The organism is Halpernia frigidisoli, from assembly GCF_900113805.1.
In the GTDB taxonomy this organism is placed as follows: Bacteria; Bacteroidota; Bacteroidia; order Flavobacteriales; family Weeksellaceae; genus Halpernia; species Halpernia frigidisoli.
This window is the reverse complement of sequence record NZ_FOQT01000001.1, coordinates 692,058-922,743: the sequence shown is the minus strand read 5'-3', so window position 1 is coordinate 922,743 and position 230,686 is coordinate 692,058. Positions and strand designations below refer to the sequence as shown.

Annotated in this window: 215 protein-coding genes, 2 tRNA genes and 2 pseudogenes (1 of these 219 running past the window's edge); 133 read left to right on the top strand and 86 right to left on the bottom strand. The window is 32.8% G+C overall.

Annotated elements, in window-relative coordinates:
- Window positions 1-115: 115 nt before the first annotated feature.
- The 5 genes from BM238_RS04325 to BM238_RS04310 form a co-directional block, all read right to left on the bottom strand.
- Window positions 116-673 (bottom strand): hypothetical protein, encoded by a 558-nt coding sequence (locus BM238_RS04325; protein ID WP_090078932.1) that lies wholly within the window; start codon window positions 671-673, stop codon window positions 116-118.
- Between the two features lie 107 nt (window positions 674-780).
- Window positions 781-951: a hypothetical protein gene (locus BM238_RS14375; RefSeq protein ID WP_177205422.1), complete on the bottom strand. Its 171-nt coding sequence runs from the start codon at window positions 949-951 to the stop codon at window positions 781-783.
- Between the two features lie 3 nt (window positions 952-954).
- Window positions 955-1,569 (bottom strand): DUF4230 domain-containing protein, encoded by a 615-nt coding sequence (locus BM238_RS04320; RefSeq protein ID WP_233741906.1) that lies wholly within the window; start codon window positions 1,567-1,569, stop codon window positions 955-957.
- Window positions 1,569-2,129 (bottom strand): TlpA family protein disulfide reductase, encoded by a 561-nt coding sequence (locus BM238_RS04315; RefSeq protein ID WP_233741905.1) that lies wholly within the window; start codon window positions 2,127-2,129, stop codon window positions 1,569-1,571. The genes BM238_RS04320 and BM238_RS04315 overlap by 1 nt, the downstream gene beginning before the upstream one ends.
- A gap of 30 nt (window positions 2,130-2,159) precedes the next feature.
- On the bottom strand, window positions 2,160-2,627 hold the full coding sequence (locus BM238_RS04310) for a pyrophosphohydrolase domain-containing protein (RefSeq protein ID WP_090079117.1): 468 nt from the start codon (window positions 2,625-2,627) through the stop codon (window positions 2,160-2,162).
- Window positions 2,628-2,872: 245 nt separating this feature from the next.
- Between BM238_RS04310 and BM238_RS04305 the strand changes: the two genes are divergently transcribed.
- From BM238_RS04305 to BM238_RS04220, 18 genes are all read left to right on the top strand, one after another.
- Window positions 2,873-3,682, top strand: coding sequence for an energy transducer TonB (locus BM238_RS04305; protein ID WP_090078930.1), 810 nt, complete (start codon window positions 2,873-2,875; stop codon window positions 3,680-3,682).
- A 159-nt stretch (window positions 3,683-3,841) separates the two neighbouring features.
- Window positions 3,842-4,615, top strand: coding sequence for a ParA family protein (locus BM238_RS04300; protein WP_090078929.1), 774 nt, complete (start codon window positions 3,842-3,844; stop codon window positions 4,613-4,615).
- Between the two features lie 30 nt (window positions 4,616-4,645).
- Window positions 4,646-5,530 (top strand): ParB/RepB/Spo0J family partition protein, encoded by an 885-nt coding sequence (locus tag BM238_RS04295; RefSeq protein ID WP_090078928.1) that lies wholly within the window; start codon window positions 4,646-4,648, stop codon window positions 5,528-5,530.
- The gene (locus tag BM238_RS04290) at window positions 5,531-6,166 is read left to right on the top strand and encodes a DUF5683 domain-containing protein (RefSeq protein ID WP_090078927.1); all 636 of its coding nucleotides are present in this window, start codon (window positions 5,531-5,533) and stop codon (window positions 6,164-6,166) included.
- A 26-nt stretch (window positions 6,167-6,192) separates the two neighbouring features.
- The gene (gene dapB / locus BM238_RS04285) at window positions 6,193-6,894 is read left to right on the top strand and encodes a 4-hydroxy-tetrahydrodipicolinate reductase (protein WP_090078926.1); all 702 of its coding nucleotides are present in this window, start codon (window positions 6,193-6,195) and stop codon (window positions 6,892-6,894) included.
- A 71-nt stretch (window positions 6,895-6,965) separates the two neighbouring features.
- Window positions 6,966-8,642 carry a signal peptidase I gene (lepB, locus tag BM238_RS04280; RefSeq protein ID WP_090078925.1) on the top strand — a complete coding sequence of 559 codons (1,677 nt, stop codon included), beginning with the start codon at window positions 6,966-6,968 and terminating at the stop codon, window positions 8,640-8,642.
- 210 nt (window positions 8,643-8,852) lie between these two features.
- Window positions 8,853-9,470 (top strand): WbqC family protein, encoded by a 618-nt coding sequence (locus BM238_RS04275; protein ID WP_090078924.1) that lies wholly within the window; start codon window positions 8,853-8,855, stop codon window positions 9,468-9,470.
- A 1-nt stretch (window position 9,471) separates the two neighbouring features.
- Window positions 9,472-11,172, top strand: a complete 1,701-nt coding sequence (locus tag BM238_RS04270; protein ID WP_090078923.1) for a S8 family serine peptidase — start codon at window positions 9,472-9,474, stop codon at window positions 11,170-11,172.
- A gap of 101 nt (window positions 11,173-11,273) precedes the next feature.
- Complete coding sequence (locus BM238_RS04265; RefSeq protein ID WP_090078922.1) at window positions 11,274-11,753, top strand: lipocalin family protein; 480 nt, start codon at window positions 11,274-11,276, stop codon at window positions 11,751-11,753.
- Between the two features lie 37 nt (window positions 11,754-11,790).
- Window positions 11,791-12,483, top strand: a complete 693-nt coding sequence (locus tag BM238_RS04260) for a YiaD family glycine zipper/OmpA-like lipoprotein (protein ID WP_090078921.1) — start codon at window positions 11,791-11,793, stop codon at window positions 12,481-12,483.
- Between the two features lie 85 nt (window positions 12,484-12,568).
- A complete protein-coding gene (locus BM238_RS04255; protein WP_090078920.1) occupies window positions 12,569-13,453 on the top strand; it encodes a decaprenyl-phosphate phosphoribosyltransferase in 885 nt (294 codons plus the stop codon).
- On the top strand, window positions 13,453-14,769 hold the full coding sequence (locus BM238_RS04250; RefSeq protein WP_090079116.1) for an FAD-binding oxidoreductase: 1,317 nt from the start codon (window positions 13,453-13,455) through the stop codon (window positions 14,767-14,769). The genes BM238_RS04255 and BM238_RS04250 overlap by 1 nt, the downstream gene beginning before the upstream one ends.
- Window positions 14,770-14,778: 9 nt before the next feature.
- Window positions 14,779-15,504 (top strand): SDR family NAD(P)-dependent oxidoreductase, encoded by a 726-nt coding sequence (locus tag BM238_RS04245; protein WP_090078919.1) that lies wholly within the window; start codon window positions 14,779-14,781, stop codon window positions 15,502-15,504.
- Window positions 15,505-15,512: 8 nt separating this feature from the next.
- Entirely contained in the window at window positions 15,513-16,100 is a 588-nt protein-coding gene (locus tag BM238_RS04240; RefSeq protein WP_090079115.1) for an HAD family hydrolase, read from the top strand.
- A gap of 103 nt (window positions 16,101-16,203) precedes the next feature.
- Window positions 16,204-17,379, top strand: coding sequence for a cysteine desulfurase family protein (locus BM238_RS04235; RefSeq protein ID WP_090078918.1), 1,176 nt, complete (start codon window positions 16,204-16,206; stop codon window positions 17,377-17,379).
- 63 nt (window positions 17,380-17,442) lie between these two features.
- Window positions 17,443-17,760, top strand: coding sequence for a thioredoxin (trxA, locus tag BM238_RS04230; protein ID WP_090078917.1), 318 nt, complete (start codon window positions 17,443-17,445; stop codon window positions 17,758-17,760).
- Between the two features lie 126 nt (window positions 17,761-17,886).
- Window positions 17,887-17,960, top strand: a tRNA-Asp gene (locus BM238_RS04225).
- 30 nt (window positions 17,961-17,990) lie between these two features.
- A tRNA-Asp gene (locus tag BM238_RS04220) sits at window positions 17,991-18,064 on the top strand.
- 137 nt (window positions 18,065-18,201) lie between these two features.
- On the opposite strand, the gene BM238_RS04215 is transcribed toward BM238_RS04220, so the two are convergent.
- The 3 genes from BM238_RS04215 to BM238_RS04205 form a co-directional block, all read right to left on the bottom strand.
- Window positions 18,202-20,049, bottom strand: coding sequence for a hypothetical protein (locus BM238_RS04215; protein ID WP_090078916.1), 1,848 nt, complete (start codon window positions 20,047-20,049; stop codon window positions 18,202-18,204).
- 99 nt (window positions 20,050-20,148) lie between these two features.
- Window positions 20,149-20,760, bottom strand: a complete 612-nt coding sequence (locus tag BM238_RS04210; protein WP_090078915.1) for a response regulator transcription factor — start codon at window positions 20,758-20,760, stop codon at window positions 20,149-20,151.
- Between the two features lie 44 nt (window positions 20,761-20,804).
- Window positions 20,805-23,696, bottom strand: coding sequence for a sensor histidine kinase (locus BM238_RS04205; protein ID WP_090078914.1), 2,892 nt, complete (start codon window positions 23,694-23,696; stop codon window positions 20,805-20,807).
- Window positions 23,697-23,962: 266 nt separating this feature from the next.
- Between BM238_RS04205 and BM238_RS04200 the strand changes: the two genes are divergently transcribed.
- The 8 genes from BM238_RS04200 (at window position 23,963) to BM238_RS04165 (ending at window position 30,958) form a co-directional block, all read left to right on the top strand.
- Window positions 23,963-24,691 (top strand): DUF2490 domain-containing protein, encoded by a 729-nt coding sequence (locus tag BM238_RS04200; RefSeq protein ID WP_177205421.1) that lies wholly within the window; start codon window positions 23,963-23,965, stop codon window positions 24,689-24,691.
- Window positions 24,692-24,698: 7 nt separating this feature from the next.
- The gene (gene modA / locus BM238_RS04195; RefSeq protein WP_090078912.1) at window positions 24,699-25,448 is read left to right on the top strand and encodes a molybdate ABC transporter substrate-binding protein; all 750 of its coding nucleotides are present in this window, start codon (window positions 24,699-24,701) and stop codon (window positions 25,446-25,448) included.
- Window positions 25,449-25,456: 8 nt separating this feature from the next.
- Window positions 25,457-25,855, top strand: coding sequence for a TOBE domain-containing protein (locus tag BM238_RS04190; RefSeq protein WP_090078911.1), 399 nt, complete (start codon window positions 25,457-25,459; stop codon window positions 25,853-25,855).
- Window positions 25,855-26,526 (top strand): molybdate ABC transporter permease subunit, encoded by a 672-nt coding sequence (gene modB, locus BM238_RS04185; RefSeq protein ID WP_221404922.1) that lies wholly within the window; start codon window positions 25,855-25,857, stop codon window positions 26,524-26,526. The genes BM238_RS04190 and modB overlap by 1 nt, the downstream gene beginning before the upstream one ends.
- Window positions 26,523-27,398, top strand: a complete 876-nt coding sequence (locus BM238_RS04180; RefSeq protein ID WP_090078909.1) for a sulfate/molybdate ABC transporter ATP-binding protein — start codon at window positions 26,523-26,525, stop codon at window positions 27,396-27,398. Before modB ends, BM238_RS04180 begins: the two co-directional genes overlap by 4 nt.
- 167 nt (window positions 27,399-27,565) lie before the next feature.
- Window positions 27,566-28,204, top strand: coding sequence for a hypothetical protein (locus BM238_RS04175; RefSeq protein ID WP_177205420.1), 639 nt, complete (start codon window positions 27,566-27,568; stop codon window positions 28,202-28,204).
- Between the two features lie 28 nt (window positions 28,205-28,232).
- Window positions 28,233-28,691: a (2Fe-2S)-binding protein gene (locus BM238_RS04170; RefSeq protein WP_090078908.1), complete on the top strand. Its 459-nt coding sequence runs from the start codon at window positions 28,233-28,235 to the stop codon at window positions 28,689-28,691.
- Window positions 28,692-28,693: 2 nt separating this feature from the next.
- Window positions 28,694-30,958 (top strand): xanthine dehydrogenase family protein molybdopterin-binding subunit, encoded by a 2,265-nt coding sequence (locus tag BM238_RS04165; RefSeq protein WP_090078907.1) that lies wholly within the window; start codon window positions 28,694-28,696, stop codon window positions 30,956-30,958.
- 128 nt (window positions 30,959-31,086) lie between these two features.
- On the opposite strand, the gene BM238_RS04160 is transcribed toward BM238_RS04165, so the two are convergent.
- Together BM238_RS04160 and BM238_RS04155 are read right to left on the bottom strand one after the other, a co-directional pair.
- Window positions 31,087-32,931 carry a chloride channel protein gene (locus BM238_RS04160; protein WP_090078906.1) on the bottom strand — a complete coding sequence of 615 codons (1,845 nt, stop codon included), beginning with the start codon at window positions 32,929-32,931 and terminating at the stop codon, window positions 31,087-31,089.
- Between the two features lie 156 nt (window positions 32,932-33,087).
- Window positions 33,088-34,374 (bottom strand): DUF389 domain-containing protein, encoded by a 1,287-nt coding sequence (locus BM238_RS04155; RefSeq protein WP_090078905.1) that lies wholly within the window; start codon window positions 34,372-34,374, stop codon window positions 33,088-33,090.
- A 148-nt stretch (window positions 34,375-34,522) separates the two neighbouring features.
- Here BM238_RS04155 and recR point away from each other — a divergent pair, with 148 nt between their 5' ends.
- From recR to BM238_RS04140, 3 genes are read left to right on the top strand one after another with little or no spacing between them, the layout of a single operon-like run.
- A complete protein-coding gene (gene recR, locus BM238_RS04150) occupies window positions 34,523-35,134 on the top strand; it encodes a recombination mediator RecR (protein WP_090078904.1) in 612 nt (203 codons plus the stop codon).
- A gap of 36 nt (window positions 35,135-35,170) precedes the next feature.
- Window positions 35,171-35,977, top strand: coding sequence for a glycosyltransferase family 2 protein (locus tag BM238_RS04145; RefSeq protein WP_177205419.1), 807 nt, complete (start codon window positions 35,171-35,173; stop codon window positions 35,975-35,977).
- 42 nt (window positions 35,978-36,019) lie between these two features.
- Window positions 36,020-36,871: a glycosyltransferase family 2 protein gene (locus BM238_RS04140; RefSeq protein WP_090078902.1), complete on the top strand. Its 852-nt coding sequence runs from the start codon at window positions 36,020-36,022 to the stop codon at window positions 36,869-36,871.
- Window positions 36,872-36,902: 31 nt separating this feature from the next.
- Here the strand turns inward: BM238_RS04140 and secG are convergent, their stop codons facing one another.
- Window positions 36,903-37,253 (bottom strand): preprotein translocase subunit SecG, encoded by a 351-nt coding sequence (gene secG / locus BM238_RS04135; protein ID WP_090078901.1) that lies wholly within the window; start codon window positions 37,251-37,253, stop codon window positions 36,903-36,905.
- A gap of 156 nt (window positions 37,254-37,409) precedes the next feature.
- Here secG and BM238_RS04130 point away from each other — a divergent pair, with 156 nt between their 5' ends.
- Window positions 37,410-39,314: an endonuclease gene (locus tag BM238_RS04130; protein ID WP_090078900.1), complete on the top strand. Its 1,905-nt coding sequence runs from the start codon at window positions 37,410-37,412 to the stop codon at window positions 39,312-39,314.
- A 35-nt stretch (window positions 39,315-39,349) separates the two neighbouring features.
- Here BM238_RS04130 and BM238_RS04125 read toward each other — a convergent pair whose 3' ends face one another.
- Window positions 39,350-40,510 carry a helix-hairpin-helix domain-containing protein gene (locus BM238_RS04125; protein ID WP_090078899.1) on the bottom strand — a complete coding sequence of 387 codons (1,161 nt, stop codon included), beginning with the start codon at window positions 40,508-40,510 and terminating at the stop codon, window positions 39,350-39,352.
- Between the two features lie 80 nt (window positions 40,511-40,590).
- Entirely contained in the window at window positions 40,591-40,920 is a 330-nt protein-coding gene (locus BM238_RS04120) for a MerR family transcriptional regulator (RefSeq protein ID WP_090078898.1), read from the bottom strand.
- 108 nt (window positions 40,921-41,028) lie between these two features.
- Between BM238_RS04120 and BM238_RS04115 the strand changes: the two are divergent.
- Window positions 41,029-41,909, top strand: a pseudogene (locus BM238_RS04115) (SMP-30/gluconolactonase/LRE family protein).
- Between the two features lie 26 nt (window positions 41,910-41,935).
- Here BM238_RS04115 and BM238_RS14580 read toward each other — a convergent pair.
- The 4 genes from BM238_RS14580 to BM238_RS04095 all read right to left on the bottom strand — a co-directional run bounded on the left by BM238_RS14580 (window position 41,936) and on the right by BM238_RS04095 (window position 45,168).
- Window positions 41,936-42,070 (bottom strand): hypothetical protein, encoded by a 135-nt coding sequence (locus BM238_RS14580; RefSeq protein WP_262490302.1) that lies wholly within the window; start codon window positions 42,068-42,070, stop codon window positions 41,936-41,938.
- A 238-nt stretch (window positions 42,071-42,308) separates the two neighbouring features.
- On the bottom strand, window positions 42,309-42,800 hold the full coding sequence (locus BM238_RS04105) for a hypothetical protein (RefSeq protein WP_090078896.1): 492 nt from the start codon (window positions 42,798-42,800) through the stop codon (window positions 42,309-42,311).
- Window positions 42,801-42,878: 78 nt separating this feature from the next.
- Window positions 42,879-43,466, bottom strand: coding sequence for a transposase (locus BM238_RS04100; RefSeq protein ID WP_143093351.1), 588 nt, complete (start codon window positions 43,464-43,466; stop codon window positions 42,879-42,881).
- A gap of 394 nt (window positions 43,467-43,860) precedes the next feature.
- Window positions 43,861-45,168, bottom strand: coding sequence for a DEAD/DEAH box helicase (locus BM238_RS04095; RefSeq protein WP_090078894.1), 1,308 nt, complete (start codon window positions 45,166-45,168; stop codon window positions 43,861-43,863).
- A gap of 236 nt (window positions 45,169-45,404) precedes the next feature.
- Between BM238_RS04095 and BM238_RS04090 the strand changes: the two genes are divergently transcribed.
- The 3 genes from BM238_RS04090 to BM238_RS04080 all read left to right on the top strand — a co-directional run bounded on the left by BM238_RS04090 (window position 45,405) and on the right by BM238_RS04080 (window position 51,239).
- Window positions 45,405-46,370 (top strand): T9SS type A sorting domain-containing protein, encoded by a 966-nt coding sequence (locus BM238_RS04090; protein ID WP_177205418.1) that lies wholly within the window; start codon window positions 45,405-45,407, stop codon window positions 46,368-46,370.
- Window positions 46,371-46,594: 224 nt separating this feature from the next.
- Window positions 46,595-48,439: a 30S ribosomal protein S1 gene (gene rpsA, locus BM238_RS04085; RefSeq protein WP_090078892.1), complete on the top strand. Its 1,845-nt coding sequence runs from the start codon at window positions 46,595-46,597 to the stop codon at window positions 48,437-48,439.
- Window positions 48,440-48,635: 196 nt separating this feature from the next.
- On the top strand, window positions 48,636-51,239 hold the full coding sequence (locus BM238_RS04080) for a T9SS-dependent M36 family metallopeptidase (protein ID WP_090078891.1): 2,604 nt from the start codon (window positions 48,636-48,638) through the stop codon (window positions 51,237-51,239).
- 132 nt (window positions 51,240-51,371) lie between these two features.
- On the opposite strand, the gene rplS is transcribed toward BM238_RS04080, so the two are convergent.
- The gene (gene rplS, locus BM238_RS04075; RefSeq protein WP_090078890.1) at window positions 51,372-51,722 is read right to left on the bottom strand and encodes a 50S ribosomal protein L19; all 351 of its coding nucleotides are present in this window, start codon (window positions 51,720-51,722) and stop codon (window positions 51,372-51,374) included.
- Between the two features lie 459 nt (window positions 51,723-52,181).
- Between rplS and BM238_RS04070 the strand changes: the two genes are divergently transcribed.
- Window positions 52,182-52,880 carry a CoA transferase subunit A gene (locus BM238_RS04070; protein WP_090079114.1) on the top strand — a complete coding sequence of 233 codons (699 nt, stop codon included), beginning with the start codon at window positions 52,182-52,184 and terminating at the stop codon, window positions 52,878-52,880.
- Window positions 52,881-52,888: 8 nt separating this feature from the next.
- On the top strand, window positions 52,889-53,299 hold the full coding sequence (locus BM238_RS14280; protein WP_143093350.1) for a hypothetical protein: 411 nt from the start codon (window positions 52,889-52,891) through the stop codon (window positions 53,297-53,299).
- An 18-nt stretch (window positions 53,300-53,317) separates the two neighbouring features.
- On the opposite strand, the gene BM238_RS04060 is transcribed toward BM238_RS14280, so the two are convergent.
- On the bottom strand, window positions 53,318-55,105 hold the full coding sequence (locus BM238_RS04060) for an ABC transporter ATP-binding protein (RefSeq protein ID WP_090078888.1): 1,788 nt from the start codon (window positions 55,103-55,105) through the stop codon (window positions 53,318-53,320).
- Between the two features lie 324 nt (window positions 55,106-55,429).
- Here BM238_RS04060 and BM238_RS04055 point away from each other — a divergent pair, with 324 nt between their 5' ends.
- The gene (locus BM238_RS04055; protein WP_090078887.1) at window positions 55,430-56,086 is read left to right on the top strand and encodes a 3-oxoacid CoA-transferase subunit B; all 657 of its coding nucleotides are present in this window, start codon (window positions 55,430-55,432) and stop codon (window positions 56,084-56,086) included.
- A 53-nt stretch (window positions 56,087-56,139) separates the two neighbouring features.
- Here BM238_RS04055 and BM238_RS04050 read toward each other — a convergent pair whose 3' ends face one another.
- From BM238_RS04050 to BM238_RS04040, 3 genes are all read right to left on the bottom strand, one after another.
- Window positions 56,140-56,637, bottom strand: coding sequence for a c-type cytochrome (locus tag BM238_RS04050; protein ID WP_090078886.1), 498 nt, complete (start codon window positions 56,635-56,637; stop codon window positions 56,140-56,142).
- Window positions 56,638-56,769: 132 nt separating this feature from the next.
- Window positions 56,770-57,996 (bottom strand): DUF2254 domain-containing protein, encoded by a 1,227-nt coding sequence (locus BM238_RS04045; RefSeq protein ID WP_090078885.1) that lies wholly within the window; start codon window positions 57,994-57,996, stop codon window positions 56,770-56,772.
- 26 nt (window positions 57,997-58,022) lie between these two features.
- Window positions 58,023-58,925: a mechanosensitive ion channel family protein gene (locus BM238_RS04040; RefSeq protein ID WP_090078884.1), complete on the bottom strand. Its 903-nt coding sequence runs from the start codon at window positions 58,923-58,925 to the stop codon at window positions 58,023-58,025.
- Between the two features lie 156 nt (window positions 58,926-59,081).
- Here BM238_RS04040 and BM238_RS04035 point away from each other — a divergent pair, with 156 nt between their 5' ends.
- From BM238_RS04035 to BM238_RS04010, 6 genes are all read left to right on the top strand, one after another.
- Entirely contained in the window at window positions 59,082-60,431 is a 1,350-nt protein-coding gene (locus BM238_RS04035; protein ID WP_090078883.1) for a hypothetical protein, read from the top strand.
- 17 nt (window positions 60,432-60,448) lie between these two features.
- Window positions 60,449-60,985 (top strand): DUF1697 domain-containing protein, encoded by a 537-nt coding sequence (locus BM238_RS04030; protein WP_090079113.1) that lies wholly within the window; start codon window positions 60,449-60,451, stop codon window positions 60,983-60,985.
- 26 nt (window positions 60,986-61,011) lie between these two features.
- Window positions 61,012-61,821, top strand: a complete 810-nt coding sequence (kdsA, locus tag BM238_RS04025) for a 3-deoxy-8-phosphooctulonate synthase (protein ID WP_090078882.1) — start codon at window positions 61,012-61,014, stop codon at window positions 61,819-61,821.
- Window positions 61,822-62,196: 375 nt separating this feature from the next.
- Window positions 62,197-64,350 carry a TonB-dependent receptor plug domain-containing protein gene (locus BM238_RS04020; protein WP_090079112.1) on the top strand — a complete coding sequence of 718 codons (2,154 nt, stop codon included), beginning with the start codon at window positions 62,197-62,199 and terminating at the stop codon, window positions 64,348-64,350.
- A 115-nt stretch (window positions 64,351-64,465) separates the two neighbouring features.
- On the top strand, window positions 64,466-64,804 hold the full coding sequence (locus BM238_RS04015; RefSeq protein ID WP_090078881.1) for a type II toxin-antitoxin system RelE/ParE family toxin: 339 nt from the start codon (window positions 64,466-64,468) through the stop codon (window positions 64,802-64,804).
- Window positions 64,801-65,100 (top strand): helix-turn-helix domain-containing protein, encoded by a 300-nt coding sequence (locus BM238_RS04010; RefSeq protein ID WP_090078880.1) that lies wholly within the window; start codon window positions 64,801-64,803, stop codon window positions 65,098-65,100. The genes BM238_RS04015 and BM238_RS04010 overlap by 4 nt, the downstream gene beginning before the upstream one ends.
- A gap of 49 nt (window positions 65,101-65,149) precedes the next feature.
- On the opposite strand, the gene BM238_RS04005 is transcribed toward BM238_RS04010, so the two are convergent.
- From BM238_RS04005 to BM238_RS03970, 8 genes are all read right to left on the bottom strand, one after another.
- Window positions 65,150-66,667, bottom strand: a complete 1,518-nt coding sequence (locus tag BM238_RS04005; protein WP_090078879.1) for a carbon-nitrogen hydrolase family protein — start codon at window positions 66,665-66,667, stop codon at window positions 65,150-65,152.
- Window positions 66,668-66,673: 6 nt separating this feature from the next.
- Entirely contained in the window at window positions 66,674-68,038 is a 1,365-nt protein-coding gene (locus tag BM238_RS04000; RefSeq protein ID WP_090078878.1) for an MATE family efflux transporter, read from the bottom strand.
- Window positions 68,039-68,110: 72 nt separating this feature from the next.
- Window positions 68,111-69,298: a sigma-54-dependent transcriptional regulator gene (locus BM238_RS03995; RefSeq protein WP_090078877.1), complete on the bottom strand. Its 1,188-nt coding sequence runs from the start codon at window positions 69,296-69,298 to the stop codon at window positions 68,111-68,113.
- Between the two features lie 71 nt (window positions 69,299-69,369).
- Window positions 69,370-70,029, bottom strand: a complete 660-nt coding sequence (locus tag BM238_RS03990) for a YggS family pyridoxal phosphate-dependent enzyme (RefSeq protein WP_090078876.1) — start codon at window positions 70,027-70,029, stop codon at window positions 69,370-69,372.
- Between the two features lie 70 nt (window positions 70,030-70,099).
- Window positions 70,100-70,783: an SIR2 family NAD-dependent protein deacylase gene (locus BM238_RS03985; protein ID WP_090078875.1), complete on the bottom strand. Its 684-nt coding sequence runs from the start codon at window positions 70,781-70,783 to the stop codon at window positions 70,100-70,102.
- Window positions 70,784-71,137: a bleomycin resistance protein gene (locus tag BM238_RS03980; RefSeq protein WP_090078874.1), complete on the bottom strand. Its 354-nt coding sequence runs from the start codon at window positions 71,135-71,137 to the stop codon at window positions 70,784-70,786. It abuts the gene before it with no gap.
- Window positions 71,138-71,145: 8 nt separating this feature from the next.
- On the bottom strand, window positions 71,146-73,770 hold the full coding sequence (locus BM238_RS03975; RefSeq protein ID WP_090078873.1) for a copper-transporting P-type ATPase: 2,625 nt from the start codon (window positions 73,768-73,770) through the stop codon (window positions 71,146-71,148).
- The gene (locus BM238_RS03970; protein WP_090078872.1) at window positions 73,760-74,155 is read right to left on the bottom strand and encodes an acyl-CoA thioesterase; all 396 of its coding nucleotides are present in this window, start codon (window positions 74,153-74,155) and stop codon (window positions 73,760-73,762) included. Before BM238_RS03970 ends, BM238_RS03975 begins: the two co-directional genes overlap by 11 nt.
- 110 nt (window positions 74,156-74,265) lie before the next feature.
- Here BM238_RS03970 and BM238_RS03965 point away from each other — a divergent pair, with 110 nt between their 5' ends.
- Both BM238_RS03965 and BM238_RS03960 read left to right on the top strand, forming a co-directional pair.
- Entirely contained in the window at window positions 74,266-75,126 is an 861-nt protein-coding gene (locus tag BM238_RS03965; RefSeq protein WP_090078871.1) for an aldo/keto reductase, read from the top strand.
- Between the two features lie 381 nt (window positions 75,127-75,507).
- Window positions 75,508-75,867 (top strand): RNA recognition motif domain-containing protein, encoded by a 360-nt coding sequence (locus BM238_RS03960; RefSeq protein ID WP_090078870.1) that lies wholly within the window; start codon window positions 75,508-75,510, stop codon window positions 75,865-75,867.
- Between the two features lie 108 nt (window positions 75,868-75,975).
- On the opposite strand, the gene BM238_RS03955 is transcribed toward BM238_RS03960, so the two are convergent.
- The 3 genes from BM238_RS03955 to BM238_RS03945 all read right to left on the bottom strand — a co-directional run bounded on the left by BM238_RS03955 (window position 75,976) and on the right by BM238_RS03945 (window position 77,917).
- Window positions 75,976-76,338 carry a cupin domain-containing protein gene (locus BM238_RS03955; protein ID WP_090078869.1) on the bottom strand — a complete coding sequence of 121 codons (363 nt, stop codon included), beginning with the start codon at window positions 76,336-76,338 and terminating at the stop codon, window positions 75,976-75,978.
- Window positions 76,339-76,561: 223 nt separating this feature from the next.
- Window positions 76,562-77,353 (bottom strand): hypothetical protein, encoded by a 792-nt coding sequence (locus BM238_RS03950; RefSeq protein ID WP_090078868.1) that lies wholly within the window; start codon window positions 77,351-77,353, stop codon window positions 76,562-76,564.
- 45 nt (window positions 77,354-77,398) lie between these two features.
- The gene (locus BM238_RS03945) at window positions 77,399-77,917 is read right to left on the bottom strand and encodes a DUF1440 domain-containing protein (RefSeq protein WP_143093349.1); all 519 of its coding nucleotides are present in this window, start codon (window positions 77,915-77,917) and stop codon (window positions 77,399-77,401) included.
- A gap of 131 nt (window positions 77,918-78,048) precedes the next feature.
- On the opposite strand from BM238_RS03945, the gene BM238_RS03940 reads away from it, so the two are divergent.
- Complete coding sequence (locus tag BM238_RS03940; protein ID WP_090078866.1) at window positions 78,049-78,882, top strand: sulfite exporter TauE/SafE family protein; 834 nt, start codon at window positions 78,049-78,051, stop codon at window positions 78,880-78,882.
- Between the two features lie 8 nt (window positions 78,883-78,890).
- Here the strand turns inward: BM238_RS03940 and BM238_RS03935 are convergent, their stop codons facing one another.
- Window positions 78,891-80,495 carry a S8/S53 family peptidase gene (locus tag BM238_RS03935; protein WP_090078865.1) on the bottom strand — a complete coding sequence of 535 codons (1,605 nt, stop codon included), beginning with the start codon at window positions 80,493-80,495 and terminating at the stop codon, window positions 78,891-78,893.
- 252 nt (window positions 80,496-80,747) lie between these two features.
- Between BM238_RS03935 and BM238_RS03930 the strand changes: the two genes are divergently transcribed.
- Window positions 80,748-81,872, top strand: coding sequence for a DegT/DnrJ/EryC1/StrS family aminotransferase (locus BM238_RS03930; RefSeq protein ID WP_090078864.1), 1,125 nt, complete (start codon window positions 80,748-80,750; stop codon window positions 81,870-81,872).
- Between the two features lie 375 nt (window positions 81,873-82,247).
- Window positions 82,248-83,267 carry a UDP-glucose 4-epimerase GalE gene (galE, locus tag BM238_RS03920; RefSeq protein WP_090078862.1) on the top strand — a complete coding sequence of 340 codons (1,020 nt, stop codon included), beginning with the start codon at window positions 82,248-82,250 and terminating at the stop codon, window positions 83,265-83,267.
- A gap of 88 nt (window positions 83,268-83,355) precedes the next feature.
- Here galE and BM238_RS03915 read toward each other — a convergent pair whose 3' ends face one another.
- The 6 genes from BM238_RS03915 to pnuC all read right to left on the bottom strand — a co-directional run bounded on the left by BM238_RS03915 (window position 83,356) and on the right by pnuC (window position 90,410).
- Complete coding sequence (locus BM238_RS03915; protein ID WP_090078861.1) at window positions 83,356-85,908, bottom strand: TonB-dependent receptor; 2,553 nt, start codon at window positions 85,906-85,908, stop codon at window positions 83,356-83,358.
- A gap of 75 nt (window positions 85,909-85,983) precedes the next feature.
- Window positions 85,984-87,009 (bottom strand): endolytic transglycosylase MltG, encoded by a 1,026-nt coding sequence (gene mltG / locus BM238_RS03910; RefSeq protein WP_090078860.1) that lies wholly within the window; start codon window positions 87,007-87,009, stop codon window positions 85,984-85,986.
- A 6-nt stretch (window positions 87,010-87,015) separates the two neighbouring features.
- On the bottom strand, window positions 87,016-87,774 hold the full coding sequence (gene dapF, locus BM238_RS03905; RefSeq protein WP_090078859.1) for a diaminopimelate epimerase: 759 nt from the start codon (window positions 87,772-87,774) through the stop codon (window positions 87,016-87,018).
- 112 nt (window positions 87,775-87,886) lie between these two features.
- On the bottom strand, window positions 87,887-88,537 hold the full coding sequence (locus tag BM238_RS03900; RefSeq protein WP_090078858.1) for a hypothetical protein: 651 nt from the start codon (window positions 88,535-88,537) through the stop codon (window positions 87,887-87,889).
- Between the two features lie 69 nt (window positions 88,538-88,606).
- Complete coding sequence (locus BM238_RS03895; protein WP_090078857.1) at window positions 88,607-89,614, bottom strand: IS30 family transposase; 1,008 nt, start codon at window positions 89,612-89,614, stop codon at window positions 88,607-88,609.
- Window positions 89,615-89,738: 124 nt separating this feature from the next.
- A complete protein-coding gene (gene pnuC, locus BM238_RS03890) occupies window positions 89,739-90,410 on the bottom strand; it encodes a nicotinamide riboside transporter PnuC (protein ID WP_090078856.1) in 672 nt (223 codons plus the stop codon).
- Window positions 90,411-90,550: 140 nt separating this feature from the next.
- Between pnuC and BM238_RS03885 the strand changes: the two genes are divergently transcribed.
- The 4 genes from BM238_RS03885 (at window position 90,551) to BM238_RS03870 (ending at window position 95,227) form a co-directional block, all read left to right on the top strand.
- Entirely contained in the window at window positions 90,551-92,245 is a 1,695-nt protein-coding gene (locus BM238_RS03885) for an amino acid permease (protein ID WP_090078855.1), read from the top strand.
- 66 nt (window positions 92,246-92,311) lie between these two features.
- The gene (locus tag BM238_RS03880; protein ID WP_233741903.1) at window positions 92,312-93,229 is read left to right on the top strand and encodes a beta propeller repeat protein; all 918 of its coding nucleotides are present in this window, start codon (window positions 92,312-92,314) and stop codon (window positions 93,227-93,229) included.
- A gap of 192 nt (window positions 93,230-93,421) precedes the next feature.
- The gene (gene hemN / locus BM238_RS03875) at window positions 93,422-94,786 is read left to right on the top strand and encodes an oxygen-independent coproporphyrinogen III oxidase (RefSeq protein WP_090078854.1); all 1,365 of its coding nucleotides are present in this window, start codon (window positions 93,422-93,424) and stop codon (window positions 94,784-94,786) included.
- 36 nt (window positions 94,787-94,822) lie between these two features.
- The gene (locus BM238_RS03870; RefSeq protein ID WP_090078853.1) at window positions 94,823-95,227 is read left to right on the top strand and encodes a hypothetical protein; all 405 of its coding nucleotides are present in this window, start codon (window positions 94,823-94,825) and stop codon (window positions 95,225-95,227) included.
- 52 nt (window positions 95,228-95,279) lie between these two features.
- Here BM238_RS03870 and BM238_RS03865 read toward each other — a convergent pair whose 3' ends face one another.
- A complete protein-coding gene (locus BM238_RS03865) occupies window positions 95,280-96,641 on the bottom strand; it encodes a PQQ-dependent sugar dehydrogenase (protein WP_090078852.1) in 1,362 nt (453 codons plus the stop codon).
- A gap of 213 nt (window positions 96,642-96,854) precedes the next feature.
- Between BM238_RS03865 and secD the strand changes: the two genes are divergently transcribed.
- Complete coding sequence (secD, locus tag BM238_RS03860; RefSeq protein WP_090078851.1) at window positions 96,855-99,770, top strand: protein translocase subunit SecD; 2,916 nt, start codon at window positions 96,855-96,857, stop codon at window positions 99,768-99,770.
- 68 nt (window positions 99,771-99,838) lie between these two features.
- Here secD and rsmA read toward each other — a convergent pair whose 3' ends face one another.
- Complete coding sequence (gene rsmA / locus BM238_RS03855) at window positions 99,839-100,600, bottom strand: 16S rRNA (adenine(1518)-N(6)/adenine(1519)-N(6))-dimethyltransferase RsmA (protein WP_090078850.1); 762 nt, start codon at window positions 100,598-100,600, stop codon at window positions 99,839-99,841.
- A gap of 126 nt (window positions 100,601-100,726) precedes the next feature.
- Here rsmA and BM238_RS03850 point away from each other — a divergent pair, with 126 nt between their 5' ends.
- The 6 genes from BM238_RS03850 to rluF all read left to right on the top strand — a co-directional run bounded on the left by BM238_RS03850 (window position 100,727) and on the right by rluF (window position 105,536).
- Window positions 100,727-101,623, top strand: coding sequence for a cell division protein FtsX (locus BM238_RS03850; protein WP_090078849.1), 897 nt, complete (start codon window positions 100,727-100,729; stop codon window positions 101,621-101,623).
- On the top strand, window positions 101,623-101,928 hold the full coding sequence (locus tag BM238_RS03845) for a DUF3098 domain-containing protein (protein WP_090078848.1): 306 nt from the start codon (window positions 101,623-101,625) through the stop codon (window positions 101,926-101,928). The genes BM238_RS03850 and BM238_RS03845 overlap by 1 nt, the downstream gene beginning before the upstream one ends.
- Window positions 101,929-102,000: 72 nt before the next feature.
- Complete coding sequence (locus BM238_RS03840) at window positions 102,001-102,819, top strand: undecaprenyl-diphosphate phosphatase (protein ID WP_090078847.1); 819 nt, start codon at window positions 102,001-102,003, stop codon at window positions 102,817-102,819.
- A 128-nt stretch (window positions 102,820-102,947) separates the two neighbouring features.
- A complete protein-coding gene (gene truB / locus BM238_RS03835; RefSeq protein WP_090078846.1) occupies window positions 102,948-103,637 on the top strand; it encodes a tRNA pseudouridine(55) synthase TruB in 690 nt (229 codons plus the stop codon).
- 138 nt (window positions 103,638-103,775) lie between these two features.
- The gene (locus BM238_RS03830; protein ID WP_090078845.1) at window positions 103,776-104,690 is read left to right on the top strand and encodes a T9SS type A sorting domain-containing protein; all 915 of its coding nucleotides are present in this window, start codon (window positions 103,776-103,778) and stop codon (window positions 104,688-104,690) included.
- A gap of 78 nt (window positions 104,691-104,768) precedes the next feature.
- Complete coding sequence (gene rluF / locus BM238_RS03825; RefSeq protein ID WP_233741902.1) at window positions 104,769-105,536, top strand: 23S rRNA pseudouridine(2604) synthase RluF; 768 nt, start codon at window positions 104,769-104,771, stop codon at window positions 105,534-105,536.
- A 2-nt stretch (window positions 105,537-105,538) separates the two neighbouring features.
- On the opposite strand, the gene BM238_RS03820 is transcribed toward rluF, so the two are convergent.
- The 4 genes from BM238_RS03820 to BM238_RS03805 all read right to left on the bottom strand — a co-directional run bounded on the left by BM238_RS03820 (window position 105,539) and on the right by BM238_RS03805 (window position 112,301).
- Window positions 105,539-105,979: an HD domain-containing protein gene (locus BM238_RS03820; protein ID WP_177205417.1), complete on the bottom strand. Its 441-nt coding sequence runs from the start codon at window positions 105,977-105,979 to the stop codon at window positions 105,539-105,541.
- Between the two features lie 303 nt (window positions 105,980-106,282).
- A complete protein-coding gene (locus tag BM238_RS03815) occupies window positions 106,283-109,726 on the bottom strand; it encodes a trifunctional glycoside hydrolase family 18/polysaccharide deacetylase/glycosyltransferase family 2 protein (protein WP_090078844.1) in 3,444 nt (1,147 codons plus the stop codon).
- A gap of 153 nt (window positions 109,727-109,879) precedes the next feature.
- Window positions 109,880-111,136 (bottom strand): FAD-dependent oxidoreductase, encoded by a 1,257-nt coding sequence (locus BM238_RS03810; RefSeq protein ID WP_090078843.1) that lies wholly within the window; start codon window positions 111,134-111,136, stop codon window positions 109,880-109,882.
- Window positions 111,137-111,224: 88 nt separating this feature from the next.
- Complete coding sequence (locus BM238_RS03805; protein WP_090078842.1) at window positions 111,225-112,301, bottom strand: calcium:cation antiporter; 1,077 nt, start codon at window positions 112,299-112,301, stop codon at window positions 111,225-111,227.
- Window positions 112,302-112,487: 186 nt separating this feature from the next.
- Between BM238_RS03805 and BM238_RS03800 the strand changes: the two genes are divergently transcribed.
- A complete protein-coding gene (locus BM238_RS03800; protein ID WP_090078841.1) occupies window positions 112,488-113,033 on the top strand; it encodes a hypothetical protein in 546 nt (181 codons plus the stop codon).
- Between the two features lie 177 nt (window positions 113,034-113,210).
- Here the strand turns inward: BM238_RS03800 and BM238_RS03795 are convergent, their stop codons facing one another.
- The 9 genes from BM238_RS03795 to BM238_RS03755 all read right to left on the bottom strand — a co-directional run bounded on the left by BM238_RS03795 (window position 113,211) and on the right by BM238_RS03755 (window position 122,688).
- The gene (locus tag BM238_RS03795; protein WP_090078840.1) at window positions 113,211-114,980 is read right to left on the bottom strand and encodes an acyl-CoA dehydrogenase family protein; all 1,770 of its coding nucleotides are present in this window, start codon (window positions 114,978-114,980) and stop codon (window positions 113,211-113,213) included.
- A 50-nt stretch (window positions 114,981-115,030) separates the two neighbouring features.
- On the bottom strand, window positions 115,031-115,387 hold the full coding sequence (locus BM238_RS03790) for a four helix bundle protein (protein ID WP_090078839.1): 357 nt from the start codon (window positions 115,385-115,387) through the stop codon (window positions 115,031-115,033).
- A 35-nt stretch (window positions 115,388-115,422) separates the two neighbouring features.
- Complete coding sequence (locus BM238_RS03785; protein WP_090078838.1) at window positions 115,423-116,604, bottom strand: thiolase family protein; 1,182 nt, start codon at window positions 116,602-116,604, stop codon at window positions 115,423-115,425.
- 44 nt (window positions 116,605-116,648) lie between these two features.
- Window positions 116,649-117,011, bottom strand: a complete 363-nt coding sequence (locus BM238_RS03780; RefSeq protein ID WP_090078837.1) for a four helix bundle protein — start codon at window positions 117,009-117,011, stop codon at window positions 116,649-116,651.
- A 28-nt stretch (window positions 117,012-117,039) separates the two neighbouring features.
- Window positions 117,040-119,445 carry a 3-hydroxyacyl-CoA dehydrogenase NAD-binding domain-containing protein gene (locus tag BM238_RS03775; RefSeq protein ID WP_090078836.1) on the bottom strand — a complete coding sequence of 802 codons (2,406 nt, stop codon included), beginning with the start codon at window positions 119,443-119,445 and terminating at the stop codon, window positions 117,040-117,042.
- 5 nt (window positions 119,446-119,450) lie between these two features.
- Window positions 119,451-119,903, bottom strand: a complete 453-nt coding sequence (locus BM238_RS03770) for a MarR family winged helix-turn-helix transcriptional regulator (protein WP_090078835.1) — start codon at window positions 119,901-119,903, stop codon at window positions 119,451-119,453.
- A gap of 165 nt (window positions 119,904-120,068) precedes the next feature.
- A complete protein-coding gene (locus BM238_RS03765) occupies window positions 120,069-120,986 on the bottom strand; it encodes an ABC transporter ATP-binding protein (protein WP_090078834.1) in 918 nt (305 codons plus the stop codon).
- Window positions 120,987-120,992: 6 nt separating this feature from the next.
- The gene (locus BM238_RS03760) at window positions 120,993-121,976 is read right to left on the bottom strand and encodes a FecCD family ABC transporter permease (protein ID WP_090078833.1); all 984 of its coding nucleotides are present in this window, start codon (window positions 121,974-121,976) and stop codon (window positions 120,993-120,995) included.
- 133 nt (window positions 121,977-122,109) lie between these two features.
- Window positions 122,110-122,688, bottom strand: coding sequence for a TlpA family protein disulfide reductase (locus BM238_RS03755; RefSeq protein WP_090078832.1), 579 nt, complete (start codon window positions 122,686-122,688; stop codon window positions 122,110-122,112).
- Window positions 122,689-122,721: 33 nt separating this feature from the next.
- Here BM238_RS03755 and BM238_RS03750 point away from each other — a divergent pair, with 33 nt between their 5' ends.
- The 13 genes and pseudogenes from BM238_RS03750 (at window position 122,722) to BM238_RS03690 (ending at window position 133,931) form a co-directional block, all read left to right on the top strand.
- Window positions 122,722-123,843, top strand: a complete 1,122-nt coding sequence (locus tag BM238_RS03750) for a flavin reductase family protein (protein WP_090078831.1) — start codon at window positions 122,722-122,724, stop codon at window positions 123,841-123,843.
- A 59-nt stretch (window positions 123,844-123,902) separates the two neighbouring features.
- Window positions 123,903-124,460 (top strand): SanA/YdcF family protein, encoded by a 558-nt coding sequence (locus BM238_RS03745; protein WP_090078830.1) that lies wholly within the window; start codon window positions 123,903-123,905, stop codon window positions 124,458-124,460.
- Window positions 124,461-124,558: 98 nt separating this feature from the next.
- Window positions 124,559-125,176 carry a uridine kinase gene (gene udk / locus BM238_RS03740; protein WP_090078829.1) on the top strand — a complete coding sequence of 206 codons (618 nt, stop codon included), beginning with the start codon at window positions 124,559-124,561 and terminating at the stop codon, window positions 125,174-125,176.
- On the top strand, window positions 125,176-125,535 hold the full coding sequence (locus tag BM238_RS03735; RefSeq protein ID WP_090078828.1) for an FtsB family cell division protein: 360 nt from the start codon (window positions 125,176-125,178) through the stop codon (window positions 125,533-125,535). Before udk ends, BM238_RS03735 begins: the two co-directional genes overlap by 1 nt.
- A 31-nt stretch (window positions 125,536-125,566) precedes the next feature.
- Window positions 125,567-126,730, top strand: a complete 1,164-nt coding sequence (locus BM238_RS03730) for a methylmalonyl-CoA mutase family protein (protein ID WP_090078827.1) — start codon at window positions 125,567-125,569, stop codon at window positions 126,728-126,730.
- A 6-nt stretch (window positions 126,731-126,736) separates the two neighbouring features.
- The gene (locus BM238_RS03725; protein WP_090078826.1) at window positions 126,737-127,189 is read left to right on the top strand and encodes a hypothetical protein; all 453 of its coding nucleotides are present in this window, start codon (window positions 126,737-126,739) and stop codon (window positions 127,187-127,189) included.
- A gap of 13 nt (window positions 127,190-127,202) precedes the next feature.
- On the top strand, window positions 127,203-128,363 hold the full coding sequence (locus BM238_RS03720) for a class I SAM-dependent methyltransferase (protein ID WP_449404427.1): 1,161 nt from the start codon (window positions 127,203-127,205) through the stop codon (window positions 128,361-128,363).
- A gap of 57 nt (window positions 128,364-128,420) precedes the next feature.
- Window positions 128,421-128,672 carry a hypothetical protein gene (locus BM238_RS03715; protein WP_090078825.1) on the top strand — a complete coding sequence of 84 codons (252 nt, stop codon included), beginning with the start codon at window positions 128,421-128,423 and terminating at the stop codon, window positions 128,670-128,672.
- An 87-nt stretch (window positions 128,673-128,759) separates the two neighbouring features.
- Window positions 128,760-130,142 (top strand): dipeptidase, encoded by a 1,383-nt coding sequence (locus BM238_RS03710; protein ID WP_090078824.1) that lies wholly within the window; start codon window positions 128,760-128,762, stop codon window positions 130,140-130,142.
- 176 nt (window positions 130,143-130,318) lie between these two features.
- Window positions 130,319-131,326 (top strand): T9SS type A sorting domain-containing protein, encoded by a 1,008-nt coding sequence (locus BM238_RS03705; protein ID WP_090078823.1) that lies wholly within the window; start codon window positions 130,319-130,321, stop codon window positions 131,324-131,326.
- 81 nt (window positions 131,327-131,407) lie between these two features.
- Window positions 131,408-132,115 (top strand): annotated as a pseudogene (locus BM238_RS03700) (SDR family oxidoreductase).
- Between the two features lie 89 nt (window positions 132,116-132,204).
- Entirely contained in the window at window positions 132,205-132,951 is a 747-nt protein-coding gene (locus BM238_RS03695; protein WP_090078822.1) for an electron transfer flavoprotein subunit beta/FixA family protein, read from the top strand.
- A gap of 29 nt (window positions 132,952-132,980) precedes the next feature.
- Window positions 132,981-133,931, top strand: a complete 951-nt coding sequence (locus tag BM238_RS03690) for an electron transfer flavoprotein subunit alpha/FixB family protein (RefSeq protein ID WP_090078821.1) — start codon at window positions 132,981-132,983, stop codon at window positions 133,929-133,931.
- Between the two features lie 319 nt (window positions 133,932-134,250).
- Here BM238_RS03690 and BM238_RS14575 read toward each other — a convergent pair whose 3' ends face one another.
- Window positions 134,251-134,382 carry a hypothetical protein gene (locus tag BM238_RS14575; RefSeq protein WP_262490300.1) on the bottom strand — a complete coding sequence of 44 codons (132 nt, stop codon included), beginning with the start codon at window positions 134,380-134,382 and terminating at the stop codon, window positions 134,251-134,253.
- Window positions 134,383-134,741: 359 nt separating this feature from the next.
- On the opposite strand from BM238_RS14575, the gene BM238_RS03680 reads away from it, so the two are divergent.
- From BM238_RS03680 to BM238_RS03630, 11 genes are all read left to right on the top strand, one after another.
- The gene (locus BM238_RS03680) at window positions 134,742-135,089 is read left to right on the top strand and encodes a phage holin family protein (RefSeq protein WP_090078819.1); all 348 of its coding nucleotides are present in this window, start codon (window positions 134,742-134,744) and stop codon (window positions 135,087-135,089) included.
- A gap of 163 nt (window positions 135,090-135,252) precedes the next feature.
- Entirely contained in the window at window positions 135,253-137,115 is a 1,863-nt protein-coding gene (locus tag BM238_RS03675) for a M1 family metallopeptidase (RefSeq protein ID WP_090079108.1), read from the top strand.
- A gap of 19 nt (window positions 137,116-137,134) precedes the next feature.
- A complete protein-coding gene (locus tag BM238_RS03670) occupies window positions 137,135-139,132 on the top strand; it encodes a S9 family peptidase (protein WP_090078818.1) in 1,998 nt (665 codons plus the stop codon).
- A gap of 276 nt (window positions 139,133-139,408) precedes the next feature.
- Window positions 139,409-139,786: a VOC family protein gene (locus tag BM238_RS03665; RefSeq protein WP_090078817.1), complete on the top strand. Its 378-nt coding sequence runs from the start codon at window positions 139,409-139,411 to the stop codon at window positions 139,784-139,786.
- Window positions 139,787-139,808: 22 nt separating this feature from the next.
- Window positions 139,809-140,453, top strand: a complete 645-nt coding sequence (locus BM238_RS03660; RefSeq protein WP_143093348.1) for a hypothetical protein — start codon at window positions 139,809-139,811, stop codon at window positions 140,451-140,453.
- A gap of 124 nt (window positions 140,454-140,577) precedes the next feature.
- Window positions 140,578-141,636, top strand: coding sequence for a tRNA preQ1(34) S-adenosylmethionine ribosyltransferase-isomerase QueA (gene queA, locus BM238_RS03655; RefSeq protein ID WP_090078815.1), 1,059 nt, complete (start codon window positions 140,578-140,580; stop codon window positions 141,634-141,636).
- A gap of 110 nt (window positions 141,637-141,746) precedes the next feature.
- On the top strand, window positions 141,747-142,781 hold the full coding sequence (gene rlmN / locus BM238_RS03650; protein ID WP_090078814.1) for a dual-specificity RNA methyltransferase RlmN: 1,035 nt from the start codon (window positions 141,747-141,749) through the stop codon (window positions 142,779-142,781).
- Window positions 142,781-143,497 (top strand): YoaK family protein, encoded by a 717-nt coding sequence (locus BM238_RS03645; RefSeq protein WP_090078813.1) that lies wholly within the window; start codon window positions 142,781-142,783, stop codon window positions 143,495-143,497. Before rlmN ends, BM238_RS03645 begins: the two co-directional genes overlap by 1 nt.
- A 30-nt stretch (window positions 143,498-143,527) precedes the next feature.
- On the top strand, window positions 143,528-144,454 hold the full coding sequence (locus BM238_RS03640) for a sterol desaturase family protein (protein ID WP_090078812.1): 927 nt from the start codon (window positions 143,528-143,530) through the stop codon (window positions 144,452-144,454).
- A gap of 151 nt (window positions 144,455-144,605) precedes the next feature.
- On the top strand, window positions 144,606-145,478 hold the full coding sequence (locus BM238_RS03635) for a hypothetical protein (protein ID WP_090078811.1): 873 nt from the start codon (window positions 144,606-144,608) through the stop codon (window positions 145,476-145,478).
- Between the two features lie 125 nt (window positions 145,479-145,603).
- Window positions 145,604-146,536, top strand: coding sequence for a polyprenyl synthetase family protein (locus tag BM238_RS03630; RefSeq protein WP_394333973.1), 933 nt, complete (start codon window positions 145,604-145,606; stop codon window positions 146,534-146,536).
- Here BM238_RS03630 and BM238_RS03625 read toward each other — a convergent pair.
- Window positions 146,517-148,091, bottom strand: coding sequence for a helix-turn-helix domain-containing protein (locus BM238_RS03625; RefSeq protein ID WP_177205416.1), 1,575 nt, complete (start codon window positions 148,089-148,091; stop codon window positions 146,517-146,519). The genes BM238_RS03630 and BM238_RS03625 overlap by 20 nt on opposite strands.
- 362 nt (window positions 148,092-148,453) lie before the next feature.
- On the opposite strand from BM238_RS03625, the gene BM238_RS03620 reads away from it, so the two are divergent.
- The 4 genes from BM238_RS03620 to BM238_RS03600 all read left to right on the top strand — a co-directional run bounded on the left by BM238_RS03620 (window position 148,454) and on the right by BM238_RS03600 (window position 152,648).
- Window positions 148,454-148,768, top strand: a complete 315-nt coding sequence (locus tag BM238_RS03620; RefSeq protein ID WP_143093347.1) for a hypothetical protein — start codon at window positions 148,454-148,456, stop codon at window positions 148,766-148,768.
- A 555-nt stretch (window positions 148,769-149,323) separates the two neighbouring features.
- Window positions 149,324-149,518, top strand: coding sequence for a hypothetical protein (locus BM238_RS03610; RefSeq protein WP_090078806.1), 195 nt, complete (start codon window positions 149,324-149,326; stop codon window positions 149,516-149,518).
- Window positions 149,519-149,940: 422 nt separating this feature from the next.
- Window positions 149,941-150,132, top strand: a complete 192-nt coding sequence (locus tag BM238_RS14370) for a hypothetical protein (RefSeq protein ID WP_177205415.1) — start codon at window positions 149,941-149,943, stop codon at window positions 150,130-150,132.
- A gap of 83 nt (window positions 150,133-150,215) precedes the next feature.
- On the top strand, window positions 150,216-152,648 hold the full coding sequence (locus BM238_RS03600; RefSeq protein ID WP_090078804.1) for an alpha-ketoacid dehydrogenase subunit alpha/beta: 2,433 nt from the start codon (window positions 150,216-150,218) through the stop codon (window positions 152,646-152,648).
- Window positions 152,649-152,702: 54 nt separating this feature from the next.
- On the opposite strand, the gene BM238_RS03595 is transcribed toward BM238_RS03600, so the two are convergent.
- Window positions 152,703-152,963: a hypothetical protein gene (locus BM238_RS03595; RefSeq protein WP_090078803.1), complete on the bottom strand. Its 261-nt coding sequence runs from the start codon at window positions 152,961-152,963 to the stop codon at window positions 152,703-152,705.
- A gap of 331 nt (window positions 152,964-153,294) precedes the next feature.
- On the opposite strand from BM238_RS03595, the gene BM238_RS03590 reads away from it, so the two are divergent.
- From BM238_RS03590 to BM238_RS03520, 13 genes are all read left to right on the top strand, one after another.
- On the top strand, window positions 153,295-154,884 hold the full coding sequence (locus BM238_RS03590) for a tetratricopeptide repeat-containing sensor histidine kinase (RefSeq protein WP_143093345.1): 1,590 nt from the start codon (window positions 153,295-153,297) through the stop codon (window positions 154,882-154,884).
- Entirely contained in the window at window positions 154,885-155,556 is a 672-nt protein-coding gene (locus BM238_RS03585) for a response regulator (RefSeq protein WP_090078801.1), read from the top strand.
- 532 nt (window positions 155,557-156,088) lie between these two features.
- Window positions 156,089-156,610 carry an RNA polymerase sigma factor gene (locus tag BM238_RS03580; protein WP_090078800.1) on the top strand — a complete coding sequence of 174 codons (522 nt, stop codon included), beginning with the start codon at window positions 156,089-156,091 and terminating at the stop codon, window positions 156,608-156,610.
- Between the two features lie 11 nt (window positions 156,611-156,621).
- Entirely contained in the window at window positions 156,622-159,117 is a 2,496-nt protein-coding gene (locus BM238_RS03575) for a vWA domain-containing protein (protein ID WP_090078799.1), read from the top strand.
- Between the two features lie 322 nt (window positions 159,118-159,439).
- Window positions 159,440-159,946 (top strand): GbsR/MarR family transcriptional regulator, encoded by a 507-nt coding sequence (locus BM238_RS03570; RefSeq protein ID WP_090078798.1) that lies wholly within the window; start codon window positions 159,440-159,442, stop codon window positions 159,944-159,946.
- A 73-nt stretch (window positions 159,947-160,019) separates the two neighbouring features.
- Window positions 160,020-160,430: a hypothetical protein gene (locus BM238_RS03565; protein ID WP_090078797.1), complete on the top strand. Its 411-nt coding sequence runs from the start codon at window positions 160,020-160,022 to the stop codon at window positions 160,428-160,430.
- Window positions 160,431-160,901: 471 nt separating this feature from the next.
- Entirely contained in the window at window positions 160,902-161,795 is an 894-nt protein-coding gene (locus BM238_RS03555; protein WP_090078795.1) for a TIGR01777 family oxidoreductase, read from the top strand.
- 44 nt (window positions 161,796-161,839) lie between these two features.
- Window positions 161,840-163,228 (top strand): dihydrolipoyl dehydrogenase, encoded by a 1,389-nt coding sequence (lpdA, locus tag BM238_RS03550; RefSeq protein WP_090078794.1) that lies wholly within the window; start codon window positions 161,840-161,842, stop codon window positions 163,226-163,228.
- A gap of 65 nt (window positions 163,229-163,293) precedes the next feature.
- Window positions 163,294-163,905, top strand: a complete 612-nt coding sequence (locus BM238_RS03545) for a hypothetical protein (protein WP_090078793.1) — start codon at window positions 163,294-163,296, stop codon at window positions 163,903-163,905.
- Between the two features lie 658 nt (window positions 163,906-164,563).
- A complete protein-coding gene (locus BM238_RS03535; protein WP_090078791.1) occupies window positions 164,564-165,442 on the top strand; it encodes a polysaccharide deacetylase family protein in 879 nt (292 codons plus the stop codon).
- A 59-nt stretch (window positions 165,443-165,501) separates the two neighbouring features.
- Window positions 165,502-166,203, top strand: a complete 702-nt coding sequence (locus tag BM238_RS03530) for a VIT1/CCC1 transporter family protein (RefSeq protein WP_090078790.1) — start codon at window positions 165,502-165,504, stop codon at window positions 166,201-166,203.
- Window positions 166,193-166,981: a patatin-like phospholipase family protein gene (locus tag BM238_RS03525; RefSeq protein WP_090078789.1), complete on the top strand. Its 789-nt coding sequence runs from the start codon at window positions 166,193-166,195 to the stop codon at window positions 166,979-166,981. Before BM238_RS03530 ends, BM238_RS03525 begins: the two co-directional genes overlap by 11 nt.
- Window positions 166,982-167,361: 380 nt before the next feature.
- Window positions 167,362-169,305, top strand: a complete 1,944-nt coding sequence (locus BM238_RS03520; protein ID WP_090078788.1) for an SPFH domain-containing protein — start codon at window positions 167,362-167,364, stop codon at window positions 169,303-169,305.
- A 75-nt stretch (window positions 169,306-169,380) separates the two neighbouring features.
- Here the strand turns inward: BM238_RS03520 and BM238_RS03515 are convergent, their stop codons facing one another.
- The 6 genes from BM238_RS03515 to BM238_RS03490 form a co-directional block, all read right to left on the bottom strand.
- Window positions 169,381-169,734, bottom strand: a complete 354-nt coding sequence (locus BM238_RS03515; protein WP_090078787.1) for a diacylglycerol kinase family protein — start codon at window positions 169,732-169,734, stop codon at window positions 169,381-169,383.
- Window positions 169,734-171,092 carry a M20/M25/M40 family metallo-hydrolase gene (locus tag BM238_RS03510; protein WP_177205414.1) on the bottom strand — a complete coding sequence of 453 codons (1,359 nt, stop codon included), beginning with the start codon at window positions 171,090-171,092 and terminating at the stop codon, window positions 169,734-169,736. Before BM238_RS03510 ends, BM238_RS03515 begins: the two co-directional genes overlap by 1 nt.
- A 265-nt stretch (window positions 171,093-171,357) precedes the next feature.
- Window positions 171,358-172,596: a DUF1015 domain-containing protein gene (locus tag BM238_RS03505; RefSeq protein WP_090078786.1), complete on the bottom strand. Its 1,239-nt coding sequence runs from the start codon at window positions 172,594-172,596 to the stop codon at window positions 171,358-171,360.
- A gap of 3 nt (window positions 172,597-172,599) precedes the next feature.
- Window positions 172,600-173,559 (bottom strand): D-2-hydroxyacid dehydrogenase, encoded by a 960-nt coding sequence (locus BM238_RS03500; protein ID WP_090078785.1) that lies wholly within the window; start codon window positions 173,557-173,559, stop codon window positions 172,600-172,602.
- 5 nt (window positions 173,560-173,564) lie between these two features.
- A complete protein-coding gene (gene serC, locus BM238_RS03495) occupies window positions 173,565-174,629 on the bottom strand; it encodes a 3-phosphoserine/phosphohydroxythreonine transaminase (RefSeq protein WP_090078784.1) in 1,065 nt (354 codons plus the stop codon).
- A gap of 48 nt (window positions 174,630-174,677) precedes the next feature.
- Window positions 174,678-175,028, bottom strand: coding sequence for a 4Fe-4S dicluster domain-containing protein (locus BM238_RS03490; protein ID WP_090078783.1), 351 nt, complete (start codon window positions 175,026-175,028; stop codon window positions 174,678-174,680).
- A 63-nt stretch (window positions 175,029-175,091) separates the two neighbouring features.
- On the opposite strand from BM238_RS03490, the gene BM238_RS03485 reads away from it, so the two are divergent.
- The 3 genes from BM238_RS03485 (at window position 175,092) to BM238_RS03475 (ending at window position 177,739) form a co-directional block, all read left to right on the top strand.
- Entirely contained in the window at window positions 175,092-176,117 is a 1,026-nt protein-coding gene (locus BM238_RS03485; protein WP_090078782.1) for an acyl-CoA reductase, read from the top strand.
- A gap of 22 nt (window positions 176,118-176,139) precedes the next feature.
- Window positions 176,140-176,988 carry an aldose 1-epimerase family protein gene (locus BM238_RS03480; RefSeq protein ID WP_090078781.1) on the top strand — a complete coding sequence of 283 codons (849 nt, stop codon included), beginning with the start codon at window positions 176,140-176,142 and terminating at the stop codon, window positions 176,986-176,988.
- A gap of 67 nt (window positions 176,989-177,055) precedes the next feature.
- Window positions 177,056-177,739 carry a Bax inhibitor-1/YccA family protein gene (locus tag BM238_RS03475; RefSeq protein WP_090078780.1) on the top strand — a complete coding sequence of 228 codons (684 nt, stop codon included), beginning with the start codon at window positions 177,056-177,058 and terminating at the stop codon, window positions 177,737-177,739.
- Window positions 177,740-177,775: 36 nt separating this feature from the next.
- Here BM238_RS03475 and BM238_RS03470 read toward each other — a convergent pair whose 3' ends face one another.
- Window positions 177,776-178,090: a DUF4286 family protein gene (locus BM238_RS03470; RefSeq protein ID WP_090078779.1), complete on the bottom strand. Its 315-nt coding sequence runs from the start codon at window positions 178,088-178,090 to the stop codon at window positions 177,776-177,778.
- 147 nt (window positions 178,091-178,237) lie between these two features.
- Between BM238_RS03470 and gyrA the strand changes: the two genes are divergently transcribed.
- Together gyrA and BM238_RS03460 are read left to right on the top strand one after the other, a co-directional pair.
- Window positions 178,238-180,883 carry a DNA gyrase subunit A gene (gene gyrA, locus BM238_RS03465; protein ID WP_090078778.1) on the top strand — a complete coding sequence of 882 codons (2,646 nt, stop codon included), beginning with the start codon at window positions 178,238-178,240 and terminating at the stop codon, window positions 180,881-180,883.
- A 113-nt stretch (window positions 180,884-180,996) separates the two neighbouring features.
- On the top strand, window positions 180,997-182,379 hold the full coding sequence (locus BM238_RS03460) for a tetratricopeptide repeat protein (protein WP_090078777.1): 1,383 nt from the start codon (window positions 180,997-180,999) through the stop codon (window positions 182,377-182,379).
- A gap of 47 nt (window positions 182,380-182,426) precedes the next feature.
- Here BM238_RS03460 and BM238_RS03455 read toward each other — a convergent pair whose 3' ends face one another.
- A complete protein-coding gene (locus BM238_RS03455) occupies window positions 182,427-183,077 on the bottom strand; it encodes a metal-dependent transcriptional regulator (protein WP_090078776.1) in 651 nt (216 codons plus the stop codon).
- Between the two features lie 180 nt (window positions 183,078-183,257).
- On the opposite strand from BM238_RS03455, the gene BM238_RS03450 reads away from it, so the two are divergent.
- On the top strand, window positions 183,258-184,292 hold the full coding sequence (locus tag BM238_RS03450) for a threonine aldolase family protein (RefSeq protein ID WP_090078775.1): 1,035 nt from the start codon (window positions 183,258-183,260) through the stop codon (window positions 184,290-184,292).
- An 85-nt stretch (window positions 184,293-184,377) separates the two neighbouring features.
- Window positions 184,378-185,718 carry a M20/M25/M40 family metallo-hydrolase gene (locus BM238_RS03445; RefSeq protein WP_090078774.1) on the top strand — a complete coding sequence of 447 codons (1,341 nt, stop codon included), beginning with the start codon at window positions 184,378-184,380 and terminating at the stop codon, window positions 185,716-185,718.
- On the opposite strand, the gene BM238_RS03440 is transcribed toward BM238_RS03445, so the two are convergent.
- The 3 genes from BM238_RS03440 to BM238_RS03430 form a co-directional block, all read right to left on the bottom strand.
- Window positions 185,719-186,150: a DUF2141 domain-containing protein gene (locus BM238_RS03440; RefSeq protein WP_090078773.1), complete on the bottom strand. Its 432-nt coding sequence runs from the start codon at window positions 186,148-186,150 to the stop codon at window positions 185,719-185,721.
- A gap of 156 nt (window positions 186,151-186,306) precedes the next feature.
- Window positions 186,307-187,110, bottom strand: coding sequence for an enoyl-ACP reductase FabI (locus tag BM238_RS03435; protein ID WP_090078772.1), 804 nt, complete (start codon window positions 187,108-187,110; stop codon window positions 186,307-186,309).
- Between the two features lie 96 nt (window positions 187,111-187,206).
- Entirely contained in the window at window positions 187,207-187,506 is a 300-nt protein-coding gene (locus BM238_RS03430) for a hypothetical protein (protein ID WP_090078771.1), read from the bottom strand.
- 127 nt (window positions 187,507-187,633) lie between these two features.
- Here BM238_RS03430 and BM238_RS03425 point away from each other — a divergent pair, with 127 nt between their 5' ends.
- The gene (locus BM238_RS03425) at window positions 187,634-188,188 is read left to right on the top strand and encodes a DNA-3-methyladenine glycosylase I (protein ID WP_090078770.1); all 555 of its coding nucleotides are present in this window, start codon (window positions 187,634-187,636) and stop codon (window positions 188,186-188,188) included.
- A 4-nt stretch (window positions 188,189-188,192) separates the two neighbouring features.
- Here BM238_RS03425 and BM238_RS03420 read toward each other — a convergent pair whose 3' ends face one another.
- From BM238_RS03420 to BM238_RS03410, 3 genes are all read right to left on the bottom strand, one after another.
- Window positions 188,193-188,723: a hypothetical protein gene (locus BM238_RS03420; RefSeq protein ID WP_090078769.1), complete on the bottom strand. Its 531-nt coding sequence runs from the start codon at window positions 188,721-188,723 to the stop codon at window positions 188,193-188,195.
- Between the two features lie 2 nt (window positions 188,724-188,725).
- A complete protein-coding gene (locus BM238_RS03415) occupies window positions 188,726-189,580 on the bottom strand; it encodes a nucleoside phosphorylase (protein ID WP_090078768.1) in 855 nt (284 codons plus the stop codon).
- A gap of 78 nt (window positions 189,581-189,658) precedes the next feature.
- On the bottom strand, window positions 189,659-189,982 hold the full coding sequence (locus BM238_RS03410) for a translation initiation factor (protein WP_090078767.1): 324 nt from the start codon (window positions 189,980-189,982) through the stop codon (window positions 189,659-189,661).
- A gap of 45 nt (window positions 189,983-190,027) precedes the next feature.
- Here BM238_RS03410 and BM238_RS03405 point away from each other — a divergent pair, with 45 nt between their 5' ends.
- Window positions 190,028-191,146, top strand: a complete 1,119-nt coding sequence (locus tag BM238_RS03405; protein WP_394333971.1) for a pseudouridine synthase — start codon at window positions 190,028-190,030, stop codon at window positions 191,144-191,146.
- A gap of 40 nt (window positions 191,147-191,186) precedes the next feature.
- Here the strand turns inward: BM238_RS03405 and pncA are convergent, their stop codons facing one another.
- Complete coding sequence (pncA, locus tag BM238_RS03400) at window positions 191,187-191,792, bottom strand: bifunctional nicotinamidase/pyrazinamidase (protein WP_090078766.1); 606 nt, start codon at window positions 191,790-191,792, stop codon at window positions 191,187-191,189.
- Between the two features lie 111 nt (window positions 191,793-191,903).
- Between pncA and BM238_RS03395 the strand changes: the two genes are divergently transcribed.
- The 7 genes from BM238_RS03395 (at window position 191,904) to BM238_RS03365 (ending at window position 197,659) form a co-directional block, all read left to right on the top strand.
- Complete coding sequence (locus BM238_RS03395) at window positions 191,904-192,443, top strand: YfiT family bacillithiol transferase (protein WP_090078765.1); 540 nt, start codon at window positions 191,904-191,906, stop codon at window positions 192,441-192,443.
- Window positions 192,444-192,576: 133 nt separating this feature from the next.
- Entirely contained in the window at window positions 192,577-192,972 is a 396-nt protein-coding gene (gene ytxJ / locus BM238_RS03390; protein WP_090078764.1) for a bacillithiol system redox-active protein YtxJ, read from the top strand.
- A gap of 1 nt (window position 192,973) precedes the next feature.
- Window positions 192,974-193,549, top strand: coding sequence for a Crp/Fnr family transcriptional regulator (locus BM238_RS03385; protein ID WP_090078763.1), 576 nt, complete (start codon window positions 192,974-192,976; stop codon window positions 193,547-193,549).
- A gap of 56 nt (window positions 193,550-193,605) precedes the next feature.
- Window positions 193,606-193,983: an HYC_CC_PP family protein gene (locus BM238_RS03380; RefSeq protein WP_143093344.1), complete on the top strand. Its 378-nt coding sequence runs from the start codon at window positions 193,606-193,608 to the stop codon at window positions 193,981-193,983.
- A gap of 100 nt (window positions 193,984-194,083) precedes the next feature.
- Window positions 194,084-194,554 carry a DUF3347 domain-containing protein gene (locus BM238_RS03375; protein WP_090078761.1) on the top strand — a complete coding sequence of 157 codons (471 nt, stop codon included), beginning with the start codon at window positions 194,084-194,086 and terminating at the stop codon, window positions 194,552-194,554.
- A 101-nt stretch (window positions 194,555-194,655) separates the two neighbouring features.
- Window positions 194,656-195,144, top strand: a complete 489-nt coding sequence (locus BM238_RS03370) for a DUF305 domain-containing protein (protein WP_090078760.1) — start codon at window positions 194,656-194,658, stop codon at window positions 195,142-195,144.
- Window positions 195,134-197,659 (top strand): multicopper oxidase domain-containing protein, encoded by a 2,526-nt coding sequence (locus BM238_RS03365; protein WP_233741901.1) that lies wholly within the window; start codon window positions 195,134-195,136, stop codon window positions 197,657-197,659. Before BM238_RS03370 ends, BM238_RS03365 begins: the two co-directional genes overlap by 11 nt.
- Before the next feature lie 138 nt (window positions 197,660-197,797).
- Here the strand turns inward: BM238_RS03365 and katG are convergent, their stop codons facing one another.
- The 3 genes from katG to BM238_RS03350 form a co-directional block, all read right to left on the bottom strand.
- A complete protein-coding gene (gene katG / locus BM238_RS03360; protein WP_090078759.1) occupies window positions 197,798-200,095 on the bottom strand; it encodes a catalase/peroxidase HPI in 2,298 nt (765 codons plus the stop codon).
- A gap of 430 nt (window positions 200,096-200,525) precedes the next feature.
- A complete protein-coding gene (locus tag BM238_RS03355) occupies window positions 200,526-201,005 on the bottom strand; it encodes a hypothetical protein (RefSeq protein WP_090078758.1) in 480 nt (159 codons plus the stop codon).
- 55 nt (window positions 201,006-201,060) lie between these two features.
- Complete coding sequence (locus BM238_RS03350) at window positions 201,061-201,927, bottom strand: sigma-70 family RNA polymerase sigma factor (RefSeq protein WP_090078757.1); 867 nt, start codon at window positions 201,925-201,927, stop codon at window positions 201,061-201,063.
- A gap of 125 nt (window positions 201,928-202,052) precedes the next feature.
- Between BM238_RS03350 and BM238_RS03345 the strand changes: the two genes are divergently transcribed.
- From BM238_RS03345 to map, 11 genes are all read left to right on the top strand, one after another.
- Window positions 202,053-202,652, top strand: coding sequence for a bifunctional nuclease family protein (locus BM238_RS03345; RefSeq protein WP_090078756.1), 600 nt, complete (start codon window positions 202,053-202,055; stop codon window positions 202,650-202,652).
- A 7-nt stretch (window positions 202,653-202,659) separates the two neighbouring features.
- A complete protein-coding gene (locus BM238_RS03340; protein ID WP_090078755.1) occupies window positions 202,660-203,919 on the top strand; it encodes a nucleoside permease in 1,260 nt (419 codons plus the stop codon).
- A gap of 51 nt (window positions 203,920-203,970) precedes the next feature.
- Window positions 203,971-204,372, top strand: a complete 402-nt coding sequence (locus BM238_RS03335; RefSeq protein WP_233741900.1) for a hypothetical protein — start codon at window positions 203,971-203,973, stop codon at window positions 204,370-204,372.
- 146 nt (window positions 204,373-204,518) lie between these two features.
- Window positions 204,519-205,697 (top strand): acetyl-CoA C-acyltransferase, encoded by a 1,179-nt coding sequence (locus BM238_RS03330; protein ID WP_090078753.1) that lies wholly within the window; start codon window positions 204,519-204,521, stop codon window positions 205,695-205,697.
- A 209-nt stretch (window positions 205,698-205,906) separates the two neighbouring features.
- Window positions 205,907-207,343 (top strand): MFS transporter, encoded by a 1,437-nt coding sequence (locus tag BM238_RS03325; RefSeq protein WP_090079104.1) that lies wholly within the window; start codon window positions 205,907-205,909, stop codon window positions 207,341-207,343.
- A gap of 46 nt (window positions 207,344-207,389) precedes the next feature.
- On the top strand, window positions 207,390-208,316 hold the full coding sequence (locus BM238_RS03320) for a mevalonate kinase family protein (RefSeq protein WP_090078752.1): 927 nt from the start codon (window positions 207,390-207,392) through the stop codon (window positions 208,314-208,316).
- Window positions 208,317-208,333: 17 nt separating this feature from the next.
- On the top strand, window positions 208,334-209,218 hold the full coding sequence (locus tag BM238_RS03315; RefSeq protein ID WP_090078751.1) for a UbiA family prenyltransferase: 885 nt from the start codon (window positions 208,334-208,336) through the stop codon (window positions 209,216-209,218).
- A gap of 68 nt (window positions 209,219-209,286) precedes the next feature.
- Window positions 209,287-210,816 (top strand): 2,3-bisphosphoglycerate-independent phosphoglycerate mutase, encoded by a 1,530-nt coding sequence (gene gpmI / locus BM238_RS03310; RefSeq protein ID WP_090078750.1) that lies wholly within the window; start codon window positions 209,287-209,289, stop codon window positions 210,814-210,816.
- Between the two features lie 93 nt (window positions 210,817-210,909).
- On the top strand, window positions 210,910-211,890 hold the full coding sequence (locus BM238_RS03305) for an acyl-ACP desaturase (protein WP_090078749.1): 981 nt from the start codon (window positions 210,910-210,912) through the stop codon (window positions 211,888-211,890).
- Window positions 211,891-211,968: 78 nt separating this feature from the next.
- Window positions 211,969-212,400, top strand: a complete 432-nt coding sequence (locus tag BM238_RS03300; RefSeq protein ID WP_090078748.1) for a BT0820 family HAD-type phosphatase — start codon at window positions 211,969-211,971, stop codon at window positions 212,398-212,400.
- A 9-nt stretch (window positions 212,401-212,409) separates the two neighbouring features.
- Window positions 212,410-213,219, top strand: a complete 810-nt coding sequence (map, locus tag BM238_RS03295) for a type I methionyl aminopeptidase (RefSeq protein ID WP_090078747.1) — start codon at window positions 212,410-212,412, stop codon at window positions 213,217-213,219.
- Between the two features lie 57 nt (window positions 213,220-213,276).
- Here the strand turns inward: map and BM238_RS03290 are convergent, their stop codons facing one another.
- Window positions 213,277-214,476, bottom strand: coding sequence for a pyridoxal phosphate-dependent aminotransferase (locus tag BM238_RS03290; protein ID WP_090078746.1), 1,200 nt, complete (start codon window positions 214,474-214,476; stop codon window positions 213,277-213,279).
- Window positions 214,477-214,570: 94 nt separating this feature from the next.
- Here BM238_RS03290 and rsmG point away from each other — a divergent pair, with 94 nt between their 5' ends.
- Together rsmG and BM238_RS03280 are read left to right on the top strand one after the other, a co-directional pair.
- Entirely contained in the window at window positions 214,571-215,206 is a 636-nt protein-coding gene (gene rsmG / locus BM238_RS03285) for a 16S rRNA (guanine(527)-N(7))-methyltransferase RsmG (RefSeq protein ID WP_090078745.1), read from the top strand.
- Window positions 215,207-215,279: 73 nt separating this feature from the next.
- Entirely contained in the window at window positions 215,280-217,997 is a 2,718-nt protein-coding gene (locus tag BM238_RS03280; RefSeq protein ID WP_090078744.1) for a PD-(D/E)XK nuclease family protein, read from the top strand.
- On the opposite strand, the gene BM238_RS03275 is transcribed toward BM238_RS03280, so the two are convergent.
- The 3 genes from BM238_RS03275 to BM238_RS03265 are packed head-to-tail and all read right to left on the bottom strand — an operon-like array spanning window position 217,990 to window position 220,461.
- The gene (locus tag BM238_RS03275) at window positions 217,990-219,171 is read right to left on the bottom strand and encodes an acyl-CoA dehydrogenase family protein (protein WP_090078743.1); all 1,182 of its coding nucleotides are present in this window, start codon (window positions 219,169-219,171) and stop codon (window positions 217,990-217,992) included. The genes BM238_RS03280 and BM238_RS03275 overlap by 8 nt on opposite strands.
- Before the next feature lie 57 nt (window positions 219,172-219,228).
- Entirely contained in the window at window positions 219,229-219,978 is a 750-nt protein-coding gene (locus BM238_RS03270) for an NUDIX hydrolase (RefSeq protein ID WP_090078742.1), read from the bottom strand.
- A gap of 6 nt (window positions 219,979-219,984) precedes the next feature.
- Window positions 219,985-220,461, bottom strand: a complete 477-nt coding sequence (locus BM238_RS03265; RefSeq protein ID WP_143093343.1) for a hypothetical protein — start codon at window positions 220,459-220,461, stop codon at window positions 219,985-219,987.
- 410 nt (window positions 220,462-220,871) lie between these two features.
- Between BM238_RS03265 and BM238_RS03260 the strand changes: the two genes are divergently transcribed.
- Complete coding sequence (locus BM238_RS03260; protein WP_090078740.1) at window positions 220,872-222,233, top strand: hypothetical protein; 1,362 nt, start codon at window positions 220,872-220,874, stop codon at window positions 222,231-222,233.
- Window positions 222,234-222,340: 107 nt separating this feature from the next.
- Here BM238_RS03260 and BM238_RS03255 read toward each other — a convergent pair whose 3' ends face one another.
- Window positions 222,341-222,760, bottom strand: coding sequence for a DoxX family protein (locus tag BM238_RS03255; protein ID WP_090078739.1), 420 nt, complete (start codon window positions 222,758-222,760; stop codon window positions 222,341-222,343).
- An 88-nt stretch (window positions 222,761-222,848) separates the two neighbouring features.
- Entirely contained in the window at window positions 222,849-223,724 is an 876-nt protein-coding gene (era, locus tag BM238_RS03250; RefSeq protein ID WP_090078738.1) for a GTPase Era, read from the bottom strand.
- A gap of 500 nt (window positions 223,725-224,224) precedes the next feature.
- On the opposite strand from era, the gene ku reads away from it, so the two are divergent.
- Window positions 224,225-225,010, top strand: coding sequence for a non-homologous end joining protein Ku (ku, locus tag BM238_RS03245; RefSeq protein WP_090078737.1), 786 nt, complete (start codon window positions 224,225-224,227; stop codon window positions 225,008-225,010).
- 1 nt (window position 225,011) lies between these two features.
- Window positions 225,012-227,528 carry a DNA ligase D gene (gene ligD, locus BM238_RS03240; RefSeq protein ID WP_090078736.1) on the top strand — a complete coding sequence of 839 codons (2,517 nt, stop codon included), beginning with the start codon at window positions 225,012-225,014 and terminating at the stop codon, window positions 227,526-227,528.
- Here the strand turns inward: ligD and BM238_RS03235 are convergent.
- The 4 genes from BM238_RS03235 to uvrA form a co-directional block, all read right to left on the bottom strand.
- Window positions 227,525-228,292, bottom strand: a complete 768-nt coding sequence (locus BM238_RS03235; protein WP_090078735.1) for a class I SAM-dependent methyltransferase — start codon at window positions 228,290-228,292, stop codon at window positions 227,525-227,527. The genes ligD and BM238_RS03235 overlap by 4 nt on opposite strands.
- A 202-nt stretch (window positions 228,293-228,494) precedes the next feature.
- Complete coding sequence (locus BM238_RS03230) at window positions 228,495-228,992, bottom strand: GNAT family N-acetyltransferase (RefSeq protein WP_394333970.1); 498 nt, start codon at window positions 228,990-228,992, stop codon at window positions 228,495-228,497.
- A gap of 24 nt (window positions 228,993-229,016) precedes the next feature.
- Window positions 229,017-229,514, bottom strand: a complete 498-nt coding sequence (locus tag BM238_RS03225; protein ID WP_090078733.1) for a DUF1345 domain-containing protein — start codon at window positions 229,512-229,514, stop codon at window positions 229,017-229,019.
- Between the two features lie 287 nt (window positions 229,515-229,801).
- Window positions 229,802-230,686, bottom strand: partial view of an excinuclease ABC subunit UvrA gene (uvrA, locus tag BM238_RS03215; protein ID WP_090078731.1) — the 3' end only. Its footprint extends 1,950 nt past the window's final position; only the last 885 of its 2,835 coding nucleotides appear in the window; the start codon falls outside the window, past its right edge; its stop codon occupies window positions 229,802-229,804.

The following is a 230,686-nucleotide window of genomic DNA, read 5'->3' as shown; positions in this document are numbered from 1 at the left end:
GATTTTTATAAGGTGCAAATTTAGGTTTTTTAAAATTATTTTTTACGTTTAAATATTTTTAAAAATAAGACAAAAAAAAATCCCGACTATTGCCGGGATTTTTTATATTTTAATTCTATAAAGGATCATTGCTATGTCCCTGTGAATCCATATCGTCGCGCATTCCGATATCATGGTTTTGTATCACATATCTTCTTTCATCTGTGAAATAAAGATTATTTTTTGCTTTACTGATTATTTTTGCCTGTTCATCTTCATCAATTTTATAATTTGAAGCAGAAGATTCTTTTTGATTAGCGACGTAATTCTTACTTTCATTATGAATATTTATCGCGCCTTCATCATTTAAAATAGTTTTTGCTTTTTCGGCGTTTTCTAAAGTATCAGCGAAAACTGTTACCACATTATTCTTTGTTGCAGCGTAACTGTATTTCTTTTTAGTGTTTTCTTCGTCCCCAAAAAGCCAGTTCCAAAAACCAGATGTTTTTTCTTCTTCTTCAAAATGAAAATGAGGATGATCATCCGCAGAATAATCGTTTTCTTCAAGTGTGCCGTTTCTGTTGAACTTTGAAACGTGATAATCTTCCGTAGTAAAACCTAGGTTTGTTAATTTTTCTGTTGCGCTCTCAGCCTGCTCGTTTTTTGGAAACATTCCAACAATAGTGTAAGACATAGTTTTTAATTTAAATTAATAATTTTGATTTGGTGTTTGAAAATCAACAAGAATCGTGACAAAGATTTAAAAATAATAAGATTTAGTAAAATTTTAACTTTAAAAAACTAATTATTTTTCTCAGTATTATCAGTTTTGCCTTCATCATTTAGCTCGCTAGCTTTTCTCACGTCCTCTTTTTTTAAGTCTTGATCACCTTTTTCTGATGTCTTTTGTGGAATATTCTGAAAATCCTGATTTTCTTTTTTATCTTCCATTGCGTTTTTTTTATCTTCCATTTTTTAAAGTTTTGTGGTATCTAAAGTTCCGGTTTTATCTTCAATTTTATAATTTAAAGCTTTGGCCAAAACAAATATCTGATTTAAATTTTTGATTAACTGCACGCGTCCTTCGCTTCGAAGTCTGTTTTGATTTACCGTTTTTACTGCATTTTGCTTTGCCGAATTTGTAATTTTTTTAATGTCATTTTCATCAAACCTGTTAAAGAATGAATCATCAAAAGACTGGATTTCTACACTTGGAATAATTTTAATATCTGCATTCGGAAGTTCCTGAATGATCAATTTTTTACCAATGCTGTCAACTTCAAGTTTCATTTTGTTTAAATCATAAGAAACCTGTGCGTTCGTTTTGGTAAAAGTGATAATCTCTTTTTCACTTGCAGGTAAAAATCCGCCCGCTAACTGAGAAGAAATTTTTGTTTTTTGCATACTTGAAAAGTCCTGCTCCATTACCACCATTTTGTTCATCTTCCGGATCTGGTTTGTAATAATGTAATAATCATTTTGCACCTTATCTTCAGCTTTCGATGTCAGTTTTTGCCAAACCAAAAAGAAGAGCAACATTGCCATCGATCCAATAATGAAAGCGAATAAATAATTTCTTTTTTTAACCATTATTTAAAAAGACCTTTTATAGAAGTGTCATCTTTTTTTAGAATTTCCAAAAGATCTCTTTCCAGCCAGCCGGATTTTGGAGATTCTACAATTCGGCCAATTTCTTTGCCGTATTTTGAAATAATAAAAGTAGGTACCTTTTGAATATTAAATTTTCCTTCTTCACCATTTGGTGCTTCTTTTTTTCTATTTACGGCGATTATCGTCAGCTTTTGCGTCGGATAATTTAGATTTTCCAGAATCTTAATAAATCTTGGAAATTCCCTGTGACTGTCTGGACACCAGGTTCCTAAAAACACGGTGATATTATAAGAACTTATTTTGGCTTTTTTTAATTCGGCTATTGCGTCATTATCAAAGGCATAACCGTCGTGCTCTTCTTTATACCAAGTGTCGTAAGGCTCTTTTTGGAATTGATTTAATGTCTGTGTTCCCAACAGCATTTTGCCGTCATTTTTAGAATCAACTTCACGGTTGACTATCACTTTTTTAGATTCGCATGAGTGCAGGATTAAAAAAAGGAGACTTCCTAATATTAATGCTTTGTTTATATTTTTCATATTTATCTTATTTACTGTTACCGATTTTATTTAATTTTCTAATATAGATTTTAAATCAGCAGCAGAATAGTATTTATTTTTTAAAACTTTATGATCTGATTTTCTATGAACATTTATTTTATCGCCAGACTTTTCTGAATAGGCTTCTTCGCCTTTTTGTCTGTAATGTTCTATTGTGTCATTTGCGTCCTTTTCATTATCGCAAGCTTTTGACATATTTGATCTTTGAACTTCATTAAATAATTCAACAAATTTTTCTCCCATCCCGAATTCCAAAACTGCGCCAGAAAGTACATATTGAAGATCACATAAAGCATCGGCGATTTCCACTAAATCATTTTGCGCAATAGCTTCTTGAAGTTCATTTAATTCTTCCTGAAGTAACGAAATCCGCAACTCACATCGTTCTTTTGAGGGAATCTGTGGTTTATCCAAAACCGGTGCATTAAATGTTTTGTGAAATTCTGCAACCTGATTTAGAGCATCTATTTTGTCCATTAATATTATTTTTTTCAAATTTAAATAAATAAAACCGAACATATAATTGATTTTTCTTCCTAACTATAATTGTAAAGTTGTTAATAAATATATACAATTTGTTATGCAACTCATAAATATTATTAAAAATTTATTATTTTCTTATAAAAGTGGCTTAAAACTTGTAATTAATTTTAAGTATTTACATATTTAATTAAAAACTGATAATCTCTATAATTTTTTATAACCCTTTAATTTTTATACAGATGAAAAACTTTCTTCAAAACCCGGAATTTCAATTGGATGAAGTTCTTTTTGAGCACCGAAATCAAAATTACGGCGCTTATGTCTTACGCCACGAAGCTGACAGAACGTTGACCAAAGCCATGTTTGCCGGCATAATCTTCTTTGCAGCAATTGCAGTAACGCCTTTTATTTTAAACGGTTTTAAAACAGCTGATATTAAAACAAAGATTCCAGAAGGAATTCATCAGATTATTGAGATTGATGAACCTATTTATCATCCGCCTGTTGCTCAGGTTCAGCCGATTGCGCCTGCAGTTGCCACAACAAAATATGATATTCCAACCCCAACAAGAAATCCTGTAAAACAAACTCCAGCAACTTCTGTGAAGGATTTTCAAGATACAGCAATTGGTACAGTAAATACAGTTGGAACACCGCCTACAATGAGTGTTTCTCCACCGGAAAATGTAATCGCGCCGACTGTTACCGGACCGGTTTTACCAAAAACAATTGACAATTCACCGAAAAAACATGTTGATGTTGAAGCGCAGTTTTCAAAAGGTTTAGATGGTTTCAGAAATGGAATGATCAATAATTTTGACGGAACAGGCTTTGACGGTGTTGATGATGTGATGCGGACAACCCTTACTTTCATTGTAGAAAAAGACGGAAGTATTTCAGATATAAAAGCGAATGGCGGAAACAAAGATTTTAATCAGGAAGCCATCAAAACTTTAAAAACAATCAAAGGAAAATGGACACCAGCAAAATTAGGCGGTGAATCTGTAAGAAGTTATTTCAGTTTCCCGGTTTCTATGAAATTTGACTAAAACTTATTTTTAAATTAAAATTTTATCCACAAAGAATATTTTTTGTGGATAATTTTTTTTTAGTTAATAAATTAATATTTAGCACTTTAACTATTTTTAGGATTTTACGCGCAATTTCAAATTTAAAAAAATCGTATTTTTGAGAATTAATTATACAGAATGGCGAAAATTATCGGGATTGCAAACCAAAAAGGAGGCGTGGGAAAAACAACAACAGCAGTTAATTTAGCAGCTGCGCTTGGTGTTTTAGAAAAGAGAATTTTGCTTATCGATGCAGATCCGCAGGCAAACGCCACCTCTGGTTTAGGTATTGAAGAAGTAAATTTCAGTACTTATAATTTGCTTGAAAATTCGGAAGATATCGCGAACTGTATCCAAAAGACAAGTTCGCCAAATCTTGATATTATTCCGTCGCATATTGATCTGGTTGCAGCAGAAATTGAACTGGTTGACCGTGATAAAAGAGAATACAGATTGAAGGAATCTTTGCAGCCAATTTTAAATAATTACGATTACATAATAATTGACTGTGCGCCAAGTTTGGGTTTAATCACGATCAACGCTTTAACCGCCGCAGATTCTGTAATTATTCCTATTCAATGTGAATATTTTGCTTTGGAGGGTTTGGGTAAATTATTAAATACAGTAAAAAACGTTCAAAAAATCCACAACAAAGATCTTGATATTGAAGGTTTACTTTTAACAATGTATGACAGCCGTTTAAGACTGTCAAATCAAGTTGTAGAGGAAGTAAAAACACATTTTCCTGAAATGGTTTTTGATACAATTATCAGCCGAAATGTTCGTTTAAGTGAAGCGCCAAGTTTTGGTGAAAGTATTTTGATGTATGATGCAGAAAGCAAAGGAGCTATTCAATACTTACAGTTAGCCGAAGAAGTTTTAATTAAAAATGAAAATTTAGTTAATCATTAATTGAGGCAAAAATTTCTTTTAAGATAATATATGAAAGATAAGAAAAGAGCAATGGGACGCGGTTTGGGTGCAATTTTGAGTGCCGAATCGAAAAGTTCCATAAATAATGCAACAGACGAAGGCGCAGATAAATTAGTAGGAAACATCATGGAAATTTCGCTGGAAGATATTTATCCAAATGCGACACAGCCAAGAACTTATTTTGATGAGAAAGCCTTAAATGATCTGGCGCAATCCATTAAATCATTAGGTGTAATTCAGCCGATCACTTTAAGAAAAGATGGTGGGAAATTTGAAATTATTTCCGGTGAAAGACGTTTTCGTGCTTCAAAAATAGCCGGTTTAAAAAGTGTTCCTGCTTATATAAGATTGGTCAATGATCAGGAATTGCTGGAAATGGCTTTGGTTGAAAATATTCAGCGTGAAGATCTTGATGCCATTGAAGTCGCTTTAACCTACCAGAGATTACTGGAAGAAATTGGTTTAACACAGGAAAATTTAAGCCAAAGAGTAGGAAAGGAAAGGAGTACGATCACGAATTCTATCAGACTTTTACGTTTAAATCCTGTCGTTCAGGACGCGATCCGAAGTGGGGAAATTTCTGCCGGTCACGGTCGTGCAATTATTAGTTTAGAAGATGAAAGTTTGCAGAGTGTTTTATTTAAAAAAATAACGGCTCAAAAATTAAACGTACGTCAAGCTGAATTGGAGGTTCAAAAACTTAAGAAGCCACAAAAAAAGGAAAAGAAAATTGTAAATCTGCCGAATTATCTTAAAAAAGCTGAGAAAAATATTTCTGATATTCTGGAAGTTAAAGTGGAAATTAAATCTTCCGCAACGGGCAAAAAAGGCAAGATCGTTTTAGATTTTAATAACGAACAGGAATTGGAACAAATTCTGGCACATATTCACTAAATGCAAAAAATTTTTTTAATAATTCTGCTGTTTTTTTTCACCTTTGGTTTTTCACAAGTAAATCCAAATGATACGATCCGGACAGATTATAAGCCAAACGATTCGATTCCGGCGGCATCAACTTCCACAAAATCAGATGTTCAGGTACTTGCAGATATTAAATCTTCAAATAAACCGGGTTTAAGTCCAAAATTTAATCCCACAAAAGCGGGTTTATATTCTGCTGTTTTTCCGGGTTTAGGGCAATTTTATAACAAAAAATACTGGAAAATTCCTGTAGTGTTTGGTGCGATAGGAACAGGATTAGGTGTCACTTTTTACAACGACAATCAATACAAAAGATACAGAACTGCTTTTATAGCTGAGCTCAACGGTCAACAGCACGAGTTTTCAAACCTGCCGGGAATTGACAAAAACGTGTTGGGAAATGCGCAGGATCAGGCAAAAAGGCAGCGTGATTATGCGATTGCGATCACAGCTTTGATATATATCTTAAATATTGTCGATGCCGTCGTTGACGCGCATTTATATGAAGGAAGGCACGATCCGGATCTCGCGATCTCACCAACAATAATCAATGATGGTTTTGGTTTTAATCAATCAAAAGCAGGACTCGCGCTGAATTTTAAATTTTAATTTCATTTAAAAAAATAAGATCAAAAATGAAAATTGCACTCGTCGGATACGGCAAAATGGGAAAAATAATAGAGCATCTTGCTTTGGCTAAAAATCATGAAATTGTAGCAAAATTAAGTGAAACGCCAACATTGGAAAATTTGAATTCGCCTGATGTTGTGATTGAATTTTCTAATCCGGAAGTAGCTTTTAACAATATTAAATTCTGTTTAGAACAAAATATTCCTGTTATTTGCGGAACAACGGGGTGGCTTGATCAAAAACCAGAGATCGAAAAGATCGCTGAGGAAAATAAAACCGCATTTTTATATGGAAGCAATTTCAGTTTGGGTGTGAATTTATTTTTTGCTTTAAATGAAAAATTAGCTCAAATGATGTCGCCGTTTAAAGACTATTCCTGTCAGCTGGAAGAAATTCACCACACGCAAAAGAAAGATGCGCCAAGTGGTACAGCCATTTCTTTGGCGGAAGGAATTATTAGAAATTCTGATTTTAATGCCTGGAAACTAGACGAAACTCAGGATGAAAATCTGGGGATTTTTGCAATCCGTGAGAATGAAGTTCCCGGCACTCACAGTGTTTTTTACAAATCTGAAGTTGACGAAATTGAGATAAAACACACGGCCTTTAACAGAAACGGTTTTGCTTTAGGCGCAATTACCGCCGCAGAATGGATTCAGGGCAAAACGGGAAATTTCACAATGAAAGATGTTTTAGAATTAAATTAAATGTAAAAATGTAACTTTTTTACTTTACAGTAAACTAATTAACCACAGAAAAAAATACAAACAAAATTCTTATGAATTATTTTTTAACATATTGTTTCTATATCGCGATTCTCAGCGTTTTAATGGGAATTTCTACATGGAAATTATTTAAGAAAATGGGTTTAAATCCAATTTTTGCTTTTATTCCATTTTATAACTACTACCTGATTTTAAAAGAAACAAATCATACAAAATGGTGGTTTCTGTTGGCTTATTTACCTATCGTTGGACCGATTATGATGACGGTTTTTCATATTTTTTTAATGAAACATTTCGGAAAATCTTCTACTGTTCAACAGATATTAACAGTTTTACTGCCTTTTATTTACATGGCGGTTGTTAATTATTCTGCAGACTCAGAAGTTTATAAAGAAGATGATCTTTATTTAACAGACGCTGAAAAAAATGTGCAGAAGAAAGAAACATTTATTGGTTCTATAACCTTTGCAATAGTGTTTGCAACGATTATTCACACTTTTGTAACGCAACCTTTTGGGATTCCAACAGGCTCAATGGAAAGAACTCTACTTGTAGGTGATTTTCTTTTTGTTAATAAATTAAATTACGGTTTCAGAATGCCGATGCGTCCTTTGGCACTGCCATTTTTACAAGGAACGATTACAGATACAGGCGTAAAAGGAAATCCAAAAGATGATCCAAAATCTTATGTTGATGCCGTTAAATTGCCTTATTTAAGATTACCAGGCTGGGAAAAAGTGGAAAGAAATGATATCGTTGTTTTCAATTATCCTCAGGATTCTGTTCACACGGCAATTGACAGGAAAGATCCTTATGTGAAACGCTGTGTTGCTGTTGCTGGCGATGTTTTAGAAATAAAAGCCGGAAAATTATTTGTAAATAATAAGCCGGAAGATATTTTGGGTGATCAGCAAGAGCAACACGCTTACATTGTGCAATCAACCAGTGAGATTGATTTTCCATCGCTATATAAAACAATGGAATTTATTCCTGTTAGCCAGATCAGCAGTAATTCCCAGTATTTTGCTATTTACGGTCAAAAATATAATTTAGACGCCAAAGATTACATATACCGCGTACAATTGACAGACTCTCGCGCTGCTGATTTTAAAAAATTCGAAGGCGTTGTCTCTGTACAAGAAGAAATAACGGATAAAGAAACTTCCGGAATTGCTTATAAAGATGATTTTCAGAAAAAAATCGATACTGTAAATTCAATATTTCCAATAAATAAAGGCTGGAATACTGATTTTTATGGACCTGTCAGAATTCCGAAGAAAGGCGATGTTGTAACATTAAATCAGGAAAGTTTACCGGAATACCGCTGGATAATTTCCGAATATGAGCACAATAAACTTGAAAATAAAAACGGCAAAATTTTCATTAACGGAAAAGAATCAAATACTTATACCATCAAACAAAATTATTATATGATGATTGGTGATAACCGTGATGCCTCTTTAGATGCGCGTTTTTTCGGATTCGTACCGGAGGAAAATATCGTGGGAAAACCAATGTTTACCTGGCTAAGTTTGCAGGGCGTTTTTGGTGATTCGCAATCCGCTTATCAGGCGCCGTTCAAGATCCGTTGGGACAGAATGTTCAAAGCAACGAACACTGGAGATGCCAATAAAACATCTTATTGGTGGATTGCCGCTTTTATTTTGATCCTCTTTTTCGGTTGGGAATATTTTGTAAAATTATTCAGCAAAAAGAAAGAAGAAGATTAATTTTTTTAGAAGCTGATCCCGCTGTCCGCTATATCTTTTTTGGTGCTCGCTTCGCTCGCGCCAAAAAAGGATGCCGCTTCCATCGGGGCTAGACACATTTATTACTTCTTAGAAAATTTACTTTTAGGTAAAAAAAATTAACATCCGCTTTGTCAAAGTTTTAAATTAAAAATAATAGAACTTTGACAAAGTTTTAAATAAAATATCACTTTGGAAAATCAACTTTTCCCTCTTTTTTATCTTCCGCCAATTTCCTGGTTTTCGAAATTTTTAGAAAAAGACTCAAAACCGGTTATAGAAAAATTTGAAAATTTTCCGAAACAGACTTACCGCAACAGAACCAATATTTATGGGGCAAACGGCAAGCTTACTTTGGTAATTCCTATTAATCATACTGGAAGCCGACTTTATAAAGACACGAAAATTTCGTACGATGAAAACTGGCAAAAACAACATTGGAAATCCATAAAAAACGCCTATCAAAGTTCGCCGTATTTCGAATTTTACGAAGACCGCTGCGCAAAGATCTACGAAAAAAAAGAAAAATTTCTCTTTGACTTTAATTTGAACGCACTTGAAATTTTGATCAGTATATCAAAAACTGCGCAAAATCTACAATTTTCAGACAAATACGAGAGCGAACCTTCGGCATTAGATTTGCGCTCAGCATTTTCGGCTAAAAATAATCCTGATCAAAAATTCTCACAATATTATCAGATTTTTGAAGAAAAATATGGTTTTATAGAAAATCTTTCGGTCTGCGATCTTTTTTTCAACCTTGGCCCGGAAAGTTTAATTTATTTAAAAAATCACTCATTGAGTAATTAATATGAAAAAGTTATTTATATCCGCTCTGTTTCTTAGCGGCTTTTTAAGTTTTGCACAAACTGCAGTTTCAACTTTAGATCCTATGCAGGACAAAGATCTCATGACTTGGTATCATAAAGATTTTGCAACTTCCAAAGTGTATGGTGTCAATACTGCAAACGCTTATAAATTTTTAGAATCAAAAGGTTTAAAACCGAAAAAAGTGGTTGTTGCAGTTTTAGACAGCGGCGTTCAGGTAGACCATCCCGCTTTAAAAAATAATCTTTGGACCAATTCAAATGAAATTCCTGGTAATGGGAAAGATGATGATAAAAACGGTTACATTGATGATGTTAACGGTTGGGATTTCATAGGCGGGAAAGATGGAGAAGTTGGCGTAGATAATCTGGAAATTACAAGAGTTATTCGTCAGTATAAAAATATCTTTGAAGGTTCTGAGACAGCAAAAAATAAAGCCAATCAGGCTAAAATGCCCGAAGAGTTTGCAATGTATTTAAGATCAAAAGATCTTTTCACAAAAAAAAGTGTTGACGCAAAACAACAATATGAATTTTATAGTAATTTTTCGAAAGCTATTCCATCAGTTGTAGCACTTTTAAATGGAAAAAATTTAACTGCTGAATCTATTGCTGCCATAAAACCTGTAACTCCGGATGATGTACGGTATTCTCAGATCTTATCTCAGATTTTAAATGATCCTTCTGTGGCAGGAAAATCTTCGCAGGAAGTACAGACTTATTTGCAGGCTCAGATGAAAGAAGCGCTTGATTATTACGAGCCACAAGCGACAAAACAATATAATCTAGGTTTTGATCCACGTTCTATTGTTGGTGATGATTATGCAAATATTAATGAAAAATATTACGGTAATAATCATTATGAAGGTCCTGACGCTTTGCACGGAACGCACGTTGCAGGTATTATAGCAGGTCAACCAAATGATAGCGAGATTCAATATGGTGTAGGGAGTAAGGTTGCGAAAATTATGACAATCAGAGCAGTTCCAGATGGTGATGAAAGAGACAAGGATATTGCCAATGGTATTTTTTATGCTGTTAATAACGGTGCGAAAATCGTAAACATGAGTTTTGGAAAATCTGTTTCGCCGGGTAAAGAAAAAGTTTGGGAAGCTTTTAAATATGCACAGGATAAAGGTGTTTTGCTTGTACATGCGGCCGGTAATGACAACGATGATCTTGAAAAAGAAGATAATTATCCAACAAATTTTAAAAAACAGACCGATGAAAAAGCATTTCTAAATAACGTCATCACTGTTGGTGCGAGCACAAATGACAATGCTCATTTGCGTGCAGATTTTTCCAATTACAACGGAAAGATGGTTGATGTTTTTGCACCGGGAAAAGAAATTTATTCTTCAGTTGCAGGTAGTAAATACCAGTATTTGGCCGGGACATCAATGGCATCACCCGTTGTAGCTGGTTCTGCTGCTATTCTATTAGCTTATATGCCAAATTTAACGCCCGCACAACTAATTGAATCTTTTGAAAAAACTGTAAATAAATCCACAGTTAATGCAGAAATTAAAGATGCGCCGGAAGAAACGTTTGATAAAGTATCTGTTTCCGGTGGTGTGATTGACACCTATAAAGCTGCAGTTTATGCGTATGATAACTTTTACAAAAAATCTTCGGTCAAAACCAGCGTAAAAAAAGTAAAAGCAAAAAAGAAAGTTAAAAAGTAAACATTTGATTTTAATTTAAAGTCCGGCATTTGCCGGATTTTTTTTTGTTAAAATTTGTGGCACGGTTTTTTAATAAATGGTAAATAACAAAAAATAAAACAATGAAAAATTTATTACTCACAGGGATTGTTTCTGTATTTGCGTTAACATCTTGTTCTACGGCAAAAATGGCACAAACCAACCGCGCAGAATTTCTGAAAATGAAAGGGGATTGGCAAATTACCAGTATAGATTATGATAAATCTTTTAAAATAAAACCTTTTGACGAGAATGCTGATGCATCGTGCTTCGTAGGAAGTAACTGGAGATTTATTCCAAATAACTATTCCGGAGCTTACACAATCAATGGTGGAGGTTCTTGCCCGACAGTTTCACAACCAATAAAAATTGATGTGATATCAGGTAACCAATTTATGTTTAAAAAATTAGTTGACGGTACGAAAGCTAAAAATGTAACTTCAGGATATGCTTTAGATTTATTAAACCAATCTACTGATCAGTTTAGTTTACAGCAAAATATTCCTTTTGAAGGACAAAATGTGAAAGTAACTTACAATTTCCAGAGAACGTCAATGAAGTAAGTTCATTTTCAATACTATAACAATTAAAATTAAAATTATGAAAATATTTAACAAAACAAACGTTGCAGCGATTTTTTTATCAGCAACTTTAGCTTTATCAAGTTGTGAAGCTGTAAAAAATTCTAACAACCAACAGAGAGGAACCGCAATCGGTGCAGCTGGTGGAGCTGTTCTTGGTGGAATCTTAGGAAATAACATCGGAAAAGGTGGAAATAGTGCCCTTGGTGCAGTTTTAGGCGGCGTAATTGGTGGTGTTGCAGGAAATGTGATCGGGAATAAAATGGATAAGCAGGCAAAAGAAATCAAGGATACTTTACCTGGTGCAGAAGTGGAAAGAGTGGGAGATGGTATTAAAATTACTTTAGGCGAAAATACTGTTAATTTTAATTTCAATTCTTCAAATTTAACGTCACTTGCTCAAGCCAACTTAGATAAATTAGCTACTGTACTTGCAAATAATCCTGATACTAATATCAATATTTTTGGATATACAGACAGCACGGGTACAGATTCTTATAATTTGACTCTTTCTGCTCAAAGAGCTGCAGCAGTAAAAAACTATTTGTCTGCGAAAGGTCTTGCAAGTTCAAGAATGGTAACTGTTGGTAGAGGTGAACTGGATCCAATTGCAACAAATGATTCTGATGCAGGAAGAGCACAAAACAGACGTGTTGAATTTGCAATTACGGCAAATCAAACAATGATCAATGATGCAAATAATGGCAACTAAACAATAGTGTCACATATTTATAAAGAAACTGCTTCGGCAGTTTTTTTTATTTTTAAATCAGTAATTTTGCAGCTGATTTTAGACAATGGTTAAATATTTAAAGTTGCTGAGAATAGAGCAGTGGGTGAAAAATCTTTTTGTTTTCGCGCCACTATTTTTTTCCGGCAATGTAATGAACAGCGATCTCTTGGTAAAAAGCATTTTTGCTTTCATCATATTTTCTATTGCTGCAAGTTCAATATATATTATAAATGATTACAGCGATATTGAGCAGGATAAAAAACACCCGGAAAAAAGAAACCGGCCTTTGGCTAGCGGCGTTATTTCGAAAAGAAACGCAATTTATCTTTTAACTTCCCTGATTCTTCTTGATTTCACTTTAAAATATTTTGGATTTTTATATTTTCATCAAAATATCTGGAAGTTTTGCGTAATAATCTTATTCTATTTTTTGATGAATATCGCTTATACGTTCAAATTAAAGCACGTAGCAATAGTAGATGTTTGTATTATTTCCGTAGGTTTTGTTCTTCGCGTGTTAGCCGGAGGTTACATTACAGGAATTTACATTTCTCAGTGGGCTATTTTACTAACCTTCGTTTTGGCATTAGTTTTAGCGCTCGGAAAAAGACGTGGTGAACTTGTAAATGCGCAAATCTCCGGGAAATCAAGGAAAGCTTTAGATGGTTACAACGTACAGTTCGCCGACATTGCGTTGTCAATTTCCGTTACTTTGGCAATTGTCTGCTATTTAATGTTTACCCTTTCGCCGGAAGTTCAGCAACGTTTTCATCCGCGCGTTTTTTATACAGTTATTTTTGTAGTTTTTGCTTTTCTGAGATATTTACAACAGACTTTAGTTTATAATAAAACGGAATCGCCAACAAAAATTGTATATAAAGACCGTTATATCCAAATCACTCTTGTGCTTTGGTTAATTTCATTTTTACTTCAAATTTATTACAAATAATGCAGCAGAATTTTATTCAAAAAGTGAGTAATTGGGGTAATTTTCCTGTATTTGAGAAAGAAGTGAGATCTGCCGAATCTTATTCCGATATACAAGATTATCTCACTGGAAAAAATGATATCATTGCACGTGGAAACGGTCGGTGCTATGGAGATTCTTCTTTGGCTGAACATATTTTCTCCACTAAAAGATTAAATAAATTTATATCTTTTGACAGAATTAACGGTATTTTAGAATGTGAATCAGGTGTTTTACTGTCGGAAATTTTAGAGATTTCTGTGCCGCAATCATATTTTTTATATGTAACGCCTGGAACTAAATTAATCACAATTGGTGGCGCTATAGCCGCAAATATCCATGGAAAAAACCACCATTTCGAAGGTTCGTTTTGCGAATTTGTGATAGAATTTATTTTAATGAATGAAAGAAGTGAAATATTAAAATGTTCACGGTCCGAAAATGCGGAATTATTTTGGGCAACTGTCGGTGGAATGGGACTTACAGGAATAATTTTAAGTGCTAAATTTCAATTAAAAAAAATTGAAACTTCCTACATTCGTCAGGAAAGCATAAAAGCTGAAAATCTTGATGAAATTTTTACATTATTTGAAGAAAGTAAAAATTGGACATACACTGTTGCCTGGATAGATTGTCTTCAAAAAGGAAAAAACAGCGGCAGATCGATCATGATGCGTGGCGAACATGCTCTATTAAGCGAGCTTCCACAAAAAGCCAGAGAAAAACCTTTTGAGGTTAAAAAGAAATTTTCGCCCGTCGTCCCGTTTTTCTTTCCGGATTTTGTTTTAAATAATTTAAGCGTTAAGATTTTTAATTATTTTTTCTATGCTAAACAACGTTCAAAATTTTTAAAAAATATCATCGATTATGAAACTTTTTTTTATCCTTTAGATGCTATTAAAGACTGGAATAAAATCTATGGAAAATCTGGTTTTATCCAGTATCAAATGGTAATTCCAAAAGAAAATGGAAAAGAAGGAATGAAAAAAATTCTGGAAACTATTTCAAAAAGTGGAAATGGTTCGTTTCTGGCGGTTTTAAAACTATTTGGAAAAAGTAATTCAGAAGCCTACAATTCGTTCCCGATGGAAGGTTACACTTTGGCGCTTGATTTTAAAGTCAATAAAAATTTATCAAAATTAGTATCAAAACTGGACGATATTGTGGAGACTTACGGCGGCAGAATTTATTTAGCCAAAGACAGCATGAGTCGGTCTTCATTAACTGATTATTTAAAAAATGTAAATAATCCTAAGTTTAATTCATTGCAGCAAAAAAGAATTCTTAAACACAATTAATTTTAAACTATGATCGTTTTAGGCTCAAATTCTGAAATTGCGCAGGCTTTTGTAGAAAAAGTAATTGGTGAAGGCGAAAGATTTCCGGTGATTTATTTGCTCACTTCTAATCCGGAAATTACTCAAAAGTTTGTAAAACATTTAGATGTAAAATACCTTCAGCACGCCGAAATCGTCAATTTAAATATTGAAAAGGATATTGATTACGGAAAACTGGATTATATTTCGTCGAATTTATTGTTTTGCGCAACAGGTTTTCTGGGTGAAGATTCTGAAACTGGTCTTTACAATAATAAAAATACAGAAAAAATCATCAATATTAATTACGCGAAATTAGTTCCTGTACTGAATTATTTTTCCCAAAAAATGGAAGCAAAAAGAACCGGAACTTTAATTGTCTTATCATCAGTAGCGGGCGAAAGAGGACGGCAAAGTAATTTTATTTATGGTAGCGCAAAAGCAGCAATAACAGCATATTTAAGTGGTTTAAGAAATTATTTATTTACAAAAAAAGTGCATGTTTTAACGGTGAAACCTGGTTTTATGTCAACAAAAATGACCGAAGGTTTACCATTAAATCCGAAATTGACAGCATCGCCCAAGCAAGCCGCAGATTGTATTTACAAAGCTTACAAAAGTAAAAAAGATGTGGCTTACGTTTTACCGATCTGGTTCATTATTATGACAATTATCAGAAATATTCCTGAATTTATTTTTAAAAAATTAAAATTATAAAAATGCAGATGCGAAAGGTATATTTTTTTGATTTTGATGGCACTTTAACGACTAAAGACACTATGTTTATGTTTTTGCGGCACTGCGATCAAAATAGATTTGCTGCTAAATTTTTACTTCACATTCCTGTTTTTATGCTATTGAAGTTTAAACTGGCGAAGGCTGAAAAGGTAAAAAGACATTTTATTGCTTCTGTTCTAAAAGGCAAAAGCGAAGTATTTTTAAAAGAAAAAGCACAAAGTTTTTTTAAGGAAAATTACCCGGATCTCATCCGTGAGAATGCTTTGGAATTTATTCATAATATGGATCGGCAGCAAACCGAAAGTTATCTGGTAACGGCATCTTTGGATCTTTGGGTAAAGCCTTTTGCGGATAAATTTAATATGATCTTAATTTCTACCGAAGCAAAATTTAAAGATGGAATTTTTACCGGTAAATTTAAAGGTGCGAATTGTAACGGTGAAGAAAAAGTTAGACGAATAAAAGAGGTTTTGGGTGATAAAAAATTTGACAAAAGCATTGCATTCGGTGACACTTCCGGTGATGATGCACTTTTAAAATACGCCAACGAAGGACATTACAAATTTTTTCATTAATCATCACAGGTCCTGCAGTAATCTTCTTAACTTAGTGCTTTTATTTTTTGAACGATTTTTCTCATTTTTAAAACTTAAATAATTTTTAAATAATTCCCAGTAAATGGATAAAATATATTTAGACAATGCCGCTACCACAGCGCTTTCACCGGAAGTCATTGATGCAATGGTTGATGTGATGAAAATAAGCTACGGCAATCCATCTTCTACGCACAGCATTGGGCAGGAAGCCAAAACTTTGATTGAAAAAGTTCGGCGCGAAGCTGCAACATATTTAAAAGTTTCTCCTTCAGAAATCATTTTTACCTCTTGCGGGACAGAATCAAATAATATGATCCTGAAATCGGCCGTTCATCATTTGGGTGTTCAGAGAATTATCACTTCACCCTTAGAACACAAATGCGTCGCAGAAAGTGTTCAGGAACTAAAAAAACTTTTCGGCGTGGAAGTGGTTTATTTAAGACCAAATAAAAAAGGAGATATTGATTTAAATGATTTGGAAGAGGCTTTAAAAAAATTAGAAAAGAAAACTTTGGTGAGTTTAATGCACGTTAATAATGAAATCGGAAATCTTTTGGATATCGAAAAAACGGCAGATATTTGTAAAAAATACGATGCGCTTTTTCATTCTGATACAGTTCAGACTATTGGGCATTTAGATTTGGATTTCTCGAAAATAAATATTGATTTTGCCTCGTGTAGCGCTCATAAATTTCATGGTCCAAAAGGAAGCGGTTTTGCATTTGTACGAAAAGCTTCGGGCCTAAAAGGAATTATCACCGGCGGACCGCAGGAACGTTCTTTGCGTGCAGGAACAGAAAATGTCGTAGGAATCGTAGGTTTAGGAAAAGCTCTGGAAATTTCCATCGAAAATCTTGAGACTTACAAAAATCAAATTCAGGAGATAAAAAATTATACTATTTCTCAATTAAAAGAAAATATTCCAGGTATTAAATTTAACGGAAGAAGTGATCAGGAAAGCGAAAGTCTTTATACCGTTTTAAGTACACTTTTACCTTATAAAGATGCAATGATCGGCCTGAAATTAGATATGGAAGGTATTGCACTTTCACAGGGAAGTGCCTGTTCATCAGGTGCAGCAAGACCTTCGATGGTAATGATGATGGTTTTGGAGGAACATGATATGGAAAACGGGACACCTTTAAGAATTTCTTTCTCACACAATACTACGAAGGCGGAAATAGACCGTTTTGTAGAAATTTTGATATCAATCACAAAAACCCATGAGATAGAAAATGCTAATAGTCAGTATAGATAACGAAGCCTTCTTTCTATAAAAAATTAAGTAAATTTGTATAACAATAATTAAAAATATTATAAAATGGCAATCGAAATAACAGACCAGTCTTTTCAGGAAACAGTATTAAACTCAGATAAACCAGTTTTGGTTGATTTTTGGGCAGCGTGGTGTGGTCCTTGTAGAATGTTGGGTCCAATAGTGGAAGAAATCGCTAATGATTTTGAAGGTAGAGCAATCGTAGGAAAAGTTGATGTAGATAATAATCAGCAAATCTCTATGGATTATGGCATCAGAAATATTCCTACAGTTTTAATATTTAAAAATGGGGAAGTTGTAGATAAATTAGTTGGTGTTTCCCCGAAAGAAGTGATAGCGGAGAAATTGTCTGCTTACTTATAAAAATAATTACCTTGATAATGAGTGCTTTTCTTTACGGGAAAGCATTTTTTTATTTTTTTGTTTGCAGATTTATCAGAAAAGTGTACTTTTGCAGTCATCAAAATAAAGTAAAAATTATTTGCATGAGATCCGGTAGTTCAGCTGGTTAGAATGCCGCCCTGTCACGGCGGAGGTCGCGGGTTCGAGTCCCGTCCGGATCGCAAAAAGTTACAATTTCTTTTAAAAAAATTGATCCGGTAGTTCAGCTGGTTAGAATGCCGCCCTGTCACGGCGGAGGTCGCGGGTTCGAGTCCCGTCCGGATCGCAAAAATCCTTCGAAATTATCGAAGGATTTTTCTATTAGCACTTAATTGTTAAAATGTCTGTTCGCAACCTCTTTCAAAAACTGTACTTGTTTAGAAAATTTATTTTCGATTAATATTTCATTTTTCAACTTGATTTTTAATATACTTCGATTCTTATTTTAATAATAAAGGGATCTTTTGTAATTGTAATAGTAATCTTGACTTTAAAATTATCAGGTTGAGGATTACCGTTTACATCTACATTATAGATGCCAGGCGGGATTTTAACTTCGGTTGGTATATCTTTTATACCTGCATCTAAAAACATTTTTTTTACAAAATCCTTTGGGATAAAAGTATTATCTACAACTTCCATAGTTTTATCTTTTACTAGAGATTTATATGTTGCGGGCGAAAGATTGTTTTCTGTCAGATTAAATATTATCATAGAATTACCCTCTTCATTTTCTATTGCCCATCCAAAACCTTTGGATTGATCTATTTCTAATTTACTGCTACTTCCTTTAACAAAAGGAACTATACATTCAAATCCACCACCTGGACGGCAACTGAATGCGTAATCTTCCCAATGTTTATGAGAACCTGCAGTAATTTCAGTTGCATATTTTGGCATATCATTGTCCTTAATTCTTTTACTTCCGCCTTTTACTGTGCCGTCCCAACCTTTTCTGGCAACTTTGTCTTGTTTTTTACCTGAATCTGCTTTTGTCATTTTTGGTTTTATATTTCCATCACTGTCAAAATTTTGATTATTCTGATTATTGTTTTCTCGCAATAATGTATTACCCATACCATTACAATTTAAAGGACCCGCGGTGCCATCACAACTATAACCTCCTCCCGATAATGAAGACCAATCTCCTGTGCAGGTTCTAGTACAACCATTATTAAATTCCTGAACATGATATCCTGCATCGGATGCTCCATTTCCATCTTTTTTTGCAACTCCATTCCAGTCTTTATCCTTTACTTCAGTTTTACCGTTCCATCCTTTGTCATCAGTTTTAGCAACTCCATTCCAACCTTTACCATCTGTCTTCTTTGTACCTTGCGAAACCACAGTAATACCTGATGCAACGCCACTGGCTACTTTTTGTCCAAAAGTTTGTCCTTGCGACTGAACACTTTTCACCCCCACTTTCTTCCCGCCAAAAGCAAAACTCAAACCTATGTTTACCGCAAAAGCACTGTAAGAAGTAGATAAAGCATTCTTAACTTGCGTCCCAAAATCCAGTTGTTGTTGGTTATATTGTCCCGCTTGATTGGAATTTCCTTCTGGTTTTAAAGATGTCATTTGTGTGTTAACTTTTGGGCCGAAAATATATCCCGCATCAGCAAAAATTCCAAAATTATCTCCGAAGAAATATGACATTCTCAATTTTGGAGTGACAGAAAAACCTGTAGTTTTAGTTTCTGGTAAAGTAAGAAGATTATAGTCTGTGGATTGTCCCTTTACTTGCGTTGTCTGTACCGCACTTAAGGTTTTTTGTGTGGTACTAAAATATTCTGCCAAAACCATCGGCGAAAGAAGAAGGTGATTCATTAAATAAAAGTTGACTTGTGGACCACCGCCAATTCTAAAACCAGGATTTTTTGGATCTACACCTCTATAAGCAACGGAACTTGAAGTTTGACCCGTAACAGGAAATGCAGCCGGTAAAGTTGGAGAAGGATTTCCGTTACCTCCGAAGTTGTAACTTCCGCCAATATTAAATCCATAGTTTCCGCCTTTTACGGTTCCATCCCAACCTTTTCTAAAAAGTAAAAATGGAACAAATAAATCACCACTAATCCCAGATGAGTTGGTGAAATAAGCATCTTTTGTGCTTGAACTCGGAATTGTATTTCCGTACCCAGCAGAAAGTATAAGTCTCGGCATTTTCGGACCAGGATATACTATTTTTCCTTTGGTTTTTCCTTGTGCTTGCACTACGCAAATTGATATCACAAAGAAGAACATTAAAATTCTTTGAAGTGTTTTCATAGTTATGTTTTAAAATGTAGTACAAAGATTATTGAATTTTAAACACAAAAAAATCCCTAAAAATAGGGATAAGTAAAATTTGAAATGAAAAATAAAAATTTAAAGATTTTTGTAATACCAGGCAATCGCTTCGCCTAATGAAGAAATATGCAGTTTTTCGTAAATGTGTTTTGTGTGAGAATTGATGGTAGAATAACTCACGCCTAATTGGTCTGCAACCATTTTGTAATTGTTACCTTCAGCCAAATATTTTAAAACTTCCTGTTCTTTTACAGTCAGAATCACAGATTTTTTAGGTGCGAAATATTCTAAAACTTTCTTCGCTATTGCTGGGTTTATTGCAGCGCCACCTTCGTAAACTTCTTCTATAGCTTGTAAAATTCGGGTAGCAGAGTCAGATTTTAAAATGTAACCACTTGCACCGCCAGAAATACTTTTAAAAATTTTATCACTATCATCAAAAGCAGTTTGTATCAACACTTTTATTTGTGGAAATTTTGATTTTATCAATTTCAAACCCTCCAAACCATTGACGACGGGCATATTAATGTCCATTAAAACTACATCTGGAACATATTTTTCCATTTTTTCTAATGCATTTTCACAATTTCCTGCTTCGCCAACATATTCTAAATTGTCGCTTAAAGAAATGAGCGCTTTCAGACTTTGGAGTCTTTCAGTACTATCGTCAAATGCAAATATGCGGATCATTAATTTTTTAAATTATTAAACAAATTTAGAAGTAAAATAGCAATTTAAACTTCCCTAAATGTAGGGACTTCCAATTTTATGCTTGTACCATCACAAGACAAAATTTCGAGTTTTGCATTTAATTCTCTTGTGCGCTTTGCAATATTTGTCAAGCCATTTCCTTTATTTTCGCAATCTTTAAAACCAATACCATTGTCAGAAATTTCGATTAAAAAATTTTCATCAATTTTTTCAATGATGAGGTTCATTTTTGTTGCCCCACTGTGTTTTAAAATGTTATTTAGGCATTCTTTGATTATCAAGATAATGTTTTTCCTTGCTGAAAAATCTGTAATTTCATCATTAATTTTTTCATCAATCTGTATTTTATAATTAATATCTGAACTGCCCAAAATTTCGCTCGTTATTTTCTTAATTCTCGTGCTTAGCGACATAAATTCATTTTTGGTAGGTTTTAAGCTCCAAATAATATCCCCAATATTCTCTGAAATATTTTTCGCTTGAAATTCAATTTTTTTAAGAATTTTTTTGGCTTCTAAAGGATTTTTGTCAAATAATTTTTGCGCAATCGAACTGTTAATCTGCAAACTACTTAATGACGCGCCGAGATCATCATGTAAATCTGAGGTAATTTTATTGCGGTCACGTTCAATTTCTAATCTTTGTAGAAATTTTCTTTTTTGTCTTAAAAATTTTTGTCTGTTTACTAAATAAAATATGGTAGCAGAAATAAGGATCGTTAAAATAATCCAAAAATAAATGGCTTTGTAAAAAGGCGTTGCAATATCAAAAACTAACACAATTTGATCTTTTTGAACCTCATTATTTTCGTTTGTCGCTCTAATAATGATCTTATTTAAACCACTGTAAAGCTGAAGATTTAGAAAATTTCCATTAATATCTGTGAAATTATTACTATTAACAGCGTACTGAAAATTCTTAAAATGCCCCGTTAAATCTACACCTGCTAATTCTAGAGATATATTATTTTCATTACTTTTTAGATCATATTTTGAATTTAAAGCAACATTTTTGCCGTTTATCTTTACATCAATAAGATGAGGTTTTACCGTAAAATTTGTCTTAATGAATTTAGATGGAATTTTAGAAATACCCATATCTGTGGCCGCATATACAGTGTCTTTTTTATAGTCAAGATAGTTTATAACATTAGAAGTTAAACCATCTGAAGTGCTGATTTTTGAAACAGAAATAGATTTTAAGTCATCATAATTCACTACATAAATTCCTGATTTGGAAGCGATCCAGAGTTGATTTCCAATATGTATTAATTTTGAAATATTGAGTGGAAGTCTCCTGTCATTAATAAATTTAAGCACTGTTTTTTGATGATCTAAAAAAAATAAATGGCCTTTGTAAGTACTTATCCAGATTTTAGAAGCCGAAATATTTTCAAAATATTCTATTTTATCATTTTTAAAGTTTTTATTTGAAATAAGGAGTTGGTATTTATCTTTATTTAAATGATATTCATACAAACCTTCGTTGGCAGAAAAATAAAAACAGGAGTCATTAATTTTTTTTAAATTAAGTATTCTTTCCTTTGGGAAATTTAAAATTGCATATTTCTCTGTAATTACATTATATTTTATTAAACCTTGAATGCTGCCTAAAATCAAGTCACTTTCATTTATTTTTAGGGAAGATTTTATATTTAACCGTTCATTTCTTGAATTTAAAAAAGTGCTGTTTTTTTTAAAATTTGTTAATATTCCATTATCGGAAACTACAATAGTTTTTTTTGGAAAAAAATGGATATTTCTGATCCAAAGATTATTTTCTTTTATTTGGCTAAAATTATATTTTTGTTCGCTTTTACCTTTTTTCACATAAATTTCACCCTGATAATTACCCGCAATTATTTCCCCGTTATCTGAGATTTTAGCACATAAGAAATTGGTGATTGCTCTATCAGAAAATTGTTCTTTTTTTATATTTTGATTGGTATAATACATTAAACCATTGTTTATTGTAGAAACCCAAACATTATTTTGATGATCGACGTAGGAAGTGTTTACATTAAATTTATTTTTAATGGTACTGCATAATTGCAGTGTTTTTTCATCATAAATCAAAACGGTTCCATCTGTACATGTGATATTTAATTTCCCCTCGGAAAATGTATGCCATTTTATATTTTTAGAAATATTTATATTTCTACTTTTATATTTAAAAGGCTTTAAATCAATAATTTGAGTTTGATATACTTTATTTTTAGTGAACCAATATAAAGAGTTATTATCTACCTGACTGTTAATTAATTGATTTTTATAGTCAATTTTTATACTTCCCAAGTAGATATTTTCTTTATAAAATTGACTGGTTACATTTTTGTCAATTCCGTTAATTTTAATATCTTGTTTAAGTACAATTTTCTGATTTTTCAAATAGATCTCAGTAATTCTATTTTCAATATCAACTTTATTGAATTTTTTTTTATTAGTTATTTTACCTTCTTTAAAAATGAAACTTCCGTTATAATTCTCAAAAAACAACTCATTTTTTAAAATCTTATAGATCATGCTAAACAAGTCACTACTTATTTCTAAAACAAAAGCGTCATATTCTAAACAGACAAAACGATTAAGTTGCGCATTAAAATAACTTGGCGCCTGTTTGTAGCAATTTGCCCAGATCGTACCATCATTTTGTTTGATGATCTGGATAACATCATTAGAAGGTAATCCATTTTTTGTAGAATAATTTATAAATCTCTTACCGTCAAACCTGGATATTCCATTGTCAGTAGCTACCCAAAGAAATCCACTGTTATCCTGCAAGGTTTCATAGATCAAATTGCTTGGTAAGCCATCTTTTGTTGTAAAACTATTAGTAAGATTGTAATTTTGAGAGTAGGAAATTTGTATAAAAAGAAATTGAAAAATAAAAAATAAATTTATAATTAATTTTTTCATAACAATTTTTTTTAAAAACCTAATTTAATAAAAATACTATAATTAATTGGTATTGTTTTACTTTATAAGAAAATATTTCCATTTTAATTTTTAATAATGTAAAATTATAGCTTGAATGATGTGAGAATTTAAATATTATTGACGAAAAAAATCTATGTTTTTATATTTAGTAAATTCAAAATAAAATATTTTTAACTTTTTGAGTATTTTTAAAGCCACAAAACCAATATAAAATACAAATGAAGTTTACTGTTATGTTTAAAAGAATGATAATTTTGGTATCTTTTCTCGTTGGATTAAAAAGTTTTGCTCAGGAAAAAAAAGTTAACCGGGAAAACCAACAGTGGATCCAATATTACACTCAATTAAAATTCAACGATAAATGGACGCTCTTCACAGACGGCGGCTTTCGCTGGAAAAATGATCTTGAAAATAGTTCGCAATATATTGTGAGAACGGGAATTTATTACAAACTTAATAGCAGTATGGCTGTAGGTGCCGGTTTTGCTCATTTGGGATTTTATGACAATTCTGGAAAAATAAACAGGGTAGAATTTCGGCCATATCAGGAATTTAATATGAGCACTATTTATAAGCCGGTAACAATTCAGCACAGGTTTAGATTAGAAGAACGTTTTTTTAACCCTGTAGTTGACGATAAAATCAAATCTGGAAGTGATTTTAATTTTAGGTTTCGCTACAGATTATTATTTACTGTTCCAGTTTTTAAATTATCTTCGACAGATCCAACAAAAAATGTTGCATTGAGTGTTGGAGATGAAATTATGATCAATGCAGGAAAGGAGATTGTAAGTAATGTTTTTGATCAAAACCGCCTGCTCATTGGAACGATCGTTACTTTAGACAAAAATTTTTCAGCATCTTTAACCTATAATAATCAGTTTGCTTCGACCAAAACAGTTGGAACTTACAATCAAGCTAATATAATTTGGCTGGGTGTAACACAAAAAATTAATATTTCTAAATCAAAATAATTTTAAAATGAAGAAATTACTTCCTCTTTTTCTAGCAGTTTTTTTTGTAATTTTTTCCTGTAAGGAGAAGGAAACTAAAAAATTAAACATTGCAGTTGCCGCCAATATGCAGTTCGCCATGAAAGATTTAATTAAAAAATTCACAGAAATTTCAGGTATTCAATGTGAAACAAATGTTGGTTCTTCAGGCAAATTAACCGCGCAAATACAGCAAAATGCACCAGTTGATATTTTTATTTCTGCAGATATGAAGTATCCAGAAGAACTTTACAAAGCTGGATTTACGATTAAAAAACCAGAAATTTACGCTTACGGAAAATTAGTCATGTGGTCAATTAATAAAGATGTAAAACCATCATTTGATATTTTGACAACAGATAAAATTAAACATATTGCAGTTGCAAATCCAAAATTAGCGCCGTATGGAAAGGCAACGGTGGAAGTTTTGGAAAAAATGAAACTTTACGATGTTATAAAAAATAAGCTTGTTTTCGGGGAAAGTATTTCTCAAACCAATCAATTTATAATTTCAAGAGCGGCAGAAATTGGTTTTACTGCAAAATCTGTAGTTTTATCACCTGAAATGAAAGGAAAAGGAAGCTGGATCGATGTTAATGAAAGTGATTATTCGCCAATTGCGCAAGGCGTTGTTGTAATAAAGCATAAAAATGCCGAAAATGCAGATGCACAAAAATTCTATGACTTCTTATTTTCTCCTGATGCAAACAAAATTATGGTAAATTACGGTTATAAATAAAAATTTAAATGAACACATTTCAGGGAAAAATTACTAAAATTGAAAGTTCAGAAAGTTTGTCTTTGGTGCAAATTCTTGTGGACGATGTTTTATTTAAAACCATTTTGCTGGAAACCCCGGAAACTGCAGATTATTTAAAAGAAAATCAATCGGTAAATCTTTATTTTAAAGAAACTGAAGTCGTTCTTGCGAAGAGAAATGTAGATTTTATAAGTATGCAGAATAAAATTTCCGGCATTATTTCTAATATTGAAAAAGATGTTCTTCTAAGTAAAGTTGAAATAAAAACCGAAATTGGCTTTGTAAAATCAATTATTACGACATTTGCGGTAGAACAACTTCAACTTAAAATTGGTGATAAAGTAACAGCGCTTATCAAAACAAATGAAATAATGATCTCCGAATGATAGATTGGCAACCTTTATTTTTGACCTTTAAACTCGCATTCATAACGGCAATTTTATTGTTTTTTTTGGCAATTCCACTTGCATTTTGGCTGTCAAATTCTAAATCTAAAATAAAACCTGTCATTGAAACTTTGGTAAGTATGCCTTTGGTTTTGCCGCCAACAGTTTTGGGGTTTTACCTTTTGATCGCTTTCAGTCCGGCAAATTCTTTCGGAGCCTGGTTAGAAAATTATTTTGGTTTAAAATTAATTTTTTCTTTTCCGGGTTTAGTCATCGCATCTGTCATTTACAGTTTGCCATTTATGGTTCACCCAATTCAATCCGGATTTTCGAATTTATCTAAAAACCTGTCGGAAGCATCATACATGTTGGGAAAATCAAAAACGACTACGCTTTTTAAGATTCTTTTACCAAATATAAAACCGTCGCTGTTAACGGGAATAATACTTTCATTTGCCCATACAATCGGTGAATTTGGCGTTGTTTTAATGATTGGTGGCAATATTCCAGGGCAAACAAAAGTAGCTTCCATCGCTATTTATGATGAAGTTGAAATGCTGAATTATTCCGCCGCAAATACTTATTCATTCATACTTTTTATTATTTCGTTTCTAATTTTACTGTCTGTTTATTTGGTAAATGGCGGTTATTTAAACCGTATTTCAAAATGATAAATTTAAATCTTCAAAAAAAATTAGATTCAGAAAACGGAATGATGAATCTGGATATTAAAATGACTATTGAAAAAGGTTCATTTACAACATTATATGGTGATTCCGGTGCAGGAAAAACTTCCGTTCTAAGAATGTTTGCCGGATTAATGCAACCTGAAAAAGGTAGTATTTTGATTGATGATGCGATTTTATTTAGCAGTGAAAAAAATATTAATTTAAAATCGCAAAAAAGAAATATTGGATTCTTATTTCAGGATCATGCGCTTTTTCCAAACATGACTGTTCGTGAAAATTTACTTTATGCTTTGGATAAAGGTCAAAATGAAAAGATAGTAAATGAATTGATCGCATTAATTGAGTTAAAAGAATTGCAAAATAAAAAACCTGAGAATCTGTCCGGCGGACAAAAGCAAAGGGTGGCATTGGCGAGAACTTTAGTTCGGCAGCCAAAAATTTTATTACTTGATGAACCTTTTTCGGCGCTTGATTTTAAAATGAGATTAAAGTTGCAGGATTATGTTTTAAAAATTCACAAACAATATAAATTGACCACTATTTTAGTAAGCCATTCAATCAGTGAAATTGTAAAAATGGCAGATCAAATTTTTATTTTGGAAAATGGCTCTATCAAAGAAAATGGAAAACCAATCGATATATTTTCCAACAAAAAAGTGAGTGGAAAATTCCAGTTTACGGGTGAAGTTATTAATATTAAAAAAGAAGGATTTTTGAATATTATCACCGTTTTAATAGAAAAAAACTTTGTAAAAATAATTGCGGAAGATTCTGATCTTGTTGATATTTCTATCGGTGATTTTGTTAATGTTGCTTCAAAAGCCTTTAATCCGATCATTCAAAAAATCAGATAAATTCCGAATTTAGAATGAGTCTAAATTGGATTTGGTTAAGTAAATTTTCTTACTATTTTATTAGATTTACGATAGTATTTAAACCTATTGATAGTTTTTTAAATTAAAGTTTAAAAATTTTGTCAATTGGTAATTCTCACAAAGTTCAATTTCAAATAAAAAAATACATGAATATAAATAAAAGAAAAAAGAATATTTTTTTTCAAGTTGGTGCTTTTTCTATTTTAAGCGTTTCAATTTTTGTCTACGCGACAACTGAAAAAACAATGACAGCTGTTGACAGCAGAGATTCTTCAATTATAAAATCTCAGAAAAAGGATAGTATTGCATCAGTTGAAGCTTTTAAAAAAGTTTACAGTGTTTTAATGAGTCCAAGATGTATGAATTGCCATCCTTCCGGAGATATTCCTTTGCAGGGCGATGACAGTCATATCCACAATATGTTACCTGAAAGAGGTGTTGATGGAAAAGGAATTGCAACAATGCAATGTATTACGTGTCACGCTGCGAAAGGTGTTCCAGGAGAAAATACGCCACCGGGAAATCCTGACTGGCATTTACCACCAATGAATATGAAAATGGTTTTTCAGGGAAAATCTGCAAGGGAACTGGCGATACAACTTGTTGATCCCAAAAAAAACGGCGGAAAAGATATGAAAGCTTTAAGAGAACATGCTGAAGATGGTTTGGTAAAAGGTGGCTGGCTAATGGGCGGTGGCAGAACTTTGCCGCCATTATCTCATGAAGAATTTGCAAAAGTTTGGTACACATGGATCGATAATGGTGCTTATGCTCCGGCCAAATAAATAATATAAATAAAAAAATAATTGGATTATGCCAACATATAATTTAAATATAAACGGAAAACAACATACAGTTGATGTTGATTCAGATACACCGCTTTTGTGGATTTTAAGAGATGATATAAGATTACTGGGAACTAAATTTGGTTGTGGCATCGCTCACTGCGGCGTTTGTACTGTACATTTAGATGGAAAAGCAATCAGATCTTGCGCTTATCCTGTGAGTGAAGTTTTAAGTAAAAAAATTACAACAATAGAAGGTCTTTCAAAAAATGGCGATCACCCGGTGCAAAAAGCCTGGCTGGAACATGACGTCGCGCAATGCGGTTATTGTCAGGCAGGTCAGATCATGACGGCTTCGGCGCTTTTAAAAGAAAATTCAAATCCTTCAGATGAAGAAATAAGACGTGCAATGAATGGGAATTTATGCAGATGTGCGACTTATACACGTATAAACCGGGCAATTAGAACCGCCGCAAAAGAAATGTAATAATGGCAAAAATACAAACACATTTAAATAGACGCTCTTTTTTAAAATTATCTGCGTTGGGTGGTGCGGGATTGATGCTGCAATTTAGCTGGCTTTCAGCAGTTGTAAGAGAAGATCCTACTATAAAAGGCGGTTTTCAACTTAATGGTTTTATAAAAATTGATACGGACGGAACAGTTACAATAGCTTCACCAAACCCGGAGGTTGGTCAAAACGTAAAAACTTCTATGCCGATGATCGTTGCTGAAGAATTAGGTGTAAACTGGAAAAACGTAAAAGTAGTTCAGGCACCTTTAAATACAGCTATTTTTACCAGACAATTGGCTGGCGGAAGTCAGTCGATCAAGGAAAGCTGGGATTCGCTAAGAATGGCTGGAGCTGCCGTAAGAAAAATGTTAGTTCAGGCAGCGGCAAAATCATGGAATGTTCCGGATTCAGAAATTGAAGTTAATATGGGAATTCTTTCTCATAAAAAAAGCGGTAAAAAAGCAACTTTTGGTGAAATGGCTTCCGCTGCGGCAAAAATTCCTGTTCCAAAAGAAGTGGAAGTAAAGAATATCAAAGATTTTAATATCGTCAGACATCCTCAGTTTAATGTGGAAGGGCCGGGAATTGTAACCGGAAAAGCACAGTTTGGACTTGATGTTTACGGAGATAATATGGTTTTTGCCTCAGTACTTCATCCACCAGCTTTTGGGATGAAATTGAAAAGTTTTGAAGCAAAAGAAGCACTTGCGTCAAAAGGTATTTTTGATGTGTTTTCTTTAAATGCGTATCCTGAAGATTTTGAGCGTGGCGCTTTTGATACTTCTGCTTTTCCTGAATTTATAGTGATCACAGGTGATTCTACTTGGAGAATCATGAAAGCAAAAAAATTAATAACGGCAGAATGGATTCCTTTTGATTCTTATGAAGTTAAATCTCAGGGAATGGGTGGAAAACCTGGTAAAGTGACGAAAGTACCTTCTGGTTTGGAAAATACGCAAAGCCATTATGAACAAATGTTCGCTAAAAATAAAGAAAAAAGTAAAGAAGTTCGGAAAGACGGAGACCCTGAAACGGCATTTAAAAATGCGGCAAAAATTATTGAAAGTACTTATACCGCACCATATTTGGCGCACAGTCCGTTGGAACCGCTTAATTTTTATGCTGACGTTACAGCAAATAAAGCTGAACTTAAAGGTTCTATTCAAACGCCCGAATTTATGGAAAAATCTGTCGCAAGACGTTTGGGTTTAACTTTAGATCAAGTAGATATTCAAATGACGCGTATTGGTGGCGGTTTTGGTAGAAAACTTTACGGACACTATTTACTGGAAGCTGCTCTGATTTCTCAAAAAATCAAAAAACCTGTAAAATTAATTTACACGAGAGAAGATGACATGACTTTTGGGAATTATCGCCCAACTTACCTGGCTTATTTTCGCGCAGCTTTAGATAAAAATAATAATCTGATCGCTTATCATCAAAAAGTTGGTGGTATTCCGGATAGTCCTTTATATGAAAACCGTTTTCCAGCGGGTGCAGTTGATAATTACTTGGCGGAAGAATGGACTGTTAATTCGAATATTACGACAGCAGCTTTCCGTGCACCGGATTCCAATTTTATGGGAGCGGTAGAACAGGCTTTTTTAGATGAAGTTGCAGAAGCAGCGGGAAAAGATCCGATTGATTTTCGACTTGAACTTTTTGACCGCGCTATTAAAAATCCAGTTGGCAAAAAGAATGATTATGATGCAAAACGTTATGCAGGAGTTTTAAAATTAGTTAAAGAAAAATCAGATTGGAGTAAGCCAAAACCGAATGTTAGTAGAGGTGTTGCTGCTTACTATTGTCATAACAGCTACGTCGCGGATATTGTGGAATTGCGTATGGACAACGGAAAACCAATTATCGAAAAAGTATATTGCGCTGTTGATTGTGGAATAGTTGTCAATCCGTTAGGAGCTTCAAATATGATAGAAGGTGGAACTGTTGACGGAATTGGTCACGCACTTTTTACGCAGTTGTCTATTAAAAACGGTAAACCTGAGCAGAAAAATTATAACACATATCAGTTGATGAGAAATAATGATGCGCCACGTGATGTGGAAGTTCATTTTGTTGAAAATGACGTTCATCCAACCGGTCTGGGTGAACCACCTTTTCCGCCGGCAATCGCTGCTTTGGCAAATGCGCTTTATAAAGCAAATAATAAACGCTATTACAATCAGCCTTTTATGATAGATATTGAGGAGAAATATTTAAAGAATATTAAAACCGTTTAAAATAAATTTAATTGAGTCTGATAATAAAATTAAAAAACTATTGTCAGGCTCTTTTTAATTTAATCAGGATTTTTAAATAATTTAATTTGAGACCTGTTTATTTTAAGATTTAAAATTTCTTATAAAAATTAAGAATAATCTTTCAAAAGTTCCCGATAACTCGTCAGAATTTTTGATTTTGAAATAAAACCGACAAATTTATCATCTTCATCAGCAACCGGTAAATGCCATGCAGCGGTATCATCAAAAGTTTTAAGAATTGCCACAGCACTTTGACGTAAATTAACCACCGCTGGCGGAACTTTCATGATCTGCTGAATATTAACAGGAAGATCTGCTGTTTTATTGAAAAGATAAGGTCTAATATCATCCATTGTTAAAACGCCCTGTAAACGATTATCATTATCAACGATGGCAAATATATTTTTATGACCATTTTTTATCAGTTCAAATAATTCAGAAACAGGCGCGTCAGCTTTTATAGTTTGAGACTGAAAGTCGATGAAATCACGCAAATGCAAAGAATAAATCAGGTTATTATCATGTTCATTTGTGAAAATTTTTCCCTGTTCTACCATAGGTTTTAAATCGGGATTTATCGGGGAAAACCATCTTGCCATTAAATAAGAAATAACAGAAACTATCATTAAAGGAAGAAAAAGATCGTAACCCTGGCTGGATTCTGCTATTAAAAAAATAGCTGTCAAAGGTGCGTAAAGCACACCGCTCATTACCGCGGCCATTCCAGCTAAAACCAAATTGCTGGTGGGAACATCGCTCAATCCAAACTGTTTACAGATTATCGCGAATAAAAATCCTAAAGTTCCGCCAGCAAAAAGGGATGGTGCAAAACTTCCCCCATTTCCACCGCTAAAAATAGTGATTGAGGTTGCAAATGCTTTTAAAATACAAACAAGAGCCAGAAATATGATAACCGTCCAACTTCCCAAATCTAAATAACCAAAAAAACTGTTTTCGATAATACTTGATGGATCGCCGTTAGTTAATAATTTCAACGTATCATAACCTTCACCAAAAAGTGGTGGTAATAAAACACAAAGTAATGAAAGCGCCGCGCCACCAATCATCGCTTTTCTAAGTCGGGAAAATTTAAATTTATTTATAAAATGTTCGGTTTTTGTAAAGACCAAAACGAAATATCGTGCGTAAAAACCTGATGCAATACCTAAAATTAAATAATATGGAATATTGTGGTAGTCAAAAGACTCGCGCGCATAAAATCTAAATAAAACATCTTCCTGAAGTAAAATTCTGGACAATAAACTGCCACAAACAGCTGCTACAACAAGCGGAATGAAATCTGAAAAAACAACGCCTGTCAATAATATTTCAAAAGCAAACATAATACCTGCGATTGGTGCATTAAAAGCCGATGCAATTCCTGCCGAAGCACCCGCAGCCAGAAGTAAAGTTCTTTCTTTGTAGCCTAATCTGTACGTTTGCGCAAAATTTGAACCGATCGCCGCACCTGTAACTGCAATCGGACTTTCTAATCCTGCGGAACCACCCAAACCCACTGTTACAGCACTTTGAATTATTTGAGAATACATCTTTACCGATGAAACGACGCTTGAGTTTTGAGCAATCTCATACAAAATTGCGCCAATTCCTTTTCTATCATTTCCTTTAAAAATACTTAAAACAATCAGCGTGGTGAGAACAATTCCTAAAAATGGGAAAACAACATAAAAAAAGATCTGATCTTCAAAATGAACTTTTGTAACGATCCAGTAATGAATTTGATGCACCAAAGTTTTAAGCAAAACACCTGCTAAACCGGCAGTGCAGCCCACTAAAATACCGGAAAGAATTAAAAATTGATTTCTGCTCAGACGATTGCTTAGCCAGTGAAGTACGATTTCGTAGCTCCGTACTTTTTTTAGTCCGAATTTTTGAAACTCACGTTTATATTTAAGAAAGCTGACGAGCTTTTTTTTGTTGTGGATATTCACCGTTAAATAATGCCTGTTTTTAATCTAAAATTTTTTCAAATTTTGAAATGCTTGTTTATTTACAAACTTTTACAAATTTAAATGAAATATAAGACAAAGGCTAAATTTCAAGCTTATATCTGTTAAAATTTTACTTTTCTAATATTGAATTGAAAACTACTTTTCTGTTTCTTTTATTAAAACAACATTTTTCTCGTGAAGCCTTTCTCGTAACCATGTTTTAATGCGGTTTTCATCAATATTCTGACCTGTATAAACGAGCACGAACTGTAGTTTCGCACTGTCCGTTTGTGGATATTGCTCTATTTTTCCATATGAAACATTTCCGATGGTCGGGTAGAGAATATTGATTTCTTTTAAGAGGGTAGAATCTGTTATTTTATAATTATCAAGTTCCTGACGGATTTTTGTAAGGGCAATGTCTTTTTCAGAAATGTTGGTATCATTTTTATTAATTTCACTTAAAATTTCTGATTTTAAATCGGTGTTGTTTTGTCTTATCGTTAATTTAGCACCAAAAATTCCATCTTTAGCCAACATTTTGTTGTAAGATAAAATCTCCGCATCAGTAAATTTTTTGCTTAAAAAGGCCAGATCTATACTTTTAGGAGTGGTGTTATAATTTATCTTTTTATAAATAACCGTGTAGCCGTTATTGTCAAATTCTTTTTGAATAAATTCTTCTGCTGATTTTGTAAACTTTTTTTGATTAAATAAGTTATAGGCGAGATAAAAACTTGGTACGATCATGATCACAATCAGGATTGAAATTCCATATTTAATTCTCTTCTCGTACTTTGAATCGACTAAAGCGGAGGGATATTTTAAAAATTTTACTACAAAAAAAGTAGCGATGCATATAAAAAAACAGTTGATAGAATAAAGATAAAAAGCACCTAAAAAATAGCTCATATTGCCCGTTGCCAAACCATAACCTGCTGTGCAAATCGGTGGCATCAACGCTGTCGCGATCGCAACGCCTGGTATCGGATTTCCTTTTTCAACTCTTGTGATGGCAATTACGCCAACCAAACCGCCAAAAAAAGCAATTAAAACATCATAAATTGTAGGAGAAGTTCGGGATAAAAGTTCAGACTGTACTTCTTTAAAAGGGCTTAGATAAAAATAAGCTGTTGATACTAAAAGACTTACAAAAGTAGCGATCAGGAGATTATTAATTGATTTTCTTAAAAGAGTAAAATCGTAAGTTCCCAAAGCGAAACCGGTTCCTACAATTGGTCCCATTAACGGAGAAATTAACATCGCACCAATTATAACAGCTGTAGAATTTACATTTAAACCCACAGAAGCAATAAAAATAGCACAGGCCAGAATCCATAAATTTGCACCACGGAAAGAAATCTGACTTCTAACGCTTTCCATCACTTTACTTTTGCTTTCTTCTCCCTGATGGAGTTGCAAATAGTCTAATAAACCGCTCATTTAATATACCTTTTGATCATTAAGATACAAAGAAACCTAAATTTTAGCTAAATATATAATTTTAGAATAATAAGATTTTTTTTTAATTCCATTTAAAATAAAAAATAAAAATATTTGAAAAGCTTTATTAAATCTATATTTTTGTAACATGGATTATCCAAGCAAAGTACTGGCAAAAGCAGTTGAAGAAATATCGGGATTACCCGGAATAGGTAAAAAATCTGCCCTTCGTTTGGCATTGCATCTTTTAAAACAACCCGAATCTCAGGGAATACTTTTAGGTGAAAGTTTAAAAAAACTGGTGACCGACATCAAATATTGTAAAAGTTGCCATAATTTTTCAGATCATGAAATTTGTGAAATTTGCAGCAATCCCAAACGAAGCGAAGAAATATTATGTATCGTGGAAGACGTACGCGACGTAATGGCTATCGAAAATACGTCTAAATTTAAAGGAAAATACCTGGTTCTTGGCGGAAAAATTTCACCAATGGAAGGCGTGGGACCGAGTCAGTTGAATATTGGAAGTATTGAAAGAAAGCTTGAAAAAGACAATTTAAAAGAAATTATTTTTGCACTTAGCGCCACAATGGAAGGCGATACGACTGCCTATTACATTTATAAAAAATTTAAAACTTTTAGCGTTAAGTTTTCTACAATTGCGCGCGGTATTTCGGTCGGTGATGAATTGGAATATGCTGACGAAATATCTTTAGGAAGATCTATTCAAAACCGACTTCCTTATAACGAAGAGGATTAATTTCTTTATATTTAGCAAAAATTAATTCCTAGAAAAGTGATTTCTGTAATAATTCCTGTTTTTAATGCCGAAAAAACGATTGTTAAAAGTTTACTGTCCGTACAAGATCAAACATGGAAAGGTGATTTTGAAGTAATCGTTGTAAATGACGGCTCAACTGACAATAGCCGAACATTAATTGAAAAATTTATTAAAGAAAATCCACATCAAAATATAAAACTAATTGGTCAGGAAAATGGCGGCGTTTCAAGAGCCAGGAATACAGCGCTAAAAATTTGTAAAGGAGATTTTATTGCACTTCTTGATGCCGACGATGAGTGGTTTCCGGAGAAAACCGAGCGACAAATGCTCCTTTTGGAGAATAAGAATTTCAACATTGATTTTATTGGTTGCAAAAGACAAGGTCAATCTATTAAATTTCCTTATAATTTAACTAGTAATAATTTGATTGAAGTTACTTTCAGAAAACTGATGTTTAGAAACGAAACACAGCCGTCAACTGTTTTATTTAAAAGAAAAGTGTTGGAAAACAGTGGCTTTTTTAATGAAAATCAGCGATATGCGGAGGATTTAAATTACTGGTTAAAAGTTTCTGAAAAAAATAATATGTTTATTTTGAACGAAGAATTAGTTTTGGCAGGCGAGGGGAAAAGATCATTCGGCGTTTCAGGTTTGTCAGCGAATTTATTTGAAATGGAAAGAGGTTTTCAAAAAAATTTAAAGGAAGTTTTTGATTTGAAACGAATTAATTTTTCGGAATATGTTTGCTATTTTATTTTTTATAAATTTAAATATGTTTTCAGGTTAGCGAGAAATAAATATTTAAAATTTCAAGGTAAATAGTTTTTTCATCTTATTTAAATTTAAAAAAATTTCGGAAGAAATATGAGGTTAAGTATTATTATCGTTCATTATAACGTGGAAGTTCTTTTGCGAAATTGTCTTTTATCTCTGCAAAAATACCTGACAGATCTTTCTTTTGAAATCATTGTGATCGACAATAAAAGTCCAGATAACACCTGGAAAAACCTGATCGCAGAATTCCCGAAAGTCAATTTTATAGCATCCGAAAATAATGATGGTTTTGCTGTGGCTAATAATTTTGCTGCAAAATCTGCGAATGGTGACTATTTACTTTTGTTAAATCCAGACACCGAATTTGAGGGTTTTTACATTAATGAAATTTTAAATTTTGCAGATTCTAAACTTAATTTTGGGTGTCTTGGTGTAAGGATGCATGATATAAACGGAATATTTTTACCGGAAAGTAAGCGTGCCGTTCCAAACATGATCAATTCTTTTGAAAAATTAATGTGTAATTTGAAAACAAATAATTTAAAATCTTATTATAGAAATGACGTTGCTGAATATGAAATTGCTGAAGTAGAAGTGATAACAGGCGCATTTTTACTCATAAAAAAAGAAGTTTATTTAGAAATTGGCGGTCTTGATGAAGCTTACTTTATGTATGGTGAAGATATCGATCTTTGCTACACATTACTTCAAAAAAATTATAAAAATTATTATTACGGCAAATATTCAATTTTACATCTTAAAGGCGAAAGTTCTGTTAAAGATCTTATTTACCTAAAGCGTTTTTATGGCGCGATGCATATTTTTCTTCGTAAATATTATAAAGCAAAAAATCCTTTTAAATTTACTATTCTTAGTTTGGGTTTAAACTTAAAACACAGTCTGGAAAAATATAAGGTAAACAAAAAAGAGATTCCCGAATGAGAATCTCTTTTTTTATTTAAATTTTAAAATTTTATTTTCCTGCCGGTGCTGGAGCCGGTAAAGTAGTCGTATTTTGTGTCGGAGCAGTTTGTTGCGCCGGAGCAGTTCTACCTTGAGGAACTGCTTGTGGAGCAGTCATTTGACTAGGTTTTGCTGTTATCACAACACTGATGATGATTAAAACAATAATGGAAGCACCCAAAGTCCAGGTTGCGTTTTCCATAAAATCATTTGTTCTCTGCACACCAAACTGAGCTGGTGAAGCGCCACCAAAAGTCCCGGAAAGTCCGCCACCTTTTGGATTTTGTGCCATAATAATTATTACTAATAAAACACTCAAAATCATGATTAAAACCATGAATAATGTAAAAATCGTACTCATTTTCTTTAAATTTTCAAGGTGCAAATATAATTAAATTTTATCAACATTTCATTAATTATCTTCAGATATGAGCCGAAATTTGATGTTAAAAATTTAATTCAACATTAATATAGGAGGATGAAAAGTTTTATACCTTTGAAATCAAAATTATACTCTATGAAAAAACTTTTATTTTTTGTTTTTATACCTTTTTTTTCGTTCGCGCAAATTCCTCCCGGCTATTATGATGCAACAGCAGGCTTAGATGGATACAAATTGAAATCTGTTTTATATAATATCATATCAAACAAAACCATAAGTTGGAACTATGATAGTGATCTTCCACAATTGTACGGCGTAACAGATCTTGATAAATATTACGAAAAAGACAATTCTTATTTGGACATTTATGCAGAAAATCCAACAGGTCCCGATAAAATTGAATTTTTTCCTTCGGATAATCAGGCTTTTTCACATCCGATAGTTGGAGCTGGTGCTGCTGGCGAAGGAAGCGCATTAAACAGAGAACATATCGTTCCGCAATTTACTTTTAATTCCGCCTATCCAATGTATTCTGATCTGCATTTTGTAGTTCCAGCGGATGCAAAGATCAATCAATTAAGAAATTTTTATCCTTATGGGATTTCGAAAACCACCTCTGCTAATTTATTTTATACTTTTTCAAACACGTCTAAAATAGGCAATCGTGAAAATCCCGGAAGTGATTATAAAGGGCGTGTTTATGAGCCAATTGCTGAGTTTCGCGGAGATATTGCCAGAATGATTTTGTATTTTGCTGTGCGATATGAAAGTAAATTATCCAGTTTTGTAGCCTTAAAATATTATTCAACAGTTACTCAGGATGCAACTACAGATGTAGGTTTTTTAGATGGAACTATGGAACATGCTTTTGATCCGTGGTTTTTACAACAACTTTTGCAATGGAATCAAGATGATCCTGTGTCGCAAAGAGAAATTGATCGTAATAATGAAATCTATGGTATTCAAAAAAATAGAAATCCATTTATAGACCATCCGGAATGGGTAAATCTTATTTGGAATCAAACTTTAAGCACAGTTGCGCCGCAATCTCCAACTGTTTTGACGGCATCAAAAGTAAGTGCTTATTTTGTTAATTTATCTTGGGTTAAACCGTCAGACGCATCAATTGTAGGTTATAAAATTTATCAGGATGGCGTTGAAATTGGCACTTCAAAAAATAATTCTTTTACCGTAGATCATTTGACACCATCTTTGAATTATAATTTCACAGTAAAATCTTACAATAATTCTAATATGCAGTCTGTGGGAAGTAATATTTTACCAATCTTAACTTATACAACTGATACGTACGCAAAAGATTTAATTATTACGAAATATCTGGAAGGAACGGATAACAATAAAGCACTTGAAATAACGAATAAAACAGGGCATTCTGTCAATTTAGACTCTTACAGCATAAGCATTCAGTTCAAACGAACTGCCTATTATTTTGAAGATCCTTTGCAGTTAGAAGGAGAAGTTGCAGATAATGAGACTTTTGTAATGATGAATCAAAAAGCAAATTTCTCCTGCTACTCACCAAGCCAGGCCAAGTTCGTATCTGATGCACCATCTCTAATTTTTGATGGGACCAATTTCTTATCACTTCGCTACAAATCAACGACTGTAGATGCGCTTGGTGCATTTGATGCCAATAATTTTTCAGATTTGGAAAACGTTTCCTTGTATAGATTAAACAGTGTGTTACAGCCAAATTCCAATTTTAATATTGCCGAATGGGAAAAAAATCCAGCTGATTACTGTGCAAATTTAGGAAACTTAAGTACTTCGGAAAATGCTTTTTCTGATAAAAACAGAATTATAATTTATCCAAATCCAATTACTGAATCTCAAATTTTTGCAAAAGGTTTAGAGTTAAACAAAAGTAAAACTGCGCACATTTTTGATCTTTCCGGGAAATTAATTTTAAGCGAAAAAGAACCTTTCCGAACTAAAGCGTTTATCAATGTTGATCGACTGAAAAAAGGAATTTATATGTTAAAAATTGATAATCAAAGTTTTAAAATAATTAAAAAATAATTCTAAAAAATCTGCAGCGAAAGTTGCAGATTTTTTTATTCTACAGGCTTAAGTTGAGCGATTTCCAAAAGTTTTTTAGTTAATTCAATGTCAATATTATAAGTTTTTAAAATCTGATCTTTTGAAGTAAATCCATTTAGTTTTTTTCTAAATCCCAGAAAACTTCCTGCAGCTCTATCTGTAAATCCATATTCTTTTAACTGCTGAAAATTGATTTTATTTAAATCTATTTTGCTAAAATCAGTTCTTGGTGTTGAAATTTGTACTTGAGAAATTGAAGTGTTTTTAGCAATAATATTTTGCGGATTTAACTTAATAAATGGTTTCATTTCCTCAAATTTTTCCGGCGAGATCATGTAGCATTTTGAAATATCTTCCAGAGTTTTAAAGCTGCCTTTCAAATATCTTTCTTTGTAATTTAAAATATTTAAAACTTGTTTTTCAGAAAAACCAAGCGCCATCCAACCTTTTGAATCTAATAAATTCGGATCAAAATTTTGATATTTTATTTTGATTTTTTCCTTTGCGAATTTACTTTTATAAGGATTAAAATCTGAAGGTGTTTTTTCAGGTAAAATTAAATAATATGAAAGTTTAACGAAATTTTCTTCGTTGATCATGTAGCATTCTTTCAGTTTTTCTTTGCTCACAAAACTTCCGCCTAAGTAATTTTTATATTTTAAAATTCCGGCAGATTGCTTTTCGGAAAAACCAAGATTCTCCCAGTCTTTTTGAGAATAAGAATCTGGATTAAATTTTTTGTTGACTTTAATTTCCTTTTTCTCCCATTTATTTTTCGCAAAAGCATCCGAAGATTTTGAACTTTTTGGCAATAAAATAAAAGGTTGAATTTGCTCGAATTTTTCCGCTGAAATAGAGTAGCACTTTTGCAGTTGATCTTGGGATTTAAATTCTCCACCAACGATTTGTTTGTATTTTAAAATGGTTTCAGCTTGTTTTTCAGATAAACCTAGTTTTTGCCATTGTTCCAATGATAAAAGATTTGGATCAAAATCTTTGATTTTTAATTCCGGTAAATTTTCCTTTATCTTTAAAAACTGAATTTTTGAAAAATCAGGATTTTCGGATTTTACAAAAAATTTTGTATAAATCTTTGCACTTACAATGCATGAAACAAGAATTAAAATAACCCACAAATTTTTACGAAAAAGTTTTTGTGGTAGATTTGATCTCATTTATTTTAAAATTTGCAATAAAATTACAAAAAGATGTAATAATTTATATGAAATTTTAAAATAAAATGCGAAAATGTAAACTAATCTAAAGAATCTTTCAATTTTAAAAGTTCAGCTTTCACATATTGAAGCCGATCGATCATTGAAACAGTCTCAGAAATTTTAGAATTTGTTGTTAACGCGACTCTAGCGCCATCCAAAGTGTAGCCTTTTTCTTTAACTAAATGATAGATAATCTGGAGATTTTGAAGATCATTTGGAGTAAAATAACGATTTCCTTTTTTATTCTTTTTTGGCTTAATGATAGGAAATTCCTGTTCCCAATATCTTATCAATGAAGTATTTACATCAAAAGCCTTTGCCACTTCGCCGATGGAATAATAAAGTTTTTCTGGTAAATTGAGTTTCATAAAAAGAATTATTACAAACTTAATGCTTTTTTTAAGAGAAAAAAAAGTGATTATAAAATTTGGTTCTCAATTCAATTTTTTTCAATGATAAATTATTAGTTTTGTTTTATGAAGAATTTTATCATTTATAGCGCTCTTGTATTATCACTTTCATCTTGTTCTGTGCAGAAAGATATTACGAAACCGAATGAAACTCCCGTTTTAATTTCTGATAGGTTTAGTTTTACGGAAGGTCCTTCTGCAGATTTAAACGGAAATGTTTTTTTTACAGATCAGCCAAATGATAAAATTTACGAATGGAATTGTGAGACAAATCAAATTTCCGAATTTTTAAATAAAACAGGACGCGCCAACGGAACTTATATTGATTCGGAAGGAAATCTCTTAACCTGTTCAGATGAAAATGGCGAAATTTTATCTTATTCTAAAAATAAAGTTAAGACAGTTTTGCTAAGTAATTTTAACGGAAAAAGATTGAATGGACCAAACGATTTATGGATCGATAAAGGTTTTATTTATTTCACAGATCCTTTATATGTGAGAGATTACTGGAAGAATTTTAAACAGGAAATCGATAAAGAAAATCTTTATTTGCGCAAACCAAATGGGGAAATAATTACAGTTGATACAACTTTTGTAAAACCAAACGGCATTATTGGAAATGCAAAAAAAATGAACTTTATGTTTCTGATTTTGGTGCCGGAAAAACCTATAAATATAAAATGAAAGAAGACGGAACTTTAAGCGAAAAAACTTTGTTTTGCTCGATGGGTTCTGACGGAATGACGATTGACAAAGAAGGAAATGTTTATCTCACAGGTAATGGAGTGACGATTTTTAATAAAAAAGGAGTACAAATAAAACATATCAATATTCCTGAAAAATGGACTGCAAACGTCACTTTTGGTGGAAAAAATTTTTCTACACTTTTTATAACGGCTTCAAAATCTGTTTATACTTTGACCACAAAAATGAAAGGTTTACGCTAAATGCATTTGTTAGCAAAAACTTTTTTTTATTTAAAATAAGGAATACCAAAAATTCCTTCATGCATTCTGAAAATTAAAGTATCTCCGGCTTTTAGGGTTTTAAAATCTTCTTTTTTTGTGTAATGACGATAATCATTTTCATCAATTAAATCATTATCCATTTTTAAATTATAAGCAGTAAATGTTCGGCTGTCCGAAATATAAAATGTTTTATAAATCCTTTTACATTCCTTTTGAGAATCTAATTTGTTAATCAATAATACTACTGAGGTTACAGATGATTGTGCAAGAGCAAACAGGAAGAAAGAAAATATTATAAGTCCTAAAAATGATCCAGCAATTGTTTCAAATGATCGTTTTTTAATAATACTTTTTACTATTCAATACTTCGTTAATATCTCAAGCAGCAATTCTGCCAAAACAATAGAGTTCCTTTAATTTGAGTTTATTTTTTGTCGTGTTCGGGTTTATCCCGAACTTTCTAATAAATCTATCTATCAGTAAATCATTATGATACATCGTTTTTACATCTGCCATAGAAAACGCACCTCTTTCTTCTTTTGATACCTTCAACCAATGTGCAATTTTCGCTAAATTGATCGTTGTAAGTGATGCATTGAAATGAAATTTTAGTTTATTTTCACTTCTGGCTTCACAATCATTTAATCCTGTAAATTGTTTTGCATCGCGGTACAAAAACTCAATCTGAAATCTGCTTTTATACAAGTCTAAAATCAAACGCCAATTTTGTATAATATCCGTAGAAAAATAGAGTTTACGCGTCCATTTTTCCTTATTTTTCGTTTTTACAATCACCAAATTCACATTCATTTTCAAAGATTTTGAAAAGACAATTCCCGAAAAAATTTCCTCTTTTTCTTCGCCGCTCACTTTTTTACATTTTGATAAATCAAGGTTTTTAAAATCAATTTTACCTTCATATTTCCTTGGTCTTCCTTTGCCTTTTTTTTATTCTCCCTCAAAATTATATCTCAAATCAGCATCATCCCGAAGCCTGGAAATGATCGTGAAACCCTCATTTACCAATGGATTTACAAAAGTAGTTTTTGAGAAATAGGCATCTACCAAAATGCATTTTGAGAGTTCCTGCAGGCCATTTTTTCTTTCTAAAATTATTTTTAAATAATAGTGCACAAGGGTTTCATTTTCCTTTAAACCAACTGTTTGCACAGCCTCTAAATGCAAAGCCGTATGATTTTCACAATCAATTGCAGCCAAACCAGAAATTTCTAAACCCCATTTTGTCCTTCCTGCACAACCAGACCAAAAATAACCAGTTCCCGGAGTTTTCTTTCCAGATTTTGAGATAAAACTGGGGTCAAAAGCGATCGCCAAATTTGGGCTACAATGCTCTTTGATTAAATTTTTATTGAACTCCAAAAACTCAAATTCTTTCTCAAAATTATTACGATAGGACTGCTCATCAAATTTACGGAACCTCTCCAACTGGAGGAAATTCAATCTTCCTTTAATGCTCAAAAAAAGTGAAAATAGATGAAGCATAAAATTATTTCTACTAACATTAATGTTTTTCATTTGCAAAAGGGCAGAAAAAACGATATTTTTGGTGCTGGATAACTCGGAGAAATTCACAAATTAGAAGTTTGTTGTTATTCCTATAAGATATTGAAAATCAATGAGTTATCCTATTTTTATACTAACTTTTTTCAGTTTATTTACCTGATATTCAAAAGGTTAGGTGGGTTTTTAACGAAGTGTTGCTATTATTAAGATGGAAAAAATAATGATTGTAATGATAATAAAATTTAGGTAATAAGATTTTGTCCAACGGTCAACATCAATTTTTAAATAACTCTTTTGTACACATGGTTTAATGTAAAAAGTGAAGATTGAAAGTATGATTATTATAAAAAACCATGACAGATTATTTTTTATATATTTTAAAAATTTAATTTTCATAAAATCTTAATTAATAAGCAATCTCAATTTTCAGTTTTTTGTTTTTTAACCGTTCGTTTTCTAGTTTTTTTAAAAGTATAACTACTTTTTTGCGATTTACAGCAACGTAAGAAGTGGTGTCTTTTACTTCAATTAAACCCAAATCTTCTTTTTCTAATTCGCCTTTTTTAAGTAAAAATCCTACAATATCTACTTTATTCACTTTGTCTTTTTTTCCGGCGCTTAAATAGACGGTTAAAAATGGCGTTTTTTCTGGGATTTTGTAATTGCCGTCCAGGTTTTCAACTTCAATATTATTTTTAATGAAGGGGAAATTTTCATCGTTAGAAATGATCAAATAAACAAAACCTTTTGCGTGCATCCTTGCCGTACGTCCGTTCCGGTGGATAAAAGCGTCTTCATTCTGCGGCAATTGGTAATGAACAATCGACTCTACTTCAGGAATGTCCAAACCGCGTGCGGCCAAATCCGTTGTTATTAAAACGCGCGCCGAATCATTTCTAAATTTTAATAAAGCGCGTTCTCTTTCGTCCTGTTCCAAACCGCCATGGAAAGTTTCTCTTGCGATTCCTTTTTCTTTTAAAAGGTCAGAAATCCGGTCAACTGCGTCTCGGTGATTGCAGAAAATCAAAGTTCTTTTATTGCCGATTTTACAGATCAGTTTAAATAAAATATCTAATTTTTCTTCGGAAATAGTTTCTACTTTTCTTAATTGCAAGGCAGGTTTTGAGGCTTCTGCTTTTAAGAAATTAATAATTTTTGGATTTTTAACACCCGTAAAATCTGGCATTTCTGAAATATTGGTCGCCGAGGTTAAAATCTTTTGTTCTAAATTTTCAAGTTCTGAAATGATGAAAGACATATCTTCTGTAAAACCAAATTCTAAGGCTTTGTCAAATTCGTCTAAAACTAAAGTTTTGATATTTAAAGGGTCAAAATTATCGTGTTTTAAATGGTAGGCAATTCTTCCAGGTGTTCCGATTAAAACTGCAGGAGCTTCCGTAAAATTATTGATTTCGATCTTTTTATCGTGACCACCATAGCAAACTGAAACTTTAAAATCTGTTCCCATAGATTTGAAAACTGTTTCTATTTGCAAAGCCAATTCCCGAGCTGGAACGATGATCATTGCCTGAATGCCTTCGGCAGATTTTTCTAATTTCTTAACGATTGGAAATAGAAATCCCAAAGTTTTGCCGGAACCAGTCGGCGAAAGTAAAATGATTTCATTTTGTTTTTCTGCGGCTTCAAGTGTAGATTTCTGCATTTGATTGAGAGCAGAAATATTAAGTTTTTCTAAAATTTGTTCAAAATTCATTTTGCAAAGTTAGTGGAAACAAACTTCTTTAAAAAAAGAAAAAATGGTTATACTTAATATTTGTTCAAAATTACTTTTTTAATAATTATTAAATTTTTTAAGCTAATTTAACTGAAAAAAAAAATTAATCAATATAAATATTATGAAATTCGTTACGTTTTAATAAAAATAATGTTAAAATGTTTTTTTTGTATAACAATATTGTACTATTTTTGATACAACGTAAATTATTTAATATGAAAAAACATTTACTATCTGTAATGGTTCTTTGTGGATCATTAATTAATTCGCAAACGTACTCAAACGGAAATTTGAGTACAGGATCAACAACAAGTACGGGTGGAGTAGCTCCAACAGGTTACACTTGGAGTGAAGTACAAGCTGCTGCTGGGAACACAACAATCGGTTCTTCGGCTATTTACAATAATTCATTGACAAGTAATTTTCGATTAGCAGACGATTTTGTAGTTCCTGCCGGTCAAAAATGGACTATTACTTCAGTAGAAGCTTTGGGATATCAAACCTCCTCTACAACATATCCATTTGATCAAATAAATTTAAGAATTTGGAATGGTGTTCCTGGTGGAGCTGGAGCAATCGTTTTTGGGGACACTACAACAAACTTATTGAATACTGCAAATAGTGTCGACTATAAAATTTATAGAATTGGAAATGGTACAGCTGCTACTAACAGAAGAATTTGGAAACTTTCTGCAAATGTCGCTACGTCTTTAAATTCTGGTACTTTTTGGGTGGATTTCCAAGCACATCCTACAAATGATGCATCTGCTTTTTTTCCACCCGTTACGATTGTAGGAGCGACAGGTCCTTCGGGAGCGAATGCATTGCAATATAATGGTACTAGTTGGGTTGCATTTACTGATGGAGGTTCTTTAGCTCCGCAAGCGGTTCCTTTTTTAATAAATTATACTGTTGCAACATTAAGTACAACAGAAACACGTCAGTATGATAGTAGATTAGTAATTTATCCTAATCCAGTGAAAAGTTCCTTCAAATTAAGTATTCCTCAAGAATCATTAAATGCAAAAACTGATATTTCGATATATGATTTGGGTGGTAGAAAAGTTAAATCTTTCAAAATGGCAGAATCTTATGATATTTCCAGTTTAGAAAAGGGAGTTTATTTGTTAAAGGTAAACGATGGTACAACTAATAAAGTAACTAAAATTATTAAAGACTAAATAAATATTTTATATAATCTTTAAAGCATTCGAAAGAATGCTTTTTTTTACTTCAATTTGCCCCATTTTATATTTGTAATATCAAATTAAAAATCCTATTTTTGCACCACTTTTGTGGGAAGTATTTTGGGAAAGTAAAACCTTAATAATTAACAACTTCCATATTTTTCAGGTTACCACATTAACCAAAACTGAAATCTAAGGAATACAAATTTTTTTTTAATATGTCAGATACGACAAACACAACGGAAGAGGTTGTAGAAAGCCAAAGCCAACACAAACAAAAAAACGATGCGGTACTTGAAAACCAAAACGTAGCACCAGAAGCGTTTGACTGGGAATCTTTTGAAAGCGGACTTAACGCTGAAGACAGAACAGAAAAACAGGAATTAGAAGAAATTTACAATGGTTCTCTTAATGATTTAGGAGATTCTGACGTAATTACCGGGAAAGTGGTAAGAATTACAGACAGAGAAGCGATTGTAGATATTAACTTCAAATCTGAAGGTGTAATTTCTCTTAACGAATTCCGTTACAACCAAGACCTGAAAGTAGGTGATGAAGTTGAAGTAATGGTTGACAAAAGAGAAGACAAAACAGGTCAATTGCAATTGTCTCACAAAAAAGCGAGAACTCTTAAAGCTTGGGATAAAGTGAATGAACTTCACGAAACTGGCGAAATTGTAAATGGTTTAGTAAAATCCCGTACAAAAGGTGGTATGATCGTGGATATCTTCGGATTGGAAGCGTTTTTACCAGGTTCACAAATCGATGTGAAACCAATTAAAGATTACGATCAGTTTGTAGGTAAAACAATGGAATTTAAAGTTGTGAAAATCAACCCAGAATTTAAAAACGTTGTTGTATCTCACAAAGCGCTTATCGAAGCAGATATTGAAGGTCAGAAAAAAGAGATCATCGCTCAATTAGAGAAAGGACAAGTATTAGAAGGAACTGTGAAAAACATAACTTCTTACGGTGTATTTGTTGATTTAGGAGGCGTAGATGGTTTAATTCACATTACAGATTTATCATGGAGCAGAGTTAATCATCCATCAGAAGTTCTTTCTGACGGTGAAACTGTGAAAGTGGTAATTCTTGATTTTGATGAAGATAAAACTCGTATCCAATTAGGTATGAAACAACTTGAAGCTCATCCTTGGGATGCTTTAAGCGAAAACATCAAAATTGGTGATAAAGTAAAAGGTAAAGTAGTAGTTCTTGCTGATTATGGTGCTTTTGTAGAAGTTGCGCCAGGTGTAGAAGGATTAATTCACGTATCTGAAATGTCTTGGAGTACTCATTTGAGAAGCGCCGGAGATTTCGTAAAAGTAGGTGATGAAGTTGAAGCAGAAGTATTGACTTTAGACAGAGAAGACAGAAAAATCTCTCTTGGTATGAAGCAATTGAACCAAGATCCTTGGACAAATATTGAAGCGAAATACCCAATCGGATCTACGCACACAGGAACTGTGAGAAACTTCACAAACTTTGGTGTTTTTGTAGAATTAGAAGAAGGTATTGATGGATTAATTTACATCTCAGATCTTTCTTGGACTAAAAAAATCAAACATCCATCAGAATTCTGTAATGTTGGTGATAAATTAGAAGTAATCGTGTTGGAACTTGATGTTCAGGCAAGAAGACTTTCTTTAGGTCACAAACAATTACTTGAAAATCCTTGGGATAAATTTGAAACTAAATATGCTGAAGGAACAGTACACAATGGTAAAGCAACAGATGTTTTTGACAAAGGTGCTTCCGTACAGTTTGAAGATGCAGAAGTTGAAGCATTTTGCCCATCAAGATTATTAGAAAAAGAAGACGGTTCTAAAATCAAAAAAGGTGATAGTGCGGACTTTAAAGTAATTGAATTTAACAAAGAATTCAAAAGAGTAGTAGTTTCCCATACCGGGATTTTTAGAGATGAAGAGAAGAAAAACGTAAAAGATTCTTCCAGCAAATCATCTTCTACTTCTTCGTCAAGCAACAATGAAGAGAAATCTACACTTGGTGACATTGATGTTTTAGCAGAACTTAAAAAGAAAATGGAAGAAGGTAATAACTAATCTTCAAATCTTTTAAATTTTTAAATGCCTCGCAATTATTGTGAGGCGTTTTTTTTGTATTAAAAAAATATCAATAAAAATGTAGCTGACTTCCAACTAATTAAAAAATAATTTAAAATTTAAATCTATTTGTGTTAAATTATCGTAAATTTTTATAAAATAAATGTATTTTTGGCAATTTAATTAAACTTATTATATGAAAAATAGATATCTATCGGTTAAATTGTTATTGATCTGCGGCTTATTTACAGTTGGTAAAGCTTATTCGCAGAATTATGAGGGGATCATAAAAAATTATATTTCCAATACTAATGGAAGTAAATTTGTGAAAAATGATCTAAAAGATTTTGAAATAAGTAATCAGGATTTTTCTTCCTCCATGAACTCTGAAGTTGTAAAAATACAACAGACGTACAATGGCATACCCGTTTACAATTCAGTAGCAACAGCTTTGATAAAGGATTCTGATGTGAAATTTTATACAGAAAACTTTGTTAAAAATTATGATGTTGTTTCTTCTGCAAAAGCTGGCCTTACCGACGCAGCAGCATTTAAAAGTGTCGCTAAAAAACTAAAACTTAATGGTGACGAATATCGTTTGCTTGATATTTTAGCGAAAGAAGACGGTTTAAAATCAGTAGCAAAAAGAAGACTTGTATATTTTAAAAGTGAAGAAAATTTAGTTCTTTGCTATGAGTTTTTCGTTGAGGAAAAAAATAATTCTAACTACTGGAATATTTTAGTTGATGCAAATTCCGGCAAAATTTTAGAAGAAAATAATTTGACATTATCCTGTAATTTCAATGATGATGCTTTTAGTCAGACTTTAACGGATCATTTACCAGAAAGTGTTAAAACCATTGCTGCCGAGGAAATTAAAAAATTGAATGCGGCGGCGGGTACAGCAAGTTACAGGGTATTTGCGTTACCATTAGAAGGTCCAACTTTCGGAACAAGAACTTTAGTTACAGATCCGTGGTTTTTAGATGCTTCACCGGAAGGATGGCAGTCTAACGGCGTTACGTCTTACACAACAACGCAGGGAAATAATGCATATGCTTACAGTGATCAGAATGGTATTAATGTACCGCAAGCTGTGCCTGATGCTGGTGCAGGAAGAGTTTTTGATTATCCATACGGCGCACTTTCAAGTGCAAACGAGAATCTCGCTTCTGCTACCACAAATTTATTCTACATGAATAATAAAATGCATGATATCATGTACCGCTTTGGATTTACAGAAGCTGCAAGAAATTTCCAGTCTAATAATTTTAGCAAAGGCGGCGCAGGTAACGATTATGTTCGCGCAGAAGCCCAGGACGGAAGTGGAAGCAATAATGCAAATTTTTCCACGCCAATTGACGGATCGCTTCCAAGAATGCAGATGTATTTATGGGACTCGAATCTTGTTGACGCAAAAAGACTTTATTACAATACTCCGGCTGAAGCAGTTTCAAGATTAGCTAAAACTTTCGGTGCACAATTTGGACCTGCACTAAGCAATCCAGGTGTAACAGGAGATCTTAAATTAGCTTCTCCAATCGACGGTTGTACTGCTTTACCTGCTGCTTCAATGCTAAATAATATAGCATTAATAGAAAGGGGAACTTGTGGTTTTGTAGTTAAAGTGAAGAATGCACAAACTGCTGGTGCAATTGGCGTAGTTATTTATAATGGTGCTGCTTCACCTGCGATTGGTACTATGGGTGGAACGGATGCAACAATTACAATTCCTTCAATTATAACAGAAAACTCCGAAGGTGAGTACATTAAATCTTTGTTAGCGGCTTCAAAAACGGTTAATGTTACTTTAAAATTCAGCAAATTTGATGCGAATTATTTAGACGGAAGTTATGATAACGGTATCGTAGCCCATGAATATGGACACGGTATCTCTAACAGAAATACAGGTGACGGTTACCGCTGCTTGAATTCCGCAAACTCAAACGAACAGATGGGAGAGGGATGGTCAGATTTCTTTGCTTTAATGGTTACAAATCAGCCAAACGCCACAGCAACTGTAGCGCGTGGAATAGGAACTTACGCTGTTGGTCAGCCAACAAATGGTTTGGGAATCAGACCTCAAAAATATTCTACAGATTCTGCAGTTAACAATGTAACTTATGGATATACAAATGGTAAAACTTACGTAGATGCAAATGGCGTAACGCAATTAGACGTACATACTATCGGTTTCGTTTGGGCATCAATGCTTTGGGATCTTCATTGGAATTTTGCCGCTAAATATGGATACGCTTCTGATGTAGCCGCCAATCCAACAAGTGGAAGTGGTAAAGTTTTACAATTGGTAATAAACGGTCTAAAAGGTCAGATTTGTTCACCGACATTTATCGACGGCAGAGATGCAATTTTAGCAGCGGATGCCTTAGGCGGAGGGACAGACAGATGTATGATCTGGAATACATTTGCAAAAAGAGGGCTTGGTGTAAGCGCTTCTGCAGGAACAAAAACCGGAACAGGAACTGGTATAAGTGATCAGATTGAAGACTTTACTATTCCTTCAGATTGCTCACCACTATCAACTAGTGAAAATGTGAAAGATAAAAGTTTAAGCATATATCCAAACCCTGCTAAAAATGAGTTTTTCATTAAAGTGCCAACTTCTCAATTAGGTAAATTATCTGTTGAAGTTTATGACGCTGCAGGTAGATTAGTGACTTCGGATAAAGTTTCCGGATCAGAAAGTGTTTCTACAGCTAAATTGCAAAATGGTGTTTACATTGTTAAAGTAAAAGGTTTAGGAGTTGAAAGTTCTTCTAAATTAATTATTAAAAAATAAAAGCAAATTTATTTTAAGAAAAAACCATCTCAATTTTTTTGGGATGGTTTTTCTTTTTAAAATTTCGCATAAAAAATAAGTCACAAAAAAACCACCGTATTTCGGTGGTTTTTTCTATTTCTGTAAAAGAAATTATTTTCTAGCAACATCCTTAATTCTCGCTTTCTTACCACGAAGTTTACGGAAGTAATAAATTCTTGCTCTTTTCACTTTACCTCTTCTATCGATTTCGATTTTTTGAAGTGCTGGTAAATTTAAAGGGAAAACTCTCTCTACACCTACATCACCACTCATTTTTCTGATAGTGAAAGTTTTTGTAAGACCAGTTCCTCTCACTTGGATTACTACACCTTTAAAGAACTGAGTTCTTGTTTTAGCACCCTCACGAATTTCGTAATATGCTGTGATTGTGTCACCTGCCTTAAATTTTGGGAAGTCTTTCTTCTCAATGTACTTTTCCTGTACGTAATTAATTAAATCCATCGTTTAATTTATAAAAAAATTGTCTAGCAAAGCAACGTTCACGGCTATCGTCAGAGGTTGGTTTACAGGTTGCAAAAATAGAATAAATTTTTATAATGACCAACAAATATTTTATTTAATCTAATATTTATTTGGGCATGCCCTTTTTCTTTAGAAAGTTAGTACAGACTAGAAAATTTGTCAAAAGAAAAAGGTCGGTCTTCGGTTCCCAATCTTTTGTAATTGCGATCGAAGCGTTTTTTTTAGTTGAATTATTTTCTATCGCAATTACAAAAGGATTTCCACCTACGTCCTCATGCGAGGAATTTATAAGTAGAAAATCTTTTCACAAAAGAAATTTTTATTAAAAGCATTTCGAAGCCTAATAAAATTTTTGTGCTCTTTGCGCGTATTTACTCTGCGTCTTTGCGTGAAACCAAAAAAAATCTTACTTTTAAACCAGACAAAAAGAAACAAAAAATGATCGATAAAAGAGTTGCAAACGTAGAAGTAGCTTTAAAAGATATCAAAGACGGACAAACCATAATGCTCGGCGGTTTCGGACTTTGCGGTATTCCGGAAAATAGTATTGCAGAACTCGTTAAGAAAAATGTGACGGACTTAACTTGTATTTCAAACAACGCCGGCGTTGATGATTTCGGTCTAGGTTTGTTGCTTCAAAAAAAGCAGATCAAAAAAATGATATCTTCTTACGTCGGTGAAAACGCAGAATTTGAACGCCAAATGCTTTCCGGCGAATTAGATGTCGAACTCACACCTCAAGGCACTTTAGCCGAAAAATGCCGTGCCGCACAAGCCGGTATTCCTGCATTTTATACGCCTGCAGGTTACGGAACAGAAGTCGCGGAAGGCAAAGAAACCAAAGAATTTCACGGCAAAATGCACATTTTAGAACACGCTTTTGAAGCCGATTTTTCCATAGTCAAAGCCTGGAAAGGCGATCACGCTGGAAATTTAATTTTTAAAGGAACCGCCAGAAATTTCAACGCACCAATGTCTGGCGCAGGAAAAATCACTATTGCCGAAGTTGAAGAACTCGTAGAACCGGGCGTTTTAGATCCCAACGAAATCCACATTCCCGGAATTATGGTTCAGCGAATTTTTAAAGGTGAAAAATTTGAGAAAAGGATAGAGCAGAGGACGGTGAGGAATAAATAACTGTAGGAATGAAAATAATAAATTTCTTTTTCTATTTTACCTTATTTTCTCTCATAAGTTGCAGTGAAATAAAAACCAATAATCCAACGGAAGTTTACAAATATTGGAGTGGAACTAATCCAAATTCTGACGTAAGATTAATTAACGGACAATATTGGCAATCCTCTCATTTTTCGAAAGAATATATTATGTTTTTAGAATTTATACCAAAGAAATTTTGGGTAAATGAATTCATTAAACAAAACAACTTAATTAATGATTCTATAATAAATGATGAATTTATAGAGTCTAAGCCAAATTGGTTTAAACCATCAAAAGGTTCAAAAAAATATAAAATTAGTAGTGATTTTGATCAAGGTTCAAGATATTTTAAAGATTTAAAAACCGGAATATGCTTTTTCTATGAAATTCAATTATAGTTTTTTGAATTAATGTTCCTACAATTTTCTCTCCCCAATTTGTTGTCGCCACATCGCATAATACAAACCTTTTTCCTCTAAAAGATTTTCATGTGAACCCATTTCTATTACTTTTCCACGCTCTAAGACGTAGATTCTGTCAGCATGCATGATTGTGCTTAAACGGTGTGCAATTAAAACGGTAATTTGTTCTTTTTCTTTCGAAATTTCACGAATTGTGGAAGTAATTTCTTCTTCTGTAATACTATCTAAAGCGGAAGTGGCTTCATCAAAAATAAGCAAATGTGGTTTTCTCAAAAGTGCCCTTGCAATTGCAATTCTTTGTTTTTCGCCGCCGCTTAATTTTAAACCGCCTTCACCAATTACTGTTTGAATTCCATTATCTGCGCGTTCAATTAAACCGGTACAACTCGATTTTTTTAAAGCCAAACTAATGTCTTCATCCGTCGCATCAGGATTTACAAACAGAAGATTTTCTTTTATTGTTCCGGCAAAAAGTTGGGTGTCTTGCGTTACAAAACCGATTTGATTTCGTAATTCATCAAAATCAAATTGATTTCCGTTGATGTTATTATAGAAAATTTCGCCTTCTTTTGGACGGTAAAGTCCAACCAATAATTTAACCAAAGTACTTTTTCCGGCGCCACTTGGACCAACAAAAGCGATGGTTTCTCCGTTTTTGACTTCAAATGAAATATCGGTTAATGCTTTATAAGTCGCAGTTTGATGTTTAAATGAGACGTTTTTAAAATCCAGTTTTTCAATGCCTCCAATTTGTTTAGGTTTTAATGGTTTTTCTTCGACTGGTTTTTTCATCAAATTATCAAAATTATTTAATGATGCCTGCGCTTCACGGTAAGAAATAATAATATTTCCAATTTCCTGCATCGGACCAAAAATAAAGAAACCGTAAAAAACCAATGATAAGTATTGACCTGGCGTAACGACGTTTTTAAATATTAGAAATAGTAACGTAAAGGTTATCATTTGCTGTAAAAAATTAACCATTGTTCCCTGAATAAAACTCAATGACCGAATGCTTTTTACTTTTTTTAATTCTAATCCTAAAATTTTGTAAGTATTGTTATTCAGGCGTTTAACTTCCTGTTTTGTTAAACCTAAACTTTTTACGATCTCAATATTTCTTAAACTTTCCGTCGTACTTCCGGCCAAACTGTTCGTTTCTGCAACAATAGTTTTTTGGATTGTTTTTATTTTCTTACTTAATAAATTTGTGATGAAAGAAATAATAAATATACCGACAACATAAACGGGCATTATCGACCAATGAAGGCGAACTGCGTAAATCGAAACGAAAATAATACTGACCAAAATCCCAAAGAAAATATTTATAAAATTGGTAATAAATTTCGTGGAATCTTCGCGAACTTTCGTTAAAATTGATAAAGTTTCGCCACTTCTCTGGTCTTCAAATTCCTGATACGGCAGCGCCATAGAATGCTGCAAACCATCAGTAAAAATATTAGCACCAAATTTTTGAGTGATCACATTTACCACATAATCCTGAAATGCTTTTGCAATTCTACTGACCATGGCCGTTCCAATTAATAATCCTAAAAAGTAAAAAACGCCGTGGTAAAGATCTGTTCCGTTAAAAAACTCATGCAAAGTTCTGGGAATTTTTTTTGCGGTATCAAAATAGTTTGGATGCGTGACTAGTTGGTCAAGAATATTTCCGGTGATTGCCGGACCAAAAAGGGAAAAAACCTGATTTATTGTTGCTAAAGCCAAAGATATGATTAGTAACCATTTGTATGGTTTTAAATAACGTAATAATGTTTTCATTCTAAATTAATTGAGTGCAAAATTACTGATATTAATTGACGTAATTGCGTGATTTTATACATTAGATAATAAGGTATAATTAACAAAAACGCTTTTGAAAATATTGGAGAAAACTTAAATTCATAGATTCATTTTATTTGTGCAACTGAACTGCAGCCCGACTTGAACGGAGCTCTTTTTGTGTAACGCAGTGGAACAAAAAAGCGGGAGTGGAAGGCGGAAAAGCTGCCCAAAAAATAGTCATATAAATTGTAAATTAGATTTTAAAAAATTCTGCTTTTGTATTTACTGAAAATTCTATAAATTGCAGCATAACAATTTGCCATGCTCACAAAAGAACAGATCGCGATAAGAATTTCAAAAGAAGTGAAAGACCGGTATTACGTAAACCTCGGAATTGGAATCCCAACTTTGGTGGCAAATTATGTTCCTGAAAATCTAAATGTGGAGTTTCAAAGTGAAAATGGCGTGCTTGGAATGGGACCATTTCCTTTCGAAGGCGAAGAAGATGCGGATTTAATAAACGCCGGAAAGCAAACAATAACGGCACTTCCGGGCGCATCTTTTTTTGATTCTTCTTTTAGTTTCGGCATGATCAGAAGTCAAAAAGTAGATCTGACGATTCTCGGAGCCATGGAAGTTTCAGAAAATGGCGATATTGCGAACTGGAAAATTCCCGGAAAAATGGTGAAAGGAATGGGTGGTGCGATGGATTTAGTGGCTTCTGCCGAAAATATTATTGTAGCGATGATGCACGTCAATAAAAAAGGTGAATCTAAGATTTTAAAAAACTGCACTTTGCCTTTAACTGGCGTAAAATGTGTAAAAAAAGTCGTGACTGAATTAGCTGTCTTGGAAATTACCGAGAATGGTTTTAAACTTTTGGAAAGAGCGCCCGGCGTTTCTGTGGAAGATATTATAAAAGCGACAGAAGCCGATTTACTTATAGAAGGCGAAATTCCAGAAATGATATTCGATTAATTTTTAATAAAATATTCAAAAAAAAAGCAACTGAAAAGTTGCTTTTTTTGTTTTTATTTCTTTATTTTTTTCGGTTCCGGCATAAGCGCAGGGATCATCTTACTTACATCTTGAAAATATTCAGTAGGGTTTGTATTACCGCGGTGGCAAGTAATACAGTAAACCGCAACAACTTGCTTTGGTTTTGGTTCCGGCGCGTGAGGTAGAAAATATTTAGAGTTGATATCGTTTGTCATTTCCAGCATAACGCGCGCAATTAATTTTGAATTTTTTGCATCTGACGCGAAATCGATTTTTGTGGGATCATCTGCTTTTGCAGCGTGGCAATAATTACATCGAACGCCAAGTGATGTGTTGAAAGTTCTCATCACAAAATGCAAACTGTCTTCTGAGATGTTTTGAGGCAGAACTTTTAAATTTTTCCATTCGCTTTGTTTTTCGCTGACAGGTTTGTAAAGTTTTGTTGAACTTGTGGTAAAAGTAAATACAAAACCGATGATTGCAAAGAATGCAAGTAGAGAAAAAAGTGATTTTAGTTTAGAAGTTTTCATGTTAGATGTTATGTTTTTGCTTTAGTGAAGGTATAAAAATAATTAAAAGTTCATTTAAATTTATGCAAAAATATTTTCCACACTTTAAAATGATTTTAAAAAAGATATTTATGATGTTAAAAACTCGAGTTGTTAAATTAAATTCTTTTCTGCGCCAATTTTGTCCAGCCACATTTCGAAAGTTGGTTTGTACAAATTTTTAGAATCCAGCTTTTGAAGTTGCTCTATAGTTTCAAATAGTTGATTTTGAATATACTGGTCTTTTTTGCCATAATTCCAGATCGGGACAATGCATTTTTCAAAATTTTCTAAAAAAGACGAACTTGGCAAATAAATTCTGGCTAGGTCATTTTTATCATTAAGTAAAAATGGCAGCTTGTGTGTCAACTTATATTTTAACAAAGCACCTAAAGCATGAAGGCTTAAAACGGCTGTCGCGGGATCATTTATTCCAGGACTTAAAGCTTTAAGCGCAATTTCCGCCAGTTGATTGAATCCGTAATCTGCATTTCTCTCAATAGGTTGTCCGCTGAAAAAGTCCAGACAGTCTGTAATATTATCTAAAATATTTTGTGTAATATTTCCTTTGTTATGAATTAAAATGCAGGGCGTATCCTGTAAAATAAAACTGCCCTGTTTAAAGGGAAATGTTATAAAAAGATCATTCTCACAACAAATTTCAAGCAATCTTTTTGAGTTAAAGCTTTGAAAATAATCAGAATCCTGCGCTTTGATTTCTACAAAAGGCATATTTTCCCAGGTTGGAACTTTCTCATTTATTTCCTGAAAATTGGACTTCATGGAATGCATTGTCTGCTTTTTTACACGGTCAATTACGGTTTCATATTTAACTGTTTGGGTGACGTAATCCAAAAAATAAATGAAAAGAAAAATATCAATTACTGTCAAAAAAATTAAAAAATAAATACTCAATGCCGGCACATAAACGCCGCTGGAAATATCACGAATGGTACTTAATAAAAAGAGCGCATAAACAATTGTTCCAATATAAATCCCTAAAATAACCTGTTGAAAACGGTTTTCGATCATGCTGTTCAAAACGCGGTTACTCATTTGCGAAGCCGCTTGATTTAAAACAATCATCACCATAGAAAAACTGAAAACCGTCAAAGAAATAATAGCGCCGGCAACGGTAGAGATTATCGTCCTTGCCGTATTTGCATCTTTTAAACTCAACCAACTTAAGCCTGATTTAAATTCTTTTCCAAATGGTGAAAAATCAATCTGTAGCATGACGTAAGATAAAATTAAGAATCCAAACGCAATAAGTGCGGGATAAAAAGCGATGCTTTCGATCATTTTATTGTAATAAACGCGGGACCATTTACTTAAACTCATTGTTAATTATATTTTAAAATTGGTCTTTAATTTTTATCATTATTTAGATTTAAAATATTGATCGGTAACGGTTGTTTTCCATATATTTTAAGTTCTTGAATATCAGAAGGCAAACTGAAACCTTCAGAAACCAGAATTTCTTTTACTTTGGTCATTACCTCACTTTTTATTTGAAGAACACCTTTTTTATAATCTAATGTATCTGTCCAAAAATAAACCCGAATATTCACCGTACTTGTCGCAAGTTCTTCAACCACAGCAAATGGTTTTTTATTTTTCTTTAAATCTTCAATTGGTTCGATTGCTTTTTCAATGGTCTCAATTGCTTTAGTAATATCATCTTCGTAATCAATTCCCACAATAAAATCCATTCTGATTTGTCCATCACGTGTGAAATTAGTTAATGGTTCTTTGATCACTACAGAATTTGGAATAAAAACATCTTTTTCGTCAAAAGTTTTAATATGCGTTGTGCGAAAATTTAATGCTTTTACATGACCGCTAAATTCCCGGATCATTATCGTGTCGTCCAGCGAAAAAGGTCTGTTAAAAGCCAAGATCATTCCGCCGAGAAAATTTTCTGCAATATCTTTAAAGGCAAATCCAAAAATAAACGCGGAAATTCCCGCACCAGCAAGTAAACCTTTTGCAATACCACTTAATCCAACGGCCTGCATCGCGAGAATTACACCAAAAATTATCAATAAAAATTTTATGGTTTTACTTAAAAAAGTAACAAAAAGCGGATCGTGGTTTTTATTTAGAAAACGGCTTTTTATTAATTTTGAAAGGTAGGAAGCGATAAGAAAAAAAGCTGATAAAATCAATATTCCTACGAAAATACCGGGTAGGGAAAGAACGAAAGTATTCCAGTATTCCACCAAAGATTCCTGCAATCCCTGGGTAAAACTTAGTGCATTTTTCTGCATTTTGAATTCAATTTATTGGTGTTCAATTTATGAAATCTTTATTTAAAAATTAGAATAAAAGGGAAATTCGATATTTAATTTTAAAAGAATAAAATCTTTGATACATTTGCAAATTGTCAGAATTAATAATCTAACAATGCATTAAAATATTTCTTTATGCTAAAAGAATTCTTCATTAACTTTAAAAATCACTTTCCGCGGAAAATATTTTTTCTTTCAATTGCGGTTTGGATGATTTTTGCAGTTATCAATTTTCTACTGCTTCAAAATAAATTTTTCACAGGAGTAGGAATTCTTTATCCATTTTCGGTTATTTATCCGAATGCTTTCTTAATTCCCGGATTTTTAGTTGCATTTTTATTTCTCTTTATTGGTTTTTTTGCTTTAAAAAATAGTCGCAATCTCAACGTTTTTGTAGTAATGTTTTTATGTTTTCTCTTAATTTTAACAGGAAATCTGGCGCAAGGTAATCTTGATATTGCTTTTATGCAACCATTTTATTTAAAAGGACGACAATATTATACTGACGCCATTCACATTCAAAACTGGCAAATTTGGTTAAGGAATTTTAATAATGATCTTGAAACTTTTCAACTTCATACCAAGACACATCCGCCGTTCGCAACGCTTCTTCATTATTTTATTTTAAAATTTTTCAACGGAAATATTTTAGCATTAGGAATTGTTTTTTTTCTGATGGCTTTTTCAGGTGTTCCTGTTTTTTATAAATGTTTAAAACTTTTAGATTTTAGCAAAGAAAATGCAAAGAAAATTACATTGCTTTTTTGTATTATTCCGTCCGTTAATATTTATTCGCTAGTTTCAATTGACGGAATAATCCTCGCGTTCACCATCTTTTTCCTTTATGGTTTATTATTAATTATAAAAACTAATTCACTCAATTTGCGTGGTGTTTTAATTTCTGTAATTTCTTTCATAGTAATCAATTGTCTCTCTTTTTCCGGCTTATTTTTGCTTGCTTTTCTAGGGATTTTAAGCTTATTTTATTTATTTAAAAAAGATTTTAAACTGATTTATCTGGGAATTATTATTATATTTTCAAGTGTTTTCTTCTTTTATGTTATCCACTATTTTTCAGGCTATAATCATCTGGAAACTTTTCAAAAAGCGTCTCATTCAGAGAATCCAAATGGTTTTATGTTTCTGGTTCAACCTAGAATTTATTTCTTTACAAGACTTGAAGATATTGGTGAAATTCTGGTTTTTTTATCATTCGCAGTTGTTGCCGTTTTATTTTCAAAGAAGTATTTGAATATTAAAAATTTACCACAAAAAAACATTTTCTACAGTGCGATCTTGGCTTTATTGATAATGTTTTTGACCGGCGCTTATGGAACAGGCGAAACGGCTCGAGCTTGTCTTTATATAGTACCATTTGTTATGATTTTATTTCAGAATCTTGAAAAGAAAACCTATGATGTTTTATTTATTTTATGTCTTCTTCAATGTTTTGGAATGCAGATGATCGGAAATTTTTACTGGTAATTTTTAATTTATTTAAAATGAAAAATCCTCAAAAATTTGTAGCATTTCTTCGCGGCGTCAACGTCAACGAAACTTCGATGAAAATGGCAGAATTGTGTGAAGTTTTTTTAAAAAGTGGCTGTGAAGAAGTTATGTCGGTTTTGGCAACGGGAAATATTATTTTTAAATCTGATTTAGATAAAAATATTTTAAAGGAAAAATTAGAAAGATCACTTTCAGATCATTTTCAATATGAAGCATTTTTATTTCTAAAAAACGCTGAAGAAGTGAACGGTATTTCAGTAAAAAATCCTTTTGAAAAAGATCTGGATTTTCACGTTTATATTTTTATAAATGTAAAAGATTTTGAAATCGAACTTCTACAAAACTTTAACGAAACTGAAAATACAGAAGGTGAAGACGCGAAAATTATTGATGAAAATTTTTATTGGAAAGTAAAAAAAGGTTTGACTTTAGATTCTAATTTTGGTAAAATTTTAGGTAAAAAATTATTTAAAGATTCTCTGACTTCAAGAAATATCAACACAATTGAAAAAATAATTGCTAAGTTTTAATTATTTTTGTTGAAATTAAAATTCAAATGATACAATTCTTAGAAAATATACAGCATAAAAATTCTAAAAACTTTTTCTTAATCGCCGGTCCGTGCATTATTGAAGGCGAAGATATGGCACTTAGAATCGCTGAAAAAGTGATAGAAATCACGAATAAATTTGAAATTCCTTATATTTTTAAAGGTAGTTTTAAAAAAGCAAACCGCTCCAGAGTTGACAGTTTTACTAGTATTGGCGAAGAAAAATCTTTGGAGATTTTGCGTAAAGTAGGAGAGACTTTCAATATTCCGACTACTACAGATATTCATGAGAACGAACACGCAGCTTTGGCAGCGCAATATGTTGATGTTTTGCAAATTCCTGCATTCCTCGTTCGTCAGACTGATTTATTAATCGCCGCTGCAAAAACCGGCAAATGTGTGACTTTAAAAAAAGGACAGTTTCTTTCTCCTGAATCCATGAAATTTGCCATTGAAAAAATGACAGATTCTGGTAATTTAAAAACTGCAATAATCGAACGTGGAAATTCATTTGGCTATACAGATCTGGTTGTAGATTTTCGAGGAATTCCAACAATGAAAAATTATGCACCGGTAATTTTAGATGTGACGCATTCTTTGCAGCAACCAAACCAAAGTTCCGGCGTTACCGGCGGAAGACCAGATTTAATAGAAACCATCGCAAAAGCAGGAATTGCGGTAGGTTCCGACGGTTTATTTATAGAAACGCATCCAGATCTTTCAGTTGCGCTTTCGGATGGTGCAAATATGTTGCGTTTAGATTTATTGGAAAATTTATTAGGAAAGTTGACGCGTGTGAGAGAGTCGATTTTATAGTTTTAGTTAATTTTTCCATGGTTTAAAAGCGATTGTAAAGTGTTAAAATTTTTAACAGATTTAAAAATTTTACCTATTTTAGTTGCCTAATAATTTACCTTGAAAAAACTTCAATTATTCCTGTTTTTTATTCTGCCATTTTTGGCTTTTTCCCAGATCAACCTTAAGGTTTTAGATGAAAACGGAGCGCCGGTTCCCAGTGCCAAAGTAACCTATAATAATCAGGAATATTTAACTGATAATGCCGGTTTTATTAAAATTCCTTTGGCTACAACTGTGCAAAATATCACGGCTGAAAAGGAAAGTTTTAAAATATTCAGCAAGTCCATTAAAACTTCACCAAAAACGCAAAACCTTAATGTGCTTTTCGTAAATATGCCAAAAGAGGGTCAGATTGAAGAAGTTGTTTTCCAGAAAAAGGCAAAAAATAAAGTTACAGACTTGACATCAATTGAAATTTCTGCAAAGGAAGCGCAGCAAGTTGCGTCACTTTCAGGCGGAATTGAAGGACTTTTGAAAACTTTACCATCCGTAAATTCAAACTCAGAACTGAGTTCACAATACATGGTTCGCGGTGGAAATTTTGATGAAAATTTAATTTACATAAATGATATTGAAATTTATCGTCCATATTTAATTAGAAATTCTTTGCAGGAAGGCTTAAGCATTATTAATCCTGACATGGTTTCGAATATCAACTTTTCAGCAGGTGGATTTGAACCAAAATACGGTGATAAAATGTCTTCAAGTCTTAACATTTATTACAGACAACCCACAAAATTTGAATTGTCGGGTGAAGCAAGTTTAATTGGCGGAAGACTTTCTACAGGTTTTGCTTCAAAAAATCAAAGATTATCAGCGTTATTTTCAGCGCGCTACAGGAATACAAATCTGGTCTTAAATACTTTAAATGAAGACACGGATTTTAACCCACAATATCAGGATTTCCAGTCTTATATTAATTATAATTTTAATTCAAAATGGGCAGTTTCTTTTTTGGGTTATTATTCTAAAAATGATTTTGAGGTGGTTCCAAAGCAAAAAGAAGTGGATTTTGGAACACTGCTTCAACCTATTAAATTAAATATTGGATACATCGGAAGGGAAAATGATCAATACAGAAATGTGATGGGAACTGCAACTGTCACTTTTAAACCTTCAAAAAAATGGAAACTGACCCTTGATAATTTTGCTTATCAGAATCGTGAAAAAGAGTATTATACAATTGCTTCTGCATACGAACTTCAAACATTTGATTCGACAGGAAATCCGATAACATCGTACGATGTTGGCGGACAGATCGATCACGCGAGAAATGATTTGTTCGTTAAAACGTATGGAACGCAATTTAAAACCAGATTTTCACCAGACATTAATACTGATTTTGAAATTGGTTTTAAATATGAAAAGGAAAATCTGCAGGATCTCACCAATGAATATCAACTTGTAGATTCGATTGGCTACAGTTCACCGAGAAATTTTGTAAATCCCGGAACTTTAGATGCCTCGCTTTTAGCTTTAAAATATAATATTAATGGCGAAAATCACATTGAGCCAACCAGAATGTCGGCTTACGCACAATATTCCAAAAAATTCTATTTAGGTGAAAATAAGATGTTCGTGAATGCCGGAGCGCGCGTTGCACACTGGAGTTTTAATGATGAAACTATTTTCTCGCCACGAGCTCAAATCGCGATAAAACCAAACTGGGATCTTGATATGCTTTTTAAATTATCCGGTGGCGTTTATTACCAAGCGCCGTTTTATAAGGAAATAAAAGATCTGGATGGAAATTTTAATCCAAATATTAAATCGCAAAAATCAATACAGATTATTTTAGCAAATGATTTTGAATTTAAATTGAAAGAACGTCCATTTAAACTGACTACGGAAGCTTATTATAAAAAATTGTCAGATTTAATTCCATATTTTCAGGATAACGTTAGAATTCGATACTCGGGAGAAAATAATGCAAAAGGTTATGCCTATGGTTTAGACGCCAGATTATTTGGGGAATTTGTTCCGGGAATTGATTCCTGGATCTCTGCAAGTTACGCCCGTGTTTTTGAAAACATAAATGATCTTGGAAATGTGCCGAGACCGACTGATCAACGTTTGAGACTGGCTTTATTTTATCAGGATTATATGCCGAGATTTCCGTCGATGCGCGTTAATTTAACTCTGACTTATGGAAATGGATTACCAAACGGCGCTCCGATTCAACTGGATGAGAAAGGGAAACCTGATTACACATTTCGTTACAGATACCAGACAACTTTACCATCTTATAAACGTGTGGATATCGGTTTATCTAAAATTTTTATTGATCAAAAAGATAATAAAGTGAATGGTGGTTTTTGGGGTAATTTTAAAGAATTGTCTTTAGGCGTTCAGATTTTTAATGCTTTTAATATCAATAATACTGTTGCAAATACTTCAATCACTGATGTCAATTCTGGTTTAATTTATCCGGTTCCTGTGAGATTGACGGGACGATTTTTTAATGTGAAGTTGGAGTTCAGACTTTAGTATTTATTCTTAAATATATATAAAAATTCCCGAAACAAACATTTCGGGATTTTTTTTATTTAAATAATTTTTAAAATAACTTGCAAATTGTTATCTTATTAGATAACTTTGTGAGATGAAAAGAGAGTTGATCTTTTATGAAAATCATTTTATAGAATTTTATCAAGTTCTTGATGAAAAATTAAAAGGTAAAATTCAATATGTTTTTGAACTCATTAAACAAGTAGAAAAAGTTCCAGAGAAATTTCTTAAACATTTAGATGCAACTGATGGTTTGTATGAAATCAGAATAGAGTTTCAATCTAATATTTACCGAATATTTTGTTGTTTTGATGAAGGTAAATTAGTTGTTTTATTTAATGGTTTTCAAAAGAAAACTCAAAAAACACCTTCAAAAGAAATTGAAAAAGCAAAAAAATTAAAACAATGTTATTTTAAAAATAAAGCGAGATGAAAGATTATAAAAACATTAAAACTTTCGATCAACTTATTGAAGTTGAACATGGTAAAATCGGAACTGAAAGTAGAACAACTTATGAAAAAAACTCACAAATGTTTATTATAAGTGAAATGCTTAAAGATGCAAGAAAAGAGGCGAAAATAACACAAGAACAATTAGCGGAAAAAGCAGGAACAAAAAAAAGTTACATATCAAGAATTGAAAATGGTAGGGGGAATATTCAACTTTCAACCTTAATTAGAATTTTTGAAATTGGGCTAAACAAGAAAATAGGTTTAACATTTTTGTAAAAATTATTAAGCAAAAAAAATTCCCGAAACAAACGTTTCGGGATTTTTTTTATTTTTCAATATTCAAAGAAATCGTGTCATACAAATCTTTTCGGCGATCGGTAATTGTTCTTACAGCGCCGTTGTAATGCAGATCTTTCAGGTGATTTAAATCCACATCAACAATTAAAGTCATTTCTGTATTTGGTGTAGCTTCGCCTTTTACACCATTTGTTGGAAAAGAAAAATCGGAAGGCGTCAAAACAGCTGCCTGTCCAAATTGAATATCCATATTATTTACGCCAGGTAAATTACCGACACAACCTGCAATCGCCACGTAACACTCATTTTCAATCGCTCTTGCTGCTGCGCAATTTCGAACGCGCGTGTACGCATTTTGCGTGTCTGTGAGATAAGGAACAAATAAAATTTTCATGCCTTGATCCGCGAGAAGTCGTGGAAGTTCCGGGAATTCTACGTCGTAGCAAATAATTAAACCAATTTTTCCGCAATCTGTGTCGAAGGCTTTTATTTCACTTCCGCCTTTCATTCCATAATAACGTCGTTCGTTTGGCGTAATGTGAATTTTCTTGTATTCATCGATCTTTCCGTCACGGTGCATTAAATAAGACATATTATAAAGTTCGCCGTTTTCTTCAAAAGGCATACTTCCGGAAATAATATTGACATTATAGCTGATCGCAAAATCAGAAATTTTCATTTTAATTTCTTCCGTTAATTTTGCCAGTTCAAACATACTTTCCCGTTCAGAAAGATGATTGAAAGGCGCAAGAAGTGGCGTATTAAATAATTCCGGAAAAAGTACAAAATCAGCTTTGTAATCTCCCATGACATTAACAAAAAATTCCACCTGCTTATAAAAATCATCAATTGTCGCAAAATGTCGCATCTGCCATTGCACCAAACCAAGTCGGATGATGCTGTCCTGCATTGTATTTTGATTTTTTTTGCTATAATAAATGTTGTTCCACTGCATTAAGACGGCGTTTTCTCTGGACGCTTCATCTTCAGGCAAGTATTTTTTTAAAACCCGAATCGGTAAAAAATTATTAGACAATTGAAAACTTAAAACCGGATCATAAATTTCTTTATCCCGAACTTTTGAAATATACTGTCTTGGTGTAAGTTCATGGCTGTGTTCATGGTAGTTTGGTATCCTTCCGCCTAAAACTATCGATCTTAAATTTAATTGCTCGCATAATTCTTTTCTGGCATCATAAAGTCTTCTGCCCAAACGTAAAGTTCGGTATTCCGGGTCAACAAAAACTTCAATTCCATAAAGTACATTTCCAATATCAGTGTGTGTATTAAAACTGTAATCTGCCGTAATATCTGCGTAAGTATGGTCATCTCCGAATAATTCATACTGCACGATTATTGACAGACAAGCTGCAGCTAAAACCCCGTCCACAGTGATACACAATTGGCCATCAGAAAATATTGATGTTAATTTCGCAATATTTCTTTTGGTCCAAACGTCATCATTCATCTGCGGATAAGCCTTCTTCATCACTTCGATCAGCACATCATAATCGTCTAATCTTAGTTTTCTTATATTAATATCCATTTTATTCTAAATTTTATTTAAATTAATTTTTCTGTCCGCTAATTTTAAAAATCTCACGACCAAAAGTATGGCGGAAATACTTAGACCATTTCCTAAGGCGATCCAAACACCAAATGCACCCATTTTCATATTTACACAAAGAAAATAGGCTAAAGGAATTGTGATCAGCCAATAAGCAATAAATGTAATAATACTCGGTACCTTTACGTCCTGCAAACCCCGTAATCCGCCTAAAGCCGTCACCTGAATGCCATCTGATAATTGGAACAAAGCAGCCACAATTAAAAGTTTTGAAGCTAACAAAATAACTTCCACATCTTCTTTTTTGGTAAAAAATGTTGGTAAAATATGCCTTCCTAAAATAAAAAATGTACCACACAATGACATAAAAATGAATGCAATCTTTAAATTATTTATCCCGACTTCTTTCACGCCTTCAAAATTTCCTTCGCCAATTCGTCGTCCAACTTGAACGGTAGAAGCAACGCTAAAACCGATACATAAATTAAAAGTAAAAGATGCCATAGAAAGAGCAATCTGATGCGAGGCAATATCTTTAGCAGAAACTAATCCACAAATAAAAGCAGCTGCGGCAAAAGCAGAAATTTCAAAAAACATTTGAAGCGCGGTAGGAAATCCCAACCGGATCATAGTTTCAAAAATGTCTTTTGAAAAACTTTTTATTTTTAATGAAAAATCTAAAATATAACGTCTAGTCACTTCTTTTTTACGAAGTATAAAATAGAGTAGAACAACCATAAAAATCCTGGCGATAAAAGTTGCCCACGCTGAACCTTCCACACCCATTGGCTTTACGCCAAATAAACCTTTTATAAAAATGTAATTTAAAATAACATTTACCACATTCGCTGCAATCGTAGCTTTCGTAACGCCGATCGTGTAAGAAAGTCCCTCAGAAACTTCACGAAGTGTTTGGAAAAGCATAAACGGGATCATCGTTAAGATCATAATGCTTAAATAACTCAAAGTATTTGGGATAATTTTAGGCGGCTGATCTAAATGATAAATAAGTGGTAATGCTGCATATAAAATGGTCATTAACAAAACTGCAACTACCATATTAATTACAAAACCATGTCGGAAAATTTGATTAATTTTTTCGTGATTATCTGTTACATGAGCTTCAGAAACCAAAGGCGGAATGGCAAATGAAAATCCCAAGGCAAAAACAAAGATTGAGAAAAATACGCCATTTGCCAAAGCGACCGACGCCAAAGCATCTGCGCCCAAAAGATTACCGACAATTATATTATCAAATAAATTGACAGATACTTGCCCAACCTGAGTGAGCATTACTGGTAGCGCTAATATTAGTGAGGCTTTTGTGTATTTTTTATTAAGAAATGACATAAAAAAATTTGCCGCAAAAATACGGCAAATTAAATTGTTAAATCCTCAAAAAAAGAGGTAATAAATTTCGAACTATTTTTTCACAAAAGAATCTACATCTTTTGCTTCGACCGGATTTTCACCTAAAATCATCAAACGTTCAACTACATTTCGCAGTTCACGGATGTTTCCAGTCCAGTTAAGCTTTTGTAAAGAAGTAATTGCAGCTTCGCTAAAATCTTTTTTCGGCGTTCCCTGTTCTTCAGAAATAATTTTAGAAAAATGTTTAATTAATAAAGGAATATCATCTAATCTTTCATTTAAAGAGGGAACAGAAATCTCAATCACAGACAATCTGTGAAATAAATCTTCCCGAAATTTTCCTTCCTCAATTTCTTTTTTGAGATCTTTATTTGTTGCGGCCAAAACACGAACATCAATTTTTATTTCTTTATCGCTTCCAACGGGCGACACTTTTTTCTCTTGCAAAGCGCGCAACACTTTCGCCTGTGCGCTTAAACTCATATCACCAACCTCATCAAGAAAAATAGTACCACCAGTCGCGAGTTCAAATTTTCCTTGTTTGTCCTTAATCGCGCCAGTAAATGAACCTTTCATGTGACCGAAAAGTTCCGACTCAATTAATTCTGACGGAATTGCAGCGCAATTTACCTCAACCATCGGACCTCTGTTTCTGTCACTTTGCGCATGAATTGCGTGTGCTACCAATTCTTTTCCTGCGCCATTTGGGCCCGTAATTAATACACGTGCGTCTGAAAGAGACACTTTATCAATAATATCCTGAATTTCCTTTAAAGCTGGAGAATCCCCAACCATCTGGTATTTTTTATTTACTTTTTTCTTAAGATTAGAATTTTCAGATTGCAGATTTCTGTTTTCTTTTTTTAAAACTTCTCTATGAAGAGCGTTTTTTACACTGGTGATCAAACGATTAATATCGATTGGCTTTTCAATAAAATCATAAGCACCCTCGCGGATACAACCAACTGCCGTGTCTATATCGCCAAAAGCCGAGATCATAATGAAAGTGCTCTCAGGTTTAAGTTTTAAAGTTTGCGTAAGAAGTTCATTTCCGGTCATTTTTGGCATTTTCATGTCAGAAATAATTAATTCAAAATCTTCTTTTTCTAATAATTTGTAAGCTTCCAAACCGTCTCCAGCGACGATAAAGTCGTACTCTGTCATTTCATCTGACAATATACTTTGGATCGCACCAGAAATGGCTGCTTCGTCTTCAACTATTAAAATTTTCTGCTTCATCTTTTATTTTTAAATTAAATTATTTTGAATTGCTATTTCCCATAACAAAAATCATTCCCTTGAAAATTTGATTATTCTCTGTCACCAAAAATGGCAGAACCAATTCTCACAGAATTTGAACTACATTCAACTGCCAGTTTAAAATCATCACTCATTCCCATTGAAAGAGTTTCTAATTTTTGAAGTTGATTAAGTTTATTAAAAAGTGTCTTTAATTTTAAAAATTCGCTTCTAACTTGAACTTTATCTTCAGTGAAAGTTGCCATTCCCATCAAACCGGTAATTTTAATATTTGGAAAATCACCATTTAAATACTCATTATAAATTTGTTCAGTTTCGGGAATAGTTAAACCAAATTTAGAATCTTCTTCCGCAATTTTTACCTGAAGTAAAACATTAATTGCTCGGGAATTTTTTAAAGCTTCTTTATCAATTTCCTTTAAAACTTTCTCAGAATCTACACTTTGAATGCTATTTACAAAAGGCGCAATATATTTTACTTTATTAGTTTGTAAATGTCCAATCAAATGCCATTCGATATCTTTTGGAAGAATTTCATATTTTTCAACAAGTTCCTGCACTTTGTTTTCACCAAAGACTTTTTGACCTAAATCATAGATCAACTTAATTTTTTCCGCAGAATGAAATTTTGATACTGCAACCAATTGAACTCCTTCCGGAATTTGATTTTTAATTTGTAAATACTGATTTTCTAAATAGTTTTCTGACATTTTTTATTTATAAAGATTTGGATTTGTAAAGGTATCGGAAAGTATCAACTCTTTATTAATTATCTGATGATTATAAAATTTTCAGTTTTTTCTGAATTATTTTCATGCCTTCACTTGCGGACATTTTGTAAAAATGAGTGTGACGAACGGATTTTTCTTCCAGATTTGGATCGATCACAAAAATCTCACAGTTTTCCGGTGCAAAATCTACCAAACCTGCGGCGGGATAAACCTGTAAACTCGTTCCAACAATAATTAAAAAATCTGCCGTTGAAACTTTTTCTGCGGCGTTTTCCAGTTCCGGAACCATTTCCCCAAACCAAACTATATGTGGACGAATTTGAATACCATTTTCATCCAAATCACCAATTTTCATATCGTCTTTCCAATCAATAATTTTATCATCACTTAAAACACTTCTGGCTTTTAAAAGTTCGCCGTGAAGATGTAAAACTTTTGTTGAACCTGCGCGTTCGTGAAGATCATCAACATTCTGGGTAATAATTTCTACGTTAAAATCTTTCTCTAAATCTGCTAAAATTTTGTGTGCTTCATTCGGAAAAACTTCACTTAATTGCTTACGTCTTGCATTATAAAAATCTAAAACTAATTTCGGATCGCGCGCAAAACCTTCCGGACTTGCGACATCTTCAACGCGGTGATTTTCCCACAAACCATTAAAATCCCGAAAAGTCTTAATGCCACTTTCAGCGGAAATTCCTGCGCCGGAAAGTACAACTAAATTTTTTTTCATTTATTTAATACTTTGTCCAAAAGTTAAAAGATTTTTATCCGGGTCTAAAATTGAAAATTCTTTTTGATTCCAGGGTTTTTCTTCCAGTTTTCCGTTAGGATGAATTTTAATTCCATTATCAATAAAATTTTGGTAAATTTTCTCAATTTCATTGGTTCTAATGTAAATCATTCCATAATTTTTTTTCGGATCTAAATCTTTAAAAAGAAAAAAGTGAATTTCGACATCGTCTTTTGAAACCATAAAATAATCGCCCCAATCACCAAGTTCTGTAAATCCTAAATTATTTAGATAGAAATTTTTAGTTAAATTTTTATCCCGCATGGGAAGTTTTGGGATGATTTTTTGAAGCATAATTCTAATTATTTAATATTCAGATCAATTGTATTCAATCTCAATGAATTTAAAATCACAGAAACCGAACTGAAACTCATCGCCGCCGCCGCAATCATTGGCGATAATAAAATTCCGAAAAAAGGGTAGAGCAAACCTGCAGCAATCGGGATTCCCAAAACATTATATGCAAAAGCAAAAAACAGATTTTCCTTAACATTTCTTAATAATTTTTCACTTAAAATTTTCGCTTTTACAACGCCCGAAATATCACCTTTTAATAAAGTAATTTGCGCACTTTCAATGGCGACATCAGTTCCGGTTCCCATCGCGATTCCAACGTTGGCTTGTGCTAACGCCGGTGAATCATTAATTCCGTCGCCCGTCATTGCGACGATTTTCCCCTGATTTTGAAGTTTTTTCACTTCATTTAATTTATCTTCCGGAAGTGCTTTTGCAATATATTTTTTTATTCCTAATTCATCTGCGACCGCTTTTGCAGTATGTTCATTATCGCCAGTTATCATAATAACTTCTACATTATTTTTCAATAAATAATCTATTGCAATTTTAGAACTTTCTTTAATTTTATCCGTAAAACTCACAAATCCAATTACTTTTCCATCTTCTGCAACATAAGAAACTGTGTGTGCTTTTTCCTGAATTCTGATTGCTTTTTCTTTTAAATCTGCTGGAATTTCTATTTTATTACTTTCCATCAAACTTTCGTTTCCAAGCAAAATTTCTTTGTCATTTAAATTTCCTTTTAAGCCTTTTCCGGAAATATTCTCAAAGTTATTTATCTTTTTAATTTCTAAATTTTCTGCTTTGGCTTTATTTAAAACCGCCGTTGATAGAGGATGTTCAGAGTTTTGATTTAAGGCTGCTGCAATTTCTAAAACTAAATCTTTATGGATATTTTCAACCGCTTCAATATTTTCTAAAGTTGGTTTTCCTTCCGTTAAAGTGCCAGTTTTGTCTGTAATTAAAACATTTATTTTATGCAATTCTTCCAAGGCTTCGGCATTTTTAATTAAAATCCCGTTTTTTGCGCCTTTTCCAATTCCGACCATTAATGACATTGGCGTTGCCAAACCCAAAGCGCAAGGACAAGCAACAATTAAAACCGCAACTGCGTTTACGAAAGCAAAGATTGTTTTGTTATTTTCCGGCCCGAAAATTTGCCAGATAATGAAAGTCAAGATCGCAATTCCAATTACAGTTGGAACAAATATTTTTGCCACTTTATCAGTCAGTTTTTGAATTGGCGCTCGACTTCGGCTCGCTTCGTTTACCATTTTTACAATATGTGAAAGCAGCGTTTCATCGCCTACTTTTTCGGCTTGCATTACAAAACTTTGGTTGCCGTTTATTGTTCCGGAAGTTACTTTTTCATGTTCTTTTTTCTCGACTGCAAGCGGTTCGCCCGTGATCATACTTTCATCGATCGTAGAATTTCCTTCCGTAATTTTACCGTCAACAGGAATTTTTTCACCAGGTTTTACTCTCAAGAAGTCACCTTTTTTAATTTGATCTAGCGGAACTGTAGTTTCAGAATTATCTTTAATTAAATGTGCCGTTGAAGGCGATAAATTCATTAATTCCCGGATTGCGTTTCCAGTTTTTTGATGTGCTTTTGCTTCCATCAATTGACCTAAAATCACCAAAGTTAAGATCACAGAAACCGCTTCAAAATAAACCGGAATTTCACCATTATGCCCGCTAATTTCCATTGGCAAAATTGACGGAAAAAATAAAGCAACTAAACTAAAGATAAAAGCCGCGCCACTTCCCAAGGCAATTAAACTGAACATATTTAAATTCCAGGTTTTAAAGGAATTGATGCCGCGTTTTATTAAAAACCAACCGGCATAAAATAGAACCGGCAAAGTTAAGATCATTTCTAAATAGGCCGAAGTTTTCGGAGAAAAAGGCAGATTAACAATCATTTTTCCCATTGAAAGTAAAAATACAGGAGTGGTAAAAATTAGAGAAATTATCAATTTTTTCTTTAAAAGTTTATAAGTTTCATCTTCTTCATCATCATTGTTTCTTTTGGGTATTGGCACCAGATCCATTCCGCAGATCGGGCAACTTCCGGGTTCATTTTCCACAATTTCGGGATGCATCGGACAAGTAAATTGTGTTGATTTTTTCTCTGGATATTTCAATAAATCCATTCCACAAACGGGGCAACCAACGTTAGAATCATAAACTTTATCGCCTTCGCAATACATCGGGCAATAATATTTGCCAGGTTTTTGGTTATCAGTTGTTGGTTTTTGGTTGTCAGTTTTTGAATTGGAATTACCATCAACCGACAACTGAGAACTATTAACTAAATCTTCAGTAATTTCTTCCAAATGCATGTGACAAACCGGACAACCCGAATCTGAAGAATAAGTTTTATCACCCTCGCAAAACATCGGACAAAAGTATTCGCCGATCTTTTCTTTAAACTTTTCCGGTAAATTGGTTTTTGAGAAAGTTTGTGGCTTATTTTTTTGGTCTTCACGTTCTTCAACCGGAACCAAAAACATGTTACATTTCGGACATCTTCCCGGGGCGAAATAAACTTTTTCACCTTCGCATTCCATCGGGCAATAGTAAACAGAAGAAGGCGATATTTTTTGCTGGTGTATTTTATTGTCCATTTTCTAAGTGGTCTTTCGTGTATTCCATTTGCGTTTTTCCGTTTGCAACTGGATTTCCATTTTCGTCTAAAGCAACCATCACAATTTTTTCTACGGTAATAATTGTTTGATGCGTCATTTTGTTTCGCACCTGACATTTTAAATTTAATGAAGAATTCCCGAAAGATAAAATTTCAATACCGATTTCAATAATATCGCCTTGTTTTGCAGAACTTATAAAATTAATTTCAGATATATATTTAGTAACGACTTTGTTATTTTCCAACTGAATAATAGAGTAGAGTGCGGCTTCTTCGTCGATCCATTGCAATAATCTACCGCCAAAAAGCGAATGATTCGGATTAAGATCTTCCGGTTTTACCCATTTTCTGGTATGATAGTTCATGTAGTTAAATTTTGTTTTACAAAGTTAGTGATTAGAAAATGGGGCGATTTAGCAAAATCATTTAAAAATTCTATTTTCTTATAAATTTTTTACCTTTGAAATAAAAATACATGTTTTCAAAATTAATAGTAGGAACGATGCGATGGGGAATTTGGGGTGCCAATTTTAGCATTCCTGAAACTCAAAATTTTATAGATGCGTCATTAGAAGATGGTTTAACTACTTTCGATTGTGCGGATATTTATGGAAATTATACGACAGAAGAATTATTCGGAAAAGCATTCAGCGAAATGTCTGTTGAAAGAGACTCTGTTCAAATTATTTCTAAATGTGGTATTGAAATGCCTTGTGACAACAGAAATTATAAAGTTAAAGCCTATAATTATTCTAAGCACCATATTTTAAATTCCGTTGACAACAGTTTGAAAAATCTACATACTGATTATTTGGATGTCCTATTGTTGCACCGTCCATCGCCATTGATGAATCCAGAAGAAATTATTGAATGTTTTGAGATCTTAAAATCTCAAGGCAAGGTGAACGAATTTGGAGTGAGCAATTTTTCGGTTTCGCAGTTTGATTTAATTGATCAACATTTCCCGCTAATTACGAATCAAATTGAAGTTTCAATCAATGAAACGAAGGCCTTTAATGACGGTACTTTGGAGCAGTTGATGATGAAAAAGTTAAGTCCGATGGCGTGGTCGCCGATGGGAAATTATTTCAGTGAGAAAACGGAACAGAATTTAAGAATTAAAAAAGTGGTTGAAAAACTTTGCGAGAAATATGGCTGTGAAGAAGATCAAATATTATTGGCTTTTATTTTAAAACATCCTTCTAAAATTTTACCAGTTATTGGAACTTCGAGTATAAAACATTTGAAAAACGCAGCTGCGTCTTTAAAAATAAATCTGGAGCATGATGATTGGTTTTTGCTTTTGGAGGCTTCAAGAGGAAAGGAGGTTGATTAATTTTTAACATATTATGTTATTAAGTTCGTTATTTATCATTTAATTTTCTTCATCATAAAATTTTCTTTCTCTGACACTAAAGTTTATTTTGCTAGGTCGAAAAAAAGAAATAAACTTCGAATTAGCCGCGATTGAAATGGAAATCCCTTTATTTTTTATTTAAAAAATAAAAGATTGGAATGGAAAGCGGGAGGACTTTTTGAAGAAAAGAGAGTTTGTTGCTCATTATTATGAATTTTGCAATTTTAATGATAAAAATGTTGTTTGTATAATTTTTAATTGTATCTTGCACCTGTTTATATTTGAAATCAATATTTGTTCAGTATTTGTTGCTTTTCCTTATATATACAGCAATTTTTTTTAATTTATAATTTTTTTACAATGAACATTTTTGTTTCAAACATCAACTATGCAACCAAAGAAGAAGCGTTGCACGATTTATTTTCTGAGTACGGAGAAGTATCTTCTGCTAAAATCATCACTGACAGAGAGACTGGGAGATCCAGAGGATTTGGTTTCGTAGAAATGGGTGACGATGAAGGAAGACAGGCTATCGAAGGTCTTAACGAAAGAGAACTTGACGGAAAACCGTTAAACGTTTCTGAGGCAAAACCAAGAGAAGACAAACCAAGAAGATCTTTTGATAACAACCGTGGCGGAGGCAGCGGAGGTTACGGAGGTGGAAGCGGCGGCGGTGGAAACCGTAGCGGTGGAAACGGAGGCGGCGGAGGTCGTTGGTAAGATAAATAAGAGCGGCTTTTAAGCCGCTTTTTTTTATGTTTAATTAATTAAAAAAAAGTCCAAGAAATAAATTTCCTGGACTTTACTTTTTTGAAGATGTTATTAAATCTAAACTTCGTCCTCCCGATTCACCAAATCCATAGAAAAAGCAGGCAAGCAAATCGCCATATATTCACAAGGATTTTCAAAAGGATTGCTGTATTTTACCCGCGCGCCTTTTTCAATTTTTATACTTTGTCCTTTTTCTAAAATGATGATTTCGCCCTGAATTTCAAATTGCTTTTTACCTGAAATAATATAAGTGAATTCGTCAAAATTTGGCGTCTGAAAAGGTTCGCTCCAGTTTGGTGGCGCGATCATATGTGCGATTGAAATTTCTGAATCTTTGGTAGAATTTCCCCAAATTTCTTCTATTAATTTTCCGTCAGTTGTCGGAACGATAAAAGGTGATTTTTGTATTTTGTATTTCATTTTGATTATATTTCGTAAGAATTTTATAATGTTTGCTCTCGCAGATTTAACAGATCACGCAGATTTTTTACAAATTTATATCTAAAAGTTTACATCAGAATTTAAAAGTTTACATCAGAAATTTCTTTCCGCGCCCTAAAGGGTGAAAAATTTCTCACTAAATTTCTTCAAAAATACTCCCTTTAGGGTTGGGGAAATATTTTTGAAGAAATTTAAAAATTTCTTATGATTTTGAAAACATTTTCATAAAAGGATTTGTTTTTCTATTTTGAAAACCTTGAATCATTATTATGACAAAAAGTAACGCTGAAGCAGCAAAAGCTACATACGAAATCGTTTTGTGGTTTTCTAGATTTGGGATTGCAATCGCAATTAACGCCCAAATTCCTACAGTTGCAAACTCTCGCAGATTTCTTTTGTAAACAACTATTACGTTTATTATTGTTGCAATTACGATCATTATTATCGTCCAGATTTCCGGTGAAATACCAAAACCGTCCCAATTTATTTTAACCAAAAATGCCGAAACATTTGCGATACTTGCGACAGTTACCCAACCTGCGTAAAAAACGAAAGGCCACCAGAGAAACAAAATTACTTTTGCAGGCGCATCCCAGATTTCCATGCGGTTGTTCATAATGATTTTTAGCAGAGAAAAAAGTAATAAGAATATAAAAATACAGGAAATTCCCGTATACCCAAATATCCAAAGAAAAACCCAGCCGGAATTTGCAATGCAGGAAATAATAAACCAAGGTCCAATTTTTTCTATAAAATCATCTTCCGCATTTTTATTAAATAAACTTCTTCCCTGATAAATTATAAAGCCAAAAAGCATTAAATAAATCAATCCCCAAATGGAAAAAGCATAACCTGCCGGAGTAAATAGGCTTCGGATGTTATTAGAAACATCGCCGATTGATTTGCCATTTAGAATTCCTGTGTTTGATAAATAATTGATTAGTACTGTCGAAACTAAAGCAACGCCATTTACTATTTGATAAAATTTTTTCATTTTTTAAAGTTTTAAACTAAGTTTAAAGATAGGAATGTTCCCAGTTTAAATGATCTTTTTAAATATTTTTGTGCTTTGTTCTACAAAAAATCCGAACAAGAGATGAGAGCCAAATTCCCAAACCCACCATGACTTCGGCATTTTTCTTAAATTATCCTGTAATCCCAAAGCAGGAATAATACTTCCGTGGGTTGCCGCAAAAATTACCGCACCTGCTGGAATTCCACCTAAAATTGCGACTTTTTTATCTTTATTTCTTGCAAAAATATATGAAATGCCAATTGCGATTCCTAAAGTGTAATGGATAAAAGGCAAAAATTTAATCGCTTCCTTGTCAGACAAAGGTTTTGATTTAAAAAATTGATAGTTTTTTTTTGCCAAGACTGCGGGTGGCATATTTTCGGGATGATTTATTAAATCTGCACCTTTTAAATTTAATTCTTCTTCTGTCGCAGGAAAATATTTTAAACCTAATTTTTCTAATGGTGGTTCTGATAAAGATTTTAACCAGGATGCAAATAGTCCGGTAGCAATTCCTACTAATATTATTTTTTGAGTTTTCATATTTAAAAATTTTAAAAACAGCACCAATTTTAATGCCTTTCATATTTAAATAATTAACATCATATTCTTTAGGCAATCTTATGGAGTAATATTAACTTAGCATTTTATGACATCAATTAAATAAATTAAAAATGCCTGTAGAGTTCACCATCATTTTATTAATAGTAGTCAGTTTTTTTATCGGTCTTTATGGTTCTTTAGTTGGTTTTGGTGGTGGAATATTTATGGTTCCTATTCTCATTACTTTTTTTGGTTTTCCTTTAAATTTAGCCGTAGGAACCTGCATGATTTCCCTTGTCGGTTCCTCTTTGATCTCTACTTATTATAATAGAAAAGACAGTTTTGTTGATTTTAAAATGGGAACTATTTTGGAAATTCCGACGATAATTGGCGTTGTTATTGGCAGTTTGCTGTTAACTTATGTAGACTCTAGAAAGTTAGAATACGTATTTGCGGGAATGATAATTATACTTGGTTTATCTTTTTTTATAAAGTTGGGTCAAAAGGATAAAAACAAAGAAGGATTCTTTGCCAGATTAAACAAAATGAATCCAAAAATGATCATTAAAAATCATAAAAATTATGTGGCGTACCGCGTAAGCATTGTTATGTTAATATTTTTTGGAAGCTTTTCAGGTATTTTAGCCGGACTTTTTGGTGTAGGCGGTGGTTTTATGAAAACGCCAATTATGATTAAAGTTTTTAAAATTCCGGCAAAAATCGCAACTGCAACCGCACTTTTTATGATCGTTATTACAAGTATTACAGGAAGCGTAAGTCACTATCTTCAAGGTCATATTGATTTCCTAAAATCCTGGCCCGTAATAATTGGTTTTGCTTTAGGTGCTTTTGCCAGTAAAAAGCTAAATACCCATTTGCAAGATAAAACTCTGGAAAAAATGATTGGCGTGGGTTTATTGGTCGCAGCGATCGTGATGGTTTTTAATTTCATTTACAATCGCTAAACATTTTTTTATTTCTTTATAAACTTTTCAATATAATTTTCTTTTTCAGTATTTATTTTAAGATAATAAACGCCAGAATTTAAATTACTAACATTAATGTCTGCTGCGATTTCAAGATTTTTAATTTTTCGTCCTAAACTGTCATAAAGTTCAATATTAATGATCTTTTCTTTAGTTTGAAAATGTAAAATATCCGTTACAGGATTAGGAAATATTTTTAAATTTTTAGAATTTTGAACTTCTACAGAGGATAATAATTTGGTTAAAACACTACCAAAATTTAAAATGCCATAGCCTTTCTGAGGATCAGAATTGGGATATAAGGAAGCACTTTGTCTTAAAAGATCACTTAGCAATGCAGGATTTTTACCAGGCGTCGACTGGATTAAACATGCAACGCCGCCAGCTGCTAAGGGTGTCGCAAAAGAAGTTCCATTAGCAGAAGTAACAGAATTATTAAATCCCATGTATGTGTTTACACCTCTCGCACTTGCATCAGGTTTTATATTCCCAATTGCATTGGGTCCAAAAGAAGAAAAACTTGAAGAATTACCGTTTAAGTCTACTGAACCAATTGAGAAAACCTTATTATTATCCGCAGGTGTTAAAAGATAATGCCAAGGTTCTGTTGCTGAATTTCCATTGGCAACAAGCACGAATATTCCTTTTTTTGTAGCAATTTCTGCACCTCTGGCAATAAATGAGGTTTTGCCATCCAGATCTGCATAAACCAGATTATAGCGGGAATCATCAAAAATATTATAGCCTAGAGAAGTTGAAATAATATCGACACCTTTTCTATCTGCTTCTTCCGCAGCTTCAATCCAATAAAGTTGTTCCTGTGGAATTTCTACGGCAGCATTTTCTGAGGCATAAAGATAAAAATCTGCATCTGGCGCCGTTCCTACAAAACTGTTGTCCACAAATGCAGCAATAACACCTAAGCAATATGAGCCGTGAGAATTAAGATTGGTATTATAAATATCTGCATTTTTTTGCACGAAATTATAACCACCTTTTATTTGACCGTTATTTCTAATTCTGGAATAAACTGAACCTGTGTTTACAGTTGGAAATCCGGTGTCAATAACGGCGATGGTAGTTCCTGCGCCTGTAAATCCAGCCACATGAACGGGACGAAGATTGACCTGATCAATTTGCGCAGCGGCGTTTCCGTAATTAAAATTTGTGAGGGTATTTTTATTAAATTCCTCAAATTTATTAGGTATTGAAGCATTAGTTTTGTTGACCGTAGAATTGTGAACGACAAAACTTTCTACAGATCGAACATAAGATTTTGTTCGTAAATCTGCCACCTGCGCAGCATTTGCCTCAACGGCAACGCCATTTAACCATTTTGAATAATCTGTAACAGTGAAACCCAGGTTTTTTATATTTTGAATATAAACCGCTTCAATTGGTGCATCTTCATCAGTTAAAGCAATTCCAAATTTTGTCCGTCTGTCTAAAGATTTTTGCGTCAATTCTGAAGTTTGATTTGAATAAAAAGCCGCGCTGTTTGGTTTGTCTTTGAAATAAACAAAAACCAATTCAGTTTGCGCATTATCTAAAATTATGAAGATAAAAGAGAGAAGAAATAGAATTTTTTTCATTTTAAAAAGTTTACAATAAAGATATATAAATAATTAGTTTTAAAGTTTATGTTCAACTATTTTTAAAATTTGCCATAAAATTCATTTTTAATACCATTAAAATTTTGATAAATATCAATAATTTAGGAGTTGTAAAATTGAATACTAACAACTAAAAATACGTATTTTTGTAGAAATTAGTTTTATAAAAAGCCTTTCAAGTATTAGCAAATTTTAGAACAGGCGATTTTATTTAACCAAAAAAAAATTTCTATGAAACCAATCCAAATGGTTGACTTACAAAGTCAGTATTACAGAATAAAAAGCGATCTTGACAACGCATTACTTAATGTGATTGATTCTGCGGCATTCATTAACGGTCCGGAAGTAAAAGCTTTTCAGGCAGAACTTGAACAATATTTAGATATTAAACATGTAATTCCTTGTGCAAACGGAACAGATGCTTTGCAGATTGCTTTGATGGCTTTAAATTTAAAAGAAGGCGATGAAGTAATTACTGCAGATTTTACTTTTGCCGCAACTGTTGAAGTAATCCATCTTTTAAAACTAAAATCTGTTTTGGTTGATGTTGACTACGACACTTTTACAATGGATACGGAAAAGTTAAGAGCTGCAATTACTCCAAAAACTAAGGCAATAATTCCGGTTCATATTTTTGGACAATCTTCTAATATGGAAGAAATTTTAAAAATTGTAAAAGAGCATAATTTATATGTTATTGAAGATAATGCGCAGGCAATTGGATCTGAATTTAAATTTGCAGACGGAACGGTAAAAAAATCCGGTTCGATGGGAATTATTGGTACGACCTCCTTTTTTCCCTCAAAAAATCTTGGTTGTTACGGAGATGGTGGTGCGCTTTTCACCAATGATGATGAACTGGCACATAAAATCCGAGGTATTGTAAACCACGGAATGTATGAAAGGTATTACCATGATGAGATTGGCGTAAATTCCCGTTTAGACAGTTTACAGGCAACAGTTTTAAGAAAAAAATTACCGTTTTTAGATTCTTATAATGAAGCGCGAAGAAAAGCAGCGGATTATTATGATGAAGCTTTTGCAAACCACCCAAATATTTTAACACCAAAAAGAGCAGATTATTCTTCCCACGTTTTTCACCAATATACTTTGAGAATTACTAATGGACAAAGAAATGACTTGCAAAAATTTTTAGGTACAAAAGAAATTCCGGCAATGATTTATTATCCTGTTGCGCTCAGAAAACAAAAAGCTTATTTTCAGGATTCTGATCCAAAAGATTTTGTGAATACTGACAGACTTTTAGATGAAGTAATTTCTTTACCAATGCACACAGAATTAGAAGAAGAACAATTGAAATATATTACCGATTCTGTTTTGGAGTTTTTTAAATAAATGAAATATTTTCTAAGAATTTTTATTGCAATCATTATATATTTTCTTTCTTTAAAAATAGGAAGTATAGTTTTTATTGATTTGAAAAAATTTGGATTACATTCTCTTGAAACAATAAAGTATAGTTATGAGATTGATTATAAACTTGTTTTAATAGTTTTTTCTCTAATATTTTTAGTTTCATTAATTCTAAGTTTAATAAAATTTAAAAACTTAATTTATATTGACAAATTTTCACTTATTTTTTTGATATTAAATATTGTTTTCTTTTTTTGGATTTTTGTAATTCAAACTATTGATATGATTCAATTTAACAATGAAAATTGTGGGTGTGAATAAATTACTCATTTCTCATTAACCACAGCTCATAAAATTATGACCATACTCGTAACTGGCGGACTCGGCTACATCGGCTCACACACTGTTGTAGAACTTTTAAATAACAATTTCGATGTTGTAATTGTTGATGATCTGTCAAACACAGAAAAATTTATTTTAAAAAATATTGAAACAATTGCTGGTAAAAAACCAATTTTTTATCCTTTTGATTTAAAAAGAAAAGAATTATTACATCAGGTTTTTGAAGCACATCAAATAGATGGTTGTATTAATTTTGCAGCGTTTAAAGCAGTAGGCGAGAGCCAGGAAAAACCAATTGATTATTATGAGAATAATCTGTTTTCTTTAATTAATATTTTGCAGGAATTTAAAACCAGAAATATTTCTAATTTTATTTTCAGTTCTTCCTGCACGGTTTATGGACAAGCTGATGAACAACCGATCAACGAAAATACGCCATTAAAAACGCCGGAAAGTTCCTATGGAAAAACCAAGCAAATGGGTGAAGAAATTTTAAAAGATTTTGCAAATTCTCACCAAAGAAAAGTGTCGCTTTTAAGATATTTTAATCCAATTGGCGCACATCCAAGTTCACTTTTGGGGGAATTACCTTTGGGAATCCCAAATAATCTGGTTCCGTATGTCACTCAAACTGCAGCGGGAATCAGAGAAAAATTAAATATTTGGGGAAATGATTATCCAACGCCTGATGGAACTGCGATCCGTGATTATATTTATGTTGTAGATTTAGCAAAAGCGCACGTGAAGGCTTTGCAAAAATTAATTAATGAGAAATCTGAAACTTTAATTGATATTTATAATCTTGGAGCGGGAAAGGGTTCTTCAGTTTTAGAAGTTGTAGAAGCTTTTGAATTGGCAAATAATATAAATGTTCCTTATCAAATTTGTGAAAGAAGAGCCGGCGACATTACAGTTGCTTACGCTGATGCTACTAAAGCAGAAAAAGAATTGGACTGGAAAGCTGAAACTTCCCTGGAAGAAGCGCTTAGAACAACCTGGGAGTGGCAGAAATATCTCGAAACTAGACAAAATTAAATAGTAAAAAAATCAATAAAAAATCCTGAAATTTTATATTTCAGGATTTTTTTATTATTAAAATTTCGATTATTTAAATTAAATAATTTTACATTGGATCTTGATCCTGATCGCCTGAATAATCATTATTTATATCTTTTTTCTGTTTCTGCTGATCAATTTTTTCACCTTGTTTAAAACGGTACGTGAATGAAACTGAAAACTGTCGCGGTTGAAATTGATTGTAATTGTACTGCGTAAAATCTGCTCCTGTAGTGGTAAATTCGCGCGCTCTGGTATTAAAAATATCCTGAATATTAAAAGCTAAAGTACCATCGCCTTTCATAATCGTTCTTGAAGCACCGAAGTTAATAACATAAGTTGGTTTTCTATTATTACTAAGACTTTTTTCGGCTCCTCTATAAGATCCCTGAAACTGAAATGAAGTATCTTTATCAGGTTTAAAGGTTGTAGTTAAACGAATTCTACTGGAAAAACCGTTACCTGCAAAATTAAAATCCTGAAAAGAACCTGTGGTTTTGTAGCCGTATAGATTAACGCTTCCCATTAAACGAAACCATTTGTAAGGATCGTAAGAACCGTTCAGATCCAAACCATAATTTTCCTCCGATCCTGCATTAACAGGTTGTGTAAATATAGCCGTTATTCCGTCCGCACCTTTTACCGGAACCTGAACAAAATTTACCTCATCCTGAGATTTTTTATAATATAATGTTGGATTAAATGTTAACTTTTTAGAAGATAAACTATATCCAAACTCAAAAGAATTTTCATAAGTCGGATTTAAATCCGGATTTCCCTGAAAAGAACTTCTGGTATCATAGGAATTAAACGGAACTAAAAAGAAAGAACGCGGACGCTGAATTCTCCGGGAGTAATTAATCAAAAACTGACTGTTTTTGCCTAAATCATAACTTAAAAAAACACTTGGAAAAAAGCCTGTGTAAGATTTTGTTTTTTGAACACGGTCGCCAGTACCATTATTTTTAAAATCAATATCAATGGCAGTATTTTCAACGCGAGTTCCCAATTGATAACCTAATGCATCAATTTTACTTTTAAATTGTGCGTAAGCAGCAGCTACTTTTTCCTCATAAAAAGTATTACTTGTAAAATTAGAAAGTGGTCTTTGCGGTGAATTATTTATACTTTGAAGAACGGTATAATCATAGGTGTTTTTCGTAAAATCATATCTCGCGCCGGCTTCAATTTTAGAAATTTCCCCTAATGGAAGTTCATAATCTACTTTCCCTAAATAGGTTTTATTGTCAGTTGAACTGTAAATTAAATTATTTGTGATCGTTCGCGTAGGAATATTGATAATATTTGTTTTGGTAGAAACACTGTTTATATTTGAAGTAGAATTATTATTGCCGTTACTGTTTTGCAAACTACCGGAAATAGATAATAATTGTCCTTTATCACCAATTTTTTGATCGTAACCCAAGTCTACCTGATAAGAATTATTGGTACGCTTTCCATTGTCTTGTTGTGCAGTTGTAACATCAAAATTTCCGCCCAAATCAGCTCCTAAAAAATTGTTCTCAAATATATTTGTAGCCTCATCAGAAGTGTAGTCAAAAGTTCTTAGCAAAATGGAAGCATTTACAGAGGCTTTCGGTGTTAAATCTACGTTGAAACCTGCTGTCGCATTATAGTTATTTCCTTCTCCTTTACTTTGCTGATCTCTCGAGCGAGAAATTAGATCAAAATTTTTCAAACTGCCCGCATCTCTTAAAGTTTGATATTGTTGTATACTTTTTGACTTGCTTCTGTTGTAACCACCGCCACCATTGAGAAAATAAGTCCAGTCACCTTTTCTCCAGCTGAGATTTGTATTTAAGGATGTTTGTGGAAGATATCCTAAAGTTCCTGTTACACTGCCATTAAAACCTAATTTTTTAGATTTTTTAAGTATAATATTTAAAATACCTGCAGTTCCGGATGCTTCATATTTTGATGAAGGGTTGGTAATTACTTCTATACGGTCAATCTGATCAGCCGGAATACTTTTTAAAGCATCTGCTCCGTCATCAATACCAAGAAGTGCGGATGGTTTGCCATTTATTAAAAACTTAATATTTGTATTCCCACGCATAGAAACTGTACCATCAGTATCCACCGAGATCGACGGGACATTACTTAAAACATCTTGTAAGTTACCTCCTTTGCTAATTAAATCTGATGAAGGATCATATACTCTTTTATCTAGTTCAACTTTATACGGTTTTGGAGCAGCAGCAACAATCACCACGCCTTCTATATCCTGAGTTTTATTATTGGTTACTGAGGTTTCCGTAGAAACATCAAAGTTTTTTACGGCTGCCGAAGTTGTTACGATTAAAGTCGAAGTCGTTTTTTTGAAATCAATTGCTTCAATACTTACAGAATAGCTTCCCGGCGCTAAAGTGAGAGAATATTTTCCCGTTTCATCTGTTAAGGCCGCGTCACTGTTGATTTTATCAGTGCCGTTTGTAAATGTAATGGATGCGTACGGAACTGTTGCGCCTTGTGCGCCGACAACTGTACCACTAACCGGAGTTTTTTGCTGAGCGAAAGCCAAACTTGCCGCACCTAAAATAAAAGTAAGACCTAACGTGCGTTTTTTGATAATTGAAATAAATTCAAATCTAGAGTGCATTTATATATTTTACTAATTAGTGTATTATTTTTGCGAATCGTTAATCATAAAAAAGTTAAACTTATCACAATTTTTTTATTTAATTTGATGTGAATTTAGCCAGTTTTGGTAATCTCTTGCATTAATGGCGTGCTCCGCAGCATTATCTGTGAATCTATGGAAACCCAATCGATTGGGATCTGCGCACATAAAAATAAAGTCATTTTTTTGAGCATTTAATACTGCATCAACTGAATTTTTATCAACCATACAAATCGGTCCGGGCGGAATTCCTGTATTTGCGTAGGTATTATATGGTGATTTCTGTTTTAGATCTTTAAAATAAACACGCTTTATTTTTTTTGAATAATTACTGGCTTTGTTGACTGCGTAAATAACCGTAGGATCACTTTGCAACTTCATTCCTTTATGATAACGGTTTAAATAAATTCCCGCGATAGTTTTCATTTCGTCAGGTTTTCCGCCACTTTCCTTAAAAACGATTGATGCTAAGGCATAAATTTGATCTCTGTTTAGATTTAAATCTTTTTCTTTTTGTACTCTTTCTGCTGTCCAGAATTCAAGGTACTGTTTTTCAAATTTTTTAAAAAATTCTTCGGGTTTTACGGTCCAGAAAAAATTGTACGTATCAATGAAAAAGTAAGTTTTTAAATCTTCAGGTGTTGAAAGATTTTTAGAATCTGCAATTTTAGAAAATCCTTTAACGAATTGTAAAGAATCAATTTCAGTTTTTTTAGTCACTTTTCCGATCATTTGATAAACATCATCAAAATCACCAATTCTAAAAGAATTTTCGGTCTGATTTCCTGCTTTTATCATATTTACCAGATCACTGTTTCCAGTTCCTGATTTGATTTTGTAGCGTCCTGCATTATAAAATTCACCAAGCTTTTTAGCTTTTGCAACTTGAGAAAATTTACTTTTATCTTTTAAATAAGGGGAAATTGAGTCAATGATCTGGTTTAAACCCGCGTTGTGCGGAATCAGAACATAACCTTCTTTGGCTACGTTATTTCCAAAATTTTGCGTGTAATAGCGAAAACCAAAAACCGCTAAAAGAGCTAAAATTAAAAACGCAACAAATAAACCTGCTTTTTTCATATAAATTTAGATACTTATTTTTCCTTTAAAAACCTGTTTTGCAGGACCTTCCAACCAAATATTTACGAAGCTTTTCTCTACTTTTTCTGCATAAACAGTTAAATTTCCGCCAATAGTTTTAACCATAATTTTTTTATTTTCATTAATAAAAGGCAATGCGGCGGCTGTAACGCCTGTTCCACAACTATAAGTCTCATTTTCTACGCCACGTTCATAAGTCCTTACATAAAGAGAATCAGCCGCTAAAATTTGAACAAAATTTACGTTGATGCCTTGTTCATGATATTTCTCTGAATTTCTGATTTTTGAACCTTCATTAAAAACATTAAAATGTTCAAGATCTTCAGTAAATTTTATATAATGCGGCGAACCTGTATTAATCACAAAATCATCTTCATCAGTAAAAATCTCGTTGACGTCGATCATTTTTAATTTTACGATTCCGTTGATTATTTCTGCCTGATGATCTCCGTCAATTGCTTCAAATTTTGTATGATCTTCAAAAAGATCTAAAAAATGTGCGAAGGCGACAATGCATCTTCCACCATTTCCACACATACTTTCGCCTTTGCCATCACTGTTGTAATAGACCATTTTAAAATCGAGCGTGTCATGTTCTTCTAAAAGAATAAGTCCGTCAGCGCCGATGCCAAAACGACGGTCGCATAGATTTTCGATTATTTTTTCGTCTTTTAAAAATTGTTGGTCGCGGTTATCAATGATTATAAAATCATTTCCTGTAGCTTGATATTTGTAAAATTCCATATTAAATTTAAGTTTGCAAATTTAGTTATAATTAACAGCAGATAAGTCAATAAAAAAAAGCCAATAAAACAATTTTAAATTTTTGTCTTATTGGCTAAATTTTGATATTAAATTATCTCATTCCTCCTGAACCTGAATCAATCCTTGTCGGTGTTTGAGCTGGTTGTGGACTTGGTGTGCTTCTGAATCCACCGCCGTTACTGTTTTGACTTTGTCCTGAATTATCTCGCGGTGTAAAAGTATTATTTTGCTGTCTTTGATCTGATTGTGGCACCTGACCACTTCTAAAACCATCATTGCTTCTCTGATTTCCTGTTTGAGTTCGCGTTGTCGGAGATTGAGTATTTCTTACGTTATTATTTGTATTCTGTTGAACGTCATTACGATATCTCGCATTTGAAGATGAACTTACTGAAGGTCTGTTTCGCGATGATGAAGTATTTGGATCGTAAAGTCCATTCGGCGGACGTGTAGAAGTGGTTTGTCTTTGAACGTAAATTTTTCTCTGATTCTGTCCATAATAATAAGGAACATTATTATCATATTGATAATTCATATTATCACGATAATAATATCCATCATTGGCATAATAACCGCCATTACCATAATAGGAATTTGGCGCATAATAGTTGCCGTTATCATAGTTCCCACCGTAGTAAGAATTCTGATCGTTATTGGCGTAACCGTCTGAATAAGCAATGCAGGAAGTTAAACTTCCAAAAATCACTGCTCCTAATGCTATTTTTTTTATAAAATTTTTCATGATGATCGTATTAAATAATTAATACTTTTTCTAATACCAAAACTTTGCCGAAATTTTAAAAGGCCATGTTCAACCAATAAGTGCGACAATTTTATTATGTAGGACTTCGATTGGATTTTTATAATTGAATTTTCTAATAGGTCTGTAATTTAGTAATTTCTCGACTTCTTTTATTCGTGCTTCTGATATGTTTCTTAAATCCGTTTTCTTCGGGAAAAATCTTCGGATAACACCAATTCTATTTTCAACAGTTCCCTTATCCTGAGAGGTATAAGGTCTTGTAAAATAGGTAGATGCGTTTAGATCTTTGCCTATTTTGTGATGGTAGGCAAACTCCTTTCCATTATCAAAGGTGATGGTTTTTATCCAGGAACTATCAAATCTTATAAGTCTTGTATTCATTTTCTGGTACACTTCTTCTGCATTTTTACTTTTTAATTTTTCTATCATAGTCACTAAAGTGGTTCTGTCTGTCATCACCAACAAAGCGGATTTGTGATTGCTTCCCATCATTAGATCTACTTCTATATCGCCAATCCTACTTCTTTCTTCCACAATTTTAGGTCTTTTATCTATTCCTATTCTGCCTATTATTGCGCCTCGTTTGTCTTTTTCGTTATAGCGTTTTTGTTGCCTGCCTGTGTACCGAAGGTGCTTACAAAGTGTTTTATATTCTTTATGCTCTTCACGATTACTGTGTTTAGCAGTCCAAATCCATTTATAAATAGTTTCGTGGCTGATCTGGCATTCCCCATCTGCTGCTAATCTTTTAGCAATGAGTTCCGGACTCCATTTTTCGTGCATCATTAAGCCTGAAATACGGAGTTTTAACTCATCGGTCAATACCATGGCTTTTCGCTTTTCTCTGTGTCTTTTATCAGTTTTGTTTTGAGCGTGCTGGGCAATATATCTTTTAGCGGTACTTCCTCTCTCAGGAATATTTCTTTGTAATTCACGATAAATAGTACTTCTGTCAACGCCAATTATTACAGCAATCTGTGTTTTACTGATTTTAGTTTCTAAAAGTGCAGATAATTGATATCTTTGTTCTGGGGCTAAATGTTTGTATTTTTTCATGCAAGACTAATTTAAGCAATTAGTCCTAAAACAAGAGGAGCTAGCTCCTCTTGTTTTAAATATTACTGTCGCATTTATGTGTTGAACTTACAAAGTTTTAAAATCAATTAAATAAAAATAAAAATCATACTTTTTTCTCGAAATTAATGCTTTTTTTCCACTCAATAAAACCTACGATTGCCATTATTGTGAAAAGAAAATATTGTACTGAAGTTATTCCAAGACCTTTATATATCATCATTGGAATACAGATAAGATCTCCAACTATCCAAAATAACCAGTTTTCAATTTTCTGTTTAGCCATAAACCACATTCCCACCAAAAATAAGGATGTTGTAAAAATATCCAGCCAGTTGGCCCAATCTAAATGGTATAATCCCAATCTTACGTCTTTAAAGGAAAAATTATTATCAATATAAGGTTTAAAATAATATACCAACGTGACCAACGCCAAACTTAAAATAAATAAAATACCACCAAAAAACCACTGTTTTTTAGTCGCCCAGGAAACTTCTACGTGAATTTTATCTTCAGCGTTATGCGACCATAAGATCCAGCCGTAAATGCTCATAACGGAATAATAGAAATTGATCATCATATCTCCTAAAAGTCCAAAATTAAATAGAATATAAACGTATAAAATCGTGCTGATAATCCCGGTAGGATAAACCCAAATATTTTTTTTAATGGAAAAATAAACACTTAAAATTCCAAAAACTGCTGCCGTAGATTCTAAAATAATCTGAATGGCGGTGTAGCTTTCGTAAGGTTTTAAAAAGAGATCGTAAAAATTCATAATTTCAAATATAAAACTTTAAAGCAATTATTATTTAAATTAATTACATTTTTAAAATTTAAATAATATGGTTAAAAAAAAGTTAAAAGTTGTTATTTTTTCCTATTTTCGTAAATTCTAAAACTTAAACAAAAATTATTATGTCGAATATTTGGAAGACAAAACCATTATCGCAACTTCTTCACGAATCTGAGGAGTCGGAGGACGGACTTAAAAAAACGCTTTCCGCAGGAGCGCTCGTAGCATTAGGCATTGGTGCAATCATCGGAGCTGGATTATTTTCAATCACAGGTTTAGCTGCTGCAGATTATGCAGGACCAGGGATTATGATTTCCTTTATAATTGCCGCCGTAGGTTGTGCTTTCGCAGGTCTTTGTTATGCTGAATTTGCTTCAATGATTCCTGTTGCAGGAAGTGCCTATACTTATTCGTATGCCACAATGGGTGAATTTATTGCCTGGATAATTGGTTGGGATCTTGTTTTAGAATACGCAGTTGGTTCTGCCACGGTAGCTTCAAGTTGGTCAGGCTATCTCGGTAAATTATTTGCTGCCTTTGGTGTATCGCTTCCCCAGAGTTTAATGAATACGCCTTTTGATACATATACTTTAATTGATGGAACAACTCATGCAGGTTTTATTAATTTACCGGCAGTTTTCATAGTTTCAATCATGTCATTAATATTGATAAAGGGAACCAGCGAATCTGCAATGGTGAACAATTTTATTGTTTTTCTTAAAGTGACAATTGTATTTGTATTTATTTTTGTTGGTTTCAAATATGTAAAAGCGGAAAATCTTACACCGCTAATTCCTGAAAATACTGGTAAATTTGGTCAGTATGGCTGGTCTGGGATAATTCGCGCAGCTGCCGTCGTCTTTTTCGCTTATATTGGTTTCGATGCTGTTTCCACAGCTGCACAGGAAACTAAAAACCCGAAAAAAGCAATGCCGATCGGTATTATGGGATCTTTATTGATCTGTACCGTTTTGTATATTATTTTTGCTTACGTTATGGTAGGTGTTGTTAATTATAAAGAGTTTACCGCCGGTTCGGGTGCAGACCATTTAGCTCCGGTTGCGACTGCAATTGAGCATATGGGAAGTATGGTGAATGGCGTAATGGTTCCGGAATATCCGTGGTTAAATACCACCATTATTTTTGCTATTTTATTAGGATATTCATCTGTAATTTTGGTTATGTTAATGGGTCAAAGTCGTGTGTTTTACTCTATGAGTAAAGATGGTTTATTGCCAAAAGTATTTTCGCAGATCCATACGAAATATAGAACACCTTATAAATCCAACTTATTTTTCTTAGTTTTTGTAAGTTTATTTGCTGCCTTCGTACCTGGAAGAGTTGTTGGTGAGATGACTTCTATCGGAACTTTATTTGCATTTATTTTGGTATGTATCGGCGTTTTGGTAATGAGAAAAACTCAGCCGGATGCACCGCGTGCTTTTAGAACGCCTTTAGTTCCTTTGGTTCCAATATTAGGAGTTTTAACTTGTTTAGGAATGATGGTATTTTTACCATTAGATACTTGGATTCGTTTGATAGCGTGGATGATGATTGGTCTTGATGTTTACCTTTACAGAGGTATAAAAAATAGTGTCTTAGGGAATGCCGATGGACAAGGAAATGATAATAAAACCTACAGAATTACTGCTTATTGTGGTTTAGCAATGACTGCAATACTGGCAGTTTTAGGATATGTTCATCACCTGGATGTTGTTGCGGGTGGTTCAACTACTAATTTAATTGCATTCTCAGGAGCAATGGTGATTATTCATTTAGCGATATACATTTATTATTTGGTTAAAAAAGCCAAATAAAATATAATAAAGATCCCGCAAATTTATTTTTGCGGGATTTTTATTTTTTATCTAAATTTAAAAAAAATGAAAAAATTTATTTCCTGCCTTATCATAATCATTCTTTCGCAAAATTTTTCTGCACAAACTTTAAAATTTGAGACATTATTAAATGACAAAATATCAATTCGTGCACTTCAACTTTATGATGGAAAAGTCTGGTATTCCGGGACGGATTCAAAGTTTGGGTTTGTTGATTTAAAAGATTCTAAAAATCAAAAACAACTAAAATTATATGATAAAAATTTGCAGTTTAGAACTTTAGCGCAGGATAAAAATAATTTTTATGCTGTTAATATTGAAAGTCCAGCATATTTTTTTAAAATCGATAAGAAAAACCTTAAAAGTGAAGTTGTTTATTCCGATACTTTAAAAACAGCATTTTACGATGCATTAAATTTTCAAAAAGACGGGTATGGTGTAGCATTAGGCGATCCAAACGGAAAATGTATGTCAATTGTAACAACTGAAAATTCAGGCAAATCCTGGAAAAAATTAGACTGTAAATATGTGCCGGAACTACTAAATGGTGAAGCAGCCTTTGCAGCAAGCAATTCAAATATATATTTAAAAAACAGAGAGATGTGGTTTGTGACCGGCGGAAATATCTCCAGACAATATTATTCTTATAATTCCGGTGATAAACTAATTGCGAAGAAATTGGACTTTGTGAATGGATCTAGTTCTTCTGGCATCTATTCTATGGATCTTTACTATAAATCAAGATTTGGCATTGCAGTCGGCGGAGATTACACCAAACAAGCCGAAAACATCAATAATATTGCAACCACAAATGATGGTGGAGAAACCTGGCAAATTCAGGCATCAGGAAAAAATGCTGGTTATATGACTTGTGTTAAAATCCGTCCCAATTCAAAAGGCAAAGATATTGTCGCCGTCGGTGATCAGCATATTTCTTTTTCCAATGATTTTGGCAAAACCTGAACTAAAATTTCAGATGAAAAAAATCTTTACGTTTGCGAATGGGTTGATGAAAACACCTTGGTTTTCGCAGGAAAAGATCGAATTTTAAAAGCAGAGATCAATTTTTAGATTTTTTAAATTTGGTGAATTCATCAAGATAAAATTCATAATTTTCAGATCAAAATTCAGAATTCATTTTCGTAATTTTGTGGTATGGAAAATTCTTTGGTAAATAAATATAATATTCCCGGTCCGCGTTACACATCTTATCCAACAGTTCCGTATTGGGATGAAGCTGGTTTTAGTGGAAATGCCTGGAAAAATTCCGTGATAAGATCTTTTAATGAAAGTGATTCTGAAGAAGGAATTTCAATTTATATTCACTTACCTTTTTGTGAAGCGCTTTGCACATTTTGCGCCTGTCACAAAAGAATTACCAAACAACATTCCGTCGAAACGCCTTATCTAGAAAGCGTTTTGAAAGAATGGGATCTTTATTTAAAATTATTTAACGGTAAAAAACCAAAGTTAAAAGAACTTCATCTCGGTGGCGGAACGCCTACTTTTTTTTCCCCAGAAAATTTGAAAACGCTTTTGGAAGGTTTATTTTCGACAGTAGAAATTGCAGAAAATCAGGAATTTAGCTTTGAAGGACATCCAAATAACACGACGAAAGAACATCTTCAGGTTTTATTTGATCTTGGTTTTACACGCTGCAGTTTTGGTGTGCAAGATTATGACCCGATCGTGCAAAAAGCAATTAACAGAATTCAACCTTTTGAAAATGTAAAAAATGTGACGGAATGGGCGCGTGAAATTGGTTATAAAAGCGTTTCCCACGATTTAATTTTCGGTCTTCCGCATCAAACCTGGGAGAAAATGGAACACAGTATTCACAAAACGATGGAATTAAAACCAGATCGTTTGGCGTTTTATTCCTACGCTCACGTTCCCTGGATAAAAGGCGTCGGACAGCGTGGTTTCGATGAAAATGATTTGCCAAGCGGCGACGAAAAAAGAAAACTTTACGAAAATGGTAAAAAATTATTAGAGGACCTCGGTTATAAGGAAGTGGGAATGGATCATTTTTCTTTAGAGCACGATGACCTTTACCAGTCTTTAAAATCCGGAAATATACACCGGAATTTTATGGGTTATTCTTCCAGCAAAACACAGCTAATGATAGGTTTAGGAATGTCAGCGATTTCAGATTCCTGGTATGCTTTTGCCCAAAATGAAAAAACAGTAGAAGATTATCAGACAAGGGTAGAAGAAGGCAAAATTCCTGTTTTTAGAGGTCATATTTTAGATGATGAAGATTTAAAAATAAGACAGCATATTTTAAATTTGATGTGCCGTTTAGAAACCTCCTGGGATGTTCAAACTGCTTTTCCTGAACTTGAAAATGCCATAGGAAATTTAAAGGAAATGGAATCTGACGGTTTAATAGAAATCACCGAAAATAAAATTAAAATTACCGAAAAAGGCCGCGCTTTCACTAGAAATGTCGCCATGACTTTTGACCTCAGAATGCTTAGAAAACAGCCGCAAACAAGAATTTTTTCAATGACTGTTTAGTTATTTTAAATTTTAAAAAAGATTAAGAATTTTAAAATGAAAATAAAGCTTTTTGTTCTTTTTATAATTTTTTCAAACATTATTTTTGCTCAAAATAAAACGTGTGAAGACGCTGTTTTTGCAATTGTAAGTTCTTCAAAAAGTTATAAATGGGCGACAAATGGTTTAGAAAAAGCGGTGATAAAAAATGGCGGAAAAGGCATCGGGTGGATCATGTACAGCAGTCCAAATCCGGAAAGATACAATGCGCTCTCAAAATCCGATTTTTACGAAATCGTCCTGCACGAAACTTATTCTGATCGCAATTTTAATTTTCGGACCTATGTTTTTAAACCAAAAAATCTTACACTTTACAAGCGTGATAATTTAAATAACGTATTAATTCCTATTAAATATAATAAAAAACTATTGCCACTTTACAAAAGCAAATGTTTAAAATAAAAAAATTCCTGCAACTGCGCAGGAATTTTAATTTTTAAAATGATTCAGAATTTTATTTCACGATCAGTTTTTGAGAATAGATTTTCTGACCATCGGATTTTATTGTGATAAAATAAATTCCTGATTTTAAATTTGAAATGTCAACCTTTCCATTTTCATTTAAATCATTTTCCAGTATTTTTCTGCCTTCTGTATTTATTATTTCAACGGAATTATTTTTTGTCATTAAACCTTTAACAAAAACATTTCCTGACGCAGGATTTGGGGAAATCTTTGTTTTATTAAAAGTATTATCATTAGTTGAAAGAGTAGAGGTCGTGACTTTGAAAACTTTACCGTTATTCACCGCGGCGACATATAATTCTTTGTTATTGTCTTCGCCAAATGTTGCGAAATTATTTCCTGTAAAAGCCGCACTAAAATTTATCGAATTATCTGAATTTAAAATTCCAAGTTGTGTAGAACAGTAATCTGCGAAAATATATTTTCCGGTTAAAGCAGAATAATTGGTTCCTCTATAAACGTAACCTCCTGTTATGGAACATTTTCCACCGGAATGATCGTAAGTTACTATAGGAAAAGTCATGGTTGATTTATTGGCACAAGCTGCTGTATTATAATCTGCATTGCCCTCATAGCAGCGCCAACCGTAGTTTATTCCGGCTTGCGAAATTGGCATTCTGTCAATTTCCTCAATTAAATTTTGGCCTACATCTGCAATCATAACATTACCGGAAGTAAGATCAAATGAATATTTCCAGGAATTTCTCAGTCCGTAAGACCAGATCTCCGGAGCGCCGCCGCCAGCTACGAATGGATTGTTTGTAGGAATATTATAAGCTGCCGTAGAATTAACGTCAATCCGTAAAATTTTACCTAAAAGTGAATTTTTATTTTGTGCATTATTATTTGGATCACCGCCGCTACCACCGTCGCCAGTTGAGATCCAAAGCATTCCGTCCGGATCGAAGTGCAGACTTCCGCCGTTATGATTATCAAAAGGTTTGGGAATATTAAGCAGTATTTTTTCAGAACTGAGATCTGCTGTGTTTTGATTTGTAGCATTTACGGAATATCTTGCAACCGTAATGTTACCGGTAGTTACAGCATTATAATAAACAAAAAAATAGCCATTTGTAGCAAATTGTGGATGAAATGCCAAACCCAGCAAACCCCTTTCGCCGCCAAAAGTGATCTTAGAGTTAAGGTTTATAAAATCTGCGGGATTTACACTTCCTGAAGGTTGCACAATTTTAATTTCCCCATTCTGCTGAACGACGAAAAGTCGATTATCTTTCGCATTTGTAATTTCCACGGGATTAGCAAAACCTGTTGCAAATTCCTGCAAAACTATATTTTGGGAAAAAATCAACATTGAAGAAATACTTCCCATAAAAAGTAATAATTTTTTCATAATATTTTGGTTTTTAAAGTATTGTGAAGTTAAAACATTTATTTTAAATGTTGTGATATTTATAAAATTTAAATTTTTAACTTTAAATTTTACTTTGGTTTATTTTAAAATTGCTTCAAATTATAAATTAAAATATTTTGTTAAAAGTTCTTAATTGTACTGAAAAACATTATATTTGCGCCCTATAATTTTTAATGTTGTAAATAAAAAACAATGCAAGGAAAAGGACTTATTGTTACCATCGCAGTTATTTTAGGACTTATTTGTCTTAGTGCACTTGTGCCTACATTTTATGCAAGTAACATAGAAAACCGGGCGCAGGCTCTTGCCGGAAATGACCCGGTAAAATACAGAAAAGAGTTAGACAGGCTTGCAAAAGACACCTTTAATTTAGGTATTAAAAAATTAGATTATAATTCTGCCAAGCAAAATGAAATGAAACTTGGTCTGGATTTGAAAGGCGGTATCAACGTTTTATTGGAAATTAATCAAAAAGATCTTGTTAATGATCTAACGAATTATTCCGTAAATCCTGTTTTGATCGAAGCTTTAAACAGAACTGATCAGGTTCAAAAAAGATCGACTAAAAATTATATTGATGATTTCTTTATTGAATTCGCTAATGTAAATAAGGAAAAAGGAACCAACTTAAAACTTGCTGATCCTGAAATTTTTGGAAATCAGGGTTTAACAGAAATTAAATATAATACTTCGGATGAAGAAGTAAAATCAATTGTTAGAAAAAAGGTTGAAGCATCTATCGGAACTGCTTACGAGGTTATCAGAACTAGGATTGACAAAACCGGCGCGGTTCAACCAAACGTTCAGCGTGTTCCCGGAACAGCGCGTATTTTTGTGGAAATGCCTGGTATTAAAGATATTGACCGTGTAAAAAAATTATTGCAATCTTCTGCAAAATTGCAGTTTTGGGAAGTTCAGCAAATAAATGAAGTTGGTCCTTATTTTCAGGAACTGGCTCAGGCGATCGCTTCGAAAGGTGATTCTATGGGAGTTTCTAACAGAACTAACTTAGTTAATCTTTTACAACTTACTACTTCAAGATCTCAAGGTGCGGCTAACGTAAAATTAGCAGACACAGCGATTGTAAATAAAATTTTAAATAGCAAAATTGCACAAAATTTAAGACCTTCAAACGTAAAATATACACAGTTTATCTGGGGCTACAAACCGGAAACTACTGATCCAACTAATTTAGTATTATATGCTATCAGAGGGAATATTACCCAAAGAGCGCCGGTTGACGGAGCAGTAGAAACTGCGCGTGTTAATTATGACGACCTTGGTAGAGTAGTTGTGGATATGCAGATGGATCAAAAAGGGTCTAAAGAATGGAAATCTTTAACGGAAAAAAATGTTGGGAAACAAGTTGCTGTAACGCTTGACGGCAGAGTTTATACTGCGCCAAATGTACAGGGCGTTATTCCTAACGGAAGAACACAGATCTCCGGAAATTTTTCTCCGGAAGAAGCTAAAGATTTAACAGATGTTTTAAGCGCAGGTAAATTACCAGCTGGCGCGAAAATCGTTCAGGCAGATGTTGTAGGACCATCTTTGGGTGCAGAATCTATCAACGCTGGATTTTTATCCTTTGTTATCGCATTTTGTATTATTATCGTTTACATCATTTTTTATTACGGTGGAGCAGGAGTTTTCGCAGTTATAGCGATGATCATCAATTTATTTTTCCTTTTTGGGATTATGAATTCGATCGGTGCGACGCTTACACTTCCTGGAATCGCGGGTATCGTACTTACGATGGCACTTGCGGTTGATACGAATGTAATTATTTATGAAAGAACAAAAGAAGAGCTCTTCGCAGGGAAAAATATTTTAGAAGCATACAAAGACGGTTTCAAACATGCGCTTTCGGCAATTATTGACGGTCACGCAACCACTTTGTTAACTGCAGCTGTTTTGTTTTTCTTCGGAACCGGTCCAATTAAAGGATTTGCTGTTACTTTAGGAATTGGTTTGTTAATGACTTTCTTCACATCAGTACTTTTATCCAGAGTAATGATCTTTACCAGATTAAATAAAGGTAAAAGCTTATCAGTTTGGACGAAACCTACAAAAAATCTTTTCAGAAATGTTTGGTTGGATTTTATTGGAAAAAGAAAATACACTTATATATTTTCAATCGTATTGACGGTAGGAAGTTTACTTTCTATTTATGTGAATGGTTTTAAATATGGAATTGATTTTACTGGAGGTAGAAATTTCGTTGTTAAATTCGAAAAACCAGTTGTTGCATCAGAGGTTCAAAAAACCTTAACAGGCGTTTTTAAAACATCAAACAGCCAGAATAGTTCTGTGGAAGTGAAAACTTTTGGTAAAGACAATCAGCTTAAAATCTCAACAGATTATTTAATAGATGATGCTTCTCTAAAAGCGGATCAAACAATTGAATCAAAACTATTTGAAGGTTTAAAACCAAATTTACCGGCAAATCTTACATTACAGGAATTTAAATCCGCAGATATTGCTCACGCAGGAATTGTGTCTTCCACGAAAGTTGGTCCAACGGTCGCAGATGATATTAAAACAGGCGGAACACAGGCATTTATTTTGGCAATTGTGGGTATTTTTATCTACATTTTATTAAGATTTAGAAAATGGCAGTTTTCACTTGGTGCGATTGTCGCTTTGATCCACGATTCAATTATTATTTTGGGAGCTTATTCATTATTTTATAAATATGCGCCTTTTAACATGGAAATTAATCAGGATTTTATTGCCGCAATTTTAACGGTTCTTGGTTACTCTATTAATGATACGGTTATTGTATTTGACAGAATTAGAGAATATCTTCGGGAGAAAAAATCAATTTCTCTGGCGGGATTATTTGATGATTCTATTTCAAGTACGTTGGGAAGAACTTTCAATACATCGTTTACAACCTTATTGGTGATTTTAGCGATATTTATTTTCGGTGGAGAAAACCTTCGCGGTTTCATGTTTGCCTTACTTTTGGGTATTGGTTTTGGAACTTATTCCTCAATTTTCGTGGCTTCGGCGATCGCTTATGATCTTTTAAAAGGCAAAGGAAAACAGGATGAAGATCTTCACGGTATCACAACTTCATCAAAGGAAATTCCATTAAAAAAGTAAATTAAAATTTATATAAAAAAACACCATTTCTTAATTTGAAATGGTGTTTTTTTTTTGCGTAAACTTTTTTAATTTTCCCAAAGATGCGTTAGTTCCAAGAAATCTTTTACAGAAAGTTCTTCTACGCGCTGCGTCATAAATCGATGCTCCAACAAATTTTCGGGAATACCGATCACCTTTAAAGAATTACTTAGTTTTTTTCTTCTTTGACCAAAACCGGCTTTCACTATTTTTTTAAATAAAGCTTCTTTTCCCACCAAACCTTCAGTTACATTTCTTCTCAGTTTTATAACGCCTGATTTCACTTTTGGTGGCGGGTCAAATACGTCTTCATTTACAGTAAATAAATATTCTGTGTCATAATAAGCCTGAACCAAAACAGACAGAATACCGTAATCTTTAGTGCGTGGGACGGCGGCAACTCTTTCCGCGACTTCCTTTTGAAACATTCCCACCATTTGTGGCACCTGCTGAAAATTTTCAATGATTTTAAATAAGATCTGCGAGGAAATATTATACGGAAAATTACCAATTACTGCTATTTGAGAATTCGTTTCAGCAAAATTGTACTTTAAAAAATCACCAATAAAATGTGATTCAGAAAGGTTCAAATAATTTTGTTTTAAATAAGTAATTGACTCTTCATCAATTTCGGCAAGTAGTAAATCCTGGTTTTTCTTTATTAAATATTTTGTCAAAACACCTGTTCCCGGTCCGACTTCTAAAAGCGTTTCGCCTTCTATAAAATCTAAAGATTCTACAATATTTTCTGCAATACTTTCGCTGGTAAGAAAATGTTGCCCTAAATGTTTTTTTGCTTTTACGCTCAAGATGTTTTTTTTAAATAAATTAGAATGTCTGAATGTTATTATTTATGATTCGTTAACACTCATTTTTTGATTTCAGGGGCTAATTTCGGAAGATTTTTTCTAATTTAGCGCAAAATTCAAGATTTAATGGCAAAGACAGTTGAAGATTTTAATAAAAGCAGACTAAAGTCAAGTAATATAACGGTTGTTATTAGTATAGCGCTCGTTTTATTTTTGGTCGGCCTCTTTGGATTGATCTTATTAAATGCGCAAAAATATTCAGATTATCTAAAAGAGCAGCTCGTCGTAAATGCTTATTTTGATCAAAATTTTTCAGCCCAGGATTCATTAAAAGTAGCAAAACTTGAAAGTGATGCGGTTAAAAAAATTGAACTTTTGCCAAGCGTAAAACGTGCAACTTACATTTCCAGAAAACAGGCAAGTATTGAAGCCAAAAAAAGTTTGGGTATCGACAGTCAGGCGTTGTTTGAATCTGATATTTTTCCCTCATCTGTGGAAGTATCATTAAAACCGGAGTTCACAGATTCTATTAATGTTAAAACGGCAATTAATCAGCTTAAGAGTATTCCGGGTATCACTGACGTGAAAAATGACTCAGAATCTTCTAAAGTTTACGGTAAATTAGACACTATTCTAAAATGGGTTTTAGGTTTGTCAATCTTATTTTTAGTATTAGCGATTGTTTTAATTAATAATTCAATACGTTTAAAAATATTTTCAAAACGTTTTATCATAAAAACAATGCAGTTGGTGGGCGCTAAAAGACGTTTCATTCTCAAACCTTTTGTTATTGAAGCGATAATTTTAGGTGCAGTTGGTGCAGTTTTAGGTTTAATAGCGCTTTTTGGCGTGTGGTATTATTTTACAACTAACATCAAAACACCTTTCGTTCAGGAAACAGATCAATATGCTTATTTAATTTTAGGGGTTTTTATCCTCGGGATTTTTATAACAGTTCTCAGCACAGTTGTTGCGACCTGGCGTTTTCTTCGCTCTAATGCAGATGATTTATACTATTCATAATGGCTAAAAACACAAAAAAATTCTCTGCTGATCAGTATGGTCAAAAAGAAGTAATTGCAGAAGAAAAACAAAAATTTTACTTCGGTAAAACTAATTATAAATGGATGATCATTGGTTTTGTGATCACGGTTATCGGATTTTTGCTGATGATGGGTTCGGATGCAAACACGGTGGACGGAAAGTACGACCCAAAAGTTTGGAATGAAGCCATATTTTCTATCAGAAGAGTGAGAATCGCACCATTGTTCGTTATAGCAGGTTTTGTCATTCAGATCTTCGCTATTTTAAAACGAAATAAAATTTAAATTTAATAACTAACGTATTTTTTAATTTTGTCAAAGTTTACATCTTTGGCAAATTTTTTTTGAAATAAAACTATGGATACATTACAAGCTATCATTTTGGCAATCGTGGAAGGTCTTACCGAATTTCTTCCCATTTCTTCCACTGCGCACATGGGTTTCGCCGCCAATTTGATGGGAATGGAAGAAACAGAATTTCTAAAAATGTTTCAGGTTTCCATCCAGTTTGGAGCCATCTTAGCCGTTGTTGCGGCTTACTGGAAAAAGTTTTTTGATTTTTCTAATCTTAAATTTTACTACAAATTAGCTTTTGCGGTTATTCCGGCCTTACTTTTAGGTTTTTTATTTGATGATAAGATTGAAGCAGTTTTGGGAAATCAAATTGCAATATCAACGATGTTGGTTTTGGGCGGAATTGTTTTATTATTCGTTGACAATTGGTTCAAAAACCCTACAGTTCACGACGAAAAAGAATTATCCGTAAAAAAAGCGGTAATTATTGGTTTTTGGCAGTGTCTCGCGATGATGCCGGGGACGAGTAGAAGTGCTGCCTCTATCATAGGTGGAATGTCGCAGAAACTGACCCAAAAAGCCGCTGCAGAATTTTCATTTTTCCTCGCCGTTCCTACGATGGCCGCAGTTACTGTTTATTCAGTTTTTGTAAAAACCTGGGGCAAAACCACGCCAAATCCTATGAAAGGTTATCAAATGATAATGGCCGATCAGCAGCATATTTTGCTTTTTCTACTGGGAAATATTATTGCATTTATCGTTGCCTTAATTGCCATTAAATCTTTTATTTCTCTATTAAATAAATATGGTTTCAGACCGTGGGGTTGGTACAGAATCATTGTTGGGATTGCGCTTTTGGTCTATTTTAGTTATTACAAATAGGGATTTTTGGGCAGCTTCATCCGCCTTCCGTTCCCAATCTTTTTATTTTTTTTTTGAAAAAAATCAAAAAGGATTTCCACTCAAGTCGGGCTGTAGATTTGTAATCTTTACCAAATATATTTTTAATAATGACAGATCAGGATATTTTAGAAGGTCAAATAATTTTACTTGATAAACCGTTAAATTGGACGAGTTTTCAGGCAGTCAATAAATTAAAATACAAACTCAAAAACCAATTTGATCTTCCTAAAAAATTTAAGATCGGCCACGCCGGAACTTTAGATCCCAAAGCAACTGGTTTATTAATTGTCTGCACCGGGAAATTCACAAAGAAAATTTCAGAAATACAGGATGCACCGAAAGAATACCGCACAGAAATTAAACTTGGCTTTCAAACAGAAAGTTACGATACAGAAAAACCCGAAATTTTAGAAACTAATATTTCGTTTATGACAGCGGAGAAAATTTTAGAAGTTTTAAATGATTTTATCGGAGAAATCGATCAAAAACCACCTGTTTTTTCCGCTTTGAAAATTGAGGGAAAAAGAGCTTACGATTTAGCGAGAGCAGGCGTTGAAGTTGAGATGAAAAGCAGAAAAACTACCATAAATTATATTAACGAAATTCAAATAGAATTACCTTTTGTTCGCTTCACGGTTGGTTGCAGCAAAGGAACATATATCAGAAGTTTGGCGCATGATATTGGGCAGGCTTTGGAGGTTGGGGCTTATTTAACAAATTTGCGCAGAACAAAAATTGGGGATTATGTTGTAAAAGATGCTAACAGTGACTTTGTGAATGATGATTATCACTTTTAAAATTTTAAGTATTAACAACCTTCTTATCTATAGTTAAAAACTATGATAAAAAATGATTCAAAATAGCTGTTTTAAAGTATGCAATTTTGATAAAAAGTAATTATTTTGTAATATTGATTAAATTAAAATAGATATATTATGAAAAAAATTCTACTTTCTTTATTTGCAACTACTGCATTAGCATTTACAGTAAATGCACAAACGACAAAATATTCTTTTGAAACCGCTGAGGGCTTTACTCTTGGAGATGTATTGGGTCAAAATCCAAAGATTGATACTTATTACGATGATGGAACAACCACTTACACTAGCGAAACAAATATCGCAGAAGTTACAAATGAGCGTGCAAATGATGGCGTTAATTCATTAAAAATCATGGATTACAGCGATGCAACTATTGGAGGTATTTACGTTACCGGAATTCCTGTTTATCAAAAAACTTCTATTTCTTATGATTTATTTGTTCCTGCGTTAGATGGATCTGATAATTTATTTTTTCTTTATGATAATGTCGGTACAGCTACAATAATTGATCTGGATTATCAAGGTAACGTAAGAATTTATGATCCAATTTCAAATGCTTTTTCCACAATTGGGACTTTCAGTGCTGCTAGATGGGCTAAAGTGGAAGTGCAGGTAGATTTTGCTGCTGTAACTTTAAAAGTCTTTTTAAATGGCACATCAATTTTTTCAGGACCATATCACGGGAGTGGCAATACCCTTACAGAAACAGATTTTGCTATTGATAATTTTGGTACTGATGCTTTTTTTGATAACATTCAGATTCGAAACTTAGGTGCATTAGCAACAAATGAAGTCATAAATTCTAAAAATAATTTAAGAATTTCTCCAAATCCGGCTGTAGATTTTGTTAAGATTACGACTGAAGGGAAAATAGAAAACGCGCAGATTTTTGACGCTTCAGGTAAGTTGGTGAAATCTTCAAAAAATACTTCAGAATTATTAAATGTAGAAGATTTAAAAAAAGGGATTTATATCTTAAAGGTAAAAACTGATAAAGGTGAATATTCCACCAAATTAATGAAAAAATAATTTTTTCTCTAAAAATTTAAAACCTTTAACCATTTTTGATTAAAGGTTTTTTTGTGACAAAAATTCAGGTTTTTTAAAATGAAAATCACGTATTTTTGCACTAATAAAAATAGAATTTATAGTTTGGAAAAAACACGCATTAATAAATACCTTTCTGAAGTTGGATTTTGTTCAAGACGCGCTGCAGACAAGCTTTTGGAAGAAGGAAAAATTACCATTAATGGAATAATTCCGGAAATGGGAACTAAGGTTTCTGACGAAGATGAAGTGCGCGTAGAAGGCAAACTGATCCGTGAAAGCACAGAGAAACCAGTTTATATTGCCGTAAATAAACCAATCGGTATTGTCTGCACAACAGATCAAAAACGTGAAAAAAATAATATCGTTGATTTTATAAATCATCCAAAACGTATATTTCCCATTGGAAGGCTTGATAAACCAAGTGAAGGCTTGATTTTGATGACCAACGACGGTGACATTGTGAATAAAATCCTGCGCGCCAGAAATAACCATGAAAAAGAATATTTAGTTCGCGTTGATAAGCCCATTACGCATACTTTCATAGAGAAAATGAAAAATGGTGTTCCCATTTTAGATCAAATTACCAAAAAATGTGAAGTTGAAAAACTCGATAATTTTCAGTTCAGAATTGTCTTGACGCAAGGATTGAACAGACAAATCCGGAGAATGTGCGAGTATCTTGGTTATGAAGTAAGAAAGCTGAAAAGATTGAGAATCATGAATATTAAACTCGACTTACCATCGGGAAAATGGCGTGATTTAACAGAAGAAGAATTGCAGGATTTAAATGAACTTTTAAAAGATTCTGATAAAACGATCAATTAGAATTAATACTTTTCAATTAAATATTGATACGCTTTCAGGTATTTATTTAGTCTTCTGTGGTCACGGTCTGTAAGTAAAGAGGTGAATCGCGTGAGATCCATATTGTCTTTTAGATCATTAATTTTCACGGCAATCGCAAGGGGTGAACGTTCTACTTTTTTAATAAATTCGTCATAATCCATAAGGTCAGAAGTTTTTGAAAGACAGTCTACCGCAAAAACTACCTCTTCAGAAAATCCTTCCAGTCGCAGATCTTCGAGTGTAACTTCCGGACAATCTTCAATAACGTCGTGAAGCACGCCAACTATTTTTTCATCCAAAGTTTTTCCCGAATTCATGACGCGCATGACGTGCGAAATATAAGGCGTGTCAAATTTGTCGGTTTGCTTTCTGTGTGCTTTTTCAGCTATTTTTATAGCTCTGTTGAGCATTTTTTCTTTCATTTGAAGATTTCATTTTTTAATTTCCGGTAGATGAAAGCTAGATCAAAAATTCGTTTTATTTTTAAATTTTATAACAGCGATTTCAATAATTAAAAGTAATACATTGTGAAATTTAGTGCAAATTTTCGCGCTTTTATTATAGAAAATATTTTCACCAGTGAAAAAGAGAAAATCCCGATCTTCTAGCCCCGATCGCAGCGGCATCTTTTTTTGTGCGCGAGCGAAGCGAGCGCAAAAAAAAAGATATAGCGGAGAGCGGGACGGGTTTTCTGAAAATACGAATACTTGATGCTTCAAAAAATTTTAAGCATTTTCAAGTTTATTATTTCCGGTTCTTTTCAAAACGCCCCAGTTTTGTATTTCACCTTTCAAGGCTTTTCTGATGGATTTAAATAAAATATAATACATCAATTGTCGGTAAACAAGTCGCTGTGGAATCATCCAGATGAGTTTTTTGAAATCTTCTTTTTCAAAGGCAAACGCTATTGCTGCGCCCAAAATATCTACCAGTGAAAATATAATGTAGTAAACGATGATGTGTATCGGATCTGCGACGATAAGTCCAAATCCTGACAACAGTAAACTCACAACCAATAAAAGATCTGCCAAAGGCGCTAAAAACGGCAGAATAATTTGGTAAAGCAAAATGTTTGGAAGCGCAACCCGTCCAAAATTTTTATATTCTTTGCGGAAAATAGCATTTCTGTGTTTCCAGAAACTTTGTAAAATACCAAAACTCCAGCGGAATCTCTGTTTTAAAAACTGATCGATCGTTTCCGGTGCTTCCGTGTAAGAAAGTGCATCATTACAATTGGCGATAATGTAACCGGCTTTGTGTAAACGCATGGTCAAATCACAATCTTCAGCCAAAGTATCGGTGGTAAAACCGCCTGCTTCAATCACTGCTTTTCTTCTGAAAGCACCGATTGCACCAGGAATTACGGTAATGCAGTTTAAATAACCAAAAGCCCGTCTGTCAAAATTTTGAGAGGTAATATATTCGATACTTTGCCATTTTGTGATCATATTTATTTCGTTGCCGACTTTTACATTTCCAGCAACCGCGCCGGTTTCCTGCGGTATATTTTCCATGTAAAATGCGTCGATCAATCTTGAAACAGAATCTTCTTTTAATTGCGTATCGGCGTCGATGCAAACTACAAATTCAGATTGTGTGTGAGAAATTCCAAAATTTAAAGCGGACGCTTTTCCGCCATTTTTTTTGGTTAAAACTTTGACTTTTGGATTATTTAAGAAAGCCTGTTTTACATTCTCAAAAGTTTGATCTTTACTGCCGTCATCGACAAAAACGATGTCAAGAAATTCATAATCTTGTTGTAACAATGAATTTACTGTTCTCACAGCATTTATTTCTTCATTATAAGCAGGAACGATAACGCTGACTTTTAAACCTGACGGAATTCCTTTGAATTTTGACTTTAATTTTTTCTCTTTTTTTGATTGAAAATAAGCCAGAATTCCCATAAAAATCATCCTAATAATCGACAGAAAAATACCGACCAAAAACAGAACATAAATAAACTGACCAAGCCAATAACCGGCAGAAACAAAAATAAAATTAAGGTTGTTTTTCCAGCTTCTTTGAACTGGCGGCATCAATTGACTGTCTTTCACGTGCATCAGATCTGCAATCGTGGTAAATTTGCAACCTTTGTCTTTGAAATATTTAATAATTCTTGGTAATGCATCTACAGTTGGTTGACGCGTATCACCACCAGAATCATGCAGCAAAATAATACTCGCATCATTTTGATTGGCAAATCTGATCGTTCTGTTGACAATAGAATCGGAATTCATCCGCGGATCCCAATCATTCGGATCGATACTTTCGCCGACCGTTATGTAATTGCTGGATTTACTTCTGGCAATCGGTTCAAGTTCCTCATAAGTTTGCGGTTCAGAATCGGCGTTGTAAGGCGCACGAAATAATATTGTTGATTTTCCCGTGATACATTCTAAAAGTGAACGGGTAGTTTTTAATTCCAGATCGGCTCTTTCCGGGGACATTTTAGCCAGATTGCCGTGCGTGAAAGTATGATTTCCAAATTCAAAACCATCACGGCTGATTCGTTGAACCAAAGGAATATTGGATTCTGCATTTTCACCTATTAAAAAAAATGTGGCGGGCACTTTTTCTTTTTCCAAAATATCCAGAATTTTTGGTGTCCATTCAGCGCTTGGTCCATCATCAAAAGTTAAGATTATTTTATGTCCGGGTCCTAATTTTGAAGGATCTTCGGCAAATTTTTCATACAAAAATCCGGAGGGAAGTTGGGTGTAATGCTGTTCTGAGATTAGATTTTCATTCTTATCAACTTCAAGTTTTGTACGTCCCTGCTGTGGGGAAAACAAAATATTTAAAATTTCACCACTTCCTACTGATGTTGGCTTTGCGTTAAAATTCGCGGGCATCATTGTTAAAAGCGTGTAATTAAAAGGTTTCTTCGCTAAAGCCTCAGAGCTGAGATCGCGGTTATAAAAATTCCAGATTCTTGGGTCTTCACTTCCTAAACGCCAAAGCGCAGTTCCCGCATTTCTGTAATCGTCAGAATATCGCAAAACATTATAAGTAGTGGCTGCATCTGTAAACCAGACCGAATTTTTAGTAGCGTCATCCGTCTCACTTCCTGAAAAACTGTAATCGTAATGAAGATTGTAAGTATCATCATCATAATCAATAGTTGAATGACTGATCTTGGCGCGATCTACAGCTTCACTGTAATTGATATCTTCCGTTCTTGTCCCATTGCTGTCCGTTATCCATTGTCTTCCATAACCTGCGATTCCTAAAATTAATTTACTGCTCGGGACAATTTTTGCAACCTCATCCATTTGTTTTTCAATCCACTTTTGCGCACTGATCGGGCCGGCTTGTGAAGGATCATTATATTGATCGTAAGCCATTAAAATAAAATAATCCGTATAATTTTGCAGGTATTTTAAATTATAATCAGAATTATCCGGCATTACATCCATTGATACCAGAAGATTATTTTGCTTGAAAGCGGTATATAATTTTTTTGAAAAAGCATTTAAGAATTCATCGGAACTTTCATTCATTTCCTCAAAATCGATATTGATTCCCTGTAGTTGGTTTTGTTTAATCGTTTTAATTATATCAGAAATCAGTTGATCCTGAATTTTGGGATTGTGAAGTACTGTTTTGATTAAATTTGCATTAAAATCGCCTTGTTTTCCTGCGACAGAAATAAAGTTATTTAAAATTGGCTGAATACTTAAACCAAAATGCTTCATCACGCCCAGCGCTTCCTTGTCGATCCGGCTGTCTAATCTGTACGTTTTTGGATTGATAAAAAACCATTCTGGATAAATAGTATTCAGCCTGTTTCCATTGGTGCGAAGATCCGTCAATGATAGCGGACTCCACGGAACATAAAAAGCTGCGCGCACTAATTTTGCGTCTTTCGGCGAGCCATTTTTATTTTCAAAGGCAATTCTTTTATTTAAAAAATCTTTAAAACCCTTGAATTTTTTATTAAGTCTGGTCGAAAAAGTGAATGGAGAAGAAGGATCCAGTTTTGTTTTATAGGATTCACTCACTGATGTCATTTGTGGAAGATTCGGATTTTTTCCCCTAACGACGGTAAAAATTACGAGTAATAAAGCGGTTAACGCTAAAATTCCGACAATGCGAAACGTCCATTTTGTTCGGTTATAACGTTTGTTATTTAAGGTCTGAAAAATCTGATTACCATTGTCTGACATCCAAGAATATTTTCAGCAAATTTATAGTACATTTTAACGTTTTGATTTTTTTTCAACGTTAATTTTTTGCTAAACTTTTACGTCATAAATTATCAATTCAAAAATTTCAATTGTTAGTTTTAAATTTAATTAAAGAGATATGGAAATATATGTTTAAGCTTTAAGATTACTCTTTATATTCTCAATCACCGCCAGAGTAGCACTTTCACCGGAAAGCATTGCCGCATTAAGAGAACCGTTTACCAAAATGTCGCCTGCAAGATAAATTTGTTTTGAATATTGAGTTTCTGCTAAATCTAAACTGTATTTAATATTTTTCAAATCGGGTAGTGCTTTTGGGATTTCGTACATTTTAATTAATCTTAAAACGTCGATGTTGAAATAGTTTTTTAATTCAATTTTTACTTTTTCAATAAGTTCATTTCCTTTAAGATTTTGATTATCAACGACTGTTATACAAAGCAATTCCTTCCCACCATTTTTGCTGGTTTCCAAACTTGTGTTGTAAAAAATATTATTTATTAATGAATTTTCTTTGGGTAAAAGTCCGATGATCGGTTTTTCAAGCACGCGTTTTTCAGTTTCAAAATAAAGCGTAAAACACGATTTCCATTTTACATTTTCTTGCTTTAAATCAGAAATTAAATGCTTTGCATCTGTAGCAATTATTGTAAAATCGCTTTCTAAAACTTCACCATTTTCTAAAGTAATTTCGCCGTCTTCCACAGATGAAACTTTGGTGTTAAAAAGGATTTTTGTAGTTTTTAAATTTTGTGCAAGTTGATCTGGAATGGCTTGAATTCCCGCTTTTGGAAGAGCCGCGTTTCCGCTACCAAACATTTTATAAACAAACTCAAACATTCTACTGGAAGTTTCCAGTTTAGTTTCCAGAAAAATTCCGCTGAAAAATGGTTTAAAAAATTGAGAAATGGTTTGTTCAGAAAAGCCAAAATTCTTTAAATAATCTAAAGTTGAAATTTCTTTTTCGGCAAAAATGTCTGCAATTCTTTTCTTTTTTAAAATTAAGTTCAGTTTCAGGATTTTAATTTTATCCATCAAAGGAATAATACTTGAAAAAACCGTCGGAAAAAGCAAAGAAAGATCACGCAATGGATCGCCAATTGTTTGAGATTTTCCACTATTAAAAATAGTCGCGCCAGGCAAAAATTCCTGTAATTCTAAAGCCTTAAAATCTAAAAAACGCTTTGCTGCGGGATAAGAAGTAAGCAAAACCTGAAAACCGTGATCCAATTGATAACCTTCTATAATATCCGTTTTCACACGACCGCCCACAGAATTTGTCAATTCTAAAATAGTGGAAGAGAAGCCGTTTTTTTCTAAGGTTTGCGCGGCGATTAAACCGCTGATTCCGGCGCCAATAATGTGGATTTTGGGATTATTGTTATTCATAATGACTTTTCTATTGTTAAAAGTAAAGTTTCCGGTTTGAAAGATTTCACCTTCATTTCAAACTTAACTCGATTTTATATTTTAATTATTAAGGTACGATCACCGTAAAAATGTACGCCGCAAGATTTACCAAAAGTACTGTTCCGTATAAATGATTTGTTTTTCCCCGACTTAATGACATCATCACGATGAAAACTGAAAGTGCTAAAAGAATAATTGATTTCATATCCAGACCCAAAATAAATGGGATATCATTATAAATGCAAACTACAGAAATCGCAGGCACAGTTAAGCCCACACTTGCAAGCGCAGAACCCAGACTTAGATTTATAGAATCCTGTATCTGGTTATTTCTAGCTGCGCGAATTGCCGCCAAACCTTCCGGTAATAAAACAACGCCTGCTATTATAACGCCTACTAAAGCTCTTGGCGCACCGATTTGTGATACAAAATTTTCTATAACTGGAGAAAGACCTTTTGCCATAAAGATTACAACGGCAAGACAAATAATCAAAAGAATTGAGCTTATGATCATTTTTGTAGTAGTTGGCGGATCCACTTCATGCACGACTTCGCCTGGAATTTCTGAGATAAAATAATTGCGGTGTCGAACGGTTTGAAAAAGTAAAAAACTGCCGTAAATAGTTAAGCAGGCAAGAGAAACGAAAATCAATTGTGACCCGGAATAATGTGGACCGATCGAAGTGGAAGTGTAATTTGGTAAAATTAAAGTCAAAACTAAAATTGAAACCAGACTCACCAGATAAGTGGTTGCAGATTTAGTGATAAAAAATTGCTCTTTATATTTTCGGCTTCCTACAAAAATGCAGATGCCCAAAATACCATTTAGAATGATCATCACTGCAGCAAAAATCGTGTCCCGCGCGTATGTTTCTGCGCCCTCGCTGCCGGAAAGCATAAAGGAAACGATCAATCCAACTTCTAAAACCGTTATACAGATCGCCAGAATAATGGTGCCGTAAGGTTCGCCCACTTTATGCGCAATCACTTCCGCATGATGAACTGCTGCTAAAACACTTCCAAAAAGTAGACCTGCTCCTATAATATTACTGACCAAAGTATTGTTTAAGAAACCGAGCAGATAAAATAGTGCAGCAATCAGCGGCAGCACAACCGTCCAGTGTAAAATAGATTTAATTTTCATATTATTTTAGTTCGTGGAAAAATAACGAAAATTGGAGTGGAATGCAAGGGGAAATTGTTGGAAGGTTAAATAAAGGTGAAGTGAAAATATATACTATTAGTTAACGTCATCCCAAAGTTTTAAATTCATCCGCGACTTTGTTCGAAATGGAAAGTTTCTGTAGATTTATTATCTCAAATTTTTATTATGGAAGATAAAGTTTTAAAGAAATTTCAAACTGTTAAAAATGAGGCTTTCAAAGATTTCGAATCATTAGGTCATTCAAAAAAATTCATTGATATTGAGTATTTAGCAGCAAAAATAGCTGAAGGAAATTTAATTAGTTTAAAAGATTTTATTTGGCATTTTTATAATAAATCAATTCTAATATTTTCTCGGGATTTTCAAAAGCAGGCATACAATTATTGGTCAATGGCAGTTTTCGACTTTAGGCATGAAAAAAAAGAAAGAGTTTCTAAAATGAAAGAACTATCTATAAATGCTCGAATCCTAGATTTTCAATCAAAGACGTCAACTATAAATGATTATGAAGTTGTAATAAATGTTTCAGATAATAGTTGCGGTGTTTGTCTTGCAGATAGATCAAAAATTTATGAAGTCAGTAAATTTTTAACTGAATATACATTGCCTCACAGAAATTGTACTTGTAAGGGAATTGGATGTACTTGTATGCTATCTTTTGTGCCTAAAAAAAATGCAGATGGTAGTTTTATCTTAAATCTGGATGATTAAAGTCCCTCAATAAAAAATCAAACTGTGTCATCTAAAGATTTACAAAGAGAAGGCGCTAAATCATTTTTGAGTTTTTTTAATGTATTTAAAAAGAAGTAATACAATTCATAAATATTTTAACAATAAAAAACGCCTCAGTTTCCTGAGGCGTTTCAAATTTTAAAGAAAAGTATTTTTTTAATAACTTCCTTTCTCAACAAAATGCGCTGCGATTTTTTCAGTTAATGCAATCACATTTGGTTGGTTGGTGTATTTTGTAAATCTTCGTAAACCAGAAAGCATCATGCGTTGCTCATCACCGTCAGCAAAGGAAATAATACCTTCTTTTGCAGCCGCGATAATTTTTTCTGTGGCTTTGTAAAGATTTAATTTTGCCATTGCAGCCTGTACAGAATCAGCATCAAAACTTTTTTCTGCTCTTAAAACTGTAGATTCTGCCATGTAAATTTGGTTTAAAATCTCGGAAGCGTTTAATAATAAATGTTGTTGTTTATCAATGTCTCCCATATATTTTTGCAAGGCAGAACCGGAAACCATCATAAAAACTTTTTTCAGGTTTTCTAATAATGCTTTTTCTTCTGACATAAATTCAGAATAATCCGGTGTTTCAAAAGATGGAATTCCCATTAATTCTTTGCCAACTGCCATTGCAGGTCCCATTAAATCCAATTGGCCTTTCATTGCTTTTTTGATCAACATTCCAACGGCTAAAAGACGGTTGATTTCATTTGTTCCTTCGTAAATTCTTCCAATTCTGGAATCTCTCCAAGCGGCTTCCATTGGCATATCTTCAGAAAAGCCCATTCCACCGTAAATTTGGATTCCTTCATCTGCAGAATGTTGCGTTAGATCTGAAACGAAAACTTTCAAAATAGAACATTCAACTGCGAATTCTTCTACGCCTTTTAATTCTGCTTCCTGATGACCCATTCCGCCCGCGATTAATTCGTCAATTTTATCCTGAACGTCTTTTCCAGCGCGGTAAGTTGCAGCTTCACTTACAAAAATCCCGGTTGCCATTTCTGCTAATTTTTTTCTGATCGCTCCAAAAGTGGAGATAGAAACGCCGAATTGTTTTCTATCACTCGCATATTTCACAGAATGACCGAAAATTCTTCTTTGTCCGTCAATATTTGCTGCAGCCAATTTAATCCGACCAACATTTAGAGAATTAATTGCGATCTTGAAACCGTTATTTCTTTGCCCCAAAAGATTTTCTGCCGGCACTTTCATGTCATTGAAAAAAACCTGTCGGGTAGAAGAGGAACGAATTCCCAGTTTATGTTCTTCCTCGCCAAAAGTCAAACCTTCAGTACCTTCTTTTTCTACGATAAAAGCGGTAATATTTTTATCATCTTCAATTCTTGCAAAAACAATAAAAATCTCTGCAAATCCTGCGTTTGAGATCCACATTTTTTGTCCGTTTATCGTATAAGTTTTTCCGTCTTCAGATAAAACGGCTTTTGTTTTCCCAGAATTTGCGTCAGAACCTGCGTCTGGTTCTGTCAAACAATAAGCGCCGAATTTAGTTCCGGTTGCTAAATCTGGCAAATATTTATTTTTTTGATCTTCAGTTCCATAAAGTAAAATCGGTAAAGTTCCGATTCCTGTATGTGCGCCGAAAGCCGTTGCCAAAGATCCATTTCCACCGGAAACGTAATCGCAAGCAAGCATTGTGGTCACGAAACCCATTCCCAAACCGCCGTATTGCTCTGGAACTGTAACTCCTAAAAGTCCCATTTCGCCCAATTTGCGCATCGTTTCTTCCGTTAAAGCGTAATCCTTATGCTCAAAACGGTCGTGATGTGGCATAACTTCGCGGTCGATAAATTCTTTCGCGGAATCGCGTATCATTTTTTGTTCTTCAGAAAGATCTTCTAAAGTGAAAATTTCTGCTGCGGGTGTTGGTTTGATTAGAAATTCGCCGCCTTTTTTTATTGTTGACATATTATATTAATTTTAAATTTTGGATTATAGATTTTAAATTAGATTTGCTGTTATAAATTTTCAGATGACGTTTTAATGATTTTAGTTAAAATATTGATAATGCTTTCGATTTCAATTAAATAGGAATCAATTTCCACTTTTACCAAATCCGAAGATTTGTAAAGTTTTAGCCAATATTTTGTTTCCCGTGCTTCCTTATTTGCAATTGAAAGTTTGGAAATAAAATCCTTTTTTGATTGAGCGGCAATTGCTTCTTCAACATTTGCCCCGATTGAAGTTCCTGAACGAAGAATTTGTTTAGATAAAATATATTCATTTTGAGATTTGCATATTGAATAGAATTTGATGATTCTCAATGCAAACTCAAATGTCTTTATTTGAATTAAATTATCTTCTTTGAAACTCATTTCATCTAAAATTTATAATTTAAAATCTAAAATTTTTAAAGCAGTTCAAAAATACTCGCCGCTCCTTGTCCAGTTCCGACGCACATTGTGACCATTCCATATTTCATATTGCCACGTTTTTTCATTTCATCTAACAGTTGAATCGTTAATTTTGTTCCTGTACAACCAAGCGGATGTCCAAGTGCGATTGCGCCACCGTTGACGTTGACGATTTCTTTGTTTAAATTTAATTCGTTCATTACCGCAACTGATTGTGAAGCGAATGCTTCGTTAAGTTCAATTAAATCAATATCTTTTAAATCTAAACCTGCTTGTTTCAAGGCTTTTGGAATTGCGTACAATGGACCCATTCCCATAATTCTTGGTTCTAAACCGGCTGCGGCATAAGCAACCAATCTTGCTTGTGGTTCCAGACCTAATTCTTTTACCATTTCTTCGCTCATCACAATTACGAAAGCAGCGCCATCACTCATTTGTGAGGAATTTCCAGCCGTTACACTTCCGCCATTGGCAAAAACGGGTTTTAATTTTGCTAAGGCTTCCATTGAAGTTCCTGCTCGTGGACCTTCATCTACAGAAAAATCGAATTTCTTAGTTTCTGATTTTTGCTGTTCGTTAAGGAAATTATATTCTACCGGAATGGAAACGATCTGGTCTTTAAATCTGCCTTCTGCATTGGCTTTTAAGGCTTTTTCATGCGAGTGAAAAGCGAATTCATCCTGTTGTTCGCGGGTAATATTGTATTGTTTTGCGACTTCTTCCGCGGTATAACCCATTCCCCAATAATAATCTGGATTTGTTTTTGCGATATTAGATTCCGGGACTGGTTTGTAACCACCCATTGGAATGTAACTCATTGATTCTGTTCCACCAGCAATAATACAATCTGCCATTCCAGCCTGTATTTTCGCTGAGGCAATCGCAATCGCCTCACTTCCGGAAGCGCAATATCTGTTCACTGTTACGCCCGGAACTTTGTCCGTGTTTAATCCCATTAATGAAATTAATCGCGCTACATTTAAGCCTTGTTCGGCTTCCGGCATTGCGTTTCCAACTATAAGATCGTCGATTCTATTTTTATCCAGTTTTGGACAATCTGCCATTAATTTTTCAATAACGGTTGCTGCCATCACGTCGGGACGCGTAAATCTTAATGATCCTTTTGGTGCTTTACCGACAGCAGTTCTGTAACCGGAAATTATATATGCTTGTTTCATTTTTTAAATTTAGATATTAGAAATGAGATGTTAGAAATTAGAATCTAACCGTTCATTAAATTTGTTTTGAATTTATAAATCATCTTTTGAATTTCTGTTAAAATATTTAGTAAAGGCTGAATTTCTTCCTCGCTTTGAAAATTTAAATCAACTAATAATATTAATTGCGTTTCTAATTCATAACTTGAACCATTTGCAATACCTAAAAATTGATAAAATTCTTTAGGATTATTTCTTCCAGCTCCTTCAGCGATATTAGAAGGTATTGATACAGCACATCTTCGAATTTGAGAAATCAGTCCAAATTTTTCAGTTGAAGGAATAGTTTCGGTTAATAGATAAACATCCTTAACTAAAACCATCGATTTCTTCCAAATAATTAACTCTCGTAATCTGTGCGTTTTCATCTAAATTCTAAATTCTAATATCTAACTTCTAATTACGTAAAGGTTTCCCTTTCTGCAACATGAACTGAATTCTCTCCAAAGTCTTTCTTTCACCACAAAGTTGAAGGAACGTTTCTCTTTCAAGATCCAATAAATACTGCTCGGTAACGACTGTTGGTTCAGATAAATTACCACCAACCATTACGTAAGCGAGTTTATCTGCGATTTTTTTATCGTGTTCAGAAATGTAATTTCCAGCGAGCATTTGGTCTGTTCCAACGTAGAACATTCCCAAAGCATCTTTGCCAACCACTTTTACTTTTTGCTCGATGGGTTGCGTGTAACCGTGCTCGGACAAACTTTTCGCCATCATTTTTGCGGTCATGATTTGAGATTGTTTATTAACAACTACAATATCTTTTCCTTGCTCTAAAATCCCCATATCATAGGCTTCATAAGCAGAAGTGGCGACTTTTCCCATCGCGATATTCATAAAAGCATCGCGCAAACGGTTATTTTTAACATCATCATTATGGAAATCGCGGGAAGTTCTTAAAGTCATTTCTTTCGTTCCGCCACCGCCGGGAATTACGCCGACACCAACTTCAACCAAACCAATATAAGTTTCTGCCGCAGCAACAACTCTGTCGGCGTGCAGTGTCATCTCGCAACCGCCGCCTAAAGTCATCCCGAAAGGGGCAACGACAACCGGAATTGAAGAATATCGCACACGCATCATTGATTTTTGGAAATAATTGATGGCCATATTTAGATCGTCCCAATCCTGGTCAACCGCCATCATCATGATCATCGCAAGGTTTGCGCCGACAGAAAAATTAGCGCCCTGATTGGCAATCACCAAACCGTCGTAATCCTTTTCTGCCAAGTCGATCGCGCGGTTTAAACCGTCTAAAACGCCACCGCCAAGGGAATTCATTTTAGATTTAATTTCAAAATTGATAATTCCGTCGCCTAAATCCTGAATCTGTGCTTCGGAATTGCTCCAAAGAGTTTTGTTTTTTCTAATATTATCTAAAATAATAAAAGAATCCTGTCCCGGAATTTTAGAATATTCGGCGGAATCTTTATTAACAAAAGTGCTTTGACCTTCTTCATTTACTTTGTAAAAAGTCTGATTTTTTGAGGCTAAATTTTTAACCCAATCAGAAACTTCGTATCCTTCTGCTTTTGCAAGTTCAATACCTTTTTCTACGCCAACGGCATCCCAGATTTCGAACGGACCGTTTTCCCAACCAAAACCGGCGCGAAGTGCGTCATCAATTTTATAAATATCATCAGAAATTTCCGGAACTTTATGAGAAACGTAAGCGAACAAAGCGCCTAAAGATTTTCTGTACAATTCACCAGCCTTGTCTTTTCCACCGACCAAAACTTTAAAACGGTCTAAAGGTTTGTCGATGTTTTTGGTTAATTCTAAAGTCGGGAAAGAGTTTTTGCCCTGAAGTTCGTATTCTAAAGTTTCAAGATTTAGACCCTGAATTTCAGATTTTCCTTCTGCATTTTTGATTTTTTTGTAGAATCCGCCGTCGGTTTTAGAACCTAGCATTTTCTTTTCCATCATAAAATCAATGTAAGAAGGCATCGCAAAACCTTTCTGGAAAATTTCCTGTTCCGTTCCGCTGCCTTCAACCCCTTTCGCAACGTGAACCAAAGTGTCTAAACCAACGACATCAGCGGTTCTAAAAGTCGCAGATTTTGGCCGACCGATAATTGGTCCGGTCAGTTTATCAACGTCAGAAACATTTAAGCCGAGATCTTTTACGCTGTGAAGCAAATTCATCATAGAGAAAACTCCAATTCTGTTTGCGATAAATGCCGGTGTATCCTTAGCTAAAACCGTAGTTTTTCCTAAAAATTTAGCACCGTAATTCATGTAAAAATCAATGATTTCCGGATCGGTGTCGTTTGTTGGAATAATTTCTAAAAGTGGTAAATATCTAACCGGATTAAAGAAATGTGTTCCGGCAAAATATTTTTTAAAATCATCACTACGTTCTTCTACCAATTGATTAATAGGAATTCCGGAAGTGTTGGAAGAAATTAAAGTCCCATCTTTACGAACGGCTTCAATTTTTTCATAAACCGATTTCTTGATGTCCAGTCTTTCAATAACCACTTCAATGATCCAGTCGGTATTTTTGATTTTCTTTAAATCATCATCAAAATTTCCAACTGTAATTCTATCTGCAAATTTTGGCGAATAGAGTAGTGCTGGACTGGATTTCTGTAATTTTACAAAATTCTCCGTCGCAATTCTGTTTCGTACCGCTTTATGTTCTTTCGTAAGACCTTTTTTAGTTTCTGCTTCCGTCAGTTCAAAAGGGACAATATCCAGCAAAAGCACCTGAACGCCGATGTTGGCGAAGTGTGCAGCAATGCCGGAACCCATAATTCCTGAACCCAAAACAGTTACATGTTTGATGTGTCTGTTCATATTTGTTATTTTTTGTTATTTATTTCGTTTGCAATTCTTAAGATATCAAGCATGACTTCTTTAAAAATATCTAATTTTTCTGAAGAAATTTTCTGCGCCACTTTTGTGTTAAAATTAACGACCACTTCTTTCGAAAGATTTCTGCTCTCGATACCTTTCTCCGTCAATTTAATAATGACTTCGCGTTTATCTAAAGTTGTTTTTTCCTTATATATATAGCCATTATCTTCCAAAAGTTTGATTATGCGGGTCAAAGAAGTTGGTTCAATCGCCATTTTCGGTCCAAGATTCGTGCTTCTTGTTCCTTCTTTTGGATCAATTTTTAATAAAGTGAGTGCTTGAACTGCGGTTGCATCGTGATCTTGCGCCATATCACTGTACATTTTTGAAACAGCCAACCACGTTGATTTTAAAATCAAATCCACATTATCTACTTTGTCATTATATTTGGAACTCATATTAACATATCTCTTACTCAAATATACAAAATATTATGCATGCATAGTACTTTACAGAATGAGTTTTAGTCAAATAACTGAATATCAATATTTTAATTAATATGAAATGCATAATACTATGCACGCATAGTATATTTTAAAATCGAGTATTTTGTAGATTTAATGCTACTTAGAGAGCATGTTTGTGATTTCCTTAAAGGTAGTTGCTTTTTGTTGATTATCGTTGTGTGAAATCTCCCAAAAATTATCGCTCCAGGTAAATTTGTAGTTTTTCAGATTTTTTGGATGGTTTTTTTGTAGAAAAGAATAGAGTAATTCCTTTTCTAATTCAGGCGCAAAAATCTGTGGCGGCAAAAATTCAGAATGTAAATTGTATAGTTTTGGCGTCGTTAATTCTGGCTGTTTTAAAAGGACATCTTCAGCAATTCCTGAAAATAATTGTTCATTTTTTAAAAGACAGATTTTATCACTAAATTCCTTTGCCAATCGCCAGTCGTGTGAAGAAAATAATATTATTTTATTTTGAGTTTTGGCAATATGCCGAAGCAAATTGAGGATCATCAACTTATTTTTTTCATCTAAATGCGTCGTTGGTTCATCTAATATGATGATCGGCGTATTTTGCGATAAAGCACGACCGATAAAGGCTTTTTGCAAATTACCATCTGACAGATTTTGCAATTGAAAATTTTCAAATTCTTTTAAACCAAGACTTTCGATAATTTCATCAACTTCCTGTAAATCAGTTTTATTTAATTTAAAATAGTAAGGATAATGAATGTATTTACCAAAAGAAATTAAATCTAAAACTGTGAAATGATTTGGGATTTGAGATTTTGAAAAAACAATAGAGATTTTCTGGGCAATTTCTTTTGAAGCTAAATTTTTGAGATTATTTTCATCCAAAAAAACACCACCCGACATTAGTTTATTTTGACCTAAAATGGATTTAATTAAAGTAGTTTTCCCGACGCCGTTATCGCCAATAATTAAACAAACATCACCAGTTTCTAAAGACATATTCCCTTCAGAAATTAAAGGTTTAGAAAAACCAAAAGTGATGTTTTTTAAATCTATATTCATCTTAAATTAAGCATTTGTAAATTTATTCTTCCCAATCAACATTAATAAAATCACAGGAATCCCAAACAGTGAAGTGATGATATTTAAAGGTAATTTTGAGAGTTCTGAAACCACAGAAAAAACTTCCATAATACAGATTCCTAAAATCATATTTAAAATCCACTGGTGCCAAAGTTTTGAAGGATTGTATAGTAATCTCGCAAAATGCGGAACAACAATTCCGATAAATAAAATCGGACCAAGAAATGCTGTGACTGAAGCAGAAAGTAGGGAAGAAGCGAGAATTATTAAATATTTCAAGTGTTTTAAATTTACGCCAAAACTCTGCGCGTAAGATGTTCCCAAACTATTTCCTATCAAAGGTTTTAAACATTTAAAACTAAGAAATAAACCTACTAAAATTAAAACTGAAAGAACGGTAATTTGACCTAAGCTAACCTGATTATTCGCGCCAAAACTCCAAAGAACATAATTTTTTAAACTTTGATTTTCGGCATAAAATTGTAAAATAGAAACAATTGCGCCAGCCAAAGCAGAAATTAGAAAACCAAAAATAATAATGAAACTTTTATCCTGAAATTTTTCAGAGAAAAGCAGTAAAACAAGCATTAAAACAAAACTTCCAGCAATTGCAGTGATGCTTAAAAAACTGTTTTGAAGAAATTCTGGGAGAACTAAATTTTGCGAGAAAAAAATATAAAAAGCCACACTTAAACTTGCGACCGAAGATATTCCTAAAACGGATGGTCCAGCCAGTGGATTTTGAAAATATTCTTGTAATAAAAATCCCGAAGTTGGAATTGAAATACCTGCCAAAAGCATTATTAAAACACGGTTTACACGCAGTTGTGCAATGTCAAAATTTGAGGAATTTGTTAAGAAAAAATCTGAAAATTGCAGAGGTATAAAACCTGTAAATAAGTTAATAATAATTGCCGCAAAACCAATTATTATTAAAAAAAATACAAGATTTTTAAAACTAAATTTCATTAAAGAAAAATATATATAGATAAAATTAAAAAAATAAAAAGCCGCTTAAAATTAAATTAACGGCTTTTTGATCATAATGTGTATTTGGGGAAAATTCCGCCATCGACAGTTAAGTCTGATTACTTAATTTTTATTAATTTTTTTTTTCAGAAATGAAAGAAGCCAACTTTTGATCAAGCATTTCCGCGCTCATATTTCCCAAAGTTTCTTCCGTTCTTTTTCCCTTTTTCATAATTGTGTAAGGAATTGCCTGTCCATCCCATTTTTCGAAAGTCGATTTAAAAAATGCAGGATCCAGTTTTTTATTATCTACTAAAATGATATGATCCTGAAGATCATTTTTTGCAGCGAATGTTTTTACAGCGCCGTCCCAATCAGATTTTTCATCAATATCTACGAAGGTGAATTTTACCGGTTGTCCTTTTAATTCAGCGATTTTTTCTTTAAAATGTGGAATTTCCGCCATACACGGACCGCACCAGGTTGCGAAAAAGTTAGTCACATATAAGGTGTCGTTTTCTTTATTTTTTAAATAATCCGAAACCTGTGCAGGTGAGAATTCTTTTAAATTTATCGATGCTGTAGAAACTTGAGGCGTCGTAACTGCCATTGTTGAATCTTTTATTTCGTCATTATTTTCTACAATTTTTTTTTCTTTTTTACACGCAGAAAGTGCACCTAAAACTAAAACTGATAAGATTAATTTTCGCATAACTTTTATTTTACTTATTTTTGAGTAATTAGTATGAATTTAAATTTAACAAAGGCCAAAAAACCCGTTTTTCATTCGTTAAAAATAACGAAAAAGGAACTACTGACCAAAACAATATTTACGCTTGAATTTGAAATTCCGATTGAATTAAAGGAAAATTTTGCCTTTGAATCCGGACAATATTTAAGTTTAAAAGGTAAGAATTTAGATCAAGAAATCATAAGAGATTATTCTTTGACAAGTGCACCTTTTGAAAATAAAATTTCTTTAGGCATAAAACTTGGCGATAAAGATAGTTTTACAACCGATTTATTTGAAGAATATAAGGTTGGTGATTTTTTGGAAATTAGTGAACCAAAGGGAAGATTCACTTTGGTTTCTAAGCCAAACGAACACCGAACAATTCTCGGATTTGCTGCGGGAATCGGAATTACACCTATTTTAAGTCATTTAAAAAATATTCTGCACGAAGAACCGAGAACGCGTTTTTATCTTTTTTTTGGTAATGCAAATTCGAAAAAAATTCCTTTTAAAAATGAGTTAGATGATCTGCTTTTACTATATAAAGATCGTCTAGAAATTTTTTATTTTTATTCAAAAGAAACTACCGATTTATTATTTCAAGGTCATTTGAATGATAAAAAATTACATTTAATAATAAATCAAATATTAAATTTAGATGATACAGACGAAGAATCGACTATTTGGGACGCTGTTGATGAGATTTTAATTTGTGGTACTGGTGAGATGATAAAATCTTTGGCGAACGAATCATTTAATAGGGGAATTCCAAAGAAAAATATTCATTTTGAGTTGTTTGATACTTTTAATGAGGATATTTATCCGACCGAACAAGAGTTTCCTTTAATTGAAAATATAGAAGTTGAATTTAAAGTTTATGGCGAAAATTTTAAAACCAACCTGCGAAATAATAAGTATAAATTGTTGCAACAACTTTTAGATCAAGGTTTTAAAGTGCCTTATTCCTGTAAATCCGGCATTTGTGGTATCTGCGAATGTACTTTGCAAGAAGGTGACGTAGAATTACTTGAAAATGAATATTTAACGGAAAAAGAAGAAAAAACTGGTAAAATTCTGGCCTGTCAATCCATTGTTTTGAGTAAAAAAATAAAGGTTAATTTTGACTCAGTTTGATAAAAATAATTAACATATTTAAATTATTTTTTAATCTGGTGGAAATTGGATTACTATTTATGATCACGGCTAATATTTGGGTTTTTGCCTTAACAAATGGTCGGACTTACACTAAAATTTCTCAAATTCCTTCACGCGAAGTGGCTCTGGTATTGGGAACTTCCCCTAGGATGATGTCAGGAAATGCGAATCCTTATTTCACAAAAAGAATGGATGCTGCCGCAACTTTGTATCATCACGGAAAGATAAAAAAAATAATCGTCAGTGGCGAAAAAAGTAAAAATTACGATGAACCCGCGGCAATGAAGGAGTTTTTAATTTACCAGGAAGGCGTACCGGAAAATATTATAATTGAAGATCCTATTGGTTTTAATACGCATAAAAGTATTTTAAACTGTAAAAATGTTTACCATAAAAACAGTGTCATCATCGTTTCACAGGGATTTCACAATCTTCGCGCGTTATTTTTTGCCAGAAATCAGCACATGAATGCGTTGGGTTACGATGCGCAGGATGTTTATACAAATAGCAGTTTTTACCGCAATCAGTCGAGGGAATTTCTTGCAAGAGTTCAGGCTGTGGTTTATTTTATTTTTGGGATTTCACCAAAAGGTTAAGAATCGTAAATTTTTTGGAATGAAGATTTAAAATGTATCATTCACTTTTAAAATTTACCTTTCACTTTTTAAAAACATTATATTTGTAAAAAATTTTTATGCTCGTTATTGGTATTGCAGGTGGCACCGGTTCAGGGAAAACCACGGTTGTTAATAAAATTCTTCAGCAGTTGAACGCCGAAGGTGTAAATGTACTTTCTCAGGATAATTATTACCATGATAATCAGAATCTTACGTTATCTGAAAGAGAGATGCTAAATTACGATCATCCAAAATCCATCGATTTTGAATTGATGCTAAATCATGTTCGTGCCTTAAAAAATAATCAGGCAATTGAGCAGCCTATTTATTCTTTTGTTACGCATTCAAGATCAGGTGATTACGTTACTGTTGAACCGAAAAATGTTTTGATTGTGGAAGGGATTTTGGTTTTAACAAATCCTGAATTATTAAAAGAATACAACTTGAAAGTTTTTGTTCACGCAGATTCGGATGAACGCTTAATTCGCAGGATTCGTCGTGATACGCAGGAAAGAGGACGAGATTTGCAGGAAGTTTTGCACCGTTATCAAACGACTTTAAAACCGATGCATCAGGAATTTATTGAACCTTCAAAAAATGAAGCGGATCTAATCGTTCCAAATATGAAGAAAAACTCTGTTGCTATTGACTTTCTGACAACAGTGATCAATAATTCACTTAAAAAAACACATTAATGAAAAATCTAATTAAAGACATTCAGAAACCGAATGAGGTTTTTCGATTAGTAAAAAAATATATTTTAAATAAATATGTTATTACTATATTTTTGTTTTTGATCTGGATGGTTTTTTTTGACAGTACTTCTTTTTTGGTAATTAACGAAATTGATGGAAATATCACCAAAAACGAACAACAGTTAGCGCATTATAAAAGTGAATATGAAAAAAATAATTCTTTTTACGAGAAATTAATGAACAATAAATCTGAAAAAGAAAAATTTGCACGTGAAAATTATTTCATGAAAAAACCTAATGAAGAAATTTTTATTATCGTAGTTGATAGTTCAAATATTGCAGAAAAAGCAAATCCTTAGTTTTAATTTTATTATTTTAATTTTTAAATAAATGTTTCCAAAAACTTCACTTTCTGATTGGGGAGATCTCGTAAAAAAACAGTTAAAATCTGAGGATATTTACGGGATTTTAAATGTTGAAAATTTAGAAAATCTGACTGTAAAAGCCTATAATTCTGAAGTTTTAAAAACTTTAAAAAATCTTCCCAAGATTGCAGAAAGTACACATTTAGTTTCAAAATATGATGAATCTTTAGAAGAAGATGTTTTCGCATTTTTGTTGACAGAAAACGTTGATAATCTGCAAGATAAAACATTATTTATTGCCGATAAAGATTTAGCAGAACATATCAAAATTGAAGATGAAAACACTTATTTTTCCTTAATTGACGTTTTTGATGAAAATTTTGGAGAAATAAACGAACAATTGGCAAAAGAATTATCAGCAAAAAATTTCCAACGAAATATTTGTATTGATGTCAGTTTTCATCAAAATTGTGGCGCTTCAATTAATCAACAATTGGCGATCGCACTTTCAAAAACTAAAGATTTAATTGAGATTTTTGGTTCAGATATTTTAAATAAATTGATTTTTAAATTGGCGGTTGGCTCAAATTATTTCTTTGAAATTTCAAAAATTCGCGCTTTTAAATTGGTTTTTAATCAATTGTCAAAAGAATACGGAAAAGATGAAATTCCTTACATTTTTGCGGAAACTTCTTTAAGAAATAAATCTAAAAACGATCCGGAAAACAATCTGATTCGTTCAACTTTGGAATTATCCGCAGCAATGATTGGCGGCGCAGATGCAGTTTTTAGCAATAATTATTTATTGGCAAATCCGACCGAACTTTCCACTGAAATTTCCTTTAAACAGCAAATTGTTTTGGCGTATGAAAGTATCATTAATGTGTTTGATGATGCGGCAAATGGAAGTTTTTTCGTTGAAGATCTTACCCAACAAATTGCTGAAAAATCCTGGCAATTATTTTTAGAATTTGAAGAAAAAGGTGGATATTCTGAAATGATGAAATCTGCCGAACTTCAGGAATTAATTTACAATCAAGCAATTCAGGAACAAAATTGGGTAAAAGAAGGAAAAATTAAATTGATTGGCGTCAATCTTTATCCGAAATTAAATCAGACTGAAGAAATTTCAGATTTATATAATGAAGCGGTTTTAAAACCAGTTCGTTGGGCGGAAATGTTTGAGTAAAAAATCATGAAAAAAATTTTACAGGTAATATTACTTTTCATCTGTTTCCTTTCGTTTAAGGCTCAAACTAATGAAGATTTAATAGGAAAATGGCAAGGTGTAGATTCTACAAAAAACATTTGGTCAATAACTTTCTCAAAAGACAATTTTATAAGTTTTTCTATAAATGGGGAATTTATAGACGGAAAAAATTTTAAAATTCATGGAGGATCAAATGACGGTAAATTTGGTCAAGTAATTTATAAAGTTGATTTTAAATCTAATCCAATCAAAATTAATTTGATCGCAAAATTTAAAAAAGGTGATTTAATTATTGAAAAAGGTATTTTGAAAGGTTTTTTGAAATTTGTTAATAAAAATGAAATTTTAATTTTGTTAGATTTTGAAAATAAAAATTATACAAATTTCACAGAGGAAAATAAAAATGATACCGCAAGATTAATTAGAAGTGAAGAATAATTTATATCTTACAATTATAATCAACCCAATTTTAAAAACACAAATCCAAAATTTTATCAATGCAAATCTAAAAACCGATTTGCATTCTTTGTTATTAAAAAAATCACCGTTTCCAGAAGTTTCAATGCAAGAAATTGTGCAGCAAATAAAAGGTAGAAATGTTGCAGCGAAAAAATTTCCTTTTTTATTAAAAGAAGGAATTATTTTTCCGCCAAATTTAAATCTGGAACAAAGTTCTTCGGAAGCAACCTCAAAATATAAATCCCAACTTTTTAGCGGCGAAAAATTTTTAGATTTAACTTCAGGTTTTGGGATTGACGCCTATTTTCTTTCGGAAAATTTTAATGAAATTACTTTAGTTGAAAAAAATACTGAACTTTTAAAAATCGTAGAACACAACTGGAAAATTTTAGATAAAAAAGCCACTTTTAAAAACGAAAATTTAGAAAATTTTTTAGATAAGAATTATCAAAATTTTGATTTAATTTACCTTGATCCTGCAAGAAGAAATTTAGATAAAAAGAAGGTTTTTTTACTTGAAGATCTTTCGCCAAATATCCTTGAAATTCAGGATGAATTATTAAATATTTCTTCTAAAATATTAATTAAATTATCACCTTTAATTGATTTGTCTTATTTAATTTCCGTTTTAAAAAACCTTGAAAACATTTATATCATTGCTTTTAAGAATGAAGTGAAAGAAATTGCTGTTCTTTTAAATTCAAAGAAAACTTTAGGAAAAGTAAAATGTATTTGTGCAAATTTAGAAAGTGACGAGCCAGATTTTGAGTTTATTTTTGATGAAGAAAAAACTTTAAATTCCGAATTTTCTGACTTATTAAATTATGTTTATATTCCGAATAATTCCGTTTTAAAATCAGGTGCATTTAATTCTATTTCGCAAAAATTTAATTTAAAAAAACTTCATCCAAATTCTCATTTTTACACTTCAAACGATTTAACAAAAAATTTTCCAGGAAGAGTTTTGAAAGTTGAAAAAATAGATTCAAAACAAATAAAAAAAGGAGATTTTTATAATATAATCAGTAAAAATTATCCTTTAAAACCGGATGAAATTAAAAATAAATACAAAATAAAAGACGGTGGGGAAAATTATTTAATTTTCACACAAACTATGAAATCTAAGATAATATTGAGATCTACTAAAAATTAAATTTAAATGTTTTGATAAAATCTTAATATTTCCTATTTTTGTACTTTAAATAAATAAATGAAAAAATATATTTTATTACTTGTTTTTGCTTCTGCTGTTATTTCTTGCCAAAAATACCGACCAGGCGGGAATCTCGATAATTTAAAATTAACAGACAGCGTTGCACATTACACTGATGAACATGCGGAAAAGTCAACTTACGTGGAGAAAATTGATACTGGCGCAGTAAAAAAGCCAAATTTGATAGAACCTGATTTGATGATGAAAAAGCAAACTGCAGCGGAACCTGCGACAGAAGTTGCCAAGTAGTCTTTCTACAAATAAATATTAAACTAAATGTCTTGCTTTTGCAGGGCATTTTTTTTATTTTTACAATCATTAAATTTATAATTCAATATGGAAAATACGCTGAAATACATCGAAGAAAATAAATCTCGCTTCGTAGATGAACTTATTTCACTTTTAAAAATTGCATCTGTTTCGGCTGATCCTGCTTTTAAAAGTGAAGTTTTGAAATGTGCGGATGAAGTAGCAAAATTCTTAAAAAATGCCGGTGCAGATAATGTAGAAGTTTGCCAAACTATAGGAAATCCGATTGTTTACGGTGAAAAATTTTTAGATGAAAGTTTACCGACAATTTTGGTTTATGGTCATTATGACGTTCAACCCGCAGATCCAATCGAATTATGGACGTCGCCACCTTTTGAACCGGTTATTAAAAAAACAGAACTTCATCCCGAAGGTGCTATTTTCGCTCGCGGTTCTGCAGATGATAAAGGCCAGTTTTTCATGCATTTAAAGGCCTTTGAAGCGATGATGCAAACTAATACTTTGCCTTGCAATGTTAAATTTATAATTGAAGGTGAAGAGGAAGTTGGTTCTGAAAATCTGGGTGTTTTCGTTAATGAAAATAAAGAAAAATTGAAGTGCGATGTTATTTTGATTTCTGATACTCACATTTATTCTAACGACCAACCAACTGTCACGACAGGTTTGCGTGGTTTAAGTTACGTTGAAGTGGAAGTAGAAGGACCAAACAGAGATTTGCATTCCGGGCTTTATGGCGGCGCAGTTCCAAATCCGATTCATATTTTATCTAGAATGATCGCCAAATTAGTGGATGAAAATGGCAGAATTACAATTGACGGATTTTATGATAACGTGGAAGAAGTTTCTCTTGAAGAAAGAGGAAAAATGAATGAGTTAAAAGACGATCCGGAACATTTCAAAAAATCAATTGGTTTAAATGGAGTAGAAGGTGAAGCCGGTTTTACGACTTTAGAAAGAACTTCAATTCGCCCAACTTTAGACGCCAATGGAATCTGGGGCGGTTATATTGGTGAAGGTGCAAAAACTGTTATTCCATCAAAAGCCTACGCAAAAATTTCGATGAGATTGGTGCCTTATCAAACACCTGAAGAAATTACAGAAAAATTCACCAATTATTTTAAGAAAATAGCGCCAGATAATGTAAAAGTGAAAATAACGCCACATCACGGCGGAATGCCTTACGTTTTGCCAAGTGACACGAAAGAATTTTTGGCGGCAAAAAAAGCCATGGAAGAAGCATTTGGAAAAGAAGTTTTGCCTTACAGAAGTGGTGGAAGTATTCCTATTACGTCAATGTTTGAAAAAGTATTGAATGCAAAATCTGTTTTGATGGGATTTGGTTTAGATTCTGACGCCATCCATTCCCCGAACGAACATTATGGTTTATTTAATTTTTATAAAGGAATTGAAAGTATTCCGCTCTTTTTTAAATACTATACAGAAGGTTAAAATTTTCGTAAAATTTACAAAGCACTTTCCCAGAAAGTGCTTTTTTTTTTGATTAAGGATTAAAATATCAATTATTAATAATATTTTGCGATAATTATAGAAATATATATAATTTGTATTGAATAATTTTATATTTTTGTTATGTATTTTAACATATTAACCCTTAATTTTATATTATGAAAAAAACTTTACTTATTGCAACATTACTATTTGCAGGTTTTCAAATGGAGGCACAAAATGTTTTGGAATCACTTAATTTTGAAAATTTCACGTTAGGAAATGCAGATGGACAAAACGGTTACACAATTTTTAATGGTGTTGCGGCAGATTATCAAATCTTAAATGATGCCACACGTTTAAAATATCTTCAGATATCAGGATCGGGCGGTACAACTGCAACAACAGCGTCGAGATATTATTTTCCAGCCGCAAGTACATTAGGAAGTTCTTGGTCTGGCAGAACAGCGGGAAATAACATCTTAAAAGGTGAATTTGATATCTTTACAGGAACTTCAACTGTTATCACAGCTGGCCGCGCAGGTTCTTATGTATTCAATTCTACCGGAAATGGAGTTATTGGTATCACATGGAATGCCAACACAAAAACATTAAATGGTTATCTGGGTCTAACCTTAATTTCTACGGGAGCTGAAGGCGGTTATAATTTATCATTTACCGGCACTCCGGTTTTAGCTGAAAATGCCTGGTATAAAGTTGGATACGAATATGATTACACCACCGGAAATGGAAAATTCATCTTTCCAAATGGTTCAGCGTATACATGGGATAATACATCAAATGCTACTGTTAGTGTGATACCAAATAATAATCCAGATGAGCAAGATTTTTTCGTAGCTACGAATGCATCAGCAGCACGTGCTTACGGCTTTGATAACTACAAATTATCTGCAACTAATGCCTCATTATTAGCCACGAGTGACGCTGTAAAAGGTGAAATTTCCAAAATAAGCGTTTATCCTAATCCTACAACTGATGTGTTGAATATTTCCAATACAAAAAAGGTATTAAATTATAAAGTGTTTGATGCTTCTGGAAAAGTTGTTTTAAACGGTAGACCAATAGATCTCTCCGTAAATGTCTCAAAATTAACAAAAGGTTCTTATGTGATTCAATTTGAAACAATAGAAAACGGTTTAGAAACCAGAAAATTTATTAAAAAATAGTTAAATTTTTATATTGAAAATTAAAACGCTTCATTTTGGAGCGTTTTTTTGTATATTTAAATCAATAAAAAAGTTTATAAAATGTCAGATAAAAAAACAGCCCACGTAACAGGCGGAAGCAAAGGAATAGGTTTTGGAGTTGCAAAAATTTTGCTTAAAAACGGTTATAATGTTGCAATTAGTGGGAGAAAAGAGAAAGATTTAGAGGAAGCATTACTAAAACTTTCAGATTATAAGGATCAGATTATTGGTATTGTTTCAAATGTCCGAAAATTTGAAGATGAAGAAAATGCAGTCTCAAAAATAAAAGAACAGTTTGGAAATTTAGATATCGTAATTGCCAATGCAGGTTTAGGACATTTTGCGCCAGTTGACGAAATGAGCATAGAAAATTGGAATGACATGATCGAAACCAATTTGACAGGCGCTTTCCACACTTTAAAAGCAAGTGTAGAAGAACTAAAGAAATCCTAAGGTTATTATATTACAATTTCAAGTTTAGCGGGAACAAATTTCTTTGAAAAAGGCGCTGGTTACAACGCTTCAAAATTTGGTGTTGTTGGTTTTACGCAAGCCGCAATGATCGATTTGAGAAAATATAATATCAAAGTTTCTACTATCATGCCTGGTTCTGTAGCCACTAATTTCAACGATCATGAAGTTACTGAAAAAGACGCCTGGAAAATTCAACCGGAAGATATTGGGCATTTGGTTTTGGATCTTTTAAAAATGAACCCAAGAACTTTACCAAGTAAAATTGAAGTTAGACCATCAAAACCAAATAGTTAATATTATGCTGAAAATATATTTTTCTAAAATATGTTATGCATGCATAGTAAATTAATTATTAACTTAGCAGAAATAAAAATCTTAAATAGATGAAAATATTAGTTTGTATAAGTAGTGTCCCGGATACTACGTCCAAGATTAATTTTACGGCAGACAAATCTGCTTTCGATAAAACCGGAATTCAATGGGTTATTAATCCATTAGATGAATTCGCTTTAAGCAAAGCCGTGAAATTACAGGAATCTCAAGGCGCAGCAGTTACAGTTGTAAATGTTGGTGACGCAATTTCAGAACCCGTTATCAGAAAGGCTTTAGCGATTGGCGCGAATGACGCAATTCGTGTAAATACGGAAGCAAAAGATAGTTTTTCTGTGGCAAAAGAAATCGCAGCCGTTGCACAAAATGGCGGTTATGATTTAATTTTATGTGGAAAAGAATCTTTGGACTATAATGGTGGTGCGGTTCCAGCGATGGTTGCGCAACTTTTAAATCAACCTTTTATTAATGCTTGCGTTGGTTTAGAGGTTAATGGCGAAGAAATTAGCGCGATCCGAGAAATTGAAGGAGGTAAAGAAAAAGTTTCCGTTAAATTACCGTTGGTTATTGCTGGTCAAAAAGGTTTGGTCGAAGAAAAGGATTTAATAATTCCAAATATGCGTGGCATCATGTCGGCAAGAACTAAAGCCTTAAATGTCGTAGAACCGACTAATTCAGAGTCAAAAGTAGATTCCGTTTCATTCGACAGCGTTCCACCGAGAGCTGCAGTGAAATTGGTAAATGCAGACAATTTAGATGAATTGGTAAGATTTCTTCACGAAGAAGCAAAAGTTATTTAATTCATTATTTAATTTAAAAATTTAAAAAAATGGCAATATTCGTATATGCAGAAAATATAAACGGAATTTACAAGAAAGCCGCTTTTGAAGCAGTCGCTTATGCTAAATCAATCGCTGACAAAGCCGGAGATTCAGTAACAGCAATTTCCGTAAATCCAACAGATTCTTCAGACTTACTTTATAAATATGGCGCTGAAAAAGTGATCAATATTAAAGATGAAGGGTTAAAAAACTTTAGTGCAAAAGCCTATTCAGAAGCAGTAAACCAAGTTTTTGATGGTAAAACAATCATTTTTCCTCACACAACAGATGCTTCTTCCGTTGCGCCGATGTTGTCAATTTTAAAGAATTTTTCTTTAATAACAAATGTCATCGAAGCACCAGAAAGTTTATCGCCTTTTCAGGTAAAAAGAAAAGCATTTTCCGGAAAAGGTTTTATGCATGCAAAATCTGAAACTGAAGGTGTGATTGTAACTGTTTCTCAAAACTCTTTTGGAGCAAAAGAAAATGTGGTTTCCGGTTCAGAAGAAATCAAAGAATTGTCGATTGCAAATGAAGACACAAAAGTTCTTTCGCACGAGCAATCATCCGGAACTTTAGATTTAAAAGAAGCGGAAGTTGTCGTTTCTGCAGGAAGGGGATTGAAAGGTGCAGAAAACTGGGGAATGGTTGAAGATTTAGCCAGTCTTTTAGGCGCGGCAACGGCATGTTCAAAACCAGTGTCAGATATTGGTTGGAGGCCTCACTCAGAACACGTTGGTCAAACCGGGAAAGCAATTTCACCTAATTTATATATTGCAATCGGAATTTCCGGTGCTATTCAACATTTGGCTGGTGTCAATTCTTCAAAAACTATTGTGGTAATAAACAATGATGCAGAAGCACCTTTTTTCAAATCTGCAGATTATGGCGTGGTTGGTGATGCTTTTCAAATTATTCCGGCTTTAACGGAAAAAATCAGGGCTTTAAAAGGTCGTTAAATTTTTAAATATATTATAAAAAAACCTGAAATTGATTTTTCAGGTTTTTTTTGATTTAATATATATGAGTTTTAATATTCTTAATTTCATTACTCAAATTTTTTGAAAAAATTTAAAATTTCTAAATATGGATTTAATTCTTTAAATTTTTTATCAGTTAAATCATTAGATCTTGAATCTGTCGAAAGGCTGAAAAAGTCATTATCTTTTTTAATTAAATATATATAATCACTACAATCATAACAAGCACCGCAATATTTATACATTCCTTCTGTTTTAAAATCAATGAATAATTTTTCAATATCAGAATTATTTATTTCTATTTCTTTCTGCGAGATAATCTTATCGTTGTAAATATCAATAAAAATCCATTTATTTTTGGAATTTCTATATATTCTACGAAATCAAATATCAATGCTGCCAGATCTCGATCCATAAAAAATGATGTCATATTTATTAGCACTGTTTTTATAATAATCTAAAATATTGTCTTGTAAAATGCTACTTTTTAAATCTAATATTGCATCTCTACTATTTTTTGCTAATGTACAAGTTTGATTATTAATTATTTGAATCTTAGAATTTACACAAGAAATAAGAAATAATAAAAATATAAGATTTAAAAACTTTTTTATCTTCATCATTAAGAAATTTTAAAACGCATTTTTAAAGATAATTATATTATTTCAGAAATGTACTTATGAATAAAATTTAAGATGTTAAATGATATAATAAATTCTTTACATATTTTCGTTAAATACTTTTTTAAAAATATTTTTTTATATCTTTAAATAACAAAAAAATAAAACTATGAACTTCATTATTCGCCTTTTGGTAACCGCTGGTGTTGCCTTTTTACTGTCAAAATATTTTTTATCAGGCGTGCACATTGCATCTTTCGGTACCGCAATTGTTTTTGCGATCGTTTTGGCCATTTTAAATATTTTTATAAAACCTATTTTATCAATTTTGGGTTTACCTTTAACAATAATTACTTTCGGACTTTTTTCTTTTGTTATTAACGCTTTAATTATTCTTTTGGCAGGTTATTTTGTAACCGGAATGTCTGTTGATGGTTTTTGGTGGGCTTTGATTTTTAGTATCTGTTTATCAGTTGTAACTTCACTTTTAAATAGTTTATTCACTTCAAAAGATTAAACTAATTTTATAATTAATAAAAGGCTTTCATTTTTGAAAGCCTTTTTCATTTTAAATAAGATTTATAATAAGTTCTGCTTTAAAATTTTTAAATTTGAAAGTCCTTTTTAATAAAGGTGAAATCTTACTTTTATTATATAATTTCAAATCACTTCCTAAAATTATGAAAAATCTTCTTTTTGCTGCGGCAATTTTATGCTCATTTCAGGCGTATTCTCAAAAATTATACACGCCAAGAAACATTAAAAATGCCATAGAAGAAGGAACTCGGACAGAAAATGGAAGTCCGGGTAAAAATTACTGGCAAAATTCTGGTAATTATGATATGAAATTAACTCTAAATCCAGACACTAAAATAATTTCCGGCACAGAAAAAATTGAATATTTTAATAATTCACCCGACAGTTTAAAAACGGCAGTTATAAGATTTGTAAATAATTTACACAAACCAACTTCCGAAAGATCAGGCGGATCTTCAAAAGATTTTTTAGATGCAGGTTTGATCATAAAATCTTTTAAAGTAAATGGTGAAACTTACGAGACGAAAAGTGAAGATTGGGGAACAGTTGGGAACGTCAAATTGAAAAATCCAATGCTTGCAAAATCAAAAAATATCTTTGAAATTGCTTGGGAATATCCATTATCAAAGGAAAGTGGAAGAGAAGGTCAAATCAATGAGACGACTTTTTTTGCCGCGTATTCTTACCCAAGAATTTCCGTTTATGATGATTACAATGGTTGGGACAGAATTCCGCACACAGGAAGAAATGAATTTTATAATGATTTTAATAATTATAATGTTGCGATTTCGGTTCCTAAAAACTTTGTAGTTTATGCGACGGGCGTAATGCAAAATCCGCAGGAAGTGTTGCAAACAAATGTTTTAAATGATTTTAAAAAATCTTTGGTAAGTACTGATATTATTCACATCGCAAAAGATGGCGAAATTGCTGCTGGAAAAATTACGCTTCAAAACAATCAAAATACTTTTAAATTTAAAGCAGATAACATCACCGATTTTTGTTGGGCAGCAAGTTCTACTTATGTTTGGGATGCTTCAAGCGTGCAGTTAGATTCAAAAAAAGTAAGCGTTCAATCGGCGTATCAAAATGGTGCAAAAGATTTCGAACATTATGTTGAATGGCAGCAATATAACATCGCTTGGTTTTCTAAAAACTGGCCGGGAATTGAATATCCATTTCCAACAATGACGTCTTTTCAGGGTTTTGCCGATATGGAATATCCAATGATGGTGAATGATTCGACGATTCCTAATGATTTAAATGATTCCAGATTAACTGTAGATCACGAAATTGCACATACTTATTTTCCATTTTACATGGGAATTAATGAAAAAAGATACGCTTATATGGACGAAGGTTGGGCAACAACTTTTGAATACTTAATCGGAACTGCCGAACATGGAAAAGAATACGCTGATAAATTTTATAAAGATTTTCGTGTAAAACGCTGGATTTTTGATCCTTCTTCAGATGAAGATCAACCCATAATTTCAGAAAGTACTCAGGTTTCTGGCGCGGGATATGGTAACAATTCTTATGTAAAAGCAAGTTTATCTTATCTGGCTTTGAAAGATTATTTGGGCGACGATCTGTTTAAAAAAGCACTTCATTATTATATGTCAAAATGGAACGGAAAACATCCGATTCCGTGGGATTATTTTTATGCGATGGAAACTGGAAGTAGAAAAGATTTAACGTGGTTTTTTCAAAACTGGTTTTACACAAATAATTACATTGATTTAAAATTAAGTTCCGCAAAAATGAACGGCAAAAATTTAATTTTAAATATTGAAAATTTAGGTGGTTTTGCAATTCCTTTTGATGTGATTACAGAATATTCTGATGGTACAAAATCAACAAAACATTTCACGCCGGAAGTTTGGAAAGCCAATGAAAAAGATTTTAAAACTAATATTCCAACTGCAAAAAAAATTAAATCTGTAACAATTGATAACGGAATTTATATGGACTATAAACCGAAAGACAATGCTTTAAATCTTTAAAAAAAATAATTAAAAAAATATGAAAATAAAACATACTTTGCTCGCAGTTGCAGCACCTTTTCTTATGAATGCACAAAATGTAATGACCGCGGAAACACTTTGGACACTCAATAAAATGTCAGTTTCTGCCGTTTCGCCGGATCAATCTTCACTAATTTACAAAGTCGGAAAAGTTGATCTAAAAACCGAAAAAACCAATTCAAAATTTTACTTTTTAAATTTAAATAATTCGGCAGCGACAAATTTAGATTTAGGTAAAAAATCAATTATTCAGTGGGATAAAAACGGAATTTATGCACAAGAAGGTGAAATAATTTATCTCTCAAAAGACATTGGAAAAACCTGGAAAGAATTTTACAGAGTTGGCGAAGCAGACAATATCAGAATTTCACCGGATGGAAAAAAAGTGGCTTTCAGTAAAAAAGTGCAACTTGAAAATATTTTAAGAAAAGATAAATACAAAGACACACCAAAATCCACGGCTCAGGTTTATACCGATTTAGACGCGCGACATTGGGATTCTTGGAATGAAGGTGGATATAACCATGTTTTTGTGGCAAATATTTCAGAAAAATCTGCCGACGCGAAAGATTTATTGAAAGGCGAAAAATTTTATTCGCCACAAATGCCTTTCGGTGGAGCGGAAGATTTTATTTGGAATCCGGATTCTTCAAGTATAGTTTACGTGTCGAAGAAAAAATCGGGCGCAGAATACGCGCTTTCAACCAATACAGATTTGTATTCTTATGATTTAAAATCAGGAAAAACAACGAATTTAACAGAAGATAATAAAGGCTATGATGTTAATCCAAAATTTTCACCAGATGGAAAATATTTATCGTGGCAAAATATGAAAACCGATGGTTTTGAGTCCGACAAACAGGATTTAAAAGTATTGGAACTGGCTTCAAATGTGACCATAAATCTTACGCAAAACTGGGATGAAAGTGTAAGTGGAAGTTATGACTGGAAAAAGGATTCGAATTCAATTTTATTTAGTGCGGCTTTCAGAGGAACGCAGCAACTTTTTTCGGTTAATATAAAACTTCCAAAAGCAACACAAATCACAACTGGTAATTTTGATGTAGATGATTTAATTGCTCAAAATAATAACAAATTAATTGTCACAAGAACAGATTTTAACCATAATGCAGATTTATTTTCAGTCGATCAAAATTCTGGAAATATGACGCAGATTACGGAAATAAATAAAGATAATTATTCCAAAATCGCTACTTCAAAATCCGAACTAAAAATGGTAAAAACCACAGACGGCAAAGAAATGGGCGTCTGGCTTATTTATCCACCAAATTTTGATCCTTCCAAAAAATATCCAACCTTATTATATTGTCAAGGTGGACCACAATCTGCTTTAACGCAATTTTTCAGCACACGTTGGAATTTCGCTTTGATGGCTGCAAACGGTTACATCATTGTTGCGCCAAATCGCCGTGGAATGCCAGGTTGGGGTGTAGATTGGAACGCTTCAATTTCTCAGGATTGGGGCGGTCAACCAATGAAAGATTACCTTTCAGCAACAGATTTCGCAAAAACTCTGCCTTACGTTGATGCGGATAGAATTGCTGCTGTTGGCGCAAGTTACGGCGGTTACAGCGTCTTTATGCTTGCAGGAATTCACGAAAATAGATTCAAAACTTTCATCGCACACGACGGACTTTATGACATGAAATCCTGGTACGGCACCACCGAAGAATTGTGGTTTGCGAAATGGGAAATGGGCGGCTCGCCTTGGGACAAACCACAGCCAAAATCTTACACCGATTTTAACCCAAGTAATTTCGTGCAAAACTGGAATAAACCAATCATGATCGTTCAAGGTGGAATTGATTACCGCGTTCCTTACGAGCAAGGTCAGGAAGCCTTTCAATCCGCAAAATTGCGCGGTTTGAAAACTAAATTTCTCTATTTCCCGAACGAAAATCACTGGGTTTTGCATCCACAAAACGGTTTAGTTTGGCAGCGCGAATTTTTCAGTTGGCTGAAAGAAACATTGTAGGAATTTGCCTTTGGCGCGTTCAGTAAAAGTAAGAATTTAGGAGCGTTAAATTAGAAGCAAGACGGTTTCGCTTTTTCCGAAAAGCAATCCCGTGTTCCGCTATATCTTTTTCATAAAATAGGCGCCGAAAAGGCGCCTATTTTATGAAAAAGGATGCCGCTTCACCCGCGGCTAAAAAAGAAATCGTTGTTTTTTGTTTAAAGAAAAGTAAAAAAATAGAATTACAAAATTCAAATTTATTCGCTAATTTTAATTATTAATTCAAAACATAAAACTATGAAAAAAGTACTCGGAATTGGAGGCATCTTTTTTAAAACAAAGGATCCAGCAAAATTAAGAGAGTGGTACAAAACACATCTGGGTTTAGATACAAATGATTACGGCGCAACTTTCGACTGGAAAAAATGCGCTGAATCTTCAAATAATGGAGCAACACAGTGGAGCCCGTTTGAAGACGATACTAAATATTTTGAACCTTCCAATATAGAATTTATGATCAATTATATTGTAGAAGATTTAGTAAAATTAGTGGAAGAATTAAAAAAATCCGATGTCATTATTTTAGATGACATTGAAGATTCAGATTATGGAAAATTTATCCATATTTTAGATTGTGAAGAAAATAAAATTGAACTTTGGGAGCCATCAAAATAATTCTTAAATAAAATAAAAATTTATGATCAAGATTTTACTCTTTTTAATATTAATGATCGCAAATCAGTTTTCTGCGCAAACTTATAATTTTGATTACAAAGTCCATGTCTTGGAAAGAAATATTAAGAATAATGAAAAGATAACTGAAGAGGATTTACACATAAGTTCAGCAGATTATAAAATAAAATTAATGTCTCAAGATAATGCTAAGTTCGCCTACTTTATAAATTATAAAAATTTTAATACTTATCGATTCTCAACATCAACAGATGTTTTTGGAAATAAAATATTAAAATATAAAGACTCATTAATACTTCCAACAGAAATTAAGGAGAGTAATATTACAAGAATAAAAGTAGCCGAACTAAGTAAATATAAACTATTGGTAAAAATATTTTCTGAGGAAAATTCTAAAAAATCTTATTTGTATTTAACAATTGAAATTGAACCTTTTGAAGTCAATTATTTAAATTTATTAACGATGGTTCGTCCGAAAAATGAGCGAGAATTGATAAATGAAAATATTCAGAATGAAATTACTAAACTTTATGGCAATCAAAATTTTATTTTAAAAAGTTGTTTAAGTGATAACAAGAATGGACAAAAGTCTCAAACAATATTTTCCGATCCTAAAAAAGAAAGTTTAGAAGTGAAATTACCAGAGTAAAATAGTTGATTTTAAAGATTTAAAAATCTTATTTGCCAAAACACTTGACAAAGGCCTTTTCAATATCGTATATTTGCACCCCGAAACAGAGTTACTGTTTCGCTCAAATATTTTAAATTAAACTATGTCGAAATTAAAAACTTCAGATTTTTATTTTGATTTGCCGGAACATCTTTTGGCAGAACATCCTTCACCAAACCGCGACGAATCCAAATTAATGGTGCTTCACCGTAAAACTGGAAAGATAGAACACAAAATGTTTAAGGATGTTATCGACTATTTCGACGAAAAAGATCTGTTTATTTTTAACAATACAAAAGTTTTCCCTGCAAGACTTTACGGAAATAAAGAAAAAACAGGTGCGAAAATTGAAGTTTTTTTATTGAGAGAATTAGATAAAGAAACGAGAGTTTGGGATGTTTTAGTTGATCCGGCAAGAAAAATCAGAATTGGAAATAAGTTATTTTTTAACGAGGACGAAAGTTTAGTTGCGGAAGTAATTGACAATACCACGTCACGTGGAAGAACTTTAAGATTTTTATACGATGGTTCATACGAAGAATTTCGTGCAAAATTGAAAGAATTAGGTGAAACACCGCTTCCAAAATACATTAAAAGAGAAGTTGAACCTGAAGATGCAGAACGTTACCAAACGATTTATGCTAAAAATGAAGGCGCTGTTGCAGCACCAACAGCAGGAATGCACTTTTCTAAACATTTAATGAAAAGATTAGAAATCAAAGGTGTTGATTTCGCTGAAGTAACTTTACACATTGGTTTGGGAACTTTTAACCCAATCGAAGTTGAAGATCTTTCAAAACATAAAATGGAATCTGAGGAAGCCATTATTGACCAAAAAAATGCTGATATTATCAATAAAGCAGTTGAAGAAGGCCGTCAAATTTGCGCTGTTGGAACTACAACAATGCGTGCAATTGAAACTTCAGTTTCTTCAAATAAAAAATTAGGACCTTACAATGGCTGGACAAATAAATTTATTTTTCCACCGCATGATTTTGGTGTTGCAACTGCAATGATCACCAATTTTCATATGCCAAAATCTACCTTAATGATGATGATCGCTGCATTTGCAGGAAAAGATTTCTTAATGGAAGCGTATGAAGAAGCCGTAAAGATGGACTATAAATTCTTCTCTTATGGAGATGCGATGTTAATTTTATAAGTAATAAATAATTGGCAATAAGTAACATTGAAAATTATTCAATTTAAAATCTAAAAAATGAAAAGTCTGGTTTTTTAAAACTGGACTTTTATTTTAAATTTCTCTTTTAAATGAAAGATTTACGAACTTTATCACTATCCGAACTTCAAGATTATTTTTTAAATCTTGATGAAAAACCTTTTCGAGCAAAACAGGTTTATAATTGGTTGTGGTCGAAAAATCTGCATTCAATTGATGAAATGACAAATCTTTCCAAAGATTTGAGAGATAAAATTTCCAAAGATTTTGAGATAAAACCAATTTCTGTTGATCAATTGCAAAGAAGTTCAGACGGAACGATTAAAAATGGCGTGAAATTACACGACGGACTTTTAGTAGAATCCGTTTTAATTCCAACGTTAACGAGAACAACCGCGTGCGTTTCTTCACAAGTTGGATGTTCCTTAAATTGTGAATTTTGCGCAACGGCAAGATTAAAAAGAATGCGGAATTTAGATGTTGCAGAAATTGTTGATCAAGTCGCGTTAATTGACCAGCAAAGTAGAATGTATTTTGACAGACCGCTGACAAACATTGTATTCATGGGAATGGGAGAGCCAATGATGAATTACAAAAATGTCGTTGAATCCATTAAAAAAATCACCGAGTCGGAAGGTTTGGGAATGTCACCACGTAGAATCACAGTTTCAACTTCGGGAATTCCAAAGATGATAAAAATGCTGGCTGACGAAAATATCAAAGTAAAATTAGCACTTTCATTACATTCTGCCATAGAGAAAAAGCGAAATGAAATCATGCCTTTTTCAGACAAATTTCCTTTAACGGATATAATGGATTCGCTGAAATATTGGTATGAAAAAACCGGAAATATCGTCACTTTTGAATATTGCGTCTGGAAAAATATTAATGACGGCGATGAAGACATCAAAGCATTAATTAAATTTTGCAAGCAAATTCCAAGCAAAGTAAATTTAATTCAATATAATCCAATTGGTGACGGAAAGTACGATCAATGCAATAAAGCCGCGGAAGATAATTACGTTCGTCAACTTGAAAAAAACGGAATTACAGTTATGATCCGAAGAAGTAGAGGCGGAGACATCGACGCCGCGTGCGGACAACTTGCCAATAAAGCAGCAGAATAGTGTTTTCACACAAAGGGAAAACCAGAACGCCAAAACACAATCTTCAGATTGCGTCTTTACTTTCATTTGTGGCAGGATTGGTAAATGTTGTCGGCTTTTTTTCCGTGCAGAAATTAACTACAAATGTTACGGGACATTTTGCTTTTTTAATTGATGAAGTTTTTAAATTACATTTTGAAAATGCTATTCATATTGCATTTTACTTAATTTCCTTTCTTTTCGGATCTTTTGCAGCAAACTTCATGGTAGAATATTCTTCCAAAAATAATAAAAATCAGACTTTGTTAATACCAGTCATTTTTGAGGCTACAATTCTGTTTATGATTGCGTTAGTAGGAAATTATTTAATAAAAAATAATGCAGATACCATTGTTTGCAGTTTGCTTTTCGCCATGGGAATGCAAAATTCTTTGGTCACAAGCATATCAAAATCGGTCGTTCGAACAACTCATTTAACGGGTCTTTTCACAGATTTAGGAATTGAACTTTCTCAGTTATTCTTTTACAAAGATAGACTTCAAAAAAATAAATTACATAATTCTATTAATTTGCGCCTCACTATAATTTCCATGTTTTTTAGTGGAGGCTTGGTTGGTGGAATTTTGTTTGATCATTTCGGAATAAAATCACTCTTATTGGGAACTTTGATTTTAATTAGCGGTTTAATTTATGATTTTATCAATATCAAGATTTTATTGTTGAAACGCAAAATTTAAAATCTTAACTTTGTAAAAAATTAGTTTTTCATGAGTTTTTTTCTTGGAGAAGATGGTCTTCAAAACGTTTACACTTGGGCAATTCCCTTTCACGCAACTGTCATTTTGGGCGAAATGATTTACAGCCACGTTTCAGAATCCAAATTATATAATAATAAAGATATTGTTCAAAATATCTTTTTGGCTTTAGGGAATTTTAGCATAGATCTCGCCATGAAAGTGGTTACGATGGCCGTCATGTTTTTCTTCTATTCTTACCGAATATTTAACTGGGAATTTACCTGGTATTATTGGATCATTTGCTTTGTGGTAACGGATTTGGCGTATTGGGTTTTGCATTATATGGATCATCATTCCCGCGCTTTTTGGGCAGTTCATATCACACATCACAATTCAGAATATTTCAATTTAACGACTGGTTTTCGCAGTTCCGTTTTAGAACCACTATACCGTTATTTATATTTTGCACCGCTTGCTTTTTTGGGTTTTAATCCTTGGCATATTTTGGTAGTTTACGCTGTGGGACAGGTTTATGGAACCTGGGTTCACACGCAAACCGTTAAAAAAATGGGGTTTTTAGAACATATTTTGATCACGCCATCGCATCACCGCGTTCATCACGCCTGCAACATCAAATATCTCGACAGAAATATGGGAATGGTCTTCGTTTTTTGGGATAAAATGTTTGGCACTTTTGAAAAAGAAGATGATTTAGTTCCCGTAAAATACGGTATTTACCCAAAAATGCCGGACGATAAACCATTGACAATTTTCGCGTATGAATGGCGAAATATTTGGAAAGATATTAAGCAACCCGATTTAAAATTAACAGATAAATTCAATTATATTTTCAATTCACCTGGCTGGAAACACGACGGAACGGGCAAAACGGTGCGACAGTATCAAAAAGAATATTTAGCAAAAAAATTATTTAAAGAGAAAAATCAGAGTATATAATTATAGATTGATTTGGGCAGCAACTTCCGCCTTTCGTTCCCAATCTTTTATTTTTTTTAAACAAAAAAATAAAAGGATTTCCACTCAAGTCGGGCTGCAAAGTTTTCGTAGTTTCAAATTTATTTTATAATAAGTTCATCATCAATTTTAAATGAAAAATTCGCTTTTAATATTTCTCTTATTGATCTTTCAAACTGGTTTTTCACAAAAAACAGAAACTTTTAAGATCAAAAAGTATTCAGTCGCCGTTTTAGATGACAGTTTAAAGGAAAGTTCCGGACTAAATTTCTTTAATGGAAAACTTTACACTTTCAATGACAGCGGAAACACTTCTGAACTTTTTCAAATCGATCCAAAAACTGGAAAAATACAAAAGAAACTTCAAACAAAACTTCAAAATATTGATTGGGAATCTTTGACAAACGATGGCGAAAACTTTTACATCGGCGATTTTGGTAATAATTTAGGCACAAGAAAAGACTTAAAAATTTATAAAGTCCCTTTCCGCGATTCTTTAAAATTAGATTCTACAAAAATCATTTCATTTTATTATCCGGAGCAAAATGATTTTACACCAAAAAATTTAAATAATAATTTTGATGATGAAGCAATGATTTATTTAAATGGAAAAATTCACGTTTTTACAAAAGAATGGCTTTCAAAATCAACTTCTCATTACACAATCGATCCCGCAAATTTTGAAAATCAGGCCGCTAAAAAAATTGAAAACTACAAAACGGATTTTGTAGTCACAGATGCCTCTTATTTTAATAAAAAACTTTATTCAGTAGGATACACAAAATTAGGGAAGATTTATTTAGAAGTTTTCAGTAAATCTGAAAATGACACTTTTTTCACAGAAATTCCAAAAAAATATTATTTGGGAAGCGCTTTTTCTCTTGGTCAAATTGAAGGAATTTCCGTCAATCAAAACGGCATTTATCTTTCCGGTGAATATTTTCATTCACCATTAGGAACAAAAAAAGGACAATTATTTTTCATTCCTTTTTCTGACTTTAATTAGGTTTTATAATAGTGGTCAAAATTTAATTATTTAAAAAAAGCTTTATATTTGCGCAGAATTAAACATAATTTTACAAATTAGTGTCAACAACCGTTAACGAGATCAAAAAACCAATTTTAGAAGAGATGAAACTTTTCGAACAAAAGTTTTATGAATCTATGCATACGAAAGTGCCACTTTTAGATAAAGTGACACGTTTTATTGTGACCACAAAAGGAAAGCAAATGCGACCAATGTTTGTTTTTTTATGTGCAAAATTAGTTGGCGAAGTGAATGAAAAAACTTTTCGCGGTGCGTCTATGATTGAATTGATTCATACAGCAACTTTGGTTCACGATGATGTTGTTGATGAAAGTTTTAAAAGAAGAAATTTTTTCTCAATTAACGCACTTTGGAAAAACAAAATTGCGGTTTTAGTTGGTGATTTTCTTCTTTCCAAATCAGTTTTACTTTCTACAGATAATAAAGATTATGATTTACTGCACGTTATCGCCCGTACAATCAGAGAAATGTCTGAAGGTGAGCTTTTACAATTGGAAAAAGCCAGAACTTTAGATATTACGGAAGATGTGTATTACGAAATTATTCGCCAAAAAACTGCAACGCTAATTGCCGCTTGTTGTGAAATCGGCGTTCTTTCTAATAATGCTGATGAAGATTTAGCAAAAAAAATGCAAATTTTTGGAACGAAAACAGGAATGGCTTTTCAAATAAAGGATGATCTTTTTGATTATCTTAGTGCAAATGCGATCGGAAAACCAGTTGGAATTGACATTCAGGAACAAAAAATGACTCTGCCTTTAATTTACAGTCTCAAAAATGCTAATGCGAAAGACAGAAAATACCACTTTGAAACCGTAAAAAAATACAAAGACAATAAAAAAAGAGTAAAAGAACTTATTGATTTTGTTAAGTTTACAGGTGGATTAGACTATGCACTTTCGGTGATGAATAATTATTACGAAGAAGCAAAGTTAATTTTAACTGATTTTCCAGATTCTGAAGCAAAAACATCTTTGCATTTAATGCTTGATTACGTTATTGAGCGGAAATTCTAGCTTCTTCTTTCATCATTTTGATAAACTGACTTGGTTTCATATCAAATTTTCTCTGGAAATTCTTACTAAAACTGTCTGTGCTGTTAAATCCGGAAATCGTTGCGAGTTCTTTAACGTCTTTATTTAAATACTTCCTTTTTGTTTTAAGAAGATTTAAGGTGTGATCAATTCGCAGATCATTTACATAATGATTGAAATTTTTATCTTTATAAGTATTGATAATTTTGGAAAGATAACTGGAATTTGTACCAAAATCTTCACTTAATGATTTCTGGGAAATCTGAGGATCTAAATAACGCTTTTCTCTTTCAAATTTTTCCAGCTCTTTTACAATTTGTTCAACAATTTGCGGATTAATACCTGGAATATTATCATAATAAATTTCTTCTGTTTCAGAATTTTTAGGACTTTGGACTGTTTGTAACTGATAGGTAATGCTATCCTTAGTTTCATCCGCATGAATTATATTCTCAAACTGTTCCCGATATTTTCTTTGGAGCTTAAGAAATCTGTAAATTAAAAATCCCGCTGCACTAATAATGAGCATTATAAGAATGAAATAGAATACTCGCTGTCTTTGAAGAGAACTTTCTAATCGATCTTTTTCCTGTTGCAGCTTTTTAGTATCATATTCTTTATTAATGGTTGTGTAAAGATATTTAAAGTTTTTCTCGTAATTTCTGTCAAGCTCCATTAGTTTTTTCACATATTGAAGTTGCAAGGTTTTATTGCCAGAATTTTGAAAATATTTAATGAGATATTCGTACGTTGGTCTAAAATGAGGATCAAGTTTTCCGCTTTTTGAATAATCAGCGTCAATCAATTTAAAGTATAGAACTGCTTCGTCCTTTCTTCCTTCTTGCCAATAAGACATTCCAAGATAGAAATTAGCTGTATAATGAAAACTGTTATCCTTAAATAAAGATAGAGCCTGTTTCAATTTTAATATGGCTAAATTATAGTTTTTATTATTATAAGAATCAACGCCTTGAGATGTAATAAAATAGGGAAGATACTCGGAAAGATTATTTACAGTTATGTAATCAAACGCTTCATCTAAAAGTGGTTTATTTTCTTTCTGTTTTAATAATTTTGAATTAGTATCTATAGAACTCATTAATGAGTACAAATAATACATCTCATTGTCTTTTCCAAGACCAGTTGTTTTGATATTTTTTTTAAAATATTCAATACATTGTCTAAGCTCTTCCTGAGCTTCATCGTATAATCCTAAATAAATTTTATTTTGCGCAATGTAATATTTAGTCTTGTAAGTAGTATAGTCATCACCTGTTTTATTTGAGTATGTAATAGCGGAAAGAAAATCATCCAAAGATTTTTGGTATTTTTTTTCATCTAGCCAGGTTTTTCCTCTGTTGACATAAGCACTGCTTAGGAATTCAGGATTATTACTTTTCTTTGCAATTGAAAGAGCGCTATCTGCGAAAGCAATATTTCTAGGAAACGTAGAATATAAGGTAGAATATCTATAAGCGTAAATTAAAGTTTCAAAATTTCTCTCTTGCTTTGATTTTTGAATGTATAGATTAATCATCTTCCACATTTTTGTGGAATCTTTATGTAGTAAATCTATTTTTTCTTCAATTTGCTTATAAGTTAAATCAGTTGGTTTGCTTTTTTGAGCAGAAATACTTAAAAAAATGTTAAAAAATATTAATACAAAAAATAATATTTTAGTCTTTATCATAAAATGCTAATAATCAATTTGTTAACATTTGTGTTTTCATGTTTTTACGATCTTCATTTGCAAAATTAACGTTTTTTTTTTGAAATTACTATTAATTTTTTATGTTTTAAGAGTCAGAATTTATGATAATAGACCTATAGCATTTTAAATATTTGGTGGTAGCAGTAAAAGTTTATAGTTTTGGCTCATCAAATAACACAAACATTTTTATGATGGAAGAAAAAAATTTTAACAACAACACAAATTCAGTTAACAACAACAACACAACATTATCTTTTAACAACACAAATTTAAATCCAAAAATTATGAAAAAAATTATCTACCTAAGCATCGCACTTTTTTCTTTATCATTAGTATCTTGTAGAGAACAAGATGAATTAACACAAGCAATTAACGGTCAAAATCCTGGAACAGAAAAAAAATTATTTAATGATGGTTCAAATTCAATAAATAATTCCACTGAATATAGTAATTTCAATTCAACTGCAAGAGATGGTGATCCTGCAAGACCACCACAAGATTAATTCGCAGTAATAAAGCATTTTTTTTCATCATTTGTGTTGATCTCTCCAGTCAACAAATCACTGGAGAGATTTTTTTAACAAATTATGACATTTACAAAATAAAATTAACCCCTTAAACAATAAAATTTTTTTCATCATTTGTGTTGATCTCTCCAGTCAACAATTACTGGAGAGGTTTTTTTAAAACACAAAAGAAAATACTAAAAATTTTAAGTTTAAAAATCATTATAAAATCATTATTATGAAAAAGTTTATTTACCTAAGTATCGGCATAGCATCTCTAAGTTTAGTATCATTTCGTGAGCAGGAAGGAAATAGTTTGAAACCTGTAACTATTAGTCCGCAAGAGAACAAAACAAGCACGATTACAAATTACGTTAAATTCGATCATACAGATAACTCTTTAGGCAATCCAACAACGCCGCCGAGAGATTAATAATATTTTTTTTCATCATTTGTGTTGATCTCTCCAGTCAACAATAGCTGGAGAGGTTTTTTAAAGCGAATGTGAAAAATACTCAGAATTATATTTTAGAAACCTTTATAAAAATTATTATGAAAAAGTTTATTTACCTAAGTATAGCAGTAGCATCATTAACATTAGTTTCTTTTCGTGAAGAGCAGGGAAATAGTTTAAAAGCTGCAAAAAATAAATTAGAGAAAAAACAAATTAGTAAAGATTCTAATTATGTAAAATTTGATCATACAGACAACTCTTTAGGAGATGCAATAACACCTCCGCGGGATTAACAATATTTTTTTTCATCATTTGTGTTGATCTCTCCAGTCAACAAATCACTGGAGAGATTTTTTTTCACAAATTTTGAAAAGAGTAAATTGAAGTAATATCTCAAACAATAAATTTTTTTTCATCATTTGTGTTGATCTCTCCAGTCAACAATTACTGGAGAGGTTTTTTATCACAAGTAATGATTTTATATAATACATTAACCCCCTAAACAATAAATTTTTTTTCATCATTTGTGTTGATCTCCTTTGCTGAACGCAAAGGAGGTTTTTTTTAAGGAAAAAGTTTTAAAAATAACATTCCGACGGCAAAAAAAATACAAACCAAAGCGCCCAAAAACAGATAATCCGCAATAGATTCAAATACCAGTATTTGTTTGTGATTATTCGTTCGTATTGCCAGAAAAGAAAAAATACAGCTTATTGTGAAAAAAATCCCTGCAACTCCTGCAAATTCGTCCAAAAAAGTTGCTTTATCAGAATTAGTTATTTTCAAAGAAGTAATTATCAATAAGCAAAATCCTAATAGATTAGAAGATGCATTCAATATATGTGGAGATTTTTCTTTCATTTTTAAAAATATTACTACAAATTACCGGGTTTTTGAGCGTTTATAAAAATTTCAAAATATAAATATCTATTAAAATTTATATTTTAGTATTATTTCCTAATTAATTATATTTGTAAAAATCACTTGTTTATGCAAAACACCTTTATAGAAACTCAGCAATTATCTTTTCAGGAATTTAAAAAAAACATTTTAGATGATTATAAGTTAGGTAGGATTTCCCGCGAAATGTCTTATTTAGGTAGAAGAGAAGTTCTTACAGGTAAAGCTAAGTTTGGCATTTTTGGTGACGGAAAAGAATTACCACAGTTAGCAATGTCGAAAGTTTTCAAAAATGGAGATTTCCGCTCAGGATATTACCGTGATCAAACTTTTTCCTTAGCAATTGATGCAGTTTCTATTGAAAGTTTTTTTGCACAGCTTTACGCAGATACCAGTATTTTAAGAGAGCCAGCGTCTGCGGGAAGACAGATGAACGGTCATTATGGAACGAGAAGTCTGAACGAAGACGGAAGCTGGAAAAATTTAATGGAGCAAAAAAACAGTTCTGCTGATATTTCACCGACTGCCGGACAAATGCCACGACTTTTAGGTTTAGCTTTGGCTTCGAAAGTATATAAAGAAGTAAGATTTGATGGTTCTGAAAAATTTTCCAACAACGGACAAGAGGTTGCTTTTGGAACAATCGGAGATGCTTCCACAGCGGAAGGACTTTTTTTTGAAACTTTAAATGCAGCCTGTGCATTACAGGTCCCAATGATAATTTCAATCTGGGACGACGGTTACGGAATTTCTGTCCCAACGTCAGAACAAAGAGGTAAAGCAGATATTTCTGAAATGCTTTCCGGCTATCAAAGAAAAGAGGGTGAACAACAAGGCTGTGAAATTATTCAGGTCAATGCTTGGGACTATCCGCAACTTTTAGAAGCTTATGCAAAAGCTGAACATTTTGCTCGTACAGAATCAGTTCCGGTTTTAGTGCATGTTATTGAAGTGACTCAACCTCAAGGTCATTCAACTTCAGGATCACATGAACGATATAAAAATGAACAACGATTAAGTTGGGAACAGGAGTTTGACTGTTTAAATAAATTTAAAGAATGGATCCTCAATTATTCTATTGAAATAGATGAAAAGGAAGTTTTTTTAGCAAATGCTGAAGAATTAAATGCAATTGAAGATGAAGCAAAAAAATATGTAAAAGCAGGTCAAAAAATAGCCTGGGAAAATTATCAAAAATCTATAAGCGATTTGCAAAATGAGATTCTTCCTTTGGTTAAAAAATTGAATGAAAGTGAGAATGAAGTTGCCCAAATTCTTGATATTTTTGATAAGAAAGTGGGAAAATCAAAAAAAGATATTTTTCATCTTTTGCGCCAATCTTTACTTTTGACAAGAAACTCAAAAAGTGAAAACAGAAATATTCTTTTAGAAAAATATTCGCAGATCTTTAAACAAGAGAAAGAAAATTATTCATCACATTTGTATTCACAATCGCAATGGAAAGCAACTAATATTGAAGAAATATCTCCCTCTTTTTCCGAAAATTCAGAAATCGTTGACGGTAGAGTTGTTGTGCGAAATAATTTTGACAAAATCTTCGAAAAATATCCTGAAGCTTTGGTTTTTGGTGAAGATGCAGGAAATATCGGTGATGTAAATCAAGGTTTAGAAGGTTTACAGGAAAAATATGGCAGTTTAAGAATTGCAGATACGGGTATTCGCGAAGCAACAATTTTAGGACAAGGAATTGGTTTGGCAATGCGAGGTTTAAGACCAATTGCAGAGATCCAATATTTAGATTACGTTTTATATTGTTTGCAGGGAATGAGCGATGATTTGGCAACAGTTCAGTACAGAACAAGAGGCGGACAAAAAGCGCCGGTAATTATAAGGACTCGTGGACATCGATTAGAAGGAATTTGGCATTCCGGTTCTCCAATGGCAGGAATTTTAAATCTTTGTAAAGGAATTTTGGTTTTGACACCGAGAAATCTAACAAAAGCTGCTGGTTTTTACAACACGATGTTGCAAAGTGATGAGCCTTGTATAATCATCGAACCTTTAAACGGTTACAGATTAAAAGAAAAACAACCAGATAATATTGGGGAATTTATGGTCCCAGTCGGTAAAATTGAAATAACCAAAGAAGGAAAAGACGTCACGCTTATTTCTTACGGATCAACGTGGAGGTTAGTTATGGACGCTGCAGAACAATTAGAAAAATTAGAGATTTCCGCGGAAGTTATTGATGTTCAATCGTTAATTCCTTTTGATTTGGAACATAATATTAAAAAAAGTTTGCAAAAAACAAATCGTTTAGTAATAATTGATGAAGATGTTGAAGGTGGAGCATCCGCTTTTATTTTACAGCAGGTTTTGGAAGTGCAAAAAGCCTTTAAATATCTGGATTCTGAACCGGTTACTTTAACCGCAAAAAACCATCGTCCGGCTTATGGCACAGATGGCGATTATTTCAGTAAACCTTCCGTTGATGATATGGTTGAAACTGTTTATAACGTTTTTAACGAAGCAAATCCCGATAAATTTCCGAAGATTTACTAATCTTTAAATATTATAAAAAACCTTCAAAATTAATTTTTGAAGGTTTTTTTGTTTTTAATATTTATCTAAAATATATTTAGTTGCAGCTTTTAGAGCTTTACCGTTCTCTGGATTTACGCCATAATGTGTGAAAAATTCTACCTTGTTATTTGTTTTGTCATACCAGACTTTACCTGATGCATTTTCCGCATTTAAAGTATCTGGTCGCGTAATTTTTATTAACTTTAATTTATCTTCATCTAGCTGTTCGATGTGAAATCCTGCTTTATTTTCACCACAAATAAAAGGAATGTATTTTTCTCCATCCCAATACATGCATTCTTTTTCTTTTTTTTCAAAAGATATTTTTTCTGGTGAAGTTTTATTTGTAGAACGGGGAAAATATATTATGCTTTTGTAGACTGAAAGTAATCACGCTAACTAATCTGACACCGGTGGAGAAACAGAACAAACTCCACCAAAAAAATAGTTTTATTAAATGCGGAAGTCACTTCCGCATTTTTTTAATATATTTGGAATACAATCTCTTAATTTGAAAAAATATTACATTTTCCTGTTTCTTATAATTTTATTTTCTTGTGAAAAGACGAGCCAAAACTTACCAAAAACTAATATCAACAAAAACTATGATAAAGCATTTATTTTTTTGGAAAAGAAACAACAGGATAGTGCTTTTGTTTACTTTAATGCTGCTAAAGATATATTTATAAATCAGAAAGATTCTCTAAAGGTAGGAAAGTGTTTAATTAATATGGCAATCATTCTTGCCGATAAAGGGGATTATTTTGGCAGTCAGGAAACTTCTCTTTCATCAATTAAATATTTCAATGAAAATAATGAAGAGAACTTTGAAACTATTTCTGCAAACTATAATTGCCTAGGTATTGCCACTCAAAATCTAAAAAATTATAAAAAAGCCATTTATTTTTACGATAAGGCAATTAAATTTTCTGCAGATTCATTAGAAAAAACAAAACGATCTAACAATATTGCTGTAGCTTATTCAAAATTAGGCGATTATAAAAAATCTATTAAAGTTTTTGATGAATTGTTTATTGATAAAATCGTTAATCAAAATCAAAGATTTAAATTCAAAATATTAGACAATCTCGCTTTCACGAAATTTCTTCAAAACAAAAATTATAATGCAGAACCACAACTCAATAAAGCATTAGAAATTCGTGAAGCAGAAAAAGATTTATGGGGACAAAATGCAAGTCAAGCCCATTTATCAGATTATTTTGCATATAAAAATCCCGTAAAATCGCTTTTTCACGCACATAAAATGTACAACATTGCAAGCCAGTTGAAAAGTCCAGATGACGAGATAGAAGCTTTGCAAAAATTAGTGAATTTAGAAAATACGGCAGATTCTAAAAAATATTTCAATATCTATCTAAAACTGAAGGACAGCCTCCAAACGGCAAGAAATAAAGCAAAAAATCAATTTGCTTTGGTGCGATATGAATCAGAAAAAAACCGTGCAGATTTATTGAAATCTCAAGCAGAAAATACAGAAAAAAATTATCAATTACTTGTGAGAAATGTTGCTTTGGGATTGGCTTTCCTGGCAACAATTATCGGTATTATATGGTTGAAAAAAAGACAAGAAAGAGTAAAGCAGGAAAAAGAACTTGTTCATCAGGAAAATCAATTAAAAATAAAAAATACAGAACTTAAATATTCTAAAAAAATACATGATGTAGTTTCTAACGGTGTTTATCAAGTGATGTCTGAAATTGAAAATAACCCCAACATAGATAAGCCGGAAGTTTTAAATAAATTGGAAAAAATTTATGAAAAATCGAGAGATATTTCTTACGAAAACCTTTTGGAAAATACTGTGAATACTTACAAAATACAAATTTCAAATTTGGTAAAATCTTTTTCTTCGGATTTGATAAAGCCAATAATAATCGGCAATGAAGAAGATTTATGGGACAAAATTTCGTCTAAAATAAAAACTGAATTTTTAATTATTTTGCAGGAACTTTTGGTGAATATGAAAAAACACAGCGAAGCAAAAAAATTAATTTTAAAATTTGAAATCAACAAGGAAAGACTTGAAATCGCTTATTTTGACGATGGTAAAGGTTTGGGCGAAATCATTCAGAAAAAAAATGGTTTACAAAATACGGAAACCCGTATTTTTTCCTGCGAAGGAAAACTTACTTTTGACGAAACAACGGGAAAGGGAACCAAAATAAATATTTCCTTTCCTATTAAAAGTGACTAAATGTTTAAGAAAATATTGTCTGTTGAAGATTTTGAAAGTGCCAGTATTTCTGTGCAAAAAGTGTTGAAAGATCTTAAAATAAAAGAAGAAAACACAATCTTTGTCAATTATTGCGATGATGCCATTAACCTTTTAAATAAAAGTATTGACGATAATGTTGTTTATGATTTGCTTATAACTGATCTTTCATTTGAGCCTGATCATAAAGAACAAAAAATAAAATCTGGAGCGGAATTAATTTCGGAAGTCAGAAAAATCTTACCGGATCTGAAAATTCTTGTTTTTTCGTCGGAAAAAAGACCTGCTCACATCAAAGTTCTATTCGATGAGTTGAAAATAAATGGTTTTGTGAGCAAAGGTAGAATGGATGTAAAGGAACTTAAAAAAGCAATTTCATCTATCTATAAAGACATAAATCATCTCTCACATGATAATGTTCTAAACCTTCGGAGAAAAGATGCGGTAGAACTTACCATTTTAGAATACACACTTTTGAGATTACTTTCTGAAGGTGTTTTACAAAAAAATATTCCGGATTTATTAAAAGAAAAAAATTTGAAACCCAACAGTTTAAGTTCTGTAGAAAAGGCTTTTAGTCAGCTTAAAGAAACGTTTGAGGCTAAAAGTAACGAGCATCTGATCGCAATCTGTAAGGATGTTGGTTTCATTTGATGCCAAAATTTTTCAAATTATTTTAAAAAATAATGCTTCTTTACGGTTTCCCGTAAGGAAGTTTTGTTTTTGTATTATATATTTGGGGAAATAATTTGATCAATTGGTAAAATTCTAATTGCAAGGCTTCAGAGAATTTCTTGGTCCGAAAAAACACAAATGAAAATCTGAATAGTATCTGAAGCCGTTGCAATTTTTTAAATTATATCTAAAATCCTTTCAACCTTTAAGCGTTAAAAGGATTTTTTGTTTGTTTACTAAATTTTAATAGTTTTTTAAAATCTTTTACTAGAAGAATATTTTGCAGCCTGGCTTTAACGGAATTCCTTTTTTTTGTGTATTTAAAAAATTGATTCTATATTTTACTTATTTTCATTTGAATTATCCAAACTCATTTTTTGGTTTTGAGAGTGAAAGGCTGATAATGCTTTCCAAAAAATTATAATACAATTTTCCTTAAATTTATTTTTTTAAAAATACTTTCCAACCTTTTTATAAACTTCTGCATCTATATTATTAAAGAGCAATTCTTATGGATCATCAATTAATAATTGACTGCAAACGTAAAAGCCGAAATGCGCAACGGCAGATTTACGAAGCAATGGCGCACCAACTGAATTCGGTTTGTAAACGGTATCTGAAAAATCAGGAAGATATTGAAGAAGTTTTGACGGATACTTTTTACAAGATCTTCACAAAAATCGATCAGGTAAATGATCCGGAAACTTTTGAAGCCTGGGCGAGAAAGATCACTGTTAATGAATGTCTGCAAAAATTACGCAAGAAAGAGCAGTTCCATTATTCTTTAGATGATGAAAACGCAGCGGAAATTTCTTCAGTTGAAAGTCCAATTTTTTCTTTGGAAAAAGACATTCTCAAACTTCTGAATTTCTTACCAGAAGGCTGCAAAACCATTTTCAATCTTTTCGCGATTGAAGGTTATCCACACAAAGAAATTGCACAGATGCTTTCTATAACTGAAGGAACGTCTAAATCTCAGGTTAATTTTGCCCGTAAAAAATTGCAGTTAATGCTTCATCAACAAAATTTTTAAAAAAAGAAAAAATGGAAAATAATCAAAATATAGACGAAAAATTCAAGGAAGCAAGCGATTCTTCCGATGAAAAAATGAAAATGCCGGAATTTGAAAATATCTGGAATCGGGTAGAAGAAAAATTAGACAAAAAAGATGAAAAACGAATTCTTCCTGTTTGGTTTCCGTATGGAATTGCGGCAAGTTTATTAATTGGATCGGGAATTTTTTATTTTAATTCGAAAAATTCCACTGAAATTGTAAAACCACAAATTGCAATTAACAAAGATTTACCGACTCAAATACCAATTTCAAATCCTGAAATCCGGAAAATAGATGAAACTATAAAATCTAATATTGCGAAGGAAAAAGCTGTAGAAAAAACAAAAGTAATTGCTTTACAAATTCCGACTGGTAAGAAAAGTCTGGTAATCGTGAAAAATATTGATAATCTAATTCCTCTAATAAAAAATAAAAGAGATTCGTTAAAAGAAAAAAATATTGAAGATGTTGTTCTTCTCGGTTATGGAACTCAAAAAAGAGAATATTTAGCAGGTTCCATACAAAGTGTTTCACCGGAAATTAAAAATTATTTGGTTTACACAGAAAATACTTTACAGGGAAAAGTTGCAGGTGTACAAATTTCACCATCAAGTGGAAATCCTGGCAACAGCCCGACAATTGTAATCAGAGGAATGTCAACTTTAAATAATTCACAGAAATCTATTGATGAAGTCGTGGTTACAGGATATAGAACTAGTACAAAATCAAGAAAAGAAAAAAATAAAAATCCTCAAATTCAAAATAATACGATTAAAACTAAGGGTATTATCATTGGAAATCCAAATTACAATCCTGCAAATTCACCTTTAATAGTTGTTGATGGCGTTGTTTATAATTCAAAAAGTTTAGATATTTTAAATCCAAATAATATAAAAGAATTGACAGTTTTAAAAGATGCTTCCGCAACCTCAATGTATGGAAATAGAGGTAGAGAAGGTGTAATTCTAATAAAAACTAAAAATTTAAGCAAAAAAGAAAAGAAAGAACTACAAAAGATGTCAGATGAATTGGACAAAAAAGATTCAATTAACATAAGAGGAAATGCTGAAACTGACAATGAAGGTTACGACGCATTTATTGAAAATCCTTTTGAATCTGCGAAAAACGAACCGCTATCCACATTTTCGATTGATGTTGATAATGCCGCTTATTCCAACATCAGAAGGATGATAAATAACGGTGAAAAAGTGGATAAAAACGCCGTGAGAATTGAAGAAATGCTAAATTATTTTAAATATTCTTATCTGCAACCGACCGATAATAAACCGTTTAGCGTAAATTCGGAATACAGCGATGCGGCGTGGAACACAAAACATAAATTATTAAAAATTGGATTACAGGGAAAAAATATTCCGTTGGAAAAATTACCAAATTCTAATATCGTTTTTTTAATTGATGTTTCCGGATCGATGAGTGAGCCAAATAAATTACCACTTTTAAAATCTTCTTTTAAAGTGTTGTTAGACAAATTAAAACCTGAAGATAAAGTTGGAATTGTAGTTTACGCGGGAAATGCAGGAATGGTTTTAGAGCCGACTTTGGTAAAAAATAAAGAAAAAATTATTGCTTCTTTGGATAATTTACAAGCCGGCGGAAGTACTGCAGGTGGCGCTGGGATTGAATTGGCGTATAAATTAGCACAGGAACATTTCATTAAAAATGGAAATAATCGTGTGATAATCGCAACAGACGGTGATTTTAATGTCGGAAGTTCTTCAACTACAGATCTTGGAACTTTAATCGAAGAAAAAAGAAAATCGGGCGTTTTCCTCACTTGCCTTGGTTTTGGAATGGGAAATTATAAAGACAATACTTTGGAAACTCTTGCTGACAAAGGAAACGGAAATTATGCCTACATCGATAATATGCAGGAAGCCAATAAATTTTTAGGAAAAGAATTTGCCGGAAATCTTTACGCAATTGCCAAAGATGTCAAAATCCAGATTGAATTTAACCCAAAATATGTGAAATCTTACCGCTTAATTGGTTATGAAAATAGAAAATTGCAAAACGAAGATTTCACAAATGACAAAAAAGACGCGGGTGAATTGGGAAGTGGACACACTGTGACGGCTTTATATGAGATCATTCCTGTTGGTGTTGATTCTGATTTTGACGTGAAAGAAATTCCTTTAAAATACTCCAAAACCAATGAAAATACTCAAAATTTTGGTGATGAATTGGCAACCATAAAATTGCGTTATAAAAAACCGGACGAAGATAAAAGTGTGGAAATCCAGCAAATTGTAAAAAATAAATCTGAAAATTTTAATCAAACTTCGCCGGATTTTAAATTCGCAAGTGCGGTAAGTTGGTTTGGTTTGGTGCTTCGGGATTCAAAATTTATTAAAGACAAAAATTTAAATGAAATTGAAGATTTAGCAAAAGAAGGTTTGTCAAAAGATGAAGATGGTTATCGTTCAGAATTTATAAGATTGGTTGAGAGTTATAAAACAATTAAATAAAACTATTATAAAATAAATTCAAACATCAGAAAATTAATAGGAGCGGACTTTAGTCCGCTTTTTTATTTAATCATAACAAGGCTTTAGGCAAAACTTTAGATACAAAGCATTTGTCAAAATTTCATAAAAAATATTTTCACCAGACCCTAAAAGGAGATTCTTTGTAAACTTTTCGAAAAATTTTCCACCCTTTAGAGTTGGGGAAAGAAAATTTCTTATAATAAATTAAAAAAAACTTTTAATGTAATTTTTAAAATTGACTTTCAATTATTATTGAAAGTTTAGAAATTTTAATTATCTTTGTAGAAGAAATTAAAACAAAATGAAATTATCTGACGCCAAAGAAAAATACATCCAAACCTGGGGAACTTTTGCCACGAATTGGGGAATTAACAGAACTATGGCGCAAGTTCATGCACTACTTTTATCTTCCTCAAATGCTTTGTCTACTGACGAAATCATGGCACATTTGCAGATTTCCCGAGGCAATGCCAACATGAATATTCGTGCTTTGATGGATTGGGGAATTGTGAAAAAAGAAATCATAAAAGGGGAGCGCAAAGAATTTTTTTCTGCCGATAAAGATGTTTGGTTTTTATTTAAACAAATTACCAAAGAACGCCGGAAAAGAGAAATTGAACCGATTATAAAATTTCTGGAAGATTTAAAAGAAATAGAAGACAATGATTCTGAAGAAGCAAAAGAATTTATAAAACTGATGGAAGATTTTTCCAACGTCACCAATAAAATCAATAACATAATGGATTTGGCCATAAAAAGCGACGATCATTGGTTGGTTGGGAAAATTACCAATCTATTAAAGAAATAAGAAAGGAAGAAATTCCTTTTTTATTTCAAATATACTTTCAATATTTACTGAAACTACAAAAATATAAAATATCATGAAAACATTTTTTAAAATTGATTCAATCGTTCAGCAATCTGTGTTTTTAATCTTTATTGCTTATTTAATTTTCAATTATTTCATTATCAAACATTTAGAAAAAATATTTTATTTTTATTATTTCGTTGGTGGATTCCAGTTGGTAAGTTTTCTTATTCGATTATTTTTAAAATATAAAAAATCTACTTTTTTTAAAGTTTATGGCTATTTGATAGTGCCAGTTTGGACTATACTTTTTTCAATGATTCTTTTACAAGGTAAAAATATTGATTTGGGAGAATTTAATAAAATAGCAGGTTTATTTTTTCTTTTGCTTTATGCCGCTTTTTTTTACAGCCCAATCTTATCAATTTTTTACATCTTAGATATTAAAAAAGTTTACAAAAATTATGAAAAATCTAATGTTTAATTTAATTATGCTGTTTTTCTTTAAAAACAAAAATAGAGATCGATCCCAATTTTTAAATTTATAATTATGAAAACTAAAATTTTAAAAATAGAATTAGCAATTCAACTACTGATAATTCTTGCAAGTTTAGTCTACTATTTTTTCAATGTTAAGGATGGCTTTTTTATAATATTTACAATTTTACCAATTCTTGCCGTCTCTAATTTTATTGGATTTTTAGTTCGGATATTTACTATTAAAAGTAAGTTTATGATGTATTACTTTTTCATTGTTTTGATCTTTTTTTTAAGTTTATATATTTTTGGATCATTCCTCAATTTAAACGATGAATTTTTTATGTTGTATTTAATTATAATCAGTTTGCTAATTAGTTTGTATTACACCCTATCAGGCTTTTATTTAATTAAAGATTTAAAATAAAAATCTCAAATGAATGTTAATTAAATTTATTAAACTTAAAACTCATTCAAAATGAAAATTATAATTGCAGGTGGCGCAGGATTTTTAGGTAAAGAATTAGAAACTTATTTTCTTTCTCTAAACAATGAAGTTAAAATTCTAACGAGAAATCCAAAAAATAAAAATGATGTTTTTTGGGATGGAAAAACCCTCGGTGATTGGAAATCTAAACTTGAAAATGCTGATGTTTTAATCAATCTCGCTGGTAAATCAGTTGATTGCAGATACACCGAAAAAAACCGAAATGAAATTTTATCTTCAAGAATTGAAAGTACAAAAGCATTGCAAAATGCCGTTGATCTTTGCGAAAATCCACCAAAAATATGGCTCAATGCAAGTTCGGCAACGATTTACATTCATTCCGAAACCAATTTAAACACAGAACAAAACGGAATAATTGGAGATGATTTTTCCATGAATATTTGCAAACAATGGGAAAGAAAATTTTTTAAAGTTTCTAATATAAACATTAGAAAAGTGTCATTAAGAACTTCGATAGTTTTAGGAAAAAATGGCGGTGCTTTTCCAAAATTTGTGCAGATTTCTAAACTTGGTTTGGGTGGAAAACAGGGAAGAGGAACGCAGATGATGAGTTGGATTCACATAGAAGATTTTTGCAGAATTATAGAATTTATAATCTCTAATGAAAATTTAAAAGGCGTTTTAAATACAACCGCACCAAATCCTTTGTCCAACGGTAAAATGATGGAATTACTTAGAAAAAAATTAAAAATACCATTTGGAATTCCGTCACCAGTTTGGCTTTTAGAAATTGCTGCATTATTCATCAAAACGGAAACAGAATTAATGTTAAAAAGTAGAAATGTATTTCCACAAAAATTAATTGATTCTGATTTTAATTTTCATTACCCTACGTTTGAAAAAGCCCTGGATACCTTAATTTAAAACCATAATTTTTCACTAAATTTGCGTAAAAATTTTTAAGAAACATGAATTACGATATTATTGTTATAGGAAGCGGTCCTGGCGGATACGTTGCAGCGATCAGAGCAGCACAATTGGGTTTCAAAACTGCAATTATTGAGAGAGAAGAATTGGGCGGAATTTGCCTAAACTGGGGTTGTATTCCTACAAAAGCACTTTTAAAATCTGCACAGGTTTTCCATTATATCAATCACGCAGAAGAATTTGGTTTAAATAAATCTGAATCTACTTTTGAATTTTCAAATGTTGTTAAAAGAAGTAGAGGCGTTGCCAATAAAATGAGCAAAGGCATCGAGTTTTTAATGAAAAAAAATAAAATCGATGTGATTTTTGGAACTGCAAAAATTGCAAAAGGTAAAAAAGTAAATGTAACAGACAAAGAAGGAAAAACTTCTGAATATTCTGCCACAAATATTATTCTTGCACAAGGCGCGCGTTCCCGTGAATTGCCAAATATTCCACAAGATGGTGTAAAAGTAATTGGTTACAGGAAAGCGATGACGCTGGACAAACAACCAAAATCTATGATCGTTGTTGGTTCAGGTGCGATTGGAGTTGAGTTCGCAGATTTTTATAACACGATGGGAACGAAAGTGACCATCGTAGAATTTATGCCAAACGTAGTTCCTGTAGAAGACGAAGATATCTCAAAACAGCTGGAAAAATCTTTGAAAAAATCCGGCATTGACATTATGCTGAATGCTTCCGTAGAATCAATCGATACGTCTGGCGAAGGTGTAAAAGCCAATGTAAAAACTGCAAAAGGAAATATTACTTTAGAAGCAGATATTTTACTTTCCGCGGTTGGAATTGCTTCCAATCTCGAAGGTCAGGGTTTCGAAGAAGTCGGTATTAAAACTGAAAAAGGAAAAGTTTTGGTCAATGAATGGTATGAAACTTCCGTTCCTGGCTATTACGCAATCGGTGATTTGCTTCCTACACAGGCTTTGGCGCACGTTGCGAGTGCAGAAGGCATCACTTGTATTGAAAAAATTAAAGGTCTTCACGTTGAAACCATAGATTACGGAAACATTCCAGGTTGTACGTATTGTCACCCAGAAGTAGCGAGCGTCGGTATGACTGAAAAACAGGCAAGAGAAAAAGGCTACGAATTAAAAATCGGTAAATTTCCTTTCTCCGCCAATGGAAAAGCCACTGCAAACGGCGATACTGATGGATTTATCAAAGTGATTTTTGATGCAAAATATGGCGAATTTTTAGGTTGCCACATGATTGGAACTGGCGTTACAGAAATGATCGCAGAAGCAGTTGTTGCCCGTAAATTAGAAACTACCGGTCACGCACTTTTAAAAGCAATTCACCCGCATCCAACTTTGTCTGAAGCAATGACAGAAGCAGTTGCCGCTGCTTACGGTGAAGTGATTCATATTTAAAAACTTATCAAAATTTAAAAACCTCGCAACTAATTTTGCGGGGTTTTTTAGTAATAATTAGTAAAATGCATAAAATACTTTTTTTCTTCTTTTTTATTATAGGTTTATCCCACGCACAGCAACTTACAATTGATTATAAACTTACTTATAGAGTATTTAACAATCAAGATAAAACGGAATATACCAGTTCTCATTCTGTGAGTTCATTGCGGCATGATATTTCGCTATTTATTCGGGGAGATAGTCTTAATGTAAATGATTACCTAACTGACAAAACTTTTACATTTAAAAATGAAATCGTAAAAGATGAAAATCAATTAAAATTAGTAAATACAAAACCTTTTATTGTCGAGAATGAATTTAAAGTTGACAGAACCGAATTAATTAAAATTTCAGATTTTGTTTACAAGATTATTGTTTATAAAACTAAGAAAGATAAAAAACCCATGATTTTAAAAGTTTTTTTAGAAAAATCAGACGATAATTTGATTTCATATTTGCCTCTGGATCTAAATCCAAATATAGTCCAAATCATTTTCCAAAATCTTAATGATCAACTTCTGCCAAATAAATTTATAGTAAAAAGAGCAGAAGTGTTATACGAGTCAGGCAGTGAATATATCTTCAACTTACTGAATATGGAGAAAATAAATTATGTCATAAATTTGCCTCAATAATTTTCGGATTTAATGTAGTTAATAATCTTTTTAAAAACAATCCATAATCTATATTGAATTAACTCACATTTAAGAACACACTGATATGTCTCTAAAAGTTCATCCAGAAACTTCAGGGTGAAGTTTTTTTTTTTTTTGGTAAAATTTTCACGTATTCTAACGAGTAGTTATTTATTTTGGGCAGACAAATGACTTTGCAGAATGCTTATTTGTTATTTTATTTGGGCAGCATTTGACTGCGTCGAATGTCTATTTTTCAATTTTTTATGGCAGACATTTCCGCCTTCCGTTCCCGTTCTTTTATTCGTCGTTCCTCCTCACAAAAGGAACTCCACTCAAGTCGGGCTGCAACTTATCGCAAAAAAAAAACAGTTGTTTTTAAAAAGATAATTTTCTCGTTGAAATAATATCATTCTCAAATTTATCAATAAAAAGACAATACTTTTCTACAATTATATTGTTAACAAAATCATAAATTTATAAAATTATAGATTTTACTAAGATTTTAAAATTCTAATTTTTCGCTTTTGTAAACAACTGAAAATAAGTTATTAACAACTACTGAATTTTTTAAATTAAATATAAATGCGGCATTTATTTTGTTAATATAAATTAACGTTTATTAACATATTTTAACAACTTAATTCCTTAAATTTTCATGACAACAAATTTTAATAAAAAGTCAAATAGTTTGGCTTTTTTAGGTTTAGCAACGATCGCGCTTGCAGGTATTTCAATTCTATTTTTACATTCTTGTAAAAAAGAGTCCATAAACCAAAAATCTGTCGTCAAGAAAAATAATAGAAATATAGATGAGGAAAATAAATTAAGGTCTTTAGCAAAACCAGAAGAATCCGTTGACAACAGACGAACTATTTATCTCACATTTGATGATGGACCAAATCGCGGAACAGAAAATTTAGTAAAAATCATTAATGAAAGAAAAGTTCCTGCAACTGCTTTTATAGTTGGCCAACATGTTTTCGGTAGTAAAAAACAAAAAGCCGATTTTGAAATTTTAAAAAATGATTCTTATTTTGAACTTGCAAATCACAGTTACACGCATGCTTCCAATAAATATGAAAAATTTTATGAAAATTCAGAAGAAGTTGTAGCCGATTTTGACAGAGCGAAAGACAGTTTAAAATTAAAAAATAACATCGCTAGAACGCCGGGAAGAAATATTTGGCGCACGGATTCTTTTAATATTACTGATGTAAAAAAATCTAAGAACTCAGCAGATGATTTAGCAAATAAACATTACAAATTGATTGGTTGGGATTTAGAATGGCTTCCTACAAAAGATATGAAACTCAAAAATACGAATGAAGAAATGATTAAAATGGTAGATAGTATTTTTTATAATGATTTAGAAAAAACTTCAAGACATTTAGTTTTACTCACTCATGATCAATACTTAAAAGATGATAATTCTGTAAATGAACTAAAATTATTTATACAAAAACTTCAAAATAGCCGAAGATTTCAATTTAAAAAGATTTCACAATATCCGAATGTCAATGAACTTTTAGAATAAATATTTCTTGTTTAAAAATTAAAGGCGGTTTTTCACCGTCTTTTTTTTATTTTTACATAATGAAAGAAGAAATACAATTTGAAGATCATTTTATTAACCGAAGCAACTGGATCCGTGCGTCAGTTTTAGGTGCAAATGATGGTATTTTATCTGTTGCCAGTATGGCAGTTGGCGTTGCAGCAGCAGGTTCAAGCCGGGAAGTTTTAGTGTTAGCATCTTTGGCGGGTTTAGTTGCAGGTATTTTTGCGATGGCTGCTGGAGAATATGTTTCTGTAAGTTCACAGGGGGATATTGAAGAAGCAGATCTAAAACGTGAAGCCAAAGAACTGGAAGAAATGCCAGAATTAGAAATGCGTGAATTGGCAAAAATCTATCAAAAACGAGGTTTGACCGCAGAATTATCACATCAAGTTGCGCAACAGTTACATGATCATGATGCTTTGGGCGCGCACGCAAGAGATGAATTAGGCATCAATGAAATCATGAAAGCGCAACCTTTTCAAGCCGCATTTGCAAGTGGCGCATCTTTCACCACTGGCGGAATTTTACCGCTTTTAGTTTGTATTTTCCTTCCACTGCATAATATGATGTACTATCAATATGTTTTTGCTTTAATTTTTCTCAGTATTTTAGGTTATCTATCTGCGCGGGGCGGCGGTTCTCATATTCTAAATGCAATTGTGAGAATTGTAATCTGGGGAACTTTGGCAATGATTGCTTCAGCGGTAGCAGGTTATATATTTGGTGTAAATGTTGGATAAAAAGGTAGAAAAGTTAGGCTTGGTTTTATCCGGCGGCGGAACGAAAGGTCTTGCGCACGCGGGTGTTCTCAAATTTTTACAGGAGAAAAACATTAAACCAGAGATTTTAGCGTGTTGTAGCGCCGGCGCAATTGTCGGAAGTCTATACGCCACAGGAAAATCTGCGGAAGAAATTTTAGATTTTTTTAAATCAGTTTATTTTTTTAATTGGCGTCATTTTGCCATTAATAAACCAGGTTTAGTTTCTTCGGAAATATTCAGACATTATTTAGAGCCTGTTTTCAAAGATAAAACTTTAGGAGATTTAGACAAAGATCTAAGAATTGTAGCCACAGAATTAATTTCTGGCGATCAAAAGATATTTAACAAGGATTTTAAAATAGTTGATGCAGTAATTGCATCATGCTCAATCCCTGGTATTACAACGCCTTACATTGTGGGAAATGAAATGTTCAGCGATGGTGGCGTTTTAAATAATTTCCCCGCCGATATTATTAAAAATGAATGTGATAAAATGATCGGTGTTTACGTGTCAATGCCGGAAGATGTTACAATGGCAAACCTTTCAACCATTAAATCTGTTACCACAAGAGCCTACGAATTACTTTCTCACCGAACAGAAATTCACAAATTTGCGTATTGTGATTGGTTTATTTCCTCAAAAAAATTAGCGGCTTACGGCACTTTTGAAAGAAAAGCACACCGCTTAGAAGAAATTTTTGACATTGGTTATCAAGCAGCAAAAGATAGTTTTGAAAGTGTGGAAGATTTATTTTAAAAAATAATTAATCTGATAATCAATGTATTGTCAAATTTTTTATAAAATAGTGTTAAATTTTGTCACTTTCATATTTATTGCAACGTATAATGGTTGTAAAGAATATTCTCTTTGCAAATCAAAATGAAATTATTAAATTTTCAAACATTCATGTTAAAAGTTTCTGAAATTGTGTTCACAATTTTCAATACTTCGCCACCTGCGTTATTTTTTTAATTCTTCAAAAGAATTATCTACATTTTTACGTCTAAATTTTAAATTAAACAAAACGAAGATATTCACCTTTAAAATGTTTAATAATAATGAGTTTGCTTCGTTGCAAATCATTGATATATAATGATGTATTTTCTATTTAAAAAAACAATTTAAAACAATAAACTATGCAATTTTCATTTCAAAACTGGATGATTCCAGTGATTGGCATTCTAGCATGCCTAATTTTTTACAAATTTATTTTAAGAATTTTCTTCGGATTAGTGATTGTCCCGGAAGATAAAATAGGTTTGGTAACCAAAAAATTTGTTCTTTTTGGTAAACAAAGTCTACCCGAAGGAAGAATTATCGCCACCAATGGCGAAGCAGGATTTCAAGCGCAAACTTTAGCACCGGGAATTTATTTCGGCAAATGGATCTGGCAATATGCAATTCAATTTCAGTCTTTCACCGTAATTCCAACAGGAAAACTCGGTTTAATTTTAGCAAAGGATGGAACTGAATTAGAAACTGGAAGAATTTTAGCAAGAAAAGTAGATTGCGACTCTTTTCAGGACGCCAATGCTTTCTTACAAAATGGTGGAAGAAAAGGAAGACAAACTGCCATTATTGCGCCGGGTTCATACAGAATTAATACCTTATTATTTGAACTAGAGTTAACAGAAATGACTACAATTCCGGACAACGCAGTTGGAATTATTACAACAATGGAAGGAAATCCGTTAGACGATGGACAAATTGCAGGAAAAATTATTTTTGCGCACAATAAATTTCAGGATGTCGATACTTTTTTAAATAATGGTGGTTATAAAGGTTTGCAGGAACAGGTAATTTTATCTGGATCTTACTTTTTAAATCCATGGTTTACGAAAGTCGAAATGGTAAAAATGACAGAAATTCCAATTGGACATGTTGGTGTAATAATCAGTTATGTAGGCGATGAAGGACAGGATTTAAGTGGCGTAGATTTCAAACATGGAAATATTGTGACGAAAGGTCAAAAAGGTGTTTGGAGCGAACCAATTGGTCCGGGAAAATATCCGATCAATCCTTACATTATGAAAGTGGAACTCGTTCCTACAACGAATTTGGTTTTAAACTGGGCTTATGAAAGAAGTGAAAGTCATCAATTGGATAAAAATCTTTCGACAATTACGGTAAGAAGTAAAGATGGTTTCCCGTTTAATCTTGATGTATCGCAAATTATTCATATTCCAACTTATGAAGCGCCAAAAGTGATTGCACGTTTTGGAAATATGATCAATCTGGTAAGTCAGGTTTTAGAACCAACGATTGGAAATTATTTTAGAAATTCTGCCCAAGACAGTGATGTAATTGCGTTTTTAGGAACAAGAAAAGAAAGACAACAATCTGCAAAAGAACATATTAGCGCAGTTTTGGATCAATATAATGTGAATGCAGTCGATACTTTGATTGGTGACATTGTTCCACCAGAAAGTTTAATGAAAACTTTGACGGACAGGAAATTAGCCGAAGAGCAAAAAATTACTTACGAAACTGAAATGCTTGCGCAGGAAACCAAACAAAGTCTGGAAAAAGAAACGGCGATCGCAGATATGCAAAAAGAAATCGTAAAAGCAGATCAAGGTGTTTGGATCGCGGAAAGAGTGGCTGATGCAAGTGTGAAAAAAGCAACGGGAGACGCCAATTCTGTGAGATTACAAGCCAATGCGGAAGGTGACAGATTGAAACTTTTGGCAACTGGTGAAGCAGAAAAAACGAGACTTTTAGCAAGGGCAGAAGCAGAGAAAATAGAACTTTTAGCCAAAGCAAATGCTGAGCAAATTAGTTTGACAGGAAATGCAGAAGCTGAAAAAATCCTGGCAATTGGTAAATCTAATGCGGAATCTTACAAACTTTCTGTAAGCGCAATGGGCGGAAATAATTTCACACAATTAAAAATTATGGAAAATATAGCCAACCAAAACGTGAAAATTATGCCGGATATTTTGATCAGTGGAGGCGGAGATTCTACAAACGGCGGCATCAGCGGACTTTTGGGATTGCAACTTTTAGAGCAGATTCAAAAGAAAAATGTGGAAAAACCTGTGATTATAACGGGAACTGATACTGACGAAAAACCAATTTAATTAAGTTTAATTTTTAAAATAAACCCTTTCTAGTTAATTTAGAAAGGGTTTTTATTTTTGATAAGCATTGAAATTTTAAAATATATAATTCCAATAAATTGAGATCCCGACAATTACCGCAAAAATAGTTGCTAATAAAACTGCACCCGCAGCAATATCCTTTATAATGCCAATTTTAGTATGAAATTTTGGTTCAACAAAATCACAAAGTTTTTCAATAGCTGTGTTGAGAATTTCGGATACCAAAACAAATCCGCAGATTAAAAGTATTAGGATAGAATCTAAATGATTTAATTTTAAAGCAAAAATTAAAATTATATTGACAAAAAGAGCAATAACTTCCAGTTGGAAATTACGTTCGTTTTTGAACATCCAAATTAATCCTTTGAATGCAAAACCTAAACTTTTATAAAATACCGGTTTTTTCATTACCAGTTTTTATCGATCATATAAATCAACTGCGTCATCGCACTTGCACCTTGTAACAATTCCCTGCGGTTTACTTTTTCAAAAGTATCTTCCGCTGTGTGGTGAATATCAAAATATCTGGCAGAATCTGGAACTAATTCACCGGTCGGTGTTCCCAACGCTTCTAAAGGTTCAACATCGGTTCCTGCATATTTTTTTGTGAAATCATAAATACCAAAAGGAAAAAATAATGGCGCCCAGGATTTTATTTGATCTCTTTTCTCTTCGCTCATAACCAGACCAAAACCACGTGGCGTAAAACCGCCGGAATCACTTTCTATGGCAAAAAGATGTTTTTCATCTTTTCTTTTGGCCTCTTCAGCATATTTCTTTCCGCCATTTGCACCATTTTCTTCATTTGCAAAGCACACCACACGAATTGTGTGTTGATTTGAAATATTTAATTTTTTAAATGTTCGTAAAACTTCGATACTTTGCACAATGCCCGAACCATCATCGCTTGCGCCTTCGCCCACATCCCATGAATCAAGATGTCCACCAACTACAACTACTGATTGGTCTTTTTGTCCGGTTAATTCGCCGATCACGGAATGGCTTAATTTGTCCGCTTTCATTGTTGCATTTGAATTTAGCTTTGTATAAACTTTCTGTGTTTTTAAAGTTCTTTCGAGTTCATCTGCGCTTTTAACACCGATTGCAACCGCTGGAATTTTTGGAAATTTTAAGTCATAAGTTTGCGTTCCAGTATGCGGAACATCATCAAAAGCCGAGGAAAGCGATCTGATGATCATGGCTTTTCCACCTTTTTTAGCAACGACTGAGGCAGATCTTTGTCTGTATTTTCCAGCATCGCCATAAGCGCTTCCAGTCGAAATAAATGTTTGATCAAAAGGATAATTAAAAAAGACAATTTTTCCTTTTACGTCGGCTTCATTCATTTTATCTAAATCTTCCAGACTTTTCACTAAAATAATTTCCCCTATTAAGTCTTTACCAGAAGTTCCTTCGGTATTTCCGATGGAAAGCATATTTAGAGTTTTATAACTGCCGTTTTGAGTTTTAATTTGAAGTGATTCTTTTCCTCTTACCCAAACCGGGACCATCACATCCTGATACCAAACTTTGTCTGCGCCGGCTTCTTTCAATTTATCGTAAGCCCATTTTGTTGCGTTTTCGTAGGCTTTGGAACCGCTTAAACGATGGCCGATATTTTTGGTAAGTTCTCGCAAATCATTATAAGCCAGACCTTGTGTTAAAATCTGATCAGAGATTTGTTTAAATTGTAATGAATCTGTTTTAGATTGGGCAAAAAATAATCCGCCCAAAAAGAGCGGAAATAATATTGTGAATTTTTTCATAGTTTTTTGAATGTTTTTCAAAATTAAAGTTTATTTAATTAATGACATAAATAATTTTTTCTAAGTTATAAGAACTCTTGAAAATTGGCTAAAACCTGCGCCCCGGCTTGAGTGGAAATCCTTTTTGCCGGTGAAGTTTTTGTTTTTAAAAAATAAATTTAATTGCAAAAAGATTGACTAAAATTTTATTTTTTTTATTTAAATTGTCGAAACTCATACTTTGTTTTGGGAACGGAAGACGGATCAAGGCGCCCAGAAAATTATCCTATTTCATATCATACATTACTAAAGCCGTGATCAATTTTGGTTCCACGAATGTGCATTTTGGCGGCATAACGAGTTTCTCATCGGAAATTTTTATAATATCAGAAAAACTAACGGGATACAAACCGAAACCAACTTTAAAGTTGCCGGAATCTACTTCTTCTTTTAATTTTAAAATACCATTTATACTGGAATCTCCTTTGATATAAGTAATATCATCAGAAATTTTTGGATCTTTGATGTCTAAAATATCTTTAAAAATATAATTACTAATCAACAATTGATCGATATCATCAATTTCTGCGGTTTCCCTAATTTCATGTTTTACGTGTAAACTATAAAATTTACCTTCCAGATACATACTGAAGTGAAATTTTTTGGAAGGAAAATAAGGGTTTTCTCCCTTTTCGTGGATTAAAAAGTTTGTTTCCAATTTTTTTAAAAATTCTTCGGCAGAAAGTCCATTGAGGTCTTTTAATAATCTGTTATAATCGTTAATTTTTATAGACTGATTTGATACGATATAGCTAAAAATATAGTTGTAAGCCTCTGTACCATTGTGTTTTTTATTTTTTGCCTTTTGCTGTTTTGCGTTAAGTGCAGCGGCGCCCATTCTGTGATGTCCATCAGCGATGTAAAAAGCATCAATTTGCTCAATAACATCTTTTAATTCCTTCATTTTTAGACGGTTGTCTATTTTCCAGATTTTATGACGTGTGCCTGCATCATCTACGTAATTTAAAATTGGAATATTCTTTTCTTCGTAATTCATCAACAATTCTACCTTAGAATTTGAATTATAAGTCAATAAAACCGGCTCTGCCTGAATATTAACCTTTTCTAAATAAAAAGCAAGTTTTTCCTTTTTTGTGGTAATTGTCGATTCGTGCTTTTTAATTTTTCCTTCAAAAAAATCTTCTACACTTACAAGACCAAGCAAACCGCGAAATACATTTTTATTTGGATAAATTTGAGAATATAAATAATAGGCAGACGAATCCTGCACTAATTTGTGATCGCCTAAAAGTTCTTCATAATTGGTTCTTATTTTTCGTAAATTTCTATCAATATCTTTGGATTTGCTCACTACGTAGGGTTTTACCATTTGGATATAGGAAGAATCTACGGAAGATTTTTCGTTAATTTCCGCTTGTGTAAAATTATCCAAAGGATGTGTTGGAAAAATTTCTATAAAATCTTTTGCAGGTCTTATACCGCGGAAAGGTCTAAAATTTGGCATTTCTTATAAATCTTTATTTAGTGCAATAATTTGTTTTGCGAGTTCTAATCCAATCTTATTTTGAGCATCTACAGTGTTACCGCCAACATGTGGCGACAAAGATAGCGCTGGATTCATTAGTAAAGCAAGCTCGGGAGTTGGTTCACTTTCAAAAACATCAAGAGCAACGCCTGCAATTTTTTTATTTTCAATGAAATTTATCATCGCAACTTCATCTAAAACTCCGCCCCGTGAAGTATTTACAATAAATACACCATTTTTCATTTTTTCAAATTCGGCACTGGATAAAATATATTCAGTAGTTTTTGGTGTGTTGATGGAAATAAAATCACAATCTTCTAAAAATTCTTCCATATTATTGGTGGAAGTAATTTTAAAATCTACAGATTGTCCATCAAAAAAATCCAGTTTCAGAGTTTCAGTTTTTGGTTGCCTTGTGCAGACTTTAATCATCATTCCCAAACCAATTCCTATTTTTATAACCTCCTGACCGATAGAACCAAAGCCAATTACACCTAAAGTTTTACCTGAAAGTTCGTAGGCATTTTTAAAATCTTTTTTCAGATCGTTAAAACGGCTATCACCTTCCAAAGGCATCAAACGATTTGACTCATGAAGAAAACGCGCCATTGTGAAAAAGTGGCCGAAAACCAATTCTGCAACAGATTTTGAAGAAGCAGTTGGCGTATTAATTACTTTAATTCCTTTTTCTTTGGCAAAATCAACATCGATATTATCCATCCCGATTCCACCGCGACCAATAATTTTTAAACTTGGGCAATTTTCAATTAATTCTTTTCGAACCTTTGTCGCACTTCTCACCAAAAGAACATCTACTTGATTTTCATTAATAAAATTTGCCAAATGTTCAGCCGAAACGCGTTGATTTAAAAATTCAATTCCGGCTTCTTCGATAAGTTTTATTGCACTTTCAGAAATGCCGTCGTTTGCTAAAACTTTCATTGAGATTATTTTAGATTTTTTATAACATCAACCAAAACCTGAACACTTTCTAGAGGTAAAGCATTGTACATACTTGCTCGGTAACCGCCTAAACTTCGGTGTCCATTTAATCCGTTAATTCCAGCGGCTTTCCAGGCGGCATCAAATTCTTCTTTTTTTGATTCGTCAGTCAATTTAAAACATGCATTCATCAACGAACGGTCTTCAACTTTACAGTAAGTTGCAAATAAAGGATTTCTATCGATTTCGTTATAAATTAATTCTGCTTTTGCGATATTATTTTTTTCTGCTGCAGCAATTCCGCCATTATTTTCTAAATGCTGCAAAGTTAAAAGTGATGCATAAACCGCGAAAACTGGCGGCGTATTATACATTGATTCTTTTGCGATATGTAAAGAATAATCCAGCATCGAAGGAATATCTCTACCGGATTTTCCTAAAATTTCTTTTTTTACGACGACCAAAGTAGTTCCTGCAGGTCCCATATTTTTTTGAGCACCAGCATAAATTAAATCAAATTGAGAAAAATCTATAACTCGGCTAAAAATATCCGAACTCATATCGCAAACCAGCAAAGTATCAACTTTCGGAAAAGTCTTCATTTCTGTGCCGTAAATCGTATTGTTTGACGTGCAATGAAAATAATCATATTCTGAACCGATTTTAAAATCTTTCGGAATAAAAGAATAATTTTCCTCTTTTGAAGAACCTACAACATCCACTTTTCCTAATTTTTTTGCTTCTTTTATTGCACCAGCAGCCCAGGTTCCGGTGTCTGTGTAAGCCGCTTTTCCGCTTTCTAATTTCATTAAATTAAAAGGAACCATTGCAAACTGCAAACTTGCGCCGCCCTGAAGATAAAGAACTTCGTAATCATCGCCCAGATTCATCAATCTTTTGATGATTGCTCTGGCTTCGTCCATCACGGCTACAAAATCTTTGCTTCTGTGAGAAATTTCCAATAAAGAAAGTCCGCTTCCATTAAAATCAAGAATTGCTTCTGCCGACTTTTGAAATACTTCCTGAGGTAAAATACACGGACCAGCACTGAAATTATGAATTTTAGTCATTTTAAATATTTAAATGAATTGTAATGTTTTAGTAAAAACGAATTTATTTTAATCCTGATGTAAAAAATCTTTTTTCGCCAAAAGACTTTCCTCAGATTCTACGTGATCTTCGTCTGGAATACAGCAATCTACCGGGCAAACTGCCGCGCATTGCGGTTCTTCATGAAATCCCATACATTCCGTGCATTTATCTGTGACGATAAAGTAAACATCATCGCTCACAGGTTCCTGCGGAGAATCTGCGTCTAAGGTTAATCCCGAAGTTAAAGTAACTTTTCCTTTTAGAGCCGTTCCATCAGAGGCTTTCCAATCGACAGCGCCTTCATATATTGCGTTATTTGGACATTCCGGTTCACAGGCGCCACAATTTATACATTCATCAGTTATTCTGATTGCCATTTCTAATTGTTTTAAATTTGCACAAATTTAACGATTTTTTACCACATTAAAAAGAATAAAGCAGTGATTAAAAGCATTTCAGGACTTGCAAAATTGGGATCCTATTTAAAAGATTTTTTAGCGAAAAGTGAAGAAAATTTTGGTGATTTAGATATTGAATTAACTGATGTAATCAGAATTTCAGAATATGAAAACCCTTGGTTTACAAAAGATTATCAAAAATTAGCCTTAAAAGATTGGTCGGATCTTTTGAAAGAAGAAAACCTGGAAAACTGGCTTTCGGATTATAAATTTTCAAATCAACCGAAAAAAGTAGGATTAATTTTAGCAGGAAATATTCCTTTGGTCGGATTTCATGACATTATTTGCGTGATTTTAAGCCAAAATATTCCTTTGATCAAATTATCGTCAAAAGATAAAAGAATGATACCGTTTTTATTAAAATTATGGAAAAATTTTGACGATCAAATAAATTTTGAATTTGTCGAAAAACTGGAAAATTTTGATGCCGTTATCGCAACAGGAAGTAATAATACGGCAAGATATTTAGAATACTATTTTAAAGATTATGACCGAATTATTCGTAAAAACAGAACTTCAATTTCGGTTTTAAACGGAAGTGAAAGCGAAGAACAACTTCAACTTTTAGCGCAGGATATTTTCACTTATTTCGGCTTGGGTTGTAGAAATGTAACGCGGATTTTCATTCCAAAGGATTTTAATTTAGAGAAATTATTTTTAAATTTTCTGGAATTTAAAGATATTATAAATCACCATAAATACGCCAATAATTACGATTACAATAAAGCCATTTATTTATTAAATCAGGATTTATTCTGGGATAATAATTTCGTCATGTTGAAAGAAGATGACGCTTTATTTTCGCCATTATCTGTAGTTAATTTTTCGAGGTATGAAAACATAGAAGAAGTGGAAAATTTTGTCAAAGAAAATGAGCAAGATATTCAGTGCATTGTTGGAAAAGAAAATTATAATTTTAAAACGGAAGCTTTTGGTAAAGCGCAACAACCCGATTTAAATTCATATGCAGACAACGTCAATACTTTAAAATTTTTGAGTTTAATTTAAATTGATTTAAATAAAATTAGAGATGAAAACAACAATTAAAAATTCTTTTTTAACGGCGACAATTCTTCATAAAGGCGCAGAATTGGAGACTTTAATAAAAGATGGCAAAAATGTAATCTGGACGATTGATAAAAGTTTTTGGAACAAAACTTCGCCCATTCTTTTCCCAATAGTTGGTGGTTTAAAAGATGGAAAATATAATTATTTAGATGAAAGTTATTCGCTTTCACGACACGGTTTCGCAAGAGATCATGATTTTGAATTAATATCAAAAACCGATGATTCTGCGGTATTTTCCTTAAAATATTCCGAAGAAACTTTGAAGATTTATCCTTTTAAATTTGAATTGCAAATTACTAATGAACTATTTGAAAGCCAACTATATATCATTTATAAAATTCTAAATTTAGATAACGATAAAATGTATTTTTCACTTGGCGCACATCCCGCATTTGCTATTGACGGCAATTTTGAAGAGTACGAATTAGAATTTGATAATAATAATTCTTTGATTTCACATCAATTAGATAATGAATTATTATCGGGAAAAACTGTTGATATAAATTTAAAAACAAACCTTTTACCTTTAAAATATGAACTTTTTGAAAACGATGCTTTGGTTTTTAAAAACTCAAGCACATCAAATTTAACTTTGTTTAAAGATAAAAAACCGCAAATCTCAGTTCATTTTAAAGACTTTCCTTATCTCGGAATCTGGACGAAAAAAGGCGTGCCCTTTTTATGCATCGAACCTTGGTTGGGAATTGCTGATTCTCAAACTTCAACCGGAAATTTAACCGAAAAAGAAGGCATTCGAAAATTAGAAGGAAATGCTGAAGTTGAAAAAAGTTTCAGTATCGAAGTCTTTTAAATGCATTATTTTATAATACAAATATTTAAAAAATTGCTTAATTTCGTCCTTTAAAATAATAAAAAATATGAATAATTCCATACAACTTTCCCGCGCTCAGGAATCTGAAAGAGCAGAATTTTACAAAAAAACTTACATGCACGTTGCGTTGGCAATCTTAGCATTTATGGTAGTTGAAAGCCTTTTGTTAAAATATATTCCGGATGAATTAATTATGAAAATGCTTGGCGGAAGATTTATCTGGCTTGGTATTTTGGGGCTTTTCTGGCTCGGTTCTTATGTTTCAGAAAAATGGACTTTGTCTCAGGATAAAAATGTGCAATATGCGGGTTTAGGATTTTATGTAATCTTAGAATCCGTTATATTTTTACCATTAATTTTCATCGCCACTCGTTACGCAGGTTTGGAAATTATTCAACAGGCAGGTTTAATTACTGTTGCACTTTTTGCAGGATTAACGGCAGTTGTTTTTATGACGAACACCGATTTTTCTTTTTTAAGAACAGCAATTACGGTTGGCGGTTTTGTCGCTTTAGGTTTGATTGTTGCAGGCGCAATTTTCGGTTTTAATCTTGGACTTTGGTTTTCTGTGGGAATGGTTATTTTAGCGAGTGGCGCCATTTTATACCAAACGAGTAAATTGAAAGACACTTATTCTACAGACCAATATGTTGGCGCATCCTTGCTTTTATTTTCATCAATAATGTTACTGTTCTGGTACGTTTTGAGAATTTTGATGTCAAGAAAATAGAACTAACTTTTAACTAAAATATTTAAAAACCTGAATCTACATTCGGGTTTTTTTCGGATTTAAATAGGTCATAAAAACCATTATTTCTTCGCCAAATTCTTTATGTATATGATGTGTTATATTTTCAAATTCGCTTTTCACAAATTCTTCCCGTAATGTTTCATCTTCAAAAATTAAAAGAAGGTTGGTGTTTTTTCCTTCCTGAAGCATGTCGCTTTCAACCTCAGACAAAATAAATTTTTCCACCTGAATTAAATTATCAATAAGATTTTCTAAAGAATTATTTTGAAAATTTTCCCACTGCTCAAAAAGATGTTCCGGCGTGTGAAATGTGATGCTTAAGAGGCTCATTTTTATATTTTTTTTATGATTTTAACTAAATTATTGACTGCAAAAATCGGTATTTTTTCGTAATTTAGCGCGTTATATAAAACTGAAAACAAAAAACTAATGATCAGGCTTATAAAGTTTTGATTATCATATTATTAAAAAATATTTATGCATAAAGAAGGAGAAAGGTTAATTCCTATCAACATTGTTGATGAAATGAAGTCGTCTTACATTGATTATTCAATGTCGGTAATTGTTTCCAGAGCATTGCCAGATGTGAGAGATGGCTTGAAACCCGTTCATAGAAGAGTTTTATACGGAATGTATGGCTTGAACGTTTTTTCTAACAGGAAACATTTAAAATCTGCCAGAATTGTTGGTGATGTTTTAGGTAAATACCATCCACACGGAGACTCTTCCGTTTATGATGCGATGGTGAGAATGGCGCAACCGTGGAGTTTGCGTTATCCGCAAGTTGATGGACAGGGAAATTTTGGTTCCATGGACGGCGATCCGCCTGCAGCAATGCGTTATACCGAAGCAAGATTAAAGAAAATTTCAGATGATATTCTTTCAGATTTAGATAAAGATACGGTTGATTTTCAATTTAATTTTGACGATAGTTTAACTGAACCGAAAGTGATGCCAAGTAGAATTCCAAATCTTTTGGTTAATGGAACTTCCGGTATTGCAGTTGGTATGGCGACGAATATGGCGCCTCATAATCTTACGGAAAGTATCAACGGAATTTGTGCTTATATTGATAATAACGAAATCACCATTGATGAATTAATGCAGCATATCATCGCACCAGATTTCCCGACAGGTGGAATTATTTATGGTTACGATGGCGTTCGCGAAGCTTTGCACACAGGAAGAGGTAGAATTGTTCTTCGCGCGAAGATTAATTTTGAAGAAGTACACAACAGAAATGCAATTATCGTAACTGAAGTTCCTTATCAGGTGAACAAAGCGGATATGATAGCAAGAACTGCGGATTTAGTAAAAGATGATAAAATTCCCGGAATTTATGAAATCCGTGATGAGTCTGATAGAAATGGTTTGCGTGTCGTTTATGAACTTAAAAATGATGCAATTCCAAATGTAGTTTTAAATTTACTTTATAAATATACCGCACTTCAGACATCTTTTAGTTGTAATAATATTGCTTTAGTTGGTGGTCGTCCGGTTCAATTAAATGTAAAAGATCTGATTCGTCATTTCGTTGATCACAGACATGAAGTGGTGGTTAGAAGAACGACTTTTGAAATTAAAAAAGCGAAAGAAAGAGCGCACATCTTAGAAGGTTTCATGAAGGTGATTGGAACGCAGGATTCTTTAGATACAGCAATTAGAATCATTCGAAACAGTTCAAATCCAGCCGATGCAAAACAAGGTTTGATTGATGAATTTGAACTTTCTGACATTCAGGCACAGGCGATCTTAGATATGCGTCTGGCTCGTTTGACGGGAATGGAATTGGATAAGATCCGTGCGGAATATGACGAAATAATGGCTTTAATTAATGATTTACAAGATATTTTGGATAATGAACCAAGACGTTTTGAAATTATTAAAGAAGAACTTTTAGAAGTAAAAGAAAAATACGGTGACGAAAGAAGAACGGAAATAGATTACAGCGGTGGCGAAATGTCCATCGAAGATATCATTCCAAACGAAAGTGTTGTTTTAACGATTTCTCATGCAGGATATGTTAAAAGAACTTTACTTTCTGAATATAAAGTGCAAAGTAGAGGTGGTGTTGGAAACCGCGCTGCAACTACAAGAGACGCAGATTTTCTGGAATATATTGTGACGGCAACCAATCACCAATATTTAATGTTTTTTACCGAAAAAGGAAAATGTTACTGGTTGCGTGTTTTTGAAATTCCGGAAGGTTCTAAAACTTCAAAAGGTAGAGCCGTTCAAAATTTAATTAATATTGAACCTGATGATAAAATCAAGGCTTACATAAGAACCAATGATTTAAAGGATAAAGAATACATTCAGAAAATGAATGTTGTGATGATCACCAAAAACGGAACTATTAAGAAAACGTCTTTGGAAGCCTATTCCAGACCTCGAGTAAATGGAATTAATGCTATTGAAATTCGCGAAGATGATGTTCTTTTAGGTGCAAAATTAACAGATGGAAATTCCCAGATCATGATTGCTACTAAAAATGGTAAATGTATCCGTTTTCCGGAAGAAAAAGCAAGAGCAGTTGGAAGAGGATCGATCGGAGTTCGTGGAATTAGTTTGACTGACGGCGATGAAGTAATTGGTATGATTGCTGTAAATGATTTAGAAAATGATACAGTTTTAGTAGTTTCCGAGAAAGGTTACGGTAAAAGAACGGCGGTTGAAGATTACAGAATTACAAACCGTGGTGGAAAAGGTGTTATCACATTAAACATAACAGAAAAAACCGGAAATCTTATTGCAATTCAGTCTGTTACCGATGAAGATGGTTTAATGATAATTAATAAATCCGGCGTTGCGATCCGTATGAATATGGATAACATGCGCGTGATGGGTAGAAATACGCAAGGCGTTAGAATGATAAATCTTCGTAAAGATGATGAAATCGCGGCGATCGCGAAAGTAGAAATGGATAAGGAAGTTGCTGAAGAAATCGATGAAGATGCGGAAATTGTGATTGATAGTAATAATCCTGAAACCTCAAATATTCCGGAAACCGGAGATAATGTTTTAAATATTGGTGATCCAGAAGTTTTAAAGCAAATTGAAGAGGAAGAAGCTCAGAAAAATGCAGATCTGGAGGATGAAAGTGAGGAAGAAGATAATAATTAATTCAAATAATTAGTATTAAATATAGTTTAATCGACACAAATTATATTTTAAAAAAAAGCTTTTTTAATAATTATCGTTAACAGAATAGAAATAAAATCAATAATAAATTACTTATGAAAAGAATAATTTTAAGTGTAGCAATGCTTTCAGTAACATTCGCTATAGCTCAGAAAAAGGAGATTTCAACGGCATTTAAAGCTATTGAAAGTGGAGATAACGCAACTGCTACCGCGCAAATTTCCGCAGCAGATGCAGTAATAGGTGACAAAACATACCTTTTAGAACCCGCAACTTTAGAGCAGTATTATTATACAAAAGGTCTAATGATGATGAACGCCGGTAAAACTCAGGAAGGCGCGTCTTACTTGGCAAAAATCAATGATCTGGGAAAAATGAAAATTTATTCCGGAAAAAATGACAGCAAAGAAAAAGTATATTATGTTGGAAAAGAGGCGGCTGATAAATCAGGAATTTCAGGTTTGAAGGAAGAATCTTATACTCCAAGTACTTCTTCAAAATTAGGCGAAAAGATAAATCCTGTTTTAAAAACTGTAAATCAGGAGGCTGTAGATGCCTATAATTCTAAAAATTACGAAGTTGCGGGAGATAAGTTTAAGGAAACTTACTATCTTTTGAAAGCTGCAGGTACAGATGATAAATCACTTTTGATGAACTCAGCTGTTTCTTACGCGACTGCAAAAAATTTAGATAAATCAAGTGAGATTTATAATGAGTTGATAAATTCCGGCTATACAGGAGTTGAGACAACCTATACGGCAAAAAACAAAAAGTCAGGCGTTGTTGACAAATTGGACAAAACTTCTTGGGATCTGTATAAAAAAATGGGTGCGACAGGAGATTATACTGATTTTAAAACTGAAACTTCTAAAAGTATAGAAAATAATCTTTATACAGAAAATGCGAGAAATCTGCTTGCAGCTGAAAAGTACGATGAGACTATTGCCTTAACAGATAAAGGTTTAGCTAAATTTCCGGATGATGCTGCTTTGATAAATATCAAAGGTTTAGCCTATTATAAAAGTGGAAAATCTGCTCAATTTATAGAAATTCTTAAAAAGCAGGTGGCAGCAAATCCTAAAGATGCAGATAATTGGTTTAATTTAGGTTTGATGGAAAGTAAAGATCCAGCTACAATGGCGGATGCTGAAACTGCTTATAATAAAGCATTGGAAATTAAGCCAAATTATGTTGCGGCACTTCAAAATCTTACTTACATGAAAATTGGGGATGATACCAATTTCCGTACAGATTATGAAGCAGCTAGAAAAGCGGGAAAAACTGAGCAAGCCAATAAATTACTGGATGCACGAAAAAACAGACTTTTGAGCGCATTACCTTACGCAGAAAAATGGTATGTTGTTGATCCTGAAAATGCTGAAGTTGTCACTTTACTTAAAAATTTATACATCACAGCTAAAAACGATGCTAAAACAACTGAATTTCAGGCCAAAGAAAAAGCAATGAAAGCGAAATAGAAATATTAAAAATATTATTTAAAAACAGAGTTTCGGCTCTGTTTTTTTTATGCTTTTACCAGAAGTTTATCGCAGATTATTTTACTTAAAATTTCCTTTTTTCCTTTAAAATTTATTGTCATTGTGGCGTCGACATTTTCAATTTTTACGATTTTTATTTCTGTTCCTAAAATTAATTTTCGCTCATTTAAATAGCTTAAAAAATCTTCGGTGTCTAAAGTTACGGCCATTAATATCAAATTTTCATTTAGTTTGCAGGCACTCAATTTTTTTAGATCCTGTTTGATGATGTGCCCATCTCTATCGGGAATCGGCTCGCCATGCGGATCAACTTTAGGATGATCTAAAAGTTCATCCATTTTTTCAAAAAATTCTTCCGAATGTATATGCTCCAGTTGTTCTGCGATATCATGCACGTTTTCCCAACCAATATTCATTTTTTTAACTAAAAACATTTCAGTTAATCTGTGTTTTCTCACGATTAATGCTGCTTCTTTTTTACCATTTTCCGTTACTTCCAACGGTTTGTAAGTTTCATAACGAACCCAGTCTTTATCGGCAAATTTTTTCATCATGCTGTTTACACTTGGTAATTTTATATTTAAAAATTTACTAAGATCAGTCACCGTAACTGTATTGTCAGGCTTTAAGAGATGAAATATGGCTTTTAGATAATTTTCTTCCGTTAAAGTTTTCATAGAAATTTGGTTTTGATGAAATGATTTATTTTAACATCTAAAAATTTTTTAGAATTCGTGAAGATTTAAAATAAATGTTAGATATAATTTTTTGTAAATCTAACAATTTATAATTTAAAATATTAGGATTAAATGTGTTTAAAATCACTTATTTAATTTTTAAAATATTATTTTTGGATAATGAAGTATTCCTTTAAAAATGATTATTCCGAAGGTTGTCACCCAAAAATTCTGGAAGCACTTTCTCAGACAAATTTAGATCAGCAAATTGGTTATGGTTTAGATGAATACTGTATAAGTGCGACAGATAAAATCTTAAAACTATGTAATTCTTCCATTTCTACCGTTCATTTTGTATCGGGTGGAACACAGGCTAATTTAATTTTAATTTCTGCTTTTTTACGTCCACACGAAAGTGTTATTTCCGCAACAACTGGTCATATTTTCACCAACGAAACCGGTGCAATTGAAGCAACTGGTCATAAAATTCATAGTGTTGAAACGGATGATGGTAAATTAAAACAGTCTCATATTCAGAGTGTATTGGATTTGCACCAAAATAAACCGCATCAGCTTAAACAAAAACTCGTTTACATTTCGAATTCTACGGAAATTGGAACTAATTATTCTAAAGATGAACTTATAAGTTTATCAAATTTTTGCAAAGAAAAAAAACTTTATTTAATGCTTGACGGCGCTAGGTTAGGACATGCTTTAACGGCGGAAAATAATGACTTGACTTTAGCCGATATTGCAAAATACACAGATGCTTTTTATTTAGGAGGTACAAAAAATGGTGCGCTGATCGGGGAAGCAATTATTATAAATAATCAGGATTTACAGGATGAGTTTGGTTTTCATATTAAACAAAAGGGTGGAATGCTGGCTAAAGGTAGACTTTTGGGAATTCAGTTTGATGTTTTAATGGAAAATAATTTATATTTTGATTTGGCAAAACATGCTAATTTTGAGGCGATGAAAATTAAGAAAGTATTTTCTGATAACGGATTTGAATTTTTATCAGAAACGTTTACCAATCAGATTTTTCCTGTTTTAAATCAAAATCAGATCGATCAGCTTTCGGAAAGTTTTGATTTTTATGTCTGGAAAAAAATAGACGAAGAATTTTCTGCAATAAGACTTATCACTTCCTGGGCAACCCCGGAAAATGTAACAGACCAGTTTTGCGAAGCAATTAGTGGTTTAAAAAAATAAAAATTTCATAAGCAACTATATAGATTGTTTTGTTTCATACAAACAGAAGATCAAATTTAAATAAAACTAAAAAATTCTCTACAAAATGAAAAAATATATAATTTTTCTACTAATTACAGGTTCCTTATCTGCACAAACAACTATTAACAGAGATCCAGAAATTTCTGAATATGTAAATTTAATCAGTTCAGATTCCTTAAAAGCGCATGTAGAAAAATTAGTAAGTTTTGGAACACGCCAGACAACAGGTTCAACGACAGACAAAAAGCGGGGAATTGGTGCGGCGAGAAACTGGGTTTTAAGTCAGTTTAAAAATGATGCTAAAAATTCTGGTGGAAGAATGACAGTTGAACTTCAGACCGAAGATCTTCAACCAGATGGAAAAAGAATCACTAAAGCTATAAATCTCGGAAATCCCACAGCAATATTAAAAGGAACAGATCCGAGCGATAATAGAGTTTTTATTATTTCCGGCCATCTTGATTCCAGGGTTTCAGATGTTTTAAATATTAAAGACGATGCTCCCGGAGCAAATGATGATGCAAGTGGAGTAGCTGCTGTATTAGAGTGTGCCAGAATTTTATCAAAGTCGAATTTCCCTGCAACAATAGTTTTTGTTGCGTTTTCAGGTGAAGAACAAGGTTTATATGGTTCTGCGATGCTTGCAAAACGTGCACTAAATGAAAAATGGAATGTTGTCGCGATGCTGAACAATGATATGATCGGAAATAATGAGGCAGTTGACATACGAAATATTTCAAATATGCAGTTGCGTGTTTTTAGTGAAGGTTTGCCATTTTTAGATTTAGATAAAAAAGCAAAATTTATCCGTGCTTACGGTTTAGAAAACGACGGAGAGCCTAGACAACTTGCCAGATATACCAAAGAAATTGGAGAAAGATATGTTGATAATTTAGAAGTAAAATTAATTTACAGAAATGACCGATTTTTGCGTGGTGGTGATCATACTCCATTTGTAGAAGCAGGATTTCCGGCAGTTCGCCTTACAGATATGAACGAAAATTTTAACCACCAGCATCAGGATTTACGAATAGAAAATAAAATCGAGTACGGTGACTTAGTTAAGTTTATGGATTTCGAATATCTTCGAAAAAATACCGCAGTTAATATGGCGGTTTTGGCCAATTTATCGAAAGCACCTTCAAAACCTGAAAATGTAAAAATGGATGTGAAAGATCTGACGAACTTTACAAATTTAAGCTGGGAGAAACCTGCGTCAGGGAAAGTCAGCGGATTTTACATTTTGCTAAGAGAAACAGACCAGTCAATGTGGCAAAAGAAAATCTTCACCAGACAAAATCCCTACAAATTGCCTTATTCAAAAGATAATTACTTTTTTGCCGTACAAAGTGTTTCGGAGAATGGAAATGAGAGTATTCCCGTTGTTCCAATGGTTGGAAGGTAATTAATGAATCAGTTTTATTGTAATTTTTTTATCAGAATTTAAAGTGAATTCCGTGTCGCTAAATTTTGGTTTAGAAATAACGGGTTTAAAATTATTGGAAAAACCATAAGCTTCTTTCGGAAGTCCCAACATATTTGTATTAAACTTTTTATCAGAATTTTCATCGTGGAAAACTGCGACCGCGTATTTTCCATCGGGAAGATCTGTAAATTCACAATGAACAGTTGATCCACTAACTTTAATGGTTTTGGTTTTAAATTCTTTTCCTTTTGTTAAAAATCCGTGTTCAGAATTATAAATTCCAACTGCAACGGTTCCTTTGGTATTTTTAATATTAGCAATGTCAATTTCCAGGTCATGTTTTCCAGTTGATGTACCAGTTGAAGTTAATCCTGCTAAAAGAACGCTTGCCAATATAGTTTCAAATTTCATAATATTTTTTTAGTGATCGACACATTTAATAGTCATTTACTTTAAAGCCAAAAATAGTGCTAATGTCAAAATTTTTGGAAATTTTTAACTTTTATTAAAATCAATTCAAAAAAAAACCCTCCATTTTAGGAGAGTTTTATATAATTTAAATAAAATTTAATCAAACTTTTCAATAACTTTATGCGTAACACCGCTCGAACTGAATCCGCCGTCATGAAATAAATTTTGCATTGTCACTTTTTTAGTAAGGTCAGAAAACATAGCTACGCAATAATTAGCACAGTCATTTGCATCAGCATTTCCTAAAGGTGACATTGCTTCTGCATAACCCATAAATCCGCCAAATCCTTTTACGCCACTTCCTGCGGTAGTAACAGTTGGAGATTGAGAAATTGTATTAACACGAACTTTTTTCTCTCCAAAGTAGTAACCGAAACTTCTCGCAATACTCTCAAGGTAAGATTTGTTATCGGCCATATCATTGTAATCCGGGAAAGTTCTTTGCGCTGCAATGTAAGTTAAGGCTAAAATAGAACCCCATTCGTTCATACAGTCTTTTTCGTAAGCAATTCTCATCACTTTATGGAAAGAAACGGCGGAAACATCCCAACCTTTTTGAAGCCAGTCGTAATTAATATCGGTATAATGTTTACCTTTTCGCACATTTACGGACATACCGATGGAATGTAATATGAAGTCAATTTTGCCAAATTTGGCGATGGCTGCGTCAAATAACTTTTCAAGATCTTCCAGAGAAGTGGCATCAGCTCCCATAACATCAGAACCTGTACTTTTTGCTAAAGCGTCCATTTCACCCATTCTCATTGCGATTGGTGCGTTAGACAATATAAATTCTGCTCCTTCTTCGTGGCATCTTTCTGCAACTTTCCAGGCAATTGACTGGTTATTAAGCGCGCCGAAAATAATTCCCTTTTTTCCTTTTAGTAATCCGTTGGACATGTTTCTTTGTTTTTTACAAATTTAATTTATTTTATCACTTAAACATAAAAAAAGGAACCAAATTTCTTTGATTCCTTTTAAAAACTATCTAAAATTTTAGTTAGTCGCTTTTTTCACAGATGCTTCAGCATCTACGGCAGCGTCTTTTGTGCTTTCCCAAGCGTCGCTTGCTGCATCTTTCGTGGATTCCCACGCATCTGACACGTTGTTTTTTGCACGCTCTAGCCAACCTTCATGAGTTGCTTCTCTATCGTTGCTTCTCTCTTCGTTGATATAATCTTTCGCTTTTTGCGCATAATCTTCAGCTTTCCACTTCGCATTTTCAGCTGCATTTTGCACGCCGTCTTTTGCATTATCTACTGTGTTTTCTGCTTTGTTGTAATCTTGATTGTCCATAATAAATTATTTTTTGTTAAAAATTTAATGATTTAGTTACTATTTAAAATTCAAATGTTATTCCAAAAAAGGTTAATGATTGTTAAAGTTAAAAAAGATTTATTTTTGTTTAATTTAAAATTTTAAAATGGATATAATAAGATGTGGATGGTGTGAGAAAGATGATCTATACAGGAATTACCACGACGACGAATGGGGGAAACCAGTTTATGATGACAACATTTTTTTTGAATTTTTACTTTTAGAAAGTTTTCAGGCAGGTTTAAGTTGGTACACAATTTTAAAAAAACGAGAAAATTTTAAACTTGCTTTCGATAATTACAACTATATAAAGATTGCAAAATACGATCAGACGAAAATTAATGAATTACTTTTAAATGAAGGAATTATCAGAAATAAATTAAAAGTATCCGCAACAATTACTAATGCTCAAAAATTTCAGGAAATACAAAAAGAATTTGGAACTTTTTCAAATTATATTTGGGATTTTGTTGATGGAAAACCAATTATAAATCATCCAAAAACTTTAAAAGAAGTTCCTGCCACTACTGAAATTTCGAATCAAATTTCGAAAGATTTAAAGAAAAGAGGTTTTAAATTTTTGGGTTCAACCGTTGTTTATGCTTTTATGCAGGCGACAGGTTTGGTTGATGATCATCTAATTGATTGTATTTGTAAATAAAGAATTAATTTAGAGAGAATGTTTCAAGCAAAAATAGTTTGTCAAATTCAAGAATAAAACATTCATAATTTTCTTCTGATATTAAAATAGAAGTTTTATGAATTAACTCTATTAAACCTGTTTCATCATTTTCTTCCAAAAAATTAATCTTTCCAAACTTCTTATTTTTTTCAATCAATATATTATAAAAGATAACAGAAATATTTTTATGCGGAACTACCTTCATATTACTAGAAATCAAACCATATACATGCTTATAACTTAATGATTTTTTAGTAAAAAGAAGCGTTTCTTTTCCGAAAACATTCCAAAAACAATATTTTAAAGGGAATAATTCAATCAAAATTAAATAAATGAATAATTCTAAAAATAATTCAAAAGTGAAACTTTCATTATTTAGATTTATTAAAAAGAAAGGTAATATAAGTAAAGATGTAACTAGAATTAACAATAAATAAGCGTAAAATTGAGGTTTTACGCTTATTGATACAATTATTGTATCAGAAAAAACTTTAAGATTGAAATTACTCTCCAATTTTATTTAATAATTCTTTCCAAAACCCATTCGATCATCATTTTTTCAGCTTTTTGATGATCTGCCGAGAATTCGCCGCGACGTCTGTTTGCAATGACACAAGCAATCGTTGTGGCTTCATGACCCAATAATTTGGACAAACCATAAATCGCAGAAGTTTCCATTTCAAAATTAGAAATTCCAAGATCATTTAATGTTTCTAAGAATTGGTCATCAAGCGATCTTAAACGAAGTTGTCGTCCTTGTGGTGCATAAAAACCGGGAAAAGTTGCTGTATTTCCGATATATTTTGCATCACTAAAAAGCTCAGCATTTTTCTTCGACCATTCGCCAAAATATAGCATTTCTTTAATTTTTTGATAAGGAAATCCTGCTAAAAAGTTTTTAGAAAATTCATTCTCGAAATGGTAATCAGGATAAAAATGTAAAAGTCCATCTAAACCAACTACATTTTCAGATATCATTAAATTATCAACTTCAATTTCTGGATTTACACTGCCGCAAGTTCCTAAACGAAATAAATTTAAACTTTTATGTTCGCTTTTAAATTCTTTTTTCTTTAAATCAATATTCACCAGAGCATCGAGTTCGTTCATCACGATATCGATATTCCCGGTGCTGATTCCGGTTGACATTACTGTGATTCTTTCACCACGTAATGTTCCGGTTTCAGTGTAAAATTCTCTTTTATTTTTTTTGACTTCAACAGTATCGAAATATTTTGAGACTTTAGGAACACGATCCGGATCACCAACCAAAATGATCTTATCTGCAAGATCTTCTGGTAAAATATTCAGGTGATAGACACTTCCGTCTGGATTTAAAACCAATTCGGAGGCTGCTAATTTATTTATCATAGTTTTTTATTTAATGTTTTGAAAAGAGAAAGGTTGACAGGGTTGAAAATTTATTTAAAAATTACTGATTACTTATTTTTAACCTCCAACACGTTTTGTTTTGTAACCCATTTCTTTTAAAATTACCATTATTTTATCACGGTTATCGCCTTGAATTATTATAATTCCGTCTTTTTCTGAACCACCGATTCCCAGGTTTATTTTAATTTTTTTTGAAATTTTCTTTAATTCTTCCGCGCTTCCTTCAAAACCTTCTATTAAAGTGACGGGTTTGCCGTGTCGTCCTTTTTTTTCAAATTTACAGATAAGCGGTTCTTTTTGAACAAATTTTTCCTCCGGCATTTCAAATTCCTTTTCTTCATGCTCAGGGAATAAATTTTTTAGTTGATCTCTTAAATCCATTCTTTTTTGGGGTTAAAAAATGTAAATTTAGTAATAAAAAAGATCGTGGCGAAATCCGTATATTTGCAAAAATATTCAGAAATGAGCAGAGAACGTAAAACAGGATCAAATAATAGAAAACCAGCATCAACTTCAAAACCGAAACCTTCGGCACGTTCTGCAAAACCTAAGTTTGAGAAAAAAATTGAAAAAAGAGAACCACGAATTTTAAATAATTCTGAAGTAAATTCTTTCGAAAAATCCTTCACCGCTAAACCAAGCAGATCTGCCGTTGGCAAAAGAGTAGGAAAATCTTTCGACAGCAGCGCAAAATTTGAAAAAGGCGATTATAAAGCCGGACCAAAAAAAGTCTTCAAAAACTTTGATAAGAATTTTGGAAAAGATATGACTGCCGAAAAAACGAAATCTTTTGTTTTAAAAAGAAGATTTGATAAGATCGCCAACGAAACGCCAAAAGATACTATTCGTTTAAATAAATATATCGCAAATTCCGGGATTTGCAGCAGGAGAGAAGCGGATACTTTAATCACGCAAGGTTTGGTGGAAGTAAACGGAAAAGTAACCACAGAAATGGGTTATCAGGTGGAGAAAACCGATAGAGTTGTTTTTGACGGAAATAATATTACACCAGAAAAACCTGTTTATGTTCTTTTAAATAAACCAAAAGGCTATATTTCTACAACGAAGGACGAAAAAGCTAGAAAAACTGTGATGGATCTTGTTGCAAATGCTTCACCATACAGAACATTTCCTGTAGGAAGACTTGATCGTCAGACAACTGGCGTTATTCTATTGACGAATGATGGTCACATTACTAAAAAATTGACGCATCCATCTTTTAATTTAAAGAAAATATACCACGTCACTTTAGATCGGAAATTGACAAACGCAGATTTGCAGCAAATAAAAGACGGCGTAAGACTGGAAGAAGGAGTTGCAGAAGTTGACAGCGTTTCTTTCATTGAAGGAAAACCAAAAAATGAAGTAGGAATCGAACTTCACATAGGTTGGAATCGCGTTGTGCGAAGAATTTTTAGAAAACTAGGGTATGAAGTTGATATTTTAGACCGTGTAATGTTTGCCGGCTTAACAAAGAAAAATATCAAGCGTGGACACTGGAGAATCTTGACAGAATTAGAGGTGAACACCTTGAAAATGATGTAAAAACACAAAAGAGAATAAAATTTAATTTATTCTCTTTTTTTTATCCCAAAATCGTTACACTTTTTTCCAGCATTTCATAAATTGTATTTTTTCCACTGTCGGGTTTCACATTGACAGCCTTTGTTCCGTTGAAATGTAAACAGGTAATAAAACCTTCTTTCACTGCATCAAGGCAGGTGAATTTCACACAATAATCCAAAGCTAAACCGACAATTTCAACTAATTTAATATCATGGAATTTTAAAAAATCAGCGAGATCAGTTTTTAAAAAATGGTTATTATCCTGAAAACCGCTATAACTGTCAAAATCTGCTTTCATACCTTTTTGAACAATATGCGTTACTTTTTCCCGATTAAGATCTTTGTGAAATTCTGCGCCAAAAGAACCTTGCACGCAATGATCCGGCCACATAAATTGCGGAATTCCATTCAAAATAATAGTGTCGCCCACTTTTTGTCCGTTGTTGCTGGCAAAACTTTTATGATTGGAAGGATGCCAATCTTGGGTTAAAATTATCTGATCATATTCATTGTCTTTCATCAAAAGGTTGATATATGGAATAACGGAATTAGCTTCCGGTACGGCCAACGCGCCACCTTCGCAAAAATCATTTTGAACGTCAACTATTATAAGGGCTTTTTTCATTTTAAAATTTTATTACATTTTGAGTAAATTTCTTTAAATTTACAAAAGAAAAATCTCAAAATTTTAGCCAAATAAAAGAATCAGCCAAATCGACAAATTTTAAAAATCAGAATGGACAGTTTAGAACAAAAAAAATATCCGATCGGTAGATTTGAAATACCTTTTGAGATAACAGATCAGGATATCGACCATCATATAAAGGTCATTAAAAATTTCCCAAAAAAAATAAAACATTTAGTTGAGGATCTGAGTGATGATCAACTTGACGAACCTTACAGAAAAGATGGCTGGAAGATCAGGCAGGTTATTAATCATTTGGCAGACAGTCATATGAATGCTTTTATACGTTTTAAACTGGCTTTAACGGAAGATAATCCTGTGATAAAAGCTTATGACGAAGCGCAGTGGGCAGAATTGCAGGACAGTTTTAGTATGGGAATTGATTCTTCTTTGAAAATATTGGACGGTGTGCATAAAAGATGGGTTTATGAAATGAAATGTCTTACTAATAAAGAATTTGAGCATACTTTTTTCCATCCGCAACAGAACAGAGTTTTCACTTTAAAAGAAAGTTTGACGCAGTATTCGTGGCATTGCAATCATCATTTTGCACATATCAAAAATTTAATGCTCGAAAAAAAATGGATTTAAAATTAGAAAAAAATAACAGTTTTTACTTTTAAAGTTTTTATTTAAAATTTTAAACAATAATAAAAATGAAAATTTGTTTTTAAATCAACAGCAAATTTCTTAATTTAGTCAATTAAATAAAATTATTAAAAAAATGGGTTTCTTAGATCAGTTTTTCGGAAAAAGTGATGTTTCTGAAGATGTTCAAACATCTTGGCAGGAATTAGAAAATGTAGAAGAATACAGAGATGCGCTTAGCAAATCTTTCGAAAAGCCAATTTTATTTTTTAAACACTCGACCACTTGCTTTATAAGTAAGTCTGTAAAGAAAAATTTAGAAAAACAAATCAGTCATTCTGATGATAAAGATAAAGTTGATCTTTATTATTTGGATCTTTTACATTTCAGACCAATTTCAAATTTGATGGCTAATGATTTGAACGTAACGCATCAAAGTCCGCAAGCTATTTTAGTTGTAAACGGACATTTGAAATACGATGCATCGCACGACAATATTGATTTTGACCAGGTTCTACAAGCTTTAAAGTAATTTGGAGAATTTTCAAAATTATCTGGTCAATGTTCTGGCTGTTCCCACAGGAAACTCTCCGATTTGCCAGCAGTTTTACAAAGAAAAAAAAATTGAAAAAGGTTCTTTTTTGCTGGAAGCAGGAGAGACTTGCAATGACACTTTTTTTGTAGAAAAAGGCTTGCTCAGAATGTTTTCTATTGATAAAAACGGCAAAGAACACATCATACAATTCGCACCTGAAAATTGGATCATCGGCGACAGAACAAGTCAGATCTTCAAAGAGGAATCCAGTTATTATATTGAAGCGGTTGAAAATAGTGAAATAGCAGTTTTGCCATCCGATTTTTTTTCAAATATTTTTAAAAGTAATTCTGAAGTTTCGGATAATAATTTTCGGGTGATGAATAATCACATTCGTGCACTGCAAAAAAGGATAAATCAACTACTAGGCGCAACGGCAGAAGAGCGGTATTTGGATTTTCTTAAAACCTATCCTAATGTTTTTCAGCGTGTTCCACAATGGATGGTCGCTTCTTATCTTGGTATTACGCCTGAGAGTTTAAGCAGGGTTCGGAAGAATTTAGGCAATAAATAAAACTTTTATCATAAAAATCACGTAGATATTTTAAATACCTTTGTAAAAATATTTTAGTGAAAAAGTTTTTAATCATAATGCTTACTTTTTTCTATTTCGGAACTTCTTCCGGGATGGTTTACAAGTTGCACCAATGTTTGGAAAGTTTTTCAATTTTTGCTGTAAATTCTGATCAGACCTGCAAACTTTGTAAAACTGAAAAGAAAAATGACTGCTGCAAAACGCAGTTTAAGATCGTAAAAACAAGTCCGGCAAATAAAGCCGATTTTCTTAAAATTGATTTATTAAAGCACCTTGCTTTACTTCCAAAATCAGTTTATTTAAATCCAGTTTTTAAAATTTCTTCCACGAACAGATCTTTTGTTCGTATCAATGCGCCACCTGAAAAAAGGACATTGGCGCTTTTCATTAGAGATTGTAATTTTAGAATTTAGAATAGTTAATATCCTTTTTATTATTTAAAGGATAAAAAATCGTGTCTGGAAATTAAATTTCCGGCTAATAATTATTTACTAAAATCTAAAATTTAACAAAATGAAAAAATTCATTTTCACCGCAGTATTAACAGTTTTTTCTGTAATAACATTTTCAGCGCAACAAAACGACGCTTCAATTTCTAAACTCTTTCAAAATTATCTAAGTATTAAAAATGCTTTGGTTTCTGATAATTCAGACAATGCCTCAAAGGCTGCCAATGAATTTATAAAATCTGCTTCTATGATTGACTTTAAAGTACTATCTGAAGGTAATATAAATGTTCTTAAAAAAGATGCTTCGCAAATCTCAGACAGCAGAAGCATTGATTCTCAGCGTGAAATTTTTGGTCATTTATCACAAAATATGATTTCTTTAACGAAGAATTTTAAACTGGCTGATAAATCGGTTTTTGTTCAATATTGTCCAATGGCTGATTCAAGTTGGTTAAGCTCAGAAAAAGAAGTAAAAAACCCATTTTACGGAAGTTCGATGTTGTCTTGTGGCAGCGTGAAATCTGAGATTAAATAAAATTAAACTAACGAGAATAATTAGTTTTTGGTTGCGATATTTTTTATCGTAAAGATTCTCAATTTTACAATTTCAAAAATGTAATAATTAAAAAGTAAAAAATGCAAACTTCACCTCAAAATATAAAAGAAGCAAAAAATCCGTATCCGAAATTTTTTCTAATGCTGACAGTGTCATTTATAGTCATGTACATTGTGATGTATTTAAACACTTATGAATTGGATCACGTTTATTTTAGTTTAACAAGATTTTATATGACTTGTTTAATGATCGCTTGTATGGCTCTCGTGATGCTCGCTTTTATGCTCAAAATGTATCAAAATAAAAAACATAATGTTTCGATTATCGTTGGAAGTTTAATTTTATTTTTTGGATCTCTATTTCTAGTAAGAACTCAAAGTCCAGTAATTGGTGATATTCTTTGGATGAAAGGTATGATTCCCCACCACTCAATTGCAATTTTAACAAGTGAGAGAGCAGATATTAAAGATCCTGAAGTAAAAAAATTAGCAAACAGTATCATTTCGGCTCAGAAAAAAGAAATCCTTGAGATGAAAGCGATTATAAAAAGATTAGAAAATGAAAAATAGAAATACATCTAAATACATAATTGCTTTAATGCTTTTCTTTTCTTTACAAGGGTTTTCCCAAATGAAGGACATGGATATGAATGGTATGAAAGGGATGAAAATGGAGGTCAAAAAAGAGAGTAAGACCGATACAAAGAAGAAGATGAAAATGACTGGGAAGTTGGACAACAAACCAGTTGGTAAGATCAAAATGAAGATGAATGGAAAGGAAAAGATGCAAATGAATGGAATGACCGGAATGAAAATGGACGTCAATAAAAAAACAAAATCAGACGAAAACGGAAAGATTTCTTTTGGTGGAAAAACCGTTCGATATGATCTATATGTAAAAGACACTTTGGTTAATTTTAGCGGAAAACCAGCAAGAGCAATAGCAACAAATGGAAAATTGCAAGCGCCAACTTTATATTTTACTGAAGGAGACACGGCAGAAATTTATCTGCATAATATGCTAAAAGAAAACACGGGTTTGCACTGGCATGGCGTTATTTTGCCAAATGAAATGGATGGGGTTCCCTTTCTAACTTCCAAACCCGTAAAACCTGGCGAAACTCAACTTTACAAATTTAAAATTTCTCAAAACGGAACTTATTGGTATCATTCTCATGAAGGAACGCAGGAACAGATCGGAATGAACGGCGTTTTGGTTTTTAAAGAAAGGGAAAATATGGCAGAACAAAAATTCGCGGCAGATATTCCTGTGCTTTTAGGAGAATGGACGGATGAAAACCCCAATCAAATAATGAGAAGACTTCACATGGATCAAACTGATTGGTGGGGAATTAAGAAAAAAACGACGCAAAGTTATTTTGAAGCTTTAAAAACCGGTAATGTGGGAACGAAACTTTTAAATGAGTGGAAGAGAATGGAAGCAATGGATGTAAGCGATGTTTACTATAATAAATTTTTAATAAACGGAGAAAATTCATCAGATTATTCCAATTTAAAAGCTGGAGACAAAGTTCATTTGCGTATCGTAAATGGTGGTTCATCTACTTATTTTTGGTTAAATTTTGGCGGGGGAAAAATTAAAGTTATTGCAAACGATGGAAATGAAGTTGTGCCAATTGATGTTGATCGATTAATTGTCGGAGTTTCAGAAACCTATGATATTGAAGTTACATTACCGGAAAATAAAAGTTTTGAATTTCGTGCGACTTCCGAAGACAGACAAGGTTTTGCATCACTTTTTTTAGGCTCTGGTGAAAAAATAAATGCGCCGATTCTCCCAAGATTAGAACTTTTCAAAGGAATGAAAATGATGAACGGGATGATGAAAATGAGCGGTGATATGAAGCCAATGAGTATGCAGATGGGCAATCAGACGATGGATATGAATGAAGTAATGTATCCTGAATTGCCTGAAAGTCAAAAAATGGCAACTATGGATCACATGAATGAAATGATGGGAATGAGTGAAAATTCTCAAAATATGAAAATGGATCACAGTAAGATGGATATGAAATCTGATATGAAAATGGACGGAATAACCATGAATTCTAGTGATCAAAAATCAATAAAACGTCTTACTTATAATATGCTGAAATCCACAGAAAAAACGATTCTACCGGAAGACAATGTGAGAACACTCAATTTTACGCTGCAGGGAAATATGCGCAATTATCTTTGGACTTTAGATAATAAAACGGTTGCAGAAACTGATAAAATTTTGATAAAAAAAGGAGAAGTGATCAGGATGGTAATTTATAATAACTCCATGATGCGGCATCCAATGCACCTTCATGGTCACGATTTTAGATTGGTGAATTCAAAAGGTGAATATTCGCCTATGAAAACTGTGGTCGATATTGGTCCGATGGAAACCGACACTATTGAATTCGCTGCAAACCAGGACGGCGACTGGTTTTTTCACTGTCATATTTTATACCACATGATGACTGGAATGGGCAGGGTATTCAGTTATGAAAATTCTGCGCCTAATCCGCAATTACCTCATAAAGAAATGTCTTACAAAATGTTTAAAAAAATGAACAACATGGTAAACACAACGGCGATGCTTGATGTTTCATCAAATAAACTTCATTTAGAAAATATGACTATGATCGGTCCACGCTGGATGAATGTAAATGAACTGCACTCTAATTACAGTTTTATGCATTATGAAGGGAGCATAAAAGTAGGAAGGTTTTTAGGCAAGTACCAATGGGCGTTGCCTTACGTCGGTTTTAGAACTTACAAAACACATGATATGGCGCAAACCTGGTTTGGTCAAAATGTTAAACCAAAAGATCAAAATGTAGCGATCGTAGGTATGAAATATATTCTTCCCCTATTGGTGATTGCGGACGCAAACGTAGATCAAAATGGTAAAGTTGTTTTAGAATTAAGCCGCGAAGGAATTCCACTTTCACCAAGACTCCGGGGAAATTTTTCCGTTAGTTCTGATAAGGAATATGATTTTGGCTTAAAATATATTTTGCAAAAGTGGCTGGCTGTCTCCACTAATTATGATAGTGAATATGGTTTTGGCGCAGGTTTAACTTTTATGTATTAAATGAATTTTTTTATGTTTTTAAATTAAAAAATTATTTAAAATAATCAATGATTTTAATATTTAATAGAACACATTTAAAATAAAATTGCCCGATAAATTATTTTATCGGGCAATTTTTATCATTTTTTAAACGAGAAATTATTCGTCTTTTACGTCATAGCGGTCAAGCATCATCACTTTATCCCAAACTGATACAAAATCTTTTACAAATCTTTTTTGTCCATCATCTGCTGCGTAAACTTCCGCAATATTTCGAAGCTGCGCATTAGATCCAAAAATCAGATCGCATCGGGTAGCAGTATATTTTGTAGCTCCGCTTTTTCTATCATTTAAATTAAAAAGTATTTCATCCGAACTTTGTGGAACCCATACGTAATCCATACTTGTCAGCACTTTGAAAAAGTCATTTGAAAGATGTTCTGTATTTTCTGTGAACATGCCATGTTTTGAATGGTCGTAATTTTGATCCAAAACTCTAAGTCCGCCAACTAAAACCGTCCATTCCGGCGCCGTTAAAGTTAAAAGTTGAGCACGGTCAAGAAATATTCTTTCTGGCGGAACACGGTAACCTACTTTATCATTATGGTAATTTTTAAAACCATCAGAAACTGGTTTCAACCAATCAAAACTTTCCGCGTCGGTTAGTTCTTGGGTTGTATCCATTCTTCCCGATGTAAAAGGCACTTCGATTTCAACTCCTGCATTATTTGCTGCTTTTTCAACAGCTGCGCAACCACCAAGTACAATTAGATCTGCTAGAGAAACCTTTTTATTACTATTCTCACCGTTTTGAAAATCATTTTGAATGTTTTTTAAAGTTTCTAAAACATTGTTAAGTTCTTCAGGTCTGTTAATTTCCCAGTTATTTTGTGGATCCAATGCCAGACGCGCCCCATTTGCACCACCTCTTTTATCAGTGTCACGATAAATTGAAGCTGCAGACCACGCGGCAGAAACTAATGCAGAAATACTTAAACCACTATTTAGAATGTCACTTTTTAACCTAACTATATCATTACTATCTATAAGATCATGATTTAATTTTGGAATCGGATCTTGCCAGATAAGGTCTTCCTTCGCAACTTCCGGTCCTAAATAACGGTCTTTCGGACCCATGTCACGGTGCTTCAGTTTATACCAGGCTTTTGAAAAAGTTTCCGTAAAATAATCAAAATCATTCAAAAATCTTTCGCAAATCACTTTGTAATCTGGATCTACTTTTAATGCAATATCAGATGTCATCATCATTAGGTTATTCAATAGACCATCTAAATGAGCATCTGGTGTTTTTGGCGCATTTGGATCTGTTGGAGTCCATTGAATTGCACCAACCGGGCTTTCAATTTTCTTCCATTCAAATTTTAGCAAATTGGTTAAATAATCATTGTCCCATTTTGTAGGATTTGGAATCCAGGAGCCTTCAATACCATTTGTCATAGTATTAATTCCATTTCCAGAACCAACAGGATTATTCCATCCCAAACCTTGTGCATGAATTGGTGCAGCTTCAGGCGCCGCTCCAATTTTATCGGCAGAAACCATTCCGTGACTTTTTCCAAAAGCATGACCGCCAGCAATTAAAGCCACAGTTTCTTCATCGTCCATCGCCATTCTTTTGAACGATTCCCTAATATTTCTTGCGGAATCCTGAGGATCTCCATTTCCTTCAGGTCCTTCCGGATTTACATAAATTAAAGCTTGATGAGTTGCCGCTAGAGGATTTTCCAAATCGTGGTATTTTTCTTTCGGTCCGCCTATCCATCGGAGATTGGCTTTCACCATTTCATCGGGATGCCCTTTTCGTTCTTGTCCAGCCAAAGATTGATCATAAGGTTTTCCTTCCCAGAATTCCGGTCCCCAGTAGGTACTTCGATCTGGTTCCCACGCATCTCTGCGACCGCCAGCATAGCCAAAAGTCGGAAAACCCATTATTTCAAGAGAACAATTTCCTGTTAAAATAATAAGATCTGCCCAGGAAAGCGCAGCTCCATACTTTTTCTTGATAGGCCAAATCAACCTTCTTGATTTATCGGTATTTCCATTATCCCACCAGGAATTTATTGGCGCAAAACGCTGCATTCCTTGCGAAGCGCCGCCGCGCCCGTCAGCAATACGGTAAGTTCCCGCAGAATGCCAGGCCATACGAATCATTTGCGGACCGTAATTGTTGTAATCAGCCGGCCACCATTCCTGGGAATTTACTAAAAGCTCTTTAATATCTTTTTTTAAATTTTCATAATCAATTTTATTAAATGCTTCCTTATAATTTTCACCACTTAAAGGATTTGCGACAGGCTGTTCCTGATGGAGTAGTTCTACCTGAAGACGGTTCGGCCACCAATCATCAATTTGTGGTGAAGTGCCTATTGCACCACCGACGCGTGTTCCACGAAAAGGACATTTTGCCAGATCTTCTGGGTTTTCAATGTTGTTCATAAAATAAAAGTAATTTGGTTGAGAGTAAAAATTGTGGAGAAGATCTGTATAATCTTTCTTTATTAGTAAAGTTATAAAGTTTCCCGGTATCAAAAATTTTTTTTAAACAAAATCTTATAATCTTGTATAAATTTTAACAGGCAACAATTCAAATAAATGTCTTCTTGAAATTTGAATTAGGAAAATAAAAAATTTTAATAAAATATTCTCCTAAAAAATAAATTAGGAGGGACTTTTTGCATTTACTTTAAATTTTTAATCCGGTTTAAAATTTCTTTTTGCTGATTGATCGTTTTATTAATATTTTTAAAATCATGAGGATTTTGTTTAAAATATTTTTCAATTTCTGGCAGAGTTCTTTTTATTTTGTAAGCTAAATAATTGTCGTCGATTTCATCTTGAATGTTAGCAACTTCAATAATCTTTTATTTTAGATTTTCCTTTTTTTAAAATTATAATATTGAATGAACATAGAACCTGAAATTGCAAGATTAATTAACAAAATTATCCAAAATAAACCTTTTGAAAATGTTTTATCATTTAAAATTTGAATTAAACAAACTAAACCAACAACCAAATTTATTAATCCATAAGACAAATAATTACTCTTGTCTTTGGTAAATGAAGGAACTTTTCCGCCAGTGAAATATCCAGGACTATACATGTTTTTATTCCATTCTTCATCTCCTGCAAAGACATTATCATACGGTTTAACTTCACTTTCATCCAAATTTAGACTATTAACTATTTTTAATATTTTTAATATTTTTAATATTTTTAATTTGAGCATATTATCAGAATAAAGACTCAACTTTTCAATATCAATTGAATGTGGGATTTTTTTCTTATTTAAATAAGAATGAACATATTCTAAATTACAAGCAAATTTGAACTTTTTAATTAATTCCATAAAAAAAGCAGACAAAAAAATGCCTGCTCAAATTGAAATAAATTTCTTTTTAAACTTATTTACCTAAATAAGATTTCAAAATCTTACTTCTGGTATTGTGTTTTAATCTTTTGATTGCTTTTTCTTTAATCTGACGAACGCGTTCTCTTGTAAGATCAAATGTTTCACCAATTTCTTCCAAAGTCATCGGATGTTTTCCATTTAAACCAAAATAAAGACGAACTAAATCGGCTTCACGCGGCGTTAAAGTCTGCAAAGCACGTTCAATCTCAATTTGAAGAGATTCCAACATCAGGTCTTTATCCGGACTTGGAGATTCACCAGAACGTAAAACGTCATATAAATTAGAATCTTCACCTTCAACTAACGGCGCATCCATCGATAAATGACGCCCGGAATTTTTCATGGATTCTTTAATATCTTCCTCGCTCATATCCAAAACTTCCGCTAATTCTTCTGGTGAAGGTGGTCTTTCGTTTTGTTGCTCAAGATGTGCGTAGGCTTTATTAATTTTATTGATCGATCCAATTTTATTTAAAGGCAAACGTACAATTCTGGATTGTTCTGCTAAAGCCTGTAAAATAGACTGTCGGATCCACCAAACGGCATAAGAAATAAATTTAAAACCTCTGGTTTCATCGTATCTTTTTGCGGCTTTCATAAGGCCAAGGTTTCCCTCATTAATTAAATCGGGAAGGGAAAGACCTTGATTTTGATATTGTTTCGAAACTGAAACTACGAAACGTAAATTGGCTTTAATTAATTTATTAAGAGCGATTGTATCTCCGGCTCTAATTTTCTGTGCTAAATTTACTTCTTCATCAGCGGTAATTAAATCTACTTTACCGATTTCCTGTAAATATTTGTCTAATGATGCGGTTTCCCTGTTGGTTACCTGCTTTGTAATTTTTAGTTGTCTCATTGTATAACGCTCATTTTTTTGAGTACTATTTTATTATACGATGAAAATGTCTGAAAGGTTACAACATTTAAATATCTTTTGAAATTGTCAACAAAAAATTTAAAAAATAAATTATATTTGTAGCTATGGATTATAAAAAATTAACCATCAGAGGAATTTCTTACAGTCAGACACAATCTGGTGCTTACGCGCTGCTTTTGGAGCATGAAGAAACTGCAGTAAAACTACCCGTCGTAATTGGCAATTTTGAGGCACAATCAATATCATTAGGTTTAGAAAAAGATATTCATCCACCGCGACCTTTAACGCACGATCTTTTCTCAAAATTTGTGAAATCGACTGGTTACGTTCTAGAGTCAGTCATCATATATCAAATAATCGACGGCGTGTTTTTTTCAAATTTGAATTTTAAATGCGTCGCGAGTCAAGAAGAACTTATTTTAGACGCACGAACTTCTGATGCTGTTGCAATGGCTGTTCGTTTTGATGCGCCAATTTATACCACGGAGCAGGTTTTAAGTGAAGCCGGAATTTTACTGGAGTTAGATTTGCCAGCAATTCCGGGTGGTGAAGATCTGGTGATGGAAAGTGACGCAGATTCCTTAAGCAATCTGACCGCGGAAGATCTTAATAATTTACTGGAGACGGCCGTGAAGGATGAGGATTTTGATGCCGCCCTGGAAATTCAACAAGAGATAAAAAGACGAAATAAAAAAATAGATTAGTATAATAATGAATATTAAATTAAAACTGACAATTCTAAGCTTTCTTCAATTTTTTGTGTGGGGCGCGTGGTTGATAACGATTGGCGTTTATTGGTTTGGAACTAAAAACTGGAGTGGTGAAGATTTCGGGAAAGTCTTCGCAACTTTAGGAATCGCCTCGATAATTATGCCTGCTTTAACGGGAATTATTGCTGACAGATGGATCAATGCTGAAAAATTATACGGAATTTTGCATATTTTTTACGGAATTACCTTGCTTTTTTTACCAAACATTACAACGCCGGACAATTTTTTTGTGGTAATGTTGATCGCTATGGTATTTTACATGCCAACAATTTCACTTTCAAATTCTATAGCATTTTATATATTAAAAAATAATAATTACGATGTCGTAAAAGTTTTTCCACCGATCAGAGTTTGGGGAACGATTGGTTTCATAATAGCCATGTGGATCACAAATCTCACAGGAAATAAAGCGTCTGGAAATCAGTTTTATATTGCCGCTGTGATCGCTTTTGTACTTGGTATTTACTCTTTTACTTTACCAAAATGTCCACCTCAGAATCTAATCCCAAAAGATGCATCTTTAACGGAAAAATTAGGTTTAAATGCTTTTGCTTTATTTAAAGACTATAAAATGGCGCTTTTTTTCCTGTTTTCTTTATTTCTTGGTGGAGCTTTGCAGTTAACTAATATGTATGGGGATACTTTTTTATCAGATTTTGGTAAAATTCCACAATTTGCGGATAGTTTTTTAGTTAAACGTTCGACAATTATTCTTTCAATTTCTCAGATCTCTGAAACCTTATTTATTTTAGCAATTCCTTTTTTCTTAATTAAGTTTGGAATTAAAAAAGTGATGCTCATTTCTATGTTAGCTTGGGTTTTAAGATTCGGTTTTTTCGCTTATGGCGGTCCGGAAAATGGCGGTTTATTTTTAATTATTTTATCCTGCGTCGTTTACGGAATGGCTTTCGATTTCTTTAATATATCAGGTTCTCTTTTTGTAGAAACAACCACGGATTACAAGATTCGTTCTTCTGCACAAGGATTATTTATGATGATGACTAACGGTTTTGGTGCTATAATGGGAAGTTTGTTAAGTGGATATTTAATTACAGAATATTTTACGCTTCCGAACGGTGATAAAATGTGGCATGAGATCTGGCTAACTTTTGCCGGATATGCTTTAGTTATTGCAGTTTTATTCGCGATAATGTTTAAACACAAACACAATCCAGATCTAATGGAGGAGGTAACGCATTAAAAAAATCAATCACTCAAATAACAAAACGCATTTTTTTAAAATGCGTTTTTTTTGTACTTTGGCGAAAGAGATTTTGAAATGAGAAATATGCAGTTTTTAGCATTGTTTATGGTTGTAGTAGGGAGTTTCCTGCCACTTATTCATATTCCTGTAATAGGTAATTGGAATTATTATAAAATAGATTCGAGACTTGCCTGCATGGTTTGGGGATTTTGCATAGTTATTTTTTTAGGAATCATTTTTGGCAAAATAAACATTGTTCGGATTTTTTCCTCAATTCTTTTGGTGCTTTTCATTTTTACAATAATTGCAGTAAAATTTAAATCCCTGGATTATTTTAGTTTTCTTCCCTTTAAATCCTGGCAGGAATCTTTTGCCGGTATTGTAAGATTAAGTTGGGGCTGGATCTTCGAGTTTGCCGGAGCAATTATGCTTTTAGTTTTAAAAAAATAAAAATAAATTTAATGTGCTGAATTTAAAATTGTTCATCATTAATAAATAATCATTTATAATTAGGAGATCGCAATTGACAAAATTTGAAAATAACATAGATAAATATTGCGATAGTTGGTTTCAATAAAAATATTAAAAAATAAGATATGAAAGAAGTATTTATAGTTTCCGCGGTTAGAACGCCAATTGGAAGCTTTTTAGGAAGTTTAGCGGGAATTCCTGCGACTAAATTAGGTTCAATTGCCATCAAAGGTGCTTTAGATAAAATAAATTTAGATCCTGCCGAAGTGGAAGAGGTTTTTATGGGAAATGTCTTACAGGCCAACGTAGGACAGGCGCCGGCAAGACAGGCTGCGTTGGGTGCAGGCTTATCGAATTCTGTAGCTGCTACGACGGTTAATAAAGTTTGCGCATCAGGAATGAAGGCTGTAATTATGGCCGCACAATCGATCAAATGCGGTGATGCAGAAGTGATTGTTGCTGGTGGAATGGAAAATATGTCTGCTGCACCTCATTATTTAGATGGCAGAAATGGTGTCAAATTAGGCGATATCAAGCTGGTTGATGGTATAGTGAGAGACGGTTTGACAGATGTTTACACAAAAAAACACATGGGAAGTTGCGCTGAGATGTGCGCTGAAAAATATAATTTCTCTCGGGAAGATCAGGATAAATTTGCTATAGAATCTTACACACGCGCTGCAAAAGCATATGAAAACGGAAATTTCAAAGACGAAATTGTTTCTGTTGAAATTCCACAGAGAAAAGGTGATCCAATTATTTTTAGTGAAGATGAAGAATTTAAAAAAGTAAATTTTGAAAAAATGACTTCATTAGCAACAGTTTTTCAAAAGGAAAATGGAACTATAACGGCAGCAAATGCTTCACCAATAAATGACGGTGCTTCAGCGCTGGTTTTAATGTCAAAAGAAAAAATGGAAGCTTTAAACTTAAAACCTTTAGCAAAAATAATTTCTTATGCAGATGCAGCGCACGAACCGGAATTTTTCACAACAGCACCTTCAAAAGCTCTTCCAAAAGCTTTAGCAAAAGCAAATCTTAATTTAGATGACATTGATTTTTTTGAACTAAATGAAGCTTTTTCTGTGGTTGGACTGGCTAATATGAAGATCATGAATTTAGATCCTTCGAAAGTTAACGTTAACGGCGGCGCAGTTGCTTTGGGACATCCACTTGGTAATTCAGGATCAAGGATTTTAGTGTCTTTAATTAATGTTTTAAAACAAAATGGAGGTAAGCTTGGTGCAGCAGCAATTTGTAATGGCGGCGGCGGTGCTTCTGCAATGGTGATAGAGCTAATGTAGAAAATCAGTTCTATATTTAATAAGATTTTCGTCAAATCTGAAAAAAAATATTTGACGTATATTTTACCAAATAATGAACTTTTGACCGCTAACAAAAAAAATTAAATCAGAATTCAAACAAATCATTTATATTTGTCTGAATTCTGATTTATTATTTAAAAAACAAACTAAAAACCTTGGAAAAACAAATCAAAAATAACCCAAAAATAATGAAAGCCTGGGCGCTTTATGATTGGGCAAACTCGGTTTATTCGCTCGTTATCACGTCCACTATTTTCCCAATATATTACACGAATCTCACGACGGCTTACAAGAAAAAAGTTTTTATAGAAAGTACCGGTTTATGGAAAGAAATACCGGTTCCTCATATGATCAAAATATTGGGAACTGCTTATGAACCTGCGGCATTATTCAGTTTTTCGTTGACTTTATCATTTCTAATAGTTGTAATTATTTCGCCAATATTATCTTCTTTGGCAGATACAATTGGAAATAAAAAATCTTTTTTACAATTTTTCTGTTATCTCGGCGCAACTTCCTGTATGGGATTAGCGATGTTTACAGGAATTCAGAATGTTTTTTTAGGACTTCTTTTTAGTGTCACCGCAAGTGTTGGTTTTTGGGGAAGTCTTGTCTTTTACAACTCCTTTTTGCCCGATATTGCCACGCCTGATAGGCAAGATGCGCTTTCTGCAAAAGGCTACGTTTACGGCTACATTGGTTCCGTTATTTTATTGATTATTTGTCTGCTTCTAATTCAGGTTTTAGCAAAAACACCCGCTGAATCTTTAACTTATACTAGAATTACTTTTTTACTTACGGGAGCGTGGTGGTTTGGTTTTTCACAATATACCTTCAAGCATTTACCACAATTTGGTTTGGTTAAAGATAATTTACCAAAAGATCTTGTGCTTTTAAATTATAAAAATATCTTCAAGGGACACGAAGAACACGGCGGTTTCTTTGAAGTTTTAAAAGATAATATCGCCTTTTATGTAGATGTTGCTAAAGAAAGTTTTCGGGAATTGTTTAAAGTGGGAAAAGATCTCTTTAAAAACCGTAATTTGAAATTCTTTTTATCTTCATTTTTCTTCTATAGCGTTGGGATGCAAACGATTTTCTTAATGGCTACTTTATTCGGTACTTCAGAAATTTTCACAAGAGATGAAGACCAGTATAAATTGATTATTACCATCTTAGTTATTCAAATAGTTGCTATTTTTGGAGCATTGGCTTTCTCAAAACTTTCTCAAAAAATAGGGAACAAAAATGTGATCAGTATTGCCGTTTTTATCTGGATCATTTGCTGTTTATCCGCTTACTTTCTAAATAAAGAAAACCCTAAAGTTGAGATGCAGTTTTATATTTTAGCGGCATTTATTGGTTTGGTAATGGGAGGTTTGCAGGCAATGTCCCGCTCAACATATTCTAAATTATTACCGGAAGATTCAATGGATAATACTACCTATTTCAGTTTTTATGACGTTTTAGAAAAATTAGCCATCATTTTAGGGTCTTTAATTTTTGGCGTGGTAATTCAGAAATTTCACAATATGCATTACGCATTTATAGGAATGTCATTTTTCTTCGCAATTGGCCTGATTTTAATACGTTTTCTTAATTCAAAACCGCTTGATTCAAAATAAATTTAAGTCTGCTTTATTTTGTATATTTGCAACGTTAATAGATTAAATGACAAACCCTTTATTTTACGCTAAGATCCTTCTTTTTGGAGAATATGGAATCATTGAAGACTCTCAAGGTCTGACGGTTCCTTACAGCTTTTATAAAGGCACATTAAAGTTTTCTGATTTAAATTCTGATTTTGAGAAAAAGTCAAATCTTTCTTTAAATAAATATTCAGATTATCTAGAAAAAATCGATCTTCCAGAAGATTTTCAATTAAATATTGACTCACTCAAAAAAGATATTTCAAAAGGTTTATTTTTTGATTCTAATATTCCGCAAGGTTATGGCGTAGGAAGTTCCGGCGCTTTGGTTGCGGCTATTTTTGAAAAATATTCTGTAATAAAACGCACGCCTGAAAGCATTAGCAAGGAAGGTTTAAAAAATCTTAAAGTGGTTTTTGGTTTGCTGGAAAGTTATTTTCACGGCAAAAGTTCAGGTATTGATCCATTGATTTGTTACATGAATTTGCCGATTTTAATTGAAGATCGCAATAATGTGGACAAAGTTTCTATCCCAAAACAGGAAGCTGGTAAAGGCGCTATTTTCCTGATTGATTCAGGTTCTGTTGGTGAAACCGGTCCAATGATTCAGATTTTCTTTGAAAAATTGAAGAATGAAGGTTTCCGTAAAACATTAAAAGAAGAATTTATTCGCTACAACAATGCTTGCATTGATACCTTTTTGAAAAAAGAAATGAATCCATTCTTTAAAAATTTGAAAAAATTATCTTTTTGGGCTTTTGAACATTTTAAACCAATGATTCCGGAAAATATCTGGATGGCCTGGAAGAAAGGTCTAGAGTCAAACGCTTATTATTTAAAGCTTTGCGGAAGTGGCGGCGGCGGTTATATTTTAGGTTTTTCTAAAGATTATCCGAAAGCAGAAAAAATGCTCGAAGGTTTCGACAAAGAAGTGATTTACAGATTTTAATCTAAAAATTCTGTATTTTGAACAAAAGTCTTTTTTACAGAATTTCTCAGTTTTTTGGTTTTCTATTAGGTGCTAAAGTTTTTGTTACGGCGCTTTTAGCCTTTGCACTTTACGTTTCTACCTATTTTCTTTTTAATAAATTTGAATCTTTCCGAATTTTTATTTTTGATTATAAAGTTCATGGTTTAATTCTTTGTTCGTTACTAAGTATTTTGGCGGGTGGCATTATCAATCAATTTTACGATAAGGAAAAAGATATTTTAACAAAACCATTTAGAAGCAGAATCCAGAATTTTCTAAAACAGCGGTATTTTCTTTATGCCTATATTTTTTTAAATCTGTCATCTCTGGGAATAGCAGCGTTACTGTCTTCACGAATATTTTTATTTCTATTAATTTATCAATTTTTAATGTGGTTTTATAGTCATAAATTAAGCAAAATATTATTTTTAAACAATATAACTTTCGTCGCATTAACGCTTTATCCATTTTTTGGAATTTTAATTTATTATAGAAATTTTTCTTTAGAAATTGTTTATTCGGCTTTATTTTTATTTTTTACTTTGCTTATTCTAGATGTTTTAAAAGATACGTTGACGAAAAACGCTGATAAGATTTTTAATTATTCCACGATCCCAAATGTTTTTGGAAATAAAGTAACAATCGTCAATCTTGTTTTTTTAATAGTAATTGATATTCTAATTTCAATGAAGATTATTGATCATAATGGTCTGAATAATATATGGACTTATTATTTCGCGTTAGGGATTTTCGTTTTTATTTTCTGTATTTATTTTTTAGTGAATAATTTAAAAAATTCTAAATTTTTGACATTAAATTTATTACGATTCTGGCTTTTCGTCGGAATTTGCGCCATGCTCCTGAATGGCATTTTTAATTAATTTATTACTAAAAAATTATTATTACCATTTTCAATTTTGTAAATTTGTTGTACTAAAATCAAACAAAAATGTCAAAAAAAGCCATACTCGCCATACTTGATGGGTGGGGTTTGGGATTAAATCCTGAAGTTTCTGCACTTGCAACTGCAAACACACCTTTTATCGATTCCTGCTATGAAAATTTTCCGCACACAACTCTCGAAGCAAGCGGACCTGCGGTTGGTTTACCATTTGGTCAAATGGGTAATTCCGAAGTTGGACATATGAATTTGGGCGCCGGAAGGGTAGTTTATCAAAATTTGGTGAAGCTAAATATGGCTGTTGAAAATGCTACATTAGGAAAAGAAAACGTAATAACTGATGCGTTCAAATATGCAAAAGAAAATTCTAAGAAACTTCATTTTATTGGTTTGACATCTGACGGCGGTGTTCATTCTCATATTAATCATTTAAAAGGATTACTAACTGCAGCGGCAGAATATGGTTTGGATAAAAATGTTTTTGTTCACGCATTTACAGACGGTCGTGATTGCGATCCGCATTCAGGAAAGGATTTTATCGCAGAACTTTTAGACCACATGAAAATTTCTACCGGAAAACTGGCAACTGTAGTCGGAAGATACTATGCAATGGATCGTGACAAACGTTGGGAACGCGTGAAATTAGCGTACGATGCAATGGTGAATGGAGAAGGAGCGCACTCAAAAGATATTTTAGAAAGTATTCAAAAATCCTATGATGAAAACATTACGGATGAATTTTTAAAACCAATAATTTTAGAAGGCGACAATCATTTACCTGTCGCTAAAATTGAAAATGACGATGTTGTTTTCTGTTTTAATTTCCGAACAGATCGTGGAAGAGAGATCTCCGAGGTTCTTTGCCAAAAAGATTTTCCTGACTATCATATGCAAAAATTAAATCTATATTATGTCACTATGACTAATTATGATAAAGAATTTGAAAATGTGCAGGTCGTTTTTGACGAAAAAGTTTTAACAGAAACACTTGGTGAAGTTTTAGAAAAAAATGGAAAAACTCAAATTCGGGTAGCAGAAACTGAAAAGTATCCGCATGTTACATTTTTCTTTTCCGGCGGTCGTGAAGAACTTTTTGAAGGTGAAAGAAGATTGCTTTGTCCCAGTCCAAAGGATGTCCCGACTTATGATTTTAAACCTGAAATGTCAGCCTATGATATCACTGAAAAAATATTGCCCGAAATTGAAAATGAAACGTCCGATTTTATTTGTTTAAATTTTGCAAATACAGACATGGTAGGTCATACCGGCGTTTTTGAAGCGGCAGTGAAAGCTGCGGAAGTTGTTGATTCGTGTATAGAAAAGGTGGCGAAACTAGCTTTCGAGCATAATTATGCAGTATTTATATTAGCCGATCATGGAAACAGTGATGTAATGATCAATCCAGATGGTTCGCCAAATACGCAACATTCAACTAATTTAGTGCCTTTGATCGTGATGGATAAAGAAAAAACGTGGGCTTTGGAAAAAGGTAAATTAGGCGATGTTGCACCTTCAATTTTGCATGTGATGGGAATTAAAATTCCGGAGATAATGACTGGTAATGTTTTGGTAAGCTAATTGCAATCACGATAATAGAGATATTTAACGAAATACTATGCTAAAAATAATATTTTAAATATTACTTTTGCAACATCCTTTTAAAAATATAAAATGTACAATAAATTAGTCAGGTTAGAAGTAATGAATAATTTGGGGAAAGAAGTGGAGGATTTTAAAAACTCTTATCTTACTCCTGTTGATAAAATTTGGCAACCTTCAGATTATTTACCAGATCCTACTTCAGATAATTTTAAATACGAACTTCAGGAATTGCAAAGTCTTGCGCAGGAAATGCCTTATGACTTATTTGTCACTCTTATTGGTGACACAATTACAGAAGAAGCACTTCCAACCTACGAATCCTGGTTGATGGGAATTGATGGTGTGAATCAGGAAGGAGGCGGTTCTGGTTGGGCAAGCTGGATCAGACACTGGACTGCGGAAGAAAACAGACATGGAGATTTGCTAAACAAATACCTTTATTTATGTGGAAGGGTTAATATGCGTGAAGTTGAAATAACAACTCAGCATTTGATTCAAGATGGTTTGGATATTGGAACTACAATGGATCCGTATAGAAATTTTATCTACACAAGTTTTCAGGAAACTGCAACCAATGTTTCCCACAGAAGGGTAGGAACGTTTGCAAAACAGGCTGGTAATAAAAAATTAGCCCAAATGTGCGGGATGATCGCTGCAGATGAAGCCAGACATGCAAAAGCATATAAGAGTTTTGTTACCAGAATTTTAGAATTAGATCCATCTGAAATGGTTTTGGCCTTTGAAGATATGATGCGAAAAAAAATTGTGATGCCGGCACATTTAATGCGTGAATCAGGTCAGCAAGCTGGTGAACTTTGGAGTCATTTCTCTGACGCTGCGCAAAGATGTATGGTTTATACCGGACAGGATTATATTGATATTTTAGCTGATTTACTTTCTGAATGGAAAATAGAGCATTTGACCAATCTAACTGAAAAAGCGCAAAAAGCACAGGAATATTTAATGAAATTGCCATCAAGACTGCAAAAAATTACAGAACGTATTGCAACTCCTGATTTGGAATATCAGTTTAAATGGATCAAATCTTAAAAAATTAAATTAAATTTACAAAGTGTTGATTTTTCAACACTTTTTTTATTTTATATATTTGCACAATTAAATTTAGGAATGACTACTAATAAAAAACTAGCAATAGACTTCGACGGTACAGTCGTTGATGATGCTTACCCTGGAATTGGAAAACCAAAAACATTTGCTTTTGAAACTTTAAAAAAATTCCAGGCTGAAGGTTACAGATTAATTTTATGGACATACAGACATGGAAAAACTTTGGATGAAGCTGTAGAATTTTGCAAAAAGAATGGAGTAGAGTTTTACGCTGTTAATTCCAGTTTTGAAGGTGAAGTATTTGATTTACAAACACAGTCCAGAAAAATTGATGCTGACCTATTTATTGATGACCGCAATTTAGGAGGTTTTCCTGGTTGGGGTGAAATTTATAGAATTGTAACAGAGAGAATAGAATTTAGAGTTGAAGGTACAGAAGTTTTAGCGTATTCTAAAATTAAAAAAGATAAAAAGAAAGGCCTTTTTTGGTAAAATAAGAAAATGATTCAGTTAAAAACGATAGAAGAACTTCGCTTGATGCGCGAAAGTGCGCAATTGGTCTCCAAAACTTTAGGACTTTTAGCTAAGGAAATAAAACCTGGCGCTACAACTTTGCATTTAGATAAATTAGGTGGAGAATTTATACGTGACAACGGCGGCGAACCAGCATTTTTAGGAATGTATGGTTTCCCCAATAATTTATGCATTTCCCCAAATGCAGAAGTTGTTCACGGCATTCCAAATGAGAAACCTTTGGAAGAAGGTGATATTTTATCTGTTGACTGCGGCGTTTACATGAATGGTTTTTACGGAGATCACGCTTATTCTTTTCAGGTAGGAGAAGTAGCGCCGGAAACTAAAAAATTATTAAAAATAACCAAAGAGTCTTTGTATAAAGGAATTGAGCAATGTGTTCGGGGAAAAAGAGTTGGAGATATTTCTTATGCAATCCAGAATTATTGCGAAAAAGCAGGTTATGGTGTTGTTAGAGAATTAGTTGGTCATGGTTTGGGCAAAAAAATGCACGAAGATCCACAAGTTCCCAATTACGGCAGAAAAGGCAGCGGAAAAGTCATAAAAGACGGAATCGTTCTCGCAATTGAACCAATGATAAACTTAGGAACAGAAAAAGTCAAATTTCACAAAGACGGCTGGACGGTCACAAGTTTAGATATGTCGCCATCCGCGCATTTTGAACATGATGTTTGTGTAATTGAAGGAAAACCGGTTTTGCTTTCAACTTTTAAATATATTTACGAAGCGCTTGGAATTATTTCTGATGAAGAAAAACCTTTCATTAGAGATTTTTAAAAAATAGAAAAGACTTCAATATTTTGAAGTCTTTTTTTTCTATTAAATTTTTTGTTTCTAACTTTCAACCGCGTTTTCCAGACATTCTTTTATTCTTTTCATTGCTTCTTTTAAAATTTCCTCGGACGACGCGTAAGAAATTCTCATACATTCCGGACTTCCAAATGAAACGCCACCAACCGTCGCAACATTGGCTTTTTCTAATAAAAACATAGAAAAATCATCGGAATCGTTAATTTTTACACCATCTAGAGTTTTTCCAATATAATAAGAAATATCCGGGAAAAAATAAAATGCAGATTTTGGTAAAAATAATTTAAAACCTTTGATATCTTTTAAAAGGTCAAAAGTTAAATCACGTCTTTTTTGAAAGGCTTCGATCATAAAATGATATTCTGATGGATCGGTTTCCAAGGCAGTTATTGAAGCTCTTTGCGCAACGGTATTTGCACCACTTGTCATTTGTCCCTGAATTTTTTCACATCCTTTTGCTAACCATTCCGGACAGGCAGAATAACCAATTCTCCAGCCGGTCATTGCATAAGCTTTTGACATTCCATTAATTACAGCAACCTGATTTTTAATTTCATCAAATTGTGCTATCGAAACATGCTTGGTTTCATAATTTATAAATTCATAGATCTCATCTGAAATCACCGTTACATGCGGATATTTTTCAATCACTTTTGCGAGAGATTTTAATTCTTCATAAGTATAATAACTTCCTGATGGGTTGCAGGGAGAACTGTATAAAAGCGCTTTTGTTTTAGGCGTAATTGCTGCTTCTAATTGTTCGGCAGTCATTTTAAAATCTGTTGTGTAATCCGTTTTTATAAAAACAGATGTTCCATCCATCATTTTCACCATTTCATCGTAACTTACCCAATAAGGCGTTGGTAAAATCACTTCATCGCCTACATTTAAAAGTGCTGCCAAGACATTTATAATTGATTGTTTTGCCCCATTGGAAACGCAGATTTGGCTTGGTTTAAAATCTAAATTATTATCTCTTTTTAATTTAAAACTTACTGCTTCACGAAGTTCCATAAATCCCGGGACCGGACTGTAATGACTGTAGTTTTCATTTATAGCTGTAAAAGCAGCCTGTTTAACATTTTCTGGAACATCAAAATCAGGTTCGCCTAAAGTCAGACTTATTACATCTAAACCTTTCGCCTTCATTTCACGCGCTTTATTTGACATTACAAAAGTTTGGGAAAAACTTAATCGGTTCAGTCTGTCAGATAGTAAATTCATGTATATTTAGTTTTAACAAATATAAAAATTTGATTTGAGTTAAGCACTTTCATTTCAATCTTAAAACCTTTATTTTTGCAATATATTTTAAATTATGTCTAAAGAAATCATCACCAAATATTTTCCGGATCTTTCAGAAAACCAAATAAATCAATTTGCTTCGCTACAAGAATTATACACGGAATGGAATGAAAAAATAAATGTCATTTCCAGAAAAGATTTAGATTCCTTATATGAAAAGCACATTTTGCATTCTCTGGGAATCGCAAAAGTAATGGCTTTTTCACCGAATACGAAAGTATTGGATATTGGTACTGGCGGGGGTTTTCCAGGGATTCCTTTAGCTATTTTATTTCCAGAAACACAATTTACTTTGGTTGATTCTATTGGTAAAAAAATTACTGTTGTTAAAGCCGTTGCTGAAAGTTTGGATTTAAAAAATGTAGAAGCTTTTCATGAAAGAGCAGAAAATATAAAAGGAAAATTTCATTTTGTGGTAAGTAGAGCAGTGACGCAAATGCCTGTTTTTCTGCGTTGGTTAAGAGGTAAATTTGAAAAAGAGCAAATAAATACGAAGCATAATGGCGTTTTGTATTTAAAAGGTGGTGAACTTGCCGAAGAATTACAAGGCTTAAAAGCTGAGATTATCCCTTTAAAAAGTTATTTCGAAGAAGAATTTTTTGAAACCAAAAAAGTAGTTTATCTTTCTAAAGGAAATTTTAATTCTTAATTTTCATTCAACTTTTTTATTTGATTTTGCTTAAATTTAAAATTCCTTTTAGAACAAAAATTCAATTTTTTCAATGAAATTCTTAAATAAAATAATCGACGATTTACTTGAAAAAAGTGAAGATCTTTCCAACTTTAATCTTGTTTTACCGGGAAAAAGACCGGTTGTCTTTATTAAAAGAATTTTGGCAGAAAAAAATTACAGTGGATTTTTACCACGATTTTTCACCATTGAAGAACTTTTAAAAGATATCGGCGAAACCCAACATATCAAAGGAATTGCGCTTTGGCTTTTCGCTTTTGAAGTTTACAAAACGCAACATGAAGAAGATTTTGGAACATTCTTAAAATGGTTTCCCACAGTTTTAAAAGATTGGGACGATATGCTCAAATTTTCAGATTCTGATATTGCGGTCTTAGATTTTATGTTTGACGAAGAACGCATTAAAAACTGGTCGGAAAATCTGAATCCTGACGAAGATAATCCAAGGAATAAATTTTTAAATTTTTGGCGAAAACAGCGGAATTTCCTTCCACTTTTAAAATTAAAATTACAGGAAAAAAATTATGCAACAGGCGGAATGTTGCACGAAATGGTGCGAAATAAGATCGAAGATTTCGTAAGTGAAACTGAAACTAAATTCGTGTTTTGCGGTTTTAACGCATTCACGCCAACTGAAAAAAAATTAGTTAAAGAACTTCTGAAATGGGATAAAGGAATTTGTTATTTTCAAGCAGACGATTATTACATGAAAGATTTTCGTCAGGAATCAGGAAAGTTTCTACGCGAACATAAAACGTGGCCAGAATTCAATGACAGTCGGGAATTTAACTGGATTGAAAATGATTTTAAGCAAGAAAAAAACATCAAAATTTTTGAAGTTTCTGGTAATATTTCACAGACAAAGTTGCTGCCTGAAATTTTTAATGAACTTTCAAATGGTAATATAGAGCAGTTTGATTTCAGCAAAACTGCCATTGTTTTACTTGACGAAAATTTACTTCCGCCCACTTTAGATGCGTTAATCACGATAAACCGCATTAATATTACGATGGGATTTCCTTTAAAAAATCTTGAATTTTCTAACGCGATGAAGAAATTATTTCATCTTCAAAAACAACTTCACAAACAAAGCTCATCTTATTATTACAAAGATGTTTTGCCTATCTTAGACGAACTACCAAAAGCTGAAAATGATTTTTTAATCATTCAAAATTTTCAAAAATTATTACAGGAAAGAAATATTATTTACATCTCTAAAAAGATGTTGGAAAATGAACTTTCCAGTTTGTCATATTTTAATTTATTTCAAAAAAAGTCGGCAAAAGACTTTTTAAAACAACTTATAAATTACTGTTTTCAACTAAAATTTTTAGATTTAGACGATATTGTTTTTGAAAATATTTCTCATTTTGAAACTTCTTTTAAGACTTTAAAAAATCAGCTTCAGGATTACAATTTTGAGATGGATGTTGAAAGTTTAGAAGTTTTAATTAATCAACTCGTTAATACAGAAAGTATTGATTTTCAAGGTGAACCTCTGCAAGGTTTACAGGTTATGGGACTTTTAGAAACTCGGCTTTTAAACTTTGAAAACATCATTTTATTATCTGTTAATGAAGGAAAATTACCGCTAGGAAATTCTCAAAATACCTATTTGCCTTTTGATGTTCGCCGGGAATTTGATCTCCATACTTTTTTAGAGAATGATGGCATTTATGCGTATCATTTTTACCGCTTATTACAGGATTCAAAAAATGTTTATCTGCTCTATAATGCTTTAAGTTCAGGCGTAAATACAGGAGAAAAGAGCAGATTTATTACACAACTGGAAATTGAAAGTGGTCATAAAATAGAAAATTTGGTTGTAGAAAATACTATCGAACCGGTTAATCAAGATGTGATGGTCATTGAGAAAACGCCGGAAGTTTTGGAGAAATTAAAACTTTGGAAAAATCGGGTTTCTGCCTCACATTTGAGTAGTTATCTTTATAATCCGATTGATTTTTATCTGTCTAAAATTTTAAATACTTATTCTGAAGACGAAGTGGAAGAAGAACTTTCGCAAAGAAATTTTGGTAATTTAGTCCATTATTCACTTCAGTACTTATACGAAAAAATTTTAGGTAAAGTATTAAATGACAAATATTTAGAAGATTTAATTACAATAGTGGATGAAGCTTTAAATCATGCAATTGTAATTTTAAATCATGAAAAAGATTTTTATCTGAAGGGAATGAATTTTATTCATAAATCGATCGCAAGTAGAGTAGTGACCGATATTTTAAGATATGATCTAAATTTAATTAAAAATGGACATCAGCTTGAAATATTAGCTTTAGAATTAAAAATAGAAAACATAAAACTTTCAGTTTCAGACGTGGAAAATATTAATATCTACGGTTTTATTGACCGTGTTGACAGATTAGACGGCGTTTTAAGAATTATTGACTATAAGACAAAAAAAGCAACCAATATTTTTTTAAAACCAAAAGAAGAAAAGATTGAAATGCTTCTAAGTAATAAAACAATGATGCAACCATTACAACTCAGCTTGTATGCTTTTGCAGTATTATCAGCAAAAATTTTCCCGGAAAATCAATTGGAATGCGGAATTTGGAGTTTTGCGGAAACCGGAAAAGGCGTTCAAAGTTTAGAAATTTACGAAGAAACTTCTTTAAATTTAAAAAATCTGGAAATGCCTTTAAAAAGTATTAAAAATTTAATACTGGAAATTTTAAATCCGGAATTGACTTTTACAGAAAATATTCCTGTTTCTTTTTCTAATTAAAAGCGTTTAAACCCGTAATGTCCATTCCGGTGATCAATAAATGAACGTCGTGCGTTCCTTCATAAGTGATTACAGATTCTAGATTTGCAGCGTGTCGCATCATCGGAAATTCTCCCATGATACCCATTCCGCCGAGAATTTGTCTGGATTCTCTTGCGATATCAATTGCCATTTTTACGTTATTTCTTTTAGCCATAGAAATTTGTGCAGGCGTTGCTTTATGATCATTTTTAAGATTCCCCAATTGCCAGCAAAGTAATTGTGATTTTGTAATTTCTGTTACAAATTCAGCCAATTTTTTCTGTTGAAGTTGAAATCCTGCAATTGCTTTTCCGAATTGTTTTCTTTCCTTCGCATATTGCAAAGCGGTGCAGTAACAGTCAATTGCAGCACCAATTACGCCCCAGGAAATGCCGTACCGCGCAGAATTTAAACAAGATAAAGGTCCTTTCAGACCTGAAACATTTGGTAATAAATTTTCTTTCGGCACTTTAACATTTGAAAAAACCAATTCTCCTGTTTTACTTGCACGAAGACTCCATTTATTATGTGTTTCTGGTGTTGTAAATCCTTCAAAAGCACGTTCAACAATTAATCCGCGTACTTTTCCGCTTTCATCTTTTGCCCAAATAACTGCGATGTCACAAACCGGTGCATTTGTGATCCACATTTTCGCACCATTTAGTAAATAATGATCGCCTTCATCTGTGAAATGACTTTCCATCGAACTTGGATCTGAACCGTGATTTGGTTCAGTAAGACCAAATGAACCTATCAATTCGCCAATTGCCAATTTGGGCAAAAATTTCTTTTTTTGTTCTTCACTTCCAAATTCATTAATAGGAAACATTACCAAAGAAGATTGTACAGATGCGGCAGAACGAACAGCAGAATCACCGCGTTCAAGTTCCTGCATAATGATTCCGTAAGAAATTTGATCTAAACCCGAACCGCCATATTCTTCCGGAATATAGGGTCCTAAAGCGCCAATTGCGCCCAATTCTTTCATTAGATTAGGTAAATCTGTATGATTTTGTGCAGCTTCATCAATCTTTGGCATCACAAAATTTTCAACCCAATCTCTCACAGATTGACGGATCAATTTATGTTCTTCAGTTAATAACTGATCCATTCCGAAATAGTCGGGAATTGAGGAAAGATGGTAGTAAGACATACTTTAAATTTTGTCTAAAGTAAGATTTTTAAAAATTTTGAGGAAATTTTAAAGGTATTATTTATTTAAAAATTTATAGAGATACGGTGCTTTGTTAGCAGAACCTGTATAAAGTTTTTCTAAACGTTGTAAGATATTAAGGCTCAATATTTTACGCTGAAAATTATTTCTTCGAAATTTTTCATCTAAAATAGTTTCATATAAGGTTTGCAATTCTTTCATCGTGAATTTTTCCGGCAAAAGATTGCTTCCTACAATATTATAATCTAAATTTTTACGTAAAAAATCAAGACCTTTTTTGATTACAACGTCGTGATCGAAAGCCATTTTTGGTAATTCGTCAACGGAAAACCAGGCGCAGGTCTCGTTGAAAGTATCTGGAAATGTGTGAGATATCGTAAAATCAATAAGTGCAAAATAGGCAGTAGAAATAAAACGCTGATAGATCCAGTGATTTGCGTCAACACTTATATTCCTGCTTTTAAGCAGCTCGCGATGTGGATTATTTTGATCCGTCCTTTCAACATCACCAAAGGTATAAAACTGCTGTAAAAATAAATTTTCAAGATGAGTTCTTTCATATAAAGTGCGTGCTGCTGCATCATCCAGACTTTCATTTTTAAAAACAAATCCACCGGGCACAGACCATCTTTCCAGTTCGTGGTATTTTAGAAGCAATACTTTTAGTTCATTTTTATTAAAGCCAAAAATAATGCAGTCAACAGAAACATGTTCCACAAAACCTGTGGTATCAATCAATTCTGAAAGACTTAATTTATTTTTCGAGTCATCAACTTTTTTGATCATATTTGTTTATTTCAAAATTTTACTTATCAGATTACAGTCTGATTTTTTAAAATTATTTGAAGTGTCAAATTTTAAAGATTTAGTATTTTTATAATCCCCCAAACCCTGTATTAACTCATTTTCTTTTTGTAAAAAATAGATGTCATTTTCTGATGTAACGCCTTCACTTTGAAAAGTATAATCTAATTTTAAGGTATCTCCACTTATAAAACCTGCCAGTTCGCCTGATGAAGAATCTTTTTCACTGTTTTTAACAACCATTTCGCCGCTGACAGTTCCTAAATTATCTACCAAATGTATTGCGGCAGAATCTTTACCAGTAACCATTAAATAACAATTCTCTGGAATTTTCTCCACTCTAAACGCAGATTCACCGGAAGAAATTGCAGAATCCGGTATCGTCAGCTTTTTATTTTCAGTGGTTTCTTTTTTCGAACACGAAATAACAAAGATTAATAAAATTGGGCAGCATAAATATTTCATAGATAATAAGTTTAAAAACATTTAAAAGTACAAAAAGCAGATAATAATTGCAAATTAAATGGGCAAAAAATGTTTTGAATAAAATTTCTCATAGAAGCTTATTCTAAAAATTATAAATCTAATATTTTCTTAAAATAATATTTTTTATGCAATTATAAAAAGATTTATTTTTGGTATTTAAATTTTATGTAGATATCGATTGTTAAATTAGAAAGATATTTTGACTATTAATATATTTAATACTTCTAACAGGCACTATTTCTAAAAAAAGATAATTAAGATAATTCGGTTAATAATTTATTATCTTCGGACAATAATATTATTCAATTTCCCACTAAAATAGTCATAAAATTAAATCTGCTCTGACAAAGTAATATTATTGATTTGTAGATAAGCTAAAAAATAAAAGGATGAAAAAATTTATTTCTATTTTCCATATATTAATTACATTTTTATCTTCCGCTCAGGTTGTACAGTTCTACGACGATAAAAGTAAAGAAAACGTAAATTATACTGTTACCACCATAAATGCCGTAGGTATGCCAGTTAAGGATTCGGACGTTGATGGAATATTCTTTTCAAAAAAGGGGAGTACTTACTATAAAAGAGTTACTCCTGATAACAGAATTAATGTTCTCTGGTATGGTAATAATTCTGATGCTATAAACAAAGCTATTAAAGCCTCAATACATTATTTTGGAACCCAGGCAATACAGATCGCTGAAGTTTATATGCCAGCTGCGATTTATGATATTGATAAAACAATTGAGATTAAAAGTGTTAAAGGTTTTAAATTGACTGGTGCAGGAACTTCAACAACTTTAAGATTACGGAATGGTGTTAACATTAATGACATGATTTTATTTAATGGTGTTGCCTATGGTTATTTAGGAAACTTTGAGGTTGTTGGTGAAACAGGACGCGTAAAAAATGTAATTAGATCCGTGTGGGGCGATGGTATTTCAAATCCTCCGGCCGGCAGTTTGCGGTCAAGTACCAAAAATAAATTTGAAAATATACACATTCATGGTGAAACAAAATTTGACACGGGTGTTTTTTTGGATGGCTCAAATCAGAACGATGAAACAGAATTAATCAATATTACAATCGCTGGTAATATTAACGATGCAGATAAAACGCTTTATAATAATGCCTTTAAAATAGGAAATGGAACATTTGGAAACAATCTCTCCCATACTTTTATAGATTGTCAGGCTAATCAGGTTCGAAATGCTTTTTATTTCAATAATGTTGGTGGTGTTGTTATTGGCCGCGGTGCACAAAACTGTAATACATATATTTTAAGGACCGGGTCAAATGAGACTTTAAGCGTTGATGGTGTGCGTCTTGAAGGGATAGGAATGATCTATAACCACAACTCAATACACTATGCCGGGGATAATATTACTTTAAAAAACATTTGGTATTCAGGCCTCGGTCGTGGTTTACGTGGTGCACCTGCTGATGGAAATATAATTACACATACTGGTGGAACCATGAATATCATCGGATGCAGATTTCTCGATCCTTTGCCGGGGACAAATTTTAAAATTACTTCAGCAAATTCAGCGCGTGGTTCAAATTTGCAAATCACATCGAATTTAAATATTTTTGGTTTAAATTTTCAGGGCTCTTATCGAGGTGTTGAAGATTTGATAAATGCCGGAGCACCAACATCAGTAAATGCTATTGGAATTTTGGTTTTAAATAAGGAACGTTCAGGAATTGATAGTTTTCCGCCATTTTACAAAAAATATGCGGTAAAGCCGTAATACCGCAAAAACACAAAATATCTCAATCCTATAAAAATGCCTATAATTTATATTATGTTAAATAGAATATATTAAAGCCTTTCGATCCGATATGATTTTATATAATTTTAAAAATTCTTTTTATTGCTAACCAAGGCATCTATTGAATACCGTCCGCCGCCACATACAAGAATGACAATATATATTGAAAGGTAAAGCATTGCCATCTCTTTCTCGGCAAAAGCATCAGAAGCATGTGTTATGAAAGCTGCGACAGCCATCGTAATTACCAACGGTATCGCGAATGTTCTGGTAAATAATCCTAAAATCAAAAAAAGTGAACAGATTACTTCCGCAAAAACAGTTAGTATAAGTGTGAATTTTGAACCTAGTCCTAAGAAATTGTAAAATTGAATTTCTTCACCTGATAATAGTTTTTGAAGTTTTGGGTATCCATGTGTCAACATTGCAAAGCCTACAAAAATCCTTACTAAGACCAAAACTATTGCTAATGCATTCTTATTAAAGGAAACAGAATTTAAATTCATATTGATTATTATGTAATAAAATTAAATAATTTCTTTTAAACCTCCAAATTGCCTCAAATATTATCGTAAAAATTAATATTGAAAATTCTTATCTATAACCAAATCCTTTCAGATCGCGCTCATTTTTCCGCCAGTCTTTTCTTACTTTTACGAACAAACTTAAATGGATTTTCTTGCCGAAAAACTTCTCTAAATCAACTCTTGCCTGTGTTCCCACTTTTTTTATCATCTCGCCTTTATGGCCAATAATAATACCTTTTTGACTATCTCTTTCCACATATATAACGGCGTCAATAACAATTGCAGTATCTTTCTCAACAAATTGTTCCGTCACAACTTCCACAGAATATGGAATTTCTTTTTCATAATTTAATAAGATTTTCTCGCGAATGGTCTCATTTACAAAAAAACGTTCCGGCTTGTCTGTGATCTGATCTTTCCCGTAATATGGCGGATTTTCCGGTAAAAGTTCTTTTAATTTCGGTAAAATATAATCCGTGTTGTAAGCCTTCAATGCAGAAATCGGCAAAATTTCGGCTTTTGGAATTTGTTTGTGCCAAAAAGCCACCGCTTCTTCCATTTTTTCCTGCGTTGTTTCATCCACTTTATTCAGTAAAAGCAACACTGGAACCGGGATTTTATTCAATTTTTCAATCAGATATTCAGATGGTTTGTCGCGGTCTTTTATATCAACTATGAATAAAAAAACGTCCGCATCCTGCAAAGAATCTTTCACAAAATCCATCATTTTCTCCTGAAGTTCATACTTTGGTTCTAAAACGCCAGGCGTGTCAGAAAACACAATTTGAAGGTCTTCCTCATTATATATTCCAAAAATTCTATGTCTGGTTGTTTGTGCTTTTTGCGTGACGATCGCTAATTTTTCGCCCATTAATTGGTTTAATAAGGTAGATTTTCCCGCGTTTGGTTTTCCTACAATATTGACGAATCCTGCTTTATGCATGTTTTGTTTTTAAAATTTTAACGGAAAATTTTCCGCATGGTTCTGCAAATTTAATGATTTTATTCTTCTTTTACCATAATGTTTTGGGCGTGCCCCTCGCCGGAAAATTTTCGCATCACTACTCTATTATTTTTGGCTCGGGTCGGGCTATGCAGGGCTACACTTCGTTCCGGTCTTTTGTGAAAAAAAATGAATTTTTTTCACAAAAGACTGCTTCCTTCGGTCGCACCCTTTCTATCCCTCACGCAGAGTTTCGTTTGTTTTGAAGTTAATTTTCTAATAAGAAACTAATTTCGTCTTTTATTACAAAAAAATCTCTTATTTTTATGAAGCAATTGCAGCCCGGCTTGAGTGGAAATCCTTTTTTTGCATTTGAAAAAAAGATTGGGAACGGAAGACGGAAATGCTGCCATAAAAAAATTAAAAGTAAGCATTCGACAAAGTCAAATGTCTGCCCAAAAAATACAAAACACAAAACACAAAACACTAAAACCTAAAATATGAAAGCAATCTGGAACGGTGCCATCGGATTTGGCCTGGTAAATATCCCCATAAAAATTTATTCTGCAACGGACGACAGCAATCTGGATCTTGACATGCTGGATTCTCATGATCTTTCTAATATCAAGTTTAAGCGCGTGAATGAGAAATCCGGGAAGGAAGTGAAATACAGCGAAATTGTGAAAGGCTACATGGTTGATGATCATTATGTGGTTTTGGATAAGTCGGATTTTGAAGCGGCAAGTCCGGAAAAAAACAAGATTTTTTCGATCGAGCAATTTGTAAAAGAGGAAGAAATTGATTCTGTGTATTTCGAGAAACCTTACTTTTTAGAACCGCAAAAAAATGGGGAAAATCCGTACAGATTACTAATAAAAGCATTGAAAAAAACAGGAATGGTTGGCGTCGGAACCTTTGTAATGCGTGATAAAGAAGCGCTGGCATTGGTTCGTCCTTATAATGATGACGTTTTGGTAATGAACAAATTGCGATTTCCACAGGAAATTCGTGATGTTTCTGAATTAAAATTACCAACGAAAAAAGACCCAAAACCCGCCGAATTAAAAATGGCAATTTCTTTAATTGAGCAATTGTCTGACGTTTTTAAACCGGAAGAATTTAAAGATACTTACGCTGAAAAATTATTGAAAATAATCAAGCAAAAAGCGAAAGGAAAAACCGTAAAAAGAGTTGAAGTAAAAGAAGATTCCGGCAAAGTGGTTGATTTGATGGCGCAGTTGAAAGCGAGTTTAGAACAACCGAAAAAAGTAAAAAAAGCCTCGTAAAATGAGCCTTGAAGATTATCAAAAAAAACGTGATTTTAAGGAAACTTCTGAACCAAAAGGTAAGATAGAAAGCAGTGAAAACAAATTAATTTTTGTGATCCAAAGACACGCTGCTTCGCGTTTGCATTATGATTTTCGTTTAGAAATGGACGGCGTTCTGAAAAGTTGGGCCATTCCAAAAGGTCCTTCATTAAATCCTGCTGATAAACGCTTAGCGATGAAAGTGGAAGATCATCCTTATTCTTATAAAGATTTTGAAGGTTCAATTCCGAAAGGAAATTACGGCGCGGGCGAGGTAGAAATTTGGGATTCTGGTACTTACGAAGCTTTACAAAAAAAAGAGGGAAAAACTGATGATTTAATTTTAAGAAATGAACTTCACAAAGGTTCTTTAAAATTTATTCTTCACGGGGAAAAATTGAAAGGTGAATTTGCGTTGGTGAAAATTAAAAATCCGAAAGATGACAATGCGTGGCTTTTGATAAAACACAAAGATGAGTTTGCAGAAACTGATTATGACGCAGAAAATCATATCTCCGAAAATTCTAAAGTTTCTGAGGTTTTGGAAAAAAAATCAGACAATAAACCTGGAGTAAAATCAAGTTTTAAAAATTACACGCCGGCTTTATCGAATGAAAAAAAACTTACAGATTTTATAAAACCAATGCTCGCAAAAACTGCGGAAGCGGCATTTGATAAAAAAGACTGGGTTTTTGAAATAAAATGGGACGGTTATCGCGCAATTGCTGATTTGCGGGAAAGTGCTTCACTACTCTATTCTCGTAATGGTTTATCTTTCAAAGAAAAATTCCACAAAGTTTCTGACGCTTTAGAAACTCAAAATCATAAAATGATTCTGGATGGTGAAATAGTTGCGTTTAATTCGGAAGGAAAACCTGATTTTCAAAAACTGCAGCAAATTGGTGAAAATCCAAATATGGCTTTGACTTACCAGGTTTTCGATTTGCTTTGGCTAAATGGTCATTCCACAGAAAGTTTGACTTTACTGGAACGTAAAGAATTATTGAAAGACGCTTTGGTGGAAAATGAAGTCGTGAAATATTGCGATCATGTTCCGGAAAAAGGCAAAGATTTTTTTGAGCAAATAAAATCTATGGAACTTGAAGGAATGATCGCTAAAAAGGCCGATAGTAAGTACGTAGAAGGAAGTCGTTCTGATGATTGGTTAAAAATTAAATTCCAGCAAACTGAAGATGTTATTATCTGCGGTTTTACAGAAGGAAAAGGTTCGAGAAAATCTTTTGGTGCTTTGATTTTAGGTAAATACGAAAATGAAAAATTGGTTTATTGCGGACATACGGGAACTGGTTTTTCAGATGAAACTTTAGAAAGTTTAGCAAATGTTTTTGAACCTTTAATCAGTAAAAAATGCCCTTTTGAACAAGTTCCAAAAACTAATGCGCCTGCAACCTGGCTTAAACCGGAATTGATTTGTGAAATAAAATTTACCGAAATTACCAAAGATGGTGTTTTTAGACATCCTGTTTTTATCGGTTTGCGTGAAGATAAGGCTGTGGAAGATCTTCGGGACGATGAAAAATTAGAATATCAAAAGAGCGAACCTAAAAAAGGAATTAAAAAATCAATCTCGAAAAAAAGTAAGATTGAGATCGTAAATCTAAAACTGACTAATCAGGAAAAGATTTATTTTCCGGAAAGTAGCTTTACAAAGGGCGATGTCGTAGAATATTACCAGTCGGTTTCGGAATATATTCTACCGCATTTGAAAGATCGTCCGCAATCTTTAAACCGTTTTCCGAATGGAATAAAAGGTTTGAGTTTCTACCAAAAAGACGCAGGAAATGATGCGCCAAATTGGATTGAGAAAGTTGCAATTCATTCTGATTCTAATGATAAAGACATTAATTATTTGATCTGTAACTCAAAAGAAAGTCTGGCTTACTTAAATAATTTAGGTTGCATAGATCTAAATCCGTGGAATTCTACAACTAAAAATTTAGAAAACCCCACCTGGATGGCCATCGATCTTGATCCTTCGGATAAAAATACTTTCGATGAAGTGATTGAAACCGCGCTTGCAGTGAAAGAGGTTTTAGATTTAGCAAAAATCAAAGGTTTTCCGAAAACTTCCGGCAGTTCTGGCATTCACATTTTTGTTCCGATGGAAAATCAATATTTTTTTGATCAGGTGAAAAATTTCGCGCATATTTTAATGCAAAAAGTGGAAAAAAAGTTGCCAAAACTGACGACTTTAGAACGCGCTTTAAAAACCAGAAGTGATAAAAAAATCTATTTAGATTATCTTCAAAACCGTAGCGGACAAACATTAGCAAGCGTTTACAGCATTCGTCCGAAAGAGTTTGCGCCAGTTTCTATGCCTTTAAAATGGGAAGAATTAAAAGTTGGTTTGAAACCTACCGATTTCAATATCGAGAATTCGTTGGAACGAATTAATAAAAACGGCGATTTATTTAAACCGGTTTTGAGAAAAGGAATCGATATGCTGAAAGCGCTTGAAAATCTCTCAGATTCTTAGGATTTATAAACAACCGGCAAAATCTCATTTTCCATTAAAGCAAAGCGTTTGCGATCTTCTGCAGAGAATTTTTTAGAATAATAATTGATATCTACTTTAAAGCCGACACATTCCAAACGTTGAAAATAGTCCATTCCATACCAGCGAACGTGATCGTATTGTCCGAAATGTTTTTGTCGTTCTTTTGGATCTTTTATCGTAAAATCTTCGTAAGTTTTTTCTAAAGAATTTTTCATCGGAACTTGGATAATTCCCCAACCGCCGGGTTTCAGCACACGAAAAAGTTCAGACATTGCTTTTCTATCGTCTTCAATATGTTCCAAAACGTGATTGCAAAAAACAACATCAAAACTTTCATTTTCAAAAGGAAGATCTAAAATATCAGCTTTTACATCTACGATTGGTGAGAATAAATCGGCTGTTAAATAATCCAGATTTTTCATTTTCCGAAATCTTTTGAAAAAAGACTGTTCCGGCGCCATGTGTAAAACCTTATAATTTTTCGTAAAAAAATCGGTTTCATTTTTTAGATATAGCCACATTTGACGGTGTCTTTCTAAGCTTAAAGTGCCTGGTGAAAGTGCATTTTCCCTTTGTTTTCCGTATCCGTAAGGCATGAATTTTCGGTAAGAATTTCCATCAATTGGATCTGTGAAGTTTTTTCCCTTAAAAAATAAAATAATGAGTGGTCGCGCCAAAATGCTCATGTTAATGAGAATTGGTCGTGGAATTTTATTGAGTAAAAATTTGGTGAGTTTTTTCAAGAAATTTATTTAAAAATTAGCATTATTGTAGTAATGAAAAGTCTTCAACGCAGAGTTCGCAAAGATTTTTTATAGTAACTATTTCAATTTAAAGTTCGCAGAGGCATTTGACTTCGTCGAATCTGTGATTTCATTTAGCAAAGAATTTCAATAAAACAAATCTGCGGAATCTGATTAATCTGCGAGAAAAAAAATATATGAATTAAATCCCAACGGTTTTTGAGCGGCGTTCCAAAAGAATTATATCCCGCCATTTCCCATTCATTTGCCCGATTTTTTCACGTCTTCCAACGGTGACAAATCCGAACTTATGGTGAACTGCAATACTCGCTTCGTTTTCAGGAAAAATCCCGGATTGCAAAGTCCAGAACTCTTTTTCTTCGCTGTCTAAAATTAGTTTTTGCAACAACATTTGGCCAAGACCTTTTCCCTGCGCTTTTGACGTCAAATAAATACTGACTTCCGCCACGCCACGAAAACAATCTCGGTTACTAACCGGTTGAATTGCTGCCCAACCAACTATTTCGTTGTTTTCATCTTCCAAAATCCAGCGGCAAAGATTAAAATGTTTGGTGTCCCAAACTTCCCAGGTCGGTGGTTCTTTATCAAAAGTCGCATTTTCAGAATCGATACCTTCTTGGAAAATTTTAAGTACCACTTCCCCATCTTCGGGTTGCATTTCTCGGATCTCGTAGTTCAAAATAAATATATTTTTTAAATTAAATTAGTTGCTTAATCCCGCAATCATATTAATCGTTAAAGCCACCACAAAAGTATTCATAAAAAATGAAATCAAACTGTGGATGAGCGTTATATTTCTAAGTCTTTTGCTGGTTGTTTCAACATCTGAAACCTGAAATGTGCAACCGATACAAAACGAATAATATGCAAAATCCAGATAATCGGGATATTCGTCACCGGGGAAATTCAAACCTTCTGCCTGCTTTTTGTTCCATTTCTCATCCTTATCATAATATTCATGTGCATAATGAAACAAAAATTGTGTATGAACAGTTGCCCACGCCAATATCATCGCTGAAATTACAGTAGGAAGATAATAAGAAGTTTCACGGACGGCGTCATCTTTAGAAATTATTAGCATCAAAACCGCAAACATACTTGAGACGGAAGAAATCAGGATGATAAAAAAAACAAAACTAGCGCTTCCATCATCTTCACGCGCTTTTTTTTCGAATTCCTTCCAATTTTCTTTTGAAGACAATAACCCAGTTTAGAATCAAAAAAATGATGGCAAAAGCAACCCATGAAAACGTGAGTGAAAATAGAATTTTTGTACCTATAATATGAGCGGAAAATCCCACTATTAATGCAATTATTAAACTAATTATCGCCCGCTGAATTGGCTTTGTTTTTAAGATAATTTCGACCATATCATTTAGTTTAATTTAAACTTCAAACTTGGCTTCAAATTTAAATTGATTTTTACAATATTTTTTCAATTTTCTGTAAATTAATTTAAAACTTTTAAATATTTATCTTAAATAAAATTTAAACTTCCAATTCTTTCCTCAAAAACGGCGCTGTCAAAGATCTTTTCGATTTTGCAACCTGTTCCGGTGTTCCTTTTGCGATAATTTCGCCACCATTTTTTCCACCTTCTGGACCGACATCGATAATGTGATCTGCGAGTTTTATAACATCTAAATTATGCTCAATAATAACAAAAGAATTCCCTAGTTCTACCAGTTGATTGATGGCTTCCATTAAAACCCGAACGTCCTCGAAATGTAGTCCTGTCGTGGGTTCATCTAAAATATAAAGCGTATTTCCAGTATTTCTTTTAGATAATTCTGTGGCGAGTTTGATACGCTGCGCTTCGCCACCAGAAAGTGTCGTAGATTGTTGACCAAGAGTGATATAACCCAAACCAACATCTTGTAAAGTCTTCACTTTAATGAAAATTTTAGGAATTGGCTGGAAAAAATCCACGGCTTCATCAATCGTCATTTCCAAAACATCGGAAATGGATTTTCCTTTGTAACGAACTTCAAGTGTTTCTCGGTTAAATCTTTTGCCATGACAGGTTTCGCAATGAACATAAACATCGGGTAAAAAATTCATTTCAATGACTTTCAAACCGCCGCCTTGACAAGTTTCGCAGCGTCCGCCTTTTACGTTAAAAGAAAATCTTCCCGGTTTGTAACCACGGATTTTACTTTCCGGTAATTCTGCAAAAAGATTTCTAATATCGGTAAACATTCCGGTATAAGTCGCGGGATTTGAACGCGGCGTTCTACCAATCGGACTTTGATCAACATCCACAATTTTGTCGATATTATCGATTCCTTCAATTTTTTTATAAGGCAAAGGTTCTTTTACTGCTCTGTAAATGTGCTGATTAAGAATCGGATAAAGCGTTCCATTAATTAAGGA

Coding starts and splice junctions, on each gene's coding strand:
- BM238_RS04325 (WP_090078932.1), bottom strand. CDS start 673: ATGTCTTACACTATTGTTGGAATGTTTCCAAAAAACGAGCAGGCTGAG.
- BM238_RS14375 (WP_177205422.1), bottom strand. CDS start 951: ATGGAAGATAAAAAAAACGCAATGGAAGATAAAAAAGAAAATCAGGAT.
- BM238_RS04320 (WP_233741906.1), bottom strand. CDS start 1,569: ATGGTTAAAAAAAGAAATTATTTATTCGCTTTCATTATTGGATCGATG.
- BM238_RS04315 (WP_233741905.1), bottom strand. CDS start 2,129: ATGAAAAATATAAACAAAGCATTAATATTAGGAAGTCTCCTTTTTTTA.
- BM238_RS04310 (WP_090079117.1), bottom strand. CDS start 2,627: ATGGACAAAATAGATGCTCTAAATCAGGTTGCAGAATTTCACAAAACA.
- BM238_RS04305 (WP_090078930.1), top strand. CDS start 2,873: ATGAAAAACTTTCTTCAAAACCCGGAATTTCAATTGGATGAAGTTCTT.
- BM238_RS04300 (WP_090078929.1), top strand. CDS start 3,842: ATGGCGAAAATTATCGGGATTGCAAACCAAAAAGGAGGCGTGGGAAAA.
- BM238_RS04295 (WP_090078928.1), top strand. CDS start 4,646: ATGAAAGATAAGAAAAGAGCAATGGGACGCGGTTTGGGTGCAATTTTG.
- BM238_RS04290 (WP_090078927.1), top strand. CDS start 5,531: ATGCAAAAAATTTTTTTAATAATTCTGCTGTTTTTTTTCACCTTTGGT.
- dapB (WP_090078926.1), top strand. CDS start 6,193: ATGAAAATTGCACTCGTCGGATACGGCAAAATGGGAAAAATAATAGAG.
- lepB (WP_090078925.1), top strand. CDS start 6,966: ATGAATTATTTTTTAACATATTGTTTCTATATCGCGATTCTCAGCGTT.
- BM238_RS04270 (WP_090078923.1), top strand. CDS start 9,472: ATGAAAAAGTTATTTATATCCGCTCTGTTTCTTAGCGGCTTTTTAAGT.
- BM238_RS04265 (WP_090078922.1), top strand. CDS start 11,274: ATGAAAAATTTATTACTCACAGGGATTGTTTCTGTATTTGCGTTAACA.
- BM238_RS04260 (WP_090078921.1), top strand. CDS start 11,791: ATGAAAATATTTAACAAAACAAACGTTGCAGCGATTTTTTTATCAGCA.
- BM238_RS04255 (WP_090078920.1), top strand. CDS start 12,569: ATGGTTAAATATTTAAAGTTGCTGAGAATAGAGCAGTGGGTGAAAAAT.
- BM238_RS04250 (WP_090079116.1), top strand. CDS start 13,453: ATGCAGCAGAATTTTATTCAAAAAGTGAGTAATTGGGGTAATTTTCCT.
- BM238_RS04245 (WP_090078919.1), top strand. CDS start 14,779: ATGATCGTTTTAGGCTCAAATTCTGAAATTGCGCAGGCTTTTGTAGAA.
- BM238_RS04240 (WP_090079115.1), top strand. CDS start 15,513: ATGCGAAAGGTATATTTTTTTGATTTTGATGGCACTTTAACGACTAAA.
- BM238_RS04235 (WP_090078918.1), top strand. CDS start 16,204: ATGGATAAAATATATTTAGACAATGCCGCTACCACAGCGCTTTCACCG.
- trxA (WP_090078917.1), top strand. CDS start 17,443: ATGGCAATCGAAATAACAGACCAGTCTTTTCAGGAAACAGTATTAAAC.
- BM238_RS04215 (WP_090078916.1), bottom strand. CDS start 20,049: ATGAAAACACTTCAAAGAATTTTAATGTTCTTCTTTGTGATATCAATT.
- BM238_RS04210 (WP_090078915.1), bottom strand. CDS start 20,760: ATGATCCGCATATTTGCATTTGACGATAGTACTGAAAGACTCCAAAGT.
- BM238_RS04205 (WP_090078914.1), bottom strand. CDS start 23,696: ATGAAAAAATTAATTATAAATTTATTTTTTATTTTTCAATTTCTTTTT.
- BM238_RS04200 (WP_177205421.1), top strand. CDS start 23,963: ATGATAATTTTGGTATCTTTTCTCGTTGGATTAAAAAGTTTTGCTCAG.
- modA (WP_090078912.1), top strand. CDS start 24,699: ATGAAGAAATTACTTCCTCTTTTTCTAGCAGTTTTTTTTGTAATTTTT.
- BM238_RS04190 (WP_090078911.1), top strand. CDS start 25,457: ATGAACACATTTCAGGGAAAAATTACTAAAATTGAAAGTTCAGAAAGT.
- BM238_RS04180 (WP_090078909.1), top strand. CDS start 26,523: ATGATAAATTTAAATCTTCAAAAAAAATTAGATTCAGAAAACGGAATG.
- BM238_RS04175 (WP_177205420.1), top strand. CDS start 27,566: ATGAATATAAATAAAAGAAAAAAGAATATTTTTTTTCAAGTTGGTGCT.
- BM238_RS04170 (WP_090078908.1), top strand. CDS start 28,233: ATGCCAACATATAATTTAAATATAAACGGAAAACAACATACAGTTGAT.
- BM238_RS04165 (WP_090078907.1), top strand. CDS start 28,694: ATGGCAAAAATACAAACACATTTAAATAGACGCTCTTTTTTAAAATTA.
- BM238_RS04155 (WP_090078905.1), bottom strand. CDS start 34,374: ATGAGCGGTTTATTAGACTATTTGCAACTCCATCAGGGAGAAGAAAGC.
- recR (WP_090078904.1), top strand. CDS start 34,523: ATGGATTATCCAAGCAAAGTACTGGCAAAAGCAGTTGAAGAAATATCG.
- BM238_RS04140 (WP_090078902.1), top strand. CDS start 36,020: ATGAGGTTAAGTATTATTATCGTTCATTATAACGTGGAAGTTCTTTTG.
- secG (WP_090078901.1), bottom strand. CDS start 37,253: ATGAGTACGATTTTTACATTATTCATGGTTTTAATCATGATTTTGAGT.
- BM238_RS04130 (WP_090078900.1), top strand. CDS start 37,410: ATGAAAAAACTTTTATTTTTTGTTTTTATACCTTTTTTTTCGTTCGCG.
- BM238_RS04125 (WP_090078899.1), bottom strand. CDS start 40,510: ATGAGATCAAATCTACCACAAAAACTTTTTCGTAAAAATTTGTGGGTT.
- BM238_RS04120 (WP_090078898.1), bottom strand. CDS start 40,920: ATGAAACTCAATTTACCAGAAAAACTTTATTATTCCATCGGCGAAGTG.
- BM238_RS14580 (WP_262490302.1), bottom strand. CDS start 42,070: ATGGATAATGATTTAATTGATGAAAATGATTATCGTCATTACACAAAA.
- BM238_RS04100 (WP_143093351.1), bottom strand. CDS start 43,466: ATGAAAAACATTAATGTTAGTAGAAATAATTTTATGCTTCATCTATTT.
- BM238_RS04095 (WP_090078894.1), bottom strand. CDS start 45,168: ATGAATTTTGAACAAATTTTAGAAAAACTTAATATTTCTGCTCTCAAT.
- BM238_RS04090 (WP_177205418.1), top strand. CDS start 45,405: ATGAAAAAACATTTACTATCTGTAATGGTTCTTTGTGGATCATTAATT.
- rpsA (WP_090078892.1), top strand. CDS start 46,595: ATGTCAGATACGACAAACACAACGGAAGAGGTTGTAGAAAGCCAAAGC.
- BM238_RS04080 (WP_090078891.1), top strand. CDS start 48,636: ATGAAAAATAGATATCTATCGGTTAAATTGTTATTGATCTGCGGCTTA.
- rplS (WP_090078890.1), bottom strand. CDS start 51,722: ATGGATTTAATTAATTACGTACAGGAAAAGTACATTGAGAAGAAAGAC.
- BM238_RS04070 (WP_090079114.1), top strand. CDS start 52,182: ATGATCGATAAAAGAGTTGCAAACGTAGAAGTAGCTTTAAAAGATATC.
- BM238_RS14280 (WP_143093350.1), top strand. CDS start 52,889: ATGAAAATAATAAATTTCTTTTTCTATTTTACCTTATTTTCTCTCATA.
- BM238_RS04060 (WP_090078888.1), bottom strand. CDS start 55,105: ATGAAAACATTATTACGTTATTTAAAACCATACAAATGGTTACTAATC.
- BM238_RS04055 (WP_090078887.1), top strand. CDS start 55,430: ATGCTCACAAAAGAACAGATCGCGATAAGAATTTCAAAAGAAGTGAAA.
- BM238_RS04050 (WP_090078886.1), bottom strand. CDS start 56,637: ATGAAAACTTCTAAACTAAAATCACTTTTTTCTCTACTTGCATTCTTT.
- BM238_RS04045 (WP_090078885.1), bottom strand. CDS start 57,996: ATGAGTTTAAGTAAATGGTCCCGCGTTTATTACAATAAAATGATCGAA.
- BM238_RS04040 (WP_090078884.1), bottom strand. CDS start 58,925: ATGCAGAAAAATGCACTAAGTTTTACCCAGGGATTGCAGGAATCTTTG.
- BM238_RS04035 (WP_090078883.1), top strand. CDS start 59,082: ATGCTAAAAGAATTCTTCATTAACTTTAAAAATCACTTTCCGCGGAAA.
- BM238_RS04030 (WP_090079113.1), top strand. CDS start 60,449: ATGAAAAATCCTCAAAAATTTGTAGCATTTCTTCGCGGCGTCAACGTC.
- kdsA (WP_090078882.1), top strand. CDS start 61,012: ATGATACAATTCTTAGAAAATATACAGCATAAAAATTCTAAAAACTTT.
- BM238_RS04020 (WP_090079112.1), top strand. CDS start 62,197: ATGCCAAAAGAGGGTCAGATTGAAGAAGTTGTTTTCCAGAAAAAGGCA.
- BM238_RS04015 (WP_090078881.1), top strand. CDS start 64,466: ATGAAAAGAGAGTTGATCTTTTATGAAAATCATTTTATAGAATTTTAT.
- BM238_RS04010 (WP_090078880.1), top strand. CDS start 64,801: ATGAAAGATTATAAAAACATTAAAACTTTCGATCAACTTATTGAAGTT.
- BM238_RS04005 (WP_090078879.1), bottom strand. CDS start 66,667: ATGGATATTAATATAAGAAAACTAAGATTAGACGATTATGATGTGCTG.
- BM238_RS04000 (WP_090078878.1), bottom strand. CDS start 68,038: ATGTCATTTCTTAATAAAAAATACACAAAAGCCTCACTAATATTAGCG.
- BM238_RS03995 (WP_090078877.1), bottom strand. CDS start 69,298: ATGAAGCAGAAAATTTTAATAGTTGAAGACGAAGCAGCCATTTCTGGT.
- BM238_RS03990 (WP_090078876.1), bottom strand. CDS start 70,029: ATGTCAGAAAACTATTTAGAAAATCAGTATTTACAAATTAAAAATCAA.
- BM238_RS03985 (WP_090078875.1), bottom strand. CDS start 70,783: ATGAAAAAAAATTTAGTTGTACTTTCCGGCGCAGGAATTTCCGCTGAA.
- BM238_RS03980 (WP_090078874.1), bottom strand. CDS start 71,137: ATGCTTCAAAAAATCATCCCAAAACTTCCCATGCGGGATAAAAATTTA.
- BM238_RS03975 (WP_090078873.1), bottom strand. CDS start 73,770: ATGGACAATAAAATACACCAGCAAAAAATATCGCCTTCTTCTGTTTAC.
- BM238_RS03970 (WP_090078872.1), bottom strand. CDS start 74,155: ATGAACTATCATACCAGAAAATGGGTAAAACCGGAAGATCTTAATCCG.
- BM238_RS03965 (WP_090078871.1), top strand. CDS start 74,266: ATGTTTTCAAAATTAATAGTAGGAACGATGCGATGGGGAATTTGGGGT.
- BM238_RS03960 (WP_090078870.1), top strand. CDS start 75,508: ATGAACATTTTTGTTTCAAACATCAACTATGCAACCAAAGAAGAAGCG.
- BM238_RS03955 (WP_090078869.1), bottom strand. CDS start 76,338: ATGAAATACAAAATACAAAAATCACCTTTTATCGTTCCGACAACTGAC.
- BM238_RS03950 (WP_090078868.1), bottom strand. CDS start 77,353: ATGAAAAAATTTTATCAAATAGTAAATGGCGTTGCTTTAGTTTCGACA.
- BM238_RS03945 (WP_143093349.1), bottom strand. CDS start 77,917: ATGAAAACTCAAAAAATAATATTAGTAGGAATTGCTACCGGACTATTT.
- BM238_RS03940 (WP_090078866.1), top strand. CDS start 78,049: ATGCCTGTAGAGTTCACCATCATTTTATTAATAGTAGTCAGTTTTTTT.
- BM238_RS03935 (WP_090078865.1), bottom strand. CDS start 80,495: ATGAAAAAAATTCTATTTCTTCTCTCTTTTATCTTCATAATTTTAGAT.
- BM238_RS03930 (WP_090078864.1), top strand. CDS start 80,748: ATGAAACCAATCCAAATGGTTGACTTACAAAGTCAGTATTACAGAATA.
- galE (WP_090078862.1), top strand. CDS start 82,248: ATGACCATACTCGTAACTGGCGGACTCGGCTACATCGGCTCACACACT.
- BM238_RS03915 (WP_090078861.1), bottom strand. CDS start 85,908: ATGCACTCTAGATTTGAATTTATTTCAATTATCAAAAAACGCACGTTA.
- mltG (WP_090078860.1), bottom strand. CDS start 87,009: ATGAAAAAAGCAGGTTTATTTGTTGCGTTTTTAATTTTAGCTCTTTTA.
- dapF (WP_090078859.1), bottom strand. CDS start 87,774: ATGGAATTTTACAAATATCAAGCTACAGGAAATGATTTTATAATCATT.
- BM238_RS03900 (WP_090078858.1), bottom strand. CDS start 88,537: ATGAAAAATTTTATAAAAAAAATAGCATTAGGAGCAGTGATTTTTGGA.
- BM238_RS03895 (WP_090078857.1), bottom strand. CDS start 89,614: ATGAAAAAATACAAACATTTAGCCCCAGAACAAAGATATCAATTATCT.
- pnuC (WP_090078856.1), bottom strand. CDS start 90,410: ATGAATTTTTACGATCTCTTTTTAAAACCTTACGAAAGCTACACCGCC.
- BM238_RS03885 (WP_090078855.1), top strand. CDS start 90,551: ATGTCGAATATTTGGAAGACAAAACCATTATCGCAACTTCTTCACGAA.
- BM238_RS03880 (WP_233741903.1), top strand. CDS start 92,312: ATGAAAAAATTTATTTCCTGCCTTATCATAATCATTCTTTCGCAAAAT.
- hemN (WP_090078854.1), top strand. CDS start 93,422: ATGGAAAATTCTTTGGTAAATAAATATAATATTCCCGGTCCGCGTTAC.
- BM238_RS03870 (WP_090078853.1), top strand. CDS start 94,823: ATGAAAATAAAGCTTTTTGTTCTTTTTATAATTTTTTCAAACATTATT.
- BM238_RS03865 (WP_090078852.1), bottom strand. CDS start 96,641: ATGAAAAAATTATTACTTTTTATGGGAAGTATTTCTTCAATGTTGATT.
- secD (WP_090078851.1), top strand. CDS start 96,855: ATGCAAGGAAAAGGACTTATTGTTACCATCGCAGTTATTTTAGGACTT.
- BM238_RS03850 (WP_090078849.1), top strand. CDS start 100,727: ATGGCAAAGACAGTTGAAGATTTTAATAAAAGCAGACTAAAGTCAAGT.
- BM238_RS03845 (WP_090078848.1), top strand. CDS start 101,623: ATGGCTAAAAACACAAAAAAATTCTCTGCTGATCAGTATGGTCAAAAA.
- BM238_RS03840 (WP_090078847.1), top strand. CDS start 102,001: ATGGATACATTACAAGCTATCATTTTGGCAATCGTGGAAGGTCTTACC.
- truB (WP_090078846.1), top strand. CDS start 102,948: ATGACAGATCAGGATATTTTAGAAGGTCAAATAATTTTACTTGATAAA.
- BM238_RS03830 (WP_090078845.1), top strand. CDS start 103,776: ATGAAAAAAATTCTACTTTCTTTATTTGCAACTACTGCATTAGCATTT.
- rluF (WP_233741902.1), top strand. CDS start 104,769: ATGAAAATCACGTATTTTTGCACTAATAAAAATAGAATTTATAGTTTG.
- BM238_RS03820 (WP_177205417.1), bottom strand. CDS start 105,979: ATGAAAGAAAAAATGCTCAACAGAGCTATAAAAATAGCTGAAAAAGCA.
- BM238_RS03815 (WP_090078844.1), bottom strand. CDS start 109,726: ATGTCAGACAATGGTAATCAGATTTTTCAGACCTTAAATAACAAACGT.
- BM238_RS03810 (WP_090078843.1), bottom strand. CDS start 111,136: ATGAATAACAATAATCCCAAAATCCACATTATTGGCGCCGGAATCAGC.
- BM238_RS03805 (WP_090078842.1), bottom strand. CDS start 112,301: ATGAAAATTAAATCTATTTTACACTGGACGGTTGTGCTGCCGCTGATT.
- BM238_RS03800 (WP_090078841.1), top strand. CDS start 112,488: ATGGAAGATAAAGTTTTAAAGAAATTTCAAACTGTTAAAAATGAGGCT.
- BM238_RS03795 (WP_090078840.1), bottom strand. CDS start 114,980: ATGTCAACAATAAAAAAAGGCGGCGAATTTCTAATCAAACCAACACCC.
- BM238_RS03790 (WP_090078839.1), bottom strand. CDS start 115,387: ATGAGTTTCAAAGAAGATAATTTAATTCAAATAAAGACATTTGAGTTT.
- BM238_RS03785 (WP_090078838.1), bottom strand. CDS start 116,604: ATGAAACAAGCATATATAATTTCCGGTTACAGAACTGCTGTCGGTAAA.
- BM238_RS03780 (WP_090078837.1), bottom strand. CDS start 117,011: ATGAAAACGCACAGATTACGAGAGTTAATTATTTGGAAGAAATCGATG.
- BM238_RS03775 (WP_090078836.1), bottom strand. CDS start 119,445: ATGAACAGACACATCAAACATGTAACTGTTTTGGGTTCAGGAATTATG.
- BM238_RS03770 (WP_090078835.1), bottom strand. CDS start 119,903: ATGAGTTCCAAATATAATGACAAAGTAGATAATGTGGATTTGATTTTA.
- BM238_RS03765 (WP_090078834.1), bottom strand. CDS start 120,986: ATGAATATAGATTTAAAAAACATCACTTTTGGTTTTTCTAAACCTTTA.
- BM238_RS03760 (WP_090078833.1), bottom strand. CDS start 121,976: ATGAAATTTAGTTTTAAAAATCTTGTATTTTTTTTAATAATAATTGGT.
- BM238_RS03755 (WP_090078832.1), bottom strand. CDS start 122,688: ATGCGAAAATTAATCTTATCAGTTTTAGTTTTAGGTGCACTTTCTGCG.
- BM238_RS03750 (WP_090078831.1), top strand. CDS start 122,722: ATGAATTTAAATTTAACAAAGGCCAAAAAACCCGTTTTTCATTCGTTA.
- BM238_RS03745 (WP_090078830.1), top strand. CDS start 123,903: ATGATCACGGCTAATATTTGGGTTTTTGCCTTAACAAATGGTCGGACT.
- udk (WP_090078829.1), top strand. CDS start 124,559: ATGCTCGTTATTGGTATTGCAGGTGGCACCGGTTCAGGGAAAACCACG.
- BM238_RS03735 (WP_090078828.1), top strand. CDS start 125,176: ATGAAAAATCTAATTAAAGACATTCAGAAACCGAATGAGGTTTTTCGA.
- BM238_RS03730 (WP_090078827.1), top strand. CDS start 125,567: ATGTTTCCAAAAACTTCACTTTCTGATTGGGGAGATCTCGTAAAAAAA.
- BM238_RS03725 (WP_090078826.1), top strand. CDS start 126,737: ATGAAAAAAATTTTACAGGTAATATTACTTTTCATCTGTTTCCTTTCG.
- BM238_RS03715 (WP_090078825.1), top strand. CDS start 128,421: ATGAAAAAATATATTTTATTACTTGTTTTTGCTTCTGCTGTTATTTCT.
- BM238_RS03710 (WP_090078824.1), top strand. CDS start 128,760: ATGGAAAATACGCTGAAATACATCGAAGAAAATAAATCTCGCTTCGTA.
- BM238_RS03705 (WP_090078823.1), top strand. CDS start 130,319: ATGAAAAAAACTTTACTTATTGCAACATTACTATTTGCAGGTTTTCAA.
- BM238_RS03695 (WP_090078822.1), top strand. CDS start 132,205: ATGAAAATATTAGTTTGTATAAGTAGTGTCCCGGATACTACGTCCAAG.
- BM238_RS03690 (WP_090078821.1), top strand. CDS start 132,981: ATGGCAATATTCGTATATGCAGAAAATATAAACGGAATTTACAAGAAA.
- BM238_RS14575 (WP_262490300.1), bottom strand. CDS start 134,382: ATGACATCATTTTTTATGGATCGAGATCTGGCAGCATTGATATTTGAT.
- BM238_RS03680 (WP_090078819.1), top strand. CDS start 134,742: ATGAACTTCATTATTCGCCTTTTGGTAACCGCTGGTGTTGCCTTTTTA.
- BM238_RS03675 (WP_090079108.1), top strand. CDS start 135,253: ATGAAAAATCTTCTTTTTGCTGCGGCAATTTTATGCTCATTTCAGGCG.
- BM238_RS03670 (WP_090078818.1), top strand. CDS start 137,135: ATGAAAATAAAACATACTTTGCTCGCAGTTGCAGCACCTTTTCTTATG.
- BM238_RS03665 (WP_090078817.1), top strand. CDS start 139,409: ATGAAAAAAGTACTCGGAATTGGAGGCATCTTTTTTAAAACAAAGGAT.
- BM238_RS03660 (WP_143093348.1), top strand. CDS start 139,809: ATGATCAAGATTTTACTCTTTTTAATATTAATGATCGCAAATCAGTTT.
- queA (WP_090078815.1), top strand. CDS start 140,578: ATGTCGAAATTAAAAACTTCAGATTTTTATTTTGATTTGCCGGAACAT.
- rlmN (WP_090078814.1), top strand. CDS start 141,747: ATGAAAGATTTACGAACTTTATCACTATCCGAACTTCAAGATTATTTT.
- BM238_RS03640 (WP_090078812.1), top strand. CDS start 143,528: ATGAGTTTTTTTCTTGGAGAAGATGGTCTTCAAAACGTTTACACTTGG.
- BM238_RS03635 (WP_090078811.1), top strand. CDS start 144,606: ATGAAAAATTCGCTTTTAATATTTCTCTTATTGATCTTTCAAACTGGT.
- BM238_RS03630 (WP_394333973.1), top strand. CDS start 145,604: ATGAAACTTTTCGAACAAAAGTTTTATGAATCTATGCATACGAAAGTG.
- BM238_RS03625 (WP_177205416.1), bottom strand. CDS start 148,091: ATGATTAATCTATACATTCAAAAATCAAAGCAAGAGAGAAATTTTGAA.
- BM238_RS03620 (WP_143093347.1), top strand. CDS start 148,454: ATGATGGAAGAAAAAAATTTTAACAACAACACAAATTCAGTTAACAAC.
- BM238_RS03610 (WP_090078806.1), top strand. CDS start 149,324: ATGAAAAAGTTTATTTACCTAAGTATAGCAGTAGCATCATTAACATTA.
- BM238_RS03600 (WP_090078804.1), top strand. CDS start 150,216: ATGCAAAACACCTTTATAGAAACTCAGCAATTATCTTTTCAGGAATTT.
- BM238_RS03595 (WP_090078803.1), bottom strand. CDS start 152,963: ATGTATTGGGATGGAGAAAAATACATTCCTTTTATTTGTGGTGAAAAT.
- BM238_RS03585 (WP_090078801.1), top strand. CDS start 154,885: ATGTTTAAGAAAATATTGTCTGTTGAAGATTTTGAAAGTGCCAGTATT.
- BM238_RS03580 (WP_090078800.1), top strand. CDS start 156,089: ATGGATCATCAATTAATAATTGACTGCAAACGTAAAAGCCGAAATGCG.
- BM238_RS03575 (WP_090078799.1), top strand. CDS start 156,622: ATGGAAAATAATCAAAATATAGACGAAAAATTCAAGGAAGCAAGCGAT.
- BM238_RS03570 (WP_090078798.1), top strand. CDS start 159,440: ATGAAATTATCTGACGCCAAAGAAAAATACATCCAAACCTGGGGAACT.
- BM238_RS03565 (WP_090078797.1), top strand. CDS start 160,020: ATGAAAACATTTTTTAAAATTGATTCAATCGTTCAGCAATCTGTGTTT.
- BM238_RS03555 (WP_090078795.1), top strand. CDS start 160,902: ATGAAAATTATAATTGCAGGTGGCGCAGGATTTTTAGGTAAAGAATTA.
- lpdA (WP_090078794.1), top strand. CDS start 161,840: ATGAATTACGATATTATTGTTATAGGAAGCGGTCCTGGCGGATACGTT.
- BM238_RS03545 (WP_090078793.1), top strand. CDS start 163,294: ATGCATAAAATACTTTTTTTCTTCTTTTTTATTATAGGTTTATCCCAC.
- BM238_RS03535 (WP_090078791.1), top strand. CDS start 164,564: ATGACAACAAATTTTAATAAAAAGTCAAATAGTTTGGCTTTTTTAGGT.
- BM238_RS03530 (WP_090078790.1), top strand. CDS start 165,502: ATGAAAGAAGAAATACAATTTGAAGATCATTTTATTAACCGAAGCAAC.
- BM238_RS03525 (WP_090078789.1), top strand. CDS start 166,193: ATGTTGGATAAAAAGGTAGAAAAGTTAGGCTTGGTTTTATCCGGCGGC.
- BM238_RS03520 (WP_090078788.1), top strand. CDS start 167,362: ATGCAATTTTCATTTCAAAACTGGATGATTCCAGTGATTGGCATTCTA.
- BM238_RS03515 (WP_090078787.1), bottom strand. CDS start 169,734: ATGAAAAAACCGGTATTTTATAAAAGTTTAGGTTTTGCATTCAAAGGA.
- BM238_RS03510 (WP_177205414.1), bottom strand. CDS start 171,092: ATGAAAAAATTCACAATATTATTTCCGCTCTTTTTGGGCGGATTATTT.
- BM238_RS03505 (WP_090078786.1), bottom strand. CDS start 172,596: ATGCCAAATTTTAGACCTTTCCGCGGTATAAGACCTGCAAAAGATTTT.
- BM238_RS03500 (WP_090078785.1), bottom strand. CDS start 173,559: ATGAAAGTTTTAGCAAACGACGGCATTTCTGAAAGTGCAATAAAACTT.
- serC (WP_090078784.1), bottom strand. CDS start 174,629: ATGACTAAAATTCATAATTTCAGTGCTGGTCCGTGTATTTTACCTCAG.
- BM238_RS03490 (WP_090078783.1), bottom strand. CDS start 175,028: ATGGCAATCAGAATAACTGATGAATGTATAAATTGTGGCGCCTGTGAA.
- BM238_RS03480 (WP_090078781.1), top strand. CDS start 176,140: ATGAAAACAACAATTAAAAATTCTTTTTTAACGGCGACAATTCTTCAT.
- BM238_RS03475 (WP_090078780.1), top strand. CDS start 177,056: ATGAATAATTCCATACAACTTTCCCGCGCTCAGGAATCTGAAAGAGCA.
- BM238_RS03470 (WP_090078779.1), bottom strand. CDS start 178,090: ATGAGCCTCTTAAGCATCACATTTCACACGCCGGAACATCTTTTTGAG.
- gyrA (WP_090078778.1), top strand. CDS start 178,238: ATGCATAAAGAAGGAGAAAGGTTAATTCCTATCAACATTGTTGATGAA.
- BM238_RS03460 (WP_090078777.1), top strand. CDS start 180,997: ATGAAAAGAATAATTTTAAGTGTAGCAATGCTTTCAGTAACATTCGCT.
- BM238_RS03455 (WP_090078776.1), bottom strand. CDS start 183,077: ATGAAAACTTTAACGGAAGAAAATTATCTAAAAGCCATATTTCATCTC.
- BM238_RS03450 (WP_090078775.1), top strand. CDS start 183,258: ATGAAGTATTCCTTTAAAAATGATTATTCCGAAGGTTGTCACCCAAAA.
- BM238_RS03445 (WP_090078774.1), top strand. CDS start 184,378: ATGAAAAAATATATAATTTTTCTACTAATTACAGGTTCCTTATCTGCA.
- BM238_RS03440 (WP_090078773.1), bottom strand. CDS start 186,150: ATGAAATTTGAAACTATATTGGCAAGCGTTCTTTTAGCAGGATTAACT.
- BM238_RS03435 (WP_090078772.1), bottom strand. CDS start 187,110: ATGTCCAACGGATTACTAAAAGGAAAAAAGGGAATTATTTTCGGCGCG.
- BM238_RS03430 (WP_090078771.1), bottom strand. CDS start 187,506: ATGGACAATCAAGATTACAACAAAGCAGAAAACACAGTAGATAATGCA.
- BM238_RS03425 (WP_090078770.1), top strand. CDS start 187,634: ATGGATATAATAAGATGTGGATGGTGTGAGAAAGATGATCTATACAGG.
- BM238_RS03415 (WP_090078768.1), bottom strand. CDS start 189,580: ATGATAAATAAATTAGCAGCCTCCGAATTGGTTTTAAATCCAGACGGA.
- BM238_RS03410 (WP_090078767.1), bottom strand. CDS start 189,982: ATGGATTTAAGAGATCAACTAAAAAATTTATTCCCTGAGCATGAAGAA.
- pncA (WP_090078766.1), bottom strand. CDS start 191,792: ATGAAAAAAGCCCTTATAATAGTTGACGTTCAAAATGATTTTTGCGAA.
- BM238_RS03395 (WP_090078765.1), top strand. CDS start 191,904: ATGGACAGTTTAGAACAAAAAAAATATCCGATCGGTAGATTTGAAATA.
- ytxJ (WP_090078764.1), top strand. CDS start 192,577: ATGGGTTTCTTAGATCAGTTTTTCGGAAAAAGTGATGTTTCTGAAGAT.
- BM238_RS03375 (WP_090078761.1), top strand. CDS start 194,084: ATGAAAAAATTCATTTTCACCGCAGTATTAACAGTTTTTTCTGTAATA.
- BM238_RS03370 (WP_090078760.1), top strand. CDS start 194,656: ATGCAAACTTCACCTCAAAATATAAAAGAAGCAAAAAATCCGTATCCG.
- BM238_RS03365 (WP_233741901.1), top strand. CDS start 195,134: ATGAAAAATAGAAATACATCTAAATACATAATTGCTTTAATGCTTTTC.
- katG (WP_090078759.1), bottom strand. CDS start 200,095: ATGAACAACATTGAAAACCCAGAAGATCTGGCAAAATGTCCTTTTCGT.
- BM238_RS03355 (WP_090078758.1), bottom strand. CDS start 201,005: ATGGAATTAATTAAAAAGTTCAAATTTGCTTGTAATTTAGAATATGTT.
- BM238_RS03350 (WP_090078757.1), bottom strand. CDS start 201,927: ATGAGACAACTAAAAATTACAAAGCAGGTAACCAACAGGGAAACCGCA.
- BM238_RS03345 (WP_090078756.1), top strand. CDS start 202,053: ATGGATTATAAAAAATTAACCATCAGAGGAATTTCTTACAGTCAGACA.
- BM238_RS03340 (WP_090078755.1), top strand. CDS start 202,660: ATGAATATTAAATTAAAACTGACAATTCTAAGCTTTCTTCAATTTTTT.
- BM238_RS03330 (WP_090078753.1), top strand. CDS start 204,519: ATGAAAGAAGTATTTATAGTTTCCGCGGTTAGAACGCCAATTGGAAGC.
- BM238_RS03325 (WP_090079104.1), top strand. CDS start 205,907: ATGAAAGCCTGGGCGCTTTATGATTGGGCAAACTCGGTTTATTCGCTC.
- BM238_RS03320 (WP_090078752.1), top strand. CDS start 207,390: ATGACAAACCCTTTATTTTACGCTAAGATCCTTCTTTTTGGAGAATAT.
- gpmI (WP_090078750.1), top strand. CDS start 209,287: ATGTCAAAAAAAGCCATACTCGCCATACTTGATGGGTGGGGTTTGGGA.
- BM238_RS03305 (WP_090078749.1), top strand. CDS start 210,910: ATGTACAATAAATTAGTCAGGTTAGAAGTAATGAATAATTTGGGGAAA.
- BM238_RS03300 (WP_090078748.1), top strand. CDS start 211,969: ATGACTACTAATAAAAAACTAGCAATAGACTTCGACGGTACAGTCGTT.
- map (WP_090078747.1), top strand. CDS start 212,410: ATGATTCAGTTAAAAACGATAGAAGAACTTCGCTTGATGCGCGAAAGT.
- BM238_RS03290 (WP_090078746.1), bottom strand. CDS start 214,476: ATGAATTTACTATCTGACAGACTGAACCGATTAAGTTTTTCCCAAACT.
- rsmG (WP_090078745.1), top strand. CDS start 214,571: ATGTCTAAAGAAATCATCACCAAATATTTTCCGGATCTTTCAGAAAAC.
- BM238_RS03280 (WP_090078744.1), top strand. CDS start 215,280: ATGAAATTCTTAAATAAAATAATCGACGATTTACTTGAAAAAAGTGAA.
- BM238_RS03275 (WP_090078743.1), bottom strand. CDS start 219,171: ATGTCTTACTACCATCTTTCCTCAATTCCCGACTATTTCGGAATGGAT.
- BM238_RS03270 (WP_090078742.1), bottom strand. CDS start 219,978: ATGATCAAAAAAGTTGATGACTCGAAAAATAAATTAAGTCTTTCAGAA.
- BM238_RS03265 (WP_143093343.1), bottom strand. CDS start 220,461: ATGAAATATTTATGCTGCCCAATTTTATTAATCTTTGTTATTTCGTGT.
- BM238_RS03260 (WP_090078740.1), top strand. CDS start 220,872: ATGAAAAAATTTATTTCTATTTTCCATATATTAATTACATTTTTATCT.
- BM238_RS03255 (WP_090078739.1), bottom strand. CDS start 222,760: ATGAATTTAAATTCTGTTTCCTTTAATAAGAATGCATTAGCAATAGTT.
- era (WP_090078738.1), bottom strand. CDS start 223,724: ATGCATAAAGCAGGATTCGTCAATATTGTAGGAAAACCAAACGCGGGA.
- ku (WP_090078737.1), top strand. CDS start 224,225: ATGAAAGCAATCTGGAACGGTGCCATCGGATTTGGCCTGGTAAATATC.
- ligD (WP_090078736.1), top strand. CDS start 225,012: ATGAGCCTTGAAGATTATCAAAAAAAACGTGATTTTAAGGAAACTTCT.